The organism is Pseudomonas sp. ASL3 (assembly GCF_056680425.1).
Genome location: NZ_CM155281.1, coordinates 5,266,374 through 5,460,000, shown reverse-complemented (window position 1 = coordinate 5,460,000; position 193,627 = coordinate 5,266,374). Strand labels below are relative to the sequence as shown.

At 58.7% G+C, this 193,627-nt stretch carries 159 protein-coding genes, 1 tRNA gene, 3 rRNA genes and 6 pseudogenes (2 of these 169 only partly in view); 96 read left to right on the top strand and 73 right to left on the bottom strand.

Going from position 1 to position 193,627, the window contains the following annotated elements; translation table 11 throughout:
• From AC1MEE_RS24975 to rrf (AC1MEE_RS24965), 3 genes are all read left to right on the top strand, one after another.
• Nucleotides 1-2,272, top strand: a 23S ribosomal RNA gene (locus tag AC1MEE_RS24975) (it extends 619 nt beyond the left edge of the window).
• 155 nt (nucleotides 2,273-2,427) lie between these two features.
• Nucleotides 2,428-2,543, top strand: a 5S ribosomal RNA gene (gene rrf / locus AC1MEE_RS24970).
• A gap of 107 nt (nucleotides 2,544-2,650) precedes the next feature.
• Nucleotides 2,651-2,766, top strand: a 5S ribosomal RNA gene (rrf, locus tag AC1MEE_RS24965).
• Between the two features lie 92 nt (nucleotides 2,767-2,858).
• Here the strand turns inward: rrf (AC1MEE_RS24965) and AC1MEE_RS24960 are convergent.
• The 16 genes from AC1MEE_RS24960 to AC1MEE_RS24885 form a co-directional block, all read right to left on the bottom strand.
• A complete protein-coding gene (locus AC1MEE_RS24960; RefSeq protein WP_480412173.1) occupies nucleotides 2,859-3,344 on the bottom strand; it encodes an SRPBCC family protein in 486 nt (161 codons plus the stop codon).
• A 21-nt stretch (nucleotides 3,345-3,365) separates the two neighbouring features.
• Nucleotides 3,366-6,839: a thioester reductase domain-containing protein gene (locus AC1MEE_RS24955; protein ID WP_480412172.1), complete on the bottom strand. Its 3,474-nt coding sequence runs from the start codon at nucleotides 6,837-6,839 to the stop codon at nucleotides 3,366-3,368.
• Nucleotides 6,836-7,795, bottom strand: a complete 960-nt coding sequence (locus AC1MEE_RS24950; RefSeq protein ID WP_480412171.1) for a diiron oxygenase — start codon at nucleotides 7,793-7,795, stop codon at nucleotides 6,836-6,838. Before AC1MEE_RS24950 ends, AC1MEE_RS24955 begins: the two co-directional genes overlap by 4 nt.
• The gene (locus tag AC1MEE_RS24945) at nucleotides 7,792-8,568 is read right to left on the bottom strand and encodes a DUF3050 domain-containing protein (RefSeq protein ID WP_480412170.1); all 777 of its coding nucleotides are present in this window, start codon (nucleotides 8,566-8,568) and stop codon (nucleotides 7,792-7,794) included. The genes AC1MEE_RS24950 and AC1MEE_RS24945 overlap by 4 nt, the downstream gene beginning before the upstream one ends.
• Before the next feature lie 805 nt (nucleotides 8,569-9,373).
• A complete protein-coding gene (locus tag AC1MEE_RS24940) occupies nucleotides 9,374-10,129 on the bottom strand; it encodes a thioesterase II family protein (RefSeq protein WP_480412169.1) in 756 nt (251 codons plus the stop codon).
• 20 nt (nucleotides 10,130-10,149) lie between these two features.
• The gene (locus tag AC1MEE_RS24935) at nucleotides 10,150-10,887 is read right to left on the bottom strand and encodes a GntR family transcriptional regulator (protein WP_480412168.1); all 738 of its coding nucleotides are present in this window, start codon (nucleotides 10,885-10,887) and stop codon (nucleotides 10,150-10,152) included.
• Between the two features lie 523 nt (nucleotides 10,888-11,410).
• Nucleotides 11,411-14,887 (bottom strand): cellulose synthase complex outer membrane protein BcsC, encoded by a 3,477-nt coding sequence (gene bcsC / locus AC1MEE_RS24930; protein ID WP_480412167.1) that lies wholly within the window; start codon nucleotides 14,885-14,887, stop codon nucleotides 11,411-11,413.
• The gene (bcsZ, locus tag AC1MEE_RS24925) at nucleotides 14,875-15,990 is read right to left on the bottom strand and encodes a cellulose synthase complex periplasmic endoglucanase BcsZ (RefSeq protein WP_480412166.1); all 1,116 of its coding nucleotides are present in this window, start codon (nucleotides 15,988-15,990) and stop codon (nucleotides 14,875-14,877) included. Before bcsZ ends, bcsC begins: the two co-directional genes overlap by 13 nt.
• Before the next feature lie 4 nt (nucleotides 15,991-15,994).
• Nucleotides 15,995-18,277 (bottom strand): cellulose biosynthesis cyclic di-GMP-binding regulatory protein BcsB, encoded by a 2,283-nt coding sequence (bcsB, locus tag AC1MEE_RS24920; RefSeq protein WP_480412165.1) that lies wholly within the window; start codon nucleotides 18,275-18,277, stop codon nucleotides 15,995-15,997.
• Complete coding sequence (gene bcsA, locus AC1MEE_RS24915) at nucleotides 18,274-20,868, bottom strand: UDP-forming cellulose synthase catalytic subunit (RefSeq protein WP_480412164.1); 2,595 nt, start codon at nucleotides 20,866-20,868, stop codon at nucleotides 18,274-18,276. Before bcsA ends, bcsB begins: the two co-directional genes overlap by 4 nt.
• Nucleotides 20,865-21,587 carry a cellulose biosynthesis protein BcsQ gene (gene bcsQ, locus AC1MEE_RS24910; protein ID WP_480412163.1) on the bottom strand — a complete coding sequence of 241 codons (723 nt, stop codon included), beginning with the start codon at nucleotides 21,585-21,587 and terminating at the stop codon, nucleotides 20,865-20,867. Before bcsQ ends, bcsA begins: the two co-directional genes overlap by 4 nt.
• Nucleotides 21,584-21,826, bottom strand: a complete 243-nt coding sequence (gene bcsR / locus AC1MEE_RS24905; protein ID WP_480412162.1) for a cellulose biosynthesis protein BcsR — start codon at nucleotides 21,824-21,826, stop codon at nucleotides 21,584-21,586. The genes bcsQ and bcsR overlap by 4 nt, the downstream gene beginning before the upstream one ends.
• Nucleotides 21,796-23,424 (bottom strand): cellulose biosynthesis protein BcsG, encoded by a 1,629-nt coding sequence (bcsG, locus tag AC1MEE_RS24900; protein WP_480412161.1) that lies wholly within the window; start codon nucleotides 23,422-23,424, stop codon nucleotides 21,796-21,798. The genes bcsR and bcsG overlap by 31 nt, the downstream gene beginning before the upstream one ends.
• Nucleotides 23,411-23,602 (bottom strand): cellulose biosynthesis protein BcsF, encoded by a 192-nt coding sequence (gene bcsF / locus AC1MEE_RS24895; protein WP_480412160.1) that lies wholly within the window; start codon nucleotides 23,600-23,602, stop codon nucleotides 23,411-23,413. The genes bcsG and bcsF overlap by 14 nt, the downstream gene beginning before the upstream one ends.
• Nucleotides 23,599-25,140 carry a cellulose biosynthesis protein BcsE gene (gene bcsE, locus AC1MEE_RS24890; RefSeq protein WP_480412159.1) on the bottom strand — a complete coding sequence of 514 codons (1,542 nt, stop codon included), beginning with the start codon at nucleotides 25,138-25,140 and terminating at the stop codon, nucleotides 23,599-23,601. Before bcsE ends, bcsF begins: the two co-directional genes overlap by 4 nt.
• Nucleotides 25,141-25,655: 515 nt before the next feature.
• Nucleotides 25,656-26,663, bottom strand: a complete 1,008-nt coding sequence (locus AC1MEE_RS24885; protein WP_480412158.1) for an aldo/keto reductase — start codon at nucleotides 26,661-26,663, stop codon at nucleotides 25,656-25,658.
• Between the two features lie 465 nt (nucleotides 26,664-27,128).
• Here AC1MEE_RS24885 and AC1MEE_RS24880 point away from each other — a divergent pair, with 465 nt between their 5' ends.
• The 7 genes from AC1MEE_RS24880 (at nucleotide 27,129) to AC1MEE_RS24850 (ending at nucleotide 42,130) form a co-directional block, all read left to right on the top strand.
• Nucleotides 27,129-27,911: an efflux RND transporter periplasmic adaptor subunit gene (locus AC1MEE_RS24880; protein WP_480412157.1), complete on the top strand. Its 783-nt coding sequence runs from the start codon at nucleotides 27,129-27,131 to the stop codon at nucleotides 27,909-27,911.
• Nucleotides 27,908-29,227 (top strand): efflux RND transporter periplasmic adaptor subunit, encoded by a 1,320-nt coding sequence (locus AC1MEE_RS24875; RefSeq protein WP_480412156.1) that lies wholly within the window; start codon nucleotides 27,908-27,910, stop codon nucleotides 29,225-29,227. The genes AC1MEE_RS24880 and AC1MEE_RS24875 overlap by 4 nt, the downstream gene beginning before the upstream one ends.
• Nucleotides 29,228-31,324, top strand: coding sequence for a site-2 protease family protein (locus AC1MEE_RS24870; protein ID WP_480412155.1), 2,097 nt, complete (start codon nucleotides 29,228-29,230; stop codon nucleotides 31,322-31,324).
• Between the two features lie 235 nt (nucleotides 31,325-31,559).
• Entirely contained in the window at nucleotides 31,560-32,405 is an 846-nt protein-coding gene (locus AC1MEE_RS24865; protein WP_480412154.1) for an NYN domain-containing protein, read from the top strand.
• A 283-nt stretch (nucleotides 32,406-32,688) separates the two neighbouring features.
• Nucleotides 32,689-33,519, top strand: a complete 831-nt coding sequence (locus AC1MEE_RS24860) for a sulfotransferase family protein (RefSeq protein ID WP_480416336.1) — start codon at nucleotides 32,689-32,691, stop codon at nucleotides 33,517-33,519.
• 64 nt (nucleotides 33,520-33,583) lie between these two features.
• A complete protein-coding gene (locus tag AC1MEE_RS24855) occupies nucleotides 33,584-40,600 on the top strand; it encodes an Ig-like domain-containing protein (protein WP_480412153.1) in 7,017 nt (2,338 codons plus the stop codon).
• Nucleotides 40,601-40,636: 36 nt separating this feature from the next.
• The gene (locus tag AC1MEE_RS24850; RefSeq protein WP_480412152.1) at nucleotides 40,637-42,130 is read left to right on the top strand and encodes a TolC family protein; all 1,494 of its coding nucleotides are present in this window, start codon (nucleotides 40,637-40,639) and stop codon (nucleotides 42,128-42,130) included.
• A 91-nt stretch (nucleotides 42,131-42,221) separates the two neighbouring features.
• On the opposite strand, the gene AC1MEE_RS24845 is transcribed toward AC1MEE_RS24850, so the two are convergent.
• The 6 genes from AC1MEE_RS24845 to argH all read right to left on the bottom strand — a co-directional run bounded on the left by AC1MEE_RS24845 (nucleotide 42,222) and on the right by argH (nucleotide 48,420).
• A complete protein-coding gene (locus tag AC1MEE_RS24845) occupies nucleotides 42,222-42,653 on the bottom strand; it encodes a hypothetical protein (protein WP_480416335.1) in 432 nt (143 codons plus the stop codon).
• Between the two features lie 224 nt (nucleotides 42,654-42,877).
• A complete protein-coding gene (locus AC1MEE_RS24840; protein ID WP_480412151.1) occupies nucleotides 42,878-44,065 on the bottom strand; it encodes an MFS transporter in 1,188 nt (395 codons plus the stop codon).
• 256 nt (nucleotides 44,066-44,321) lie between these two features.
• Nucleotides 44,322-45,155, bottom strand: a complete 834-nt coding sequence (locus tag AC1MEE_RS24835; RefSeq protein WP_480412150.1) for an ABC transporter substrate-binding protein — start codon at nucleotides 45,153-45,155, stop codon at nucleotides 44,322-44,324.
• A 26-nt stretch (nucleotides 45,156-45,181) separates the two neighbouring features.
• Nucleotides 45,182-45,946: an amino acid ABC transporter ATP-binding protein gene (locus AC1MEE_RS24830; RefSeq protein WP_480412149.1), complete on the bottom strand. Its 765-nt coding sequence runs from the start codon at nucleotides 45,944-45,946 to the stop codon at nucleotides 45,182-45,184.
• A 21-nt stretch (nucleotides 45,947-45,967) separates the two neighbouring features.
• Nucleotides 45,968-46,846, bottom strand: coding sequence for an amino acid ABC transporter permease (locus AC1MEE_RS24825; RefSeq protein ID WP_480412148.1), 879 nt, complete (start codon nucleotides 46,844-46,846; stop codon nucleotides 45,968-45,970).
• Nucleotides 46,847-46,992: 146 nt separating this feature from the next.
• The gene (gene argH / locus AC1MEE_RS24820) at nucleotides 46,993-48,420 is read right to left on the bottom strand and encodes an argininosuccinate lyase (RefSeq protein WP_480412147.1); all 1,428 of its coding nucleotides are present in this window, start codon (nucleotides 48,418-48,420) and stop codon (nucleotides 46,993-46,995) included.
• Nucleotides 48,421-48,636: 216 nt separating this feature from the next.
• Between argH and AC1MEE_RS24815 the strand changes: the two genes are divergently transcribed.
• On the top strand, nucleotides 48,637-49,602 hold the full coding sequence (locus tag AC1MEE_RS24815) for a LysR family transcriptional regulator (RefSeq protein WP_480412146.1): 966 nt from the start codon (nucleotides 48,637-48,639) through the stop codon (nucleotides 49,600-49,602).
• 36 nt (nucleotides 49,603-49,638) lie between these two features.
• Here the strand turns inward: AC1MEE_RS24815 and AC1MEE_RS24810 are convergent, their stop codons facing one another.
• Nucleotides 49,639-50,325 carry an HAD-IA family hydrolase gene (locus AC1MEE_RS24810; protein ID WP_480412145.1) on the bottom strand — a complete coding sequence of 229 codons (687 nt, stop codon included), beginning with the start codon at nucleotides 50,323-50,325 and terminating at the stop codon, nucleotides 49,639-49,641.
• A gap of 113 nt (nucleotides 50,326-50,438) precedes the next feature.
• On the opposite strand from AC1MEE_RS24810, the gene AC1MEE_RS24805 reads away from it, so the two are divergent.
• Entirely contained in the window at nucleotides 50,439-51,932 is a 1,494-nt protein-coding gene (locus tag AC1MEE_RS24805) for a YdgA family protein (protein ID WP_480412144.1), read from the top strand.
• 286 nt (nucleotides 51,933-52,218) lie between these two features.
• On the opposite strand, the gene AC1MEE_RS24800 is transcribed toward AC1MEE_RS24805, so the two are convergent.
• The gene (locus AC1MEE_RS24800) at nucleotides 52,219-53,553 is read right to left on the bottom strand and encodes an IS110 family RNA-guided transposase (RefSeq protein ID WP_480412050.1); all 1,335 of its coding nucleotides are present in this window, start codon (nucleotides 53,551-53,553) and stop codon (nucleotides 52,219-52,221) included.
• 589 nt (nucleotides 53,554-54,142) lie between these two features.
• On the opposite strand from AC1MEE_RS24800, the gene AC1MEE_RS24795 reads away from it, so the two are divergent.
• The 6 genes from AC1MEE_RS24795 (at nucleotide 54,143) to AC1MEE_RS24770 (ending at nucleotide 59,042) form a co-directional block, all read left to right on the top strand.
• A complete protein-coding gene (locus tag AC1MEE_RS24795; RefSeq protein ID WP_480412143.1) occupies nucleotides 54,143-55,039 on the top strand; it encodes an energy transducer TonB in 897 nt (298 codons plus the stop codon).
• Between the two features lie 65 nt (nucleotides 55,040-55,104).
• Nucleotides 55,105-55,674, top strand: a complete 570-nt coding sequence (locus AC1MEE_RS24790) for a YqgE/AlgH family protein (protein WP_480412142.1) — start codon at nucleotides 55,105-55,107, stop codon at nucleotides 55,672-55,674.
• Nucleotides 55,674-56,114: a Holliday junction resolvase RuvX gene (gene ruvX / locus AC1MEE_RS24785; protein WP_480412141.1), complete on the top strand. Its 441-nt coding sequence runs from the start codon at nucleotides 55,674-55,676 to the stop codon at nucleotides 56,112-56,114. The genes AC1MEE_RS24790 and ruvX overlap by 1 nt, the downstream gene beginning before the upstream one ends.
• A gap of 117 nt (nucleotides 56,115-56,231) precedes the next feature.
• Complete coding sequence (gene pyrR, locus AC1MEE_RS24780; RefSeq protein ID WP_480412140.1) at nucleotides 56,232-56,747, top strand: bifunctional pyr operon transcriptional regulator/uracil phosphoribosyltransferase PyrR; 516 nt, start codon at nucleotides 56,232-56,234, stop codon at nucleotides 56,745-56,747.
• A gap of 22 nt (nucleotides 56,748-56,769) precedes the next feature.
• A complete protein-coding gene (locus tag AC1MEE_RS24775; RefSeq protein ID WP_480412139.1) occupies nucleotides 56,770-57,774 on the top strand; it encodes an aspartate carbamoyltransferase catalytic subunit in 1,005 nt (334 codons plus the stop codon).
• A complete protein-coding gene (locus AC1MEE_RS24770; RefSeq protein WP_480412138.1) occupies nucleotides 57,771-59,042 on the top strand; it encodes a dihydroorotase in 1,272 nt (423 codons plus the stop codon). Before AC1MEE_RS24775 ends, AC1MEE_RS24770 begins: the two co-directional genes overlap by 4 nt.
• Before the next feature lie 161 nt (nucleotides 59,043-59,203).
• Here AC1MEE_RS24770 and AC1MEE_RS24765 read toward each other — a convergent pair whose 3' ends face one another.
• Nucleotides 59,204-59,623 carry an NINE protein gene (locus AC1MEE_RS24765; RefSeq protein WP_480412137.1) on the bottom strand — a complete coding sequence of 140 codons (420 nt, stop codon included), beginning with the start codon at nucleotides 59,621-59,623 and terminating at the stop codon, nucleotides 59,204-59,206.
• A 251-nt stretch (nucleotides 59,624-59,874) separates the two neighbouring features.
• Here AC1MEE_RS24765 and AC1MEE_RS24760 point away from each other — a divergent pair, with 251 nt between their 5' ends.
• Complete coding sequence (locus AC1MEE_RS24760) at nucleotides 59,875-60,561, top strand: C40 family peptidase (RefSeq protein WP_480412136.1); 687 nt, start codon at nucleotides 59,875-59,877, stop codon at nucleotides 60,559-60,561.
• A gap of 74 nt (nucleotides 60,562-60,635) precedes the next feature.
• Here the strand turns inward: AC1MEE_RS24760 and AC1MEE_RS24755 are convergent, their stop codons facing one another.
• The gene (locus AC1MEE_RS24755; RefSeq protein WP_480412135.1) at nucleotides 60,636-61,670 is read right to left on the bottom strand and encodes a type IV pilus twitching motility protein PilT; all 1,035 of its coding nucleotides are present in this window, start codon (nucleotides 61,668-61,670) and stop codon (nucleotides 60,636-60,638) included.
• 55 nt (nucleotides 61,671-61,725) lie between these two features.
• On the opposite strand from AC1MEE_RS24755, the gene AC1MEE_RS24750 reads away from it, so the two are divergent.
• The 9 genes from AC1MEE_RS24750 (at nucleotide 61,726) to AC1MEE_RS24710 (ending at nucleotide 68,467) form a co-directional block, all read left to right on the top strand.
• Nucleotides 61,726-62,412, top strand: a complete 687-nt coding sequence (locus AC1MEE_RS24750; protein WP_480412134.1) for a YggS family pyridoxal phosphate-dependent enzyme — start codon at nucleotides 61,726-61,728, stop codon at nucleotides 62,410-62,412.
• A gap of 26 nt (nucleotides 62,413-62,438) precedes the next feature.
• Nucleotides 62,439-63,257: a pyrroline-5-carboxylate reductase gene (proC, locus tag AC1MEE_RS24745; RefSeq protein ID WP_480412133.1), complete on the top strand. Its 819-nt coding sequence runs from the start codon at nucleotides 62,439-62,441 to the stop codon at nucleotides 63,255-63,257.
• A 27-nt stretch (nucleotides 63,258-63,284) separates the two neighbouring features.
• Nucleotides 63,285-63,875, top strand: coding sequence for a YggT family protein (locus tag AC1MEE_RS24740; protein WP_480412132.1), 591 nt, complete (start codon nucleotides 63,285-63,287; stop codon nucleotides 63,873-63,875).
• Between the two features lie 230 nt (nucleotides 63,876-64,105).
• Nucleotides 64,106-65,245 (top strand): homoserine O-succinyltransferase MetX, encoded by a 1,140-nt coding sequence (gene metX / locus AC1MEE_RS24735; RefSeq protein ID WP_480412131.1) that lies wholly within the window; start codon nucleotides 64,106-64,108, stop codon nucleotides 65,243-65,245.
• Nucleotides 65,246-65,252: 7 nt separating this feature from the next.
• Nucleotides 65,253-65,873 (top strand): methionine biosynthesis protein MetW, encoded by a 621-nt coding sequence (metW, locus tag AC1MEE_RS24730; protein ID WP_480412130.1) that lies wholly within the window; start codon nucleotides 65,253-65,255, stop codon nucleotides 65,871-65,873.
• 22 nt (nucleotides 65,874-65,895) lie between these two features.
• On the top strand, nucleotides 65,896-66,330 hold the full coding sequence (locus tag AC1MEE_RS24725) for a DUF4426 domain-containing protein (RefSeq protein WP_480412129.1): 435 nt from the start codon (nucleotides 65,896-65,898) through the stop codon (nucleotides 66,328-66,330).
• Nucleotides 66,327-66,923 (top strand): RdgB/HAM1 family non-canonical purine NTP pyrophosphatase, encoded by a 597-nt coding sequence (gene rdgB / locus AC1MEE_RS24720; RefSeq protein ID WP_480412128.1) that lies wholly within the window; start codon nucleotides 66,327-66,329, stop codon nucleotides 66,921-66,923. The genes AC1MEE_RS24725 and rdgB overlap by 4 nt, the downstream gene beginning before the upstream one ends.
• Nucleotides 66,920-68,134 carry a radical SAM family heme chaperone HemW gene (gene hemW / locus AC1MEE_RS24715; protein WP_480412127.1) on the top strand — a complete coding sequence of 405 codons (1,215 nt, stop codon included), beginning with the start codon at nucleotides 66,920-66,922 and terminating at the stop codon, nucleotides 68,132-68,134. Before rdgB ends, hemW begins: the two co-directional genes overlap by 4 nt.
• Before the next feature lie 9 nt (nucleotides 68,135-68,143).
• Nucleotides 68,144-68,467, top strand: coding sequence for a DUF3392 domain-containing protein (locus AC1MEE_RS24710; RefSeq protein ID WP_322176883.1), 324 nt, complete (start codon nucleotides 68,144-68,146; stop codon nucleotides 68,465-68,467).
• 129 nt (nucleotides 68,468-68,596) lie between these two features.
• On the opposite strand, the gene trmB is transcribed toward AC1MEE_RS24710, so the two are convergent.
• From trmB to AC1MEE_RS24690, 4 genes are all read right to left on the bottom strand, one after another.
• A complete protein-coding gene (gene trmB, locus AC1MEE_RS24705; RefSeq protein ID WP_480412126.1) occupies nucleotides 68,597-69,322 on the bottom strand; it encodes a tRNA (guanosine(46)-N7)-methyltransferase TrmB in 726 nt (241 codons plus the stop codon).
• 10 nt (nucleotides 69,323-69,332) lie between these two features.
• Nucleotides 69,333-70,127 carry a thiazole synthase gene (locus AC1MEE_RS24700; RefSeq protein ID WP_480412125.1) on the bottom strand — a complete coding sequence of 265 codons (795 nt, stop codon included), beginning with the start codon at nucleotides 70,125-70,127 and terminating at the stop codon, nucleotides 69,333-69,335.
• Between the two features lie 78 nt (nucleotides 70,128-70,205).
• Complete coding sequence (gene thiS / locus AC1MEE_RS24695; protein ID WP_480416334.1) at nucleotides 70,206-70,406, bottom strand: sulfur carrier protein ThiS; 201 nt, start codon at nucleotides 70,404-70,406, stop codon at nucleotides 70,206-70,208.
• A gap of 114 nt (nucleotides 70,407-70,520) precedes the next feature.
• The gene (locus AC1MEE_RS24690) at nucleotides 70,521-70,898 is read right to left on the bottom strand and encodes a DUF423 domain-containing protein (protein WP_480412124.1); all 378 of its coding nucleotides are present in this window, start codon (nucleotides 70,896-70,898) and stop codon (nucleotides 70,521-70,523) included.
• Nucleotides 70,899-70,978: 80 nt separating this feature from the next.
• On the opposite strand from AC1MEE_RS24690, the gene mtgA reads away from it, so the two are divergent.
• On the top strand, nucleotides 70,979-71,689 hold the full coding sequence (mtgA, locus tag AC1MEE_RS24685; protein WP_480412123.1) for a monofunctional biosynthetic peptidoglycan transglycosylase: 711 nt from the start codon (nucleotides 70,979-70,981) through the stop codon (nucleotides 71,687-71,689).
• Between the two features lie 31 nt (nucleotides 71,690-71,720).
• On the opposite strand, the gene AC1MEE_RS24680 is transcribed toward mtgA, so the two are convergent.
• Together AC1MEE_RS24680 and AC1MEE_RS24675 are read right to left on the bottom strand one after the other, a co-directional pair.
• Nucleotides 71,721-72,575, bottom strand: coding sequence for a sulfurtransferase (locus AC1MEE_RS24680; protein WP_480412122.1), 855 nt, complete (start codon nucleotides 72,573-72,575; stop codon nucleotides 71,721-71,723).
• Between the two features lie 51 nt (nucleotides 72,576-72,626).
• Nucleotides 72,627-73,298, bottom strand: coding sequence for a TetR/AcrR family transcriptional regulator (locus tag AC1MEE_RS24675; protein ID WP_480412121.1), 672 nt, complete (start codon nucleotides 73,296-73,298; stop codon nucleotides 72,627-72,629).
• 213 nt (nucleotides 73,299-73,511) lie between these two features.
• Between AC1MEE_RS24675 and AC1MEE_RS24670 the strand changes: the two genes are divergently transcribed.
• The 6 genes from AC1MEE_RS24670 (at nucleotide 73,512) to ggt (ending at nucleotide 80,001) form a co-directional block, all read left to right on the top strand.
• Complete coding sequence (locus tag AC1MEE_RS24670) at nucleotides 73,512-74,942, top strand: coniferyl aldehyde dehydrogenase (RefSeq protein WP_480412120.1); 1,431 nt, start codon at nucleotides 73,512-73,514, stop codon at nucleotides 74,940-74,942.
• A gap of 40 nt (nucleotides 74,943-74,982) precedes the next feature.
• On the top strand, nucleotides 74,983-75,528 hold the full coding sequence (locus tag AC1MEE_RS24665; RefSeq protein WP_480412119.1) for a twin-arginine translocation pathway signal protein: 546 nt from the start codon (nucleotides 74,983-74,985) through the stop codon (nucleotides 75,526-75,528).
• A gap of 46 nt (nucleotides 75,529-75,574) precedes the next feature.
• Nucleotides 75,575-77,170 carry a GMC family oxidoreductase gene (locus AC1MEE_RS24660; RefSeq protein ID WP_480412118.1) on the top strand — a complete coding sequence of 532 codons (1,596 nt, stop codon included), beginning with the start codon at nucleotides 75,575-75,577 and terminating at the stop codon, nucleotides 77,168-77,170.
• A gap of 247 nt (nucleotides 77,171-77,417) precedes the next feature.
• Nucleotides 77,418-77,897, top strand: coding sequence for a pantetheine-phosphate adenylyltransferase (gene coaD / locus AC1MEE_RS24655; RefSeq protein WP_480412117.1), 480 nt, complete (start codon nucleotides 77,418-77,420; stop codon nucleotides 77,895-77,897).
• An 81-nt stretch (nucleotides 77,898-77,978) separates the two neighbouring features.
• Nucleotides 77,979-78,230: a YfhL family 4Fe-4S dicluster ferredoxin gene (locus AC1MEE_RS24650; protein ID WP_413298137.1), complete on the top strand. Its 252-nt coding sequence runs from the start codon at nucleotides 77,979-77,981 to the stop codon at nucleotides 78,228-78,230.
• A gap of 64 nt (nucleotides 78,231-78,294) precedes the next feature.
• Entirely contained in the window at nucleotides 78,295-80,001 is a 1,707-nt protein-coding gene (gene ggt, locus AC1MEE_RS24645; protein WP_480412116.1) for a gamma-glutamyltransferase, read from the top strand.
• An 18-nt stretch (nucleotides 80,002-80,019) separates the two neighbouring features.
• On the opposite strand, the gene AC1MEE_RS24640 is transcribed toward ggt, so the two are convergent.
• From AC1MEE_RS24640 to AC1MEE_RS24625, 4 genes are all read right to left on the bottom strand, one after another.
• Nucleotides 80,020-80,358: a multidrug transporter gene (locus tag AC1MEE_RS24640; protein WP_480412115.1), complete on the bottom strand. Its 339-nt coding sequence runs from the start codon at nucleotides 80,356-80,358 to the stop codon at nucleotides 80,020-80,022.
• Nucleotides 80,359-80,605: 247 nt separating this feature from the next.
• Nucleotides 80,606-81,889 carry a group II intron reverse transcriptase/maturase gene (ltrA, locus tag AC1MEE_RS24635; RefSeq protein WP_480412114.1) on the bottom strand — a complete coding sequence of 428 codons (1,284 nt, stop codon included), beginning with the start codon at nucleotides 81,887-81,889 and terminating at the stop codon, nucleotides 80,606-80,608.
• Nucleotides 81,890-82,415: 526 nt separating this feature from the next.
• Nucleotides 82,416-83,228, bottom strand: coding sequence for a bifunctional DNA-formamidopyrimidine glycosylase/DNA-(apurinic or apyrimidinic site) lyase (gene mutM / locus AC1MEE_RS24630; protein ID WP_480412113.1), 813 nt, complete (start codon nucleotides 83,226-83,228; stop codon nucleotides 82,416-82,418).
• Between the two features lie 31 nt (nucleotides 83,229-83,259).
• Nucleotides 83,260-84,072 carry an HDOD domain-containing protein gene (locus AC1MEE_RS24625; RefSeq protein WP_480416333.1) on the bottom strand — a complete coding sequence of 271 codons (813 nt, stop codon included), beginning with the start codon at nucleotides 84,070-84,072 and terminating at the stop codon, nucleotides 83,260-83,262.
• Between the two features lie 203 nt (nucleotides 84,073-84,275).
• On the opposite strand from AC1MEE_RS24625, the gene AC1MEE_RS24620 reads away from it, so the two are divergent.
• On the top strand, nucleotides 84,276-85,472 hold the full coding sequence (locus AC1MEE_RS24620) for a class I SAM-dependent rRNA methyltransferase (RefSeq protein ID WP_480412112.1): 1,197 nt from the start codon (nucleotides 84,276-84,278) through the stop codon (nucleotides 85,470-85,472).
• A 45-nt stretch (nucleotides 85,473-85,517) separates the two neighbouring features.
• Here the strand turns inward: AC1MEE_RS24620 and AC1MEE_RS24615 are convergent, their stop codons facing one another.
• The gene (locus AC1MEE_RS24615) at nucleotides 85,518-86,258 is read right to left on the bottom strand and encodes a magnesium transporter (protein WP_480412111.1); all 741 of its coding nucleotides are present in this window, start codon (nucleotides 86,256-86,258) and stop codon (nucleotides 85,518-85,520) included.
• Nucleotides 86,259-86,682: 424 nt separating this feature from the next.
• Between AC1MEE_RS24615 and AC1MEE_RS24610 the strand changes: the two genes are divergently transcribed.
• Entirely contained in the window at nucleotides 86,683-87,141 is a 459-nt protein-coding gene (locus AC1MEE_RS24610; RefSeq protein WP_480412110.1) for an REP-associated tyrosine transposase, read from the top strand.
• A 298-nt stretch (nucleotides 87,142-87,439) separates the two neighbouring features.
• A complete protein-coding gene (gene ilvD / locus AC1MEE_RS24605) occupies nucleotides 87,440-89,287 on the top strand; it encodes a dihydroxy-acid dehydratase (protein ID WP_480412109.1) in 1,848 nt (615 codons plus the stop codon).
• 49 nt (nucleotides 89,288-89,336) lie between these two features.
• Here the strand turns inward: ilvD and AC1MEE_RS24600 are convergent, their stop codons facing one another.
• Nucleotides 89,337-89,849, bottom strand: a complete 513-nt coding sequence (locus tag AC1MEE_RS24600; RefSeq protein ID WP_480412108.1) for a dihydrofolate reductase — start codon at nucleotides 89,847-89,849, stop codon at nucleotides 89,337-89,339.
• Nucleotides 89,850-89,937: 88 nt separating this feature from the next.
• Between AC1MEE_RS24600 and AC1MEE_RS24595 the strand changes: the two genes are divergently transcribed.
• The 5 genes from AC1MEE_RS24595 (at nucleotide 89,938) to AC1MEE_RS24575 (ending at nucleotide 95,011) form a co-directional block, all read left to right on the top strand.
• Nucleotides 89,938-91,317: a DUF2868 domain-containing protein gene (locus tag AC1MEE_RS24595; protein WP_480412107.1), complete on the top strand. Its 1,380-nt coding sequence runs from the start codon at nucleotides 89,938-89,940 to the stop codon at nucleotides 91,315-91,317.
• A complete protein-coding gene (locus AC1MEE_RS24590) occupies nucleotides 91,310-92,683 on the top strand; it encodes a GTPase/DUF3482 domain-containing protein (RefSeq protein WP_480412106.1) in 1,374 nt (457 codons plus the stop codon). The genes AC1MEE_RS24595 and AC1MEE_RS24590 overlap by 8 nt, the downstream gene beginning before the upstream one ends.
• 114 nt (nucleotides 92,684-92,797) lie before the next feature.
• On the top strand, nucleotides 92,798-93,232 hold the full coding sequence (locus AC1MEE_RS24585; protein WP_480412105.1) for a YkgJ family cysteine cluster protein: 435 nt from the start codon (nucleotides 92,798-92,800) through the stop codon (nucleotides 93,230-93,232).
• A 202-nt stretch (nucleotides 93,233-93,434) separates the two neighbouring features.
• Nucleotides 93,435-93,689 carry a helix-turn-helix domain-containing protein gene (locus tag AC1MEE_RS24580; RefSeq protein WP_480412104.1) on the top strand — a complete coding sequence of 85 codons (255 nt, stop codon included), beginning with the start codon at nucleotides 93,435-93,437 and terminating at the stop codon, nucleotides 93,687-93,689.
• On the top strand, nucleotides 93,686-95,011 hold the full coding sequence (locus AC1MEE_RS24575) for a type II toxin-antitoxin system HipA family toxin (RefSeq protein ID WP_480412103.1): 1,326 nt from the start codon (nucleotides 93,686-93,688) through the stop codon (nucleotides 95,009-95,011). Before AC1MEE_RS24580 ends, AC1MEE_RS24575 begins: the two co-directional genes overlap by 4 nt.
• A gap of 79 nt (nucleotides 95,012-95,090) precedes the next feature.
• Here AC1MEE_RS24575 and typA read toward each other — a convergent pair whose 3' ends face one another.
• Nucleotides 95,091-96,911, bottom strand: coding sequence for a translational GTPase TypA (typA, locus tag AC1MEE_RS24570; protein ID WP_480412102.1), 1,821 nt, complete (start codon nucleotides 96,909-96,911; stop codon nucleotides 95,091-95,093).
• A 144-nt stretch (nucleotides 96,912-97,055) separates the two neighbouring features.
• Nucleotides 97,056-98,510: a tRNA uracil 4-sulfurtransferase ThiI gene (gene thiI, locus AC1MEE_RS24565; RefSeq protein ID WP_480412101.1), complete on the bottom strand. Its 1,455-nt coding sequence runs from the start codon at nucleotides 98,508-98,510 to the stop codon at nucleotides 97,056-97,058.
• Between the two features lie 333 nt (nucleotides 98,511-98,843).
• Here thiI and glnA point away from each other — a divergent pair, with 333 nt between their 5' ends.
• From glnA to ntrC, 6 genes are all read left to right on the top strand, one after another.
• Nucleotides 98,844-100,250, top strand: coding sequence for a glutamate--ammonia ligase (gene glnA, locus AC1MEE_RS24560; protein WP_480412100.1), 1,407 nt, complete (start codon nucleotides 98,844-98,846; stop codon nucleotides 100,248-100,250).
• A gap of 225 nt (nucleotides 100,251-100,475) precedes the next feature.
• A complete protein-coding gene (locus AC1MEE_RS24555) occupies nucleotides 100,476-101,036 on the top strand; it encodes a chorismate mutase (RefSeq protein WP_480412099.1) in 561 nt (186 codons plus the stop codon).
• 80 nt (nucleotides 101,037-101,116) lie between these two features.
• On the top strand, nucleotides 101,117-101,641 hold the full coding sequence (locus AC1MEE_RS24550; RefSeq protein ID WP_480412098.1) for a DUF4124 domain-containing protein: 525 nt from the start codon (nucleotides 101,117-101,119) through the stop codon (nucleotides 101,639-101,641).
• Nucleotides 101,625-102,281 (top strand): DUF4124 domain-containing protein, encoded by a 657-nt coding sequence (locus AC1MEE_RS24545; RefSeq protein ID WP_480412097.1) that lies wholly within the window; start codon nucleotides 101,625-101,627, stop codon nucleotides 102,279-102,281. The genes AC1MEE_RS24550 and AC1MEE_RS24545 overlap by 17 nt, the downstream gene beginning before the upstream one ends.
• Before the next feature lie 304 nt (nucleotides 102,282-102,585).
• Nucleotides 102,586-103,671 (top strand): nitrogen regulation protein NR(II), encoded by a 1,086-nt coding sequence (glnL, locus tag AC1MEE_RS24540; RefSeq protein ID WP_480412096.1) that lies wholly within the window; start codon nucleotides 102,586-102,588, stop codon nucleotides 103,669-103,671.
• Nucleotides 103,668-105,104 carry a nitrogen regulation protein NR(I) gene (gene ntrC, locus AC1MEE_RS24535; protein ID WP_480412095.1) on the top strand — a complete coding sequence of 479 codons (1,437 nt, stop codon included), beginning with the start codon at nucleotides 103,668-103,670 and terminating at the stop codon, nucleotides 105,102-105,104. The genes glnL and ntrC overlap by 4 nt, the downstream gene beginning before the upstream one ends.
• A 190-nt stretch (nucleotides 105,105-105,294) precedes the next feature.
• Here ntrC and mgrA read toward each other — a convergent pair whose 3' ends face one another.
• Together mgrA and epsC are read right to left on the bottom strand one after the other, a co-directional pair.
• Entirely contained in the window at nucleotides 105,295-106,332 is a 1,038-nt protein-coding gene (gene mgrA / locus AC1MEE_RS24530) for an L-glyceraldehyde 3-phosphate reductase (protein ID WP_480412094.1), read from the bottom strand.
• A 93-nt stretch (nucleotides 106,333-106,425) separates the two neighbouring features.
• Complete coding sequence (epsC, locus tag AC1MEE_RS24525; RefSeq protein ID WP_480412093.1) at nucleotides 106,426-107,385, bottom strand: serine O-acetyltransferase EpsC; 960 nt, start codon at nucleotides 107,383-107,385, stop codon at nucleotides 106,426-106,428.
• Between the two features lie 181 nt (nucleotides 107,386-107,566).
• Between epsC and AC1MEE_RS24520 the strand changes: the two genes are divergently transcribed.
• The 15 genes and pseudogenes from AC1MEE_RS24520 to AC1MEE_RS24450 all read left to right on the top strand — a co-directional run bounded on the left by AC1MEE_RS24520 (nucleotide 107,567) and on the right by AC1MEE_RS24450 (nucleotide 122,230).
• Nucleotides 107,567-108,565: a D-cysteine desulfhydrase gene (locus tag AC1MEE_RS24520; RefSeq protein WP_480412092.1), complete on the top strand. Its 999-nt coding sequence runs from the start codon at nucleotides 107,567-107,569 to the stop codon at nucleotides 108,563-108,565.
• 210 nt (nucleotides 108,566-108,775) lie between these two features.
• The gene (gene tcyJ, locus AC1MEE_RS24515; RefSeq protein WP_480412091.1) at nucleotides 108,776-109,573 is read left to right on the top strand and encodes a cystine ABC transporter substrate-binding protein; all 798 of its coding nucleotides are present in this window, start codon (nucleotides 108,776-108,778) and stop codon (nucleotides 109,571-109,573) included.
• Nucleotides 109,573-110,238 (top strand): cystine ABC transporter permease, encoded by a 666-nt coding sequence (tcyL, locus tag AC1MEE_RS24510; protein WP_480416331.1) that lies wholly within the window; start codon nucleotides 109,573-109,575, stop codon nucleotides 110,236-110,238. Before tcyJ ends, tcyL begins: the two co-directional genes overlap by 1 nt.
• A gap of 3 nt (nucleotides 110,239-110,241) precedes the next feature.
• Nucleotides 110,242-110,985: an L-cystine ABC transporter ATP-binding protein TcyN gene (gene tcyN / locus AC1MEE_RS24505; protein WP_480412090.1), complete on the top strand. Its 744-nt coding sequence runs from the start codon at nucleotides 110,242-110,244 to the stop codon at nucleotides 110,983-110,985.
• A gap of 281 nt (nucleotides 110,986-111,266) precedes the next feature.
• Nucleotides 111,267-111,986 carry a hypothetical protein gene (locus AC1MEE_RS24500; RefSeq protein ID WP_480412089.1) on the top strand — a complete coding sequence of 240 codons (720 nt, stop codon included), beginning with the start codon at nucleotides 111,267-111,269 and terminating at the stop codon, nucleotides 111,984-111,986.
• Between the two features lie 241 nt (nucleotides 111,987-112,227).
• On the top strand, nucleotides 112,228-113,469 hold the full coding sequence (locus AC1MEE_RS24495) for an SfnB family sulfur acquisition oxidoreductase (protein ID WP_480412088.1): 1,242 nt from the start codon (nucleotides 112,228-112,230) through the stop codon (nucleotides 113,467-113,469).
• Between the two features lie 19 nt (nucleotides 113,470-113,488).
• Nucleotides 113,489-114,694 carry an SfnB family sulfur acquisition oxidoreductase gene (locus AC1MEE_RS24490; protein ID WP_480412087.1) on the top strand — a complete coding sequence of 402 codons (1,206 nt, stop codon included), beginning with the start codon at nucleotides 113,489-113,491 and terminating at the stop codon, nucleotides 114,692-114,694.
• Nucleotides 114,694-116,055 carry an LLM class flavin-dependent oxidoreductase gene (locus tag AC1MEE_RS24485; RefSeq protein ID WP_480412086.1) on the top strand — a complete coding sequence of 454 codons (1,362 nt, stop codon included), beginning with the start codon at nucleotides 114,694-114,696 and terminating at the stop codon, nucleotides 116,053-116,055. The genes AC1MEE_RS24490 and AC1MEE_RS24485 overlap by 1 nt, the downstream gene beginning before the upstream one ends.
• Before the next feature lie 129 nt (nucleotides 116,056-116,184).
• Nucleotides 116,185-116,973, top strand: coding sequence for a MetQ/NlpA family ABC transporter substrate-binding protein (locus tag AC1MEE_RS24480; RefSeq protein ID WP_480412085.1), 789 nt, complete (start codon nucleotides 116,185-116,187; stop codon nucleotides 116,971-116,973).
• A 2-nt stretch (nucleotides 116,974-116,975) separates the two neighbouring features.
• Nucleotides 116,976-118,094, top strand: a complete 1,119-nt coding sequence (locus tag AC1MEE_RS24475; protein ID WP_480412084.1) for a methionine ABC transporter ATP-binding protein — start codon at nucleotides 116,976-116,978, stop codon at nucleotides 118,092-118,094.
• Nucleotides 118,084-118,728 carry a methionine ABC transporter permease gene (locus AC1MEE_RS24470; protein ID WP_480412083.1) on the top strand — a complete coding sequence of 215 codons (645 nt, stop codon included), beginning with the start codon at nucleotides 118,084-118,086 and terminating at the stop codon, nucleotides 118,726-118,728. Before AC1MEE_RS24475 ends, AC1MEE_RS24470 begins: the two co-directional genes overlap by 11 nt.
• 82 nt (nucleotides 118,729-118,810) lie before the next feature.
• Nucleotides 118,811-119,437, top strand: coding sequence for a class I SAM-dependent methyltransferase (locus tag AC1MEE_RS24465; protein WP_480412082.1), 627 nt, complete (start codon nucleotides 118,811-118,813; stop codon nucleotides 119,435-119,437).
• A gap of 178 nt (nucleotides 119,438-119,615) precedes the next feature.
• Nucleotides 119,616-120,704, top strand: a pseudogene (locus AC1MEE_RS24460) (cache domain-containing protein); the annotation flags it as partial.
• Nucleotides 120,705-120,794: 90 nt separating this feature from the next.
• A complete protein-coding gene (locus AC1MEE_RS24455; RefSeq protein WP_480416330.1) occupies nucleotides 120,795-121,562 on the top strand; it encodes a methyl-accepting chemotaxis protein in 768 nt (255 codons plus the stop codon).
• A gap of 185 nt (nucleotides 121,563-121,747) precedes the next feature.
• Nucleotides 121,748-122,230 carry a hypothetical protein gene (locus AC1MEE_RS24450; RefSeq protein ID WP_480412081.1) on the top strand — a complete coding sequence of 161 codons (483 nt, stop codon included), beginning with the start codon at nucleotides 121,748-121,750 and terminating at the stop codon, nucleotides 122,228-122,230.
• Between the two features lie 174 nt (nucleotides 122,231-122,404).
• On the opposite strand, the gene AC1MEE_RS24445 is transcribed toward AC1MEE_RS24450, so the two are convergent.
• From AC1MEE_RS24445 to AC1MEE_RS24390, 12 genes are all read right to left on the bottom strand, one after another.
• Entirely contained in the window at nucleotides 122,405-123,424 is a 1,020-nt protein-coding gene (locus tag AC1MEE_RS24445; protein WP_480412080.1) for an ABC transporter substrate-binding protein, read from the bottom strand.
• A 72-nt stretch (nucleotides 123,425-123,496) separates the two neighbouring features.
• Nucleotides 123,497-124,351 (bottom strand): ABC transporter permease, encoded by an 855-nt coding sequence (locus AC1MEE_RS24440; protein WP_480412079.1) that lies wholly within the window; start codon nucleotides 124,349-124,351, stop codon nucleotides 123,497-123,499.
• A gap of 191 nt (nucleotides 124,352-124,542) precedes the next feature.
• On the bottom strand, nucleotides 124,543-125,421 hold the full coding sequence (locus AC1MEE_RS24435; RefSeq protein WP_480412078.1) for an ABC transporter ATP-binding protein: 879 nt from the start codon (nucleotides 125,419-125,421) through the stop codon (nucleotides 124,543-124,545).
• Between the two features lie 16 nt (nucleotides 125,422-125,437).
• Nucleotides 125,438-126,334 (bottom strand): TauD/TfdA dioxygenase family protein, encoded by an 897-nt coding sequence (locus tag AC1MEE_RS24430; protein WP_480412077.1) that lies wholly within the window; start codon nucleotides 126,332-126,334, stop codon nucleotides 125,438-125,440.
• Nucleotides 126,335-126,564: 230 nt separating this feature from the next.
• A complete protein-coding gene (locus AC1MEE_RS24425) occupies nucleotides 126,565-127,347 on the bottom strand; it encodes a MetQ/NlpA family ABC transporter substrate-binding protein (protein ID WP_480412076.1) in 783 nt (260 codons plus the stop codon).
• 260 nt (nucleotides 127,348-127,607) lie between these two features.
• Nucleotides 127,608-128,807, bottom strand: a complete 1,200-nt coding sequence (locus AC1MEE_RS24420; RefSeq protein ID WP_480412075.1) for an RHS repeat-associated core domain-containing protein — start codon at nucleotides 128,805-128,807, stop codon at nucleotides 127,608-127,610.
• Nucleotides 128,804-132,361, bottom strand: a complete 3,558-nt coding sequence (locus AC1MEE_RS24415; protein WP_480412074.1) for an RHS repeat domain-containing protein — start codon at nucleotides 132,359-132,361, stop codon at nucleotides 128,804-128,806. The genes AC1MEE_RS24420 and AC1MEE_RS24415 overlap by 4 nt, the downstream gene beginning before the upstream one ends.
• Before the next feature lie 66 nt (nucleotides 132,362-132,427).
• Nucleotides 132,428-133,402 carry a hypothetical protein gene (locus tag AC1MEE_RS24410; protein ID WP_480412073.1) on the bottom strand — a complete coding sequence of 325 codons (975 nt, stop codon included), beginning with the start codon at nucleotides 133,400-133,402 and terminating at the stop codon, nucleotides 132,428-132,430.
• Nucleotides 133,403-133,442: 40 nt separating this feature from the next.
• Nucleotides 133,443-133,940, bottom strand: a complete 498-nt coding sequence (locus AC1MEE_RS24405; RefSeq protein WP_480412072.1) for a hypothetical protein — start codon at nucleotides 133,938-133,940, stop codon at nucleotides 133,443-133,445.
• Between the two features lie 385 nt (nucleotides 133,941-134,325).
• Nucleotides 134,326-135,282: a sigma 54-interacting transcriptional regulator gene (locus tag AC1MEE_RS24400; protein ID WP_480412071.1), complete on the bottom strand. Its 957-nt coding sequence runs from the start codon at nucleotides 135,280-135,282 to the stop codon at nucleotides 134,326-134,328.
• 85 nt (nucleotides 135,283-135,367) lie between these two features.
• Nucleotides 135,368-135,949: an alpha/beta hydrolase gene (locus tag AC1MEE_RS24395; RefSeq protein WP_480412070.1), complete on the bottom strand. Its 582-nt coding sequence runs from the start codon at nucleotides 135,947-135,949 to the stop codon at nucleotides 135,368-135,370.
• Between the two features lie 499 nt (nucleotides 135,950-136,448).
• Nucleotides 136,449-137,522 (bottom strand): fatty acid desaturase, encoded by a 1,074-nt coding sequence (locus AC1MEE_RS24390; RefSeq protein WP_480412069.1) that lies wholly within the window; start codon nucleotides 137,520-137,522, stop codon nucleotides 136,449-136,451.
• A gap of 125 nt (nucleotides 137,523-137,647) precedes the next feature.
• Here AC1MEE_RS24390 and AC1MEE_RS24385 point away from each other — a divergent pair, with 125 nt between their 5' ends.
• A complete protein-coding gene (locus tag AC1MEE_RS24385; RefSeq protein ID WP_480412068.1) occupies nucleotides 137,648-138,655 on the top strand; it encodes an AraC family transcriptional regulator in 1,008 nt (335 codons plus the stop codon).
• Between the two features lie 102 nt (nucleotides 138,656-138,757).
• Here AC1MEE_RS24385 and AC1MEE_RS24380 read toward each other — a convergent pair whose 3' ends face one another.
• The 8 genes from AC1MEE_RS24380 to dibA all read right to left on the bottom strand — a co-directional run bounded on the left by AC1MEE_RS24380 (nucleotide 138,758) and on the right by dibA (nucleotide 146,503).
• On the bottom strand, nucleotides 138,758-139,420 hold the full coding sequence (locus AC1MEE_RS24380) for a response regulator (protein ID WP_480412067.1): 663 nt from the start codon (nucleotides 139,418-139,420) through the stop codon (nucleotides 138,758-138,760).
• 38 nt (nucleotides 139,421-139,458) lie between these two features.
• Nucleotides 139,459-140,142: a Crp/Fnr family transcriptional regulator gene (locus AC1MEE_RS24375; protein WP_480412066.1), complete on the bottom strand. Its 684-nt coding sequence runs from the start codon at nucleotides 140,140-140,142 to the stop codon at nucleotides 139,459-139,461.
• Nucleotides 140,143-140,361: 219 nt separating this feature from the next.
• Nucleotides 140,362-141,351, bottom strand: a complete 990-nt coding sequence (locus AC1MEE_RS24370; protein WP_480412065.1) for a sulfate/molybdate ABC transporter ATP-binding protein — start codon at nucleotides 141,349-141,351, stop codon at nucleotides 140,362-140,364.
• 3 nt (nucleotides 141,352-141,354) lie between these two features.
• A complete protein-coding gene (cysW, locus tag AC1MEE_RS24365; protein WP_480412064.1) occupies nucleotides 141,355-142,227 on the bottom strand; it encodes a sulfate ABC transporter permease subunit CysW in 873 nt (290 codons plus the stop codon).
• A 13-nt stretch (nucleotides 142,228-142,240) separates the two neighbouring features.
• Nucleotides 142,241-143,059 carry a sulfate ABC transporter permease subunit CysT gene (gene cysT / locus AC1MEE_RS24360; protein ID WP_480412063.1) on the bottom strand — a complete coding sequence of 273 codons (819 nt, stop codon included), beginning with the start codon at nucleotides 143,057-143,059 and terminating at the stop codon, nucleotides 142,241-142,243.
• A 91-nt stretch (nucleotides 143,060-143,150) separates the two neighbouring features.
• Nucleotides 143,151-144,158 carry a sulfate ABC transporter substrate-binding protein gene (locus AC1MEE_RS24355; RefSeq protein ID WP_480412062.1) on the bottom strand — a complete coding sequence of 336 codons (1,008 nt, stop codon included), beginning with the start codon at nucleotides 144,156-144,158 and terminating at the stop codon, nucleotides 143,151-143,153.
• Nucleotides 144,159-144,221: 63 nt separating this feature from the next.
• The gene (gene oscA / locus AC1MEE_RS24350; RefSeq protein WP_480412061.1) at nucleotides 144,222-144,404 is read right to left on the bottom strand and encodes a sulfur starvation response protein OscA; all 183 of its coding nucleotides are present in this window, start codon (nucleotides 144,402-144,404) and stop codon (nucleotides 144,222-144,224) included.
• Nucleotides 144,405-144,595: 191 nt separating this feature from the next.
• Nucleotides 144,596-146,503: a phosphodiesterase DibA gene (gene dibA, locus AC1MEE_RS24345; RefSeq protein WP_480412060.1), complete on the bottom strand. Its 1,908-nt coding sequence runs from the start codon at nucleotides 146,501-146,503 to the stop codon at nucleotides 144,596-144,598.
• 170 nt (nucleotides 146,504-146,673) lie between these two features.
• Between dibA and desA the strand changes: the two genes are divergently transcribed.
• Nucleotides 146,674-147,858, top strand: coding sequence for a delta-9 fatty acid desaturase DesA (desA, locus tag AC1MEE_RS24340; protein WP_480412059.1), 1,185 nt, complete (start codon nucleotides 146,674-146,676; stop codon nucleotides 147,856-147,858).
• Nucleotides 147,859-147,995: 137 nt separating this feature from the next.
• Nucleotides 147,996-148,982: a GGDEF domain-containing protein gene (locus AC1MEE_RS24335; protein ID WP_480412058.1), complete on the top strand. Its 987-nt coding sequence runs from the start codon at nucleotides 147,996-147,998 to the stop codon at nucleotides 148,980-148,982.
• Between the two features lie 53 nt (nucleotides 148,983-149,035).
• Here AC1MEE_RS24335 and AC1MEE_RS24330 read toward each other — a convergent pair whose 3' ends face one another.
• The 3 genes from AC1MEE_RS24330 to gabD form a co-directional block, all read right to left on the bottom strand.
• The gene (locus tag AC1MEE_RS24330; protein WP_480412057.1) at nucleotides 149,036-150,244 is read right to left on the bottom strand and encodes an HDOD domain-containing protein; all 1,209 of its coding nucleotides are present in this window, start codon (nucleotides 150,242-150,244) and stop codon (nucleotides 149,036-149,038) included.
• Nucleotides 150,245-150,374: 130 nt separating this feature from the next.
• Nucleotides 150,375-151,655, bottom strand: coding sequence for a 4-aminobutyrate--2-oxoglutarate transaminase (gene gabT / locus AC1MEE_RS24325; protein WP_480412056.1), 1,281 nt, complete (start codon nucleotides 151,653-151,655; stop codon nucleotides 150,375-150,377).
• 141 nt (nucleotides 151,656-151,796) lie between these two features.
• Nucleotides 151,797-153,239, bottom strand: coding sequence for an NADP-dependent succinate-semialdehyde dehydrogenase (gene gabD, locus AC1MEE_RS24320; protein WP_480412055.1), 1,443 nt, complete (start codon nucleotides 153,237-153,239; stop codon nucleotides 151,797-151,799).
• A 339-nt stretch (nucleotides 153,240-153,578) separates the two neighbouring features.
• On the opposite strand from gabD, the gene AC1MEE_RS24315 reads away from it, so the two are divergent.
• From AC1MEE_RS24315 to cysC, 3 genes are all read left to right on the top strand, one after another.
• Nucleotides 153,579-153,655, top strand: a tRNA-Arg gene (locus AC1MEE_RS24315).
• 375 nt (nucleotides 153,656-154,030) lie between these two features.
• On the top strand, nucleotides 154,031-154,726 hold the full coding sequence (locus AC1MEE_RS24310) for a sulfotransferase family 2 domain-containing protein (RefSeq protein WP_480412054.1): 696 nt from the start codon (nucleotides 154,031-154,033) through the stop codon (nucleotides 154,724-154,726).
• Nucleotides 154,719-155,315: an adenylyl-sulfate kinase gene (gene cysC, locus AC1MEE_RS24305; RefSeq protein ID WP_480412053.1), complete on the top strand. Its 597-nt coding sequence runs from the start codon at nucleotides 154,719-154,721 to the stop codon at nucleotides 155,313-155,315. The genes AC1MEE_RS24310 and cysC overlap by 8 nt, the downstream gene beginning before the upstream one ends.
• A 69-nt stretch (nucleotides 155,316-155,384) precedes the next feature.
• On the opposite strand, the gene AC1MEE_RS24300 is transcribed toward cysC, so the two are convergent.
• A complete protein-coding gene (locus AC1MEE_RS24300; RefSeq protein ID WP_480412052.1) occupies nucleotides 155,385-156,341 on the bottom strand; it encodes a threonine dehydratase in 957 nt (318 codons plus the stop codon).
• An 86-nt stretch (nucleotides 156,342-156,427) separates the two neighbouring features.
• Between AC1MEE_RS24300 and AC1MEE_RS24295 the strand changes: the two genes are divergently transcribed.
• The gene (locus AC1MEE_RS24295) at nucleotides 156,428-157,768 is read left to right on the top strand and encodes an aminotransferase-like domain-containing protein (RefSeq protein ID WP_480412051.1); all 1,341 of its coding nucleotides are present in this window, start codon (nucleotides 156,428-156,430) and stop codon (nucleotides 157,766-157,768) included.
• Between the two features lie 8 nt (nucleotides 157,769-157,776).
• Here the strand turns inward: AC1MEE_RS24295 and AC1MEE_RS24290 are convergent.
• Nucleotides 157,777-158,714 (bottom strand): annotated as a pseudogene (locus AC1MEE_RS24290) (LysR family transcriptional regulator).
• Between the two features lie 718 nt (nucleotides 158,715-159,432).
• Here AC1MEE_RS24290 and AC1MEE_RS24285 point away from each other — a divergent pair.
• A complete protein-coding gene (locus AC1MEE_RS24285) occupies nucleotides 159,433-160,767 on the top strand; it encodes an IS110 family RNA-guided transposase (protein ID WP_480412050.1) in 1,335 nt (444 codons plus the stop codon).
• 141 nt (nucleotides 160,768-160,908) lie between these two features.
• Here AC1MEE_RS24285 and AC1MEE_RS24280 read toward each other — a convergent pair.
• A pseudogene (locus tag AC1MEE_RS24280) lies at nucleotides 160,909-161,058 on the bottom strand (ATP-grasp domain-containing protein); the annotation flags it as partial.
• A gap of 303 nt (nucleotides 161,059-161,361) precedes the next feature.
• Here AC1MEE_RS24280 and AC1MEE_RS24275 point away from each other — a divergent pair.
• From AC1MEE_RS24275 to AC1MEE_RS24260, 4 genes and pseudogenes are all read left to right on the top strand, one after another.
• Nucleotides 161,362-161,946 carry a PAAR domain-containing protein gene (locus AC1MEE_RS24275; RefSeq protein WP_480412049.1) on the top strand — a complete coding sequence of 195 codons (585 nt, stop codon included), beginning with the start codon at nucleotides 161,362-161,364 and terminating at the stop codon, nucleotides 161,944-161,946.
• A 5-nt stretch (nucleotides 161,947-161,951) separates the two neighbouring features.
• Nucleotides 161,952-162,866 (top strand): annotated as a pseudogene (locus tag AC1MEE_RS24270) (DUF6402 family protein); the annotation flags it as partial.
• A 513-nt stretch (nucleotides 162,867-163,379) separates the two neighbouring features.
• Complete coding sequence (locus AC1MEE_RS24265; protein WP_480412048.1) at nucleotides 163,380-163,556, top strand: DUF6402 family protein; 177 nt, start codon at nucleotides 163,380-163,382, stop codon at nucleotides 163,554-163,556.
• Between the two features lie 1,411 nt (nucleotides 163,557-164,967).
• Nucleotides 164,968-165,507, top strand: a complete 540-nt coding sequence (locus tag AC1MEE_RS24260) for a BRO-N domain-containing protein (RefSeq protein ID WP_480412047.1) — start codon at nucleotides 164,968-164,970, stop codon at nucleotides 165,505-165,507.
• 211 nt (nucleotides 165,508-165,718) lie between these two features.
• Here AC1MEE_RS24260 and AC1MEE_RS24255 read toward each other — a convergent pair whose 3' ends face one another.
• Nucleotides 165,719-167,143, bottom strand: coding sequence for an IS1182 family transposase (locus tag AC1MEE_RS24255; RefSeq protein WP_480410535.1), 1,425 nt, complete (start codon nucleotides 167,141-167,143; stop codon nucleotides 165,719-165,721).
• Nucleotides 167,144-167,366: 223 nt separating this feature from the next.
• Entirely contained in the window at nucleotides 167,367-168,320 is a 954-nt protein-coding gene (gene gshB, locus AC1MEE_RS24250) for a glutathione synthase (protein WP_480412046.1), read from the bottom strand.
• A 249-nt stretch (nucleotides 168,321-168,569) separates the two neighbouring features.
• On the opposite strand from gshB, the gene pilG reads away from it, so the two are divergent.
• The 18 genes and pseudogenes from pilG (at nucleotide 168,570) to AC1MEE_RS24160 (ending at nucleotide 188,672) form a co-directional block, all read left to right on the top strand.
• The gene (gene pilG / locus AC1MEE_RS24245) at nucleotides 168,570-168,971 is read left to right on the top strand and encodes a twitching motility response regulator PilG (protein ID WP_480412045.1); all 402 of its coding nucleotides are present in this window, start codon (nucleotides 168,570-168,572) and stop codon (nucleotides 168,969-168,971) included.
• A 59-nt stretch (nucleotides 168,972-169,030) separates the two neighbouring features.
• Entirely contained in the window at nucleotides 169,031-169,396 is a 366-nt protein-coding gene (pilH, locus tag AC1MEE_RS24240; protein WP_480412044.1) for a twitching motility response regulator PilH, read from the top strand.
• 12 nt (nucleotides 169,397-169,408) lie between these two features.
• On the top strand, nucleotides 169,409-169,948 hold the full coding sequence (locus tag AC1MEE_RS24235) for a chemotaxis protein CheW (RefSeq protein ID WP_480412043.1): 540 nt from the start codon (nucleotides 169,409-169,411) through the stop codon (nucleotides 169,946-169,948).
• 79 nt (nucleotides 169,949-170,027) lie between these two features.
• Nucleotides 170,028-172,070: a methyl-accepting chemotaxis protein gene (locus tag AC1MEE_RS24230; RefSeq protein ID WP_480412042.1), complete on the top strand. Its 2,043-nt coding sequence runs from the start codon at nucleotides 170,028-170,030 to the stop codon at nucleotides 172,068-172,070.
• Between the two features lie 74 nt (nucleotides 172,071-172,144).
• Nucleotides 172,145-176,242, top strand: a pseudogene (locus AC1MEE_RS24225) (Hpt domain-containing protein); the annotation flags it as partial.
• A gap of 84 nt (nucleotides 176,243-176,326) precedes the next feature.
• A pseudogene (locus tag AC1MEE_RS24220) lies at nucleotides 176,327-178,222 on the top strand (hybrid sensor histidine kinase/response regulator); the annotation flags it as partial.
• A complete protein-coding gene (locus AC1MEE_RS24215; protein WP_480412041.1) occupies nucleotides 178,215-178,697 on the top strand; it encodes a chemotaxis protein CheW in 483 nt (160 codons plus the stop codon). The pseudogene AC1MEE_RS24220 and the gene AC1MEE_RS24215, both read left to right, overlap by 8 nt.
• 145 nt (nucleotides 178,698-178,842) lie before the next feature.
• On the top strand, nucleotides 178,843-179,964 hold the full coding sequence (locus AC1MEE_RS24210; RefSeq protein ID WP_480412040.1) for a Fic family protein: 1,122 nt from the start codon (nucleotides 178,843-178,845) through the stop codon (nucleotides 179,962-179,964).
• A gap of 204 nt (nucleotides 179,965-180,168) precedes the next feature.
• Nucleotides 180,169-181,845, top strand: a complete 1,677-nt coding sequence (gene mdcA, locus AC1MEE_RS24205) for a malonate decarboxylase subunit alpha (RefSeq protein WP_480412039.1) — start codon at nucleotides 180,169-180,171, stop codon at nucleotides 181,843-181,845.
• Complete coding sequence (locus AC1MEE_RS24200) at nucleotides 181,845-182,732, top strand: triphosphoribosyl-dephospho-CoA synthase (protein ID WP_480412038.1); 888 nt, start codon at nucleotides 181,845-181,847, stop codon at nucleotides 182,730-182,732. The genes mdcA and AC1MEE_RS24200 overlap by 1 nt, the downstream gene beginning before the upstream one ends.
• 2 nt (nucleotides 182,733-182,734) lie before the next feature.
• Nucleotides 182,735-183,034: a malonate decarboxylase subunit delta gene (locus AC1MEE_RS24195; protein WP_480412037.1), complete on the top strand. Its 300-nt coding sequence runs from the start codon at nucleotides 182,735-182,737 to the stop codon at nucleotides 183,032-183,034.
• Complete coding sequence (locus tag AC1MEE_RS24190) at nucleotides 183,027-183,878, top strand: biotin-independent malonate decarboxylase subunit beta (RefSeq protein ID WP_480412036.1); 852 nt, start codon at nucleotides 183,027-183,029, stop codon at nucleotides 183,876-183,878. The genes AC1MEE_RS24195 and AC1MEE_RS24190 overlap by 8 nt, the downstream gene beginning before the upstream one ends.
• Nucleotides 183,875-184,678 (top strand): biotin-independent malonate decarboxylase subunit gamma, encoded by an 804-nt coding sequence (gene mdcE, locus AC1MEE_RS24185; protein ID WP_480412035.1) that lies wholly within the window; start codon nucleotides 183,875-183,877, stop codon nucleotides 184,676-184,678. Before AC1MEE_RS24190 ends, mdcE begins: the two co-directional genes overlap by 4 nt.
• The gene (locus tag AC1MEE_RS24180; RefSeq protein ID WP_480412034.1) at nucleotides 184,679-185,323 is read left to right on the top strand and encodes a malonate decarboxylase holo-ACP synthase; all 645 of its coding nucleotides are present in this window, start codon (nucleotides 184,679-184,681) and stop codon (nucleotides 185,321-185,323) included.
• The gene (mdcH, locus tag AC1MEE_RS24175; protein WP_480412033.1) at nucleotides 185,320-186,255 is read left to right on the top strand and encodes a malonate decarboxylase subunit epsilon; all 936 of its coding nucleotides are present in this window, start codon (nucleotides 185,320-185,322) and stop codon (nucleotides 186,253-186,255) included. Before AC1MEE_RS24180 ends, mdcH begins: the two co-directional genes overlap by 4 nt.
• Before the next feature lie 64 nt (nucleotides 186,256-186,319).
• The gene (gene madL / locus AC1MEE_RS24170; protein ID WP_480412032.1) at nucleotides 186,320-186,754 is read left to right on the top strand and encodes a malonate transporter subunit MadL; all 435 of its coding nucleotides are present in this window, start codon (nucleotides 186,320-186,322) and stop codon (nucleotides 186,752-186,754) included.
• A 1-nt stretch (nucleotide 186,755) separates the two neighbouring features.
• Nucleotides 186,756-187,520 carry a malonate transporter subunit MadM gene (gene madM / locus AC1MEE_RS24165; protein ID WP_480412031.1) on the top strand — a complete coding sequence of 255 codons (765 nt, stop codon included), beginning with the start codon at nucleotides 186,756-186,758 and terminating at the stop codon, nucleotides 187,518-187,520.
• A gap of 69 nt (nucleotides 187,521-187,589) precedes the next feature.
• A complete protein-coding gene (locus AC1MEE_RS24160; protein ID WP_480412030.1) occupies nucleotides 187,590-188,672 on the top strand; it encodes a YncE family protein in 1,083 nt (360 codons plus the stop codon).
• Between the two features lie 256 nt (nucleotides 188,673-188,928).
• Here AC1MEE_RS24160 and AC1MEE_RS24155 read toward each other — a convergent pair whose 3' ends face one another.
• Entirely contained in the window at nucleotides 188,929-189,855 is a 927-nt protein-coding gene (locus AC1MEE_RS24155; RefSeq protein WP_480412029.1) for a LysR family transcriptional regulator, read from the bottom strand.
• 151 nt (nucleotides 189,856-190,006) lie between these two features.
• On the opposite strand from AC1MEE_RS24155, the gene trhA reads away from it, so the two are divergent.
• Entirely contained in the window at nucleotides 190,007-190,624 is a 618-nt protein-coding gene (gene trhA / locus AC1MEE_RS24150) for a PAQR family membrane homeostasis protein TrhA (protein WP_480412028.1), read from the top strand.
• 151 nt (nucleotides 190,625-190,775) lie between these two features.
• Here the strand turns inward: trhA and AC1MEE_RS24145 are convergent, their stop codons facing one another.
• Together AC1MEE_RS24145 and AC1MEE_RS24140 are read right to left on the bottom strand one after the other, a co-directional pair.
• Nucleotides 190,776-191,495 carry a 16S rRNA (uracil(1498)-N(3))-methyltransferase gene (locus AC1MEE_RS24145; protein ID WP_480412027.1) on the bottom strand — a complete coding sequence of 240 codons (720 nt, stop codon included), beginning with the start codon at nucleotides 191,493-191,495 and terminating at the stop codon, nucleotides 190,776-190,778.
• 128 nt (nucleotides 191,496-191,623) lie between these two features.
• On the bottom strand, nucleotides 191,624-193,030 hold the full coding sequence (locus AC1MEE_RS24140) for an adenosylmethionine--8-amino-7-oxononanoate transaminase (protein WP_480412026.1): 1,407 nt from the start codon (nucleotides 193,028-193,030) through the stop codon (nucleotides 191,624-191,626).
• A 299-nt stretch (nucleotides 193,031-193,329) separates the two neighbouring features.
• Between AC1MEE_RS24140 and AC1MEE_RS24135 the strand changes: the two genes are divergently transcribed.
• On the top strand, nucleotides 193,330-193,627 hold the 5' portion of the coding sequence (locus AC1MEE_RS24135; RefSeq protein WP_480412025.1) for a cytochrome b. 251 nt of this gene lie beyond the right edge of the window; the window shows 298 of its 549 coding nt (coding positions 1-298); it begins with the start codon at nucleotides 193,330-193,332; its stop codon lies beyond the right edge, outside the window.

Below are 193,627 nucleotides of genomic sequence, written 5' to 3'. Positions count from 1 at the left end.
CGAAAGCGAGTCTTAATAGGGCGTCTAGTCGCTGGGAATAGACCCGAAACCGGGCGATCTATCCATGGGCAGGTTGAAGGTTGGGTAACACTAACTGGAGGACCGAACCGACTACCGTTGAAAAGTTAGCGGATGACCTGTGGATCGGAGTGAAAGGCTAATCAAGCTCGGAGATAGCTGGTTCTCCTCGAAAGCTATTTAGGTAGCGCCTCATGTATCACTGTAGGGGGTAGAGCACTGTTTCGGCTAGGGGATCATCCCGATTTACCAAACCGATGCAAACTCCGAATACCTACAAGTGCCGAGCATGGGAGACACACGGCGGGTGCTAACGTCCGTCGTGAAAAGGGAAACAACCCAGACCGTCAGCTAAGGTCCCAAAGTCATGGTTAAGTGGGAAACGATGTGGGAAGGCTTAGACAGCTAGGAGGTTGGCTTAGAAGCAGCCACCCTTTAAAGAAAGCGTAATAGCTCACTAGTCGAGTCGGCCTGCGCGGAAGATGTAACGGGGCTCAAACCATGCACCGAAGCTACGGGTATCACTTAGGTGATGCGGTAGAGGAGCGTTCTGTAAGCCTGTGAAGGTGAGTTGAGAAGCTTGCTGGAGGTATCAGAAGTGCGAATGCTGACATGAGTAACGACAATGGGTGTGAAAAACACCCACGCCGAAAGACCAAGGTTTCCTGCGCAACGTTAATCGACGCAGGGTTAGTCGGTCCCTAAGGCGAGGCTGAAAAGCGTAGTCGATGGAAAACAGGTTAATATTCCTGTACTTCTGGTTATTGCGATGGAGGGACGGAGAAGGCTAGGCCAGCTTGGCGTTGGTTGTCCAAGTTTAAGGTGGTAGGCTGAGATCTTAGGTAAATCCGGGATCTTAAGGCCGAGAGCTGATGACGAGTGTCCTTTGGGACACGAAGTGGTTGATGCCATGCTTCCAAGAAAAGCTTCTAAGCTTCAGGTAACCAGGAACCGTACCCCAAACCGACACAGGTGGTTGGGTAGAGAATACCAAGGCGCTTGAGAGAACTCGGGTGAAGGAACTAGGCAAAATGGCACCGTAACTTCGGGAGAAGGTGCGCCGGTGAGGGTGAAGCATTTACTGCGTAAGCCCACGCCGGTCGAAGATACCAGGCCGCTGCGACTGTTTATTAAAAACACAGCACTCTGCAAACACGAAAGTGGACGTATAGGGTGTGACGCCTGCCCGGTGCCGGAAGGTTAATTGATGGGGTTAGCTAACGCGAAGCTCTTGATCGAAGCCCCGGTAAACGGCGGCCGTAACTATAACGGTCCTAAGGTAGCGAAATTCCTTGTCGGGTAAGTTCCGACCTGCACGAATGGCGTAACGATGGCGGCGCTGTCTCCACCCGAGACTCAGTGAAATTGAAATCGCTGTGAAGATGCAGTGTATCCGCGGCTAGACGGAAAGACCCCGTGAACCTTTACTATAGCTTTGCACTGGACTTTGAATTTGCTTGTGTAGGATAGGTGGGAGGCTTTGAAGCGTGGACGCCAGTCTGCGTGGAGCCAACCTTGAAATACCACCCTGGCAACTTTGAGGTTCTAACTCAGGTCCGTTATCCGGATCGAGGACAGTGTATGGTGGGTAGTTTGACTGGGGCGGTCTCCTCCTAAAGAGTAACGGAGGAGTACGAAGGTGCGCTCAGACCGGTCGGAAATCGGTCGTAGAGTATAAAGGCAAAAGCGCGCTTGACTGCGAGACAGACACGTCGAGCAGGTACGAAAGTAGGTCTTAGTGATCCGGTGGTTCTGTATGGAAGGGCCATCGCTCAACGGATAAAAGGTACTCCGGGGATAACAGGCTGATACCGCCCAAGAGTTCATATCGACGGCGGTGTTTGGCACCTCGATGTCGGCTCATCACATCCTGGGGCTGAAGCCGGTCCCAAGGGTATGGCTGTTCGCCATTTAAAGTGGTACGCGAGCTGGGTTTAGAACGTCGTGAGACAGTTCGGTCCCTATCTGCCGTGGACGTTTGAGATTTGAGAGGGGCTGCTCCTAGTACGAGAGGACCGGAGTGGACGAACCTCTGGTGTTCCGGTTGTCACGCCAGTGGCATTGCCGGGTAGCTATGTTCGGAATAGATAACCGCTGAAAGCATCTAAGCGGGAAACTAGCCTCAAGATGAGATCTCACTGGGACCTTGAGTCCCCTGAAGGGCCGTCGAAGACTACGACGTTGATAGGTTGGGTGTGTAAGCGCTGTGAGGCGTTGAGCTAACCAATACTAATTGCCCGTGAGGCTTGACCATATAACACCCAAGCAATCTGCTTGCTTCGAAAGAAGGGCCAGATTGCGGTGTGTGAAGACGACACACGTCGAAAATTGGCAACACCCACAAATCTATCACATCCCCATTCGCTGGCGCGTGAACCCGCAAGGGCCCACGCGCTGGCTACCGAATTTCTTGACGACCATAGAGCATTGGAACCACCTGATCCCATCCCGAACTCAGCAGTGAAACGATGCATCGCCGATGGTAGTGTGGGGTTTCCCCATGTGAGAGTAGGTCATCGTCAAGATTAAATTCCGAAACCCCTGTCTGCCTATGCAGACAGGGGTTTTGTTTTTATGAGAGTTATCGAATTTCGCTGATACGTTACCCCGTAACGGATCGGCATCAGAATTTCTTGACGACCATAGAGCACTGGAACCACCTGATCCCATCCCGAACTCAGCAGTGAAACGGTGCATCGCCGATGGTAGTGTGGGGTTTCCCCATGTGAGAGTAGGTCATCGTCAAGATTGAATTCCAAAACCCCTGTCCGCGTAAGCAGACAGGGGTTTTGTTTTTGGGGCTTAGTAAGGCAGGCCCCTCAGGCTGTAAAACAAAGACGTCAGGCGAACAGACTGTGTACGTTGTTCATCGCATCGTCGGCAAATCCCTGCAGGAACGCCTGAAACGCTGGTAGTGAGTCCGGCCAGGCTGCAGAAGGTTCGCCCACGATGCTCCAGGTCGCGATGCACTGATCATCACCTTGCGGCGTCACAGTCATGGACGCCCATAGATTGCCGATCGGCAGGGTGGTGTATATCAGCGACCAGGTCATATAGAGCGCCTGATCGTTGCGTGAGTTGAGCTGCTCGACCACTACGTTGCCATCCTTGAACAGCTTTTTGCGTACCGAACCCACGCCGGTACCGGTCATCTCGCAAGAGGCCAGGGCCGGAATGAACGCCGGAAAGCCAGCGAAGTTACCGACAATATTCCACACGCTTTGCGCATTGCTCGGAACTTTCACTGCAGACACGACGTAACTGCCTTCCGGGTTCTTGATCAGGGTGTCAGGTTGCAGATCGTCCAGGGTATTGATGTGGTTCATGATGTTCTCCAGCGGGTTGGTTTAGATAAAGTCGATTTCTTTCAGGTAGTCGCAGCCTTTGCGTAACAGCGCATCGGTCTTTAGCGGGTAGCGCTCGCCCATGCGCCGTATACCGGCCTGGGCGTTGTCGTAATCGATCATCGAGATGTCGCCGATGTCTTCCTCAAAGCCATCGAGATAAAACCCCAGCACCCCGAATAGCGCGTTCTGGCTGTCGACTCGGCTGAGTTGTTGTTGCCAGTGGGCGATGCTGACCATCTCGAACTCGCGCCCCGCCTCACGGAACGCCGCAACGTAGCCACTCCAGCTAAGGGGTTCGGGGTTGTGCAGGTTGAATACGGCATGATTGGCCTGATAACGGCTGGCATGAAAGCCGATGAAGCGAGCGAGAAAATCCACTGGCATCAGGTCGAAGTTCATGGCGAACTCGGGCACCTGCCCCAACTGCATCGAGCCCTTGAGCATCAACATCAGTCGGTTTTTGTGTGGCTGGCAGACACCGGTGACGCTGTTGAACGCGATATTGCCGGGCCGATAAATGTTCACCCACACACCCTGTTCCCGGGCGCTCTGCAGGATGCGTTCGGCAACCCATTTGGAGAGGTTGTAACCGTTCTTGATGTAGATCGGCGGGGTCGGAGCGGCGGGTTGCTCCAGCACGTTGCCAGCAGCATCGATGGCGCTGGAGGCAGAGAGTGTCGAGACGAAGTTGAAGATTTTCTTGCTACGGCCTTCGCACAGGCGCAGACATTCAAAGATGGGTTCGACGTTGTCTTTGATCAGCGTCTCGTAATCCTGAACATGGTTAACATTGGCCGCGTTGTGCACGAGCGTGCCGAACTCGCGATCAATGCGTTCGTACACCTCGGCACTCAGACCCAACTGCGGCTGAGTAATGTCCGCGGGGTATACGGTCACCTTGCTCAGGTCCAGATGTTCAAGCCGGTTTTCCCGCAGTGATTGAGCGAAACGTGCCTGTGCGCTTTGCCCGCCACCGTCACGAACCAGGCAAGCGACCTCGCTGGCGCCCCAGGCAAGCAGGGCCTCGACAATATGCACGCCGAGAAAGCCATTGGCGCCGGTGACCACCACCTTGTGTACATCCCCCAACTGGCTGATGGGCAATACCGGCATGTCGAACGCGGGATTGGCATCGTGCAGCGCTTGCGGGCTGACGGTGTAGGCAGAAGGTTGAGTGCCGTCGTTGTCGATCAATGTCGCCAGCGTCAGCAACGTCGGTGCCTCGATAAAGCGGTTGATCGGGATGCTGCGTCCAAACTGTTCACGAATCCCCAGCAGCATCCGTGACAGCAGGATCGAGTGACCACCCAGATTGAAGAAGCTCTCATCGGTGGAGATGTCGCCAGGCGGCATCTCCAACAGCTCAGCCCAGAGATCAAGTAGCTGTCGCTGGACCACCGTTTCCGGCAGACGCCGCGGGTGTGCTTCGAGGAAGCTCACGGGCAGTTCCAGCAACGCTTTGCGATCGACCTTGCCGTTGCTGGCGAAGGGCATGCTCATCAGTTCGGTGTACGCGGTAGGGCGCATGTAATCCGGTAATGCCTGTTCGACATGCGCCCTGAGCGCCTGGCGAGCGACATCGGCCTGGCCCTGATGTGGCTGGGCGACAAAGGCCAGAATTCGCCGCTGTGCATCGACGACCACGGCCACCTGCCGATACAACTGGCTGTCGCGCAGGCAATGTTCGATTTCTTCAGGTTCGACACGAAAGCCGCGAATCTTCACCTGGTTATCGCGCCGGCCACACATCTCGATGCCGCTGGCCGTCCATTTACCAATGTCGCCCGTTTGATAGACCCGCAAGCTTCGGCCGTCAGGCTGTTTGAGATTTAGATAGCGCTCGGCGGTCAGCGTCGGATTGTTCAGATAACCCAGGCATACCCCGGGTCCGGCGATATACAGCTCACCGGGTGTCTGCTCGGGCACGGGCTGCAAGTGCTCGTCGAGGATCAGCATCTGGCTATTGGCGATCGGCAGACCCAGATTGCGATTGCTGCTGCCGGCGTGGAACAACCCGGAAGTGATCAACACCGTGGCCTCGGTCGGACCATAGAGGTTGTAGAAACGGCATTGTCCGGCCAGCTGTTCGATGACGTAAGGCTCGCAGACGTCGCCACCTGTCATCAGATGCTCAAGCCCCAGCGGGCGGTCGAGCGGCAGGATGCTCAACAGTGCGGGTGGTAAAAACGCATGGCTGATCTGTTGCCCAATCAGCTCGACCAACAGCAAAGGATCGCGACGCTGGTCTTCAGTGGGGACTACCAGTTCTGCGCCACTGAGCAAGGTCGGGAAGATGTCGATCACCGACGAGTCGAAGCTGAGCGTCGAGAATTGAAGCACGCGGCTGTGCTCGGACAGGTTCACATGCTCGGCGTACCAGGTTGTGAAATGGCTGAGATTGCGTTGGCTGAGCAATACGCCCTTGGGGTGGCCGGTGGTGCCCGACGTGTAGAGCGCCATGCACGGCGCATCACCGGCAGGGCGCTGGCGCATCAGTGAGCGGGTGGGATCGGTGTCATCCGCGCCCAATTGACTGATGTCCAGCGCAGGCCATTGATTGCCGAGCGGGTGTTGGCCGTCGTGGAGTAACAGCACGGCACCGGCATTCTCCAGAATGTATTGCTGACGCTGGGTCGGCTGGCTCGGGTCCAGCGGCAGATACACCGCGCCGCAGCCAAGAATGGCGAGGATCCCGGCAAACAACGCCGCAGATTTTGGCAGGCAGATGCCGACCACCAACGGGCCGTCGTCAGACGCTGTCTTGTGTTCCGACAGCAAGCTCAGCAGTTGTTGTTGGATAGCCAGGCTCTGCGCATGCAGAGCACCATAGCTGATCTGTCTGCCTGCGATGTTCAGCGCTGTCCGCTCGGCGAACCGCAACAGGCTCTGATCCAGACGCTCCACCATCGGTATTTCGGCGAGGGCGAGCAGATGAGGCTGAGCAGTACGGTTGAAGCGGTGTTCGAACGCCAGTTGCTCGAGTACTTGCAGACCTTGTTGCTGCGCCGAGTGAGGAGGCTCGACAGCGGAAGTCTGAAGAAAATACTCGGCATCGCGGGAAAGGCGGCTGACGTGCAACGCGACCATTTCGACCAGCGCCGCAATCGCGGTATCGCGCAGTGCCCGACCGTTGCCCGAAGTCTCGGCGGCCAGTGGTTGACGCGATATCAGACGCTGCGCAGTGGCGGTACCGAACCAGCAGAGCAACTCCAGTTGCGGCAGGCCGTCTTCAGTGATCGGGCCGAGCCCGATGCGCAAGCCCAAATGAGCGAGCGTGCTGAAGGCTTTTTCCTGCTGTGCAGTCAGCGTCAGGCTGCCGTCCTCGATCAGCATGCAAGCCGTGGTCAACGAGCACAGATCCAAAGCCTGCTGATCCGTCAGGCGATGCAGTTGATGCCCGTGCTCCTCCAGCTCCGCAGTCAGTTCGTTCAAGGCCAGACTCTGGCCTATCAGCACAATCTCCAGACGTTTCATAGCGAGGGTCCTTGGCCGGCCGGATGGCCGGGCAGATAGTCAGCCAGTGCACGCTGCACGCAGGGCGATTCGAGCATCGAGCTGCTTTTGAAGAAGCGCACGATGTTGCCTACCAGCGGGTGATGGCGATTGATCGGGAAGGTCACGGCCAGTGCTTCATTCTTGAGTTGCTGCTTGATCGTCTCGGCAACCTGCAAATGGTCGATCAGGTCGAAGTCGAAGCCCTTCTGGATGTCGTTGGTCAGGTATTGGCGGATGAACACCGGCATGATTTGCGCGATGCTTTCACGGTCCGAATCCGATGCGGTATGCCAGTAGATGCGTACCAGTCGCGCCCAAAAGCCGGAATGCCGCCCCTCGTCGAGCAGGTGGTCAGCCATCAACCCTTTGATCGATTGCTTGACCGAATCGTCCTTGGCGAACGCAGCGACATCATTCGTCACGGTGTTCTCGGCGATGGCGACGCAAATCAATTCCACCGCACTGCGCAGGTGATCGGGGGCCAAGGCCAGTGCAGCGGGTATTGCCCGACTCAGTTCAATTTCGCCAGGCAGTTCGATGGGCTGGATACCGGTGAGGGCGATGGTCTGCTGCATGAAATCCATCGCGACCAGTGCGTGGTAATCCTCATCGACGACGACAGTCATGGCGTCGTAACGACAGGCGAAAGGGAAGCGAATCGCGAAGTGATTCTTGGCGATACTGCGCGCGGTCTTGTCGACGATTTCAGTCTCGAAAATCACCACGTCGTTGATGAATTTGTAGAGGCTCTGCACCAGGGCGAAATCGCGCAGGTGCGCACATTCACGGGTGAAGGTTTCGCTGAGAACCAGGGGTTGGCGGCTGAGCGGATAGATCAGTTTTTCGTCGTTTTCGACGACCCGGCGAGGGCGTGTGCGAATCGTTGCACGACCCTCCCAGGTATCGGCGAAGGACAGATAGTCTTCGGCGTTCATGCGCTGACCTCCATCAGTTCGGCCCGCATGCTCACGCGCAGCTTGTCCCAGAGGGCGATCCGGCTTTCCACGGCGGCAATGGCCGCTTCATAAACCTCGCGCTCACGCTGTTCATCGCCATCGACCAGTCGCGCCAGCAGCTCTTCAGCCGCGGGGCCGTGATCTTCGGAGTCGACTTCGATATGGCGCTCCAGGTAATAACGGAAGGTGGGCGCTTGTTCGACGGTGATGCCCCAATCGTCGAGGATGCGCTGGAACATCAGCGGGATGACGCTCTCCCGCCCGTGCAGAAACGCGGCCGCCACACTATGGGCCGGCGCATGCAGCGCGGTGTCGAGCGTATGTTTGACGAAACCGCAGGCGGCCTGACCGGCATCGACGCTTTGCAGCGCGGTTTCGTAGCTCACACCTTCTTTTTGCAGATCGACGAAGCGCTCGACTTGCTGAGTGCTGGCGCCAACTTCGCGCATGGCATCCAGGTACAGCTCGAAATGGCTGTAATGGCCGTGGGTCAATTTGTCGTCCGATTCCTCGCCCAATACGATTTCATTGATCAGGCGTGCGGCTTTGGGGTCTCTGGGCGGGAGCCACGGAAGTTGAGTGCAGGTCAATTCCTGCTGCAACCGCTTGGTCAAGGACATGAAATCCCATACCGCGAATACATGCGTTTCCATAAAGCGTCTCAGGACATGAAGTGAGTCAATTTCAGCAAAGATGGGGTGGGCGCTGAGTTCTGACTTTTTGCGATCGAGAAGAAGTTTTTGACCATTCATGGGTGAGTCCTTAGTTGTGTGGGTCATCAGCAGTCGGTAAGGCATGCACTGTGGGCGCAAAGAATATGTGTATTTAATACAGGCGAACGAACGCCTCGAAGTTGAAGTCGTGGATAAATAATTATCTACCGTGGGTGCCTGTATCCGGCCTGTTGTGGGGCGTGGCAGCGTGGGTAGTTAACGGTGCACATCGGGTCGCCAGTGACGGCTGAATAAAAGTTAGAACACTTCAAAAGCGCCAGGCAAGTTATTTTTATATTATTTGTTACATTGTTATTTCAGGAATGAGAGATGCCGAATAAAACTTGTCGGTTAAGTTTTATTTGGATGTAAGCAACCCTTCCGGCTTATTAAAGTCAGAATGTTTATTAATGAGTGAATGCCTCACTCAGAGTTGCTCAATGCCTGAGGCGTTATATTTTCTATGTTTCGGGTGGCCCTGGAATTTCTTCCAGTCGGTCTCTACCCGTTCGACAAACTCCTTGGATGGCTCCATGTGTTTTGAAGATTTCTGCCCTGATGTCGACGGGATTTCTGTTCGTAGGCGATCACCCCATCAGCCTATCGATACCATTCATCGCCATGATCCGAGTTTGCCTGATTCCTGACGAGAGCTTGCCTGCGCCTTTAGCAAAGTCTGCGATAGGTAGGGGAGTGAAACAGTATAGAAACGGTCGTGCGTAGGGCGGGGCCATCGGAAGCGCTGAAGGGTGGGCAAGGGACAACAGAGGGGGGGGAGTCGCAAGACGAGGGCGCAGGGGCTGCGCCTCTTGGTGATCTGATCAGCATTGAGCCCGGGCGGGCTTTATTCACTCAGCAGACCCAAGTGAGTATTGATGATCTGCAGCAGGCGCAGGCGCTGTGCCTTGACGAAGAAGTGGTCGCCGGGAACCTCGATCAATTCGAACTCACGGCGGGTGAATTCACGCCAGTTCATCATGCTGGCGGCGGTATCGAGCAGGTCATCGCTGCCGTAGAGCGCAGTGAGTGGCACATCAAGACCGATGTCGAGGTGATCGGACCACAGTTCGGAAAGTTTCAGATCGTTGCGCATGACCGGCTCGAACGCGCGCATCAGTGTTGCGTTCAGCAGCATCTCGGCCGACGCCGCGCCGAGGTTCACCAGCGCCTGGCGAAAGTCAGGCCCTGGTAACGTATGCAGATACGGTTTGGGTTGCTGGCTGTCCGGGCTGCGACAGCCGGAAATAAACAGGTGTCGGGTCTGACCGGGGTAACGGACCTGGGTCAACTTGGTCATTTCGTAGGCCAGTCGTGCACCGAAATTGTGACCAAAAAAAGCGTGCGGTTCGCTCAAATACTGGTTTAGCGAGGCGAACATATCTTTGAGCAGGGGCGACCATTGGTCATACGCTGTTTCAGCGAGGCGACTGCCATGCCCCGGCAGTCTCAGGGCAACCAGTTCGATGTGGTCGTCAAGCCCTGCGGACCAACTGCGATACTGTTCCGGATCGCCGCCGGCACAAGGGAAACATATCAACCGAATCTTTGTCGGTTGCCCGGAATTGACCACCATCGACCACGTGTTGCCGTGAGCGCCCACAGCGTTTCCTCAAGCTTGAGTCAGATACCGCTTCCTTTGCGCGGTTTGGCTGTCTGTGGAACAACGGGCGAACTGCTTTTCAGGTACTGGGTGACCGCTGCAACGCCGCGATTAAGATGCTGTTCGAGCATCGCCACGGCGCTATCGATGGCTTTGTCGCTGGCTGCATCGAGCAGCGCCCAGTGATCGTCCTGCGACAGCTTGCCCAGCCCCATGGCGGAAAGATTGAAGCGCAGGAAACGCTCTTCCTCATTGAGTCCCTCTTCAACCAGGCGCAGCAGCCTCTGATTGGGTGCTTTGGCGTAAAGCGCCATATGGAACATACGGTTGAGCGTGCCCATTTGGGCGTAATCGGTTTCGATTTCGAGCATCTCGATACAGTTGCGGGCTGTAGCGATATCGTTCTCGTCCAAATGAGGGATCGACAAACGCAACGCCTCCGACTCCAATAAGATGCGCAGGGCATAGGCATCGACCGCATCTTCGCCAACCAGTGGCGCGACTACCGCGCCCTTGTGTGGCTCGACGCGCAGCAGCGATTGAGCCTCCAGTTGGCGCAAGGCTTCACGCACCGGCATGCGGCTCACGCCGAACAGGTTTGCCAATTCTTGTTGGCGTAACGCCATGCCGCTGGGTATGCGCCCATCGAGGATGGCGTTGCGCAGCTTTTCCTCGATGACAGCCCGGGCGAGATGGGAGGGTGGCTGCTCTCTTCCCAGGATGCCGCTCAAAAAACTTTCGTTGTTGGTCTCTCGCATACCAATACTTCTATAAAAACAAATTAGATCTTGGATCCAATCCACACTAGTGATTGCCAGGATGCTTGTCAAACCTTGTAAAAAAGTAATCCGAAAACTCTGAAACGCCTGTTTTACGTGGCTTTCCGCGGTTGAAGTCAGAAACGGATCGAATTTTATCCCGGTGGCTGAGCAAGGCCTTGGCGCGTTGGGTGCGACATCTTACAGGTCATTTTTCAGTGCAACAGAATGAGCAGATGCCTGGTTGTCAGTGATTGCAGGATGCCATTATTTTTCCCCGATCGAACCCGCACCATCGACCGGTTATCGGATGACCGTACGGACTAAATTCAATTGGCGGCACGTTTTGCTTTCTATCGGCCAGAGCGCGCTCATCGACTAGGCCGCCATCTCCTCGATACCGAGAGCAGCCTTCAAGAACCTCCCTCCGACCTTGTTCGCACGAGCCGGGGTACTCTTTCTCGACGAGTTGGGATAGTTGATTTCAGGTTTTCCCTGGCGGGTAAACGCCTGCTGTGGCGCTTTAGCGCATATCCGCATAAGGCGAGATCGGCTCCACCGGTAACGGCAGGTTGCCTTGCCAGGGGTCAAAAGTGTAGCGCAAGTAAAGCAAGGCACGGCTCGGGGCGTAGCCTTCGCTGTGTTGCCACGTGATACCGGTACCCAACACCAGGTTGTCGGAAAGGCGACGCTCCGCGAGGCCCTGGAGACGGAAGTTGATGCCGTTGCTGCTACTGCCACTCTTGGTCAGGGACGGGCTGTCCACCAGGGTCTGATTCGATTGCGTTAGCAGGTTTTGCAGTTCGGCTTCGCGTTTGTCTTTGGGGTAGAGGTCAGAGCCGTTGATTGTCGCGAACGACCAGCCCACCGAGCTTCCGAGCAGGGCCGACCAGTCAGCGTTGCGCCAGGCATAGTTCACCGGCACGCTGACCGAGTAGTACTGCTGCGGGCTGTAGTAGCCGCCCTGGCCGAGGGTGAGTTCGCTTAAGTCCTTGTCGTATCCCATGTACATCAGGGTCAGGCCAGTGCGCAGACGTTCGTCGGCGCGTTCCACCAGACGATAGTAATAGCCGCCCATGGCTGTGCGCCGCTGGTTGATCTCAACGTTCTGGCCCACTAACCAATGACTGCTCAGGCTTGCCCACACGCCATCATTACCGCCTTTGTCATGGCTCAGGCCCAGGGTGAAGCCGTTGGCCGTAACGCCGCCCCACTTGGTTCCGGTGACCGGATCGACCGCACCGGCATACGACACCAGTGAGTTGGCCAGGGGCCGCCGCGATGCCGTGAGGCGGTAGCCCAGGCTGCGCCAGTCACCGCTGTAGGTGACACCGCCTACCCAGTTGGACACCGTGAATTCTTGTGGCGTATGGCCAAGGTCGGAGGCCCAGCGATCATCGTGCCAGCCCATGCCCAGCATGGTGCCGCGCACGCTCTGCGAAGCGGTGGCACAGCCACCCTGCACCACCGCGCACAAGCCGAACTGGTCGGTGCTGGAGAAATTTCCGACATCCAGATTGATGTCTTCGGCCTGGACGAAGCCCTGTCCGTGCGCCACTGGCGCGTCGATGCGCAGAATGGTGGTCTGGGTGGTCAGGTCTGAGACCCCCGATGAGCTGTTGTCGGTGCGCCAGGCGAGGTCATGGTACAGGTTCACCGTCGGGTTCTGCTTTTGGTACAGCTCGTCGACGTCACTGCGGATGCCGCGCTGCAACCAGTCATCGCTGTCCTTGGCACGGCTGGCCAAGGTCATGGCACGGTTGTCGCGCGGTTCGGCCTGTTGCGGTTCGATCATCCTTGCCGCGCCCATGCTGAGCGCATAATTATCCAGAGCCCGCTGCGGCTCTTCTTGGGAAAGCAGACGCGCCGCATCCCGATATACCAGCGGATCACTTTGCGGGGTCTTGAGCAACTGCGCGAACAGCGCGTTCGCACGCGTCTTGTCGCCCAGCGACGCCCAGGCATTGGCCAAGCGGCGCAGGAACGACGCATCGGCCGGTACTGGCGCGGTCACTGCCATAAGGCTGGCCTTGGCGGGTTTCGGCTGACCGAGGGCGATCAGCACTTCGCTCAGGCCCAGTTGGGCCTCGGTATTTTTCGGCGCGCTGGCCAGCACCTTGCGGTAGCGGCTTTCGGCCTGCGCCAGGTCGCCACGCTGCTGGGCCCAGTCGGCTAGGGTCAGGTAGTCATCAGTGGTCGGCGCGCGCATCAGCAATGCTTCGGCCTGGGCCTCATGGCCGCCGTCGCGCAGTGTCCGGGCCTTCGCGAGCAACTGGCGACGCTGCAGACGTGCCCACAGCTCGTTCATGTTGTCGCTCCAGGCGGCGCGGGGGATCTGTTGCAGACTGCCCATGGCATCGCCGTCACGTTCACCATTGGCCAGAAACAGGCCGTGGGCATAGCGCGCCTCGGTGTTCTGGCCCTGACGTTGTAACAGCAAGTGGAAGCTTTGATCGGCCTCGGCATTGAGGCCCAGTTCGCGCTGGGCATTGGCCAAGCGGTACACCAGCCAGGGACTGTCCGGGTCCAGCACTCGAGCGTCGCTCAAAGCTACCGTCACCTGCGCCCAATCACTGCGTCGGGTGGCGTCATCGGCCTGCGCGTTGAGGCGATCCAGCGCCAGCCCCCGACGCACGCCTTGGAACTCTTGCTGCTCCTTGGGCGTCAGGCTGTCGAGGTAGTGCTCGGCCTTTTCCGGTGATTGCGATTGGTACAGGCGGACCATGGCACGCACCACGCTTGCGTTGTTCGGATCGAGCTTGCGCGCCTGCACCAACAGGGCTTCTGCGGTGATGTCATCGGATTCGCTCCGGATAGCGTAGGACAGGCCGATCAGCGGCGTAGGATCGGTCGGCTTGGCTTTGCGAGCCTGCTGGTACAATTTTTCCGCTACGGGGTAATCCTTGCGTTCGAGAGCCTCATCACCCTTTTGCAACAGCATCCACTGGTAGTTGGCAGCCTTGAGATCCTGCCACTTGGCCATCCAGTCGGTGTCCTGCTCGATGGCCGAGGCTCGGACGAAAGTGTTGTATGCCGCTTCGTGCTTGTTCTGACGCATCAGAGAAATACCCAGCGAACCGAGCAGGCTGGAGTCTTGCGGATAACGCTTGATCGCCCGAAGCAAACTGGCCTCAGCGCCGACGTTGTCGCCGGCTTCGAGCAACGCCTTGCCTTTGAGACCGGCCTGCCAGGCTGGATCAGCCAAGTATTGCTCCTGCTCTTGCAACTGTCTGGTCGCGTCAGCGCGCAAGCGGGTGTAGGGGTAGAACTTCAGAAAAGCCCGCCAGCCTTGCGCGGTTTCGTGCCCTACCGGCTGCTTGAGCCAATAGTTGTATTCGCGTTCGGCAGCGTTGTTGCTGGCGTTCGGATCGCCAGCCAATTGATGCAGGACGTCCAGCGCCTCGGAATCACGTTTTTCGGAAAACAGCAGGCCGACCAAGGTCTTGCGCAGCGAGGCATTGCCGGGGAACTGCCGGTCCAACTCGCGCAACTGCTCTATCACGACCGGGCGCTGAGCCTTGATGTCGCTACGCACGTCCAGGTATTCCAGGGCAGTGGCAAAGTCCGGCATGTCATCGCCGAACAATTGCCGATAGGCCTTGGTGGCGTCTTCGGAACGGCCGGCGACGGCCAGCAGGCGCGCCTCCTGCAGGGCCCTCTGACCCTCGGTGCTATACATTTTCAGCAAGCTCTCGGCCTGACGCAGGGCCGCAGTGCCTGGCGCCTGCTGGCGCAGTTGGGCGACCAGGCGTTCGGCTTCCGGCTGGTTCTTTTGCAGCAGTGCCTGGCGGACTTCAACGACTTTCACCAGCGGATTGTCCGGGGCGATCAGTTCCAGACGAGCCAGCGAGTCATGCACCAGGTCTTCGCGGTACAGAGCCTCACCAATGCGGACCTGCTCCAGCAGCCATTGCTGCTGGTCGGGCGGGCTGAGAGGCTGACCCAGGGCGACCCCATAAACGCTGCTCAACAGCAGCCCAAAACCGGTCATTTTGCGCATGCGGCAGTCCAGTTTGGCACGAGGCGTCCGTTTTTATCGAAGCGATAACGTTGTTGGTCCCAGCCCTGCCCGAACAGCGTCAGCGACTGGTTGTAATAGGCATCCGCCAAGGGCGGCTGTTGTTGCAGGCGTTGGCGCTGGGCCTTGAGGGCCCCCGCACTGTTCGGGCTTGCTGCCAGCAAGGGCAGCAATGCGGCACTGAAGCCGACCGGGCCGGTGCCATTGTCGAGGCCGGTGGTTGTGTCGATTTTTTCCGGCACATGGCCCAGCCGTGCAGTCAGGTCCTGCATGGGTTTGAAGTGCTCAATCAACCGGGCGCGCCCCGGCGCATCATTGTCCAGCATGCCCAACCAGAGGTAGACGCGAATGGCGTCATAACTGGCAACACTGCCCTTCTGACTGTCCACGGCCCAACCCTGCCCGGCTTTCCACAGTTGCCAGTCGGATGCCAGGCCCTTGGGCGAACTTTCGATCAGCAGACGCTCGGTGTTGCTGGCCAGCTCCGCCCAGATCGTTGCTTCCTGGGCGAAGCGCGCCAGCAATTGCGGTGGCAGATAACTGGCATTCAGACGCCAACCCTCGGCATTGTCGAATCCGACGTCGCCGGGCAACAGCATCAGGCCCAGGCCCGGTAGCTTGCGCAGGCTTTGCGCAGCACTGCGCCAGAGCAGGTTGCGGCCCAATGTCAGGTAAGTCGGTTGATGCCACAGACGTCCAGCTTCCAGCAGGCTATAGGCGATCCACAAATCGGCATCGGTGGCGTTGTTGCTGTCAAGTACATGCCAGCTGCCAACGTTGTCGCGGCCCCACTGCCACGCCGGAAGCTGCCGGTTAAGGTCGCCGCCGGCCAGGTTGTCCTGGGTCCAGCGCAGCACCTTGGCGAAGCTTTCGCGGTCATTGCCCAGCAGGGCGAAAAACAGCCCGTAACCCTGCCCTTCAGACGTGGAGATCAACTGCTCCGAGGAGTGGTCAATTACCCGTCCGTCCGGGCTGAGCATGGCCTGGCGATAATTCTGCCAGGCAGGCCAGGCGCATTCCGCGGCACCGGCAAAGCCAGGCGCTACGATGATCGCGTTCAAAGCCAGAGCGAGGAAGGCTTTCACCCGACTACTCCTGACCAGCCAGGCGACGACGAGCGGTCCAACGTAGTGCACGCCACAGCAGGAAGGCCGTCAGCAGCACACTGATGGAGGCTATGGCCGCCAGCAGGATCGGGTGGTCGGACAATTGGTACCAAAGCAACAGCCACCACGGAAGGTGGCCGACAAAGTACTGCTGGCCCACCCAACTGCTGCTTACGCCACTGCTGCGGATCAGCGCCACGGAACCGGCAACGGCGTCTAATTTTCCCGTGTCGCCCAAGGTGTCGCGCAGCAGTTGGTAATCGGCGTCATCGCTGGCCAGCAAGGCCACAATGCTGCGCTGTTGGTGATACGGCGACTGCAAGCCGACGATGGCGGCGATCGGCGCCTTGGCGCTGACTTCGACGCGGTTGGCACCCAGGTCGCGTTCATCGTAGAACTGGCCGGCGCGGGCCGACTTACCGCTCTGCTCATTGGACGGTTTGAGTAGCCAGGCACGCGTCTTGTCCAGCACCAGATTGGCATCGGCACCATCACCCACGCCCGGTGCCATGGCGCCGAATACCAGCAGATCGACATCTGCCCTGGCGTCGTCCCAGTTGTCCGACAGCCGCAGGCCAAACGCTGGCAGGCCTGAGTGCGCAGAGATTCCAGCAATGGTCTCGAACAGAGTGCTCAGTTGTACAGGGCGGCTGTGGGCCGGGACCATCACCAGGGTTTCTGACAGGTCAGCCATGCGGCTGAATGGAAATCCGCCGCGGGCAAAGGCGCGCAGATCAGGCATGGCGATGTAGTGATAGTAGCCGGACAGGTCAATGGTCGACTCTTCATCGATCACGGCCTGGTTGTTCACCGGCAGCGAAGTCCGGCAACTGTCGCGCTGGGAACTGCCAAAGGTGCTGGCGAAGTTGAAGTCAAAATGCAGGGTGTTACGGTCGCCGATCTTCAGCGCTGGCACCAGCAGCTTGTCGCTGAGGTTAGCCGACTCGTTGGACGACACCGCCAGGCGCAGCTCCTCCAGACGGCCGTCGGTCTTGCTTTGCAGCGGCAGGCTGGTGATGAACTGGTTGTTCAGGCTGATGCTCAAGCGCGACTCGTCGTTGACCGTTGGTGGCGTATAACGGAACTTGGTTTGCAGCGGAATCCCTTGGTTACGCCAGAGGAACAGGTCAGGCGGCAGATTCACGTCCACCGTGATGGGCCGTGGCTGCAGACCGTTGGCCTGAAGCTGCTCGGGGTACTTGATCAGCTCGGCGAAGCGTACCGAGCGGTCCGTGCGCATCCAGTTTGGCGCGTCATAAGGCACCCGAGGCTTGAGCTGCTCGACCTTGTTGACGGTCACGTTCGAGCCACGAAACGCGCCTGCGCCCAAGGCCAGGGCACGGGCAGCCGCAGCCAGGTCATCGTCGTTGCGACCCAACACCAGCAACACCTTGCTGTAGGGATCCAGCGGGTTGTCGATCATCTCTACAACGGGCGCATCCACGACCGGGAACTTGTCTGTGTCAGCCAGGAAGGACGGGCGATGATCGTTGGTGGCGAAGACAATGGCCGACTTGGCGCGATGGTGTTCATCGGCGGGCGGAAGCTGGTCGAACAGAACGGGGAACTGCGCACCGCGCCAAGCGGCCTGGCTGCCGAAATAGGACGCCAGGATTCCGGCTGCACGCTGCTCGCCCAGGGTTGGCGCATCGGCGAAGACCAAATTGAGGACCGGCTTGTCCTGGCCTCGAGTATCGAAGAAAGGCATCGGGAAATAGGCCAGGTCGTTCTTGAGCGTTAGTGCCTGCTCCTGCAATTGGATCTGGCTACTGCGCCCCACGTTCAACCATAGCGTGCTGTTGGCCGGATCTTCGCAGGTTTCGGCGTAGTGGCCGACGAACTCCAGGCGTACGCGGTTGAAGTCCGAAATCAGACGTGGGTCCAGGGCTACCGATTGGTTGACCTTCTTACCCAATTGGTCCTTCTCGATCGGCACAACGCTCATCAGCACGTCGTTGAGATACACACGTAGATGCGAGATCTGTGGCAGCAGCGAAGGCGACGGTGTGTACTCCAGCTGCAGCTTCGCGTCGCTGGCGATGCGATCGCGGCGCAGGCTGAATTCGAACTGGTCGCTATTGCGGATGCCCAACAATAGGCTGTCGGCGGGACGGCCCAGCTGTTCGAAGCTGTACGCGATGCTCCAGCTCGGTACGTTGCTGACCGCGGCCGGCGCGACAGGCGCAAGTGCGGTGGCGGCCTGGGCGCAGCCGGCGGCCAGGAGCACCAGACTGGCAACAAGGGATTTGCTGAAGTAGCGGCTCATGGTGCGCTCACTGGTTGGGAATTGGGAATTGGGGCAGCCGCCGGCATGCGCGGCAGAAAACTGACCAGCCAGCGCAACATTCGCAAAGGCGGGCCGGCGATGCGGCGGATCCAGGCAGGCAGGTATTCGTAGAGGCGGTAGTAACCGGTGCCACCAAGTTTGAGAATGCCCACAAAGCTGTGCAGCGGGCGATCCGGGGTGAAATTCTCGCCCCAGTTGAGCCAGGCGTCGGCACGAGCAAACGTGCACTGCACAAAGTCGATCTTCTGTTGTGCATTGAGTCTGGTGAAGCTGATGCCGATGAAGTTCTTATGGCTGCGGCTGATGTAGCCCGGGAACAGAAATTCACGAGTGCCGCGCTGCATTATCAGCGAGATGGTCCCGCCCACTGCCAGCGACAGCGAGGTGTCGAGCTGGATGCCTGTGCCTCCGTCGGAATAGTCCTGCACCATGCCTGGGTAAGAGTGACCACTCTCAAGGCGCACTGCAGCGGGCAACTTGACCTGTACGCGGTGGGTCTGGCGAACCTGGCGCGCTTCAGCGGCGACCGCCACGGCGCCCCCTATAATCAGCAGGTTGTAGGCTACCCAGAGAATGCCCACCAAAACGGTGATGATCTCGTTGCTGGGCCCGTAGATCAGACGCCAGATGGCAAAACCCAGGCCGGCAATGTTCAGCAACGCCAGCAGCAAGTACGGCTGGGCGATTGTCCAGTCAAACTGGTTGTGATCCATCAGGCCGCCCTTGACGGTGACGTTGAACTTGCCCTTCTTGGGATTGAACAGGGCCACGGTGGTGGGGCGCGCGATATACCAGGCCAGCACGGTCTCGTACACCTCACCCCAGAAAGTCCGACGATAGGCGCCCTGCATCCGCGAGTTGGTGAGGTTTGCGTGGATCATGTGCGGCAGCACGTACAGCAGGATCATCAGCGCCGGAGCGTAGATGATGTAGGCATGCAGGAACAAAAACGCCAGCGGCGCCAGCAGAAACACCAGGCGCGGCAGGCCGGCCAAAAAGTGCAGCATCGCGTTGGCGTAGCAAAGGCGCTGGAAGAAGTTCAGGCCTTTTCCGAGCAAGGGGTTGTCGGTGCGGAAGATCTGCACCATGCCACGGGCCCAGCGAATGCGTTGGCCGATGTGCGCTGACAGGCTCTCGGTTGCCAGGCCGGCCGCTTGCGGCACCTTGATATAGGCCGAATTCCAGCCGTTGCGGTGCAGGCGTAGTGCCGTGTGGGCGTCTTCGGTAACAGTCTCGACGGCAAAGCCGCCGATCGCGTCCAGCGCGGTGCGCCGCAGCACCGCGCATGAGCCGCAGAAAAACGCCGCGTTCCACATGTCGTTGCCGTCCTGAATCAACCCGTAGAACAGCTCGCCTTCGTTGGGGTGCTCGCGGAACACATTGAGGTTGCGCTCGAAGGGGTCCGGTGACAGGAAATGGTGCGGGGTCTGCACCAGCGCCAGTTTCGGATCACGCAAAAAGCCCCCGGTGGTCATTTGCAGAAATGAGCGCACAGGTATGTGGTCACAGTCGAAAATGGCGACCAGTTCGCTGTTCAGCTGCTTCAACGCGTGGTTGAGGTTGCCGGCCTTGGCGTGACGATTGTCGCTGCGAGTGATGTAGCCCACTCCTACTTCAGCGGCGAACTGGCGGAAACTCTCGCGTTTGCCGTCGTCGAGAATGTAGATGTTCAGCTTGTCGGCCGGCCAATCGATGCCCATGGCCGCGTACACGGTACCCCGCACGATTGACAGGTCTTCGTTGTAGGTCGGGATCAACAGGTCGACGCTGGGCCACAGGCGCGTGTCGCGCGGCAGCGGCGCCGGTTTGCGGTCCAAGGGCCAGCAAGTCTGGATGTACCCCAGGATCAGCACCACCCAATAATAAGTTTCGGCCACCAGCAGGATCATCCCGAAAGCCAGGTCCAGGGGCTGGTTCCAGTTCAGGGTCGAGGTGTAGCGCCACCACAGGTAACGGCACGAGACGATGATCGACAACACCACCATCAGCAACGTCGGAAAGCGTCCCGGAACCCGCCGCACCAGTATGGCCAGGCCCCACAGCAGCAAGGTGAACACCAGTTGGGCGACGTAGCCGAAGGGCTCGGTGATGCACAACAACGTAAAAATGAAGGCGACGACACCGATGGCCGCGTTGACCAACCGTTGGTTGCGACGGCCCAGGCCTTTCCACCAATGGAGGCTCTGGCGAATCGGCTGGCTGGTCTGGGCGTGCAGCGGCAATTCTCCCAGCGCCTTGCCAATCCGCGTCCACAGCCGCAGGTACAGCGCCCCGACGGCGTTGAGCCACGCGGGGGTCGCCAGCGTCCACTCCCGCGGCTTGGCCGGGCGAACTAGCAGCAGCCAGAGGCTTTGCACCGCATAGCGCAACGGGTCGCCCAGGCTTGGTGCCTTGTTGGTCAGTTGCGGATACCAACGCTTTGGCTGATCGAGCACATCGCGCCAGTTCGGTGACTCCAGGCGCAACAGCAGCCACGCCAGGGCGCTCATTGTCGCCAGCATCAGCGCAACTGACGGCGCACAGTCATAGCGCCGACGCAGGTGCGCATAAGGGAAAACGCGGGCGATCATACCGCCTCCACGCGTCGGGTCAGGCACCAGGTGGCCAGGCTCAACACATCCTGGGCAGCCAGGCTGGCTTTGGCATAAGCTCCCACCGGCTTCTTGAACGCCAAGGCTTCGCGCATGGCTTCATCCTGATGCACGCTGAGCGGCAACAGGCGGGCACCATATTGTTTACGCCAGATCAGCAACAGGTCGCGCTGCAATTGGCTGACCGGGTCGAAGCGGTTGATCAGCAGATGCTCGCTGGGGGCTTCTTCCTGCTGCAACAGCACATGGCAGGCGGCATCCGCCTCGACAATCTGCAGGCGCAACGCACAGGGCCCGACACGAGCATGACCGGGTAATCGCAAGGGCACATCGAACAGGATCCAGTCAAAGTGTTCGGCAAGGCTGGCCTGTCGGCGGCGCCACAGCTTCGGCTCCTTGAGCAGGTGTTGCTCGATTTGATCCTGCTCTTCCAGTTTCAGGCGGCCATAAGGCAGCACGCTCAATCCCGGCTCCACGGTCCAGGCCTGGGTGTTCCAGCCCTCACCGTCGATCATGGCGCGCGCCCAGCCGCTGGGTTCGCTGACGCTGACGCTGAAGTGCAGGCGAAGCAGGTTCTCCGGGCACATGTCGACCAGCAGCACGCGCTCGCCAAGACTATGCAATGCATGGCCCGTGGCCGCTAGCAGCGAGCTGGTGCCGACGCCGCCGCGCAGACCACGCAGACTAAGCGCGGTCACGACAGCGTCTCCAGGTCGGACTTATACATCAGCGGCAGGACCGCCGACTGCAGACGCTCCATCTCCGCCAGCAGCGGCCAGCGATGTAGGGCCTTTTGTAATTCGATCTGCGCAGAAATGTCCACGTAGTCCAGTCCGGGCAGCTCAAGCTCCAGTTTCAGGCGGGCGATGTCATCGGCACGATCCGCACGCGACTGCACCCTGGCCTTCACTTGAAGCGCTGTGGGTAGGGCAGCCATCCTGCTTTCTCCTTGATTCGGATGTAAGGTTTTCCGGCGTAGTCAACGACCACAGTGCCAGCGTTTTCGGAGACTGCCGCCGTCTGCGGCAGGTCGTTCAGCAGGGCCGGCCAGCTGGGACCCTGGCCATCCGCCTGGGGTTGGGCGCTGTACAGGCGACTGATGATTTCCGATAAGGCCAGGAAACTGCTCGGCGCGGTGATGTGCAGTGGTGCGGTACCGGGGTTGCGACCCATACCCACCAGCTTGATGCCAACCGGTACGTGGGTGATGGACTGGCTCGGTATCTCGCGCATGCCGTCTATCTGCATGCGGTCGCCATGCAGCGCCGCGCCATGCTCCGGCACAATCACCACCACCACCCGACGGCCACTGAGCTCCAGTTGTTTAATGAAGCCATTGAGGTCATCGATCAGCCCCTGGGCACGCGGTTTGTAATCACTGCTCTTGGTGCCGCCATCGCCGGTCAACGCACGGTTGCCGTCATGCAGCGTGGTGGTGTTGTAGAACAGCGCCACGCGATCGTTCTTTTCTTCTTCGCGGTGCTTCCACCAGGTGTCCAATACCTGAGCATCGCGCAGGATTGGCGAACCGTCGAAGCCCACCAGTGCACGCGGCAATTTACTGGTACTGACGGCGGGGCCCGGCAACGAACCCTGGGCGCGGACTTCGTCAAGGAAGCCTTCGAACTGCCCGGTGTGGTTGAGCATCACTTCGCTGGCAAAGCCCAGCTTGCTCAAATCGTCCATCAACATGCACTGCTCCGGGGCGGTGCCGTAGAGCTTGCTGTGCGGAACCTGCCCACAACTGGCGCGCAACAGGCGGATGGCCGCCGGGCCGCTGTAGGAAGTGGCCGAGTTGAAGCTGTCGAAAATCACGTCCATCTGCTGGAACAGCGTGTTATCGCGCAGGCCCACGGCGTCCAGATCATCCCAGGCCATGGAACAGATATTGATCAGCAACAGATCGAAAGGCTGCACGGCAGAAGTCGCAGGCTTGAACTCCACCTGACGCCCGGCCTCGGTGCTATAGAACTTCTGCAGGTAGGCTTCCAGTGTCGCGTTGTCCGGGGCGGCCGTGTTCACCGCAGCCATGGAGGCGCCACTGGCCGACGCCGCGGCCGGCTCGCCGCTGGTGTGCAGGGACAGCACATTGGCGCTGATCAGCCAGGCCAAACCCAACACACTCAGGGTGGTCAGGCGCAGCCAGTGACGGACGAAGGCATAGACCACCACCAGCACAGCCAGCAGCGCACACAGGTTCCAGTCGATGAAACGACCAGCCAGCTCGACCGCGTATGCGCCGGTGAAACTCAGCACGCCAGGCTGGGCCAGCAGGCGGCTGAAGGGGGGCAGCCAGGTGTCCTGGTAAAACAGCGCAACGCCCACTGGGATCGCAATGACTGTGCGCAGTATGCGCAGGTAACGATGCGGCAACGGCAGCAGCAACGCTGCAGCGAACACCAGGTTGGGCAATACCTGCAGGTTCAGGTAGCCAGCCCACAGCAGTACGAACTTGAGAATGAAATACAGATTCCAGTGACCCAGGCCCGGCCAGACGCGCACTGACGTCGGGTTAATGACTTCATACTGGCTCATGGGGTTCGCTCTGGGCAGTGGCGCGACGACGCACGCCACGAGACTTCAGGTAACGCGGGGGCAAGAGGCCCTGCACAACGGCCAGCAAATGGCGACCAAACTTGGTCAACGCCACGATCAGTGCCAGGGTCAGCAGACTGCTGAGGCCAATCACCTGGATCAGCTCGGAATAACTCATGAACAGGGATCCATAATCGGTAGTGTGGTGCGTTGAGGCGAATAGGCGCCGCGCCCAGCGGCTTCGGCGGAGCTACCGGCCGTGCGTTCTTCTGCCAGAAGGAACGTGGGAGGCAGCAAGGCTGCCGTGAGGAAGTCCTCGCGCGACAACGCGTCAACGCCGGGGAGAATCTGGAAGTCGCTGAACAGATCGCGCCAGGCCAGCCGGCAGATATTCCCCAATGCGGGTTCCAGTCCGTCCGCGCGACAGGCAAACAGGAACAGATAAAAGGCACCGTTGACCACGCAGGCGACGTCACCGAAACGACGCAAGCCGATTTGATTCAAGTACTGCTCGATTTCCAGGCCGCCGCGCGGTATCAGTTTGAGCAGCTGGTGGCTGATCTCGCCAGAGGCGCCGCTGTAGACGCGCTCCACCGTACTGATGAATTCCCGGGGCGTTAACAGCCCGCGCTCGGCGGGCGGCCGCAGGCGTTCGAATAGTGATTGGAAGTCGGTGGTGCGGCTCCGACGCCAGGTCTGGCCTTGGGCACTGTCGATCATGCTGAAGAAGTGCGCCAGCGTAGTCCCATAGGGCACGGTGATGTTGGCACCGCAGGAAACCAGGAGACGCTCGTCCCGATAACGCAGGCAGGGCTCCATCTCGCGTACGATGATCTTCAGCGCGATGCCGCAGCGCTCGCGCAGGGCGTAAATCTGACGGGCCAACTCTTCAATCTGTAGGTTGCTGTCGATGGCAACGATGATGCTGGCAGCACGAGCGCGGGTGGCTTGTTGAAGCAAGTCCTCGCGGCTCTCGAACAGCCTCCACTGATCCGACAACGGCGGCGAGCCTTCAAGCACTGAACGCTGGGTCAGGTAGATGCGCTGGTCATCGGTGTGGGTCAGTTGCACACTGGCCTGCTCATTGACCGATAGCGCAAAACCGTCCACCCGCAACTCTAGCTCGAACTCCTGACCGCTACACACGCCCAGTTCGCTGTGCCAGTAGTGCAATTGATAGCGAATACCACCATCACGGCGATAAAGCTGAGCGAGCCCAGAGATCGTCTCGTTGAGCCGCAACAAACGGTCATGCAGTTGAGGCGTCTGGCCATGGCTGATCACCAACAGGGTGCATTGGCGTCGGCCCAGCCATTGCCTCAGGGACAGGCAGCAATGCCGTAGCTCTGGCGCAACGTCGCTTTGCCATGCGCTGTCCGGCAGCATCAGCACAATGGTACTGCCGGCAACCGGAGCAGCACGGGTCAGCTCGCCGCTCAGCGATTTGAGGGTCAGGCCGATGTCGGCTGTCTTGATGTCGAACAGCTTCAGCTGACCAGGACCGGTATCTGCCGCCAGCTTCTGGGCCAGGTCCTGACTTGAATGCCCGCAGCACACCAACGTCGCTCGCGCATTGGCCGGCATCGCTGCCAGGCACTGTACCGCCAGCGCGGCAGAATCGCTCGCCTGATCCACAGCCACCCAATAAAGCCCGCCGTCGCGCAACAACATCTGCTCATCACGCAGATGGCGGATGGCTAAGGTGACCTGACTCAAATGTAGTTCCCTTCGCTTTGAACCGGATGCGGCGCGGCCAGCGCCTCCTCTCCGGTACAGCTTTGCAAGGGAGTCATTTTTCTGACGACTATTACAAGCGCTCCGAACCACGCTCAGTGTCAGACTTAGTCAGCAAAAATAGGATGTCGCATTTCCAAGCAACCCCCTGTGATGCTGAGGGTGTCAGCTGTCAAAGCAATATAGAGCGACTGGAAAAAGATGAGGCATCACATTCTCCGACGATCACCATTTCCGGACTCTCTTATACCTCGGCGATGGCGCGCAATTATTATGATGCCGGACTGCCAGTGTCAATAAGTCGTAACAAACGAGGTCAAATATTGCGAAAAAACGGTGACACTTAATATGTCGCCATTTTATTGGCGCTTAAAAATCATCTCAGCTACCTGCTGAAGCCGATCCTTCGGGCTCGGGCCGAGGCGATGCACGAGCGATAGTCAGCCATTCGCAGCGGGACGCGTAGTTGCAAGCCTGCGAATAGCGGTGTTGGACTATTAGCGCGCCAGCCGCCCTGACACAAAATGCGCCACGTCGTTATAGCCCGGTGTCGATGCGTGTCCCGGAGTCACCAACGAATCGATAAATGCCTCATCTTCGGCGGTGATTTTCACGTCCATGGCCTTGATGTAGCCGTCCCACTGCTCCTCAGTGCGCGGGCCGACGATGGCGGAGGTAACGGCCTGGTTGTTCAACACCCAGGCGATCGCGAATTCGACGATGCCGACGCCTTTGGCTTGGGTGTACTCCTGAATCTTCTGCGCAATGCGCAGGGATTCGACTCGCCATTCGGTTTCCAGAATACGTTTGTCCTGACGTCCGGCGCGGCTGTTGCTGGCGGGGGTGACGTCGGGTGCGTATTTGCCACTGAGTACGCCACGCGCCAGCGGGCTATAAGGCACCACGCCCAAACCCTGGAAGGCAGCGGCGTTGATTTGCTCGATCTCGGCCTGACGGTTGGTGATGTTGTACAGCGGCTGGCTGATCACCGGTTTGTCCACTCCCAGACGCTGGGCGACATTGCAGATTTCAGCGATGCGCCAGCCGCGATAGTTGGACAGGCCCCAATAGCGGATCTTGCCCTCGCGCAGCAAATCGCCGATGGCAGACACGGTCACTTCCAGCGGCGTGTCGTGGTCTTCGCGGTGCAGGTAATAGATGTCCACGTAATCGGTGCTGAGCCGAGTCAGGCTGGCGTCGATCGCGTTGAAGATATGTTTGCGGCTCAGTCCGCTGGAGTTAGGCGAACCACCGGCGGGACCATAACCCACCTTGGTCGCCAGGACCCAGTCATCGCGCCGTGATGCGATGGCTTCGCCGACGATTTCTTCGGAGCGTCCGGCGCCGTACACATCCGCCGTGTCGATGAAATTGATGCCCTGATCCCAAGCCTTGTCGATGATACGCAGGGACTCTTCGGTACTGGTCTGCTCGCCGAACATCATGGAGCCGAGAGTCAAAGTAGAGATACGCAGGCCGGATTGGCCCAGAATGCGATAAGTCATGCTCGATATCCTTTTCAATGAGTGGAAGGGAAAGACACAACAATCAGTAGCAACTCTTCATGGCTACCGTCCTCAATCCCTCGGGCTTTGTCAAACATATCCCTCGGTCTCCTGTACAGGCTGTGTGAAAACCCCAACAGAAAACTGAACTGCATGTTCGTACGTCAATTCTGAAATAGATCGGCTGTTGGACAGACCTGAATTTCACGTAGGAACGCGATTTTCAGGTCAGTTTTTAATCAGTTAATCGGTCGCGGAGGTTTTCACACAGCCTGTGTAGGAGCTGACTTGTCTGCGATAAGGGCCGAAGGACCTTCCGACGATGGTGGATTCACCATTTTTGCCAGCGCTTCGCACTGGATCGCAGACAAGTCAGCTCCTACAGGGTTTATGACAGTTGATTGGCGACCTTGACGACCGCCGCCGCTACCGTAGACTGCGGCCATCACGTCGGGAGATATGGATATGCGCCACTTGTGGTATTGGGCTTATGGATTTGCCTGTCTTGCAGGTTTGGCACATGCGGACACTTCTCAACCGACCGATCCATTGCTGGACAGCGCCCCCCCAAGCGCGCAAACCGCGACCACCAGCGAAGCTCGCGGCGTGTTGCGGGCGCGTGATCAGGCAATGCTCGCCAGCGAGCTGTCCGGACGAATCGTCGACATGCCGTTCAGCGAAGGCGAGTCCTTCAACAAGGGCGATGCCCTGGCGCGTTTCGACTGTTCCGCGTATCAGGCCCAGCTCAATGCCGCGCAGGCAGGCAGTCGTGGTGCCGACGAAGAGCTGGCGCACAATAAGCAACTGGCCTCGCTCAACTCCGTTGGTCGTTTCGAAGTGGCGCGGGCCGAAGCCAAATTGGCCGAGACCCAGGCCCAAGCGCAGGTCTATCAGGTTCAGGTCAAACGCTGCAGCGTGATTGCGCCGTATGACGGTCAAGTCGTGCAACGTAAGGCGCAGCGTTACGAAAGCGTCTCGGCAGGCGCGCCGCTGATGGAGATCGTCGACAACCGCACCCTGGAAATCCATCTGTTGGTGCCGTCGCGCTGGATGTCGCGGCTCAAGCCTGGACAAACCTTCAGCTTTACTCCCGATGAAACCGGCCAGCCGCTGACCGCGACAGTCAAACGCTTGGGCGCGCGCATTGATGAGGGCAGCCAGACACTGTTGCTGGTTGCCTCGTTGACCGATGCCAAGGGCCTGTTGGCGGGCATGAGCGGTACCGCGCATTTGGCGCCCGCCAAGTGACAGCGGCAGCACCGGGCGTCGCCGAACGGGTTTTCGCGCAATTTCTCGATCTGGAGCGCCAGACCCGCGCCGCTAAAGACATCGACCAATTGGCTTATAGCCTGGTCAATGACGGCCAGGCGCTGTTCGGTTTTCGTCACACGGCGCTGCTGATCGCCGGCAAGGTGCGTGCAGTGACCGGGGTCAGCATGGTCGAGCCCAATGCGCCCTTTGTCGCATTCGTCGAGCATGCCGTGGCCGACATGTTCAAAAAAAACCAGCTGAACCAGCCAGGCACTGTCGCCATCGAGCAACTGGGTGTGCAGGATCGGGCGGACGTGCAGACGCTGTCGGTGACGCAAGTGTTCTGGCTGCCGCTGCTCGATCGCAAGGGCCTGGTGTTTGGCGGGCTGTGGTTGGCGCGGGAGCACGCCTGGACGCAGCCCGAGCAAATGCTCCTGGCGCGGCTGGGTGATACGTACAGTCACGCCTGGCTGGCTTTGCAGCCGCGCAAACCGTGGCGTTTGCGCTGGTCAGGGAAAAAACCGCTGCTGCTGGTGGGCGCGTTGCTGCTGTGCCTGCTGATCCCGGTACGCCAATCGGTGCTGGCGCCGGCTGAAGTGGTGCCGCTGGATGGCCGGGTGGTCGCTGCGCCGCTGGACGGGGTGATCGCCGAGTTTCTGGTCAAACCCAATCAACCGGTAAAAACCGGCGATCTGCTGCTGCGCTTCGAAAGCACCACGCTCAAGGCGCAGGCAGACGTTGCTCAACGCGCGCTGGGTGTGGCCGAAGCAGAACTCAAGGCCAACGCGCAACGGGCGTTCACCGATGCCGAATCCAGTTCGCGCATCGATCTGCTGGCGGCGCGTGCCGAACAGAAACGCGCAGAACGTGATTACGCCCGTGAGTTGCTCAAGCGCAGCGAAGTGCGCGCCGAACGCGACGGTATTGCGGTGTTCGCCGACGCTGAGCGCTGGACCGGCAAACCGGTGCAGACGGGCGAGCGCCTGTTGGATATCGCCGACCCCGCCCAAGCCGAACTGCGCATCGAGTTGGCGGTTGGCGACGCCATCGCGCTTGAGCCGGGCGCACAAGTAGCGCTTTTTCTCGACAGCGATCCTTTGCATCGCTATGTGGCGACCCTGGAGCGGGCCGCCTATGAAGCGCAACCCACCGCCGCCGGGCAGCTTGCTTATCGGTTGGACGCGAGCTTCAGCGACACGCCACCGCGCATCGGTTTGCGCGGCACCGCCAAGCTGTTCGGCGAGCGTGCCCCCGTGGGACTCTATCTGTTGCGCCGACCATTGGCGGCGCTGCGTCAGAGCGTAGGCCTGTAGATGAACTTGCCTGCGCTACGCGCGGATTTGCAGCTATCGGCAGCCGCCCCGGCGCTGGATGGCTCACCACGCTGGACCTTGGCCGACCCCGTGCGTGGGCGTTATTTCAAACTGGGCGCGGCGGCGATCCGCTTGCTGCGTCATTGGCCGTTGGGCGACGCCGAGAAAGTCCTGAACGCCGCCAATCAGGAGCCCGGTCTGCCGCTGGCGAGCCATGAGCTGGAAGAGCTGCTGGGCTTTCTGCGCGCTCATGACCTGATTGCCGCGCTGGATCAGGAACAGCGCGACAGCTACGCGCGCAAGGCCGCAGCCCAACGTCAGGGCCTCTGGCAAATGCTGCTGCATCAATACCTGTTCTTCCGCATCCCGCTATGGCGTCCGGATGCCTTTCTCAATCGTGTCTGGCCGTGGCTGGAGCGTTATGGCTCGCGCCTGCTGCGTTACGGATTGCCCCTCACCCTGGGAACTGGTGTGTTTCTGGTGGCGCGTGATTGGGAGCGCTTTCTCTCGACTTTCCCGCATCTGTTCAGTCTCGGCGGCGCGATGGCATTTGGTATCGCTCTGTTTTTCGCCAAGCTGTGCCATGAATTCGGCCATGCGTTCATGGCCAAGCGCGCCGGGTGTCGGGTGCAAAGCATGGGCGTGGCATTCATGGTTTTGCTGCCGCTGTTCTATACCGATGTCAGCGATGCCTGGCGGGTCAACGACCGTCGCTCGCGGCTGTTGATTGGCGCCGGCGGTGTGCTCGCTGAATTGCTACTGGCGTGTATTGCCTTGCTGGTCTGGTCGCTGCTGCCGGATGGCCCGGCGCGCACCGCCGCGTTCATGCTGGCCAGTGCGACCTGGCTGACCACGCTGGCGGTGAACCTCAACCCGTTCATGCGTTTCGATGGTTATTTTTTGCTCAGCGATCTGTGGCAAGTGGATAACCTGCAAGGCCGCGCGTTTGCCCTGTGTCGCTGGCGCCTGCGCGAAACGCTGTTTGGTTATGGGCAACCGGCACCGGAGCCGTGGTCGCCGGCCATGCAACGGCGGCTGTTGTGGTGGGGGTACTGCTCCTGGCTGTGGCGCGCGGCGTTGTTCTTTGGCATCGCGTTGGCGGTCTATCAGCTGTTTTTCAAGCTGCTCGGCATCTTCCTGATGATGGTCGAGCTGGTGTGGTTCATCTTCCTGCCGATCTGGAAAGAAATGCACGTCTGGTGGAAAAATCGCGAACAGGCCCAAAACGTCAGGGCCGTACTCAGTCTGCTGGGTTTGCTGGCGGTGATTGCCATGCTGGTGCTGCCGTGGCGCAGCAGTGTCGAGCTGCCGGCGATGCTTGAAGCCGGGCGTGTCAGCGCCCTGTATGCCCCGGTTGCCGGACGGGTCAAACAGGTGAACGTCAAGGACGGTGAGCGCGTCGAGGCCGAGGCGATTCTGATCGAACTGGAATCGCCGGACCTGGACTCACGCCAGACCATCGTGCGCCGGGAAATAGACATTCTTCAGCTGCAAATGCGGCGTCAGGCCGGACGCAGCGAAACAGCGGCCGACGCCGGTATTCTTGAACAGCGGTTGGCCGAAGCAGTGGCCGAATATCGCGGACTGGTGGCCCAGCGCGAGCGCCTGCTGGTGCGGGCGCCACAGGCGGGGCAGGTGCGCGATCTGCTGCCGGAGTTGAGCGTGGGGCGCTGGGTATCGACCAAGGAGCCGCTGGCGCGGGTGGTGGAAGACGGCGTCCGTTTGCGCGGTTATCTGGCCGAGGAAGCGCTGTGGCGAGTGGCGCCGGGTACTGACGGGCGTTTTATCGCCGACGACCCGATGCGCCCGGCCATCCCCGTGGAGCTGCTGGAAGTGGACGCCAACGGCGTGAATTACCTGGACCTGGAAGCGCTGGCTTCCGATCACCATGGGCCGATCGCCGTGCGCCGCGGTGAAAACCACCGCGCCGAGCCGGTGCAGGCGCAGTACGGTGCACGCTTGAAAGTTCTTGAAAGCATGCCGACACCGAACCAGCCTTTGCGCGGTCTGGTGGTGTTGCAAGGCCAGAGTGAGTCGCTGCTGGGCAATGGCTGGCGCCGACTGGCAGCGTTGGGTGTGCGGGAAAGTGGCTTTTAATTTTTTGATATAAATTAATGCACTCAGGACAGAAGAGAACGGATGCGTTCGTGGTGGCGGCATTGACGGTGTGTTGCTGAATCCCCGAGACCTCCAATGAGGCAGAGATGATCCGTCGAGGTTGACGCATTTATCAATTTTGATTAACGTTCGCCCAACAGCTCAGTACAGCGCGCAGGCAATTGTTAGAACCTGCCCAGCAGTCCTGAGCTTTTTTTTGCCCAAGGAAAAACCTATGAAGCGAACAGCCGTCCTCATAGATGGGGGATTTTTCTTCCAAAGGATTCTGTTTTTTACCCGAAAATACTTCAGAAAAGATTTATTGCTTACCGCTGAACAGCTCGGTCAGATCATCAAAAGAATCGTAAAACTTCACATCGAGGATGAGCGCTCAGCCAGCCGCGAGCTTTACCGCGTCTACTACTACGATTGCCCGCCACCGTCAAATCAGGTTCGTCTCCCAATTATCCCGGAAGGGCATAAAACCTCAGGGCATATGAATTTCAATTTGCATCCCCCTTACCAGTTGCGGCGAGATTTGCACGACTATCTTCGATCGAGCAGAAAGACGGCTCTTCGACTGGGCGAGCTAGCTAAAAGTGGAGAGTGGCAATTAAACGCTCATTCTCTCAAGGCACTTCTTAGGGGGGAAATGAAGTGGGCTGATCTCACAAATGATGATTTTCACTACAAAATTGAACAGAAGACTGTTGATACCAAGCTTGGTATGGATATCACAACACTGGCCCTGGACAGGCTTGCTGATGTGATTGTCTTGGTTGCAGGTGATTCAGATTTCGTCCCGGCTGCCAAACTGGCCAGGATGAAAGGAATCGACTTCGTGCTTGATCCCATGTGGGCCAATACTACTGGCAGTTTAAGCGAGCATGTGGACGGCTTACGCTCATTTGACCTAGTGAGGATTATTCGCGACGTGACGGGTGAGGCCGTGGTCAAGCACCCCGACTGGTGGCGTGAGCAAGGCGGAGCTATTGCTCAACAGAGCGACAGTTCGTACATCGCGATAGCAGGGAATCTTGAAACAGACCCAGGCTTACAGTTGGCCGATGAAGCAGTGTGAAACTGTCATTAATCATTCCAAGCTGCCGGTTTTGGGGGGGCAGGAGGGATCCGAACGACCTTATTCCCAGTGCCGCTGAAAACTCATCGATAAATGCTCATCCTTTCAGCTTGTTATCGATGATGCTTGCATGGGGGTATCTCAATTGCCAGAAAACCACCGCATCGGCCTGTATTTGCTGGAATTTTTATCCTGAAGCAGTGTGTGTTGATATCAAAACACTACTAGGCGGATACATATTGATACAGTAGTCTCTATGTTCAAAAATGGACTTGCGCTAGTGGTGAATGGATTGCCAAACTTTCATTTTATTTCTGGCTTGCCGCGCTCAGGGTCCACCCTGCTCTCCGCTATCCTTCTACAAAATCCGAAATTTCATGCCGGCATGAGCAGCCCCCTCGGCCCGCTGTTTTCCAGCGTGCTCGAACAGTGCAGCGCCGGCAGTGAGTTCGGTGCGGTCATCGACACCGACATGCGTCGGCGCCTGCTGCGCGGGTTGTTCGATTCCTACTACGCCGACAAAGCCGACAAGCCGGTCATCTTCGACACCAATCGTCAATGGTGCGCTCGCTTGCCCGCCCTCAAGGAATTGTTCCCTCAGGCCAAGATGATCGCTTGCGTGCGTAACGTAGCCTGGGTCATGGACAGCATCGAGCGGCTGTACCGCGCCAACCCGTTCGAGAACACCAAGCTGTTTTCTGATGCCACCGAGCGCAATACCGTCGAGAGCCGTGTCGAGACCCTGGCCCAGCGTAACCGTCTGGTGGGGTTTGCCTGGGCTGCGCTCAAGGAAGCCTATTACGGCGAACAGGCCGACTCCTTGCTGATTGTCGACTACGACTTGCTGACGCAAGCGCCAGGGCTGGTCATGCGCCTGATTTACGATTTCATCGGCGAACCCTGGTTCGAGCATGACTTTGACAACCTGACCTATGACGCACCGGAGTTCGATCAGGCTCTAGGCGTCTCCGGGCTGCATAAAGTCAAACGCAAGCTCGAGTTGACACCACGGCGCACGATCCTGCCGCCGGATCTTTTCGAGAAGTACGCAGAGTTGTCCTTTTGGAATGACGGGCGGTCCAGTGCCGCCAACGTCATCCGTATAAAAAACTGAAGCCGTTATCAGTCGGTAACGGTCATTCGTTTAAGAGTCTGGGTTTCGAGCGCAGGTGAGCATCATGTGGTGGAACAAAGCCAAGTCGAGTGCAAAACAGGTTTCCCCGAGGGCGAAAGCTTTTGCCGCGCCATTGATGATGTCGCTTGAGCCGCGAATGCTGTTCGACGGCGCAGTGGCCGCGACCGTGGCGGACACCGCGCACGCCGACAGCCATGCCACGACGGATGCTGCCAAACCGGCAGCGGCCACCGATCACGCAGCCAGTAACGACAGCCATCCCAAAGACGTGGCCGCCACGCCCATTCCGACGCCGCCGGCCGTCCCGGGCCAGACCGTGGTGTTCGTCGATTCGCGGGTCAAGGACTCCGACAGCCTGCTGCAAGGTATCGCGCCGGGTACCCAAGTGGTCCGGCTGGACGCCACCAAAGACGGTTTGCAGCAGATCGCCGATTACCTGGACGAGCACCACGGCGTGAGCTCCGTGGAAATTCTGGCCCATGGCAACTCCGGCGACTTGTGGTTGGGCGACACCTATTTGTCGGCTGACAACGTTGCCGACCGCAGCGCGGTGCTGGCGGAAATCGGCAAGGACATGAATACCGGCGGCGATATTTCGATTTACGCCTGCTACACCGCGGAGGGCTCGCGCGGGATGGCTTTCGTCGACTCGCTGGCGCAATTGACCGGGCGTGACATTGCCGCGTCCAGCAATCGGACTGGTGTGGGCGGCGACTGGACCCTAGAAGTCGCCACCGGCAGCATCGAGAGCAAAAACGTGCTTTCGCAGCAGGCCATGGCGGGTTATCAATGGGGGTTGGCGACCTGGACGGTCGCCAATAACTCCGATGCCGTCATTGCCGGTTCATTGCGCACAGAGCTGGCATTGGCGCAGAACGGCGATATCGTCAACTTTGCCTCGTCGGTCCACACGGTCTCGCTCAATACAGAGCTGGCCATCAGCAAAAACATTACCATTGATGGCGACTGGAACAACGACGGCGTGGCCGACGTCACCCTGGACGGTCAGTACAAGACTCGCGTCATTAACGTGGCGGCAAATACGACGGTGATGCTCGATGGACTGATCATCACCAAAGGCTTGTCCGCAGGCAACGGCGCGAATGGCGGCGCGGGTGCGGCAGGTGCGTTCGGCGGCGGTATCTATAACGACGGTAACCTGACCCTGAAAAACGTCACCATTACGGCAAACGTTGCGTCGGGGGGTGGCGGTGGTGGCGGCATTACGCCCGTCTATGCAGGTGGCGGCGGTGGCGGCGGTGGCGGGATCTCCGGCTCAGGGAGTGGCAACGGTGGCCTTGCCCATGCCAATGGGCGTCCTGTTTACGCCGGCGGCTCCGGTGGTAGTGGGTCGGGCGGTATGGGTGGCGGCTTCGACGGCATCCATATGGGTGGCATGGGCGGTACGACCACCGGCGGGGCGGGAGGTATCGGAATTTACAGCTACAGCAGCGGTGGTAATGGCGCTACCGCGAGCACGAGCACGAGCAATGGCACCCTTTCAATCGGCGGCGGCGGCGGCGGTGGCTCGGGCTGGGACAAAACCGGCGGCATCGGTGGCGCGGCAGCGGCCGGTATCTACAACGATACGGACGGCACGTTGACAATCATCGGCACCTCGACCATCAGCAACAATGTCGCGGCCGGCGGTGGCGGTGGTGGTGGCGGCGGACTCGCTGCTGATGGCGGTTCTGTTGACCCAGGTGGCGCAGGTGGCCTGGCGGTCGGCGGGATCTGGAACAAAGGTGTGGTGCATATCACCGCCAGCAACGCGTCGGCGATGACCGGCAACGTCGGTGTCAGCGGCGATGGCGGGCAGGCGCTGGGTGGCGGTGAGACGGGCGCTAAACCCCTCGGGGTCGCCGGGATTTATAGCGATACGTCCGGCGGTAAAGGCACCATCGACGCCACCTACGTCCCGGACACCACCCCACCGACGGTGGTCTCGATTGTGATCGCCACACCCGTGCTGGCGTCCGGCGCGACTTCAGCGGTGACCATCACGTTTAGCGAAGCGGTAACTGGTTTCAGCAACGCCGATCTGGTCGTGCCCAACGGTACCTTGAGCGCCGTGGCTTCCAGCGATTCCGGCAAGACCTGGACGGCAACACTGACCGCCGCCAGCAATATTTCCGCAGCCAGCAACGTCATCACTCTAGACAACACGGGCGTCAGCGACTTGGCCGGCAACGTCGGCGTCGGTAGCGCCACGTCGGGCAACTACGCCGTGCATGACACGGTGCCGCCCTCCGCCACCATCGTGGTCGCGAACAACGCGCTCAACATTGGCGCAACCTCGCTGGTGACCATCACGTTCTCGGAAGCCGTCAGCGGTTTTACCAACGCGGATCTGACCATCGCCGACGGTACGTTGAGCGCGGTCAGCTCCGCGGACGGCGGCATTACCTGGACGGCGACCCTGACACCGACCGCCGGTGTCACCAGCACTACCAATCACATCACCCTGGACAAGACCGGGGTCCAGGACCTTTCCGGAAATGCGGGAGTAGGCAGCACCAACTCCAACAATTACGCCATCGACACGCAGCGTCCGACGGCGACTGTCGTGGTCGCGAATACTACGCTGGCCATTGGCCAAACGTCGCTGGTAACCATCACCTTCTCGGAAGCGGTGAGCGGTTTCACCAACGCTGACCTGACGATTGCCAACGGTACGTTGAGCGCGGTCAGCTCCGCGGACGGCGGCATTACCTGGACGGCGACCTTTACCCCGGCCGCCAGTATTACCGACACCACCAACCTGATTACCCTGGACAATACGGGCGTGGCCGACCAGGCCGGCAACGCCGGGGCCGGCAGCACCGACTCCAACAACTACACCATCGACACCCAGCGTCCGACTGCAACCATTGTGCTGGCTGACACGACGCTGACCGCAGGCGAAACCTCGCTGGTGACCATCACCTTCTCCGAGGCGGTAACCGGTTTCACCAATGCCGACCTGAGCGTGCCCAACGGTACGTTAAGCGCGGTCAGCACCGGCGATGGCGGTATTACCTGGACCGCGACCTTTACGCCGACGGCAGGTATTGCCGACACCACCGACCTGATTGCCCTGACCAACAGCGGGGTGGCCGACCTTGCGGGTAACGCTGGCGTCGGGACCACCAATTCCGGCAATTTCACCATCGATACCGTGCGCCCGACGGCCACTATCGTCGTGGCTGACAATGCGCTCAAGATTGGCGATGCCTCGTTGGTGACCATCACCTTTTCGGAAGCAGTGACCGGCTTCACCAATGCCGACCTGACTATCGCCAACGGTACGTTGAGCGCGGTCAGCTCTAGTGATGGCGGGATTACCTGGACCGCCACCTTGACGCCGACCGCGGCGATCACCGACAGCACCAACCTGATCACGCTGGATAACAGCGGCGTGCAAAACGCGTCTGGCAATATCGGCAGCGGCAACACCGACTCGAACAACTACGCCATCGATACCCAGCGCCCGACGGCGACCATTGTGGTGACGGACAATGCGCTGGGGATTGGCCAGTCCTCGCTGGTCACCATTACCTTTTCGGAGGCGGTGACCGGTTTCAATAACAGCGACCTGCTGATTGACAATGGCACGCTCAGCGCGGTCAGTTCAAGCGATGGCGGTGTCACCTGGACCGCGACCCTGACGCCGGTTAACGGCGTTACCCATGCCAACAACCTGATCACCCTGACCAACAGCGGGCTGACCGATCTCGCCGGGAACGCCGGTACGGGTACGACCGATTCGAATCCCTATGCGATTGATAGCCAGCGCCCGACGGCCACCATCGTGGTCGCCACGCCAACGCTGGCGGCTGGACAGTCTTCGCTGGTGACCATTACCTTCTCCGAGGTGGTGACCGGTTTCACCAATGCCGACCTGAGTGTGCCCAACGGTACGTTAAGCGCTGTCAGCTCAAGCGATGGCGGTATCACCTGGACCGCGATCCTGACGCCGACTGCGGCGATTACCGACAGCACCAACCTGGTCACTCTGGACAATACCGGCGTGACCGATGCGGCAGGCAATGCCGGTGCGGGCACCACTCATTCCAACAACTACGCCATCGATACCCAGCGGCCGACCGCGACCATCGTCGTGGCCGACAATGCGTTGGCCATCGGGCAGACCTCGCTGGTGACGATCACCTTCAGCGAAGCGGTCAGCGGTTTCACCAATGCCGACCTGACTGTCGCCAATGGTACGTTGAGTAATGTCAGCTCCAGCGATGGTGGCATTACCTGGACCGCGACCCTGACGCCGACCGCGGCGATTACCGATGCCAGCAACGTGATCACCCTGGACAATACCGGCGTGACCGATGCGCCAGGTAATGCCGGTGCCGGCACCACCGACTCGAACAACTACGCCATCGATACCCAGCGTCCGACTGCCACCATCGTCGTGGCCGACAATGCGCTGGCCATCGGTCAGACCTCGCTGGTGACCATTACCTTTAGCGAAGCGGTCAGCGGCTTCACCAATGCCGACCTGACTATCGCCAACGGTACGTTGAGCGCGGTCAGCTCCAGCGATGGTGGCGTCACCTGGACCGCGACCCTGACGCCAGCCGCCGCGATTATCGACAGCACCAACCTGATCACTCTGGACAATACCGGCGTGACCGATGCAGCGGGCAATGCCGGTGCGGGCACCACTGACTCCAACAACTACGCTATCGACAGTCAGGCACCGACGGCGTCCATCGTCATTGCGCAGTCGACGCTGGCGGTGGGGCAGACTTCGCTGGTGACGATCACCTTCAGCGAAGCCGTGAGCGGTTTCGACAACAGTGACCTGAGCATCCCCAACGGCACGTTGAGCGATGTCAGCTCCAGCGATGGTGGGGTGACTTGGACGGCGACCTTCACCCCGACTGCCAATGTCACCGACACCAGCAACGTCATCACGTTGAACAACAGCGGTGTGACCGATCTCGCGGGCAATGCCGGTAGCGGCAGCACCAGTTCGGGCAACGTTGCGATTGACACCGCGCCGCCGACGTCGAGCATCGTGTTGTCCGATACGGCGTTGAAAATTGGCGAAACCTCGCAGGTGACAATTACCTTCTCCGAAGCGGTGAGCGGTTTTGATAACAGCGACCTGACCGTCGCCAACGGCACCTTGAGCGCTGTCAGCTCCAGCGATGGCGGCGTGACCTGGACGGCGACCTTCACCCCGACGGCCGACATCAGTAACAGCGCGAATGTCATTACCCTCAATAATGCTGGCGTGAATGACGCGGCCGGCAACGTGGGCAACGGTACGACCGACTCGAACAACTACGCCATCGATACCCAGCGCCCGACCGCCACCATCGTCGTAGCCGACAATGCGCTGGCCATTGGGCATACGTCGTTGGTGACGATCACCTTCAGCGAAGCAATCAGCGGTTTCACCAATGCGGATCTGACTGTCGCCAACGGCACCTTAAGTGAGGTCAGCTCCAGCGATGGCGGCGTCACCTGGACTGCGACCTTGACACCGACCGCCGCGATTACCGCCGCCAGCAACGTGATCAGCCTGGACACCAGCGGCGTGACCGATGCGGCAGGCAATGCCGGTGCCGGCGCCACCGACTCCAACAACTATGCAGTCGACAGCCAGGCCCCTACCGCGACCGTCGTCATTGACCGACCGGCACTGGTGGCGGGGCAGACCTCGCTGGTGACAATCACCTTCAGCGAAGCCGTGAACGGTTTCGACAACAGCGACCTGAGCATCCCCAACGGCACCTTGGGCGCTGTCAGTTCCCGCGACGGCGGGATCACCTGGACCGCGACCTTCACCCCGGCTACGGCAGTCAGTGACACCAGCAACGTCATCACCCTGAACACCAGCGGCGTGACCGATCTGGCAGGCAACGCGGGCAGCGGTAGCGCAGTTTCGGGCAATTTTGCCGTCGACACCGTGCTGCCGACCGCGACCATCGCGCTGTCTGACACTGCGCTGAAAAACGGCGAGACCTCGCAGGTAACAATCACCTTCTTGCAAGCGGTGAAAGGCTTTGACCTCAGTGATTTGAGCGCCAGCAATGGCACTCTGTCGGCGCTCGCCAGCAGCGATGGCGGCGTGACCTGGACCGCGACCTTCACGCCCAACACCCACATCAATGACAGCAGCAACCTGATCACACTGAACAATGCCGGCGTGCAAACTGTTGCGGGCAGCGCGGGTACAGGCACCACCGACTCCGCCAACTACGTCATCGACACTGTCGCGCCAACGGTCACTGGTTTGGTCAAAGTCAACAATCCATCGGCGCCGACAGGCAGCACCACCTTCAACCTGACCTTCAGCGAAGCCATGACGGGTGTCGACGCCGGTGATTTCTCCGTGCTGACCAGCGGCAGCGTTGTGGGCAGGGTGCAGTCGGTGGTGCAGATCAATGCGCAGACCTATCAGATCGTCGTCAGTGGGATTTCCGGCACCGGTTCGATTGGCTTGAGCCTCAACGGTGCGGGCGTCAGCGATGTTGCCGGCAATACCCTGGCGAGTAATTTCAACAGCGATACCTTTGCGGTCGCCCCGACCAATGTCAGCGTTGGCGACCCGCAATTTCGCTTGCCACCGCCGGTAAATGTCATACCTGTCGTCGCCGGCGTGCCGACTCAATTGTTGGCCAGCTTAGCGCCGCCGCAGGCATTCACCTCGCCACTCCTGGCACCTTCATTGTTCGAATCGCCAACGCTGGGCAGCGGTGTGCCGCCGGTAGGCAACATCTTCATCCACAACCAGGCGCTGGCGCCGAGCTACATTGCCCAAGTGTTCAACAGCGGGGACTTTGGTTTTGTCGGGACCGGGGCTGGTGCTTTCGGTTCCAGCACGATTTCCGGGGCGTTTGGCCTGAGCTCGGTACCGGTTGTTTCGCCGCTGAACGTGTTCGATGGCAAGCAATGGCACGGCAGCGATAAAAACGCCGGCGAAGGGATGCGCGGGATCTTCGGGGCGCCGACGCTGGGTCAGCAATTGAATCAATTTAAAGAAAACGAGCAACGCCAGATCCATGAACTGGCGTTGATGCTTGAGCAGATCGGCGCAAGTGAAGCGCTGGCCTGACTATAAAAAAGCTGTTTGCCGTACTAGGGGCTAGGGATGAAGAAGACTCAGAAGTTGTTCAGCGTCAGCTTGCTGGCGTTGATCGTGAGTGGATGTGCGGTCACCAGCAAACCGATCGATCGTAGCGAAAGCGAGCAGCGGGCCAAGAGCGATCTGGTCGACATGTACAAGGATCAAGAGCCCCTCAGCGGCCCGCTGACCCTGCACGAAGCCATGGCTCGCGCTGTGAAATACAACCTTGAGGCTCGCCTGAAGGTCATGGAAGAGGCGATGGCTCAGCGTCAGGTCGATCTGGCGAGCTTCGATATGCTGCCACGCATGGCGCTGAGCGCCGGTTATGCTGGACGCAGTAACGTCGGTGCCTCCAGCAGCCAGAGTGTCCTGACCGGTACCCAGTCGTTGGAACCTTCGACCTCCCAGGACCGCGACCGCCGGGTCGCCGACCTGACCATGGTCTGGAACGTACTCGATTTCGGTGTCAGCTACATCAGTGCCAAGCAGCAGGGCGACCAGCGTTTGATCGTGCAGGAGCGTCGGCGCAAGGTGGTCAACACCATCGTCCAGGACGTGCGTTCGGCTTACTGGCGAGCCCTTGCCGCCGAGCGTCTGCTCAAGCAGATCGACAGCCTGATGGCGCGTGTCGATAAGGCCCAGACCAACAGCCAGGCGATGAGCGACCAGCGCGTGGGCGATCCGATTCAGGCGCTGAGCTATCAGCGCGCCCTGATCGAAGCGACCCGGCAATTGGAAGATCAGCGCCGCGCCTTGTCGTTGGCCAAGACTGAACTGGCGACGCTGATCAACCTGCCGCTGGGTTCCGATCTGACCCTGGCCGCGCAAGACAACTATGAAGTCCCCGAGTTGAAAGTCGACTTCGGCCGTCTGGAGCACGAAGCACTGGCCAGCCGCCCGGAATTGCGTGAGCAGGATTATCAGACACGCATCAGCACCGCAGAAACCCGCAAAGCCATGTTGCGCCTGTTGCCCGGCCTTGAGTTCTCCGCGGGCGGGCATTACGACAGCAACTCCTTCCTGGTCAACCAGAGCTGGGCCGATTATGGCGTCAAGGTGACCTGGAACCTGTTCAACGTGATTTCCGCGCCAGCGGCCATCGACGTCGCCAAGGCCGGTGAAGCTGTGGCCACGGCTCGTCGTCAGGCCATGTCGATCGCGATTCTGGCCCAGCTGTACGTCGCCAACGCCAACTACCGGGAGGCGCTACGCCAGTTCAAGACCAGCCAGCAACTGTCGACACTTGATGGGCAGATCGTCGGGCAACTGCGCAACCGTTATCAGGCCAATGGCATTGGTGAACTCGATTTGATCCAGGGTGAACTCAATACCCTGCAAGCCGATTTACGCCGTGACTTGTCCTACGCCGACCTGCGCAACGCCTATGGACAGATCTTCGCCAGCGCGGGTCTTGACCCGTTGCCAGGGACGTTGAAATCGACTGAAATAAAATCCATTGCCAGCGCCCTCGCTACGCGTGAAGACGGCTGGGCGCAGGGCGATATCTCGACGCCTTGAGTGGATTGCGCTCGATTGTGGGTGGCCGAACTTTTCTGCCGCCCAAAATTAAGCCCGGCAAAAGCCGGGCTGGAAGGGGCAGCGAGAGGTGTTAGCTCAGACGGCTAGCACCGACGTGATCGGCACCATCAGCAGCGACACGGTTTGCAGCAACGTGATCAGCACCATCAGCGGCTACGCGGTTTGCACCAACGTGGTCAGCACCATCAGCGGCTACGCGGTTTGCACCGACGCGGTCAGCGCCATCAGCGGCTACGCGGTTTGCACCAACGTGGTCAGCACCATCAGCGGCTACGCGGTTTGCACCGACGTGATCAGCACCATCAGCGGCTAAGCGGTTTGCACCGACGCGGTCAGCGCCATCAGCAGCGACACGGTTAGCACCAACGTGATCTGAACCGTCAGCAGCGACGTGGATAGCGTGAGTGTGAGCCGAACCATTTTCTGCAAACGCTGGAAGGGCGAAAGTGCTGCTGGCCAGTACCGAGAACGCCAGGCCGAAGATCAATTTAGAAGTTTTCATGATAGTTGCTCCGAGATGTTTAGAGGTTGTAAGTGGGTATGGAGTGAATTTTACGCAGCTCAATTTGTTTAAGAAGTTAATTAGGCTGCTATCGATCATCGCTGAAATTGATAGTGCGAGAAAAACCATGCCGATCAGGCGGTTAAGGATTTTTTGAGGCGGGCGAGGAGGCGTTGCGAGGGGGGAGCGCGCTTTTTTTGGCATCCCTAGGCGTTATTTTGCGTCTACAAGGAGGCGATATGCTCTAACGCAGGCTTGACCCTGCGCCCACTCAAGAAGCACAAGGTCCCGCCCATCGCCGTCAAACCACTCAGCACATAGAACATGCTGCTCGGCGTCGAGTTGATCAGCAGGTAACCGCAGATCACCGGGCTCAGGGCGCCGCCGAAGGCTGCGAGGTTTTGTGCACCGTAGTAGCTGCCCCGCAGGGCTTCGGGGGCGATGGTGTCGATGAACAGATATTCGGCCGGGTAGATGATCATTTCACCGAGGGTGAAGATGAACATCGCGACGCACCACGAGAGCATGCTGTCGGCTCGGCTGAAGCCAATCAGACCCACGATGAAAAACACCACGCCAACGCCAATCCAGTAGCGCAGTTGCTCGCGCTTGAGGAAGCGGCCGATCTGGTATTGCATGAGGATTACGGTTACGGCATTACAGGCGAGCACCGCTGACATGATGTTCAGCGCTTCATCGGGCTTGTACATGACCAGCAGGTACTGCGACAGATAGAGGGTGTAGCGCCCGTGGACGATGGTACTGAGCAGGCTGCCACAGGTGAACATGATCAGCGTGCGATCACTCCTGAGGGTCGCCAGGGTGTTGAAGAAGCTCAGCGGTTTGCTGTCATCGGTGCGCTGGGTCGGTGGGATGCCAATCATCAGGAACACGCTGCAAAACGCGATGCCGCTGGCAATCAGAAACGGCGCCAACGGCAGTTGACCGGCGATCAGCACACCGAGCATCGGCCCGGTCGCGTAGCCGATATTGGTCAAGGTGTAGCGCAGGGAAAACACCTTGGCGCGCTGGCCGACGGGCAGGTTCTCGCTGATGATCGCTTTGGAACCGATCAGGAACAGTGCAGACGCTGCTTCAGTGATGACCAGGGTCATGGTGGTCAGGTAGACGTTGTGCGCAAAGGTCAGCAACACGAAGCCGACGGAACTGGAGAGCATCGCCAGAATCAGCAGCTTGCGCTTTTCAAGGCGGTCGATCACATAGCCGCCGTACAGCCCGAGCAACGTGGCAATAAACACCGCGATACCCAGCAGCAGGCCGACGTCCTGTTGGTTCAACCCCAGCCGCTTGCTCAGAAACAAGGTGAGCAAAGGGCTGGTGATAGCGCGGCTGACGACAATCGTCAGCGAGCAGATCATCAGGCGGCGGATCACGAGCGAGTAAGTGGCCACGGCTTACCTATGTCCTTATGAATGATTCGCAGGGAATCGCGTATGACCTGTAGGAGATTCCGCCCCGTCTTCGACGCGGCGCTGTCGCGCAGCAAACTGGGGCCCGATTCTGCCCGGAGGGCGTAGGAGCTGACTTGTCTGCGAAAAGGGCCGAAGGACCTTCATGCGGTGGTGAATCCCGCCATTTTACGACTGCTTCGCAGCCGATCGCAGACAAGTCAGCTCCTACAGGTACGCGCTCCCGCTGCGAATAGCTTTACTTGCCGTTATTCACAGCCATTTTTTCCACAGCACCCGATTCCAGATTCCACTTCTTCAAGATCGCCTGGTAGCTGCCGTCGGCAACCATGCTTTGCAGCGCCTCAGTCACGGCGGTGACCAGTTCAGGGTCGGCCTTGTTCACGCCCAGCCCGGTGAACTGCTTGGAGATCGCAGTGCCCAGTGGCTTGTAGGTGTCCTTCTCCTGCGACATCAGGTACGGAATGGTTTCGCTGCCTTGCATGGCGGCGTCCAGGCGACCCTGGCGCAATTGCGCTCGAGCATCGGCCGAGCCTTCCGAACCCAGAATGATCAGCGCGGGCTTGCCGTTCGCTTCACAGTTGGCCTTGCTCCACTCGGCCGCTTCAGCCGGCCAGGTGGTGCGACGGCTGGTGCCGACTTTCTTGCCGCACAGGTCGGTGATGTCTTTAATGTCATCACGTTTTGCCAGGGTGTAGAACTGCGGGCCGCTGGTGAAATAGTCAATAAAGGTCACCGACTTCTGCCGCTCTGCGGTATCGGTCATGCCCGACAACACCAGGTCGACGCGCTTGGTTACCAGACCGTTGACCATCTGTTCAAACGCGGTTTCCTGCCATTTGATCTTCACGCCCAGACGCTCGGCCAGGGCGTTGCCCAGGTCGTAGTCGATGCCAGTCAGAGTGTTGGTGGCCGGGTCTTTGAAGTCCATCGGCGGGTAGTTCGGCATGATCGCCACGACGAGCTCGCCCTTGGCCTTGATGGCGGCCGGCAGTTCCGCGGGTGTTGCAGCCCAGGCCGAGGTCGAAGCCATCAAAGCGGCGAGTACGGAGGGAATGATCAGGTTCTTCATGAAGTCGTTCTCATTTGAGTTGTAATTTAGGTACGAACGGCAGAAATGAAGCTTTGAGTACGTGGATTTTGTGGGTTTATTAGAATTTCTTCGGGGCTTCCGGCCTCCACAATCTGGCCCGCGTCCATGAACACCATGCGGTTGGAGACTTCGCGAGCGAAGCCCAATTCGTGGGTCACGACGATCATGGTCATGCCGGTATGGGCGAGATCGCGCATCACCGACAACACCTCACCGACCAGCTCCGGGTCGAGTGCCGACGTAGGCTCATCGAACAACATCAACTTCGGACGCATGGCCAGGGCCCGCGCGATGGCGACCCGCTGTTGCTGACCGCCGGACAGTTCGATGGGGTAGGCGTTGCGCTTGTCGGCCAGCCCGACGCGGGCCAGCAATTCGATGGCCTCTTCGGTGGCTTCCTTGGGCGAGCGCTTGAGGACCTGACACGGCCCTTCGATGATGTTCTGCAGCACGGTCATGTGCGGAAACAGATTGAAGCGCTGGAATACCATGCCGGTGGCCAGGCGCTGACGGGCGATCTGCGCCTCGGTCAGCTCATGCAGCTTGTTGCCGACGATGCGATAGCCGACCAGTTCGCCATCGACCCACAGGCCGCCCTTGTCGATTTTCTCCAGCTGGTTGACGCAGCGCAGCAGGGTACTTTTACCCGAACCGGAGGGGCCGATGACGCACAGCACTTCGCCTTGTTCGACTTCCAGGCTGACATTCTGGAGGGCGTGGAAACTGTCGTAATACTTGTTCAGGCTGACGGCCTTGACGATGCTTCTCATGTGCAAATCTCCTCGACAGTCTTACGAACGCTTGCCGGCGCCGCGTGCAAAGCGCAGCTCAAGGCGGCTCTGACCGAAAGAAAGAACGGTGACCACCGCCAGGTACCAAATCCCGGCGACGATCAGCAGCTCCATTACTCGGGCGTTGGCGTAGTAGATGGTCTGCGCGTTGTAGAGCAGCTCGGAATACTGGATGACGCTCGCCAGACTGGTCATTTTCACCATACCGATGAACTCGTTACCCACCGGTGGGATGATTACGCGCATGGCCTGCGGCAGAATCACCCGACGCAGTGCCTGCAAGCGCGGCATGCCGATGGATTTGGCGGCCTCGTACTGGCCGGTGTCGACCGACAACAGGCCGGCGCGGACCACTTCAGCGGTGTAGGCGCCCTGGTTGATGCTCAAGCCCAGCAACGCAGCGACAAAGGGCGTCATCAGGCTGACGGTATCGAGGTGGAACAGCCCAGGAATGGAGATGACCGGGAAAATCAGCGCCAGGTTGAACCACAGCAGCAATTGCAGGATCAACGGCGTGCCGCGAAACAACCAGGTGTAGGTAATCGCCACGTAGCGCAGGACCGGGTTCGGCGACATGCGCATGATCGCGGTGATCACGCCGAACAACACCCCCAGTGCCATGGCCAGAATCGCCATGATGATGGTGTTCATCAGACCGAACATGATCGCTTGCGAAGTCAGAAACTGGCCGATGTACGACCATTCGATCTGACCCAGAGCGAACGCCCGCACCAGCCCGACCAGGGCGACCACAATCAGGGTGGCGAAGAAAATCCGGCCGTAATAGCGTCGGGGCACATGCTCATACTGGGTGATGTCGAACTGGTTTTCGTTTTTCTTGCGCTCGGCTTGCAAGCGCTCCGCCTGAGTCTGGCTCATGGTGTTTCTCCGAATTGCGCGTAATCCCTGTAGGAGCGCGCTTGCCCGCGATAAGGTCCGAAGGACCTTCCAGCTATGGTGAATTCACCATTTTTGCCAGCGTTTCACGCTGGATCGCGGGCAAGCGCGCTCCTACAGTTACTGTGTTAGATACGAAAGCCGTTATAGGTGTTGGCCCATTGCAACTGCCCGGCCAGGACCGTTTTCAAGCGGCCGATCTGTTCGCGTACCTGCTGTGGTGCGGTCCCGCCCCATCCGCTGCGTGCGGCAATGGCCGCTTCCAGGGTCAGGCAGTCGCGCACTTCAGGAGTGAGACGGACGTCGACCTCGGCGAGCATGGCTGGCGTCGCTTCCCACAGTTCAATCTCATGTTTCTCGCAGATCTGGACCAGCACCCCAGTGATTTCATGTGCCTCTTTGAACGGCACACCGCGCATTGCCAACCAGTCGGCGACTTCCGTGGCGAGGGTGAAACCCAATGGCGCCTGACGCCGCAGTTCTTCGACGCTGATCTTCATGGTTTCGACCATGCCCGCCATGGCCGGTAGCACCAGCAGCAGGGTGTCGACGGTGTCTAACACGCCGTTCTTGTCTTCGCTCAGGTCACGGTTGTAGGACAGCGGCAGCGATTTCAGGGTCGACAGCAAACCGGTGAGGTTGCCGATCAAACGACCGGCCTTGCCCCGCGCCAGCTCGGCGATGTCCGGGTTTTTCTTCTGCGGCATGATCGAGCTGCCGGTGGCGTAGGCATCATCGAGCACCACCCAGCGAAACTGGCGCGACGACCACAAGCAGAACTCTTCGGCCAGGCGCGAGATGCTGACCCCGAGCATGCTGGAAACGAACAGGAATTCGGCGACGTGATCGCGGCTGGCGACAGCGTCGATGGAGTTTTCGCACGGCGCGGTGTAGCCCATTTCCTTGGCTGAAAGCTCCGGCTGGCGGGCGATGGCAGAGCCGGCCATCGCTGCTGCGCCCAGTGGCGAGAAGGCGGTGCGCACGTCCCAATCCATCAACCGTTGAACATCGCGCAACAGCGATTGCGCATGCGCCAGCAAATGGTGAGCGAAGACAATCGGCTGTGCTTGTTGCAGGTGAGTGAAGCCGGGGCAAATGCTCTCGACATGCTGCTCGGCCTGTTCGACCAGCGCGGTTTGCAGGGCCAACACGTCAACCGCGATGGTGCGTGCATGATCACGCAGGAACAGGCGCAGATCGTTGGCTGTCTGGTCATTGCGCGAACGCCCGGCACGCAGCTTGCCGCCCAGAGCGCCAAGGCGTTCGGTCAACAACCGTTCGATGAAGGTGTGCACGTCCTCGTCGTCCAGCGTCGGCTGGATGCGGCCTTCGCGAAAGTCATCGCCGATGCAGTCGAGGGCTTCGAGCATGCGGCGGGTTTCCGACTCGTCGAGCAAGCCGGCCCGTTGCAGTTCACGAGCATGGGCCCGGGAGCCAGCCAGATCGTAGGGTGTCAGCCGAAAATAACGCTCAGGACAACGCGACAGCGCCGCCAGGGCTGCGGAAGGGCCACTCTTGAAACGTGCGCCCCAAAGGCGATCGGTCGCTTGAGTCATTATTGTTTTCCTCTTTCGAAAACGCGGAATTCGTAACCTGAAGTCTTGATCGACCTATCAGGTTTTTAGTTGCTTGAAATCAGCTATTTGGCACTGATCGGGCGGATAAATTCGAGGTTGCCAACCGTAGTTATATGTGGTCATTATTACGGGTCGGCGATATATGTTGTGTTGGGTAAAGCCTGTTGAATAGTGTGAGTGAGGTCAATAAGTATTATGGAAACCCCACTTTCCACTTCTGGAAACTTGCCGCCAAAACCCGGAAGCAGAGCGCCTTTGACCCTCAGCGGTCTGGACTTCAAGCTGCTTCGGGTATTCAAGGCGGTGGTGGAAGCGGGAGGCTTCAGTGCTGCGCAAAATGAGCTGAATGTCGGCCTTGCGGCCATCAGCAAACAGATCTCCGACCTCGAAATCCGCATCGGCATGCGCCTGTGTACCCGAGGCCGGGAAGGCTTTTGCCTGACCGAAGAAGGCAAGCAGGTGTACCAGGCGTCCATCGATCTGTTCGCATCGGTGGACAGTTTTCGCGATCGACTTAATTCAGCGCAGAATGAATTGATCGGGGATTTAAGTGTGGGGGTAATTGATAATACAGTCTCCGATATTCATTCGCCTTTAGTTAAAGCGCTGCGGACCTTACATGATGAAGCCCCGAAAGTAAGACTGCGCCTGCACGCGGCTCAGCTGGATGAAGTAGAGCGGGGGGTTGTCGAAGGAAGATTTATTGCCGGCATCGTCCCGGTGTATCAGAAACGTGAAGAGTTTGATTACTTTGCACTGTATGAAGAACGGTCAGAAGCCTATTGTGGCGCAGGCCATGAACTGTTTTCAGTGAAGGACAGCGAGATGGATGCGACGGTATTGCGCAACCATGAGGTGATCAATCACCGGTATGCGGTACATGGCGATAAAGCCAACTTTGTCGACTATGACAGCCTGAGTGCCTCGGCCTCGCAAGTTGAAGCGGTCGCTCTGCTGATTCTCACCGGTCGCTTCGTCGGCTTCTTGCCGCAACACTACGCCGCACCGCTAGTCCGCGACGGAACGCTGCGCGCACTGCGTCCGGACTTGATCAATATTCGCACACCCTTCAACCTGATCCTGCGCCACAACGCCCCGCGAAGTCCCTTGGTAAAAGCCTTCGTAACGGCATTGGGGGTGGATCTGAAGGTGATGGTGTAGGTGTTGCCTGCGCCAGAAACCGTGTTCGTCCAAAACTTAAAACGCCGGCAACCCCCATGCCTCAAGCGGAAAGTCCTCCAGCGACTGAAGATGCAGATCGGCGTGGGTGTATTGCTCGATGGGCATATGAGCGTCCGGCACGGCCACGGCGAACATACCCGCAGCTTTGGCCGCCGTTACGCCGAAGGGTGAGTCTTCGAATACCAGGCAATCCTTGGGCTCAACGCCAAGATGGCGGGCGGCGACCAGGAAGATATCGGGGGCGGGTTTGGCAGCACCAACTTCTGGATGGTCGGCGGTCACTACGGTATCGAACAGCTCGAACCACTCACGGTGCAGCGTGGTTTTGGCCTTGAAGTAGTGGATGGACGAACTGGTGCCCACGGCGATGGGAATGTTGTGTGCGGCCAGATGCCGGACCAACGCTTCGGCGCCTGCCATCGCCGGTGAACGCGGGAAACGCTCATCGAGCAAGGGTTCGCGAGTGGTCAAAAATTCATCGATGGACAGCGGCAAATCCAGCGCACCGATTACGTAACCGGCGAAATCCCGTGCGCCACGGCCGATGGTGTTCTGCTTGATCGCCCAGTCGAAGGTGCGACCGTAACGACTGGCAATAATATGAGTGACCTCGGTGTAGATCCCCTCGGTATCCAACAACAAGCCATCCATATCGAAAATAACGGCCTTGATCGGGCCCAAATCGTTGCGCTGTTCACTCATCTCGTCTGCTCCCGTTTTCAAATCCGAGCATCAGCCTACCGTCTGAGGGAAGACCGTGGCTAGCCGCGGATGATAATCTCGCCTGCTTATGGACAGCGAAAATGGGGCGACAGATGAAAAAATCAGCAAAGGTTGCAGTGGGCGTCGTCATTGCAGTAGCGGCACTGAGTAGCGCTGGGGCGTGGTACACCGGCAGTCAATTGGAAGGCGTTTTGCGCACCTCAGTCGACGATACCAATCGGCAGATTAAATCGTCTATCAACGGTTCCGACGGTAGCGTGACGGTTGAGCTGGTTTCGATAGAGCGCCATTTGTTCAGTAGCACCGCGCACTATCGCGTGAACGTCCAAAGTAAAAAGCTGGGCAAAGATAAAGAAAACATCGATCTGCTGTTCGTCGATAACATCGAACACGGCCCGCTGCCGTGGTCGCGATTGAAGTCGTTGAAACTGATGCCGGTCATGGCCGCCAGCAACTACGAGATCGAGAAAAACGCCGCCTCCGAAAAATGGTTTGCTGCGACCAATGGCGTCGCGCCGCTCAAAGGCCACACCAGCATCGGCTACGACCGCTCCACCGAAGGCACGCTGGATTTGCTGCCGCTGGTTATCGATGACCAGGACGGCACGTTCAAATTCTCCGGCGTCCACCTCGACATGGAAGCCAGTGCGAACGCCGAAAAAATCAAGGTCACCGGCAAGCTGGACAACCTGCAACTCAACGTCGTTTCGGAACAAGGCCCGGTAAGCGTTGAGGTCCATGGCGTGACGTTCAATAGCGGTGGCACCAAAGGCGCCTCCGGTTTTTACCTCGGGCATAGCGATGCCAAAGTCGCCAGCACACAGCTGCAGACCGCAAACAAACCACCGGTGCTGCTCAAAGACTTTGTAATGACCAGCTTGATGCAAGAGGAAGGCGGTAACCTAGCGGCTCAAGCGACGTACGACGTCGGCATGATCAGTTACAACGGTAAGGATGTCGGCGCCTTCCAGATGCTGTGGAAGTTCGGCAACTTCGACATCGCCGCGACGCAAGCGCTGTACACGCTCTACCAGAGCAAAATCGCGCCGCAACAACAGGCCGCAGCGTCGGCCGGGCAACCGTTGAAGGTGAAACTGAGCGACGCCGATCAGGCTGCGATGAACGCCGAACTGGCGAAACTGCTGACCGCCAAGCCCCACATCGAACTGGAAAAACTCTCACTCAAGACAACCAACGGCGAAAGCCACTTCAGTCTCGCCGTGGACCTGAACAACCCCGGCCCCCTCGACCAACCCACCGCAGAACTGGTCAAAAAGCTGCTCGCCCAACTGGAGGCGAAACTGCTGCTGTCCAAACCGATGATCAAGGACGTCGCCAGCCTGCAAGCGTCCCTCGGGGGCCAGACCGACCCGAAAATCATCGAACAGCAAGCCCAGGATGCGGCCGACACAGTCGGCGGTATGGCGACCATGACTCAATTAGCCAAGGTCGAAGGCGACAACGTCGTGTCCAACCTGCATTACGCCAACGATCTGGTGGACTTCAACGGCCAGAAAATGACCGGCCCACAGTTCATCAACCTGGTCATGAGCAAGCTCGGCGGCTTGACGGGTACTGCTCACTAAGTAACTGAGCAGGCAAAAGGGGATTTATTTGCCGAGAATAAATCCTCTTTTTAGTTAATGTGATCTATCTCTCAAACACCTTTTAAATCAGTGGTTTTAAACGATTATTTTTGGATGTACCGGATCAACTGTGGGAGCAGGCTTGCCTGCGAAGAAGCCAGTCGCCCAACGATGATCTTTCTGGCCTGTGGGATTATCTGATACGGGTCGATTGATTCGCAGCGGGACGCGTAGTTGCAAGCCTGCTCTCATCAAACAAAAAATAACGCATTGTTTTTTATGCCTTTTATTTGGCCATAACTAACTGCATCCCAAGCTTGTGTGCCTTGCGTTCCAGGGCACGCAGTTGACGGTGTCGACTCTCGGCTTCATAGGCTTCCATACCTCGCTCCACGTAGGGTTGGCCTTTGGTCAACATGACGTAGATCAGGCGGGCCAGTTGATGCGCGGTGGCTTTGATGGCGCACGCGGTATCCATGCGCGCCAACCGGGCTCGATGGCTGGCGCCGATGAAGCTCTTGTCGTTGCGCGCGTTGGACGCGGCCTGCTTCAAGGCCTGCGCGGCTCGATTCGAGACCTTTGGCGGACTACCAGGCAGCTGCCTGCCGCCGGATATCCGGGTCGCAGGTGCCAGGCCGAGCCAGGAACAGAAGTGTTGTTGTGTGGGAAATCGCGATAAATCAGGCCCGATTTCGCTCGCCAGTGCCAAAGCGGTTTCGACGCCGATGGTGGGAATAGCGGTCAAATCAACGCCCATTATTTTTCCCAGCGCACGGTGCAAACGGGCTTGCTCGGCTGACGAGCGGTGCGGGCTGCGCAGTGCCTTGGCCGGCGGCAGAGGTTCATCGTTCAATACCGGCAGTCGATCAATGGCGTGAGCGATGGCCTGATCGCATTCGGCAATTTGCTGTTCCAGAAAATCATGCGTCGCCATTTCCTGAGCCAGGGCATGCAGATGCTCGGTTCGCCAGTTACCGCGCAGGCTGCGGGCAATGGTTTCATGATCGGCCTTGATGTGACCGTTTCGAAAACCGGCCAATACGTACGGATCACGCTCGCCGCCGATGATCGCGTTGAGGATTTTCTTGCCCGTCAGGCCGGTGATGTCACTGATGACAGTGGCTAGCTGGATGTTCATCTGGGTCAAGGCTTTCTGCATGCGATTGACGCTCTTGGCCTGATCGCGAACTTTCATTGCGCGCTGGCGAACCAGAGAGCGCATCGAGCAAATGTCGTCGGCGGGCCGAAAGGCGCCTCTGAGCAAGCCGTGGGTCATGAGCTGCCAAATCCACTGGCAGTCCAGCACATCGGATTTGCGCCCGGAGGTCTGGCGGGTGGCGCGGGAGTTCACCAAATACACCTCGAAGCCCCGTGCATCGAGGATTTCAAACAGCGGTATCCAGTAGACCCCGGTTGCCTCCATGGCCACGACATTGATCTTCAACGCTTCGAGCCAATCGGCTAATGCGAGCAACTCGTCGGTGAACGTTTTAAACGAGCGGACAGGGGTGTCGCTCTGGTCGGGGTTGACCCCCACCCAATGCTCGCGACTGCCAATATCGATACCCGCACAATGAGGGTGAACCACTTCAAAACGTTTCTGCTGGTTCTTGCGCGCCATGACAATTCCTCGCAGGATTGAGGGGCGCGCGGGGAGCACGGTGGCGAATGGATTCACTCTCTCATACGTGGTCACAGCTTGCTGTGCCGACAACGACTCCACGCCGATACCGTGCGGACCACTCTCCCATGCGGGTGCGTACACACCAGTGATGGCTACGGTCTTGGTCCCCGCGCGCGCTTCGATTCTACGACGTGCCCCAGTTTGCTGCGCGACAGCGCGGCGTCGAAGACGCGGCGAGGCCTCCCATCAAACAACCTGTAAACCATTGGGTTTAAAAGATTATTTTTTGGAATGCGGGATCAACTGTGGGAGCGAATTTATTCGCGAATACGGTCTATCAGGCGCCGACGATGCTGGATGTGCCGACGCCTTCGCGAATGAATTCGCTCCCACGGGGATTCAGGGTGAACCCAACACCAAGTTTGCTGCGCGACAGCGCGGCGTCGAAGACGCGGCGAGGCCTCCCATCAGGCTTGTCTGCCGCAACTCCAGCTTGCCTTCCCACAGACCAACGCACACCGCAGCATTGAGACAGTGCGCTATCATGCGCGCCCTGTGAAACGCGCAATGTGATGCTGGACTGTTAATGAACGCCTTGGCCGACGACATGCCCCCCGAACTCTCCCATACCGGCGTGCGCCCGGCTGATCGGCTTGGGTTTGCCCTGATAATTGCAGCGCTGATCCACTTGGCGCTGATCTTGGGTGTGGGCTTCACTTACATCAAGCCGCAACAAATCAGCAGAACCCTGGAAATTACCCTCGCCACCTTCAAAAGCCCAAACCAGCCGGAAAAAGCCGATTTCCTCGCCCAGGACAATCAGCAAGGCAGCGGCACGCTGGACAAGAAGGCCATCCCCAAGACCACCGAAATCGCGCCGTTTCAGGACACCAAGATCAACAAGGTGACGCCACCTCCCACCGCCAAACCGTTGGAAAAACAGGAAGCGCCAAAAACCGCCGTGGCGACCAAGGTGCAAAAAATCCAGAAAACCGTGACCAAACACGAAGAAGTCAAGCAGGAGCCGGTCGCCAAAGCCGCACCAACCTTCGACAGCACGCAACTTTCCAGCGAAATTTCCAGCCTGGAAGCCGAACTGTCCAACGAGCAACAGCTGTACGCCAAACGACCGAAGATCCATCGCCTGAGCGCCGCCTCGACCATGCACGACAAAGGCGCCTGGTATAAAGAGGACTGGCGGAAAAAAATCGAACGGATAGGCAATCTCAACTACCCGGAAGAAGCACGGCGCCAGCAGATTCGCGGCAATCTGCGGTTGATGGTGTCGATCAATCACGACGGTTCGCTGTACGAGATATTGGTCCTGGAGTCATCCGGCCAACCGCTGCTGGATCAAGCGGCGCAACGTATTGTGCGCCTGGCGGCACCTTTTTCACCGTTCACCGGCGATCTGGCTGACATCGACCGCCTGGAGATCATTCGCACCTGGCGTTTTACCAACGACAAACTGTCCAGTAACTGAAGATCTGTAAAACCTATCTCTTTAGCCAGTTGTCAGGCCCGTCGAGCAACGCCACACTAGGGCTCATGAAAAACGTATCTGCAAGCTACCTCAAGCATCAATTCCTGATTGCCATGCCGCACATGGCCGATCCGAACTTTGTGCAAACCTTGACTTACATCGTCGAGCACAACGCAAATGGCGCCATGGGCCTGGTGATCAACCGCCCGCAGAGCCTGACGCTGGCGGACGTTCTTGAGCAACTGCGACCGGAAATCGATCCGCCGTCTCGCTGCCAGCACATCCAGATTCTTACCGGTGGCCCGGTGCAGACCGATCGCGGTTTTGTCTTGCATCCCAGCGGACAGGTCTTTCAGGCGACGCTGGAACTCGGCGGCCTGGCGATGTCGACGTCCCAGGACGTGCTGTTCTCCATCGCCGACGGCTACGGCCCGGATAAAAGCCTGATCACCCTCGGTTATGCCGGTTGGGACGCCGGGCAGCTGGACGCCGAGTTGGCGGCCAACGCCTGGCTGACCTGCCCGTTCGACCCGGCCATTCTGTTCGACATCCCCAGTGAGCAGCGCCTCAATGCTGCGGCGGCGCGCCTGGGCATCAACCTCAGTTTGCTGACCAGTCAGGCGGGCCACGCCTGATGGCTGGATTACGTCTTTTGCTGGGTTTCGATTACGGCACCAAACAGATCGGCGTGGCGGTCGGCCAGGTGATTACCGGCCAGGCCCGCGAGCTGTGCATTTTGAAGGCGCAGAACGGCATCCCGGACTGGGACAAGGTCGAGGCCTTGATCCGCGAGTGGAAACCCGATGCAATCGTCGTTGGCCTGCCGCTGAACATGGACGGCACGCCGAGCGATATGAGTGCTCGTGCCGAGAAATTTTCACGTCGACTCAACGGCCGCTACAACCTACCGGTGTATACCCACGACGAACGCCTGACGACCTTCGAAGCCAAGGGCGAACGTCAGTCCCGGGGTGGTCAAAAAGGCACGTATCGCGACAACCCGGTGGATGCCATCGCCGCAGCGCTGCTCTTACAGGGCTGGCTGGATGCCAATGGCGCCCTGTTCGACGCCTGATTGCTTGATTGAACCCTTATTGAGCTCTTTATTGAGCTCTTTATGGAAAGAACTGGAATCCAAGTTTCAGCCTGAGCAACCCGCTTCGCCGACGCTCAGGCCCCTGAAGGAGCAACCATGAGCCTGCCCAATCCCGCCGAACTGATCAGCCAGATGGCCATTGATCTCACGGCTCACCTGAGCCAACGCGGCATCACTGATCCGCGCTTTATCGGCATCCGCACTGGCGGTGTCTGGGTCGCGCAGGCGTTGCTCGACGCGCTGGGCAGCCAGTCACCGCTGGGCACACTGGACGTTTCGTTCTATCGCGATGACTTCAGCCAGAACGGCCTGCACCCACAAGTGCGCCCGTCGGCGCTGCCGTTCGAGATCGAGGGCCAGCATCTGGTATTGATCGATGACGTACTGATGAGCGGGCGGACTATTCGCGCCGCCCTCAACGAGCTGTTCGATTACGGCCGTCCGGCCAGTGTGACGTTGGTTTGCCTGCTCGACCTCAACGCCGGGGAACTGCCGATTCGCCCCAACGTGGTCGGCGCCACGCTGTCGCTGGCGCCCGATGAACGGGTAAAATTGCTCGGCCCCGCGCCGCTCGCACTTGAGTACCAGAACCTTTCCGCCGCCGCCCTCTAGCCCTTTATAAAGAGTCCTTGCGATGACGCCTCTCGACGCCAAGCGCCCGCTGCAGCTCAATCATCAGGGCCAGCTGCGCCATTTCCTCTCGCTCGACGGTTTGCCCCGCGAGCTGCTCACCGAAATTCTCGACACCGCCGACTCCTTTCTGGAAGTCGGCGCCCGGGCGGTAAAGAAGGTCCCGCTGCTGCGCGGCAAGACCGTGTGCAACGTGTTCTTCGAAAACTCGACCCGTACCCGCACCACCTTCGAACTGGCGGCCCAGCGGCTGTCGGCCGATGTGATCACGTTGAACGTCTCGACCTCGTCCACCAGCAAGGGCGAAACGCTGTTCGACACCCTGCGCAACCTCGAAGCCATGGCCGCCGACATGTTCGTCGTGCGTCACGGCGACTCGGGCGCCGCGCACTTCATCGCTGAGCACGTGTGCCCGGACGTGGCCATCATCAACGGTGGCGACGGCCGCCATTCGCACCCAACCCAGGGCATGCTCGACATGCTGACCATCCGCCGACACAAGGGCGGTTTCGAAAACCTGTCAGTGGCGATCGTCGGCGATATCCTGCATTCACGAGTGGCACGCTCGAACATGATCGCGCTCAAAGCCCTTGGTTGCCCGGACATCCGCGTGGTTGCACCGAAAACCTTGTTGCCGGTCGGTGTCGAGCAATACGGGGTCAAGGTCTACACCGACCTGGCTGCCGGCCTCAAAGATGTCGACGTGGTGATCATGCTGCGCTTGCAGCGCGAGCGCATGCAGGGCGGCCTGTTGCCCAGCGAAGGTGAGTTCTACCGCTTGTTCGGCCTGACCACTGCACGTCTGGCCGGCGCCAAACCGGATGCCATTGTCATGCACCCAGGTCCGATCAACCGCGGCGTAGAGATCGAGTCGGCAGTGGCCGACGGCGCCCACTCGGTGATCCTCAACCAGGTCACTTACGGCATCGCGGTACGCATGGCGGTGTTGTCCATGGCCATGAGTGGGCAAACCGCGCAACGTCAATTCGAGCAGGAGAACGCCCAGTGAAGCTCAGCATCCTCGGCGCTCGCGTCATTGATCCTACAAGTGGTCTGGATAAAGTCATCGATCTGCACCTGGAAGGCGGCAAGATCCTCGCCATCGGCGCAGCACCTACCGGTTTTGCGCCCAGCCAGACGATCGACGCGCAAGGTTTGATCGCCGCGCCCGGTCTGGTCGACCTCAGCGTGGCCTTGCGTGAGCCGGGTTACAGCCGCAAGGGCACGATCGCCAGCGAAACCCAGGCCGCGGCCGCAGGCGGCGTCACCAGCCTGTGCTGCCCGCCACGGACCAAGCCGGTGCTGGACACCTCGGCCGTCGCCGAACTGATCCACGACCGAGCCCGTGAAGCCGGCAACTGCAAAGTGTTCCCTATCGGCGCCTTCAGCAAGGGTCTGGAAGGCGAGCAATTGGCCGAGCTGATCGCCTTGCGCGATGCGGGCTGCGTCGCCTTTGGCAACGGTCTGGACAGTTTTCGTAATACCCGGACCTTGTGCCGGGCCCTGGAATACGCCGCGACGTTCGACCTGACGGTGATTTTCCACTCGCAGGATCACGATCTGGCTCAAGGTGGTTTAGCCCATGAAGGCCCCACCGCCAGTTTCCTCGGCTTGCCGGGTATTCCTGAAACCGCCGAAACCGTGGCCCTGGCTCGCGATCTGCTGTTGGTGGAACAAAGCGGCGTGCGCGCGCACTTCAGCCAATTGACCAGCGCACGCGGCGTGGCGCTGATCGCTCAGGCGCAAGCCCGTGGCCTGCCGGTGACCGCCGATGTGGCGATGTACCAGCTGATCCTCACCGACGAAGCGCTGATCGATTTTTCCAGTCTGTACCACGTCCAGCCGCCGCTGCGCACCCGCGCTGACCGCGATGGCCTGCGTGAGGCCGTGAAGTCCGGGGTGGTTCAGGCCATCTCCAGCCATCACCAGCCCCACGAGCGCGATGCCAAGCTGGCACCGTTCGGCGCGACCGAGCCGGGCATCAGCAGCGTTGAGTTGCTGCTACCGCTGGCGATGACGCTGGTGGAAGACGGCCTGCTCGACCTGCCGACCCTGCTCGCGCGCCTCAGCGCTGGCCCTGCGGCGGCCTTGCGCCTGCCTGCGGGTCAATTGAGTGTCGGTGCGGCGGCGGATCTGGTGCTGTTCGATCCAGCGTCCTCGACAGTGGCGGGTGAGAAGTGGCTGTCCAAAGGCGAAAACTGCCCGTTCCTCGGCCACTGCCTGCCGAGTGCCGTACGGTACACGCTGGTGGATGGTCGGATCAGCTATAGCGCCTGATTTGGTCTTGATCGCGGTGCAGACAAACCCGAGGGGACTGATTTATTTTCAGCGCTTCATCGAAAATTAATCTGTCCCCCACTTTTAGGGACAGATTGATTTTTCAAAGAGCACGAAAAATAAATCAGTCCCCAACTCAAGACGCCACAGCCCTTCTGGCTTCACCCCCGCCGTGCATTCTCAACAGAAATCTGGTCATTCAGTGTCCAGAAGTCATACAGCACGCCCAGCAGAAACAACCCGCCCGTCAGCAGGTAGATTATCCCGGTGATCCATTTACCCTGATACATCCGGTGCACACCGAACACGCCAAGAAACGTCAGCAAAATCCAGGCGATGCTGTAATCAGTAGAACCGGCGTTGAACCTCAGGTCGGCTTCGCGGTCCATGCTTGGGATCAAAAACAGGTCGATCAGCCAACCGATGCCCAGCAGCCCCAACGTGAAAAACCAGATAGTGCCGGTCACTGGCTTGCCGTAATAGAAGCGGTGCGATCCGGTAAAACCGACGATCCACAACAGATAACCGAGGATTTTACTGTGAGTGTCCTGAGGTTGGAGGTCTTGCCGATAGCTGTTCATTAACTGCCTCATTTGAGCTGATAGAAAAAAATATCCGTAAATTTTGTGACTTTAATATCGCGCTCCGACGTATGGCGGGAACCTTCGCGCCGTATCGTAACCCCTTGTTATAAAGGGCTTTGCCTGATTTCAAGTGACACATTACCGCAACAAAGCGGTGATCCTGGCCGTAATCGTTTCGACAAACGGGATCAGAATCATCGGAAAAGCTGTTATAAAGTTGCGCGCTGACCCACTAAGAGCCCTGCCTAATGCGTCCATTTTTCAAGACATGGCTAACCATTTGCCTATTTATGCCCCTGGCCGCCTACGCCACCAATCGTGAGCAACAGTTACCAGCAAGCTTCAACGGCTTCACCGCAAAATCTCATTCTTCGCCAATCACCACGGCTTCCAATGAGACGTCTCTCCACGAAAAAGTTCACAAACATACAAAGGTTTCCAGCCGGACAACCCATCGTCCCGCTCACCACAAATCCTCCGGTAAAGCAGCGGTCGCCCCTCCGCAAATGGCGGCCAAGCAGAGTAGCGTTGTATTGAGCCGGGCCGTAAATGTCCTCGGTACCCCTTATCGTTGGGGCGGCAGTAGCCCAAGTAAAGGGTTCGATTGCAGCGGGCTGGTCAAATACGCCTTCCGCGATGTGAACGAAGCTGATTTGCCGCGTACGTCCAATGCCATGGCTGCAGGTCATGGGCAGAAGGTCGATCGCAAGGATTTGAAGCCAGGCGACCTGCTGTTTTTCAACATCAAGAGCCATAAGGTCAATCACGTTGCCATCTACCTGGGCAACGACCGCTTTATCCATGCGCCACGCCGGGGTAAAGCGGTGAGCATCGACACTTTGAAAAAACCGTATTGGGAGAGCCATTACGTGGTCGCCAAGCGGGTCCTGCCAAAGCAGAAAGACCAGCCAACCCTGCGCCTTTCCCAAGGCTGATCGTATAGCCTGCATCCGTGCAGGCAATGCGCCGAGGCTCCTCCGGCGCATCGATCTCCCCCCGCCCCCCTGACTTAGAAGTTATCTGGCGTCTTGGCCTTCTCACGAGCGCCTTCGCGAGTGATCAAGCCTTTGGTCACCAGCTCCTTCAAGCTCATATCCAGCGTCTGCATACCCAACGCCCCACCGGTCTGGATCGATGAGTACATCTGCGCGACCTTGTCCTCGCGGATCAGGTTACGGATGGCTGATGTGCCGATCATTATTTCGTGCGCCGCCACCCGTCCGCCGCCGACCTTCTTGATCAGCGTCTGGGAAATCACTGCCTGCAACGACTCGGACAGCATGGAGCGCACCATCGATTTCTCTTGCGCTGGGAAGACGTCGATTACCCGGTCGATGGTTTTCGCCGCCGACGTGGTGTGCAGCGTGCCAAACACCAAATGTCCGGTTTCAGCAGCGGTCAGCGCCAGGCGGATGGTTTCGAGGTCGCGCATCTCACCGACCAGAATGATGTCCGGGTCTTCACGCAGGGCAGAACGCAAGGCTTCGGCGAAACCCAACGTATCGCGATGGACTTCACGCTGGTTGACCAGGCACTTCTTCGATTCGTGAACAAACTCGATCGGGTCTTCGATGGTAAGAATGTGATGATGCTTGTTGTTGTTCAGGTGATCGATCATCGCCGCCAGGGTGGTGGACTTCCCCGAACCGGTGGGCCCCGTGACCAACACCAGACCGCGCGGCACCTCGGTAATCTTACGAAACACTTCTCCCAGACCGAGATCGCCCATGGTCAGGACTTTCGACGGAATGGTCCGGAACACCGCACCGGCGCCCCGATTCTGGTTGAACGCGTTGACCCTGAACCGCGCGACACCGGGCACTTCGAAGGAGAAGTCAGTTTCCAGAAACTCCTCGAAGTCCTTGCGCTGCTTGTCGTTCATGATGTCGTAGATCAGTTCATGGACCTGCTTGTGGTCCAGCGCCGGCAGGTTGATTCGCCGCACATCCCCATCGACTCGAATCATCGGTGGCAGCCCGGCAGAAAGATGCAAGTCCGACGCGCCTTGCTTGGCACTGAAAGCCAGCAGTTCGGTAATATCCATAGGGCTCCCCAATCACATAGAATGCCGCAGACTTTAGCCCTGCTGGCGCAAATCAATGTCCACGATAGCAGACAACGTTTCCCGAGTTGATGAGCGAATTCGCGCAGCAGCCCTTGCGGTGCAACGCGACCAAGCGACCATCGGCCTACTGGCCGTAAGCAAGACCAAACCTGCCGCAGCCCTGCGTGAGGCGTTTGCCGCTGGCCTGCGCGATTTCGGCGAGAACTACCTGCAGGAAGCCCTGAGCAAACAGCTCGAATTGGCCGACCTGCCCTTGTGTTGGCATTTCATCGGCCCCATTCAGTCAAACAAGACTCGTGCTATCGCCGAGCACTTTGCCTGGGTGCATTCCGTGGATCGCTTGAAAATCGCACAACGCCTGTCCGAACAGCGTCCCGCCGAACTGCCGCCACTCAACATCTGCATTCAGGTCAACGTCAGCGGTGAGGCGAGCAAATCTGGCTGCACACCGGCCGACTTGCCTGCTTTGGCTGCGGCCATCAGCGCTTTGCCACGCCTGACCCTGCGCGGACTGATGGCGATACCCGAACCCACCGAAGACAGCGCCGCACAAAACGCTGCTTTTGCTGCAGTACGCAGCCTGCAAGATAGCCTGAACCTGCCGCTCGACACTCTTTCCATGGGCATGAGCCACGACCTGGAGGCCGCCATTGCACAAGGCGCAACCTGGGTTCGGATCGGAACGGCCCTTTTTGGTGCCCGTGACTACGGCCAGCCATAAACCCATTCGTTAACAGGAACTCAGTCATGAGCAAGACCCGTATTGCCTTTGTCGGTGCCGGAAACATGGCCGCCAGCCTGATCGGCGGGCTGCGCGCCCAAGGTGTGGACGCTGCACTGATTCGCGCCAGCGATCCGGGTGCCGAACAGCGTGCCAAGGTCGCCGCCGAGCACGGCATCGAACTGTTCGCCGATAACGCCGAAGCCATCGAAGGCGCGGATGTCGTGCTGATCGCAGTCAAACCGCAAGCAATGAAGGCGGTGTGCGAAGCACTACGCCCGAGCCTCAAGCCCCATCAATTGGTGGTGTCCATCGCCGCGGGCATTACCTGCGCCAGCATGAACACATGGCTGGGCGAACATCCCATCGTGCGTTGCATGCCCAACACCCCTGCGCTGCTGCGTCAGGGCGTCAGCGGCCTGTACGCCACCGCTACAGTTTCCAGCGAACAACGCGAGCAGGCCGGACAACTGCTGTCGGCCGTCGGCATCGCGCTGTGGCTGGACGATGAAAAGCAGCTGGACGCCGTCACTGCGGTGTCCGGCAGTGGCCCGGCGTATTTCTTCCTGCTGATCGAAGCGATGACCGCCGCAGGCGAGAAACTGGGTCTGCCCCGGGACATCGCCGCCCAACTGACCCTGCAAACCGCCTTGGGCGCCGCGTTGATGGCCACTGGCAGCGATGTCGATGCCGCCGAGTTGCGCCGCCGTGTGACCTCGCCTGCGGGCACCACGGAAGCAGCCATCAAGTCATTCCAGGCCGGCGGCTTCGAAGCCCTGGTCGAAACAGCACTCACTGCTGCCGCGCATCGTTCGGCAGAGATGGCCGAACAGCTCGGCCGGTAATTTTTTAGGCCATTAAGGAGCAGACCGATGATCGGACTGACCACCGCTGCAATTTATGTTCTGCAAACCATCGGCAGTTTGTACCTGCTGATTATTCTGCTGCGCTTCGTGCTGCAGCTGGTTCGTGCGGACTTCTACAACCCTCTGAGCCAATTCGCCGTGCGCGCCACTCAGCCGCTACTCAAGCCACTACGGCGGATCATCCCGAGCCTGTTCGGGCTGGACATGTCATCCCTGGTTCTGGCGATCATCGTGCAACTGGCGCTGATGGCCCTGACCCTGCTGCTGATGTATGGCACTACCGGTAACCCGGTGCAGTTGCTGATCTGGTCGATCATTGGCATAACCGCGCTATTCCTGAAGATTTTCTTCTTCTCCCTGATCGTCAGCGTGGTCCTGTCCTGGGTCGCACCGGGCAGCCACAACCCTGGCGCGGAACTGGTCAATCAGATCTGCCAACCGGCGCTGGCGCCATTCCGGCGCATCCTGCCGAACCTGGGTGGCCTGGATATTTCGCCGATCCTCGCGTTCATGGTGCTCAAGTTGCTGGACATGCTGGTGATCAACAACCTCGCCGCCATGACCATGATGCCTGACGTCCTGCGTTTGCTGATCTAACGTCTTAGCCGCCCCTGTAGGAGCTGCCGAAGGCTGCGATAAGGTCCGCAGGACCTTCAGCGATCTCAAGAAAACGACCGCTCTGCGGTCGATCGCAGCCTTCGGCAGCTCCTACAGAAAGAGTGATCACCCACGATATCGCAGCACCCGCACCAGCAGGTCCGGTGTTTGCTTGCCGCTAGGGGCAGCGGTCTTTAGACTTACGCCTCATTTATGCGAGAGCAGGGTCGATGTCCACTGTCTTTCCCCACGATTCTGTAGGTCTGGTCACACCGCAACTGGCGCATTTCAGCGAGCCGCTGGCCCTGGCCTGTGGTCGTTCGTTGCCTGCCTACGACCTGATTTACGAAACCTACGGCCAGCTCAATGCCGCGGCCAGCAACGCCGTGCTGATTTGTCACGCGCTCTCCGGGCACCATCATGCGGCGGGCTTCCATAGCGTCGATGAGCGCAAGCCCGGTTGGTGGGACAGCTGCATCGGCCCCGGCAAACCCATCGACACCAACAAATTCTTCGTCGTCAGCCTGAACAACCTCGGCGGCTGCAACGGCTCGACCGGTCCCAGCAGCATCAACCCCGAGACCGGCAAGCCCTTCGGCGCCGATTTCCCGGTGCTGACCGTGGAAGACTGGGTCAACAGCCAGGCGCGCCTGGCCGATATGCTCGGCATCCAGCAGTGGGCAGCGTTGGTCGGTGGCAGCCTGGGCGGCATGCAGGCGTTGCAGTGGACCATCAGCTACCCGGATCGGGTCCGGCACTGCCTGGCGATTGCGTCGGCCCCCAGGTTGTCGGCACAAAACATCGCGTTCAACGAAGTGGCGCGGCAGGCGATTCTGTCCGACCCGGAATTCCATGGCGGTGATTTCCAGGAGCACGGCGTAATCCCCAAGCGCGGCCTGATGCTGGCGCGCATGGTCGGGCACATCACGTACCTGTCCGATGACTCCATGGGCGAAAAATTCGGCCGTGGCCTGAAGAGCGAAAAACTCAACTACGACTTCCACAGCGTCGAGTTCCAGGTCGAAAGCTACCTGCGTTATCAGGGTGAAGAGTTCTCCGGACGCTTCGATGCCAACACCTACCTATTGATGACCAAGGCACTGGACTACTTCGACCCGGCCGCCAATTACGGCGACGACCTGGCGCTGACGTTCGCCGGGGCCAAGGCCGATTTCTGCGTGATCTCTTTCACCACCGACTGGCGCTTCTCGCCGGCCCGCTCGCGGGAACTGGTGGATGCACTGATGGCGGCGAAAAAGAACGTCTGCTATCTGGAGATCGACGCCCCACAGGGCCACGACGCGTTCCTGATTCCGATCCCGCGCTATTTGCAGGCCTTCACCAGCTACATGAACCGAATTGCACTCTGAGGACACCATGAGAGCCGACCTGGAAATCATCCAAGACTGGATCCCTGCCGGCAGCCGGGTGCTCGACCTCGGCTGCGGCGATGGCGAGTTGCTGGCCTGGCTGCGCGACCATAAGCAAGTCACCGGTTATGGGCTGGAAAACGACGCCGACAATATCGCCCGCTGCGTCGCCAAGGGCGTCAATGTCATCGAGCAGGATCTGGATAAAGGCCTCGGCAACTTCGCCAGCGACAGCTTCGATATCGTGGTCATGACCCAGGCCCTGCAAGCCGTGCACTACCCGGACCGGATTCTCGACGAGATGCTGCGGGTCGGTCGTCAGTGCATCATCACCTTCCCCAACTTCGGTCACTGGCGCTGCCGCTGGTACCTGGCCAGCAAGGGCCGGATGCCGGTTTCCGATTTTCTGCCTTATACCTGGTACAACACGCCGAACATTCACTTCTGCACCTTCGGCGACTTCGAGGAGCTGTGCCGTGGCCGCAAAGCCCGGGTTATCGACCGGTTGGCCGTCGATCAACAGCATCGACATGGCTGGGCCAGCAAGCTATGGCCTAATCTGTTAGGTGAGATCGGGATCTACCGCGTCAGCAGCCCTGGCCTGCAAGATCACCAGATCGCGGTTTGACCACATTCCGAGGAGAACAATCATGCGTCGCTTAGCTCTGTTCCTTTGCGCTCTATGCCTGACCATGCCGGCCATCGCAGCTGATTACGCCAAGCCCGAACGCAAGGAAGTGTTCGGCGATACGACCGTGCATTACAGTGCGTTCACGTCCAGCTTCCTTCAGCCCGATATTGCCGCCGCAGCCGGTCTTGTGCGCAGCAAGAATCAGGGCGTCCTGAACATCGCCGTGCTCAAGGCCGGCAAAGCCAGCACGGCCGAGGTCACCGGCGATGTGAAAGACTTGACTGGCCAGGGCAAGACCCTGAAGTTCAAACAAGTCACCGAGCAAGGGGCGGTGTATTACATCGCGCAATTCCCGATCGACCAGCAGGATACCTTTACCTTCACTATTAACGTTCAAGCTGGCGGCGATACCAATAGCTTCAGCTTCAACCAGGAACTCTTTCCAGGCGAATGATGACTTTCACCCAACTTGTTCTTGCCAGCCATAACGCCGGCAAGCTGAAAGAACTCCAGGCCATGCTCGGTGATTCCGTGCACCTGCGCTCCATCGGTGAGTTCAGCAGTGTCGAGCCGGAAGAAACCGGCCTGTCGTTCGTCGAGAACGCGATCCTCAAGGCGCGCAACGCCGCACGGATTTCCGGACTGCCGGCACTGGCCGATGACTCCGGACTGGCCGTGGACTTTCTTGGCGGCGCGCCAGGTATCTATTCGGCCCGTTACGCGGACGGTCAGGGTGACACGGCGAACAACGCCAAACTGCTGGAGGTGTTGAAGGATGTGCCGCCAGAGCAACGTGGCGCGCAGTTCGTCTGCGTTCTGGCGCTGGTGCGGCATGCTGATGATCCGCTGCCGATCCTTTGCGAAGGTCTGTGGCACGGGCGCATCCTGAGCGCCGCCAGCGGTGAGCACGGTTTCGGCTATGACCCGTTGTTCTGGGTGCCGGAGCGCGACTGCTCGAGCGCCGAACTCAGTCCCATCGAAAAGAACCAGCTCAGCCACCGCGCTCGCGCCATGGCATTGCTGCGTCAACGTCTGGGGCTGCAATGACACCGGACACGCCCGTGCAGCAGCTGTTTCTGGGCGAGGCTGGCTTTTCCTCGCAAGGGACGAGGTCGGCTCTGTCGCAACTGCCGCCCTTGGCGCTGTACATCCATATCCCGTGGTGCGTGCGTAAATGCCCGTACTGCGACTTCAACTCCCACACGGCCAGCCCGGTCTTGCCGGAGCAGGAATACGTCGACGCGTTGCTGGCGGACCTTGATCAAGATCTGTCGAGCGTTCATGGCCGCGAATTGAGTTCGATCTTCTTCGGCGGCGGCACGCCGAGCCTGTTCAGCGCCGACGCGCTGGGCCGCCTGCTCAAGGGCGTGGAGCAGCGCATTGGTTTTGCCAGCGACATCGAAATCACCCTGGAAGCCAACCCCGGCACCTTCGAGCAAGCCAAATTCAGTGCTTATCGCAGGCTGGGCATCAACCGGCTGTCGATCGGTATCCAGAGTTTTCAGGAAGAGAAACTCAAGGCCCTGGGGCGCATCCACAACGGTGACGAAGCGATCCGCGCAGCCGACATGGCGCGTCAGGCCGGCTTCGACAACTTCAACCTGGACCTGATGCACGGCTTGCCGGATCAGTCGCAGGACGACGCGCTGGGCGATTTGCGCCAGGCCATCGCGTTAGCGCCGACCCATCTGTCCTGGTACCAACTGACGCTGGAGCCGAACACGGTGTTTTGGAACCAGCCGCCGAGACTGCCCGAAGATGACGTCTTGTGGGACATTCAGGAAGCTGGGCAAGCCCTGCTGGCGGAACACGGCTACGCGCAATACGAAGTGTCGGCCTACGCCCAGCCTGGCAGGCCTGCGCGGCACAACCTCAATTACTGGAGCTTCGGCGACTTTATCGGCATTGGCGCCGGCGCCCACGGCAAACTCAGCCATCCAGACGGGCGCATCGTGCGCACCTGGAAGACGCGCTTGCCCAAGGATTATCTGAATCCGGATAAAGCGTTCAAGGCCGGCGAGAAGCTGCTCAGCCACGAAGAAATGCCCTTTGAGTTCTTGATGAACGCTCTGCGCCTGACAAATGGCGTCGACGCTGAGCTATTTCTCCAGCGCACGGGTCTAAGCCTCGACACGCTGGCCGGCGCCCGGAAACAGGCCGAACAGCGTGGCCTTTTGGAAGCGGACCCGACACGACTGGTCGCCAGCGCGCGGGGGCAGCTGTTCCTCAATGACTTGCTGCATTATTTTTTGATCTAAGGACTTTGCATGGATCTTGTACTCGACCTGCTCGCCACCGTCTCGCGCTGGAGCCGCAGTAACCTTTCCGAAATCGCCCTGGCGCTGGTCGGTTGTCTGCTGGTGTTGTTCGGGGCAGATATCAAAGGCTGGCTGGAAGGACGCATTGGCGGCCTCGCTGGCGCCTTGCGCGTACCGGTCATGGCCCTGCTGTGCACGATCGGCAGCGGCGCAGCACTGATCTACGCCACGCCATGGGTCATCCGCGGGCTGAGCCAGTTCAACAACTACAGCCTGGCGCCGGTGTTGTTGGTGGTGTTGATTTTGATCGGGGTAGTCGCGGATCGCCGCTGAGTGAGGGGACTGATTTATTTTCAGCGCTTCATCGAAAATTAATCTGTCCCGCTTTGGGTACAGGGGCAGTCCGGGGACAGATTGATTTTTCAAAGAGCGCGAAAAATAAATCAGTCCCCTGATCAGGTTTTAAGCCAGCTTCTCGAACTTCAAATCCCACACGCCATGCCCGAGCCGCTCACCGCGACGTTCGAACTTGGTGATCGGACGTTCGGTCGGGCGGGGTACGCACTGACCGTCTTCGGCCTGATTGCGATAACCCGGCGCGACGTTCATCACTTCCAGCATGTACTCGGCATACGGCTCCCAATCGGTGGCCATATGCAGAATGCCGCCCACTTTGAGCTTGCTGCGTACCAGCTCAGCGAATTCAGACTGGACGATACGGCGCTTGTGGTGACGGCTTTTGTGCCACGGGTCCGGGAAGAACAGCATCAGGCGGTCGAGGCTGTTATCGGCAATGCAGCGGTTGAGCACTTCGATGGCATCGCAATCGTAGACTCGCACGTTGGTCAGGCCTTGGGTCAGCACGCCATTGAGCAGCGCGCCGACACCCGGGTAATGCACTTCGACCCCGATGAAGTCGTGCTCAGGCGAGGCTGCCGCCATCTCCAGCAGCGAATGGCCCATGCCGAAACCGATTTCCAGGGTGCGCGGCGCAGAACGACCGAACACCTGATCGAAATCCACGGGCGCATCGACCAGCGGCAGGACGAACAGCGGCCGGCCTTGATCGAGGCCGCGTTGCTGGCCTTCGGTCATACGGCCGGCGCGCATCACGAAACTCTTGATGCGGCGGTGCTGGCGCTCTTCGCCCCCTTCCGGGATCGGTGCTGCTTCTAACGATTCAGTCATCAACGGGCTCTTACTTGATCAGACCATCCAGCGGCGAGGAAGCGCTGGCATAGAGTTTCTTCGGCATACGGCCGGCGAGGTACGCCAGACGACCGGCGATAATGGCGTGCTTCATGGCTTCGGCCATCATCACCGGGTTTTGCGCGTGGGCGATGGCCGAGTTCATCAGCACCGCTTCACAGCCCAGTTCCATGGCGATGGTAGCGTCGGAAGCCGTACCGACACCGGCATCGACCAGAACCGGCACTTTGGCTTCTTCGAGGATGATTTGCAGGTTGTACGGGTTGCAGATGCCCAGACCGGTACCGATCAGGCCCGCCAGCGGCATCACCGCGATACAGCCGATTTCCGCCAACTGGCGCGCAATGATCGGATCATCACTGGTGTAGACCATCACGTCGAAGCCGTCCTTGACCAGCACTTCGGCGGCCTTGAGGGTTTCGATCACGTTGGGGAACAGGGTTTTCTGATCGGCCAGCACTTCCAGCTTGACCAGATTGTGGCCATCGAGCAGCTCACGGGCCAGACGGCAGGTGCGCACGGCTTCGATGGCGTCGTAGCAACCAGCAGTGTTCGGCAGGATGGTGTAGCGATCCGGCGGCAGGATATCCAGCAGGTTCGGCTCACCAGGGTTCTGCCCAAGGTTGGTCCGACGCACGGCAACCGTAACGATCTCGGCGCCCGAGGCTTCGATGGCCAGACGGGTGGACTCCATATCCGGGTACTTGCCAGTGCCAACCAGCAGGCGCGACTGAAAAGTGCGGCCGGCCAGGGTGAAAGGCTTGTCGGTGCGAACGTTGCTCATCGGAAATCCTCTTTAAGGTTGAGGTTCTTGCAGATTTGAATCGAAGTTCTGACAGTCCGCTGGACCGACCGAAGCGGCCTAGCCGCCACCGATGGCGTGCACCACTTCGACCTGATCGCCTTCGCGCAGGGCCGTGGAGACGTGCTGGCTGCGCGGAACAATATCCATATTGAGTTCGACCGCCACTCGACGCCCGGTCAGGTCCAGACGGGTCAGCAACGCCGCGACGGTTTCGCCGTCGGGCAGTTCAAAGGAGTCACCGTTCAACTGAATGCGCATGCGGTTAGCAGCCATCATTTTAGGGGCCAGTATTCTAGCCCGATCAGTACGTATGACCAAGGCAAAGCCACGCCATTCGTCTCAAGTTGGACTTTGGAGTCAGAACTGCACGCGTCATGCCGCGCCCAAACGCCATGCCGCCAGACCCAAAATCAGCCAGCCAACCAAAAAAGCCAATCCGCCGAACGGCGTGATGATCCCGAGGGCGGTGACACCGGTCAGGGTCAGCAGGTACAAGCTGCCGGAGAACAGCAGAATACCGACGACGAACGAGATGCCCGCCCAGGTCAGCAACCGGCCGGGGATCTGCACCGCGAGCAAGGCTACAGCCAATAAGGCCAGGGTATGGACCAACTGATACATCACGCCTGTGTGAAAAATCGCCAGGTATTCCGCGCTCAGGCGGTTTTTCAGGCCGTGGGCGGCGAATGCGCCGAGGGCCACGCCGGTAAAGCCGGAGAAGGCAGCAAGCATTAAAAAGCCACGAAGCATCTCGAACTCCAGTCAACAATCATTCAGTTGCGCATGGTCTGTATAATGGCCCGCTCGACTGCTCCGGCCAAGCCATCTCTATGCTGCATTTCCTCTTCAAACGCTTCCTTAAAGTCCTGTACTGGTTCGCAGCGGTCAGCATTGTGTTGGTATTGATCTTTCGCTGGGTGCCACCGCCAGGCACCGCGTTGATGGTCGAGCGCAAGATCGAGTCCTGGAGCGACGGCCAGCCTATCGACCTGCAACGCAGCTGGCAGCCTTGGGACAAAATCTCCGACGACCTCAAAGTGGCGGTGATCGCGGGTGAAGACCAGAAATTCGCCGAGCATTGGGGCTTCGATGTCGATGCGATTCAGGCGGCTCTGGCCCATAACGAGCTCGGCGGCTCCGTACGCGGCGCCAGTACGCTGAGCCAGCAGGTATCGAAGAACCTGTTCTTGTGGTCTGGCCGCAGCTGGCTGCGCAAGGGGCTGGAAGTCTGGTTCACCGGCTTGATCGAGATGTTCTGGTCCAAGCAACGGATTCTTGAGGTCTACCTCAACAGCGTCGAGTGGGACGAAGGCGTGTTCGGCGCCGAAGCGGCAGCGCGGCGTCACTTCGGTGTGAGCGCGCGCGGGCTCTCGACGCAACAGGCCAGCTACCTGGCCGCCGTGCTGCCCAATCCTCGCGAGTGGAGTGCCAGCCACCCCAGCAGCTATGTGTCACGTCGTGCCGGCTGGATACGCCAGCAGATGCGCCAGTTGGGCGGGGATGATTATCTGGTGGGGTTGAACCATAGCCGGAAGTTTTAGCGCCTGAACTGACGTCCCGCTGCGAATGGCTTTATGCGCCAGTCGCAATCCCGCGTTTCGGGTCGGTAATCCATTCGCTCCATGACCCGGCATACAGCGCACCCAGCGGATACCCCGCCAGACACAGCGCGAACAGGTTATGGCAGGCCGTCACCCCCGAGCCGCAATAAGCCACCAGATCATTCGGCGAACGATCACCCAGCTTCGTCGCAAAGCGCTGCTTGAGCTGATCGGCCGGCAGAAAACGTCCATCCGCACTCAGGTTTTCGCTAAACGCTGCACATTGCGCACCGGGAATATGGCCGGCTACCGGATCGATAGGCTCTACTTCGCCACGGAAGCGCGGCTCGGCGCGGGCATCGATCAGGGTCATTTGCGGCTGCCCCAGACGTGCTTGCAGCGCCTGGGCACTGAGCAGCAACGATGCATCCGGTTCACCCGTAAAGTGACCCTTCTTGTTTTCCGGCGAATCCAGGCTCAGGGGCAAACCCGCTGCGTGCCAGGCTTTGAGGCCGCCATCGAGCAAGTACACGCCTTCGCGCTTGCCCAGCCACGCCAGCAACCACCAGCCACGGGCAGCAAAAGCACCAGGGGCGTCGTCGTACAGCACGATATCGCTGTCCTGATTGATGCCCCAATCCTGCAAACGCTGGATCAACTCGGCGGGCTTCGGCAAAGGATGGCGCCCTGTCACGCCCTTGGTAACCGGACCGCTGAGATCACGCTCCAGATCAGCAAACCAGGCCCCGGCGATATGCCCCTCGGCATAGCTGCATCGGCCATAGTCGGGGTCTTCCAGGGCGAAGCGACAATCCAGAATGACCAGCCCCGGTTGCTGCTGGCGAGCGGCCAGTTGTTCCGGGCTGATCAGTTGCGCGATAGACATGACAGGCTCCTGTGATGAAAAAACAAGTTCAATCCAATGACATGGCAGGCGTCAACCAACTTCCGCCAGCGCCCGACCCAGCGGCACGTAAAACTCTTTGCACAGCGCATTCACCGCGTCCCGCGCCTCCGGGGTGACGTAGCCCAGTTCCAGCACCAGCACCTGGTACACACCTCGACGCAGAGCCTCCTCACTGAGCCGCGTGGCGTTTTCCCGCGTGGTACACAAGAAGCGCACCCAGGATGTGAGGATGATCCAGGCGTTGAGCGTCAGCGACTCGATCTGCACCTTGTCCATGTGCAAGATGCCAGCCTCGACGAAGCCGCCGTAGATCGCCATCCCCTGAATCAGGCAGTGTTGGGAAAACCTTCGGTAGCGCGCCGCCAACTCAGGATCGGCGTCGAGCAGATGCTCCAGATCGCGATGCAGAAAGCGGTAGCGCCACATGCCGTCGAGCAATTCCAGCAGGTAGAAACGCTTGTCTTCGACACTCGGCAGACGCCCCTTGGGCGGGCGCAAAAAGCTGTCCACCAACGCTTCGTACTCGGTGAACAATTCGGCGATGATCGCCTGCTTGTTGGGGAAGTGGTAATACAGATTGCCCGGCGAAATTTCCATGTGCGCAGCGATATGGTTGGTGCTGACGCTGCGCTCACCCTGCTGATTGAACAGCTCCAGGCTGTTATGCACGATGCGCTCACGGGTTTTGATACGTGGGGCCATGTTCAGCTCGACCGGATAACGGGGTGGTTGGGCAGCATCTTAGCTATGTGTCAGACAAGCCGCCATCGCGGGCAAGCGCGCTCCTACAATTGAAATGCGACCCCCTGTAGGAGCGCGCTTGCCCGCGATGGCGTCTGCAGCTTCACTGAGATATTTGACTTTATAGAGCAATGACTCTAAAAACACATCATAACTCTAATCCGAGCGACGACCATGCCTGCCGAAATCGCCTACCTGCAAGAGTCCGAACAGACCGCCAACGAGCTTGAGCAGCTGTTCCGTGCTCAGCGTCAAGCCTTCGCGGCCAATCCGATGCCCACTGCCGGGCAACGCCTGCAATGGCTCAAGACCTTGCGCACGCTATTGAGCGATGAGCGGCAGGCGCTGATCGACGCCATCAGCAGCGATTTCAGCAACCGCAGCGCGGATGAAACCTTGCTCGCTGAGTTGATGCCCAGCCTGCTGGGGATCGAATATGCCAGCACCCACCTGAAAAAATGGATGAAGCCCTCGCGCCGCAGCGTCGGCATGGCGTTCCAGCCGGCATCGGCCAAGGTCATCTACCAGCCGCTGGGCGTGGTCGGCGTGATCGTGCCGTGGAACTACCCGCTGTTCCTCGCCATCGGTCCGCTGGTCGGAGCGTTGTCCGCCGGCAATCGGGTAATGCTCAAGCTCAGTGAATCGACGCCGACCACCGGTCAGTTGCTCAAACGTCTGTTCGCTCAGGTATTCCCGGAGGATCTGGTCACCGTGGTGCTGGGCGAGGCCGAGGTCGGCATGGCCTTTTCGAAGCTGCCTTTTGATCATTTATTGTTCACCGGCGCCACCAGTATCGGTAAGCACGTGATGCGCGCCGCCGCCGAGAACCTGACCCCGGTCACCCTGGAGCTGGGCGGTAAATCCCCTGCCATCGTCTCCCACGATGTTCCACTCAAGGATGCCGCCGAGCGCATCGCGTTCGGCAAAACCATGAATGCCGGGCAAACCTGCGTCGCGCCGGACTATGTCCTGGTGCCGGAGGATCGGGTCGACGGCTTTGTCGACGCCTATCGGCAAGCGGTGCAGCAATTTTATCCGACGCTGACTGATAACCCGGACTACACCGCGATCATCAACGACCGTCAGTTGGTCCGGCTCAATCGCTACCTCGACGATGCCAGCAGTAAAGGCGCGAAGGTAATTCCGCTGTTCAAGGAAGGCCAGGGGCGGCGTATGCCGTTCAGTCTGTTGCTCAATGTCAGCAACGACATGACGGTGATGCAGGACGAAATCTTCGGCCCGATATTGCCCATCGTTCCCTACAGTCGTATCGATCAGGCTTTCGCCTACATCAATCAGCGCCCGCGCCCACTGGCGTTGTACTACTTCGGCTACAACAAGGCCGAGCAGCAGCGCGTGCTGGAGCAGACTCATTCCGGCGGCGTATGCCTGAACGACACACTGCTACATGTCGCCCAGGATGACATGCCCTTTGGTGGCGTCGGCCCGTCCGGCATGGGCCATTACCACGGCCATGAAGGCTTCCTGACCTTCAGCAAGGCCAAAGGCGTCTTCATCAAACAACGCTTCAATGCAGCTCGGTTGATTTACCCGCCGTATGGCAAAGCGATTCAGCGACTGGTGTACAAGCTGTTCATTCGCTGAGCCGTGGAACACACCCATAACGATCAGGTTAATAACAACAATGAACAACAGCCTGTCTGAAACCCCCGGCCTGTCGCGCCGGGGCGTACTGAAAATCGGCCTGTATGCCAGCGCTTTTTTGTCCACCGCCGGGCTTGCGGCGAGCCTGAGCGGCTGTTCCGCCAGCACGTCAGCCAACGGTTTTAGCGTGTTGCGCGACGGCGACCTGCCGTTTTTGCGGGCGCTGATTCCAGTGATGGTCAACGGCAGCCTCGGCGCCGGCTCCCTGCCGAACGCCATCGCCGGCACCCTGAAAAGCATCGATGCCAGCCTTGATCGACTGTCGCCGGAAATGCTCAAGCTGACCCAGCAGTTGTTCGATGTGCTGGCATTGCCGGTCACTCGCGGGCCGTTGACCGGCGTCTGGGGCGGCTGGGAAAACGCCAACCCTGCGCAGATGATGGCCTTCCTCGATCGTTGGGAAAACAGCGCATTGAGCCTGTTGCGCATGGGCCATAGCGCCTTGCTGCAACTGGTGATGATGGCGTGGTACAGCCGTTCTGAATCATGGGCGCATTGCGGTTATCCAGGGCCGCCGACTGTTTGAATCGCACCTCCTCCTACTCTAAAAGAAAAATAAAAATCGAGGTTCTATGCCGGTTCCTGACGTGTTTCGAGAAGGCCTTGCCCGTGGCTGGAAAACCTACAACGGCGCGCAATTGACAAAGGATCTGACGCTTGAGGCGGATGTCGCGATCATTGGCAGCGGCGCCGGTGGCGGCACCACGGCGGAAATCCTCAGCGCCGCCGGCTACAAGGTTTTGCTGATCGAAGAAGGTCCGCTGAAAACCAGCAGCGACTTCAAAATGCTCGAAGATCAGGCTTATTCCAGTCTGTATCAGGAGGGTATCGGCCGCATGAGTAAGGATGGCGCGATTACCATCCTGCAAGGCCGCGCGGTCGGTGGCACCACCCTGATCAACTGGACCTCGAGCTTTCGCACCCCCGAGCCGACGCTGGAACACTGGGCCAAAGAACACGCCGTCAAAGGACACAGCGCTGCCGAAATGGCACCGTGGTTCGACAAGATGGAGCAGCGCCTGGGTGTCGCGCCGTGGGCCATGCCGCCCAACGCCAACAACGATGTGATCCGCACCGGTTGCGAGCAGTTGGGCTACAGCTGGAAAGTGATTCCGCGCAACGTACGCGGCTGCTGGAACCTGGGTTATTGCGGCATGGGCTGCCCGACCAATGCCAAGCAATCGATGCTGGTCACGACCATCCCCGCCACGCTGGATAAAGGCGGCGAGCTGCTGTACCTGGCCCGCGCCGAACGCTTGATGATCAAAGGCGACAAGGTCGTCGGCCTGCAATGCATGGCCATGGATGAGCGCTGCGTGGCGCCCAACGGTCGCAGTATTACGGTCAAGGCCAGGCATTACATACTGGCCGGAGGCGGCATCAACAGCCCCGCCTTGCTGATGCGCTCCGAGGCCCCGGACCCCCACAAACGGCTGGGCAAGCGCACGTTTCTGCACCTGACAAGCTTTTCCGCCGCGCGGTTCGATCGGGTGATCAATCCGTTTTACGGCGCGCCGCAGTCGATCTACTCCGACCATTTCCAGTGGACCGACGGCACCACCGGGCAGATGTCTTACAAACTCGAAGTGCCGCCGCTGCAGCCGGCGCTGGCCAGCACCCTGCTCGGCGGCTTCGGTCAGGAAAACGCCGAGCGCATGGCGCAGTTGCCCCACACCCATATGATGCTGGCCCTGATGCGTGATGGTTTTCACCCTGACAGCCCTGGCGGCAGCGTGGAGCTGCGCGGCGACGGCACTCCAGTGCTTGACTATCAAGTGTCGCCCTATGCATGGGACGGCATTCGCCGGGCCTATCGCAGCATGGCCGAGATTCAGTTCGCGGGTGGCGCCAAAGCGGTGATGCCGGTGCACGAGGACGCTGGCTACGTGAACAACCTGGCCGACGCGCGATCAGTCATCGACGGTTTGAGCCTGGAAACATTTCGCACCCGCCTGGGCAGCGCCCACGTGATGGGCGGATGCGCGATGGGCGAAGAGCCGAACAGCGCCGTCTGCGACAGCCTTGGCCGACATCATCAGTTGAGCAATCTGTCGATCCATGACGGCTCTTTATTCCCCACCAGCATCGGCGCCAACCCACAGCTGTCGGTCTACGGCCTGACCGCGCAACTGGCAACGTTGCTGGGTGAAAGGCTGAAATCTGCTTAAAACTTGCGTCATACGCGGACCACCGTAGGAGCTGCCGAAGGCTGCGATAAGGTCGGCACGACCTTCAGCGATATCAAGAAAACGGCCGCTTCGCGCCCGATCGCAGCCTTCGGCAGCTCCTACAACGACCCAGGCAACCGACCCTTCGCAAAAGCAATAGTGCCCCGGCTATCCATAAGGCGACTTGGCCGACCGGGATTGCTGCGATACCATCCGAATCCCCAAGGACTCCGACCAGGACGACGCGATGAACCGAGTGTTGTACCCAGGCACCTTCGACCCTATCACCAAGGGCCATGGCGATCTGGTCGAACGCGCCGCGCGCCTGTTCGACCAAGTGGTGATTGCTGTCGCCGCCAGCCCGAAGAAAAGCCCGCTGTTTTCCCTGGAACAGCGCGTGGAGCTGGCCCGTGAGGTCACCAAACATCTGCCCAATGTCGAAGTGGTAGGGTTTTCCACCTTGCTGGCGCACTTTGCCAAAGAGCAGAACGCCAATGTGTTCCTGCGCGGGCTGCGGGCGGTATCGGACTTCGAATACGAGTTCCAGTTGGCCAACATGAACCGCCAATTGGCGCCGGACGTGGAAAGCCTGTTCCTTACGCCATCGGAACGTTATTCGTTCATTTCCTCGACGCTGGTCCGTGAAATAGCAGGGCTGGGCGGTGATATCACCAAGTTTGTTCACCCGATCGTGGCTGAAGCATTGACCGAGCGATTCAAACGCTAAGGTGCATCCGGAACACTAATGCGGCACAATTCCCGCATTAGTTTTCATATGCCTCGGCGCTGACCGCGGCAGGAGTGTTCCATGTCCCTGATCATCACCGACGATTGCATCAACTGCGACGTCTGCGAACCCGAGTGCCCAAACGAGGCGATTTCTCAAGGCGAGGAGATCTACGTGATCAATCCGAACCTGTGCACCGAGTGCGTTGGCCATTACGATGAGCCACAATGCCAGCAAGTCTGCCCCGTGGATTGCATCCCGCTGGATGAAGCTCACGTCGAAAGCAAAGACGAGCTGATGGCCAAATACCTGATTCTGACCAGCAAGGCCTGACCGCTCGGTATTCCTGTACTCGCCGAGCACGGGCACCGTGCCTGTCAACAAGAGCGAGTTCTGGATGACCCGTAGGCTGAATCAACTCTCCGCCCTGTTCGGCGCAATGCTTGTGCTATGCGCCTTCGTTGCTCAAGCCAAGGCGCCGCAACAAGCCGCCATCGCCAGCCCCCACCCGCAAGCCACAGCCGCCGGTCGCAAAATATTGTTCGAGGGCGGAAACGCGTTCGATGCTGCGGTCGCGGTCAGTGCCGCACTGGCGGTGGTCGAGCCTTACGCCTCCGGGCTGGGCGGTGGTGGCTTCTTCCTGCTGCGGCAAAACGGCGAACCGACCCGCTATCAGTTCCTCGATGCCCGCGAGCGTGCGCCGCTCAACGCCAACGAAAACATGTATCGCCGCGACGGTAAGGTGCAATCCACGCTGTCGCTCGACGGGCCATTGGCTGCAGCCATTCCAGGATTACCAGCGGCGCTGGTCGAACTGGCCGAGCACTACGGCAAACTGCCGCTGAAAACCTCGCTGGCACCGGCCATCCGCCTGGCGTATGAGGGTTTTGCCGTCGATCCGGTGTATCGGGAGCGCGCCGGATGGCGTATTTCGGCCCTGCGCGACAACCCGGAGAGCGCCCGACTGTTCCTGCGCCACGGAGACGTCCCGAAGCTGGGCGATATCATCAAACAACCGGATCTGGGGCTGACTCTTCACCGCCTCGCAGACGGGGGCCGTGCCGGCTTCTACGGCGGCCCGACCGGCCAGACACTGGTCAACGGCGTCAAATCCGCAGGCGGCATCTGGAGCGCCGAGGATCTGGAGCGCTATCGAGTCGCTACCCGCGCACCGCTACGCTTTCAACTGGCCGATAACCGCGAACTGATCAGTGCCCCGCCACCGTCCGCGGGCGGTATCGCCCTGGCCCAGAGCCTGACGATGTTGCAGCAGTTGCCGTGGCGTGAAGCGGACAAGGTTCAACGCGCCCATTACGTGGTCGAAGTCCTGCGCCGGGCTTACCGTGACCGTGGCCTGCTGGGCGACCCGGACTTTGTCTCTAACCCGTTGGCGCACGTGCTTGATCGCGATTACCTGCAGCAACTGGTCAGCGGTATCGAGCCGCGCAACGCCACGCCCAGCGCCAGTCTGCCGCCCGCGCCGAAGTGGCGCGAAGGCGATCACACCACCCATTTCGCCATTCTCGACGGCGATGGCAATGCGGTCGCTGCGACGTTTTCGGTGAATCTGCCGTTCGGCTCCGCGTTCAGCGTGCCCGGTACCGGCGTGGTGCTGAATAACGAAATGGACGATTTTGCCGCCGACCCGCAAGGCAGCAATGCCTATGGCCTGGCCGGCAGCCAGGCCAACGCCGTCGCTGCAGGCAAACGGCCGCTGTCGAGCATGAGCCCAAGCTTTATTGAAAGTCCGACTGAGTTCAGCGCATTCGGCACACCAGGCGGCAGCCGCATTCCGAGCATGGTGCTGTTGTCGATGCTGCAATACCTGGACGGGCAGCCCATCGCGACCTGGCCTGCAGTGCCGCGCTATCACCATCAGTATTTGCCGGACGTGATCGAACATGAGCCTGGCGCCTTCACTCCGGAGCAATTGAACGACCTTCAAGCCCGCGGCTATAGCGTCAAAGACACCAGGCGCGCTTATGGCAATCAGCAGGTGCTGTTCTGGAACAAGGACAACGCCAAGGTTGAAGCCGCGACTGACCCCCGCGGGCTGGGGGTTCCAGCGGTGTTTGATCCGAAGGTCAGGCAGACAGCGCCCTAGCGCTCACGTCAATACGGGTTATTCGTGCTTGCCATAACCATTGCCGGTGCAACCCAGGCAGCGTACGAACGCTGCTCTGCCGGGGTCCACCACCAACGCCTGGCCCGCGTCGGCGACGTTGCCGCCCATCGCGGTAAAAGGCAGCGCCACCACGAACACCGCAGCACCCAGCACCGTCGCCACAATCAACAAGGGTCGGGCGATCAACAGGTCGCCGATCATGGCGTAGGCCGGTGGTGCTTCGAGTTCGTAGGTTGGATCACCGCTGCCGTGTTGCTCTGCCTGAGCCTGCGCAGGCAGCACCTGTAAGCCGAACAACAAGGCCAGGGCAACAGCAAGGGTACGAAACGGGCTCATGGCGTGATCCTTCAAGCTCAGCGGTGGGAATGCAAGTCACTATTAAACAGCAACGGTGGTTACGCAAGGATTGCGTTGTTCCTCTGTATTTCCGGAACATCGCGCGGCCCCATTCGCAGCGGGACGCGTAGTTGCAAGCCTGCCGCAGGGGGATGCATCTTCTGATCGGGTCGAGGTAACGGGACTAGCCCGTTACCCCTCCCACACCACCGGACGTGCGGTTTTCCGCATCCGGCGGTTGGACTGCTCAGCATTGTGCTGAGGCGAGATCCTGCGCGGTGATCAGGCCATATTGCTTCAAGCGTTTGTTGTTCAAGGCTTGGTGCATGGCCGGATGTGCCGCCGCTTTCCAAGCTCCGTCGTGAAAACTCACTCGCGCAAGCCCTCGTTTCGAGATGCCCATCTTCAGCAGTTGGGCCATACGACCCTTGCGGTTATGCCACCGCTGCCAAAAGCACTTGCGCATGTGGCGCCGCGTCCATTGTGAGAGCTGCGTGAAGTTTCGCTCCGTGGCCAGCCGGAAATAACCAAACCAGCCAAGAAGATAACCTCTCCATTGCTCAACCAGTTCCCGGGAGGTGAGTCCCTGTCTGGCTGACCAACATTCACGAACGCGTTTGCGGTATCGTTTGACCGTCCTGCCCGACAGGTGATTGTTGCCTTCCTCGTCGATCAGATAACCCAGAAAATCGCGTTCCCAAGGACGACCCGTGCCGCTCTTGCTGGCATTGACCTTCAGCTTCAGGTGTTTCTCGATCCACGCCACGATGCTTTCCAGTATTCGCTCTGCGCTGCGCTCGCTTTCGACAAATATCATCAGGTCGTCTGCATAGCGACAGAAGCTCAGCCCTCGAGCTTCCAGCTCCTTGTCCAGCGGGTCCAGATACAGATTGGCCAGCAGCGGACTCAGCGGACCACCTTGCGGTACGCCCGCCATGCGTTTGTGCCGTTGGCCGTTCAGGACCATGTCCGCACGCAGGTTCGACGCCAGATACTTGTTCAGCCGCTTGTCCCGGATGTCGCGGGTGATGCGCGTCATGAGTCGGTCGTGATTGACCTCGTCAAAGAACGCTTCAATGTCCACATCGACAACCCAGGTCTTGCCGCTGAGCACGAAGTCTTTCGCCGCCCTGATCGCGTCAAGGTTGCTGCGCCCGGGCCTGAACCCGTAGCTGTGCTCACTGAAACCACCGTCCCAAAGCTTCGTCAGTTGCTGGCTTACCGCTTGCTGGATCACTCGATCCTGCGTGTTGGGAATCCCCAGCAGCCGTTCTCCGCCTTGGGGTTTGCCGATCGTTTTACCCCTGATCGGACCGGGCTGGTAGCTCCCGGCCAGAAGCTTTTCCTTGATGCCCGGCCAATGCTTGACCAAGTGCGCTTCGAGGTCTTCAGTGCTAATACCGTCAACCCCGGGCGCACCTTTGTTGGCCCGGACTTTCTTGAACGCACGGCGCATGTTGTCAGCCTCGACAACCTGCTCCACGCTGATTTCGCTCAACACGTCTCCAGTTTCCTGTTCCGTCTGACACATCACTCGCTCTTTCCTTTCATGCGTTCTCCGGGAATCCACCCGGGCATTCATGTCCGGCCAACCCGTCGGTGTCACTGCACTTTTCCGGGTTCGGTTTCAAAGAGCTCTGGCTCAATGTAAGAAGTCCATTACGGGTGTTGTTTATCCTTCGGCCCTTTGCTCCAAGCGCATTACCGCTCATCTTCGCTACTACGGCCTCTGCTGACTTCTCGCTCACTGACGTGTGCGAGATCTCCCCGGGTAAGGTGCCAAAACCATCGGCCCGTGCCGTCAGGCTCTACTGAATGCGTCTTTCGGTGACAGTCGGATTTCGTGGTTCCCAGCACACTAATCGCCCGCATCCAGCCTCGCTGCCTGTTCGTGTTCCTACGGTCGTGCCTTTGCTACGCGCTTCTTTCAGCTTGGCCTCACGGCGTCCACCTTGCGTTTCGCTACAGTTGTCGTCACTTAGTCTGGCCATCGCTTTCAGATGGCTGGTTTTGGCCCATGCCGGGCACACTGGGAGCAGGCTTGCCTGCGATAGGCGTCAGGCCTGACACTTCGGGCAATACACGCTGGCGCGCTGGCCGAGTTTGACCTCGCGCAATACCGAGCCGCAGACCTTGCATGGCTGATTACCGCGACCGTAGACGAACAGCTCCTGTTGGAAATAGCCGGGCTGGCCGTCACCGCCGATAAAGTCCTTCAGGGTGGTGCCGCCACGTTCGATGGCGCGGATGAGAATTCGCTTGATCTCGATCGCCAACTTCACATAGCGCGCCCGGGAAATGCTCTTGGCCTCGCGACGCGGGTCGATTCCGGCGGCGAACAGGGCTTCGGTCGCGTAAATATTGCCGACCCCGACCACCACCGCGTTGTCCATGATGAACGGCTTTACGGCCATCGAACGCCCGCGAGAGCGTTCGAACAAACGCTCGCCATCAAACAGATCGGTCAACGGCTCCGGTCCGAGGCGAATCAGCAATTCGTGGTTCAGCGGATCGAGGCTCCAGAGCATCGCCCCGAAACGACGCGGATCGGTGTAGCGCAAGGCCATGCCCGATTCCAGCTCGATATCCACGTGTTCATGCTTGGCCGCAGGCAACCCGGCTTCGACCAGGCGCAAATTGCCCGACATGCCCAAATGACTGATCAACGTCCCGACTTCGGCATTGATCAACAGGTACTTGGCGCGTCGCTCCACCAGCACGATCCGCTGCCCGGACAGGCGCACGTCAAGATCTTCGGGGATCGGCCAGCGCAAACGCCGCTCGCGGACGATCACGCGACTGACGCGCTGACCCTCCAGATGCGGGGCGATGCCTCGACGCGTGGTTTCGACTTCGGGTAACTCAGGCATGCAGGCCCCAGATAAAGTAGCGAGCGCTCAACTAACGAGCACCCAACTCGCGGATGGACTCTTTCAGGTTTTCAAAGTCGTAATCGGACAGACCGACGTAGTCCAGAATCAAATGGCCGATGCTGTTCCACTCATGGTCTTCACACTCATTACCCAGCACCCGATGGGACGCGCAGATATGTTCGGCCATTTTCAGCATCGCCAACAGATTCTTAAGCTGGCTGTTGTGCGCCGACTCGTCCTGGAAGATCACTAGGGCATTGTGATGGTTGGCAATGGCGTTGCTGACATGCTCCGGCAGGCGCCACGATTTGGCGGTGAAATAACCGACCACAGCATGGTTGGTGTTGAACGCATGGTTCTCTGTGTCCACCACACGACAAGTCGGGCTGGCCTTGGCGTAAGCGTCCTCCAGCACACTCATGTAGTTGGGGAAGCGCTTGAGCATCAGCGGAATGCCGCAATCATGGAACAGCCCCAACGCATACGCCTCGTCCACCGCCTGCGAGCCGGTGCGCTTGGCCAGGGTCAGGCTGGTCATCGCCACATCCTGAGCCGTGTCCCAAAATCGGTTGAGGGTGCGGATGGTTTCGTCGGTCATTTCACCCTTGATCGACTGCGCGTTGATCAGGTTGATGATCGAGCGGCTGCCCAGCAGGTTCACCGCGCGCTGAATCGAGGCGATTTTATTGGTCAGGCCGTAATACGGCGAATTGACGATCTTCAACAGCGCACCGGACAAGCCTGGATCCTGCGCGATCAGCCGTGCAATCACCCCCAGATCCGGATCAGGCATGTACTGCTCCATCTGCAAATCCACCATGATTTGCGGTTGAGGCGGCACGCTGATGCCTTGCAGGGCCTGCTGGATCTGCTCGGAGGTAAGCTCTTGGGACATAAGTACGCACTCTGGACTAGGCGGCGATTCTAACCCCATCAATGGGTCACCCGACAGGCACAGGGCTTTGCCATGGGTTAATTACTGTCATCCCGGCCCCGAGCCGGGATGACGGGTTATAATCTCGCTCTTTTTTCCGGAGCGACGTCATGTCCCTGCCTAGCTTGCGCCTCAAAGCCAATGCCGACCGTCGCTTGCGCGCCGGCCACTTGTGGGTCTACAGCAACGAAATCGACGTAGCCGCCACCCCACTCAATGGCTTTGCTGCAGGCGATCAAGCCCTGCTGGAAGCCGCCGGCGGCAAGCCGCTGGGCATTGTGGCCATGAGCCCCAACAACCTGATCTGCGCACGCCTGCTGTCCCGCGACATCAAAGTGCCGCTAGACAAATCGCTGCTGGTGCATCGCCTGAACGTGGCGCTGTCCCTGCGCGAGCGTTTGTTCGACAAGCCTTATTACCGCCTGGTGTTCGGTGACTCCGACCTGCTGCCGGGTCTGGTGGTCGATCGTTTCGGTGACATCCTGGTGGTGCAACTGGCTTCTGCCACCATGGAAAACCATAAAGAAGACGTGCTCGCGGCGCTGATTCAAGTGATCAAGCCAAGCGGCATCCTGTTCAAGAATGACTCTGCCGCGCGCGATGCCGAAGGCCTCAACCGTTACGTCGAAACCGCCTTCGGCCTGGTGCCAGAGTGGGTCGCGCTGGAAGAAAACGGCGTGAAGTTCGAAGCACCGGTCATGGCCGGGCAAAAAACCGGCTGGTTCTATGACCATCGCATGAACCGCGCGCGCCTGGCACCGTACGTCAAAGGCAAACGGGTACTGGATCTGTTCAGCTACATCGGCGGCTGGGGCGTGCAAGCGGCCGCATTCGGCGCCAGCGATGTGACCTGTGTCGAAGCATCCGCCTTCGCACTGGACGGCGTCGAGCGCAACGCTGCACTCAACGGCTTCACCGACAAAGTGGCCTGCATCGAAGGCGACGTGTTCGAAGCATTGAAGGAATTGAAAAACAGTGAAGAGCGGTTCGACGTCATCGTCGCCGACCCACCGGCCTTCATCAAACGCAAAAAAGACCTGAAAAACGGCGAAGGCGCCTACCGCCGTCTCAATGAACAGGCCATGCGCCTGCTCAGCAAGGACGGGATTCTGGTCAGCGCCTCCTGCTCGATGCACCTGCCGGAGGACGACCTGCAAAACATCCTCCTGACCAGCGCCCGCCACCTGGACCGCAATATCCAGCTGCTGGAACGCGGCGGTCAGGGCCCGGATCACCCGGTGCACCCGGCGATTGCCGAAACCCGGTATATCAAGAGCATTACCTGCCGGTTGTTACCGAATAGTTGATGATTGCTCGCCCGCTCCTGTAGGAGCGGGCTTGCCCGCGATGCTCTATAGCCCCAACACCACCGTCGCAATCCCGAAATACACCAGCACCCCCGCCGCATCTGCAATGGATGTAATCAGCGGACCGCTGGCGGTAGCCGGATCAAGGCGCATGCGGCTGAGCAGAAACGGCAGGCTCATGCCGATCAGGCTGCCGACCAACACGATGATCAGCATGCTGCTGGCAACCACCAGCGCAATCTCCTGACCGCCCCGCAGCATACCGAGCGCAGCCACCGCGACTGACATGGTCATGCCCAAGGCCAGCGCAACACCGCATTCACGCCCCAACAAACGCCACCAGTCGCGCATCACCACATCGCCCGTCGCCAACGCGCGAACCATCAATGTGGCCGATTGAGCGCCGGCGTTACCGCCGCTGTCGACCAGCAGGGGCAGGAAAAACACCAATACAATATTCGCAGCGATGGTGTCTTCGAACGCCGCAATCCCGGCACCCGAGAACAGGTTGCCGAACACCAGCAGCACCAGCCAGAACACGCGCTTGCGATACAAAAAGGCAATGGAGGCGTTTTTCAGACTGCCGATCGGCGTACCGATCAGGGCGCCCTTGTGAAAGTCTTCGGTCGCTTCGTCACGCTCGACCTGAGCCAGGGTTGGCAGGCGGCGAAGCAGATTTGAACGCTCATCGGCGGTCATGGCGCCAATCCGATCGACCAGCTCACTGTGGGTGACGTTGTTTTCCAGGGAAACACGCAGGGACTGCGCGAAGTTGAGTTCAGACATTTTTTACTCCAGGCATCGCGGCGGATGCCTGGAACGAGAAGAGCGTTAGCTAATCAGGCCCACAGACGAATCCACCGACAATGCGGTAAATACCCGTGTGAAAGTTCGTGGTGAACTAAAACTGGGAAGATCCATGAAGGGGGCATCTCGTGAGCCGCACATGCGGCGGGCGGATTTTAGAAAGGCAACTGGAGCAAAAACAACTTAAAACGCAATGCCTTCATGAATTACAGAAAAGGCCTACAAGGAACGCTGCGCGGTCCATCGCGGGCAAGCCCGCTCCTACAATTAACCGCATACACCTGTAGGAGCGGGCTTGCCCGCGATGGCGTCCTGAACGACACATCCTGATCCAATGCCCTGAATGCGGTCCTGGGTACGCAGCTCTAGCCTTCGCCTTGTCATAATCGAACGAGGCAAGGGAATGCTTGATACACACCGCAGTCACCAAATGCGTAATGGTCGTCATTCAGAAACCGGGCGAATCTACCTGCTCACCACTATTGTCCATCGACGCGAACCTGTTTTTGGCGACTGGAGCGCTGGTCGCCTTGTGGTAGAGCAATTCAAGCAAGCCCAACAAGAAGATGCTGCCAACTCCCTCGCATGGGTCGTCATGCCGGACCACTTCCATTGGTTGATTGAATTGAAAAACGACACCCTTCCTGACGTAATGCGAAGGACCAAATCAAGAAGCGCGAGAGCCGTGAACGCAGTGCTACAGCGTAGCGGCTGTCTTTGGCAGAAAGGTTATTACGAGCAGGCTGTGCGCCGAGAGGATGATCTGAAAAAGCTGGCTCGCTATGTTGTTGCCAATCCCCTGCGTGCCGGACTGGTAAAAAGAATAGGTGATTATCCACTCTGGGATGCGATTTGGCTGTGACGACGCCATCGCGGGCAAGCCCGCTCCTACATGAGATCGCATTTCATTTGTAGGAGCGGGCTTGCCCGCGATCAAGGTCGGAACGACCTTCGGCATTCCCTCCACAGCTCACAGGTGTAGAATCGCCTCTATTCATCGCCAGTCATCCCCCGGCGGGTTTATGAGCTCAGGCCGAGCGCACGGCGATCCCGTGGCGTCATCGGTTTCATCGCTGCATCCGGTCACTGCCGAGTGCTTGCGACGTCAATAGAAGCTCTCCCCCCTTTCCTGATACCTGATTAGCCGCCAGGAGTGCTCCATGCCTGATTACCGCTCGAAAACGTCCACCCACGGCCGCAATATGGCCGGCGCTCGCGCTTTGTGGCGCGCCACCGGGATGAAAGACGCCGATTTCAAGAAACCGATCATCGCCGTTGCCAACTCGTTCACCCAGTTCGTACCCGGCCATGTGCACCTGAAAGATATGGGCCAACTGGTCGCCCGTGAGATCGAACGCGCCGGTGGTGTGGCGAAGGAATTCAACACCATCGCCGTGGATGACGGCATCGCCATGGGTCACGACGGCATGCTGTATTCGCTGCCGAGCCGCGAGATCATCGCCGACTCCGTTGAATACATGGTCAATGCCCACTGTGCCGACGCCATTGTCTGCATATCCAACTGCGACAAGATCACCCCCGGCATGTTGATGGCCGCCTTGCGCCTGAATATCCCGGTGATTTTCGTGTCTGGCGGTCCGATGGAAGCCGGCAAGACCAAACTGGCCGCCCACGGTCTGGATCTGGTCGATGCGATGGTGATCGCCGCCGACTCCGAAGCCAGCGATGAAAAAGTCGCCGAATACGAGCGTAGCGCTTGCCCGACCTGCGGTTCGTGCTCCGGCATGTTCACCGCCAACTCAATGAACTGCCTGACCGAAGCCCTCGGTCTCGCGTTGCCGGGCAACGGTTCGGCGCTCGCGACTCACAGCGACCGCGAGCAACTGTTCCTCCAGGCTGGCCGGACCATCGTCGATCTGTGCCGCCAGTACTACATCGAGAACGATGAATCGGTATTGCCGCGCAATATCGCCAACTTCAAAGCTTTCGAAAACGCCATGACCCTGGACATCGCCATGGGCGGCTCGACCAACACCATCCTGCACTTGCTGGCCTCGGCTCAAGAAGCCGAGATCGACTTCGACCTGAAGGACATCGACCGCCTGTCGCGCAAAGTGCCGCAGCTGTGCAAGGTCGCGCCGAACATCCAGAAGTACCACATGGAAGACGTGCACCGTGCGGGCGGGATCTTCAGCATCCTCGGCGAGCTGGCGCGGGGTGGCTTGCTGCACACCGATCTGCCGACCGTACACAGCAAGACCCTGGCCGAAGGCATCGCCAAATGGGACATCACCCAGACTGACGATGAAGCCGTACACACCTTCTTCAAGGCTGGCCCTGCCGGCATCCCGACGCAGACCGCGTTCAGCCAGTCGACCCGTTGGGAAACCCTGGATGACGACCGTGAAAACGGCTGTATCCGCAGCGTCGAGCACGCCTATTCGCAAGAAGGCGGTCTGGCCGTGCTGTACGGCAACATCGCGCTGGACGGCTGCGTGGTGAAAACCGCGGGGGTCGACGAGTCGATCCACGTGTTCGAAGGCAACGCGAAGATCTTCGAAAGCCAGGACAGCGCCGTACGCGGCATTCTCGCTGACGAAGTGAAGGCCGGCGATATCGTGATCATCCGTTACGAAGGTCCGAAAGGCGGCCCGGGCATGCAGGAAATGCTCTACCCGACGTCGTACCTGAAATCCAAAGGTCTGGGCAAAGCCTGCGCCTTGCTGACTGACGGTCGTTTCTCGGGTGGTACGTCGGGTCTGTCCATCGGCCATGCATCGCCGGAAGCAGCGGCTGGCGGTGCGATTGGTCTGGTGCGCGACGGCGATAAAGTGCTGATCGACATTCCGAACCGCTCGATCAACCTGATGATCAGCGATGAGGAAATGGCAGGACGCCGCGTCGAGCAGGATGCGAAAGGCTGGAAGCCGGTTGAAAAGCGTCCGCGTAAAGTAACCACGGCGTTGAAGGCCTACGCCCTGCTGGCCACCAGCGCCGACAAGGGTGCGGTGCGTGACAAGGCGATGCTCGACAAGCTGATGCCATAAACAAAACTATCGCGGGCAAGCCCGCTCCTACAGAGGGTCTGAGCCAGCCTCAGATCCTCTCCCATACCTCAAAGTTGTAAGCAGGCTTGTCATCCTGCGCCGGGTTCTCGGTGTTCGACACCAGCGCCCATTGCGCGGTGTCGAACTCGGGGAACCAGGCATCGCCTTCGGGGCTGAGCGCCACGCGGGTCAAGTACAGACGATCCGCCTGTGCCATGCCTTGCGCATACAATTGCGCCCCACCGATCAGCATCACTTCATCGACGCCCTGCTCCCGCGCCCATTGCTCGGCACGGACCACGGCGGCCTCCAGCGAGGCAAAAACCTCCGCGCCTTCGAGCTGAAGATCAGCCTGCCGACTGACCACCAGGTTCAGCCGCCCCGGCAACGGCCGGCCCAGCGAATCCCAGGTCTTGCGGCCCATGATGATCGGCTTGCCAAGGGTCGTCGCCTTGAAGTATTTGAAGTCCCCCGGCAAATGCCAGGGCATGGAATTGTCGACGCCAATCACACGGTTTTCACCGAGAGCGGCAATCAGGCTGAGGGGGAGATGAGTTTTCATGGGCGCGAGGATAGCAGAAGCGCAGTGCTTGCCCCGAGCCCGGCTACAGAGGTTATGCTCACGGCTGACTTTATCGATGAGACGCCGCGTGACTGCTTTGACCCCTCTGGATAGCCTCTGGCTGACTGAAACCGTGCGTCTGCGTGAAGAGCACGCAGGCCCGCTGGAAGACATGGAAGCCAATCGCCGTGCTCGTGCCACCGCGGGCGACCTGCCGACTCGGATCAAGAACCGCGCGCTGTGGCTGGCCGAGCGCGACGGCTTGCTCAGCGCCCTGCATCACTGGAAACAAGGCGCGCGACTGGCATTGATTGTCCTGGCCATTATCGTGGCGATGAGTGGTGCCGGCCTGGCGTTTGCGGCGCTGGGTAATGGGCAAACGCCGGTCAATGTGTTCTGGGCCCTGGGCAGTTTGCTCGGGCTGAATCTGATCCTGCTGCTCAGTTGGGCGCTGGGCATGCTGTTCGCTGGGGAAAGCACGGCCAGCCTGGGTCGACTGTGGTTGTGGCTGAGTGAAAAGCTCGCCCGCGATGCCCAGGCCGCACAACTGGCGCCCGCGCTGATCCTGCTGCTGCAACGTCAGCGCCTGAACCGCTGGGTGTTGGGCATGGTGGTCAACGGCGCGTGGTTGCTGGCGTTGCTCAGTGCGCTGGCGATTCTGCTGTTACTGATGGCGACCCGGCGCTACGGCTTTATCTGGGAAACCACCATTCTGCGCAGCGACACGTTCGTCAGCGTGACGCAGACCCTCGGCACGCTCCCGGCATTGCTGGGGTTCAACGTGCCCACCGAAGCGATGATCCGCGCCAGTGGCGACAATGCATTGCGCATCGAAAGCGCGCGTCAGGCGTGGGCAGCGTGGCTGGTCGGCGTGCTGCTGGTGTTTGGCATCGTCCCGCGCTTGCTGTTGGCGCTGACGTGCTGGTGGCATTGGCATCGCGGTCGTGCCGCACTCAGTCTTGATCTGAACCTGCCCGGTTACAGCCAGCTACGCGAACGGCTGATGCCCAGCAGCGAGCGCCTTGGCGTCAGCGACGCCGCGCCAGAGCAACTGCACAGCGTGAAATTGAGCACCCCAGCGGTCGATAGCGAAGGTGCGCTGCTAGTCGCCATCGAGCTTGACGATCAACGCCCGTGGCCGCCGCATCTGCCGAAAACGGTCATGGATGCGGGAATTCTCGACAGCCGCGAATCCCGACAAAAATTGCTCGATCAACTGACCCGTTTTCCGCCTGCGCGCCTGGCCATCGCGTGCGACCCGCGCCGCTCGCCGGACCGCGGCAGCCTCACGTTGATTGCAGAACTGGTCCGCTGTGCCGGAGCTACGCGGATCTGGCTGCTGCAAGCGCCGCCCGGCCAGGCATTGGACGCGGACCGCTTGGGTGACTGGCATTCAGCGCTGCAAAAACTGGACGTAACCTACGCCGACAGCGCACCGCTGAATTGGCTGGAGACCGGTCATGACTAAAGCGCTCAAGCTCGCCGTGGTGGGCCATACGAATGTCGGCAAAACCTCGTTGCTGCGCACCCTGACCCGCGATGTGGGCTTCGGTGAAGTCTCCCACCGGCCCAGCACCACCCGGCATGTAGAGGGCGCTCGGCTGTCGGTGGATGGCGAAGCCTTACTGGAGCTTTACGACACGCCTGGTCTGGAAGATGCCATCGCCCTGCTCGACTATCTGGAGCGACTGGATCGCCCAGGCGAGCGTCTTGATGGGCCCGCACGCTTGGCGCGTTTTCTCGACGGCAGCGAAGCTCGACAGCGCTTCGAGCAGGAAGCCAAAGTACTGCGCCAACTATTGGCCTCGGATGCCGGACTGTACGTGATCGACGCCCGCGAACCGGTGCTAGCCAAATATCGTGATGAATTGGCGGTGCTGGCCAGTTGTGGCAAACCGCTGCTACCGGTGCTGAACTTCGTCGCCAGTGCCGAGCATCGTGAAGCAGACTGGCGCGAAGCCTTGGCGCGTCTGGGCCTGCATGCCTTGGTGCGTTTCGACAGTGTCGCACCACCGGAAGATGGCGAGCGACGACTGTACGAAAGTCTCGCGTTGTTGCTGGAAAATTCCCGCGAGCAATTGGAGCGGCTGATTCTCGATCAGCAGGCGCAACGCATGGCCCGCCAGCAAAGTGCCGCTCGGCTGATCGCTGAATTACTGTTGGATTGCGCCGCCTGCCGGCGCAGCGTGGCCACCGCTCCAGGTCAGGAGCAGATCGCCATCGACGAGCTGCGCAAGGCCATCCGGCAACGCGAACAACGCTGCGTCGAAGCCCTGCTCAAGCTGTACGCCTTCCGCTCACAGGACGCCGCTGCCAGTGAGTTGCCGCTGCTGGATGGCCGTTGGGGCGACGACTTGTTCAACCCGGAAACCCTTAAGCTGCTGGGTGTGCGCGTGGGTAGCGGGATAGCAGCAGGCGCAGCGGCGGGGGCCGGGGTCGATTTGTTGGTGGGCGGCATTACCCTGGGGGCGGCGGCGCTGGTGGGGGCGATCGCCGGTGGTGCGCTGCAAACGGCACGCAGCTATGGCGGGCGGTTGCTCGGCAAGCTCAAGGGGCGACGCGAACTGACGGTCGATGACGCCGTGTTGCGCCTGCTCGCCCTGCGCCAGCGGCAGTTGCTGCAAGCCCTCGCCGTACGCGGTCATGCAGCCATGGACAGGATCACGCTGAGCACACCACAGGACAAGACCTGGCGCGAAGGCAAACTCCCCGAAGCCCTGCACAAAGCCCGTGCCCACCCACAATGGTCATCGCTCAACCCGCATCCCCGTCTGAGTCAGGCCGAGCGGCAGGAACAAATTGAGGTGTTGGCCAAGTTGCTGACCGAGATCTGATCGATATTCTCCAACGCATGAAAAGCCGCCGACAGTCGTATTGGTAATTTTTGCCTACGCGAAATCCGCCAGCCCCGGTATCATCGCGCGCCCGATACACCCGGAATTGAACAGATGAAACCCACCTTGATCGCCGCCGCAGAAATCGACCGAGTCGACACCTGGGCCAAATACTCCAGCCACATGTGTGGCGGCTGCATCTCCAGCTGCTGCACCTTGCCGGTGGAAGTGAAGATCAAGGACTTGATCCGCATCGGCATCGTCGATGAGTTCGAGCGCGGCGAACCGGCGAAGAACATCGCCAAACGCCTGCAAAAGGAAGGGATCGTCGAACGCTACAACCAGAAGTCGGAAATCTTCACCTTGCAGCGCATGAGCAACAACGATTGCCTCTACCTGGATCGCAAAAGCCGGCTGTGCACCATCTACGAAAAGCGCCCGGACACCTGCCGCAACCACCCGAAAATCGGCCCGCGGCCTGGGTATTGCGCGTATGTACCGAAAACGCCAGAACGCAAGCCGATCGATAACACACTGCATATTTTTTGATCCGCTAGACCCTTCGTAGCGGGACGCGTAGTTGCAAGCCTGCTCCCACGGAAGAATGCGATCCATTGTGGGAGCAGGCTTGCCTGCGAAGAAGGGCGCGCAATTTTCTGACATACCATTCATACATCTTTCGCTTGATTTCTATGATACTTACGTCAAATATCTAGGTAATTCCTATTTTATTTGATGCAAATATCAAAATATGCAAACCCTTCAAGAACTCGGCGAAGCCATCGCCCTGCGACGACAAGCCCTAGGCATGAAGCAAGGAATCGTCGCCGAACAATCTGGAATCTCCCAGGAAACCCTTTCCCGCCTGGAAAGAGGCCGATCGACAGAATTCGGTTCTCGAAAACTGATGGCAATCCTGGCCGTGCTTGGCATGGAACTGCAATTCATCGAAGAAGGCTTCTCCGGCTCCCTGGACGAACTGCGAAAAGAGCGCGGCGGCTCATGAAACTCGCGGTCTATGTGTTGGGTCGAGAGGTAGCTGCACTTGAGCAGGTAGGCGACTTCAAGAGCGTGTTGAGCTACCGAAATAATGCTCACAGTCAGGACTTTATCTCGCTGACGATGCCTGTACGGCTTGAGTCCTATCTGTGGGATGACCAGCTCCACCCCTGCTTCCAGATGAATTTACCGGAAGGATATCTGCTTCAGGTACTACAGGAGCAGTTCGGCCCGCATGTTGGCGCAAACCCGACGGCGCTGCTTTCAGTCATCGGCCGAAATATGGTCGGTCGCATACAGGTCGCAGCTCCGGGAGCCGAACTAACGGAGCCCGCGCAACCCATTGAGGTCAGCCAACTGCTGCAAGGCGATAACTCTGAAGAGGCATTTGCCGAGTTGGTTCGAACCCACGCCACGAGTGGCGTTTCAGGGGTCGTACCCAAATTTCTCGACACTCAAAAGGAACAGCATCTCGGCCCCCATAAGAAATCAACACTGCTGACACGTCGCCACTTGATCAAAGGGTCATCGGGTCAATTGCCCTATGCGGCCCTCAACGAGCACCTCTGTATGCAGGTGGCGGCTCGAGTGATGCCTACCGCAAAAACCGAAGTGTCCGATGATGGTAAAGCGCTAGTCGTTCATCGTTTTGATGTCGATGAGGACGGGCAGCCGTATTGGGGAATGGAGGATTTTTGCAGCCTCTTGGGACTACGCCCAGCGGCTAAATACGACACGACCTGGGAGCGTATCGCTAAAGCGGTCAGGAGCTACGTCCCGGGACAGAATCGAGCCGAGACGTTCAATCAACTAGCAACCAGCCTTCTACTGACATACGCACTCCGCAATGCAGACTGTCATGCGAAGAATCTAGCGTTGCGCTACACCTCTCGAGCAGACGTGCACCTGGCTCCGGCCTATGACCTACTAACGACGACGGTATATGACGGCTATGCACTGAACCCACCCGCTATCAGTTTTGCGGGCAAGAAAACCTGGCTACCAGGGAAAAATTTGCAAAAATTCCTCACCGGCGGATTTGGCCTCTCACTCAAACAGCAGAGCATTCTGGTAGAGAAAATCAGTGATGCCATAGCGGATACCGCACCCGCCGTACGAGAGGCGATGGCGACCCATCCCGCGTTTACGGAGATCGGCAAAAGGATGTTATTGGCCTGGGGCGAGGGCGTTCTGGGTCTACATGACCGGAAGGTCCATACCATGAGCGACTGGACCGGAGGAGCTGCTTTTGAAGGGCTCTCCCCTGCGACCAAACATACCAGTGCAAAGCAGGTCATCGGTCGATCAGAGCTGCTGGGTAAGCGCTAACGTCGAAGACCAAACAAACCCCAAAAAAAACGCCCCCGACATCGCTGTCGGGGGCGTTTTTTAACAGCTAACTAATAAATCAGTTGCCGCTTTTCTTGGCAGCGCGGGTGCGCTCGCTTTCGCCAAGAATTTTCTTACGCAGGCGGATCGACTTTGGAGTCACTTCGCAGAGTTCGTCTTCTTGAACGAATTCCAGCGCTTGTTCCAGAGTGAAGCGGATAGGCGGAACCAGAGCGATGGTTTCGTCTTTACCGGAAGCACGCATGTTGTCGAGCTTCTTGCCTTTGGTTGGGTTGACGCCCAAGTCGTTGTCGCGGCTGTTGATACCGACGATTTGACCTTCGTACACGTCTTCACCGTGACCCAGGAACAGCTTGCCACGCGCCTGCAGAGTTTCCAGCGAGTAGGTCAGAGCCTTACCGGTAGCTACCGAAACCAGTACGCCGTTCTGACGGCCGGACATGTCGCCGGACTTCATCACATCGTAACGGTCGAAGATGCTGGTCAGGATGCCGGCACCGGAAGTCAGGGTCAGGAACTCGTTACGGAAACCGATCAAACCACGAGCCGGGATGTTGTACTCAAGGCGAACGCGGCCTTTGCCATCCGGAACCATGTTGGTCAGGTCGCCTTTACGGATACCGATTTGCTCCATGATCGCGCCCTGGGATTCTTCCGGCAGGTCGATGGTGACGTTTTCGTACGGTTCGTGCTTGACGCCGTCAACCAGGCGGATGATCACTTCTGGACGACCAACACCCATTTCGAAGCCTTCGCGACGCATGGTTTCGATCAGTACCGAGAGGTGCAGTTCGCCACGGCCGGAGACTTTGAACTTGTCAGCGGTGTCGCCTTCTTCAACACGCAGAGCAACGTTGAACAGCAGTTCTTTGTCCAGACGTTCCTTGATGTTACGGCTGGTGACGAACTTGCCTTCTTTACCGCAGAAAGGCGAGTCGTTTACCTGGAAGGTCATGGAAACGGTTGGTTCGTCGACAGTCAGCGGCTTCATCGCTTCGACGTTCAGTGGGTCGCACAGAGTGTCGGAGATGAACAGCTGGTCGAAGCCGCTGATGCAGACGATGTCGCCGGCAGCTGCTTCTTCAACGTCGATACGGTGCAGACCGTGGTGACCCATCAGCTTGAGGATACGACCGTTACGGCGCTTGCCGTCAACGTCGATAGCCACAACTTGAGTGTTCGGCTTGATGCGACCACGAGCGATACGGCCAACACCGATGACGCCCAGGAAGCTGTTGTAGTCCAGTGCCGAGATTTGCATCTGGAACGGACCTTCACGGTCGACTTTCGGCGCAGGTACGTTGTCGACGATCGACTGGTACAGCGGGGTCATGTCTTCAGCCATGTCGGTGTGTTCCAGACCTGCAATACCGTTCAGCGCAGAGGCGTAAACGACTTTGAAGTCCAGCTGTTCTTCGGTGGCACCCAGGTTGTCGAACAGGTCGAAGATCTGATCCAGAACCCAGTCCGGACGCGCCCCTGGACGGTCAACCTTGTTGATGACCACGATCGGACGCAGGCCGGCTTCGAAAGCCTTCTTGGTCACGAAACGGGTTTGCGGCATAGGGCCGTCCTGGGCATCGACCAGCAGCAGAACGGAGTCAACCATCGACATCACGCGCTCTACTTCACCGCCGAAGTCGGCGTGGCCCGGGGTGTCCACGATGTTGATGTGGTAGCCATTCCAGTTGATCGCGGTGTTTTTCGCGAGAATGGTAATACCGCGTTCTTTCTCCTGGTCGTTGGAGTCCATCACGCGCTCGTCGTTGAGCTCGTTGCGCTCCAGAGTGCCGGATTGACGCAAGAGTTTGTCTACCAGGGTGGTTTTACCATGGTCAACGTGAGCAATGATGGCGATGTTGCGTAGATTTTCGATCACTTGTGTATCTCGATCAGAGGATTCGGTCAGCTGACTAAATTTGTAGGCAGCTATTTTACAGTAGAGTCGGCGAAAGCCATGACGGCTTGACGACTGGCGTCGGGGGGCCGGTGACGCAAGCCACAGGCAAACAGCCCCGGGCACTTAGCTCGGTCGATAAACGCGCACATTGGCATGCCCCTCACTGAGCAAATGGTGGGCATGCAGGCGACTCATCACGCCTTTGTCGCAATACAACAGGTACTGGCGTGTGTCATCCAGTTCCTTGAAGCGGCTGTTCAATGCATAGAACGGCAGCGTCTGTATTTCAATGCCAGGCAACTCCAGCGGTTCGTCATGCTGAGCATCCGGGTGACGGATGTCGACGATGACCTGACCGGCCAGTGCTTCACTGACTTCCTCGATTTCAATGTCCTGGCCCAATTCGTCGATCACGCGATCGATTGGCACCAGCTTGGCACGCTCGAGCGCTCGCTCGAGAATCGCCATATCAAACTGCTGTTCTTCGTATTCCACGCGGTTGCGCTTGGCGTGGGTCTTGGGGTTGACCGAAATCACCCCGCAATATTCGGGCATATGCTTGGCGAAGTCGGCGGTGCCGATCGCGTAGGCCTGATCGATGATGTCCTGCTTATGGCTGGCGATCAGCGGGCGCAACACCAGTTTTTCCGTGGCAGAGTCGATCAGCGACAGATTGGGCAGCGTCTGGCTGGACACCTGGGAGATCGCCTCGCCCGTCACCAGCACATCGATGTCGAGCCGATCGGCGATTTTCGTCGCCGCGCGCAACATCATACGCTTCAACACTACACCCATATGACTGTTATCGACTTTACCGAGAATTTCTCCCAGCACTTCTTCGAACGGGACGCTGACAAACAGCACGCGTTGCGAGCTGCCGTACTTCTTCCACAGGAAGTGGGCGACTTCCATCACCCCCAATTCGTGGGCGCGACCGCCGAGGTTGAAAAAGCAAAAATGGCTCATAAGCCCACGGCGCATGATCTGGTAGGCCGCAACCGTGGAATCGAAACCACCAGACATCAGCACCAGCGTCTGCTCCAGCGAACCCAGCGGATAACCGCCGATGCTGTCGTGCTGGCTGTGGATCACAAACAACCGTTGGTCGCGAATTTCCATGCGCACTTCGATTTCGGGCGCTTTCAGGGAAATTCCGGCAGCGCCGCACTGTTGGCGAAGCTGGCTACCGACGTATTTTTCGACATCCATGGAGCTGAAACTGTGTTTACCGGCACGCTTGCAGCGCACCGAAAACACCTTGCCGGCCAGCGCCGCGCCGAAGTGTTCTTTACACTTGGCGAGGATGTCGTCCATATCGCCGAGCGGGTACTCATTGACCTGCAAAAAATGCGCGATGCCCGGCATGCAACTCAGGCGCTCAGTCATCTCCTGCAAGGCTTTCGGCTCGCTGATCCGGGTCTCGACCTCGAGATTGTCCCACACGCCGTCCACCACCAATGCCGGGTCCAGATCACGGAGCACGGTACGGATGTTCTTGGCCAACTGGCGGATGAATTTCTTGCGCACCGGCCGGCTTTTGATAGTGATTTCGGGGAAGACTTTTACGATTAGTTTCATGTAAACAGCGCGCGAGGTGCCAGCCGAAAAAGAGGGGGCAGGATTATAGCGGAAATTGCTCAAGGTTTAACCAGTTATCGTACAGCCAATATTCAACGCACCAAAACAGATCAACGCCACGATAGAGAGCATCAAATCAGTGCATCAAATTCTCGAATTATCGGCTTTAATGCCCGGGACGCTTGAGTTTGGGGCGAAAAACCCATCTCGGGGCACTGGCATGCAATTTGCTCCCTTGTGAGGCAGGTTGCCTTGGCATCATATTCGCGCCCGGCATCACCCAAATTCTAAGGGCCAAACCACTACCTGGCCCGAAGCCACCCGGAGGACACTATGTCGAAGTCGGTTCAACTCATCAAAGATCATGACGTCAAATGGATTGATCTGCGCTTCACTGATACCAAAGGCACTCAGCACCACGTGACCATGCCGGCTCGCGATGCGCTGGATGAAGATTTCTTTGAAATCGGCAAAATGTTCGACGGCTCCTCTATTGCTGGCTGGAAAGGCATCGAAGCGTCCGACATGATCCTGATGCCTGACGACAGCACTGCCGTGCTCGATCCGTTCACCGAAGAGCCGACCATCATCCTGGTTTGCGACATCATCGAACCTTCGACCATGCAAGGCTATGACCGCGACCCACGCGCCATCGCCCGCCGTGCCGAGGAATACCTGAAGTCCACGGGTATCGGCGATACCGTATTCGTCGGTCCAGAACCAGAATTCTTCATCTTCGACGAAGTGAAATTCAAGTCCGACATTTCCGGCTCCATGTTCAAGATCTACTCTGAACAAGGCTCCTGGATGTCTGACCAAGACGTGGAAGGCGGCAACAAAGGCCACCGTCCTGGCGTCAAAGGCGGCTACTTCCCGGTTCCACCGTTCGACCACGACCACGAAATCCGTACCTCCATGTGTAATGCCATGGAAGAAATGGGCCTGGTCATCGAAGTTCACCACCACGAAGTGGCGACTGCCGGTCAGAACGAAATCGGCGTCAAGTTCAACACGCTGGTAAACAAGGCTGACGAAGTTCAGACCCTGAAATACTGCGTACACAACGTAGCCGATGCCTACGGCCGTACCGCTACCTTCATGCCTAAGCCTCTGTACGGCGATAACGGTTCGGGTATGCACGTACACATGTCCATCTCCAAAGATGGCAAGAACACCTTCGCAGGCGAAGGCTATGCCGGCCTGTCCGATACCGCCCTGTTCTTCATCGGCGGCATCATCAAGCACGGTAAAGCACTGAACGGCTTCACCAACCCGTCGACCAACTCCTACAAGCGTCTGGTCCCAGGTTTCGAAGCGCCAGTCATGCTGGCCTACTCGGCTCGCAACCGTTCCGCTTCGATCCGTATTCCTTACGTGTCCAGCCCTAAAGCTCGCCGTATCGAAGCTCGCTTCCCGGATCCAGCAGCTAACCCGTACCTGGGCTTCGCTGCACTGTTGATGGCTGGCCTGGATGGCATCCAGAACAAGATCCATCCTGGCGACGCAGCTGACAAAAACCTGTACGACCTGCCGCCTGAAGAGGCGAAAGAGATCCCACAAGTTTGCGGTAGCCTGAAAGAAGCCCTGGAAGAGCTGGACAAAGGTCGTGCGTTCCTGACCAAAGGCGGCGTATTCAGCGATGACTTCATCGACGCTTACATCGCTCTGAAAAGCGAAGAAGAAATCAAAGTACGTACCTTCGTACACCCACTGGAATACGAGCTGTACTACAGCTGCTAATCCAGTCACGTCAGCGACATCGACGTAATAGAGGCCTCCTTCGGGAGGCCTTTTTTATGGCTCATATTTTTGTAGGAGCTGACTTGTCTGCGAAGACCATACGGTGCGATCTTTCAGGCACACCGCGCCGCAGCTTTCGCAGACAAGTCAGCTCCTACGCCCTTCGGGCAGAAGCGGGACCCTGTTTGCTGCGCCATCTATTCACTTCCCAAGCAGGCAAAGCACATGCTAAATCGCTGTACAGCTCCTTTATTCTCCCTGATCTCTCTATCACTGATCAGCATGGCCGCTTTGGCCGAATCGACTCCGGCGACCCTCGCACCGCTGTTGGACACCATCAACCAGCGCATTGCAGTAGCCGACCAAGTCGCGCTCACCAAGTGGGACAGCGGCAAACCGATTCAGGACAGCCCTCGGGAACAGCAAGTTATTGCCAACGCCGAAAAACTGGCCCCGACTTATAAGCTGAGTGCCGAAGAGGTCGGCCAATTTCTGGCAGCGCAAATCGAAGCGAACAAGCTGGTGCAGTACGCACTGTTAGCCAAATGGCACGCAGCCGGCAAAGCACCGGAAACGGCCAGACCCGACCTGATGAATCAGATCCGCCCGCAACTCGACCAGCTGCAAACCCGACTGCTGCAAAATTACGCCGCCTTCGCGCCCTATCGGCAAGATCCACACTGCCCGAACTGGCTGAACCAGCAGCGGCAGGTCCAGACCAAAGACGCCATCCACGACATCGCGCTGGTGCGTGCGGTCGGGGAACTTTGTGTCATCCAGAAATGAGAGCGGCACTCTCAAACTGATTGTGCTCTATGCTGGCGCTTCGTCCGCCAGCCAAACCTGCTCGTCGATTCGGAGACTCCATGCATCGAAGCCTTATCTATCTGCTGCTGTTGATCGCTTTGCCCGCCGCCGCGCAGATTTATAAATACACCGATGCCAATGGCAACCCCGCATACAGCAATCAGCCGCCCAACGGCACCAAGAGTGAAACCGTGCAGTTGCCGCCTCTGAATAGCGTCGAAATTCAGAAACCTGTGGCGCAGCCCGGCATCGTGTCGCCAAGCGCCAACCAGGCCCCATCACCAGGTGCCTACAGCGTGCTGGAGCTGACCGATCTACCCACTGACGAAGCACTACGGGCCAACAATGGTACGTTTACAGTCGGCGTCCAGTTGCAGCCGCGCTTGCTGCCCGGGCACCTTCTGCAACTAGTGATCGATGGCAACCCCTACGGTCAGCCCAGCAATGTACCAAGGCTGCAGGTGGTGAATCTGGATCGCGGCGAACACGGCCTGGCCGTACGCGTGCTGAACGGCGAGCAAATCGTCCAGCAAAGCCCAACAGTCACAACTACGGTGCAGCGGGTCCATGTCGGCAAACCTTAGACAGTCCTCATTTCCAACCGCTGTGCGCGGCATGCTGCTATGCCTGCTCCTGATCGCTTTGCCGGCGGTGGCCGATGTCTATACCTACGTCGATGCCCAAGGTAATCGGGTGTTCACCGACCAGCCGCACCCCGGCAACGCCCATCGGGTCCCGATCACACCCAGCAACACCATGACCACGCTACCGCGCAAGCCAATCGCACAGACAACCCCCATCGCAGCGAAACCCACGCCCATGTTCCATTACCAACTGCTGCGGATACTGGTGCCCGAGCCGGATGCGACGGTGCGTAGCATGCCCGGCGAACTAATCGTCAGCGTCAGCAATGACCCAGCCCTGCAAGAGGGTCACAGTTATCGCCTACTGGTCGACGGCCAACCCTTCGGCGAAGCGGGCCGCAGCCCGGTGTTCCCACTGACCAACATTGATCGCGGCACACATCAACTGTCCGTCGAGATTCTCGATGAGTCAGGGCGTATGCTGGAGCGAACGCCTAGCCAGTCCTTTCACATGATGCGCATCTCCCTGGCGCAAAAACGCCTGGCCCAGCCGTGCAAGACAACGGATTACGGTGTGCGCCCCGAATGCCCTCTTGCTGACAAGCCAGAAGAGAACAACAGCATCCTGCCTTTCTTCTGACCACTCAAAGAGGCTTCGCCCTGTTTTGGTGCGACAATCCACTCATCGGTCAGCGACGCCACCCATTTTGGTTCGAAAATACTTGCAGATCGCCACTTCAAGGGGCCCGCGGTCCGAAAAAAGCCCGATTTTGCGGGTTTAACGCTTCTTTTCGGAGCCTTGGTTTGGTTTTTGCAACTTCTCTTCCATAGGGTATCTATCTGCACCGTATCAGCGGCTTAGCCAAGGTTGGCAAAGACCACCCAGTGCCTGCGATCCGGGCCCGTCCAGGGTTGCAATGTGCCAAAAGAGGTCAACTACATTTATGACTATCAGTGACGCGCTGCACCGGCTGTTACTCGACAACCTGACCACTGCCACCATTCTGCTCGACTCGGACTTGCGTCTTGAGTACATGAATCCGGCAGCCGAAATGCTGCTGGCCATCAGCGGCCAACGCAGTCACGGGCAATTTATCAGCGAGCTGTTCACCGAATCGGCTGAAGCGTTGAACTCGCTGCGCCAGGCGGTCGAGCAGGCCCATCCGTTCACCAAGCGCGAAGCGATGCTCACCGCACTGACCGGCCAGACCTTGACCGTTGATTACGCGGTCACGCCGATCCTCAGCCATGGCGACACCCTGCTGCTGCTGGAGGTCCACCCGCGTGATCGCCTGTTGCGCATCACCAAGGAAGAGGCCCAGCTGTCCAAGCAGGAAACCACCAAAATGCTGGTGCGCGGCCTGGCTCACGAGATCAAGAACCCCCTCGGCGGGATTCGTGGCGCCGCACAGCTGCTGGCGCGTGAGCTGCCTGAAGAGAGCCTGAAGGATTACACCAACGTCATCATCGAAGAGGCCGACCGCCTACGTAATCTGGTCGACCGTATGCTGGGCTCGAACAAGTTGCCGTCACTGGCGATGACCAATGTGCATGAAGTGCTCGAGCGCGTGTGCAGCCTGGTGGACGCCGAAAGCCAGGGCTGCATCACTTTGGTGCGCGACTACGACCCGAGCATCCCGGACGTATTGATCGACCGCGAGCAAATGATTCAGGCGGTACTCAATATCGTGCGCAATGCGATGCAGGCGATCAGCAGTCAGAACGAGTTGCGCCTGGGCCGAATCAGCATGCGTACCCGCGCCCTGCGCCAGTTCACCATCGGCCACATTCGCCACCGCCTGGTGTGCAAGATCGAAATCATCGACAACGGCCCCGGCATTCCGGCCGAGCTTCAGGAAACCATCTTTTATCCCATGGTCAGCGGTCGTCCAGATGGCACCGGACTCGGCCTTGCGATTACCCAGAACATCATTAGTCAGCACCAAGGGCTGATCGAGTGTGACAGCCATCCTGGCCATACCACCTTCTCGATCTTCCTGCCGCTGGAACAAGGAGCAGCGTCGACATGAGCCGTAGTGAAACTGTCTGGATCGTCGATGACGACCGTTCCATCCGCTGGGTATTGGAAAAGGCCCTGCAACAAGAAGGCATGACCACGCAAAGCTTCGACAGCGCCGATGGCGTCATGAGCCGTCTGGCTCGCCAGCAGCCTGACGTGATCATCTCCGATATCCGCATGCCCGGCACCAGCGGCCTGGACTTGCTGGCCCGCATCCGCGAGCAACATCCGCGCTTGCCAGTGATCATCATGACCGCACATTCGGACCTCGACAGCGCCGTGGCGTCGTACCAGGGCGGTGCGTTCGAATACCTGCCCAAGCCGTTTGACGTCGATGAGGCTGTGTCGCTGGTCAAGCGCGCCAATCAGCACGCTCAGGAACAGCAAGGCATGGAAGTGGTGCCGGCCCTGACGCGCACCCCGGAAATCATCGGCGAAGCGCCGGCGATGCAGGAAGTGTTTCGCGCCATCGGTCGCCTGAGCCATTCCAACATCACCGTACTGATCAACGGCGAGTCGGGCACTGGTAAAGAACTGGTCGCCCACGCGCTGCACCGCCACAGTCCGCGCGCCGCATCGCCGTTCATTGCGTTGAACATGGCGGCAATTCCTAAAGACTTGATGGAATCCGAGTTGTTCGGCCACGAAAAAGGCGCCTTCACCGGCGCGGCCAACCTTCGGCGCGGCCGTTTCGAACAGGCAGACGGCGGCACGCTGTTCCTCGATGAAATCGGCGACATGCCGGCAGACACTCAGACGCGCTTGCTGCGGGTATTGGCTGACGGCGAGTTCTACCGCGTCGGCGGCCACACGCCAGTCAAGGTCGACGTACGCATCATCGCCGCGACTCACCAGAACCTGGAAACGCTGGTGCAGGCGGGTAAATTCCGTGAGGACTTGTTCCACCGCCTCAACGTGATCCGCATCCACATTCCGCGGATGTCCGACCGTCGCGAAGACATTCCGACTCTGGCCAAGCACTTCCTCGCTCGCGCCGCACAAGAACTGGCCGTTGAGCCGAAACTGCTCAAGGCTGAAACCGAGGAATACCTCAAGCACCTGCCTTGGCCCGGCAACGTGCGTCAGCTGGAAAACACCTGCCGCTGGATCACCGTCATGGCGTCCGGGCGTGAGGTGCATATCAGCGACCTGCCGCCAGAGCTGCTTAGCCTGCCGCATGATTCGGCGCCCGTCACCAACTGGGAACAAGCGCTGCGCCAATGGGCCGATCAGGCGCTGGCACGCGGACAGTCCAGCCTGCTGGACAGCGCGGTACCGACGTTCGAACGGATCATGATCGAAACCGCCCTCAAGCACACCGCCGGTCGCCGTCGCGATGCCGCCGTGCTGCTGGGTTGGGGCCGCAACACCTTGACCCGCAAGATCAAGGAACTGGGGATGAAGATCGATGGTGGGGATGACGACGAGGGCGACGAAGCGTAAACAGCTTCGCAGGCAAGCCTGCTCCCACAATTGATCACATCAATCTTGTAGGAGCGCGCTTGCCCGCGATGGCGGTGTGTCAGTCGTAGAAGGTCCTTGCGGCCATTATCGCGGGCAAGCGCGCTCCTACAAGTGATCGACGTAGATCCTCTGTGGGAGCAGGCTTGAACTGCGAAGACCGCGCCGCCGATCACTGATCAGTCGACGGCTTTTCCCAAAGATTGATCCCGCCTTCCACCGCGAAACTGTCGATTTCAGCCAGCTCTTCGCGGGTGAATGACAGGTTCTTCAACGCGCCGACATTTTCGATGATCTGCTCAGGACGGCTGGCACCGATCAAGGCAGACGTAATACGCGGATCGCGCAGGGTCCAGGCCAGGGCCAGTTGCGCCAGGCTTTGACCGCGACGCTGGGCGATTTCATTGAGGGCGCGGACGTGAGCGATGTTGCTCTCGGACAAGTGCGAAGCCTGCAACGAACCACCGCCCGGTTTGTTAACCCGCGCATCCTTGGGCACGCCGTTGAGGTACTTGTCGGTCAACAAGCCCTGCGCCAACGGGGTAAAGGCGATCACGCCGGCACCGAGCTCTTCGGTCGCGTCCAGCAGGTCGCGTTCCACCCAACGGTTGAGCAGGTTGTAAGCCGGTTGATGAATCAACAGCGGCACTTTCCACTCTTTGAGCAACGCCGCCATTTCGCGGGTTTTCGCCCCGGAATAGGACGAGATGCCGATGTACAGTGCCTTGCCCTGCTGCACGGCGGTGGCCAGGGCACTGGCGGTTTCTTCCAGCGGGGTCAGTGGGTCGAAGCGGTGCGAATAAAAGATATCCACATAGTCCAGGCCCATGCGCTGCAGACTCTGATCAAGGCTGGCCAGCACGTATTTGCGCGAGCCGCCGCCCTGACCGTACGGGCCAGGCCACATGTCCCAGCCGGCTTTGCTGGAGACGATCAACTCATCGCGGTAGTGCTTGAAGTCTTCACGCAACAAGCGACCGAAGTTGATCTCGGCGCTGCCATAGGGCGGGCCATAGTTGTTCGCGAGATCGAAGTGGTTGATCCCCAGATCGAAAGCGGTGCGCAGCAATGAGCGCTGGGTGTCGATCGGCGTGCTGTCACCAAAGTTGTGCCACAGCCCGAGGGACAAGGCTGGCAATACCAGCCCGCTACGACCAACGCGGCGATACGGAATGGATTCATAACGATTTTCGGCAGCGATATAAGTCATCGAATCTTCTCTTGTTAAAGGTGCAAGGGTGCGACCGCGAAACCGGAACAGCCTTCGGCAACGCCTACAAAGGCGCTGGGTGTTGCCCGGACACTACTTCTGACACCCATCATCCTGTTGCAGCAAGTTGGCCTGGGTCAGGTTGCAGCCAGCCGGGACGCTGCGGGTCAGCCAGACGTTGCCGCCGATGGTCGAGCCTTTGCCGATGGTGATGCGCCCGAGAATGGTCGCGCCAGCATAGATCACCACGTCATCTTCGACGATCGGGTGGCGGGCGTGGCCTTTTTGCAACTGGCCGTCTTCGTCCGCCGGGAAGCGTTTCGCGCCCAGGGTCACAGCCTGATAGATACGCACTCGCTCACCGATGATCGCGGTTTCGCCGATAACCACGCCCGTCCCATGATCGATAAAGAAACTCTTGCCGATCTGCGCGCCGGGGTGGATGTCGATGCCGGTGGCCGAATGCGCGATCTCCGAACTGATCCGCGCCAGCAACGGTAGACCGGCGCGATACAGATGGTGCGCCAGCCGATGATGGATCACGGCGAGAATCCCCGGATAGCACAGCAAGACTTCATCGACGCTACGCGCAGCCGGGTCGCCGTGATAGGCCGCCAGTACGTCGGTGTCCAGCAAACTGCGCATTGCAGGCAAGGCAGTAGCGAACGCCTGAATCAGTTGCACCGCGTTCTTATCCGCAACGCTGACGTCCTCGCCCTGCTGACGCGCCACGTAGCGCAATTCCAGGCGCGCCTGGACCAATAGCGCATTAAGGGCGACGTCGAGGGTATGGCCGACGTAAAAATCCTCGCTCTCTTCGCGCAAGTCCACCGGGCCCAGGCGCATCGGGAATAATGCCCCGCACAACGCTTCGAGAATGTCGCGCATGGCGGCTCGCGAAGGCAGCTCGCGACTGCCCTGTTCACCACTCACACGCCCGTTACGGGTACGCCAGTCGTCACGCGCTGCACGCAATTGGCTGACGATGTGCTGCAACTGCCAATTACCGGAACGGCTGTCGGCGGATGCCTCTGGAATATCGCTCACGCTCATCACTCCTTTTTTAAGGTCAAGAGCCAGGATGCGCCCACTCTACGGCAAACTTTCGAGACGAAAAATTAACAATTTCCGTAGGGCCTTTGCCGGACACAATTTTTTTGCGACCTCTCATGTTGCGCGGGTCCCGAACGGCTGCCTATAGTCCATCGATTCACTTCTCGGCCTATTGACCACCATGATCAAACAACAGCTCGCTCGTTTTAATCGTCTGGAATTACTCGGCGCCCCCACCGCTCTGGAAAAACTCGAGCGTCTGTCCTTTTGGGCGGGCCGGGATATCTATGTCAAACGTGACGACACCACGCCGCTGGCGCTGGGCGGCAACAAACTGCGCAAACTCGAATACCTGGCCGCCGATGCGTTGGCGCAAGGCGCCGACACCCTGATCACCGCCGGTGCGATCCAGTCCAACCACGTCCGCCAGACCGCCGCATTGGCTGCACGTCTGGGCCTGGGCTGCGTCGCGCTGCTGGAAAATCCCATCGCGACCACTGACACCAACTACCTGAACAACGGCAATCGCCTGTTGCTGGACCTGTTCGACGCCAAGGTCGAGCGGGTCGAAAACCTGGACAACGCCGACGAGCAACTGCATGCCCTCGCCTCTCGCCTGCGGGCGGGTGGCAAAAAACCTTATCTGGTGCCAATTGGTGGCTCCAACGCGTTGGGCGCATTGGGTTACGTGCGCGCCGGGTTGGAGTTGGCCGAACAGATCAAACAGACCCGGCTGGAATTCGCCGCCGTGGTCCTCGCCTCGGGCAGTGCCGGCACCCATAGCGGCCTGGCATTGGCCCTCAGTGAAGCACTGCCGAATTTGCCGGTAATAGGCGTCACCGTTTCCCGCAGCGAGGAAGCCCAACGTCCGAAAGTCCAGGGTTTGGCCGAACGCACCGCCGAATTGCTGGGTGTCTCACTGCCAAACAGCTTCAAGGTCGAACTGTGGGACGAATATTTCGGCCCGCGTTACGGCGAACCCAACGCTGGCACTCTGGCCGCGATCAAGCTGGTCGCCAGCCACGAGGGCCTATTGCTCGATCCGGTATACACCGGCAAGGCCATGGCGGGTCTGCTCGACGGTATCGGTCGCCATCGCTTCGATGACGGCCCGATCATTTTCCTGCACACCGGGGGCGCTCCTGCGCTGTTCGCTTATCCCGACGTCTTTTCGGGCTGACACTTGAATCGGTCGTTATATTCTAATTAGAAATATACAGATTATTTTTTAGTATTTTAATTCATATATGGCGACCCCTATAGTCACGCCCGTGAAGGATCACGAATGGAATAAGGCCGCCTGAAATAGCTGGATAAAGTTTCAAGGCCGCAGTAGCTTTCGTTGGGTCTGATTCTTGCCTGACATTCAAAACAAAATAAGGGGCTCGTCATGAACATTGCTGTCATTCGCCGGACTTTTCTTCTTTCTACTTTGAGCCTTGTGCTCGGCTCCAGCCTGATCGGGCAAGCCGTCGCTGGCGACCAACTGCAAAAAATCAAAAGCAGCGGCACGATCAACGTCGGCCTGGAAGGCACCTACCCGCCATTCAGCTTTGTCGGTGAAGACGGCAAGCTCGCCGGTTTCGAAGTCGAGTTCTCCGAAGCCTTGGCCAAAGAGCTGGGCGTGAAGGCCAAACTGCAACCGACCAAATGGGACGGCATCCTCGCGGCCCTGGAATCCAAGCGTCTCGACGTGGTGATCAACCAGGTAACCATCTCCGAAGAGCGTAAAAAGAAGTACGACTTCTCCGAGCCCTACACCATCTCCGGGATTCAAGCGATGACCGGCAAGAAAGACGCCGGCAAGTTCCCGACGCCTGAATCGCTGACCGGCAAGAAAGTCGGCGTCGGTCTGGGCACCAACTACGAGCAATGGCTGAAGGAAAACGTGCCGGGCGCTATTGTCAAAACCTACGACGATGACCCAACCAAGTTCCAGGATTTGATGTCTGGTCGTACCGACGCGATCCTTGTCGACCGTCTGGCCGCTCTGGAAATGGTCAAGAAAACTGGCGACAAGCTGGCCGCCTCCGGTGCACCGTTCTCCCGTCAGGAAGCCGGTATCGCGATACGCAAAGGCGAGCCTGAGCTGGTCTCTGCGATCAACGCCGCCATCGACAAGCTGCGTGCCGACGGTACGCTCACCAAGCTGTCACAGAAGTACTTTGGCTCTGACGTGACCAAATGATTGAAGAGAGTCTCAAGCTAGCGCTGGACTCCGCGCCCTTCTTGCTGAAGGGCGCGTATTACACCGTCATTCTCAGTCTGGGCGGAATGTTCTTCGGCTTGTTGCTAGGCTTCGCCCTGGCCTTGATGCGCTTGTCGCGCCTCAAGCTGGTGAGCGGCATTGCGCGGGTGTACGTGTCGTTCTTTCGCGGCACGCCGCTGCTCGTCCAGCTGTTCGTGATCTATTACGGTCTGCCGCAACTGGGGATCGAACTGGACCCCTTGCCTGCCGCGTTGATCGGCTTTTCCCTAAACATGGCCGCGTATGCCTGCGAGATTCTGCGTGCGGCCATCGGTGCAGTGGATCGCGGCCAATGGGAAGCCGCGGCCAGCATCGGCATGACCCGTGCGCAAACCATGCGTCGGGCGATCCTGCCGCAAGCGGCGCGAACTGCCTTGCCGCCGTTGGGCAACAGCTTCATTTCGCTGGTCAAGGACACCGCATTGGCGGCCACCATTCAGGTGCCTGAGCTGTTCCGTCAGGCGCAGTTGATCACCGCGCGAACCTTCGAAGTGTTCACCATGTACCTGTCCGCCGCCCTGATCTACTGGATTCTCGCCAGCCTGCTCGCACACCTGCAGCACGGTCTTGAAGCAAGGGTCAACCGACATGATCAGGAGTCTTGAAGCATGATCGTGGTTGAAAAACTGACCAAACAATTCAAAGGGCAAACGGTGCTCAACAGCATCGATTTGACCGTCGACGCCGGCGAAGTCGTGGCGATCATCGGCCCCAGCGGTTCGGGTAAAACCACCCTGTTACGCTGCCTCAACTTTCTCGAAGAACCCACCAGCGGCAAGATCATCGTCGGCGACATCAAGGTCGATGGCAATCGCCCGCTGAACCAGCAACAGGGTTTGATCCGGCAACTGCGCCAGCATGTCGGGTTCGTCTTTCAGAACTTCAATCTGTTCCCCCATCGCACCGCGCTGGAAAACGTGATGGAAGGCCCGCTGGTGGTGAAAAAGATGCCACGCGCGCAGGCGGACGTTCTGGCGCGCAAGCTGCTCGCCAAGGTCGGTCTGGCCGGTAAGGAGGACTCGTACCCACGGCGATTGTCCGGCGGCCAGCAGCAACGGGTCGCGATTGCGCGTGCCTTGGCCATGGAGCCTGAAGTGATTCTGTTCGATGAACCCACCTCAGCCCTGGACCCGGAGCTGGTGGGTGAAGTGTTGACGGCCATCCGCGCCCTGGCGGAAGAGAAGCGCACCATGGTCATCGTCACCCACGAGATGAGTTTTGCGCGGGACGTCGCCAACCGGGTGATCTTTATCGACAAGGGCGTGATCGTCGAGCAAGGGGAAGCCAAAGCACTGTTTGCCAACCCTCGGGAAGAGCGTACCCGTCAGTTTCTGGAACGAAGCCGCACCTGACGACGTGTCGGGCATCCATAAAACCAGCGCCTATCAGGCGCTGTTTTTGTTTCGGCCTTGCTGATCTGTGTAGGACTCAATGCGGCTATCAAAGTCCCCACCGATTGCCTGAACGTAGGACCGATCTGATTCCTTTGCCGCCTGCCCGTTTTGCCTTTCCCCGTCCTTGACTCCCTTTTCCATCCGCCATTAGCTAGTCCCTATTGCCCAATAACACCCTTCAATAGAGGACTATCACGCGGCGCAACTGACTTGGCCGCTGGTAATAAGGAGTTTCTGACATGACCCATGCGACCCCGACTTTCAATCGAATCAAACTGTTCGCCCCTTCCCTGCCCCAAGCAAATAAACACGGTGTCGGCGTCAATGCAGCCGCTCATCTTACGGTGAGTATCAAACCTTATCCCGCGATGGATGAAGGTGACCTGATCGAGTTGTTCTGGGGCGGCTGTTACGTTGCGTCAAAGCTGCTGACAGCCGCTGACGTCGGCCAGTCCGTCGCCCTGCGTGTACCCGAAAGCTTTCTGCAAAGCGGCACGGTCAGAACCTGGTACCAGGTCCAGAAAGTCGGCAGCACCCCGTCCCTTTCACCCGGCAAGGATGTATTGATCAAACTCGAATGCCCCGGCGGATACCCCACCGATCCGGGCACGGAAGAAAATCAGCGCCTCGCGCCACTGGCGGTGCCGGACACGTTGTTGCGGCACGGGCTGACGGCCAAACAGCTGCGGCATGGCGTGGCGCTGACCATCGAGGCCTATCAAAACATGGCCGCCAAGGATGAAATCACCCTGCGCTGGGGAGACCTGCGCATGGACCTGCCGGCCATCAATGCCAAGGATGTCGGCAAACCCATCACCTTGAACGTTCCGCCGACGTTGATCCGGGAAGCCGGGGAAGACGAACAACTGGAAGTCACTTATTGCATCATCGATCAGGTCGGCAATAACTCACGCTGGGCCCCGCCACGCGCCCTTAGAGTCAGCACAGTAAACCTTTGAACGACAAAGGGCAGGGAGGCACACCGTCTCTTCTATTCTTATTCCAAAAATGAAGTTTATTTAATTTTTATACACGCTTAGGGTATATAGACCGGACCACCGGACCACCGTCAGTTTGTTTTCGCCGCAGCTTTCAACAGGCAGCAGCGGCCTATGTCGATGTGAGGTTTGGAATGGTCATTTTCATCATCACCCCCGTGCAGACCGCCCGGGCATTGCGTGCAGCCAAGGAGCGGCGCTGATGTCCGACTTGGCGGCTACACCTCTCCAGAGCGATCTGGACATCCCCCCGCTGCTGTTGCCAGCGAAGGTATTAAGCAACGACGCCCAGGCCATCACCGCCGCCTATGAACTGGCCGAGCTCGCACGCCAGCATGCGGCGCAACGTGATCGTCAGCGCAAGCTGCCATGGGCGGAAATCGAACACTTCACTCGCAGCGGGCTGGGCAGTATTTCCGTCCCCCGTGAATACGGCGGCCCGCAGGTGTCATTCGTGACCATCGCTGAGGTGTTCAAGATCATTTCCGCCGCCGATCCGGCGCTGGGGCAGATCCCGCAGAACCAGTTCGGCATCCTGAATTCGCTGCTGGGTAGCGCCAATGAAGCGCAAAAGAAGCAGCTGTTTCAAAGCGTGCTGAACGGTTGGCGCATCGGTAATGCCGGGCCTGAGCGCGGCACTAAAAACACCCTGGATATCAAGGCGCGGGTCACCGCCGAGGGCGACCGGTTCGTCCTTAACGGCCAGAAGTTTTATTCCACCGGCGCATTGTTCGCCCATTGGGTTGCGGTCAAGGCGTTGAACGAAGACGGTCAGCAAGTGCTGGCATTCGTTCAACGTGGCACGCCGGGTTTGCGCATCGTCGATGACTGGTCCGGCTTCGGCCAACGCACCACGGCCAGCGGCACGGTGCTGCTCAATAACGTGCGGGTGGAAGCCGAGCACGTCGTCGAGAACTGGCGTCTGGCCCTGACGCCGAATATTCAGGGTGCGGTTTCGCAATTGATTCAGGCGGCCATTGACGCCGGGATCGCTCGCGAAGCCATCGACGACAGCATCCGGTTTGTCCGCGAACGTTCGCGCCCGTGGATCGACGCCAAGGTCGAGCGAGCCAGTGACGATCTGTACGTGATCGCTGACATCGGCAAGTTGAAACTTGAATTGCACGCCGCCGAAGCGCTGCTGCGCAAGGCCGGCCAAGTGCTGGATGAGGTCAACGCTGCGCCCGTGGATGCCGCCTCGGCAGCCCGCGCCTCGATTGCCGTCGCAGAAGCCAAAGTCCTGACCACGGAAATTTCCCTGCTCGCCAGCGAAAAGCTGTTCGAACTGGCCGGCAGCCGCGCCACCCTGGCCGAGTTCAACCTCGACCGCCACTGGCGCAACGCTCGTGTTCACACCCTCCATGACCCGGTGCGCTGGAAATACCACGCCGTCGGCGCCTACCACCTGAACGGCACCCTGCCCGCCCGCCATTCCTGGATTTGACCAGTCCTCTGGAGAACGTATGAGCCTTTTATCTTCCCTGCGCCCAACGGCGGCAGTGATCGACAACGACGCCCAGGCCCTGCAAGTGGCCTCCGAGCTGGCTGAACAGTTCAAACGCGACAGCGCCCTGCGTGACCGCGAACGACGCCTGCCCGATGCTGAACTGGAACTGTTTTCCCGCTCCGGCCTGTGGGGCATCAGCGTGCCGAAAACCTTCGGCGGCGCCCGGGTTTCCAACGTCACGCTGGCCAAGGTCATCCAACTGATCGCCGAGGCCGATGCGTCCCTCGGGCAGATCCCGCAGAACCATTTTTATGCCCTTGAAGTGCTGCGCGTGAATGGCAGCGCTCAACAGCAAAAACGTCTGTACGCGGAGGTACTGGCCGGTCAACGCTTCGGCAACGCGCTGGCGGAACTGGGTACCAAAACCGCCCACGACCGCACCACTCGCTTGAGCCGTGACGGTGACGGTTATCGCATCGACGGCCGCAAGTTCTACTCGACCGGTGCGCTGTATGCGCAGCGCATTCCGACCTCGGTCGTGGACGATCAGGGCATGCAGCAACTGGCCTTCGTCCCGCGCGACAGCGCTGGCCTGACCGTGATCGACGACTGGAGCGGCTTCGGTCAGCGCACCACGGGCAGCGGTTCGGTGGTGTTCGACAATGTGTTTGTCAGCGCCGATGACGTGGTGCCCTTCCAGAGTGCTTTCGAACGCCCGACCACCGTGGGCCCGCTGGCGCAGATTCTCCACGCCGCCATCGACACCGGCATCGCCCGCGCCGCCTACGAAGACGCCCTGCACTTCGTCCGCACCCGCACCCGGCCATGGATAGATTCCGGCATCGAAAAAGCCGTGGACGATCCCTTGACCCTGCACAGCGTTGGCAAGCTCGGGATTCGCCTGCACGCCGCCGAAGCGCTGCTGGAACGTTCGGCTGAATTCCTGGATCGCGCTCAGGCTGACAGCAGCGCCGAAAACGTTGCCGCCGCGTCGATTGCGGTGGCCGAAGCGCGCGCCATCAGCACTGAAGTTTCCCTCGCGGCGGGCAGCACCTTGTTTGAATTGGCCGGCAGTCAGGCGACCCTGGCCGAGCATGGTCTCGACCGTCATTGGCGAAACGCCCGCGTGCATACCCTGCACGATCCGGTGCGCTGGAAATTCCACGCCATCGGCAACTACTACCTCAACGATGAAAACCCGCCGCTACGGGGGACCATCTGATGGCCAAGAAAAAAATCCTGCTCAACGCGTTCAACATGAACTGCATCGGCCATATCAACCATGGCCTGTGGACGCACCCACGGGACAACTCCACTGAGTACAAGACCCTCGAATACTGGACCGAACTGGCGCAGCTATTGGAGCGCGGTCTGTTCGATGGTTTGTTCATCGCCGACATCGTCGGCGTGTACGACGTGTATCAAAACTCGGTGGACGTGCCGCTCAGAGAGTCGATCCAACTGCCGGTCAACGACCCGTTACTGCTGGTATCGGCCATGGCGGCGGTCACCAGACATCTGGGGTTCGGCTTGACCGCCAACCTCACGTACGAGGCGCCGTACCTGTTCGCCCGACGCATGTCGACCCTCGACCACCTTAGCCGTGGCCGGGTTGGCTGGAACATCGTCACCGGTTATCTGGACAGCGCAGCCAAGGCCATGGGTCTGAACGAGCAGGTCGAACATGACCGTCGTTACGATCAGGCCGACGAGTACCTGGAGGTGCTGTACAAGCTCTGGGAAGGCAGCTGGGAAGACGACGCGGTGCTCAATGACCGCCAGCAACGGGTCTATGCCCAGCCGGAAAAAGTGCACAAGGTTCACCACAAGGGCGAGTTCTATCAGGTCGAGGGTTATCACCTCTGCGAACCCTCGCCCCAGCGCACGCCGGTGTTGTTTCAAGCGGGCAGTTCCGAGCGCGGCTTGCAGTTCGCCGGGCGCCATGCCGAGTGCGTGTTCATCAGCGGACAGAACAAGGCCGCGACCCGCGAGCAAGTGGACAAGGTTCGCGAAAGCGCCAAGGCAGCGGGGCGCAATCCCGAGGACATCAAGGTGTTCATGGGCCTGAACGTGATCGTCGCCACGACCGAGGAACTGGCGCGCGCCAAACAGCGGGAGTATCAGGAATACGCCAGCGCCGAAGCCGGTGTCGCACATTTTGCTGCCTCGACCGGGATCGACTTCGCTGAATACGAATTGGACGAGCCGATTCAATACGTGAAAAACAACGCCATCCAGTCAGCAACCAAAAACCTGAAAAACAACGACTGGACCCGCCGCCGATTGCTCGATCAACACGCACTGGGCGGGCGCTATATCACCCTGATCGGCTCACCTGAACAGATCTCCGATGAACTGGAATCCTGGATCGCCGAAACCGGCCTCGACGGCTTCAACCTGACCCGCACCGTGACCCCGGAGAGTTATGTCGACTTTATCGATCTGGTCATTCCGGAATTGCAACGCCGTGGCTCTTATAAAACCGCTTATGACAGCGGCAGTTTGCGGGAGAAGTTGTTTCGTGAGGGTACGCGGTTGCCGGAGACGCATGCAGGGTCGGGGTATCGGTATGTATCTGAATGATGCTGCGACCGCTGCGCGGTCGATCGCGGGCAAGCGCGCTCCTACAAGTAATACGCGATCCCCTTGTAGGAGCGCGCTTGCCCGCGATGACGGCCTAACTGACACCACCCATATTTCAGGAACACACCCATGACCAAAACCCTCATCACCCTGGCCCTCGCGCTTTTCACCCTCAACAGTTATGCCGACGACAAACCCCTCAAAGTCGGCACCACCGCTGCCTTTTCCATCCCGCTGGAAGCGGCCGTCGAAGAAGCTGCCAAGCAAGGCCTGAAGGTCGAGCTGGTGGAGTTCAGCGACTGGATCGCACCGAATGTGAGCCTCGCTGCCGGTGATATCGACGTGAATTATTTCCAGCACGTCCCCTTCCTGGAAAACGCCAACGCCGCAGCCGGCTTCCATCTGGTGCCTTACGCGCCTGGGATCATCAACAATGTCGGGTTGTACTCGAAGAAGTACAAAAGCTTCGATGAGCTGCCCACCGGCGCCACTGTGGCCATCGCCAACGACCCGATCAACAGCGGACGCGGCCTGCAACTGCTGGCCAAAGCCGGGCTGATCACCCTCAAACCCGGTGTCGGCTACAAGGCCACCGAAGAAGACATCACCGCCAACCCGAAAAAAATCAAACTGATTCAGGTCGAAGCCGTGCAACTGGTCCGCGCCTACGATGACGCCGATCTGGTGCAGGGCTACCCGGCCTATATCCGTCTGGCGAAGACTTTCGATGCCGGTTCTGCGTTGCTGTTCGACGGTCTGGATCACAAGGAATACGTGATCCAGTTTGTGATCAAGCCAGAGAATAAAGACGACCCGCGTCTGGCCAAATTCGTCGACATTTACCAGCACTCACCGGTTGTTCGCGCCGCCCTGGATAAAGCCCACGGCAAGCTCTACCAAGCCGGTTGGGAAAGTTGAACATGAGCGCAACCGCCCAACGCCGACTGACCCTTGAGCCGCCCAACGCGACCACGACCGCGCTGCACCCGGACTTGAACCGCGCCCATGTACGCTTCATAAACCTGGGCAAAACCTACGACAGCCAGCACGGTCCGGTGGACGCACTGCAGAACATCGATCTGGCGATCCAGCGTGGCGAGGTGTTCGGCATCATCGGCCGCAGCGGTGCCGGCAAGTCGTCGCTGATCCGCACCATCAACCGGCTAGAGCGGCCGAGCAGCGGCCGGGTATTGATCGATCAGGTGGACATCGGTGAGTTCAACGAAGACCACCTGGTGCAGCTGCGTCGACGCATCGGCATGATCTTTCAGCACTTCAATCTGATGTCGGCCAAGACCGTGTGGCAGAACGTCGAATTGCCGCTCAAGGTCGCGGGTGTACCGCGGGAACAGCGCCAACGCAAAGTCACCGAACTGCTGGAGCTGGTCGGCCTGCATGACAAGCACAAGGCCTACCCGGCGCAGCTGTCCGGCGGCCAAAAACAGCGCGTCGGGATTGCCCGCGCGTTGGTCCATGACCCGGCGATTCTGCTGTGCGACGAAGCCACCTCGGCGCTGGACCCGGAGACCACGCAATCTATCCTGGGTCTGCTGCGTGAGATCAATCAACGGCTGGGCCTGACGATCATTCTGATCACCCATGAAATGGCGGTGATCCGCGACATCTGCGACCGCGTGGTGGTCCTTGAGCAGGGTCAGGTCGTCGAGTATGGCCCGGTCTGGCAAGTGTTCGGCAACCCTCGGCACGAGGTCAGCAAAACCTTGCTGGCACCGCTGCAACACGGGTTGCCCGAGGACTTGCAAGCGCGCTTGAAACCCCAGCCGCAGCAACGGGATGCCGCGCTGGTGCTCGATCTGCATTTCACTGGTATCAGCGGCGAAGAGCCGGACCTGGCCGCGCTGTTCAATACCCTCGGCGGGCGGATCAGCCTGTTGCAGGGCGGTGTCGAGCGCATCCAGGGCCACGCGCTTGGGCATCTGGTGATCTCCGTCGCCAACTCACCCCACGGTCGCGAAGAACTTCTCAGCCGCGCCCGCACACTGGCACAACGCGCGGAGGTATTGGGTTATGTGGTTTGATCGATTGCTTCAGGGCGTCATCGATACGTTTTTGATGGTCGGTGTTTCCTCATTGATTGCCTTGCTGTTGGGCATTCCGCTGGCGGTGATTCTGGTTACCAGCAGCAAAGGCGGGATCTATCAAGCGCCGAATCTGAATCGCCTGCTCGGCGGCTTCGTCAATCTGTTCCGCTCGATTCCGTTTCTGATTCTGATGGTCGCGCTGATCCCCTTCACCCGGCTGATCGTCGGTACCACCTACGGTGTGTGGGCCGCCGTGGTGCCGCTGACCATCGCCGCGACGCCGTTCTTTGCGCGCATCGCCGAAGTCAGCCTGCGTGAGGTCGACCATGGTCTGATCGAAGCCGCACAAGCCATGGGTTGCCGGCGCTGGCACATCGTCTGGCATGTGCTGCTGCCCGAGGCGCTGCCAGGCATCGTTGGCGGGTTCACTATCACGCTGGTGACCATGATCAATTCGTCGGCCATGGCCGGCGCCATCGGTGCGGGCGGGCTGGGTGACATCGCCTATCGCTACGGTTACCAGCGCTTCGACAGTCAGGTGATGCTGACCGTGATTGTATTGCTGGTGGTGCTGGTCGCGGTGATCCAGTTTGGCGGCGATCGGCTGGCGCAAGTCTTGAACAAACGTTAAGCGCTTAAACAACCGCTGAACGATTGAACAAACCCTGAGCGGGGGTATATTCACGGCTTACCCACGCCCAGAAAGACCCGTCATGAAACTCAACCCGCAGGACCTCGCACAGATCACCGCCACCACCGTCGGCCACTACAACGAAGTGGCCGACGACTTTCGCACAGGCACCCGGGACCACGACGTCAGCCAGAACATTGCCGCACTGTTGCGGCATATCGAAGGGTCCGCGCCGTTGCAGATTCTGGATTTCGGCTGCGGTCCGGGCCGTGATTTGAAAACCTTCAGCGCCATGGGCCATATCGCGGTGGGTCTCGACGGCGCCGAACGCTTCGCCGAAATGGCCCGTACCGAAACCGGTTGCGAGGTTTTGCAGCAGAACTTCCTCGAATTGGACCTGCCCGCCGAACGGTTCGACGGCATCTTCGCCAACGCCGTGCTGTTCCATGTGCCGAGCCAGGAACTGCCACGGGTCTTGCGCGAACTGCATGGGGCGTTGAAACCACGCGGCGTACTCTTCAGCTCCAACCCACGGGGCGAGAACCAGGAAGGCTGGAACGGCGATCGCTACGGCGCGTACCACGACCTGGAAGCATGGCGCGACTTACTCAATGCCGCAGGCTTCAACGAACTCGAACACTACTACCGCCCCGCCGGCCTGCCGCGCGAGCTACAACCGTGGCTGGCGAGTGTGTGGCGTAAGGTTTGAGTCGATACTGGATTTTTTTCCCGCATGCGCTTCATTTTCCAGGCCCGCAGCCGATGCGATCACAGGAAGATAACGTTTTCGAACACATTAATTGAAAACACCGTAATGGATTTGCAGCTGCCTTTATTCCGCGAGTCATCAGCACTACGTGGCCTTACAAGAAAAATCTGGAGCGCGGATGAACATTAAACAGAAACTCACGTGGGCGTTTGCAATCATCGCCTGCTTGCCGGTTGTACTGGTCGCCACGCTGGTGGTGTTAAATCTGCGCAGCGCGGCACGGACTGATTTCGTCGATGGGAGTGCTCGCGAGATCCGCCAAGTCAACAATGCCATGCAGCTGTTCTTCGACGGTATCAGCCAGAACGTCGACTACCTGGCCACCCAGCCACTGATTAAAAACAGTGACGACAGTCTCAAGAGCTACGCCAGCGCCAACGCGACGAGCATTCCTCCGGGCGAAATGGATAAACAGGTCTTCGGGCTTCTCGAAAGCCTTGGCACCAGTCATCCGTCTTATGCCTACGCGATTCTGGGCACCAGCGCGGGTGGTTACGTTTCTTGGCCAGACGATCAGACGCTGACCAACTACGACCCGCGCCAGCGTCCCTGGTACAAGGCTGCCCTGGCCAACCCCGGCAAAGCCGTGCGGACCGACGCCTACTATTGGGCCGCCGATAACGCGACGTATGTCAGCACCGTGCACACGATCACCAACAAATTGGGCACCATCGGTGGCGTCGTCAGTATCGACGTCACACTCAAACAACTCACCGAGATCGTCAAACAGATCAAGCTCGGTGAAACCGGCTATCTGATGTTGATGGAAAACAACGGCACCGTGCTGGTCGACCCGAAGCAGACGGAGCATAACTTCAAGGCCCTCGGGAGCCTCGGCGACGGTTACGCAGACCTGGCCAAGGCCGGCAAAGGCCTGGTTGAGGTCGAGCTGAACGGCGAACGCTACATGGCCAACGTTTGGCCGTCGGAGCAGTTGGGCTGGACGTTTATCGGGCTGATCAAACAGCAAGAGGTCATGAGTTCGGCGACTCAACTGACGTGGCTGATCGCGATTATTGCGGCCGTTCTGGCGCTGATCTTCGCCGTCGTGGGAGCCAGCTTCGCCAGTCTGATTGTGCGGCCGATCCGCAGTGTCGCCAGCGGCCTGGAAGGCATCGCCCAAGGCGAAGGTGATTTGACCCAAAACCTGCAAGTCCGTGGCAGTGATGAAACCGCGCAACTGGCCAACTGGTTCAACCAATTCCTCGGCGCTATCCGCAGCCTGATCCAGAGCATCGGCCAGTCCGCGACCCATATCCTTGCGACGTCTCACAGCTCGACCCAAGTCTCCAACGACATGGCCAAAGCCGCCGAACGCCAGCGCGAAACCGTCGACATGGTCTCCACGGCATTCCACCAAATGGTCGCAACCGCCAACGAAGTCGCACGCTCTTGCAGCCAGGCCGCCGAATCGGCCGACAGCGGTCAAAACCAGGCGCGTGAAGGTCAGCAGCAGATTGATGCCGCGGTGCAAAGCGTTGACCAACTGAGCCAGGAAATCGAACAGTCAGCGCAATCGATGCAACAGCTGGAACGCGACAGCAATGACATCCAATCGATTCTCGGCACCATCCGTTCCATCGCCGAGCAGACCAACCTGCTGGCCTTGAACGCCGCTATCGAAGCCGCCCGCGCCGGTGAGCAAGGCCGCGGTTTCGCAGTGGTCGCTGATGAAGTCCGGGCTCTGGCCAAACGCACCGCTGACTCCACTGCGGAGATCGACGGCCTGCTCGGCAACCTGGCCAAACGCACCAGCCAGGTCACTCAGCGGATGCACGCCAGCATCGAAGTGTCGCAGCAGTCAGTGAGCCGCATTGGGCTGGCGCGCAGCAGTTTCGGTCAGATTCGTGAGTCGGTGGATGTGATCCGCGATATGAACACGCAAATCGCTACGGCAGCGGAAGAACAGCATCACGTGGCCGAAGACATCAACCGGCACATCAGCCAGATTCATGGCGATGCGCAATTGGTCGCCGAACTGGCCAACTCAGCCCAGCAGGACTCGCAAAGCCTGGCCGGGTTTTCGAAGGAACTGGATGGTTTGGTCAAGCGGTTCCGGACGTAATCGTTGCAGACCTGCTCTCACAACAGACCGCATCTACTGTGGGAGCAGGCTTGCCTGCGAAGGATTCAGAACGGTTTGCCTGTCCGACCGTTTATCGGCACCTGTCATTTCTGACAGTATCCGACCCCAGATAAAGGCGTTATGGTTTTTCTGTGATGACTCAATTTCACAAGGAGAAAACCAACATGGAAAGCAAAGCCGCCAACCTCATCACCAACGGGGATTTCGCCCATCAGCGACTTTCCCCTTGGACATCTGATAATGAAACAAGAATAACATTCGAAAAATATAAAGCTGGCTACAGTGCGTACTTGATTCCAGGCACTTCTATCCAGCAGATTTTCAAACTACCAACACCCACTGAACCCTTTAACTTAGGGATGAGATTCAGTGTCCGCCTTGCGCCTGATCATACGTCTGACTCGGCCTTGGCCTCACTGCTCTTTATGGGAGCAACATTGGATGGGACCTACTTCCACCCAGAGATCGTGATAGTAGGCCCGAAGTGGGAAGTGTATGGCGGCGCGGTGAAAGTAGCCGTTCCAGCGGGGGTTACTAATCTGAGTTTGACGTTCAGAAATGGAAGTAGCCCAGACTCAAAACACATCAGGCAAATCCCTGTTTCACCCATCCAACTGGCCAACATTGAAGTATTTATAACACCCTAAATTGGTCGCACAGGATTAGCGCCGATCCTGTGGAGCGGACTTGCCCGCGATAGCGGTGTGTCTGGCACACCGCGCCGTCTGGATCGCAGGCTTGCCTGCGAATGGCTTTACGCAGTGTGCCTGATACACCGCGCCATCCAGCCATCCAGCCATCCAGCTATCAGCTATCAGCTATCAGCTACCCGGCGTCCCATGCACCTCTTCAAAGAAGTAGTCCTTCCAGCTGTCGGCCTTGTTTTTCAGCACACCAAGCGCCTGCAGTTTGCTGGCGTAGAGGTAGGTGCGCTGGGGGGTGATGGTGAAGTCGATTTCCGGGTCGGCGACGATTTTTTCGACGAGGGCCAGTGGCAGTTTCGATTGCTCTACGCGGACGTAGATCTGGGCGGCGGCGGGTTTGTCGGCCTTGATGATTTGCTCGGCTTCAGCCAGGGCGTCATAGAAGGCTTTGTAGGTCTTGGGGTTTTCGTCGTGGAATTTCTGGGTGGTGTAGAGCACGTTGAACGTGGCCTGACCGCCAAGTACGTCGTAGGAACTCAGCACTTTATGCACCTTGGGGTTTTCCAGCTCCTGATACTGGAAAGGCGGGCTGGAGAAGTGCGAGTTGATTTCCGAACCGCCCGCGATCAACGCGGCAGTGGCGTCCGGGTGCGGCAGGCTGACGGAGATGTCGTCGAATTTCTTGAAGTTGGCGTCGCCGAACTGCTTGGCGGTTTCGATCTGCAAGGTGCGCGACTGGAAACCAACGCCAGCGGCAGGCACAGCGATGCGGTCCTTGTCGCTGAAGTCTTTCAGGGCTTTCACGTCCGGGTTGTTGGTCAACAGGTAGTTGGGCATCGAGCCGAGGGAGGCGATGGCTTTTACGTTCTGCTTGCCTTTGGTCCGATCCCAAAGAACCAGCATCGGCGGTAAGCCCGCCGACACTACGTCGAGGGCGCCAGCCAGTAGCGCTTCGTTCATCGCGGTGGAACCGGAGATGCTGTTCCAGTCCACTTTGATATCCAGGCCCTGCTGTTTGCCGTGCTTCTCGATCAACTGCTGATCGCGCACCACATCGAGAATCAGATAACCGATCCCGAATTGCTGGGCGATGCTAATTTTGCCTTCTGCTTGCGCGCTGCTGCTCAGTAATGCACCCAGTAAGCCGAACGCCGCAGCGAGTGTTGTCAGCGCCGGACGCTGGAAAAGAGTGGCCATAAAATCCTCACGATAAATAAGAAGGTGATGAAAAGGCGACACGTCCGGTGGTCCGGTCCATATAGCGTGTGGTTAGCGCTGCATGCCCCAGCGTTTTACGGTCAGGCGTTCGATGTTGTTGAACAGCAGGTTCTCTACCAGCAAGCCGATCAGAATCACGGCGGCCAATCCGGCAAATACCTTGTCGGTGTACAGCTCGTTTCGGTTCTGGAATATGTACCAGCCCAACCCGCCCTTCCCCGACGACGCACCAAACACCAGCTCTGCCGCGATCAACGTGCGCCAGGCGAACGCCCAACCGATTTTCAGCCCGGCCAGAATCGACGGCAGCGCAGCCGGAATCAGGATGTACCAGACGAAGCGCAGGCCCTTGAGCCCGTAATTGCGCCCTGCCATGCGCTGGGTTTCAGACACCGCGAGAAAGCCGGCGTAGGTGTTCAGCGCCAGCGCCCACAACACCGAATGCACCAGCACGAAAATCAGGCTGTTTTCACCCAGGCCGAACCACAGCAACGACAGCGGCAACAGCGCAATCGCCGGCAACGGGTTGAACATCGCGGTCAGGGTGCTGAGCAGATCACGACCCAATTGCGTCGAGACTGCCAACGTCGTCAGACCGAACGCGAGGACGATGCCGATCAGGTAGCCTTTGACCAACACAGTCAGGGAGATCCACACCTTGCCCAGCAATTCACCGCTGGCGATGCCGTCAGTAAATGCCGCCGCGGTCTGCAAAAAACTCGGCAGCAACAGGTCATTGTTTTGCAGGCGCGCGGCCAGTTCCCAGATCACCGCCAGGGCAATCAGAATCACGCTCTTGCGCACCCAGCTCAGTTGCCAGATACGCTGCGCCAGCGGGATGTCACGGGCCAGATCCTCTTGGGTGAAAGGCTCCAGGGTGACTTCGTATTCCGGTCGGATGGTCATGGTTGAATTCTCTTGAGTTTAGTGCCCCGTGACGATCAATTTGGGCGAAACACCGATCCACTGTGGGAGCGAATTCATTCGCGAATTTGCCGGCACATCCAACATCATCGGTGCCTGACACAACGCCTTCGCGAATGAATTCGCTCCCACAGGACTGCGGTGTGTCAGAAGTAGATCGCGGTTCTGTATTTTCAATACGCGATGCGTATGTCCTGAAAACTCAGCTCACGGTCGACCACTTCGGTCTCGCCCTCATCGAACAACAGGTGATGAATGCGCTGGGCTGAGCGCTGAAAATCGACGCCGCCGAGGCTGTTCAGGTCGTATTGATGACTGTTGATTTCCGCACGAACCCGACCCGGATGCGGCGACAACAGCAAAATCCGGTTGCCGACCACCAGCGCTTCTTCGATGGAGTGGGTGACAAACAACAAGGTGAAGCGCACCTCTTCCCACAGCTCCAGCAGCTCTTCCTGCATCTTGCGTCGCGTCAGCGCATCGAGGGCAGCAAAGGGCTCGTCCATCAGCAGAATTTTCGGTTGCATAGCCAAGGCACGGGCAATCGCCACCCGCGCTTTCATGCCACCGGACAAGGTGTGCGGATAGGCATCGGCGAAGGCGCTCAGGCCGACTTTGTCCAGGTAATAACGCGCCCGCTCTTCAGCCTCACGGCGCTTGAGGGTGCGTGATGCCACCAGCGGAAAAATCACGTTCTGGATCACGGTTTTCCACGGCGGCAGCTGGTCGAACTCCTGGAACACCACGATCCGGTCCGGGCCGGGCTCTTTGATCTGCACGCCCGCCAGGCGAATCTGTCCTTCACTGGGCTGAATAAATCCGGCGACAGCCTTGAGCAGCGTGGATTTTCCGCACCCCGAAGGGCCGAGCAACACGAAGCGATCTGCCGGGTCGATTTCAAAACTCACTTGATGGGTCGCCCGCACCACCCGTTCAGGGGTGCGGTATTCCAGGCTCACGCCCTGGACCTGCAACAAGGGTTCGGCGGTCGGTTGATTGACCTGTTGCACGGTCGAGCTGCTAGCCGTGTGGCTTTGCAAAACAGCATTCATGAAACAGCTCCCCTGATCAGAACGGCGCATCACCTTGAATGGTGGTGCGGTACAGCTTGCGGCGCAGTTCAGCCGGGCAACCGGCGGCCAGATGGATCAGCGAACGGTTATCCCAGAACACCAGATCATGGGGCTGCCATTGATGGCGATAGACATGCTCCGGGCTCACGCTGTGCGCGTAAATTTCGTCCAGCAGCTGACGGCTTTCGTCGTCCGGCAGGCCGACGATGCGGGTGGTGAAGCCTTCGCTGACGAAGAGTGCCTTGCGCCCGGTTTCCGGATGGGTACGCACGATCGGGTGAGTCACTTCGGCGACTTGCGCGAGCTGCTCGGGCGTCAGGGTCGGGCGCCAGTTGGCGGCGTTTTTGCCTTCGTTGTAGCGCGCGGTGTAGGAGTGCACCGCCGAGCGCCCTTCTACGGCATCGCGCAGGGCTTGCGGCAAGGTGTCCCAAGCGAGGTGCAGATTGGCGAACAGCGTGTCGCCGCCTTCACTGGGCAGCTCTTGAGCGTGCAGCATCGAGCCCAGGCTCGGCAGTTCCTTGTAGGACAAGTCCGAGTGCCAATACTTGCCGGCATCGCCCAGACCGACCGGCTGACCGTCTTCGATGATGTTCGAAACGATGAGGATTTCCGGGTGATTGGCCAGGAGGAATTGCTTGAGCACGTGGATTTGCAAGATGCCGAAACGTCGGCTGAAATCGATCTGCTGCTGCGGGGTGATGTGCTGGTCGCGGAACACCACGACGTGGAAATCCAGGTGCGCCTGATGGACACGAGCGAAGTCTGCGTCATTGAGTGGCCGGGACAAATCCAGGCCGACGATTTCCGCGCCCACTTTTCCGGCGAAGGGACGTACGTCAAACGCCTGGCTGGCTGCATTTACAAATGAGGAAGCTAGGGAAGCTGCGGGCATGAGAACTCCGACTCCAAGTGTGCTTGGCAATAAGAGTCAGAACTTTATAGGTATAAGAAACTTAATTTAAATATCGTTAAGGCATATGTATATCGCTGAACACACTCAACAGCGGGGACAGATTGATTTTCGATGAAGCGCTGAAAATAAATCAGTCCCCTCACGACCATAAAAAACGCCGACGCTAATGAAAGCCGCCGGCGTAAAAAACATTAACGCTTGAAATCAGATCAGAACGCCGGCAGTACCGCGCCGTCGTACTTCTTGGCAATGAACGCTTTGACTTCAGGGCTGGTCAGCGCCTTGGCCAACTTCTGGATCGCGTCGCTGTGGGCGTTGTCAGGACGAGCCACGAGGAAGTTCACGTAAGGCGAATCGGCGCCTTCGAGAATCAACGCATCCTTTTTAGGATTGAGTTTGGCTTCCAGCGCGTAGTTGGTGTTGATCATGTCCAGATCGACCTGGTTGTAAGCGCGCGCCAGCATGGCCGACTCCAGCTCCTTGAATTTCAGGTGCTTGGGGTTGGTCTTCACATCTTTAGGCGTCGCCAGTGCGTCAGTCGGATCGTTCAGAGTGATCAGACCGGCTTTTTGCAGCAGCAGCAATGCACGACCGGCGTTGCTGCCTTCGTTAGGGATGGCAACGGTTGCGCCGTCTGGCAATTCAGCCAGGGTTTTGTACTTGGACGAGTAGCCACCGAACGGTTCGACGTGAACGCCGACCACGGTCACCAGGTTAGCGCTCTTGCCTTTGTTGAAGCCTTCCAGGTACGGCTTGGTCTGGAAGTAGTTGGCATCAAGCTTCTTCTGGAAAACCTGCAGGTTCGGCTGCACATAGTCGTTGAAGACTTTGATTTCCAGGTCCACACCTTCTTTGGCCAGCTCTGGCTTGATCAGCTCCAGAATCTCGGCGTGAGGAACAGGCGTGGCGCCGACGACCAGTTTTTCACCGGCGTGAGCCAGGCCAATCGAAAGTGCGGCCGCGAGGGCAGTCAACAACAAGGTCTTTTTCATGCGGAGTCCTTAGCGAAAATCGCGGTCGTCACAAACGACGGCTTATCTATGAATGGCCGCTGACCAAGGTTAAACCTAGTGAATCAGCGGCGTGGAGCGGACATTACCGATTTTTCTTATTCCATGACAATATTTTTTACACGATTGCTTATGCTTTTTTGTGCTGATGGATCGCGTCGCCACTCACTGACGTGCTGCGAGGTGCCTGGCTTGCGGCATCCGGTCACCATGGCGCGTTACGGCTGGCCGTAGGTATTCGCTCAAACGAGTTTGCGAATAAACTCGATACGCTTCTGACCCATCGTCAAGAAATCGGCAATGAACTCGCTGGCGGCGTACTGCAAGCCCTCCTCGGAAGCGGTGTGTACAACCGAGTCCAGAGTGCTTGTGGTCTTGCCCGAATCCTCTTGTTTTGGACCCGTCAGGTACGGAATGACATATTCCTCCAAGCCATCGTATGCCTTGAGGGCATAACCAGCAGCGCTCACGATCTGTTCGGCGTTGCGCAGGCGCTCTTCGATGGCCACCGTGTTTCGCGCCCCGGCGCCAAGTTTGGCCACGCCCATAATACTTTTCAGCGCTTGGCCATTGGTAACTTTCATCGCACCCTGTCGCGCCAAAGTCGTCGTGGCTTCGGCTGCCGTGCGCTCCGCAGCCTTACCCACGCCGCCCTTCACGACACTGAGCCCGATGCCTACATAACCGAGAATCGCACCGGCCTTGGACTCGGGCGCCACCTCCTGAACGATGGTGCTGGCGATGCTGACGACTCCCGCCGCGATATCGATCACGGCCGCTGCTGTGGACAAGGAGATCCCCCCTGCCGCCGCAGGCCCGGTGACGGGTGTCGACGTACCCAGGGAAATGATCGTCACCGCGATCGAGGCCAACGTAATAACGATGCCCAGAATCGATTTCCATGAGAAATGCCCAGAGGGGTCACACAGATTGATCGGGTCACCCAGGCAGTACGCGTACGGGTTTACGCCGCCGGAGCCGAACGGACTCAGGCTGTCCGGGCTGTGAAAGCGCATCAGCACTGGGTTGTAGGCGCGATAGCCGTTACCCAACAGATAACAACCGGTCACCGGGTCGGGCCGCTCACCGTTGAAACCCAACAGACTGTGCAAACCGCCCCCCGTCGAGCGATGGCCGTGGGGCGTGTAGACGTCATCGTGGCGAGCTTTGGATGTGACCGATTGCAACACGCTGCGCTGCTGGTCAGTCCCAAGCAAGGTGTTCTCTACAGTGTTTCCGATGTGCTGGGAGTGGCCGAGCAAATGATTGTCGTGCTGGAAAAAGGTGCAGTGCTGCTCAGCCTGAATCTCTGTGACGATACGACCGTTACTATAAAAAAGCGTGCTTGCCGATTGCCCCGAAGGGTCAATACCCAGCAAGCGGTCCAGCGGGTCGTAGCGGTAGTTGATGAGCGTAGCGGTACGCGCGGTCGGCAGGCTCATGGCTGCACCTCCTCGACTGACGCCAGACGACCCAGTTCATCGTAGACAAGTTGACGACCGCGCTCATCGTTAAGTTGGTGGCCATCGCGGTTGTATTTGAACGACGCTATCTGCCCGGCATAGTCCGGGTGGCTATGGGTCACCCAACTCAGTTGGGTTTTGTCCGGATAGTCGTAGTGATACGTCGCCAGGTTCTCACCGCCGTCGAATATCGTTTTCAACTGACGGATATTGTCCAGTGCATCGAATTCATACACCTGACTCAGAATGAGCTTGCCGCAAGGATCGACCGGTGCGTGCGGGCCAGCGCATTGATAACGTTCGAGACGACCGCGTGCGTCGTATTCATAGGTTTCATCACGCAGGATCACCCCGTGGCGCCTGAGCGTGCGCTGAACCAGCTTGTCGCTCTGATTGAAACGCTGAATCAGCTCCTCAGGCTCGTTATCGCCGACCGTCAGCAGCCGTCGGACTTCACGACCAAAATCGTCATAGTCGAGCCCTGTAGTGAAGGTTCGCTGACTCTGGGTGTCCACCGCTTCGATCCGGCTCACCCTGCCCAGCGTGTCGTACGTGAACGTCGCCCTGATCAACCCTTGCTCCACCTCAGACACTCGGCACAACGCGTCGTACCGGGTGATCTGTTGTTGACCGTTGACATCGGTGTACGTCAACGGCAGGCCGTTAAGCGAATACTGATGGCCGGACTGAAAGCGCGCGGTTCCTTCGGCCAGATGCTCACGCATGAGTTTGCCCGATGGGAAGTAGTCTCGCTGCTGCTGACTGCCAGGGCTCGAAGCCTGGATCAGACCAGCATGAGTACTGTCGTAACGGAATCTTGCAGAGAGATTGTCGTTGCCACTGACGTCTCTTTGAATGACCTGGTTATTCAGCGCTGGCTCGTATTTGAACGCGATGACGTTACCGCTCGATGTCGTCTGCGTCGCGGGATTAGGCTGCGCGCCGTCGAAGGTGAACGTCTCGGTGCGCCCTCCCACCGTCGCACTGGTTATACGCAGTAATCCATCGTAGATCCGCTCGCCAGCCAGGTAATCATTGACCCAGATCCTGGTCGGCAGGTCTTCGACACTGTGCTGAATGTAGTCCTTCTTGATCTGCGTCCCGTCGGGCAATTGAGTGATCAGCAAGCGATCGGCGAAATCATAGGTGAACCGCGTGACGTAGCCTTGCGGATCGGTTTTTTGCACACAGCGCCCTAGACCGTCGTAAAGGTAACGAGTGACGCCATAGGACGTGCCAAAACGATCGAAGCGCTCAACGCTGTCGTTCTTACCGAACACATTTTTCGTCGTCACGGTTTTACCCGCCCCCTCGCGCCATTGGCTTTGCGTGAGCAAAATCGGGTCCTGCCGGTCATGGTTCAGTACGCCGTCCGGGCCGACGCTCGCCGTGCGATTACCCCAGTCGTCATACAGATGTGTGGTGGTCAGAGAGCGAGGCTCGCCGTCCAGCCAGTCGGTGCGGATTTCTTCGACGAGTTGGCCAAGGCCATCATAGTTCGCGCTGTAAACCCCACGCATGGGCTTGTCTTCGCGATCCACCTCCTGGACTTTGACGAACAGCTCACGACTCAACCCATCGAGCCGGGTGAGGGTCGCTGCGCCGCTGGCGTCGACGAACAAGGTTTCCACCGTGTCGCCCAACTTGGCGGCCAAGTGATATTCGTAGGTTTTGAGCGCTTGGTTCGGCGTTTTCGGCGCGACTGTCTCGGCGACCTTTCGTCCGAGTCGATCATAGGCAGTCTCGATCATGACGCCGGAGTGATCCTCATTTCTGATTTCCTGTCCGGTCAACGCATGCTGCCAGGAAGACTTGCGGCTACTGACGCCGCCGTTGCCGTGCAACGTCGTAAGGGTTTTCAACACCCCGTCAGCCAGTTCGTAACGGTAAGTGAATACCGTGTCGATGCCCTGCACGGTCTCGGTCTTACGAGTCACACGACCGAAGAAGGTGCTAGCAGTGTCTCGCTCGTATTGCCGGGTGATCATCATGAACGGTGTACGTTGCTCACCCTGGCCATCTCCCTCAAACACCGACTCCTGCTCCAGCGCGAGAAAGCTGCCCCGCTCAGGACTGGCCGAAGGCAATTCTGTGTAGCGATAGCGAGTGGTCAAGGCCTGCGCAGGGGCTCGATCCGATGCAGGCAGCACGGTTTTCTGCTTGAGCCAGCGAACCTTGCCGAATGCATCCTCCGGACATCCGTCCGACGCACCGATGGGGTAGTACTCGAAAATTTCCGTGATACCTGATGGCGACACCCTCTTGAGTGGGTTGCCGTAATCATCGAACTCGGTGAGTGTGGCTTCCTTGCGCTGGATCTGGCGCGCGGCGGTGTCGTAATAGCGCGTCTCACCGTGCAGGGGAAGCTGGAAGTTCGCAGGCTGTTGATCGAACGTCAGCCCCGGTTTCTCATGGTATTTGGTGTTCTTACTGACCACCTTGCCATTCTGATTGATGGTTTCCGATACCAGCAGATGGAAGCGGTTATAGACCCGTCGGGTCTGCCGTACGATACGTCGACTCGCGCTGCTGCCCAGAATCAGCATTTCGGTTGATTCGTATTGGAAATTGCCTGGCCTCAGATAAAGATTGTCGCCTTCGGCCCGCCACGGTGCATTCGAGCCGTGACCTAGATAGTTGTTTGACGAGTAGGTGTACTCGCGCGTAATCATCGGTTGGTTCGAGCGAGGATAGACCGTGTGGGAAGAAACCGCTGGCAAAGCACTGATCGGCGCCCGCGTAGGCAATCTCAGGGCCGAGGACTTATATTGCAGCCGTTCGATTCCGCCTGTAGGTAACTGCAGCTCGGAAATGAGTCGAATGCCATCAATGGTGCGGTAGTCGAAACGCCAGCGGAGTGAGGTTTTGCTGTCCAGTTGCAGCGTGATTTTCTTCAAGTCGTCATTCTGAATCGACAGCCTGAACCTGAGCGTCTTTTCAGGGCTGTCCGGCCACAATGTAATACCGGCTGATGAACCGCCCTGAGCGTCGACCAGCAGCAGGCGCTGGGTTTCGTCGTGGATTTCACTCAAGTAACGTCGCCCTGCACGAATGCCGTAGGTCAAGCGAATCGCCCGCCCTTCGGCTGAGTAAATCTTCGACACCAGCCACTCATCCCAGCTCAAGCCCGGATTGTTCAGTACTTCGACAATACCGGACTTGTGTTCGATGACCAGATCATTACCCTGTCTCGTTGTTTTGATGTCCCTGATTTTTTTATCGGCAATCGACAGTGCACCGTCAGACACATCGGCCTGGTAGCTCGCCCCCGTGGACAAGTTCAGCTTTCGGGTCTTGCGGCTGTAACTGGACAGTTGCATTGACCAACCGGTCCCGAAACCGATGTTTTCACCTTGCAGGGAGTTGAAGGCCAGTACCAGAGGAAGCGCTGGGCCACTCAAGGCATTGGCTAACAGGTCAGAGACAGAGACGCGACAGCTGTAAGTCCCTGTACGCGGGTCGACACCCGCGCTGATAAAACCAAGAAAATTATAGGCATTGGAGTGCATGCCCGCAGTGGCAGGAGAAGTCATAAATCATCCAATAATTTATCTAATGCTGAATAGCGCCTGGATACCCAGGCGCTATGTGAAGAGAGATCAGAAGAGTTCCAGAAGCTTGCGCCCATTACCTTGGTATCGGAGATTTATCTTGTGCTCGTTACCGTACATGTCTATTGCCGTGATCACGGCTGGGCCTTCAGGTGTATTGACGCCTGGTGTGGCCAGCATTTTATTCCGGCGTACATGTACCACAGCAACGCCACCTGGTTTCTTGAACCTGGACTCCAGCATTTGCGGAGCATCTGCAGGAAAACCGTTGTAAAGAAAAACTGTGCCACCCGGCAGTGTGTAACCGGTGTAACTGCCTCGATTTCGCGGCGCAATGTCGAACCGGTAAATACCCCTGGGGCTTATCGAAAAAGTAAAAGGGTCGAACTCAATATTAATGCCGTTATCGATCAAACTCAGCGGATAATAGTCAACGCCGTCAAACGTCGTTCGGCTATCTGGATCACCGCTGATAACTACACGTTTGAAAGAATAATCAGACGCGGGATAGATTCGAGGTGCAACCGGCTCCAGTGTCATCGAACCATTTTCCATGTCAGGGCTATTTGATCTGAATAGCTTGCCGTCATCACGTTTCAGCTCCAACGCGATCCGCAGTGGCGCCAGGCTGTTAGTACGCACATAGAGGTTCCTGAAGTACCCATGCTCGGCGGGGCCAGACTGGTCAATGGTGGGTGTTCGCGCGCCATTAGCCAATGGATAGAATTTGAAATCCGAGTTGTGGACCAAGGACCAGCGCCACTCATTGCTATTCAGCGGCGAATACGGCGACCCCTCATTGAGCACAGGTTGGTTACCCGAATACTGAATGAGCTTCAGGCTGATCAATTCAGTGTGGCTGAGCGGAACCGCATCCCCGTTCACGTCCACAGCCTGAATCTTGACCAGCAACTTGATCTGTTGTCGACCGTTGGCGTAAAGCTGAGGAGTGCCTGTTGCAGACTGAACAGCGAAAACCTGCAGATTTTCCCATTTGAGATGGGGACTCGATGCATGAGTCATAATTGTCTTCCTTGAAGTTAATTTAAATACTGCGTTGTTATCAGTACGCGCTAAAAGCGACGCACGAGAGTCGACCGTCCAGCCTGCCGGACTTAGGGCTGCCATACGTTTCCAGATGGGCCTCCACCAGTTCGCCATTACTTCCATTGTGTTCGAACTGCGGAAGTGAGGTCATATTCAGCTCGTCATCTTTCCCGCCCGTAATCAGGTACTGGTGCGTGGACTGTTTATGACTGCAATTCCCGGCATTCATGAACGTAACGACCGTGCCTGGCTGACCGCCAGTGATGCTGAAAAAATAGTACTCATCATTTTTGCAGCCGTAGCGACCGCCGTTCTGACGCAAGGAAAAAGAACCCATTTGCATGGGAATTTGACACGTATTCGGGTCATTGATGCCCTTCTTGCCGAATAACTTGAGCGTTCCGATTTTACCCGAACCCGATTCAGTCGAACCGGTCTCTTCTGCGAAGGCAGCGCCGGTCATTCCCAACATCAATACCCCAGTGACAGTGACACCCTTTAAAAAACGTTTCATGCAGGTAACCTCATCAAGCAATAGATCTATTGCTCGATACCGAATAAATTGACTGAAATTAATTATTGGAGAAATGCAGACACTTCGGCGACTTCACCGCGAACTAGCGTCATTGATTAAAATACCCGACAGCTGCGCTTCTCGAAAACCAGACTGATTCAAACTTTCAAGTCTGTCTAGCGGAGGAAATGAAAAGTCATACACCGCCGGCTTAGCGGCTAACTTATTCAAAATTCAATACGAACTTGATAGTTAATCGTCAGCGCATTCGGCTTTTGGTTTGTAAGATCGCTCGCCTATCACTGACGGTATTTTCGATACCATCTTTTGGACGAAAAAAAACGCTGCATCCCATCAAGAACTGCAGCGTCGGTAAAACAAGGCTTTATACGCTATGCGGGGACTGGTCCAAACGAAGAGTTACGATTTCCAGCAGACGCTTCAGTGCAAAGAGTTGGTCAACCTTTGCATCGCCGAGCAGCCGCTGGACCTGTTGTTCAATCTGCACCAGCGGTGTTGCGCTGTCGGGTAAGTTGAGGTGCTCGGGGAGAATTTCATCGCCACTGCTGACCAGCAGCGCGAAGTGAATGACGTTTTCCAGTTCACGGGTATTGCCCGGCCAGCTGTGCGATTCCAGTACCTGCTGCGCGGCCTCACTGATCAGCGGCACCGGCAGGCTCAAACGCTGGCTGTAGATGCCAAGAAAGTATTCGGCCAATGACAGAATATCGCCCACCCGCTCGCGCAACGCGGGCAAGTCCAGTCGACCTTCGCTCAGGTAGTGATACAGCCGCTCGTTGAATTTCCCGACCGCGACGGCTTGCGCCAGGTCAATGCTGGTCGCCGCCACCAGACGCACGTCCACTGGACTGGGTTGCTGGGCACCGACGCGGGTCACTTCGTGGTTTTCCAACGCCGAAAGCAGCTTGACCTGGATCGGCAACGGCAAATCACCAATCTCATCCAGGTACAAGGTGCCGCCATTGGCCGAGCCGAACCACCCTGCCCGACTGCTGGCCGAGCCGCTGTGGGCGCCTGCGGCGTAACCGAACAATTCGGCATCGGCATAGGTCGGGCTGATCGCCCCGCAGTTCACTGACACGAATAAACCTGCGCGGTCACTGGCGCGATGAATATGCCGGGCCAGCAGTTCCTTGCCACTGCCGGTCTCGCCACGGATGAGTACCGACAACGATCGCGGCGCGAGTTGCTCCAGCTCTTCGCGCAACTGGCGCGAACGCGGGTCGACGAACACCAGGGCTTTGGCGCGGATACTCAGCGGGCTTTTTTCCGCATCAGGGAAGGTCAATAACGGCTGACCGAAGGTTTCATGCAGGCTCATGGCAAACTCCCACCCGAGCCCTTGCGACGACTCAAGCGTTAAAAAATAGACAGTAGGGCCAAATGGCCCGACGAAGAAAATGAATTCAAGCGCGACGCCGAGCCTGCTGTTCCATTCGATTTTGCAGGCGGTACAAATAGGCGAAGCCCTGCTCCCAACGCTGATGTCCGGACTTGACGTTGATATGCCCGGCCCCACTGAGAATGCCCGCTTCGGCGCCCCAGTTGCGCGCCAGCTCCAGCGCACGCTGAGTGCTGACCGCCGCATCGTTGTCCGAGCTGACCACCTGGGTCGGGAACGGCAGCAGATGCGTGGGAATTGGCGCGAAATTGCGCAAAGCTGGCGAGCAGTTCGGCCGTTCGACATCCGCCGGTGCCACCAGCAAGGCGCCGCGTACCTGACGCAGCGACTGCAAAGGCGCGAGTTCGGCCCAATGCGCAACCGTAATGCAACCCAGGCTATGAGCGATCAGGATCACTGGCGTGCTGTCAGCGGCAATGCTGCGCTGCAACTCACCCACCCAGTCCTCACGGCGTGGCTTGAGCCAGTCGGCCTGCTCCACGCGCGCGCTGTTGGGCAAACTGTTCTGCCAATGCGTCTGCCAATGGTCGTCAGGCGACCCTTGCCAGCCTGGCACAATCAGATAGCGGATCGACTCGTTACGCATGGGATGCGCCTCCTGCCTGTTTGCGTTCATGGGCAAAGTATAGGGAAGCGGCATATATTCGTTAAGGAATAAGAAGCTATTTGTTAAGACCCAAAATGAATATAGACATTAGATAAACTGTAGGAGCTGCCGAAGGCTGCGATAAGGTCCGGAGGACCTTCAGAGGTCTCAAGAGCGCGACCGGTTCCCGGTCGATCGCAGCCTTCGGCAGCTCCTACGGGGATTTGCGATACATGAATCGCTGAATAAAAAAAGGGCCGCCCCCTGTCGAAGGAGCGACCCATAAAAAACCTGTGAAATCGAGCCTACACATACCCTGTTACAGACACATGACTTGGCCGTCATCACCGAGGGACGAATGATTGGCATGAGTGGCTTATTTCTTAAAGTAATTTTTAACGTTATATATAGACCTTAATTGAATAAGTAAAACCGTGTTAAGCCATTCGCAGGCAAGCCTGCTCCCACAGGTTATAAGTGATCCATTGTGGGAGCAGTATCAGACCCGCGCTGGACTCACACCCTGCGCCGCCGATTCTTCCTTCACCGTAAACCGATTCGCCCGGCTAAAGGTGCCGAAATCATTGAACCGCACGCCCATTTCCGCCATCACTTTGTGCGCGACCGAGCGGGTCATCTGACGGATATAGAAGGGTTCCTTGACCACGAAATGGTGAATGCCGTGGGTGCTGCCGAAGTTGAAACAGAACGCCTGCAGTGGCCACATCCACCATGGGTTGAGGACCTGGCATTGCTGCATCACATTGCCCAATTGCACATCCCCGTAGTAGTGCATGTTGGAGCTGACGAAGTGCAGGCAAAAGGTGCGCAACACGTTCGGGCCGACCAGCACCACCACGGCGATGTTGACCATCTGCATCACTGCCAGCGTATTGGCCGACCAGTCAATCGGTGCGCCCAGCAGACTGGCGACGCCGTTGGCCGCATGGAAGCCAAGAAACACATACCAGGTTCCCCAGTTGAGCAAGGCCAATGGCGCGTAAACCCTCAACGTGCGCTTGAGGATGGTGAACTTGTGGGTCCAGGTTTTCGCACGGAGCATGCGAATCAGCGACGACATGACGTTATCGCCCACCATCAACAGCCGGGCGATGCCCCAAGGCTCGCCATTGGTGATGGCGCGTTCTTCCATGTCGGTTTCGGTGCCGGAGACCTTGTGGTGATTGAGGTGCAGATGGCGCCTGATCCATGGATTGATGGTACTCGGGCGTGCCATCCAGACCAGCGCCAGCATCAGGTTGTGCGGGATGCGCTGCTTGCGGAAATACATGCTGTGGATCAGGTCATGTTCCAGCTCGTGGGTCAGTGAGGCGAAAAAGGCATTGAGCAGCAGGCAGACCCACCAGGCCATGTAACCGCCGATGTATAGCGTGGCGCTGGCGAGCATGCCGCTCAGGGCGAAGGCCAGGATACCGACGCCGATGGCGTCCTGATGCTTGAGAATCGGATAGCGTTTACGCAGCTCATCGCCGCGCGCCATCACGACCGCGCGAATATGCGCTGATCGCTGTTGCGCATTGAGTCTCTCGGGACTTGCAGAAGTGCCTTGCATGCTTCCATCCTCTTGTATTGAGTAAGGGTTATCAAAGGGGCTATTGATGGATGACACAGTGCGCCAGCGCGCCCGACGCCGCCCGGCCGCAAACGCCAACCTGTTGACCGCACGCGCCAACCTGCATGTCTGAACCGAGCATTCTCGCCAGTTGGACCCGCGCCCTGTGCAAGCAACTGGACGCCTTGGGCCTCGACAGCGCTGAGCTGTGCCAGGCTGCCGGGCTCGATCCGCAGTTGATGGACAATCCCAACGCGCGTTACCCGGTGACGGCGACCACCAGGTTCTGGCAGTTGGCAGTGCAGGCCAGTGGCGACCCGGCGATTGGTTTGCGGGTGTCGCGCTTCGTCAGCCCGACTACGTTCCATGCGCTGGGTTATGCGCTGGTGGCCAGCGGCACGTTGCATGAGGTGTTCGAGCGCATCGTGCGTTATCACCAGGTCGTCAGCGATGCTCTGACGCTCGATCTGCGCCAGACAGGCGAGCGCTATCAGTTTCGCTTTCGCATCCCCGAGGGCAGCCCGGCACCCGCCGACGAGGCAATTGATGCATTTGCCGCCATCTACGTGCGTACCTGCCGCAACCGCCTGGGCCGCGATTACGCGCCGCTGGCGGTCTACCTGCAACGCGCCGAACCGCTGGACCCGCAGCCCTGGCATGAGGTGTTCCGCGCGCCGATATTTTTCGCCGCCAAGGAGAACCTGCTGGAGTTTGCCTGTGCCGACTTCGACAGCCCGTTGGAGGACGGCAACCCGGAACTGGCCGAACACAATGAAGCCGTACTCAAGCGCACCCTCGAACAACTTCAGCCGTTGACGTGGGAACGCCGGGTCCGCGCAGCCATCGAAGCGCAATTGCCCGATGGCGAGCCGTCGGCCGAGTACATCGCCCAAACCCTGCACATGAGCCTGCGCAGCCTGCAACGCCATCTCGCCGATGAAGGCTTCCGCTATGACTTGCTGCTCAATCAGTGCCGCCAGAACCTCGCGATGCAACACATGCGCGACCCGCGCAGCTCACTGAGCGAGATCGCCTATTTGCTGGGCTTTGCCGATACCAGCAGCTTCAGCCGCGCGTTCAAACGCTGGACCGGGCAGACGCCGAGTCAGTATCGGCAGGGGTTGGGGGAATAGACCGCGTCAGGCCATTCGCAGGCAAGCCTGCTCCCACAGGGTCCTTTGTGGGAGCAGGCTTGCAACTACGCGTCCCGCTGCGAAAGCGTCAGTAGAGGTCCATCAGTCTTCCAGCACTGCCAACTGATAACCCGCACCCCCCAAGGTATGAATCAGTTTCGGCAAATAGCGCTCATCGATCTTCGAGCGCAGGCGATGGATGGCGATTTCGACTTTATGCGTGTCGTTGTTGAAGACCTGCGAGGCGATCAACGAACGTGAAATCACTTCATTCTGGCGGCTGGCCAGCAACTGCAGCAGTTCAAACTCCTGATCGCTCAAGGAGATCCGTTGCCCACCGCGGCTGACCCGCTGACGGGTCACGTCGATTTCCAGATCGGCAATGGCGTAGCTGTCGGCAGTCCCGGTCGGCCCACGTCGCAACAGGGTACGCACCCGCGCCAGCAACTCGTCGAAGGTGAACGGCTTGAGCAAGTAATCATCGGCACCCAGTTCCAGCCCGCGCAGGCGGTCTTCCATGGAGTCGCGGGCGGTCAGGAACAGCACCGGCGTGGTCCCGCGCTGGCGGATCAATTGCAGCAGTTGCCAACCATTGAGGCCCGGCAACATGACGTCGAGGATGATCAGGTCATACGTTTGCTCTTCAACGAAATGACGGCCGGCCAGACCATTAAGCGCGACGTCCACTACAAAACCCGACTCGCCCAGTCCCCTGGCCAGAAGATTGGCAGTACTGGCATCGTATTCCACTAACAGCAAACGCATGGTGCACCTCGATTTATCGTGCCTCTAGGCTAGGCCGATTAAGTGGCCGCCGCACGCAGTTTATCCAGATCGAGGATTCTGATTTCGGTCTCCCCCAGACTCAATACACCCCGTGCCTGCAAATCCCTCAGGACGCTGTGCACGGTTGGCCTGGAGATCAACAACCACCGCGCCAACTGCGTCGCCGGCAACTCGATCACCTGTGGCGAGTGATTGATTGCGCCATAGCCTTGCGCGATCAGCAGCAAGCAAAAGGCCACGCGGGCGGCGGTGGGTAACTGGCTGTGGCCTTCCAGTTGCTCGTTACTCAAGGGCAGCTTCTGCTTCAGCAATGAGGCGAACTGGCGCCGATACACCGGCTGCTTTTCCAGCAGATGTGCCAGGACCGTTTGTGGCACCTGCAACACAATACTGTGGGCATGGGAAAACGCATTCTGAGTACGCGGCAGGCCGTCGAACAATGACACCTCGCCAAACCAGTAAGGCAACTCAATCGACGACGGCAAAGTCGGTTTTATCTGCTCGTTGCTCTCACCTACCCGAATGATCCCTTCAACCACTGCATACAACCCACACGGCGCATCGCCGCATCGGAATAAATTTTTACCCGGCGTCAGCCGCCGCAGCTTCGCGGCACCGATCAGGCTATCCTGCAAATCCGCGGGAAGATTGCTGAACCAATGCCCAGTGACCAGTCGCGAACGCCATACCGCTCCATTCATGTGAACTCCTTGATTACACCTCGTCAAATCCCGAGGCATGATCATCGCTTCACAGGAGGAATGGCAATGAAAAGGCGGTGGTTTGACTGGCCTCTTCGCAGCGGGACGCGTAGTTGCAAGCCTCACACACAGGCTTTGCGAACACCGCTATCTCTGTGGGAGCAGGCTTGCCTGCGAAGAAATTGATGCGGTGCGCCTGACACACCGCATCAAGCAAATTTAAATATCCGCCAGTTGCTGCCAAACCTTGGGCTTGAAGAACAGGGTCTCGCCGCGCGCCAGGCCGATCAGGCTGTCGTGATCTTTCACCACTTCAGCTTCGATCAACTCACTCTGGCCTTCGACTTTCAAGGTCACGCGAGTGGTGGCGCCCAATGGGCGGATATCACGGACTTCAGCTGCGTGATGGTCTTCCAGCTCATGCCGCGACAGTGACACTTCATGCGGACGGAACAATACGTGGTGGTCCTCGCCCAAGTGCAGGCGGTTGGAGTCGCCGAGGAAGTGATAGACGAAATCGCTGGCCGGGTTTTCATACACGTCGCCCGGTGAGCCGATCTGTTCGATCACGCCCTTGTTCATCACCACGATGCGGTCGGCCACTTCCATGGCTTCTTCCTGGTCGTGGGTCACAAACACCGAGGTCAGGTTGATGTCTTCGTGCAGGCGCGCCAGCCAGCGACGCAGCTCTTTACGGACCTTGGCATCCAGTGCGCCGAACGGTTCGTCGAGCAGCAACACTTTCGGCTCTACCGCCAACGCCCGGGCCAGGGCGATACGCTGACGCTGACCACCGGAAAGCTGCTCCGGGTAACGGTCGGACAACCAGTCCAATTGCACCATGTTCAGCAATTCGTGAACCTTGACCGCGATCTGGCTTTCGCTTGGGCGCTGGTTTTTCGGTTTCATGCGCAAGCCGAACGCGACGTTGTCGAACACCGTCATGTGGCGAAACAACGCGTAATGCTGGAACACGAACCCGACATTGCGATCACGCACATCGTGCCCGGAGACGTCTTCACCGTGGAACACGATGCTGCCCTGATCCGGGGTTTCCAGGCCGGCAATGATGCGCAGCAAGGTGGTTTTACCGCAGCCTGACGGACCGAGCAACGCGACCAGTTCGCCACTCTGAATGTTCAGATTGATGGCGTCCAGAGCCTTGAAGGCGTGGAAATTCTTACTGACGTTACGGACTTCGATCGACATGAATTATTCCTCCGCCGCACTTTGGCGCAGACGGGTAATGCGCGATTCACTCCACTGCTTGAGCAGCAGAATGAACAGCGCCAGGATCAGCAACAGACTCGCCACGGCAAACGCTGCGACGTGGTTGTATTCGTTGTAGAGGATCTCGACGTGCAGCGGCAAGGTATTGGTGACGCCGCGGATGTGCCCGGAAACCACCGAGACCGCGCCGAATTCACCCATGGCCCGGGCAGTACACAGCACCACGCCATAGATCAGACCCCATTTGATGTTCGGCACCGTGACGTGCCAGAACATCTGCCAACCGTTGGCGCCCAGCAGCCGCGCCGCCTCCTCTTCTTGCGTGCCTTGCTCCTGCATCAGCGGGATCAGCTCCCGAGCGACGAAAGGCACGGTGACGAAAATGGTCGCCAGCACGATGCCCGGCAAGGCGAACACGATCTGGATGTCGTGATCCTGTAACCACGGCCCGAACAGGCCTTGAGCGCCGAACATCAGCACGTAGACCAGACCGGCGATCACCGGCGAAACCGAGAACGGCAGGTCGATCAGCGTCACCAGCATACTTTTGCCACGGAACGAGTACTTGCTCACGCACCAGGCAGCGCTGACGCCGAACACCACGTTGAGCGGCACCGAAATCACCACGGCGATCACCGTGAGCTTGAGCGCCGACAAGGCGTCCGGCTCAAAGATCGCGGTAAAAAAAGCACCCAGACCGTTTTTCAACCCCTGAGACACCACGATAAACAGCGGCAGTGCCAGGAACAGGACGAAGACCAGCCAGCCCAGACCGATAAAAACCCGACGGGAGACCGCACTGCCACGCCGTGCGGCATTGGCTGCGGAGGCGGCGATAAGCGTTGAATTGGACATGCTGTGCGCCTCCTTAAGGGGTTTCGATGCGGCGCTGCAACAAGTTGATCAGCAGCAGCAGAATGAAAGAAACCACCAGCATCATTACGCCGATGGAGGTAGCGCCGGTGTAGTCGTATTGGTCGAGTTTGACCATGATCAGCAGCGGCAGGATCTCGGTCTTCATCGGCATGTTGCCGGCGATGAAAATCACCGAACCATACTCACCGACGCCACGGGCAAAGGCCAGGGCGAACCCGGTCAGCCACGCGGGCAGCAAAGCCGGTACCAGAATATAGCGGAACACCTGCAACGGTCTGGCGCCCAGGCAGGCGGCAGCCTCTTCGACTTCGCGCGGGATGTCGGCCAACACCGGTTGCACCGTACGCACCACGAACGGCAGGGTGACGAAGGTCAGTGCCAGGGTGATGCCGATCGGGGTGTAAGCGATTTTGAAGCCCATGTCGGCGGCGAACTGCCCCACCAGACCTGTGGGCGCGTACAACGCAGTCAGGGCGATACCGGCGACAGCAGTCGGCAGCGCAAACGGCAGGTCGATCATCGCATCGATGATCTTGCGGCCGGGGAAGGTGTACCGCACCAACACCCAGGCCAGCAGCGTGCCGATCACGCCGTTGATGATGGCGGCATAGAACGCGGTGCCAAAACTCAACTTCAGGGCGGCAATCACACGCGGTGCGGTGACGATGGCCCAGAATTGATCCCAGGTCAGCTGCGAGGCATGTATGAACATGGCCGACAGCGGAATAAGCACAATCAAGCTGAGGTACACCAAGGTGTAGCCCAGCGTCAGCCCGAAGCCGGGTATGACAGGGGAGATACGACGCGACATAAAAGTCCTTGGTTAACGCACGAAGCCCGGAAACGAATCCGGGCCGAAGGCCAAACGAGGCGACCCGCTTTTCAGCGTATCGCCTCACAGGTTATTGCGCCTGGTAGATCTGGTCGAACACGCCGCCATCATTGAAGAATTTCGGTTGCGCCGCTTTCCAGCCGCCGAAGTCTTTGTCGATAGTCACCAACTCCAGTTTCGGGAACTGCCTGGCGTATTCGGCAGCGACCTTCGCGTCACGTGGACGGTAGAAGTTTTTCGCCGCGATTTCCTGACCGGCCGGACTGTACAGGTGTTCCAGGTAGGCTTTGGCGACTTCGCTGTTACCTTTTTTGTCAGCGTTCTTGTCGACGACAGCCACTGGTGGCTCAGCCAGAATCGACAACGATGGCACGACAATCTCGAACTTGTCGGCGCCACCTTCTTCTTTCAACGCCAGGAACGCTTCGTTTTCCCAGGCCAGCAACACGTCGCCCTGACCGTTGTTGACGAAGGTGATGGTCGAACCGCGAGCACCGGTGTCCAGCACTGGAACGTGCTTGAACAAGGTCTGCACGTATTCCTGGGCCTTGGCTTCGCTTCCACCGGCCTTCAGGCCGTAGGCCCAGGCGGCGAGAAAGTTCCAGCGAGCGCCACCCGAGGTTTTCGGGTTTGGCGTGATCACGGAGACGTCTTTCTTGATCAGATCGCCCCAGTCCTTGATGCCTTTCGGGTTGCCCTTGCGCACCAGGAACACGATGGTCGAGGTGTAGGGCGTGCTGGCATTCGGCAGGCGGGTTTGCCAGTTCTCGGGCAAGCTCTTGCCAATCCTGGCGATTTCGTCGATGTCGCCGGCCAGGGCCAGGGTCACCACGTCAGCGCGCAGACCGTCGATCACCGCACGCCCCTGCTTGCCCGAACCGCCATGGGATTGCTGGATTTTGACGTTGTCGTCTGCGTGGGTTTTCTTCCAGAAACTGACGAACTCAGCGTTGTAATCCTGATACAGCTCGCGCGTCGGATCGTAAGACACGTTGAGCAGCTCGATGTCCTTGGCAACGGCGGAACCCGCAAAGACAGCACTGGCGAGAGCGGCCAAGGCAAAACGGCGAATAGACATGGGTGAAGCTCCTGAACAATTCTTTTTTGGGTTAAGCGCAACGCTCCTGCATGTCTGCAAAATTCAGCCCGGCTTGTTGCTCGGTGTCTGCAAACGGAATTTTTCTTTGCGCTCGATCTGAACCACTTGCGCGTTGTGCACCGTGATTTCCACCGCACCGAAGCGCAGGTCACGCAATGCACTCTGGATTTCGCGCAAAATGCTTGCCTCATCCTGGCCGTCAACGCTACGTAGAGATGCGCTCATGGTGCTGCTCCTTTAAGAGGTGCCTGCAGTAGCGATTCGTGGGCGACTGCTTGTGGCGTGAGGGTGATCTTAAAGAGGCGCAGTTATTCTTAAAAATACTGTTTAAGAATGCAGATATAACTAAAAAGAATTTAGAGGTTTTGCCTGCGCTGGAGCGCATTGCGCAGCTCCAACGCCTTTTATTCCGGCGCTTAGCGCAACGGCAAATTAAGCTGGTCCGCCGGCTGCGGACGGCCAAACAAATACCCCTGGCTCATCTCGCAATGGTTTTCCAGGAGAAAATCCGCCTGATCGGCGCGCTCTATGCCTTCGGCCAGCACGTGCATGCCTAACGCTTGCCCGAGGGCGATGATCACCCGGACGATGGCGACGTCGTCTTCGTCATGGGGCAAACCGGCGACAAAACCCTGATCGATTTTCAGTTTTTGCACCGGCATGCGCTTGAGCCGCAATAGCGACGAATAGCCCGTGCCGAAATCATCAATGGCCAACCGCAGGCCCAGTTCACGCAGACGATGCAGCTGCTCAATGGCCATTTCCGGGTCTTCCATCACCGCGCTTTCGGTGACTTCCAGTTCCAGAAACGCCGGATCGAGCCCGGTTTCGCGCAAAACCTGCGCCACCTGCTGGTACAGATCACTGTGACTGAACAACCGGCTGGAGACATTCACGGCGACGAAATCAAGGTCACCCCCGGCCTCCCGCCACTGACACATCTGCTGGCAGGCGCGCTTCAACACCCAGGCGTCGATATCGGCGATCAAGCCGCTCTGCTCGGCAATCGGGATGAACTCACCCGGCGACACCAGTCCACGCTGCGGATGCTGCCAGCGCACCAGCGCTTCGACCCCGAGCATACGGCCGCTGGAGAGATCGTGAACCGGCTGATAAAACACCCGCAGCTCCTCACACTCGATAGCGCGACGCAGCTCGCTGGCCAGTTCGACCCGTTGCTGGGCGTGTGCGGTCAGCTCTTCGGTGTATAAGGCATACCCTTCCCGGCCTTCGTTTTTGGCCTTGAACAGCGCCGAGTCGGCGTTGCGCAACAGTTGCTCGGCATTCAGGGCGTCATCGGGAAACAGGCTGATGCCGACACTGGCACTGATAAACAGCTGATGGCCCTCACACACGAACGGCTCTTTCAAGCCATCAATCACCCGCTGGGCCAGTGCGGCGGCCTGCATCACCTGCTGACAGTTCTCAGCCAACACGGCGAATTCATCACCCCCGAGTCGAGCCAGGGTAATGCCGTTGCCGAACAGGGTGTTCAGCCGCCCGGCGACAATTTTGAGCACCTGATCACCGACGTTATGCCCAAGGCTGTCGTTGATGTTTTTAAAGTGATCCAGATCGATCAGCAATAATGCACAGCCGCGCTTGTTGGCCTGGGCATTAGTCAGGGCTTGCCCGGTACGGTCGGTGAACAGCAGGCGATTGGGCAGGTCGGTCAAGGAGTCGTAATGCGCCAGATGCGCCAGTTCGCGCTGCGAGCGCTTGATCGCGGAGATGTCGGAAAACACTGCCACGTATTGGCTGAGTGCGCCGCGATCATCCTTGATGCTGCGGATGCTTTGCCATTGCGGGTAAATTTCGCCGCTTTTGCGCCGGTTCCAGATTTCTCCGCTCCATTGGCCGCTGCTGTGCAACGTCTGAAACATTACCTGGTAGAACGCGAGCCCATGACGACCGGACTTGAACTTGCTCGGGTTCAGCCCGAGCACTTCCTCCTGCTGATAACCGGTGATTTCCATAAAGGCCCGGTTCACATGGACGATCAAACCCTGCGAGTCGGTGACCAGAACGCCTTCGCGGGTGCTGTCGAACACGACCGCCGCCTGGCGCAGGCGCTCCTGATCCTGTTTTTGCTGCCCCAACCGGGTACCCACACCCATAACGCCCAGCCATCGGGCACGCACAAAAAAGATCATTACGGCGCTGAAAACCAGCCACACGTAACCACTGATCAGTTGCCAGCGGGCCAAACCAGCCGGATCGTCGACCAGCCACGGGAGCAAAATGTCGCTGAGCTCTAGCCACAGAATCGACAGCAGTGCGTAAACAAGGGCCGTGCGCAACGCATCGCGAGAAAAAACTGACATAAGAAAACGGAAGTCCTTACGAAATGCGAGGATTATAGGATAGAAACATTCAGCGACTCTTATCTAAAAGTGAGACTGGTTTTATCTGGTGGCTTAGTGATAATGCGCGTTGCCGCTTTTTTATTTTAGTGAGCAATATTTACCGAGCTTTTTTGAGGACTACACAGTCTATGTGGAACAACGGTCTACTTGACCTATCAGTTTGGCAACTGGTGGCAGCCACCTTGTTGATGACCCATGTGACCATCATCGGTGTCACGGTTTATCTACACCGCTACTCAGCCCACCGCGCGCTGGAGCTCAACGCCGGGCTCAAACACTTTTTCCGTTTCTGGCTGTGGCTGACCACGGCCCAGAACACCCGTGAGTGGACCGCCATTCACCGCAAGCACCACGCTAAATGCGAAACCGTCGATGACCCGCACAGCCCGGTGATCAAAGGCCTGTCCACCGTTCTGCGCAAAGGCGCCGAGCTGTATCGCGCCGAAGCGGAAAATCCGGAAACGTTACGCATCTACGGCAAAAACTGCCCGGAAGACTGGATCGAACGCAATCTGTACAGCCGTTTTCCTCTTCTGGGCGTCACGCTGATGGGGGTTATCGACCTGGCGTTGTTTGGCGTGATCGGCATCACCGTCTGGGCGATCCAGATGATGTGGATTCCGTTCTGGGCCGCTGGAGTGGTCAACGGCCTGGGTCATGCCGTGGGCTATCGCAACTTCGAATGCCGTGACGCGGCGACCAATCTGGTGCCTTGGGGCATTCTGATCGGTGGCGAAGAGCTGCATAACAACCATCACACCTACCCGAACTCGGCCAAGCTGTCGGTCAAGAAATGGGAATTCGACATGGGCTGGGCCTGGATCAAGGTCTTCAGTTTCCTGCGTCTGGCCAAGGTTCAGCGCGTCGCACCCATCGCCCACCGGGTCGAAGGCAAGGGTTCGCTGGACATGGATACTGCCATGGCGATCCTCAACAATCGTTTCCAGATCATGGCGCAGTACCGCAAGTTGGTGATCGGGCCGCTGGTCAAACAAGAGCTGGCCAAAGCCGATGCGTCGGTACGTCACCAGTTCCATCGCGCCAAGCGCCTGCTTTCCCGAGAAACCAGCCTGCTCGATGACAAGCATCACCTGCACATCCAGACCATGCTCGAACACAGCCACGCGCTGAAAGTGATCTACGAGAAGCGTTTGGCGCTGCAACAGATCTGGCTCAAAACCAGCAGCAACGGTCACGACATGCTCGCCGCGATCAAGGATTGGGTCCACGAAGCCGAAGCCAGTGGCATCCAGTCCCTGCGCGATTTCGCCCATCAGCTGAAAACCTACTCGCTGCGCCCTGCGGCCACCTGACACCGTTGATCGGCGCGCCCCGTCCGGGAGCGCGCCTGCCGGAACTTCGTCCCGTACAATCGATCTCAACACCAACTCATCATTCGGTGGGTATGGTTGTGGCTGTGCGCCGCACATCTTCTTGAGATGCAGTGCCCATGGACAACTCGACTCCCCTCAACCAGCCCCTAATCGATCTGCCAGCGGCCGCGGAAACCCTGCTGGCGTTGATGCATGCCCAAGCCGAAGTCGCGCGCCTGAGCGAGCGCGAACAGCTTTTCAGTTCGCTGCTGGTCAGCGTGAATGCAGTGTTATGGGCATTCGATTGGGAAACCCGGCAAATGATCTACGTCAGCCCGGCCTATGAGCGAATTTTCGGTCGCTCGGCGGGCTTGCTGCTGGCCGACTACAACGAATGGCGCGACAGCATCTACCCGGATGACCTGGACTACGCCGAACGCAGTCTCGCGGAAGTGCTGGACAAGGGCTCCATCGAAGACCGCGAGTACCGGATCATCCGTTCCGACGGTCAGGTACGCTGGCTGAGCGACAAATGCTTTATCAGCCGTCAGGAGCGGGGGCAGCGCCTGATCGTGGTGGGCATCGCCGAAGACATCACTGAAAAGAAGCAGCTGGAAGGCGAACTTCAACGTCTCGCCACCACTGATGTCCTGACCCAAAGCAGCAACCGCCGCCACTTCTTCGAATGCGCCCAGCATGAGTTCGAACAGGCACGTTTGCAGGGCTCGCCTTTGGCGTTTCTGTTACTGGATATCGATGACTTCAAGCAGGTCAACGATACCTACGGCCATCAGGAAGGCGATCAGGTGTTGCAACGCATCGCCGAGAGCGGGCGTTCGGCCCTGCGCCGGGGTGATGTGTTCGGGCGTATTGGGGGTGAAGAGTTCGCGGCAGTCTTCCCCGGCTGTGCATCGGACATGGCCAAGCAAATTGCCGAACGTCTGCAACGGGAAATCCAGCGCCTGAATTTCCAGTGCGATGACAAGGCATTCGGCATCACCGTCAGCCAGGGCCTGACCAACCTGCGCGACGATGACCTCGGCCTGGAAATCCTCTACGCCCGCGCCGACGCCGCGATGTACCAGGCCAAACGTCAGGGCAAGAATCAGATTGTTTTAGTCTGAGTAGGGGACTGATTTATTTTTCGCGCTCTTTGAAAAATCAGTCCCCTTCTGCCCTACTTCTTGCGCAACCGCCCCAGCTCCGACGCTCCGATCTTCAATAGCCGAGCCGGTTTACTGTTGGCGAGCGCTTCAACCCCGTCATCCGGCCCCAGCAGTGCCATCTGTGCTGCCACGTTCATCGCCAAGGCTTCGCGCGAATACACGCCGCCGCTGAACTGGTAGACCGACGCAATCAACTCGCGCAACTCCAACGGCAAGCGCCAGCGGGTGCGCAGAGCCGAACCGAACCCGGCACCAAATTGCACCAGCGATTCACTCACCACCTCCTCGTCCAGCTCGCCACCGGCCAGCAGCCAGTCCTGCAAGCAACGCAACACCGTCAAATCGCCCAGGCAATGCAGTAAGCCCGCGCAGAAGCAGCGCTCCTGGTCGAGTTCCAGCAAGCGCGCCAGCGAGCGAGCGTATTCCGCCGTACGCTGCGACAATGCCCAAAAATGCTCAGCCCGGATGATCAACGCTTTGTCCGTCAGCATCGCGCTGCGCTTCATGGCCAGGCCGAGGATAAGATTGACACCCTGCGTCGGGCCCAACGCCTGCAACGCCTGCTGCAAGGTCTGCGCGGCTTTGCCTCGGTGCTGCGCTGCACTGTTGGCGGCCGCGATCAATACGGCGGTGACGTGCGGGTCAAAACGCAGCTCTTGCTCCAGCCATTTCAAATCCACTCCCGCGTCCAGGCTGTGCTTCACCACCTGCCGCACATCCACCAGCAAGGGTGCGCCTTCAGCGATTTCGCGACGATTTTCGAGGAAGTGCGACAAGCTCAAGCCCGGCGCCAGCGAGGGCGTCTCACAAGCGACTTGCTCACCCGCTTGCAGCAATAAATCCTGCAAGCGCTGGCGCAGGCCGTCCATGTTCAAGGGTTTGGTCAGATAAGCCGTGGGCGCCAGCCGCACCGCCTCACGCACGCTGGCAGCATCATTGCGGCTGCTGAGCAGAATAAACGGCACGGCCGGCTCACGGCGTTGCTGGCGCACCCAGTGCAGCAGACTCAAGCCATCAGTGCCCGGAAGCGCCCAGTCGGCGACCACCAGATCGGGTTGGTGGTGGTTCAACCAGTCCTGCGCCTGCTGCCCATCGGCACACACTTTCAGGTCCGCATCACACCGCACGCTCAGCACTAATTCGGTCAGCATATCGCGCACCCAAGGGTCAGCCTCGGCGATCAACACTCGGGGTGCAGCGGGTAAATCTACAGCGGTCATTCCGAACTCTCCGACGACGATGTATCCACCTTAGCCAATGAGACCGCCCGGAAACAGGAATAAGCGCAAATGCTTGCCACAAAAAGAAAAAAAACCCGCCGAAGCGGGTTTTTTGTCTACTTGGTCACATTTACGCGAGTTCAGCGAAGCACTCTTCGAGGATCGCCAGACCTTTATCCAGCAACTCATCAGCAGCGGTCAGCGGTACCAAAACGCGCAGCACGTTGCCGTAAGTACCGCACGACAGCAGGATCAGACCCTTGTCGCGGGCTTTGGCGACAATCTGAGCCACAGCAGCAGCGTTCGGCTTGTGCGAGTCGCCGCCTTCGAACAGCTCAAGCGCGATCATTGCGCCCAGGGCGCGTACTTCACCGATCACCGGGTACTTGGCCTGAATGGCACGCAGGCCAGTCACCAGACGCTCGCCAACCGCTTTGCAACGGTCCAGCAGGTGCTCTTCTTCGAACACTTCCATGACGGCCAGAGCCGCTGCGCAGGCAACCGGACTACCCGCGTAAGTGCCGCCCAGGCCGCCTGGAGCGATGGCATCCATGTATTCGGCTTTGCCGCAAACACCGGCCAACGGGAAACCACCGGCGATGGATTTGGCGAAAGTGGTCAGATCAGCAGAAACGCCCATCTGTTCCATGGCGAAGAAAGTACCGGTACGGCCAGCGCCCGTCTGTACTTCGTCGGCGATTAGCAGAATGCCGTGCTTGTCGCACAGGGCACGCAGACGAATCATGAAGTCTTTCGGCGCGACGTAGAAACCACCTTCGCCCTGAACTGGCTCGATGATGATTGCAGCGATGTCGCGAGGCTCGGCATCGTTCTTGAAGATGCGTTCGATGCTGGCGATGGAATCGTCAACGCTCACGCCATGCAGTGCGCATGGGTACAGCGCGCGGAAGATACCGCCTGGCATCAGGCCCATACCGGCCGAGTAAGGTACGACTTTACCGGTCAGACCCAAGGTCATCATGGTACGGCCGTGGTAAGCGCCAGTGAACGCGATCACGCCAGCACGGCCAGTGGCAGCACGGGCGATTTTTACGGCGTTTTCTACCGCTTCGGAACCAGTGGTGACCAGCAGGGTTTTCTTCTCGAAATCACCTGGCACCTTGGCGTTGATCTTTTCGCACAGCTCGACGTATGGCTCGTAAGCCAATACCTGGAAGCAGGTGTGGGTTAGCTTGGTCAGTTGTTCTTGCACGGCCGCGATGATTTTCGGGTGCAGGTGACCGGTGTTCAGTACCGCGATACCGCCAGCGAAGTCGATGAACTCACGACCTTCAACGTCGGTAACGGTAGCGTTCTTCGCCGAAGCCGCGAAGATCGGGTGGATCTGGCCTACGCCGCGCGGGACAGCAGCATTGCGGCGTAGCATCAAGGATTCGTTAGTCTTGCTCATGATTTCCTCATTCACCGCTCATCGGGCGGCGTGGTTCAAGGATTAAGCAGCCGGTTGGCAGTTGCAGCAGCATACGATGATCGACTGCTGCAACTTCCCGGCTACCAGGGTGAATTGCGTGTAACTACTGTGCTGACAGAATTAGATGCCCAGGCACAGGTATTTGATTTCCAGATAATCTTCGATGCCGTACTTGGAGCCTTCACGGCCCAGGCCCGACGCCTTGATCCCGCCAAACGGTGCGACTTCGTTGGAGATCAGGCCGGTGTTGACGCCGACCATGCCGTATTCCAGCGCTTCAGAAACACGGAACACACGGCTCAGGTCGCGAGCGTAGAAGTACGACGCCAGACCGAATTCGGTGTCGTTGGCCATCGCGATCACTTCAGCTTCATCTTTGAAGCGGAACAGTGGAGCCAGAGGGCCGAAGGTTTCTTCCTTCGAGACAGCCGCATCTTTCGATACGTTGACCAAAATAGTCGGCTCGAAGAAGTTGCCTTCAATGCTGTTACCGCCAGCCAACACGGTCGCGCCTTTGCTGATAGCGTCAGCAATGTGTTCCTTGACCTTGGCCACGGCTTTTTCGTCGATCAGCGGGCCAGTCGTGGTGCCGACTTCCAGACCGTTACCGACCTTGAGCTTGGCCACTGCGACTTTCAGTTTCTCGGCGAACACGTCATAGACCGCATCCTGCACATACAGGCGGTTCGCGCAGACGCAGGTCTGGCCGTTGTTGCGGTATTTGGAGATGATCGCGCCTTCGACTGCCTTATCCAGATCGGCGTCGTCGAACACGATGAACGGCGCGTTGCCGCCCAACTCCAGGGATACTTTCTTGATGTCCTTGGCGCATTCAGCCATCAACTGGCGACCGACTTCAGTCGAGCCAGTGAAGGACAATTTACGCACGATCGGGTTGCTGGTCAGCTCGCCGCCGATGTCGCCAGCGCTGCCGGTGACAACACTGAACACGCCTTTCGGGATACCGGCACGGTGCGCCAGTTCAGCCAACGCCAACGCCGAGAACGGGGTTTGCGAAGCGGGTTTGAGGACCATGGTGCAGCCAGCAGCCAAAGCCGGGCCCGCTTTACGGGTGATCATCGCAGCCGGGAAGTTCCACGGAGTAATAGCTGCGGTCACGCCGATCGGCTGCTTGATCACGATCAGGCGCTTGTCCGGCTGGTGGCCCGGAATCACATCGCCGTAGACGCGTTTGGCTTCTTCAGCGAACCACTCGATAAAGGAAGCGGCGTAAACGATCTCGCCCTTGGCTTCAGCCAGCGGCTTGCCCTGCTCCAGAGTCATCAGGCGAGCGAGGTCGTCCTGGTTTTCAATAATCAGTTCGAACCAGCGACGCAGCTTGTTCGCACGATCCTTGGCGGTCAGTGCACGCCAGGCCGGTAGCGCCTTGTCAGCCGCTTCAATCGCGCGACGGGTTTCAACCGCGCCCATCTTCGGCACGGTCCCGAGAATCTCGTTGGTGGCCGGGTTGTTCACTTTGATCGTCTGACCGCTGTCCGAATCCAACCACACGCCATCAACGTAGGCTTGTTGGCGGAACAACTGGGTGTCTTTAAGCTGCATGTCGGCCTCCTAAACAGCACCGCGCAGGCGCGGAGCGAATTTTTTGATTGTTCAAAGGCGCCTATAAAGGCTGCCGTCAGGAATTCATTCACCGGAATAGCGCACTGATCGTAGAGCGTGCGGTTCGGCGTCCAACCAAAAGCGTTTGAAATCTCAAACGAATCCTAGGGTCTACTGGGGTAAAGGACAATAGTCTGTTCGAAAAAAAGAACGAAAATGACGAATCCGTGATTATTTTCGGATCAACGTCACCCTCACACCCTGTTACGTGCAAAATCAACAACAGCACTCACCAGCATGGACGCCCGCCGGTGAGATGAGTATCATGGCGCCCGCATTGCACCAGTAGCTCAGCTGGATAGAGTACTGCCCTCCGAAGGCAGTGGTCGTGGGTTCGAATCCCGCCTGGTGCACCAGATTTTGCTTTCAGACGGTGTGATGAGGTCTGGAAGACGCTTGATAGAGAAGCCCGCCTTGTGCGGGCTTTTTTGTTTTCAGGCATTCTCGATTGCATCACTGATGCGTCACATCAGGTACATCACTGCCAAGCAAACGAAGGGATTCGGTCTTGATCGGGCGCAGTTAATAAGACGCATTCAACTTAAACCGTTACCCTCCAAAGAAATGACTTCAGCGTCGTTACGCTCGGCTTGATATCGATGTGCTTACACTTAATTTACATTGACTCGCCCGCCCACCCCTTATGTAAATAGTGTGCAAACATTGTTAGCTTGTTGGCCCTTGCCTGTACCCTAAGCAACTAATTATTAAAAAGTTACAGGTCGCCGCTTATGACCCGCTTATTTTGGAAGTTGATTCCAAAGATGCAGCGAGAACTGCTGCTTGAACGACTGTCCGTGGTTGATCGGGGCGTCGCAGACAAGACGATGTCAGGCAGAATCAGGTTCCCGGAAGCCTTTGATGAGTTCGAATGTATCTTCATCCACGTCCCCAAGTGCGCGGGGAGTAGCGTTGCCACGTCGCTTTTTGGTGATAACCCCACCGGCCATATGCCCCTGTACTGGTACGAGAAACAATTCAACGAGCGTTACACTCACTATTTCAAATTTGGCTTTGTACGTGATCCGTTACAACGGGCATTGTCCGCGTACAACTTCTTATTGCAGAACACCCAGAAGCGAGATAGAGCAGCCTGCAAACTGGTCAATTCGTTTTCTAGCTTTGATGCGTTCATCGATGGCTGGCTGTATCCGGAAAACATTACAAAACAAATGCATTTCGCGCCGCAATACCACTTCTTGCAAAATTCAATGGGGCACATTGATGTCGACTTCATTGGGCGTCAAGAAAGCCTGGCCCCGGACTTCCTGACCTTGTGCAAACACTTGAACGTCAAAGCCGAATTGCAGCATCTCAATCGCTCTCCGCAACCGAGCGACGAGACCCGCAACATCTGCTCTGCCGCATCCCGGCGCAGGGTGCGCGAGGTCTATGCCCGTGACTACGAGCTGTTCGCTTATGACTGAGTATCGGCCGAACATCGTTGCACATGCGCTGGCGGTGGACCAGGCATTGCGCGCAGGGATGAAGCAACAGCGTGCCTGCTGCATCTGGTTTACCGGACTGTCAGGTGCGGGCAAATCCACGCTTGGCAATCAATTGGATCAAGCCCTGCAGGCCAAGGGCATGCACAGCTACCTGCTCGATGGAGATCGACTGCGTCAAGGGCTCTGCCAGGACTTGGGCATGAGTGATGCCGACCGTCATGAGAACGTCAGGCGAATTGCCGAGGTCGCCAAGTTAATGGTCGATGCGGGCCTGATTGTTATCGTCTCGGCGATTTCGCCGTTTCGTGCTGATCGGGATGCCAGCCGGCAAGGCTTCGCTGCCGATGGGTTCATCGAAGTGCACGTCAGCACACCGCTTTCGGAATGTATCCGGCGTGATGCAAAAGGCTTGTATCGAGCGGTTCAGGAAGGCCGCATCGCCAATTTCACGGGGATCGACAGTCCTTATGAAGCACCGCTGGATCCTGAGTTTGTGATTGATACCAGTTCGGGTGGGAGTGGCGAATTTATTGAGCGGCTAGTTTGGCAGTTGGATCAGGGCGTGTAGACATAAAGCAGTCATGATAGGGATGGATTTATTTTCGATAAATAAATCCACCCCCTTCTGCTCGCTAACTCACAACCCCCCAAGCACCCGCCCATAAACCTCCCGATCAATATTCGCCCCACTCAAAATCACCGCCACTTTCTCCCCAAGCTGCCGATCCCGCTCTTTGATCAGCGCAGCGAGCCCGGCAGCTCCAGCGCCCTCAGCAGTGTTATGCGTGTCCTCATGAAAGATACGGATCGCGCTGGCTATTTCGTCGTCGCTCACCCGTACGATTCGCGCTGCGCCTTGGCGAATGATTTCGAAGGCTTCTGGCAGTGGCATGCGGCAGGCCATGCCGTCGGCGAAGGTGTTGGCGGTTTCGGTGGTGATGATTTGCCCTTGCTCGAAGCTCTGGGCAAAGGCGTCGGCGTGCTGTGATACGACACCGACGATGTCTGTTTTCAATCCCAGCAGGTCGCGGGTCTGGATCAGGCCGCAGATGCCGGAGCCCATGCCGATGGGGACGTAGACGGTTTTGAGATCCTGCACGGCTTCCAGCAGTTCCAGGGCATAGGTCGCGACGCCAAGAATCAGGTCGGGGTGAAACGCCGGAACGCTTTCGTAGCCATGCATTTCAGCCTGACGTGCGGCTTCGGTACGCGCCTCGTCGAAGTCCTGACCGTACTCGATCAGTTGCGCACCCATTGCCCGCATCGCGGCATTTTTTTCCTGCGAATTGCCAATGGGTACGACGATGATGATCGGCAACCCCGCGTTGCGTGCCGCCGTCGCCAGGCTCTGTCCGTGATTGCCTCGGGTGGCGGTCACCAGCCCGGCCGCGTCCGGCTTGCGCTTGAGCAAACCCTGAACGTACAGCAGACCGCCGCGAACCTTGAAGGCGCCGGTCGGTGCATGGTTCTCATGTTTGACCCACACCTCGCAACCCAGGCGTTCAGCCAGGCGTGGCCAGGCATATTGCGGGGTAGCGGGAATCAATGGACGAATGGTTTGTGCGGCTTGGCGCAACGACGTCAGGTCAAACATAAGACACCAGAGGTGGGTGGGTTTGACCTGATCTTAGGGGCAGAGCATTGTATGGGTTAATCCTTATATTGCATGAGCAACAATAAATGTGGACGCCGACTCTCAGTGACACCGCCCAGCCAAAATACCTGGCCTTGGTCGAAGCGATCACCCAAGCAATCGAAAGCGGTGAGCTGAAAGTCGGCGAGCGACTGCCTCCGCAACGACGCCTGGCCTGGAACCTGGGCCTGAACCCGAGTACGACAATGCAGGCCTATCGGGAAGCGGCGCGCCGGCATTTGGTCTCGGGTGAAGTGGGACGGGGAACCTATGTGTTGGCCGGGAGCAAAGAAGCGACGCTGTTCCGGCTCAAGCAGCCGGACGAGCGCCCGGCACTGATCGATCTTTCCACCAATGTGCCGGTGACCGATGAGGACAGTCAGGACGAAGTCTTCGCGCTCACCCGGCTGATCGATGGCGGACATGCGCAGCGGCTGCAACGCTATCTCAGCGCAGAAGATCTGGCATTCGGACGGGCTCAGGGCGCCGCCTGGCTACAGGCTCGAGGCCTGAACGTCGCTGCGGAACACATCATGCTCTGCAACGGCGCCCAGCAGGGGGTGTTCACGGCGCTATTGTCGCTGTGTCAGCCCGGCGAGCCGGTGTTGGTGGAAGCCTTCACCGCGCCGGGTATCAAAGCAGCGTGTCGGCAATTGCGTTTGCCATTGCATGGCGTTGCACTTGATTGTTACGGCATCGTCCCGGACGAACTCGACCGGATGGCTCGAGCCACCAGCGCAAAAATCGTCGTGCTCACGCCGATCCTGCAAAATCCGACGTCGACGATCATGTCGCCCCAGCGGCAGCTCGAGATTGCCGAAGTCGCAAAACAGCACGACCTGTTGATCATCGAAGACGACGTCTATGGCGCGCTGACCTCTACACCGCCGCTGACCAGACTCCTGGGCAAGCGCGGCCTGCTGGTGACAAGCCTGTCGAAAACGGTCGCACCCGGCTTGCGGGTCGGCTGGATCACCGCCGATCCGTCCGTACTCGAACTGATCGACCCCCACGCCCAAGCGACTCATTGGGGGATCTCACCCTTGTGCCTGTCCATCGCCAGCCAATGGATAAACGACGGAACCGCACGACGTCGATTGGCCTGGCAAACCGAAGAAACCACCCAACGCTGGCGTCTGGCAAAGAAGATCCTCGGCCCGGCGTTGTATCAATCGGAAAGCCCTTCGCCCCATATCTGGGTCACTGGCACGCTGCCCTCGATGGCACTGGCCCAAGCCTGCCGTGCGGCGCAAGTCGACGTGGTGCCTGCGGAGGTTTTCGCGGTCAAGGAGCACGATACCCACGCCATTCGCATCAGCTTGTGCGCGGCCAGTAATCGAACGCAGTTGAAGATTGCGTTGCAGCGGGTTGCGCAGATCATCGAATAACCAGGGATTCAATAAACCGTATGCATCTTCAAATCCCCTTCATGCGCAGCCAAAAACACCGGCAATGACTCGCGCAAGTACTCGACCCAGGTTTTTATCTTCGCATCCAGAAACTGCCGTGACGGGTAGAGGGCGTAGAGGTTGATTGCTTGCAATCGATGGTGCGGCAGGACACGCACCAGCGTGCCGTTGCGCAGACCTTCGATGGCTGACGAGACGGGTTGAACCCCGATCCCCATGCCAGCCTGAATCGCCACTGTCATCGCGTCGGCGGTGTTTACGTGAAACGGGAACCTCGAAAGGGTCACTATTTCCTGGCCGTTCGGACCGTCGAATACCAGCCTTTCCTGGGGCATTGCCGCATTGACGATGCGCAGGCAATCATGGTCAGTCAACTCGGCGGGAGAGCCGGGCTGACCATGCTTCGCGACATAGCCAGGCGACGCGCAAAGAATGTTGTAGGTGATACCGAGTCGCTGCGAAATGAACCCGGAGTCTGGAAGGTCGCTGGCAATGAGAATGGACACGTCGTAACCCTCCTCCAGCAATCGGGTAGTCGATTGGACAGGGTCAAGTCGAACGTCACCTCGGGGTGAGTTTCGCGATAACGCGCGATGGCATCGATGACGTAATGGGTGCCGATGCCGGACATGGCATGCACTTTCAAATTACCCGCCGGTTTGGCATGGGCAACGCTGGCTTCCGCTTCAGCCTCGAGGATGTCTTCGAGAATGCGCTCACAACGCACCAGATAACGCTTACCGGCCTCGGTCAGGGCGATACGACGCGTGGTTCGGTTCAGCAGACGCGTGTGGAGATGGGCTTCCAATTGGGAAACGGCCTTGGAGATATTGGCCGTGGTCTTATCCATGAGCTCAGCTGCCGCCGTAAAGCTTCCCGTTTGGACAACCAGGCTAAAGGCGCGCATGTTTTGGAACGTGTCCATGGCAGATCCGCAGGGCAATAACTGAAAAATGCTACCTGATACGACAGGGCTTCACACTCAGACCTAAGCCCTATTCCTTGGGAAAAAAGAGCATGCACTCACGACGATGGGCAGCCTGGCTTTAAACAGACACAGAAGCATTTTCCGCATCAAGCGCTGCTTTGACTGAAGGCCGCACTGTCGCGCAGCAAACTCGGTGTTGGGTTCACCCTGAACCTGTGGGAGGCCTCGCCGCGTCTTCGACGCCGCGCTGTCGCGTAGCAAACACGGTCCCGTTTCTGCCCGGAGGGCGTAGGAGCTGACTTGTCTGCGAAAAGGGCCGAAGGACCTTCCGACGATGGTGGATTCACCATTTTTGCCAGCGCTTCGCACTGGATCGCAGACAAGTCAGCTCCTACAGGGGGTCAGCGTTAGGCTGAAAATTGCATAAAAATTATGCTTTATTTTCAATGGTTTACAGGTTGTTTGATGGGAGGCCTCGCCGCGTCTTCGACGCCGCGCTGTCGCGCAGCAAACTGGGGCACGTCGTAGAATCGAAGCGCGCGCGGGGACCAAGACCGTAGCCATCACTGGTGTGTACGCACCCGCATGGGAGAGTGGTCCGCACGGTATCGGCGTGGAGTCGTTGTCGGCACAGCAAGCTGTGACCACGTATGAGAGAGTGAATCCATTCGCCACCGTGCTCCCCGCGCGCCCCTCAATCCTGCGAGGAATTGTCATGGCGCGCAAGAACCAGCAGAAACGTTTTGAAGTGGTTCACCCTCATTGTGCGGGTATCGATATTGGCAGTCGCGAGCATTGGGTGGGGGTCAACCCCGACCAGAGCGACACCCCTGTCCGCTCGTTTAAAACGTTCACCGACGAGTTGCTCGCATTAGCCGATTGGCTCGAAGCGTTGAAGATCAATGTCGTGGCCATGGAGGCAACCGGGGTCTACTGGATACCGCTGTTTGAAATCCTCGATGCACGGGGCTTCGAGGTGTATTTGGTGAACTCCCGCGCCACCCGCCAGACCTCCGGGCGCAAATCCGATGTGCTGGACTGCCAGTGGATTTGGCAGCTCATGACCCACGGCTTGCTCAGAGGCGCCTTTCGGCCCGCCGACGACATTTGCTCGATGCGCTCTCTGGTTCGCCAGCGCGCAATGAAAGTTCGCGATCAGGCCAAGAGCGTCAATCGCATGCAGAAAGCCTTGACCCAGATGAACATCCAGCTAGCCACTGTCATCAGTGACATCACCGGCCTGACGGGCAAGAAAATCCTCAACGCGATCATCGGCGGCGAGCGTGATCCGTACGTATTGGCCGGTTTTCGAAACGGTCACATCAAGGCCGATCATGAAACCATTGCCCGCAGCCTGCGCGGTAACTGGCGAACCGAGCATCTGCATGCCCTGGCTCAGGAAATGGCGACGCATGATTTTCTGGAACAGCAAATTGCCGAATGCGATCAGGCCATCGCTCACGCCATTGATCGACTGCCGGTATTGAACGATGAACCTCTGCCGCCGGCCAAGGCACTGCGCAGCCCGCACCGCTCGTCAGCCGAGCAAGCCCGTTTGCACCGTGCGCTGGGAAAAATAATGGGCGTTGATTTGACCGCTATTCCCACCATCGGCGTCGAAACCGCTTTGGCACTGGCGAGCGAAATCGGGCCTGATTTATCGCGATTTCCCACACAACAACACTTCTGTTCCTGGCTCGGCCTGGCACCTGCGACCCGGATATCCGGCGGCAGGCAGCTGCCTGGTAGTCCGCCAAAGGTCTCGAATCGAGCCGCGCAGGCCTTGAAGCAGGCCGCGTCCAACGCGCGCAACGACAAGAGCTTCATCGGCGCCAGCCATCGAGCCCGGTTGGCGCGCATGGATACCGCGTGCGCCATCAAAGCCACCGCGCATCAACTGGCCCGCCTGATCTACGTCATGTTGACCAAAGGCCAACCCTACGTGGAGCGAGGTATGGAAGCCTATGAAGCCGAGAGTCGACACCGTCAACTGCGTGCCCTGGAACGCAAGGCACACAAGCTTGGGATGCAGTTAGTTATGGCCAAATAAAAGGCATAAAAAACAATGCGTTATTTTTTGTTTGATGAGAGCAGGCTTGCCTGCGAAGGGGCAGCACATCCAACATCTTCAGTGCCTGACCCATGGCTTTCGCAGGCAAGCCTGCTCCCACAGGGGAATGCAATCTGCCTGTTACTTCGCCTTCAACTTCTGCTCAATCACGTCCATCAACATTCCGCCGATGTTGGTGCCGTAGGCGTTGTCGATTTCGCGGATGCAGGTCGGGCTGGTGACGTTGATTTCGGTCAGATGCTCGCCGATGACGTCGAGGTTGATCCACAGTTACTTTTTTGTCCACTGTAATGACGCCCTAAAAGTTGAGTTTTCGATGTGTGGGCTCGGCCTCGTTGTAAGACTTTGGAGTTGTTGTTGTAGGTCTCTTCTTGAAGTGCGGAAATCACCGAAAAAACCATAGTGCCGTGATTTAATTATTGTGTTCGGTGTGGTATTTCTTTGGTGGGTTTTGCAAGCTTAGTCGGTAAATGTTTGTCTGATGTTTAAATATTTGAACATTCAGTTCTTGGGGGGTTATCTGCTGTTTGAAGTTAATTGCTCTTACTGAAGCCTTATTGAAAGAGTTGTAATATGTTGAAATTGGCAATTGTAGTCGGGGACACCACGGATCACGGCGGCACCGTGATGACCGGAGCCGATGCGAGTTTTATTGAAGATTTCCAAATGGTTCACGTAGGGGATGACGTCATCTGCCCATTGCATGGCCATACAACCGTCATTACCGGACTGATCAATGGGTTTATGCTCAACGGCAGATTTCAGGCCGCTGACGGGGATCTCACTTCGTGCAGGGCTCATTTGGTTTCGATAAAACAGGGTAGCTGTTTCATCGAAGTACCAGATGACGCTACTGCGCGGAATTCAACGAGCACGGTTGAGCAGGCGAAAACAGCTGGAGTTTCAATTGCTTCTGGGAGTGCTCCCGCACAAAAAAGCGATTCAACCAGTAGTTCTGCTGCCGTTTGTGACGAGCGCTTCAAGCTTGTAGACAGTCGGATGGAGGTATGTGACAGGCTCAATTATGCATTACTCCATGACAACACCTACGTAGCTCGGGCTGCCGTCGACAGCCAAGGGCGTAGCCGAACTCACGGTACTGATTCCCCCGTCAACCTACATTTTGCTTTCCAAGCCCCTTCGCCAGCCAAGGAATAACGGCCATGTCTTTAAACGACTTTAAACAAACCAACGCCTTGGGCGACGATGTTTATTACGTGCTGCCGCAAGGTAAGTCTCAAACCTACGCTCCCACGGGCACACCACCTAAGGTCGTGGTCGTGGAACCTTTGGCACTGTCAAGGCTGCCAGGAGCCATGCGTAATATGGGTTGGGACACAGCTGCCGCGTTGATGCAGCGCTGGTTTGATAGTCCGGGATGGGAAATGCCTGAACAGTGGAAAAAAGAGCAAACAGAACTCGGCCCAACAGGTTTATTATCTGCAAACGTCAATGAGAGTATCGTAAAGATGGCTTGGGCAATGAAGTTCGAACGTTGTCGAGATGCTGTGGCGTTAGCTCAGTCAAGACTAACCAGTAATGCCGGAGTAGGTCAGTTGGCAATAAGGTTGAAACGTGCAGGTTGGAACGGTGAAGGGGAATTTTGTTTAGGTAGTTACGGCATGTCAGCCAGAGAAATGGATTCCATCTCCCAAGTGAACATTGCGCCGCTTGGGAAGGAGCTGGATACGCTTGATGATATGTATGGCGCTTTAGGGAAGGCAATGGTCAAGGTGGGCGTTGTAGGAACGGCCTCTACTAAAAAAAACTTATTCACGAGGGCGGTCAAGAAAGTATTCCATGTGCAGTATGTTGGCTTGTATATTCGGGATTATTACGATTTCAACGGGTCGCAGTATTTGGGTACATGGACTGAAAATCGGGTGTTGACCAAGGCTGAAACTGTGCTGACCCTGACGCCTGATGAAAATTGGATTGTCCATTTACAGCAAGAACCTTTCGCCGCGGTCACCAATGGAGATTTTCGTAAGTTTAGAGAGAAGAAAGGTATGGGCGGAGATTTTATTATTTACTCGGACATCCTCTGGAGAAAAGTGGACCAGGTGATTGATTTGGGGGGGGCAGGTTTGAAATTTGACTTAGCACGCATGGTTTGGCTTATCGTCTGTGTGGCTATCTTAGGTGGCTTATGGTCTGCTTCACAGTGGTGGGAAAAAGCTTGGGCGAGTAAAGTTGGAATATCCACAATCAGTCCTAATGGGTGCTATCGCCTTGAAGAATATAAGCCATTTTGGGTGTTGCCTCACTTTTTACATTCCAGAGTGCTGCCTGATACTTCTGCTGAGCGCGAGTGGTTCCCTTGGTGGCAGATACCAGGATTTTATCGGCTCTATGATCAGCGTGACGAAAAGCTCTTGGGGGAAAGTAATATTTTCGATTTGGTTTTTAGCGGGGGCGGTGGCTTGTACTGGGGTGACCCCCATGACCAGGCTGTCTATGTCGGGATGATTTATACAGGGCCTAATGTGCAGGATTGTATAGGTGATCAACCTATTGAGCATTCAAAGTATTATCAATCGGGTGAGTTGGATTGAATCGCTTCGTAATAGGAGACAGAAACACTGCTCTCGATGACGCCCGATGAGAACTGGATTGTTCATTTGCAAAGCGGACCCTTCGCGGCTGTTACGAATGCGGGTTTCGCTGCCTATCGAAATAGTAAGAATAAAAGTGGGGATTTTATTATTTATTCAGACGTGCTATGGAAACAGAATGATCAGGTAATCGATTTGGGTGAGTGGGCTTGAAACTAGTATCGAGAACAGCGGCGCTTTTTATCGCAGGCAGTGCGATAGTAATCGGTTGGTGGGCCGCTTCCGAGTGGTGGGAGAAAAAGTTTGCGGCACCCACGGGCTCTTCAGAGGTGAGCTCGGATGGTTGTTATCAAGTTTCTGGGTTTAAGCCGTTTTGGATTTTACCCCAACTATTCCACTCTCGACCTCACCCAGACTATACGGTGGCGCGTGAATGGTTTCCCTGGTGGGAGTATCCAGGGTTCTATCGCCTTTACGATCAACGCGCAGGGAAGGTCATTGCGCAAAGTGAGGTGTATGACCTCGCTTCGGCGGGTGGGAGAGTTCGCTGGAAGTATAACGACTCTTCGGGCATTGAGATAGGGATTGCTTATATAGATGTAAGCAGGCCCCGATGCTCGGATTGAGATTTATAGGTGGTCAGCCTGATGGATTTTTGAAACCATAGTTGCCCGAGTAACTGAATTTGAATTTCGTACATTCTAAAATTTTTTGTTTCGTAGTTTGCTTCACTGGATCGGGTGGCTTATGGTGGGCGTCACAATGGTGGGAAAGAGGGTTGGCGATGAAGTCGGGTGAGCCAATCATTAGTCCGAATGGTTGTTATCGGATCGAAACCTTCAAACCTTTCTGGGTCCTACCTAATTTCTTGCATCCTTGGACTCACCCCGATAATACAGAAAGGCCAACGCTATTTTTTAGATGGGAGTACCCAGGGTTTGATCGTTTATATGATAATCGCGACGATAAGTTAATAGGTGAGAGTGTAATTTACGACCTTGCTTTCACTGCTGGAGGAAGCGCGGGGGTTAGTTGGGGGCGTGAGGGAAATCCTGAGGTGAGTATAGGGATGATCTCTATTGGTCCTAATGTTCCGGATTGCATCGGAGATCAGCCCGACAAGCTTTGATGCACAAGAAACCGGCAAGGACGACGTGGAGCATCGGTCGATATTCTCAATCAAGTACTCGTCTGGCAATACTATATGTCTCCGACTCCGGTATAAGTGGAAGAAACTTCCCACAAGCTTTGTCGAAATTAAAGGAGTCTGTTCAAGTCAGAGTAGGTGGCGTCTCTGATGAGCTCTTCGCAGGCAAGCCTGCTCCCACAGTTGCGCGAGTTACATATGAATACTTGCAGCGCTTTTAACCGCGCATTAGGCTCTGCGCCGTCGCTGCAAATCAACGACCGGATTTGACGATCCGAATCCCAAAGCGCAACAGCGCTCCACAACCGGCTTCAGGCAAACTATCGTTGCTTGAGGCGCGCGTTATGGCGGCTGTGCGTCGGAGACCTTCGGGTCTGCCGGTTTCTTTGGGGCCGGTTCGTCAACCTTCGCACAGCTGCCACCCTGATTCGTTTGACGACGTTTGGTGGCGGTTCCACATCCCAAGGAGCTTTACCGATGCGCACTCTAGAACCGTCCGATAGGCAACCGCTGGCCGGCTGCTTCGAACCCACACTGTTCATCCGTCACCACCGCATGCTGCGGGCACTGATGATCGAGTCGCAGGCATGGTTTTGTCTGTCGGATTTAGGGCGTTTGATGGGCAGGCCGTTGGATGAACGCTCGACCTACAAACTGGACCTCGATCAGCGGCGCGCAGCCTGGTTGCTGGCTAACGGCGAGTGGACCAAGAATTTGATGGTCAGTGAGTCAGGTGTGTTTGCGTTGTTGGTTCATCACTATGTCCCGGAGAACCGCGCGCTGCGCCATTGGTTGACCCATGAGGTGCTGCCTGCTCTGCGTGACAGTCGCCAGGAGCATCAGCCCGGTGTGAGCCAGATGAAGTGGTTGGGCAGGTCGTTGGGTTTGCTGCATTGGCAGAGTGAGCCGTGGATCAGGTTGCGGGATATGCCGGAGGTGATGGTACAGTCTTGGCCGATGGCGGGGCCGTCGTCGAGGCCGTGGTGGCGGAGGATGCTGGGGAGTTTCAGCGCCTGACACGCTGCCTTCGCAGGCAAGCCTGCTCCCAAACAGGCTGTGTGAAAACCTGACGATCATGTTTCAAACCAACGCCCCGACTTGTCGGGGCGTTGGTTTTTGGCCTTTGATCCCGAAATCATCGCTGTTCGTTTTCACGTCGCCGGGACAAAGCGTTTTGAGCGCTCCATGGCCAGTCCTGGGACGTTTGTCAGGCGCAAAAAAAGGCTGCTTAGCCCATCTTCGCCATCATTTCACGCGCACCCAGCACATTGATCGCCCTTTTAAAGTTATAGGCAAGCACCGCCAGCGACATCTCTATTCGCGCGCCTTTCAGTTGGCGTAGCAAGAACCGTCCATTGCCCATGATCCATTGCTTGAGGTTGCCGAAGGGGTGTTCAACGATGGACCTTCGTTCAACCATCTTCTCCGGATGCGCCTGCATGCGCTGCTCCATTCGCTCAAAAGCGGCCTCATGCGCATGCCGCGTTACTTTCCGGCGGGAGGTCTTGGTGCACTGACTTTTCAGCGGGCAGTGGGCGCAGTCACTGGGCAGTGCGTGGTAAATACGCGTGCCGCGATTCAGTTGCGTCAGCGTCAGTAGCTTGCCATTCGGGCACCGGTACTGATCGTCCAGGGCCTCATACGTAAACTGGGTGCGGTCAAAGAATTTTACGTCCCCGCCCCGCGTGTTGATCGTTCGATTCAGCGGCACATACGCCGTGATACCCGCGTCTTCACAGGCCTGGAATTGTTTGCCGTGGGAATATCCGGCATCGGCCACTACCGTCAGCTCTGACTGTTGCAGTACTTCTTTAGCCGCTTTGGCCATGGGTTCAAGCTGTTTGCGGTCATCGCCGTCCTGAGTCACTTCGTGGTGCAGGATCAAGCCGTTCTCGGCATCCACCGCCGTCTGCACGTTGTACGCCACGGCCATGCCTTGCGGCGCCCGCATCATCCGCGCCTCGCTTTCGGTGCTGATGAACTGCTCGACTTCCAGCGCCTTCATCACCTGCTGACGGGTCAGGTTGTTGTCTCGTTTGTTGCTCAGACGGGCCAAAGCGGCTTTGACTTTCTGCTTATCCACAGGCTGATCGGCGTCGTCTTTGTCCGCCCGATCAAGCTCCGCCAGGTACTGGGTAATCTTCTTGTTCAGTATTTCCTCATCGCGCTTAAGGTGCTTGAGGCTCATATGACGGCGCTTGGAGGCCACGGCTTTGAATTTGCTGCCGTCGATAGCAACCAGCTTGCCGGCGATTAGCCCCACTTCACGGCAAAAAAGAATGAAGAGTCGGCAGATGGCGGCGAATGCGGCACCGTTGTCTCTGCGGAAATCGGCGATGGTTTTGAAGTCAGGTGCGAGCTGATTGAGCAGCCACATGACTTCGATGTTGCGCAGGCATTCGGCTTCGAGGCGGCGTGACGAACGGATGCTGAGGAAATAGCCGTAGAGATAAAGTTTGAGCAGGTCTGCCGGATCATAGGGCGGGCGCCCGTTGCCCTTGAGGACAGCCTTGTCGAATCCCAGCTCCCGCAGATTGAGCTGGGTGACATAGGCATCAATGACTCTGACCAAGTGGTCTACCGGAATGGATTCTTCCAGCGACACCGGAAAAAGACTGCTCTGATCGCGCGCTATGCCTTGGATGTATGCCACAAAAATGCCCCCAATCTTCCGATGAAGGCATTTTCTTAGACCGTTGCAAGAATTGCCAGGTTTTCACACAGTCTGCAAAGGGACTGATTTTATTTTTCGCGCTCTTTGAAAAATCAATCTGTCCCTGGCCTCATTAAAACCGGGGACGGATTAATTTTCGATGAAGCGCTGAAAACAAATCAGTCCCCTACACCCGATATCGACCGAGCCCTATGCTTGCGAGTTACTTCGCCTTCAACTTCTGCTCAATGGCATCCATCAACAGCGCAGCGATGTTGGTGCCGTACGCGTTGTCGATTTCGCGGATGCAGGTTGGGCTGGTGACGTTGATTTCCGTCAGGTGTTCGCCGATCACATCGAGGCCCACGAACAGCAGGCCTTTTTCACGCAGTGTCGGGCCAACCTGTGCCGCGATCCAGCGGTCGTGCTCGGTCAGCGGACGGGCTTCGCCACGACCACCGGCGGCGAGGTTGCCACGGGTTTCGCCCGCGGCCGGGATGCGCGCCAGGCAGTAAGGCACAGGTTCGCCGTCGATCATCAGGATGCGTTTGTCGCCGTCTTTGATTGCTGGCAGATAGCCTTGCGCCATGATTTTCTGGGCGCCGTTGGCGGTGAGGGTTTCGAGAATTACCGACAGGTTCGGATCGCCTGCCCGGTGGCGGAAGATTGAAGTGCCGCCCATACCGTCCAGCGGTTTGAGAATCACATCGCCGTGCAGTTCGGTGAATTCACGCAGGATGTCCGAGCGACGACTGACCAGGGTCGGTGGCGTACACTGTGGGAACAGCGTGGCGAATAGCTTCTCGTTGCAGTCGCGCAGGCTCTGCGGACGGTTGACCACCAGCACCCCGGCGCGCTCGGCCTGTTCCAGCAGGTAGGTGGCGTAAACGAATTCCATGTCGAACGGCGGATCCTTGCGCATCAGGATCACGTCCAGGTCATCCAGGCCGCTGTCGATTTCGGCTTCCAGTTCGAACCAATGCGCAGGGTCGGCGAAGACTTTCAACGGCTTCATCCGGGCGCGTGCTTGGCCGGCGTTCTGGTACAAGTCTTGCTGTTCCATGTAGAACAGCGACCAACCGCGATCCTGGGCGGCAAGGAGCATGGCCAGCGAGCTGTCCTTTTTATAGGAGATGCGCTCGATGGGGTCCATGACAATTCCTAGGCGAACGCTCATGGGCAATATCCTCTGGTTGGTAACGGCCGCAATGGCCTGAAAATAGGCGTCAGGGTGGCGCTGTGCATGCTCGGGGTCAAGGGGGAAGCACTCTATGCCGGGCTTTATGGATTGCGTCTGGAGAGTGTGCTAAAAAGGCTCGGCACTTGACCTTAGGCCCCGGTAATTCGGGGCTTGGCGGCACATAATGACTCTATGGCGCCAGGTACAATGCAGCACATGATTCGCCGCGGCGATGGTAGAGCAAACATGGAACAGCATTCCACAGCTTTGAAAGTGATGGTTATCGACGATTCGAAGACGATTCGCCGTACCGCAGAGACGCTGTTGAAGAGCGTCGGTTGCGAAGTCATCACGGCGATAGACGGGTTCGATGCGTTGGCAAAAATCGCCGATAACCACCCGCGAATCATTTTCGTCGACATCATGATGCCGCGTCTGGATGGCTATCAGACCTGTGCGCTGATCAAGAACAACCGGGCTTTCAAGTCAACGCCGGTGATCATGCTGTCCTCCAAGGATGGCCTGTTCGACAAGGCCAAGGGCCGGATCGTTGGCTCCGACCAGTTTCTGACCAAGCCGTTTAGCAAGGAAGAACTACTGAACGCGATCAAGGCCCATGTGCCGGAGTTCGTTGCAGTAGAACAATAAGTATCTTGATGCCCGGTGACCCTGGCGGGTCGACGGCATCCATTGCATAGGGGAACACTATGGCTCGAGTTCTGATCGTCGATGATTCGCCGACTGAGATGTACAAGTTGACCGGCATGCTGGAAAAGCACGGCCATCAAGTCTTGAAAGCCGAAAACGGTGCTGACGGCGTCGCCCTGGCCCGCCAGGAAAAGCCCGATGCGGTGCTGATGGATATCGTGATGCCCGGCCTCAATGGTTTTCAGGCGACGCGCCAGTTGACCAAAGACTCTGAAACCGCGTCGATCCCGGTGATCATCATCACCACCAAAGATCAGGAAACCGACAAAGTCTGGGGCACGCGCCAGGGCGCGCGCGACTACCTGACCAAACCGGTAGACGAAGAAACCCTGATAAAAACCTTGAACTCGGTATTGGCCAACTGACGGTCCGTAGTCGTGGCTGAGTCGCAAACCGCCTTCCAGTTGCTGCTTGAAATCGATCAGCGTTGTCGTTCGCTTGCGGCCGGTCTGCCGTTGCAGGAGACCCGTCAGCAAGACTGGAGTGGTATCGGTTTTCGCATGGGCGAGCAGTGTTATGTGGCGCCCATGGGGGAAATCGGTGAAATCCTGCACGAGCCGCGATACGCCATGCTGCCGGGGGTAAAACCCTGGGTCAAGGGTGTCGCGAATCTGCGGGGAAGGTTGCTGCCGATCATGGATCTGTGTGCGTTTTTCGGCCATGAGCTCTCGCCCTTGCGCAAGCAACGGCGGGTGTTGGTGGTTGAGCATCAGGACCTGTTCGCCGGGTTGATGGTCGATGAGGTGCTGGGAATGCAGCATTTCAATCAACGCAGTCTCATGCCTGAGCCGCTGGTGGCATTCGATGCAGGCATCGCCCCGTACATTCAGGGGCAATTCTTGCGTGAACAGGCCTGGTTGGTATTCAGTCCACGCTCGCTGGTGCAATCGCCGGGCTTTATGGATGTAGCGCTTTAACGTTTTTCGGTGGGGCCCGACGGGCCTTTTTTTATTTCAGGGATGAAAAACGCAGTTGGTCCAGGCGGAGGCCTGATTAATGAGCAAGACAGGTAGGTCATTGGAGGGGGCGCGCAGTCGGTCGCAGATCGTTGTGCTGTTTGTCGCCCTGATCATTTTCATCATGTTGCTGTTCGTTAACTTCGCCTATCTCAACACCCAGTCGAACTACGATAAGCAGTACATCGGCCACGCGGGTGAGCTGCGCGTGTTGTCTCAGCGGATCGCCAAAAACGCCGCTGAAGCCGCCTCGGGCAAAGCGCCTGCGTTCAAGCTGTTGGCCGATGCGCGCAACGATTTCGAGCGGCGTTGGGGCGTCCTGAAGAAAGGCGACAAGGCCACCGGGCTGCCGTCTGCGCCACCCGTAGTGAACGATGAAATGCAGGCGGTGCAAAACGACTGGGAGACGCTGCGCAGGAGTACCGACGTGATTATCGCCAGCGAGCAAACCGTCCTGTCCCTGCATCAAGTGGCCGCGACCCTCGCTGAAACTATTCCGCAGTTGCAGGTCGAGTACGAAAAAGTCGTCGACAGCCTGTTGCAGAATCACGCGCCGGCCACTCAGGTCGCGGTCGCCCAGCGTCAGTCGTTGTTAGCTGAGCGGATTCTCGGTTCGGTCAATACCGTGCTGTCCGGGGATGACACCGCCGTGCAGGCCGCCGATGCATTCGGTCGAGATGCCAGCCTGTTTGGCCGGGTACTCAACGGCATGCTCGAAGGCAACGCGACGATGAAAATCACTCAGGTCCAGGACCATGACTCCCGCGTGCGCCTGGCCGACATTGCCGAACTGTTCCAGTTCGTATCCGGCTCCGTGGATGAAATCCTCCAAACCTCGCCCGAGCTGTTTCAGGTGCGTGAATCGGCCAGCAACATCTTCATCACCTCGCAAACCCTGCTCGATGAAGCATCGGTGTTGGCCAATGGATTCGAACACCTGGCCAAGGGACGTTCGATGCACAGCATCGGCGGCTACGTGCTCGGTCTGCTGGCGGTGATGTCGATCATCCTGATCGGCATCGTGATGGTCCGCGAGACCAACCGGCAATTGCGTGAAACCGCTGAGAAGAACGAGCGCAATCAGACCGCGATCATGCGTTTGCTCGATGAAATCGAAAATCTCGCCGACGGTGATCTTCGGGTCGCCGCTTCCGTGACCGAAGAGTTCACCGGGGCGATTGCCGATTCCATCAACTACTCCATCGACCAGTTGCGCGATCTGGTGGCTACAATCAACCTGACGGCCGAACAAGTCGCCTCTGCGGTCGAGGACACCCAGACCACGGCCATGCAGCTGGCGGCCGCGTCCGAGCATCAGGCGTTGCAAATTGCCGCAGCCTCGACCGCGATCAACAACATGGCGGTTTCCATCGATCAGGTTTCGGCCAATGCGTCTGAGTCTTCGGCGGTCGCCGAGCGCTCGGTGACCATCGCCAACAAAGGCAACGAGGTGGTGCACAACACCATCAACGGCATGGATAACATTCGTGAGCAGATTCAGGACACCTCCAAGCGGATCAAACGCTTGGGCGAGTCGTCTCAGGAGATTGGCGACATTGTCAGCTTGATCGATGACATTGCCGATCAAACCAATATTCTGGCACTGAACGCGGCGATTCAGGCGTCCATGGCCGGTGATGCCGGGCGCGGGTTCGCCGTGGTGGCCGATGAGGTGCAACGGCTGGCCGAGCGCTCGTCGTCGGCGACCAAGCAGATTGAAACCCTGGTTCGGGCGATTCAGAACGATACCAACGAGGCGGTCATCTCCATGGAGCAAACCACCAGTGAAGTGGTGCGCGGCGCCCGACTGGCGCAGGATGCCGGAGTGGCACTGGAGGAAATCGAAGGCGTTTCGAAAACCCTTGCGGCGCTGATCCAGAGCATCACCAACGCCGCGCAGCAGCAGGCTTCATCAGCGGGTCAAATTTCCCGGACCATGACCGTGATTCAGCAGACCACCACGCAAACCACGTCCGGGACTGCGGCCACTGCGGAAAGCATTGGCAACCTGGCGAAAATGGCCAGCGAGATGCGTCGCTCGGTTTCTGGTTTTACGTTGCCACTGTCGCAAGACCTTGGCTGAAAACCTGGGCTATAACCACATGGGTAATGAACCGCTTTTTTTAATGAAAAGCATAGGTAACGACTGGAGTTGTCATGGCTGATCGGCGCGACTATGTGGCTCTCGAATGGGTCAAGGGCGAAATTGCCGAAACGCTCAAACAGGCCCGCCAGGCCCTCGAAGCGTTTGTAGTTCATCCACAGGACCCCGCCGTGATGGTCGAGTGCCTGAACTATGTGCATCAGGTCCATGGCAGTCTGCAGATGATCGAATTCTATGGCGCGGCCCTGCTCGCCGAAGAGATCGAACAGCTGGCGCTGGCCTTGCAGCAAGGCCGCGTGGCGCAACATTCCGCAGCTGCCTATTTGTTGATGCAGGCACTGGTGCAGTTACCGGTTTATCTCGACCGCATCCACACCGCGCGCCGCGATTTGCCATTGGTGGTGCTGCCGCTGCTCAACGATCTGCGCAGCGCCCGAGGCGAAAGCCTGCTGTCGGAAACCAGCCTGTTCACCCCGCAACTGCTCGCCGTTCCGGCACTCGACGCCCAGGCATTAGCCACACTCGACAGCCCGGACCTGACGGCCTTGCTGCGCAAGTTGCGGCAAATGCTGCAAACCGCGCTGGTCGGTTTACTGCGTGAGCATGAGGTGCAGACCAACCTCGGTTATATGGCCAAAGTCTTCGCCCGCCTTGAGGTGCTGTGCAAAGACGCACCGCTCGGCCCGTTATGGCAGATCGCGTCGGCGCTGGTCGCGACCATGGCCGACGGCCAGTTCACCAATAGTCCGGCGTTGCGCGGCCTGCTCAAGGAGTCCGACAAGGAACTCAAGCGTTTGCTGGAGCAGGGCATCAGCGGCATCAATCAGCCAGCACCCGATGAATTGCTCAAGAGCCTGCTGTTTTACATCGCCAAATCCGACAGCCAGGCGCCGACGATGCTGCTACTCAAAGAACAGTACGGCCTCGCCGAAGCCTTGCCCGATAGCGCAGTGGTCGACGAAGAGCGCGCGCGGCTGGCGGGCCCGGATCGTGATGCAATGCGCTCGGTGGTGGTCGCATTGTGCGAGGAACTGGTGCGGGTTAAAGAGCGTCTTGATGTGTTCGTGCGCAGCGACCGCACGCATGTCGGCGAACTGGGAAGCCTGTTGCCGCCGTTGCGACAGATTGCCGATACCTTGGCCGTTCTTGGTTTTGGTCAACCCCGCAAGGTCATCATCGACCAGCAGGCGGTGGTTCAGAGGCTGGCTCAGGGCCAGCGCAAAGCCGATGACGCGGCGCTGATGGATGTCGCCGGTGCGCTGCTCTATGTCGAAGCGACTCTGGCCGGGATGGTGGGCACCGTGGAGCAGGCCAGCCCGGAAGATAGCCATCTGCCAACGACTGACCTGACCCAAATCCACCAACTGGTGATCAAGGAGGCGCGCGTCGGTTTGCAGCAGGCCAAGGACATGATCATCGATTACATCGACGGGCCTTGGGATCGGCAGCGGCTTCAACCTTTGCCGGCGCTGTTGGTGCAGGTGCGCGGAGCGCTGGCGATGATTCCGCTGGCGCGCGCGGCCAGCCTGCTCGCGACCTGCAATGATTACATCCAGGCGCATTTGCTGGTGGACGAGGAACCGCCGACATGGTCCCAGCTGGACGGCCTGGCAGACGCCCTCACCAGCATCGAGTATTACCTGGAGCGCCTGGGCGAAGATCACGAAGCACCCGGCGAACAGGTGTTGGACATGGCTCAAGTCAGTTTGGCAAACCTGGGGTATTCGCCGACGCCGGATGCCACTGTCGAGGTTCCGCTGCTCGATGAAGTCATCAGTCAGGACGAACTGATTGAATTGCAGGCCCGTCATGAACTGGTCAGCCTGACGCAGACCATCGCCCAAGTGCTCGCCAGCCCGGTCTCGGCGGTCAACCCGCCCGCGCGCCACGTGCCCACCAGCCTGCTGCCACCACCTACGGATGAGGAGCGGGTGGATGACGAACTGCTCGAGGTTTTTCTCGAAGAGACGGATGAAGTACTGGCGGCGTTGCATGAGCATTTGCCGCACTGGTTCAAGGATACTCGCGACACCGCCGCGTTGACCGAAGTGCGTCGGGCATTTCACACCCTCAAAGGCAGCGGGCGGATGGTACGGGCACTGATCCTCGGCGAGCTGGCCTGGTCGGCGGAGAACCTGCTCAATCGGGTCATGGAAAGCAGCGTCAAACCCGATCAGGGCGTTCAGCAATTGCTCGTTGAAGTATTGGCGTTGTTGCCTGAGGTTATTCGCGAGTTCGCCGACAATGCCCAACGTCAGCGCGATGATGTCGACCTGTTGGCTGCTCGCGCCCATGCGCTGGCCAGGGGCGAAGATGAACCGGATGTGGCCGGTGTGCCTCCTGTCGTCGATGCAGGCGCAGGAGAAGAGGTGCTGGACCCGCAATTGCTGGAGATTTTCCATCAGGAAGCGCAAAGCCATCTCGATAACCTCAACCGCTTCCTAGACCGTGCTACTGACGTTGTGACGCCGCCGATCAGCGATGACCTGCAACGTGCCCTGCACACCCTCAAGGGCAGCGCTTACATGGCCGGCGTGCTGCCAATTGCCGAGCTGGCCAGCCCGCTGGACCAGTTGATACGGGAATTCAAAGCCAACCTGATCCCGCTCGGACAGTCGGAAATCCTCTTGCTGCGGGCTGCCGAGCCTCTGTTTCGTCGGGGTTTGACGCAGCTCGACAGTGACCCACTGGCGGCCATCAGTGGTGCAGCGCAGATGATCGAAGAGGCACACGCGCTGCTGGATGAACGTCTGCAGGCTGCGCTCAGCGCGCCGAGCAACGGTTTGCGGATGAAGCGCAACCCGCAATTGATCTCGACCTTTCTGGCTGAGGGCATGGACATTCTGCTCGATGCCGAAAGCCTGTTGCAGCGCTGGCGGCAGCATCCCGGCGAGCGCCAGGAGCTGAGTGCCTTGCTCGACGAGCTGACTACGTTGGGTCACGGCGCGCAGATGGCCGACCTGCCGCAAGTGGATGAGCTGTGCGAGGCGTTGCTGGACCTGTATGGCGCGGTGGAAGAAAGCAGTCTGGCGGTTAGCGAGCGCTTTTTTTATGAGGCTGAAAGTGCCCACGAAGCCTTGATCAACATGCTCGACCAAGTGGCAGCGGGCCAAGAGGTCGGTGCCTGCCCTGAGCGTATCGATGCCCTGCGCGAATTGCTCGATCAAGCCCTCGATCCGAGTGCCATGGGCCTGATCAAAAGCGACGGCAGCCGCTCGCTGAGTATTACCGAACTGAATGCAGCGACCGAGCAGCTCGCGGTTCAGCGCCCTGTTGAGCTCTCCATCAATAATAAGAGCCAGGCGCCTGGCGAAACTGATGCAGACCTGAGCCGTCTCGATGACGAGATCGTGGAAATCTTCCTTGAAGAGGCCGTGGACATTCTCGACAGCGCCGGGCACGCCTTGCAGCGTTGGCTGGATGACCCGGAAAATCCGCTGCCGCTGTCCTCGTTGCAACGCGATTTGCACACCCTCAAGGGCGGTGCGCGCATGGCCGAAATCGTGCCCGTGGGCGATTTGGGCCATGAACTGGAAACGCTTTATGAAGGCTTGATCGACCGCCGCTACAGCCACTCGCCTGACTTGGCTCGCTTGCTGATGCAAAGCCACGATCATCTGGCGATCCTGCTGGAGCAGTTGCAGGACCATCAATCGCTCAGTAACCCGACTGAGCTGATTGAGGCCATTCGTGAGTTTCGGCAGGGCAGTGGCCTGGGGCCTAGCCCTGAGATCGAGCCAAAATCCGCTAAGTCAGCGGTCGAAACCCTTGAGGAGCGCGACCCCGAACTGCTGGAGATCTTCCTCGAAGAAGGCTTCGATATCATCGAAAGCTCCGGCGGCGCCCTGGCCCGTTGGCAGGATGAGCCGAAAAACATTATTGAAGTGGAAAACCTGCTGCGTGATCTGCATACCCTCAAGGGTGGCGCGCGCATGGTGGAAATCGCCCCGATCGGCGACCTTGCCCATGAATTGGAATTTCTCTATGAGCGCCTGGCGGCTGGGCTGCTGCAGAGCAATCCACTGCTGATCAGCCTGCTGCAAAGCGGGCACGACCTGTTGGCTGACATGCTCGACGCCGTTCGCGCGCGCCAGCCATTGCCCAGCGCGACCTTGTTGACCGACAGCATCCGTCGATTCGGTTCTCCCGGCAGCGTGAATGAAGTCGCGGCCAACACAGCGCGGGACGTTGCACTCGAACAGCCGCAGCCTGCCAGCGTGATGACGAGCTCTTCGGCGGCTGAAACCGAGGCTGAGCGTACCCCCCCGGAAATGGTCAGGGTGGCGGCCGAGCAACTGGAAAGCCTGGTCAATCTGGCGGGTGAAACGTCGATCTTCCGGGGGCGCATCGAGCAGCAAGTCAGTGACGCTCAGGTCACGCTGGTTGAGATGGAAACCACCATCGAGCGCATGCGCGACCAACTTCGGCGTCTGGATATTGAAACCCAGGGGCAAATTCTCAGCCGCGAACAGGTGCAAGCCGAGCGATTGGGCTACGAAGAGTTCGACCCGCTGGAAATGGATCGCCATTCGCAGTTGCAACAGCTGTCACGGGCCTTGTTCGAGTCCGCCTCCGACCTGCTGGACCTCAAGGAAACCCTCGATACCCGCAACCACGACGCGCAAATGCTGTTGCTGCAACAGGCGCGGGTCAACACCGAGTTGCAGGAAAGTTTGATGCGTACGCGCATGGTGCCGTTCGAGCGCCTGCTGCCACGCTTGCGGCGGATCGTACGGCAGGTCTCCGGCGAGCTGGATAAACAGGTCCGTTTCGAAGTTGGCAACGCCGAAGGCGAAATGGACCGCAGCGTGTTGGAGCGCATGGTCGCACCGCTGGAGCATATGTTGCGCAATGCCGTCGATCATGGCCTGGAAAGCACCGAAGAACGCCGCGCCGCGGGCAAACCGGAGGAGGGCCGGATCAGCCTGAGCCTGATTCACGAAGGCGGTGATATCGTCATCGAGATGCGCGACGACGGCGCCGGTATCGACCTCGATGCGGTGCGCCGCAAAGCCGTAATACGCGGCTTGATCGAGGCGGACTCTGCACTGAGTGATTACGAGCTGCTCCAGTTCATTCTTCAGGCGGGGTTTTCCACGGCCGAAAAAGTCACCCAGATCTCCGGTCGCGGGGTCGGTATGGACGTGGTACACGCCGAGGTCAAACAGCTCGGTGGCTCGATGATCATCGACTCGACACCGGGGCAGGGCACGCGCTTCCAGATTCGTTTGCCGTTCACGGTATCGGTCAACCGGGCACTGATGGTGCAGTGCGGCGAAGAGCAGTACGCCGTGCCGCTGAATACGATCGAAGGCATCGTGCGGGTCATGCCCAACGAGCTGGAGACCTGTTACCAGTCGAACCCGCCGTGCTACCAGTTCGCTGAACGAGCCTATGAGCTGCGCTACCTCGGCGAACTGCTGAATAACGGTCTGGCACCCAAACTGTCTGGCCAGAGCCAAGTCCAGAATCAGTCGCTACCGGTGCTGCTGGTGCATGTGCATGATCAATGGGTGGCGGTGCAGGTCGATGCGCTGGCCGGCTCGCGGGAAATCGTGGTGAAAAGCCTCGGCGCGCAGTTTGCCAGGGTGCAGGGCATCTCTGGCGCGACGATTTTGGGCGATGGCCGTGTGGTGTTCATTCTTGATTTGCTGGCGCATATCCGCGCCTTGCATGTCCGTTTGGCAGCGCAGCAGGCCGCGGGCCTGAATGCGCCTAAATTCATCGAAGTCGAGCCCGTCCGGCCGTTGTTGGTGATGGTGGTGGATGACTCGGTGACGGTACGAAAAGTTACCAGCCGTCTGCTCGAACGCAACGGCATGAACATACTGACCGCCAAGGATGGGGTCGATGCCATGGCGCTGTTGCAGGAACACACCCCCGACATCCTGCTGCTGGATATCGAAATGCCGCGCATGGACGGCTTCGAGGTCGCCAGCCAGATCCGCAACGACGAACGGCTCAAAGACCTGCCCATTATCATGATCACCTCCCGCTCCGGACAAAAACACCGGGACCATGCGATGGCCATCGGCGTCAACGACTACCTGAGCAAGCCATATCAGGAATCGGTACTGCTGGAGAGCATCGCGCACTGGAACCAAGTGCACAGGAGTCAGGTTCATGTCTAATCTCGCCGCCAAATCCAGCAACCTCAGCAGCCGCCTCACTACCCTGACGGGGCTGTTGCTGCCGTTGGGCGACCGCAGTTTGTTGTTGCCCAACGTCGCCGTCGCGGAGTTGATCGACTACCAGGACAGTCACGCCGAGCCCAACGCTCCCGGTTGGTACTTGGGGCCGATCAGCTGGCGCAACCGCACCTTGCCGCTAGTCTGCTTCGAAGCCACCTGCGGCAGCCGCACCCGGGTCGGCGGTCGTGCGCGCATCGTTGTCCTCAACGCCCTGGGCGGGCGCGCGGATCTAAAATTCATCGCCCTGCTGACCCAAGGCATCCCCCGCTCCTGCAAGGTCGACAGCCAACTCAGCTACGTCGACGTCCCCTTGGCCGAGCTGGAGCTGGCTGCCGTGCAAGTCGGCGACACCGTGGCGAAAATCCCGGATCTGATGGGGTTGGAAGAGCTGTTGGTGAGGGCAGGGTTGGTTTAGAAACCGCATCAAGCCATTCGCAGGCAAGCCTGCTCCCACAGACTCTGCGAAAGCGGTGGATCATGAGCCGAATGAATCGCACAATCGGCTCATCTAATGAGCCGAATAGCGCTTTTATTCGGCTCACGCGTTTCAGGATGACCCCATGAACGAACCTACCGAGTGGATTTGGCAGCAGCCCGACTGGCCGCATTTTGCATGGCACGCTGACCAGCTGGCACCATTGCTGCGTGGCTGTTCGCAGGCTCAGGGGCGGTTGCTGGGAATGATCGGGGCGGCGGGTGCGGATGCCAGTGCGCAAACTGAACTGGACGCGCTGTTGCAGAACATCATTACCTCCTCGGCCATTGAGGGAGAGCAACTGAATGCGGGGTCAGTGCGATCGTCTCTGGCGCGTCGCCTGGGGCTGGCGGGAGACCAGCGTGTCAGTCAGCGCAGCGAAGGACTGGCGGAGTTAATGCTCGATGCCACCCAGCAACATCAGTCGCCATTGACGCTCGAACGAGTGTTGCACTGGCACACGCTGCTCTTTCCGATGGAAGAAACCCTGCTGGCGCATGGCATCCGTGTCGGCGCCTTGCGTGGGGAAGAGCCCATGCAAGTAGTCTCTGGACGGCTCGACCGACCGACCGTGCATTTCGAGGCTCCGCCGCGTGTGGGGCTGGAAGCGCAGCTCGCCCGCTTTTTTGAGTGGTTCAACAGCAGTCGGACTGACGCCAGTCTCGATCCCCTGTTGCGAGCGGGCATCGCCCATTTCTGGTTCGTGACCTTGCATCCGTTCGACGACGGCAATGGTCGCCTGACTCGTGCCATTACCGACCTCGCTTTGGCTCAAGGCGAAAATCAGGCCATTCGTTTTTACGCCATGTCGGCGAGCATTCTCGGTACGCGCCAAGCCTACTACCGGATCCTCGAAGACAGCCAGAAGGCCGCACTGGATATCACGCCATGGCTGGAGTGGTTTCTGCAAACCTTGTTGCACACGCTGGAGCAGGCGCTAAAACGTATCGACCGGGTTCTGGCCAAAGCGCGTTACTGGCAGCAGCACCGTGAACACGCGCTGTCCACCGAGCAGGTCAAGGTGCTCAACCGTTTGCTGGATGGCCTGGGATTTGAAGGTGGCATCAATGCGGCTCAGTATCAGGCGGTGGCGAAGGTGAGTAAGGCCACGGCTACTCGTCATCTGGGTGATCTGTTGGAGAAGGGTTGTTTGCACAAATTGCCGGGTGGCGGGCGGAGTACGCGGTATCAGATTTCAGGGGACTGATTTATTTTTCGCGCTCTTTGAAAAATCAATCTGTCCCCGGTTTTCAGGAGCGGGGACAGATTAATTTTCGATGAAGCGCTGAAAATAAATCAGTCCCCTTGCCGATCATTACTCCAACCGTAACGAATTCATTGTCTGCTTGATTGATGCTCCGCACCGTTCGCTCTTAAGGTGACCCACGACAGCGAAACTCGTGGAGTGAGCATGACAACAATAAATACACCCGATCCGCGCTGGTCGCGTCGGCGCAGCGAAAAGCAGCGCCGACTCGAGCAGGTGCGGTCTCTCGCCGATGGCGTGGTATTGCCGACCGACAACATCGTCGCGGCGCTGGAAGCCTTGTTGGCCCCCGGCGACCGTGTGGTGCTGGAGGGTAACAACCAGAAGCAGGCGGATTTTCTTTCGCGCTCGTTGGCCAAAGTCGATCCGGCCAAGCTGCATGATTTACACATGATCATGCCCAGTGTCGGCCGGTCCGAGCATCTGGATCTGTTCGAACTCGGCATTGCCCGCAAGCTGGATTTTTCCTTCGCCGGCACCCAAAGCCTGCGCATCAGCCAGTTGCTTGAAGATGGCTTGCTGGAAATCGGCGCCATCCATACCTATATCGAGCTGTATGCACGGCTGGTGGTCGATCTGATCCCCAATGTGGTGCTTTCAGCCGGTTTCATGGCCGACCGTGCGGGCAACATCTATACCGGCCCGAGCACCGAAGACACCCCGGCACTGGTCGAGCCCGCCGCGTTCAGCGACGGCATCGTGATCTTCCAGGTCAACCAGATCGTGGACGATGTCAGCGACCTGCCGCGCGTGGACATCCCGGCGTCCTGGGTCGATTTTGTGGTGCTCGCCGATCAGCCGTTCTATATCGAGCCGCTGTTCACCCGCGACCCGCGTCACATCAAGCCGGTGCATGTGCTGATGGCGATGATGGCGATTCGCGGCATTTATGAAAAACATAACGTACAGTCGCTGAACCACGGCATCGGTTTCAACACCGCGGCCATCGAGCTGATTTTGCCTACCTACGGCGAGTCCCTAGGTCTGAAAGGCAAGATCTGCCGCAACTGGACACTCAACCCGCACCCGACGCTGATTCCGGCCATCGAAAGCGGTTGGGTCGAAAGCATCCATTGCTTCGGCACCGAGCTGGGGATGGAGAATTACATCGCCGCGCGCCCGGACGTGTTCTTCACCGGCCGTGACGGCTCGCTGCGCTCCAACCGGATGATCTGCCAACTGGCCGGTCAGTACGCGGTGGATCTGTTTATCGGCGCGACCTTGCAGGTGGATGGCGACGGCCATTCCTCGACCGTAACCCGTGGGCGGCTCGCTGGTTTCGGCGGTGCACCGAACATGGGCCATGACCCGCACGGCCGCCGTCATGCGACACCTGCCTGGCTGGACATGCGTCAGCAGACCGGTGACGGCCCGGCCGCTTATCTCGAGCGCGGCAAGAAACTGGTGGTGCAGATGGTCGAAACCTTCCAGGAAGGCGGCAAGCCGACCTTCGTCGAAACCCTGGATGCGGTTGAGGTCGCGAAAAAAAGCGGTATGGCGTTGGCGCCGATAATGATTTACGGCGATGACGTCACCCACTTGCTCACCGAAGAAGGCATCGCTTACCTGTATAAGGCGCGGACGCTGGAAGAGCGCCAGGCGATGATCGCCGCAGTGGCGGGCGTCACTGCCATCGGCATGCGCCATAACCCGAAAGACACCGCGCGGATGCGCCGCGAAGGCTTGATTGCCTTGCCCGAAGATTTGGGCATTCGTCGCACCGATGCCAGCCGTGAATTGCTGGCGGCCAAAAGCGTCGCCGATCTGGTCGAGTGGTCCGGGGGCTTGTACAACCCGCCCGCCCAATTCAGGAGCTGGTGATGCGCGCACTCAATGTAGCTCCGAACATAAATTGCGCCCCTCTGTCATTGGCCGAACGCTTGGCTGACCTGGCCGTGGACGCGCTGATCGATGAAGCGGACCTGTCGCCCAAACCGGCGTTGGTCGATCGTCGCGGTAATGGCGCACATACCGATTTGCACTTGGGCCTGATGCACGCTTCGGCGTTGTCGCTCTGGCCGGCGTTCAAGGCAATGGCCGAAGCCGCCCTCGAATGTGGCGTCGTCGGCCAGCCACTGCGCGAAGCGGTGGGCCGTATCGGTCGGGAAGGTGAAGCCGAGATGCTGCACACCACCGGCGGCGTGAACACTCATCGCGGGGCGATCTGGGCCTTGGGTTTACTGGTGGTGGCCGCGGCGCTGGAGCCGGGCAATTGCACGGCTGCCGGTATGAGCCTGCGGGCGGCACGACTGGCGTTGATCGATGACCGCAACTCGCCATGGCAGAACAGCCACGGCGCCAAAGTTGCCCAGCGGTACGGCGCCCGCGGCGCTCGGGAACAGGCGCAGCTGGGGTTTCCAGCGGTGATGCAATACGGCCTGCCCCAGTTGCAACGCAGTCGTGCCGCCGGACATGGCGAGCAGAACGCCCGACTCGATGCGCTGCTGGCGATCATGACCACCTTGGCCGACACCTGTGTGCTGTATCGCGCCGGTCAAGCGGGTCTTGAAGCCATGCAGCACGGCGCGCAAAAGGTTCTGGATGCCGGCGGCAGTGCCAGCCTTGGCGGCCGGCGCCAGCTGCATGAACTGGATCAGCAGCTGTTGAGCCTGAACGCTTCGCCGGGTGGCGCTGCGGACCTGCTCGCCGCTTGCCTGTTTATCGATAGCCTTGAGCCTGGGCTCGGCGACCAATCGAGGAATTTTTGATCATGGAAACCCTGTCTTTTGAATTCCCCGCCGGGCAACCGCCCTTGGGTCGGGCGCTGGTCGGTTGTGTCGGTTCGGGTGATCTGGAAGTCCTGCTTGAGCCCGGTCTGCCGGGCAAGTTGTCGATTCAGGTGGTGACGTCGGTCAATGGCAGCGCCGCGCGTTGGCAGCATCTGTTCGAGCGCATGTTCGACGGCCAGACCCCTCCGGCGCTGACGATCGATATCCATGATTTCGGCGCGACACCGGGTGTGGTGCGATTGCGTATGGAACAAGGTTTCGAGGAGATCGGCCATGACTGATAGCAGTCGTTTGTTGAGTCAACACAGCTTCGTCGAACTCAACGCTCGCCAGCGTGCCCGTTCACTGTTGGATGCTGGCAGTTTTCGTGAACTGCTCGATCCTTTCGCTCGCATGATGTCACCCTGGTTGGCCAAACAAGGTGTGGTGCCGCAGGCCGACGACGGCGTGGTGATTGCCAAAGGCTCCATCGGTGGTTTACCGGTGGTGGTGGCTGCCATTGAAGGCGCGTTTCAGGGTGGCAGCCTCGGTGAAGTCGGCGGCGCGAAGATCGCTGGCGCGCTGGAGCTGGCCGCTGAAGACAATCGCAACGGCATTCCTACAGCCGCGGTATTGCTGCTGGAAACCGGTGGCGTGCGCCTGCAGGAGGCCAATCTGGGGCTGGCGGCGATAGCCGATATTCATGCGGCGATTGTCGATCTGCGCCAATACCAACCGGTGATCGGTGTGATTGCCGGTAGCGTGGGCTGCTTCGGCGGAATGTCCATCGCGGCCGGTTTGTGCAGCTATCTAGTGGTGACTCGGGAGGCGCGTCTGGGCTTGAACGGGCCGCAGGTGATCGAGCAGGAAGCGGGCATCGAAGAGTACGACTCGCGCAACCGGCCTTTTATCTGGAGCCTGACTGGCGGCGAGCAGCGCTTTGCCAGCGGTCTGGTGGACGATTTTGCGATTGACGATGTGGCGAGCATTCAGTGTCAGGTTGATGCCTTGCTCAAGCAAGGTTTGCCCGGCCAGGAGCGCAGCGGCCAGTACGAAGTGTTCCTGAAGCGCTTGGCGCAACTGGACACCGCACCACAAATCGATCCCCGGACAGTGCGCGATCTTTATCAAGGAGAACAGCCATGAGCGAGTACTCGAAACGTGGCTTGAATTGGTTTTCGGCCCTGAGCGCCGGAGCGGTTGAAGTCGCGGATTTGCCAGCATCGCTCAAGGTCGCCGACGGTGTGCTGGGCGAGCAACCGGTGCGTTTTTTGGCGGTAGTCGCTGACCCGGAAAACCGCTTCCCGAGGGCGCGTAACGGCGAAGTCGGGTTGCTCGAAGGCTGGGGCTTGGCGAAGGCGGTGGACGAAGCCATCCAACTGGATCAGCGCAGTGAGCACAAACGCGCCTTGATCGTCATCGTCGATGTGCCGAGCCAGGCGTACGGTCGCCGTGAGGAAGCGTTAGGCATTCATCAAGCCCTCGCCGGTGCGGTGGACAGCTACGCGCGTGCGCGTTTGGCCGGGCATCCGGTGATTGCCTTATTGGTGGGCAAGGCCATGTCCGGTGCGTTTCTGGCACACGGTTATCAGGCCAACCGCCTGATTGCCCTGCGCGACCCCGGCGTGATGGTGCATGCCATGGGCAAGGCGTCGGCGGCCAGGGTCACTCTGCGCACGGTCGAAGAGCTGGAAAAACTGGCCGCCAGCGTGCCACCGATGGCCTACGACATCGACAGCTACGCGACCCTCGGTTTGCTCTGGGAAAGCTTGTCCGTCAGACAGATCGAGCAACCGACCGAGCAAGACATCGATCACGTTCAAGCGTGCCTGACGCAGGCGATCAAAGACGTGCGGGCGACCGGCACGGACCTGAGCAGCCGTTTGGGGGCGGGCAATCGCGCTGCCTCTTCCAAGGTGCGTGAATTGCTGCGGGCGCAGTGGTAAATGAACGCCCCTGTCGTTGTGCTGCCCCATGATTTGTTGTGGGGCTTACCTGTGCAGGCGCTGGCTGACGATGCGCCGCAGTGGGTGGCCGAGGCGCTGAGCCTCGGTCAGCCGGTGGTGGTGCGCCGCGCTCTGACTGCGGCGGATCAGATCGCGGTGGGTGTGCGTGGTCAACAGCGTGAGCAACGCTACGCCACGCTGATCAAGCGCGCGGATATCCTGCGCCAGGTGCAGCCGGAACAACTCGTTCATGTGGAGAACAAGAGCGGCCGCGACTGGCCTGCGCTGCGGGTTCTGCGTCAGGTCCGGCCAGTGATGGAAGACCTGGGGCTGGTGTGGGGCGTCAGTGGTAGTGCCGGTTTTGAACTGGCCAGTGGGTTTGTTGCGCTGCACAGCGGCAGCGACCTTGATTTGATTCTGCGCACGCCACGGTCTTTCAGTCGCGGTCAGGCTTTCAGGCTGGCCGCATCGCTGTCGGTATTGACGGAAATCTCCGGCTGCCGGATCGATCTGCAACTACAAACCCCCTGCGGTGGAGTGGCCTTGCGCGAGTGGGCCGGGCTAGCGCAGCAAGTCCTGCTCAAGACCTCTGAGGGCGCGCGCCTGATCAGCGATCCGTGGTCGTTGTGCGAGCAAACCGCATGAGCAGCCTCTTGGTGTTTCCCGGCCAGGGCGCGCAACAGCCGCAGATGTTGCATCGGCTGCCGGACGAAGCGCTGGTCGGCGATTGCCTGCGCCAGGCCAGTGATGAATTGGGTGAAGACGTATTGGCGCTCGATTCGGTTGGAGCCCTGGCGGAGAGCCGCGCCGTGCAGTTGTGTTTATTGATTGCCGGTGTGGCCTGCGCCCGTTTGTTGATCGAGCAAGGTGATGCGCCAAGTTATGTGGCCGGCCTGTCCATTGGTGCTTATCCAGCTGCCGTAATTGCGGGATCGCTGACGTTTGGCGATGCCTTGCGACTGGTTGCCTTGCGCGGTGAGTTGATGCAGAGCGCTTATCCCACAGGTTTTGGTATGACCGCGATTCTGGGGCTGGATCAGCCCGCTGTCGAAGCGTTGATCGCCCGGATTCACAGCTCGGCGACACCGGTTTATCTCGCCAATATCAATGCCGACAATCAATTGGTGATTGCTGGCAGCGATGCGGCGATGGCGCAGGTGGCCGAACTGGCGAAAGACAGTGGCGCTGCGGCGGCCAAGCGCTTGGCGGTCAGCGTGCCGTCGCATTGCGCCTTGCTGGAACAGCCCGCGTTGGCGCTGGCCGAGGCCTTTGCCAGGGTGTCGATGCAGGCACCGACCTTGCGTTACCTCAGCGGTAGTAGCGCGCGGTTGGTGCTGACCGCCGATAAATTGCGCGATGACCTGGCGTTCAACATGTGCCGGGTGATCGATTGGCGCAGCACCGTGCAAACCGCTTATGAGCGCGGCGTGCGCTTGCAGATCGAGTTGCCGCCGGGAACCGTACTGACGGGCCTGGCTAGAAAAGTGTTCGAACAAGGAGCGGCAGTCGCCTTTCAAGGGGCTCGTCTGGATACGTTGAGCGCGCTGCTGCGTGAGGAGGGAAGCCGCAACCCATAAACCGAGTGGCTGCTGCGAAGGATAAAAACAACAACTTCGGCAACGCAATTTGAGGATAACAACAATGATTATTTATGGTGTGGCTTTGCTGGCTATCTGTACCCTGGCAGGCGTCATTCTCGGTGACATGCTCGGGGTGCTGTTGGGCGTCAAATCCAATGTGGGCGGGGTCGGCATCGCCATGATCCTGTTGATCTGTGCCCGTTTGTGGATGCAAAAACGCGGTGGCATGACCAAGGACTGCGAGTTGGGCGTGGGTTTTTGGGGTGCCATGTATATCCCGGTGGTGGTCGCCATGGCCGCGCAGCAGAACGTGGTCACCGCCTTGCGCGGCGGACCGGTTGCGGTATTGGCTGCCATCGGTTCAGTGGTGGTCTGCGGGTGCGCCATCGCGCTGATCAGTCGGATCCACAGGGGTGAACCGCTGCCGAAGGAAGAAGAAGAGCCTTCGGGCATCCTGCCTGCTGCGCCCGCTTCGACAACTGTAGGGGGACGCTGATATGTGGCCTCTACTGGCGAAAGACCTTGGCCAATATGGCCTGGTAACCGCGTTTGCCGTTGTCGGCATCGTGATGTGGGTTTCCGTTGTTATCTCAAAACGCCTGACGTTCGGACGCATTCATGGTTCGGCGATCGCTATCGTGATCGGTCTGATTCTGGCCTGGGTCGGCGGCACCATGACCGGTGGTGAAAAAGGTCTGGCCGACATCAGTCTGTTTTCAGGTATCGGCCTGATGGGCGGCGCCATGTTGCGTGACTTCGCCATCGTCGCCACGGCCTTCGAAGTGCAAGCCACCGAGGCACGCAAGGCCGGTTTGATCGGCATTGTTGCCTTGCTGTTGGGCACCACGCTGCCGTTCATTGTTGGCGCGAGCATCGCCTGGGTGTTCGGTTATCGCGACGCGATCAGCATGACCACCATCGGCGCAGGCGCAGTGACCTACATCGTCGGCCCGGTGACCGGTGCTGCCATTGGTGCCAGTTCCGACGTGATCGCGTTGTCTATCGCCACCGGCCTGATCAAAGCGATTCTGGTGATGGTCGGTACGCCGATGGCAGCACGCTGGATGGGCCTGGACAATCCGCGCTCGGCGATGGTGTTCGGCGGGTTGGCTGGCACCGTCAGCGGCGTAACCGCAGGCCTGGCCGCGACAGACCGGCGGCTGGTGCCTTACGGCGCCCTGACCGCGACCTTCCACACGGGGTTGGGCTGCCTGTTGGGGCCGTCGGTGTTGTACTTCATCGTTCGGGGAATCATGGGTTAGGAGCCGAAACGTGTAGGCGCGGGCTTGCCCGCGGACAAAAAAATATCCGAAGATCTCAGGAGTAAACATATGCTGCAGCGAAAATTGTTGGGTTCCGCGACTGCGATATTGGTTTTGAGTCTCGCCACTTCGGTCAGCGCCGCTGAACTGAAGCAGATCGGCACATTGAAGGTTCCGGGCGAACCTCTCAACGGCTTCGATATCAGCTACGTTGATCAGGCCACCCACCGGTACTATCTGGCGGATAGAACCAACAAGGCTGTCGACGTGTTCGATGTCGTCAGCGGCGAGATGGTCGACCGGTTGCCCGGCGGATTCGCTGGACAATTAAAGAGCAATGACGAATCCGGCCCGAACGGCGTGATCGTTGTTGGCGGCGAATTGTGGGCCGGCGACGGCGACAGCACGCTGAAGATCATCGACCTCAAGACGAAAAAAGTCATTGATACCATTTCGACCGGCGGAAAAGCCCGGGTTGACGAGATGGCGTACGATCCGAAGGCGCACGTCGTGATTGCCGCCAACAATGCCGACGAGCCGCCGTTTCTGACGCTGATCTCGACCAAGGCCGGGCACAAAGTCGTGGCTAAGATTCCTTTCGAGGACGCCACGGACGGGATCGAGCAGGCCGTCTACGACGCGGCAACGAAAAGGTTCTATGTTTCGATTCCGGAATTGAAGAAGGATAAGGCCAAGGGCGCAATTGCTGTCATCAACCCGGCCACCGGCAAGGTCGAGAAACTGTTGCCAGTGAATGGCTGCCATCCCGCCGGACTGGTGCAGGGGCCTGGCGCAAATCTGCTGGTAGGTTGCGCCGCCGGGAGCAAGGACAGCGGCCTGCCGCCGGAACTCGTCGTCATGAAAACTGACGGCTCGGTGGTCAAAGTAATTCCTGGCCTTGGCGCCGCCGACATGGTCGCCTACAACCCGAAGGTCAAGCAATATTACGCAGCTTCGCGCGTTATACCGGACGCCCCGGAACTCGGTGTCATCGATGCGAAATCCAACACGCTCGTCCAGCACATAAAGCTGCCCGGCGGCAATCCTCATTCGATCGCAGTTAGCGAGACAAATAACCACGTCTTCCTACCGCTCAACGCCCAGAGCGGCGGTTGTAATGGTTGCGTTGCCGTCTTCGCGCCAGGTAACTAGCTTCATCGTGCGCGGGATCATGGGTTAGTCAATAAAGCCATTCGCAGGCAAGCCTGCTCCCACTGGGATTCTATGTTGCGGGGCAACTCGCAAGCATAGGGCTCGGTCGATATCTGGAGTAGGGGACTGATTTGTTTTCAGCGCTTCATCGAAAATTAATCCGTCCCCGGTTTTTGAGGCCAGGGACAGATTGATTTTTCAAAGAGCGCGAAAAATAAAATCAGTCCCTTTGTGGCAGGCTTGCCTGCGAAGCTTTTCAGGATTCAGGCTGCGAATGCCGGTTGGCATACATCCGGCATTCGGCCACCAACGCCAGCAGGTTCGGGTCGCGTTCCTTGGCTTTGAGGAACACCACGCCAATGTGCTGCTGCATTCGATAGCGCGCTTGCAACGGAATCAAGCGCACCCGGTTTTCATAGACCGCTGCAACCCGCCCCGGCAGTAACGCATAACCGACCCCGGAGCTGACCATGCTCAGCAGGGTGAAGATGTCGTTGACCTGCATCGCCACTTTCGGCTCGAAGCCCGCCTGCTGGAACACCCGAACTCCGTCCTGATGGGTCGCGAACCCCTGCGCCAGGGTAATGAATGTCGCTTCGCGCAGATCGCTCAGATCCACTTCGCTTTGTTGTGAGAACGGCGAGTCCGCTGGTACCGCAAGAAAAATATCGTCGGAGAACAGCTGCAGTTGCTCGCAGTCCGGATCGCTGACGCTTTCATTGAGCGACACCAAAATTGCATCCACTTCCATGTTTTTCAGTTTATAGAACAGGTCGATGTTGGAGCCCAGAATCAAATCGATGTTCAGCTCGCTGCGGCGCAGTTTCAGACCCATGATCAACTGCGGCACGGTCTTGACGGTCAATGAGTACAGCGCGCCCAGTTTGAACCGCGCCGCCGAAAATCCTGCGGCCTGGCGGGTCAATTCCACGGTGGCGAGCACGTCCTGAATCAGCTTCTGCCCCCGTTCTTCCAGCACATAAGCGCTTTCCAGCGGTGTCAGGTTCCGGCCTTCATGCTTGAACAGCGGGCAGCGCAGGGCGCTTTCCAGTGAATGAATGGCGCGGTGCACGCTGACATTGCTGGTCTGCAACTCCACTGCCGCTCGCGCCAGGTTGCCGGTGTGCATAAAAGCCAGAAAAATCTCCAGCTTCTTGAGGGTCAGTTCTTCGTCGATCAGCATGGCGGGCACTCTTATTCGGGACGCTCTCATTCGAGCATCCGATTGTGCCCAACTCGGCGCGTGCTGGCTGCAACCTTTACGGCTTCAACCGTTGCACTTTTGTCGTATAACCCGGAGCCTTGCGCTCAGCTGGGTTTTTTTTGGGGCGAACATGTATCACGGAGAACGTTTCAACGCCTGGACGCATCTGGTTGGCGCGGTGCTGGCCGTTGTCGGTGTGGTCTGGATGCTGGTGCTGGCGAGCATGGGTGGCGATGCGTGGAAGATCGTCAGCATGGCGATCTATGGCGCGACGTTGTTGCTGCTGTACAGCGTGTCGACCGTTTATCACAGCGTCCGGGGGCGGGCGAAGGTGATCATGAAAAAGGTCGATCATCTGTCGATCTATCTATTGATCGCCGGCAGCTACACACCGTTTTGTCTGGTCACGTTACGCGGCCCGTGGGGCTGGACGCTGTTCGGGATCGTCTGGGGGCTGGCGGTGATCGGCATGTTGCAGGAAATCAAGCCGCGCTCCGAGGCACGCGTGATGTCCATCGTGATTTACGCGCTGATGGGTTGGATCGTGCTGGTGGCGGTCAAACCGCTGATGGCCACGCTGGGGACGGCGGGATTCACCTGGCTGGCGGGGGGCGGGGTGTTTTATACCGTGGGGATTATCTTCTTCGCCTTTGACAGCCGCTTCCGGCATTGGCACGGCATCTGGCACTTGTTCGTGATTGCCGGCAGTTTGTTGCACTTTGTGGCGATATTGTTTTATGTGCTTTGAAGTCAGCTGCAGGAGCCAAGACTGATACAAAACCTGTGGAGCTGCCGAAGGCTGCGATAAGGTCGGCAGACCTTCTAGTTATTGAAAATCACGACCGCTTCACGGTCAATCGCAGCCTTCGGCAGCTCCTATGTATGGTGTGGTACGAGGTTTAGAAATCACCCCACAATTGCTGCGCCACGCTTAACGCCACCACGGGGGCGGTTTCTGTGCGCAGTACGCGCGGGCCGAGGCGGGCGGCGAGGAAACCGGCGTCCTGGGCTTGATCGACTTCAGCATCGTTAAGCCCGCCTTCCGGGCCGATCAAAAACGCGAGGGTGCCGGGTTTGTCGTGGCTGGTCAGCGGTTCGGCGACCGGGTGCAGCACCAGCTTCAAGTCGGCGTCGGTCTGCTTGAGCCATTCGGCAAGGGCCAGCGGCGGGCGAATCACCGGCACCACCGAGCGTCCGCATTGCTCGCAGGCACTGATGGCGATCTGTTGCCAATGGGCCTGACGTTTCTCGGCGCGTTCGTCTTTGAGGCGAACCTCGCAGCGCTCACTGACGATGGGGGTGATTTCAGTGACGCCCAGCTCAGTGGCCTTCTGAATCGCCCAGTCCATCCGCTCGCCGCGTGACAGCCCTTGACCCAAATGAATCCGCAGCGGCGATTCGGTTTGCCCGGCAAACTGCTCGCCCAGTTGCACCCGTACGCGCTTCTTGCCGACTTCGAGCAAGGTGCCGCGAAACTCGCTGCCCGAACCATCGAACACTTGCAGTGCGTCACCTTCAGCCATGCGCAACACGCGCCCGATGTAGTGCGCCTGGGCTTCCGGCAGTTCGTGTTCGCCAAGGCTCAGGGGCGCGTCGATAAAAAAGCGGGACAGTCTCATGTGGAATCTCTGAAATCAGTAAGTTTGTCGGCGTCTGACCTGACGCCTTCGCGAATGAATTCGCTCCCACAGGGTTCGGGACTTACCTGTGGGAGCGAATTTATTCGCGAATGGCATCATGGGGTTTTTCAGCCTGGATCGCGGAAGTCGGGGTGAAAGTTCTCGCGCACAGCAACACTGATGCTGGTCCGGGTCGCGATGTCGATGCCTTCGGTGGCCACTTCGGCCAGGAAGTCGATCTCTTCCGGGGTGATGACGTAAGGCGGCAGGAAATACACCACGCTGCCTAAAGGACGCAGCAGGGCGCCACGCTCCAGTGCGTGCTGGAACACCTTCAGGCCACGTCGTTCTTGCCACGGATAAGCCGTCTTGCTGGCTTTGTCCTGCACCATCTCGATGGCCAGTGCCATTCCGGTTTGACGCACTTCGGCCACGTTGGGGTGATCGATCAGATGCGCGGTCGCGCTGGCCATGCGCTGCGACAGGGCCTTGTTGTTTTCGATGACGTTGTCTTGTTCGAAGATATCCAGGGTCGCCAGTGCCGCCGCACAGGCCAGCGGATTGCCGGTGTAGCTGTGGGAATGCAGGAAGGCGCGCAGGGTCGGGTAGTCATCGTAGAACGCGCTGTACACGTCATCGGTGGTGATACAGGCGGCCAACGGCAGATAACCGCCGGTCAGCGCTTTCGACAGGCAGAGGAAATCCGGGCGAATGCCGGCCTGTTCGCAGGCGAACATCGTCCCGGTGCGGCCGAAGCCGACGGCGATTTCGTCGTGGATCAAATGCACGCCATAACGGTCACAGGCCTCGCGCAGTAGCTTGAGGTATACCGGGTGATACATGCGCATGCCGCCTGCGCCCTGAATCAAAGGCTCGACGATCACCGCCGCGACGCTGTCGTGATTTTCGGCCAGGGTCTGTTCCATGGCGGCGAACATGTTGCGTGAATGCTCTTCCCAGTCCATGCCTTCAGGGCGGTGGTAGCAATCCGGGCTCGGCACTTTGATGGTGTCGAGCAGCAGCGCTTTGTACGTCTCGGTGAACAGCGGCACGTCGCCCACCGACATCGCCGCCATGGTTTCGCCGTGGTAGCTGTTGGTCAGGGTGACGAAGCGCTTTTTATTCGGCTGACCGCGATTGAGCCAATAGTGGAAGCTCATTTTCAGCGCGACTTCGATGCAGGACGAACCGTTGTCGGCGTAGAAACAGCGCGTCAGACCCTCCGGAGTCAGCTTGATCAGGCGTTCGGACAGCTCGATCACCGGCTGGTGGCTGAAGCCGGCCAGGATGACGTGTTCCAGTTGGTCGACCTGATCCTTGATCCGTTGATTGATGCGCGGATTGGAATGACCGAACACGTTGACCCACCAGGAACTGACGGCATCGAGGTAGCGCTTGCCTTCGAAGTCTTCCAGCCAGACACCCTTGCCACTTTTGATCGGGATCAGCGGCAGGCTTTCGTGGTCTTTCATCTGGGTGCAGGGATGCCAGAGCACCGCGAGGTCGCGTTGCATCCACTGGTTATTCAGGCCCATTGGTAATCTCCTGGTGACGACTCGCATGGCGCGAGGGCAAACAATCGCGCAAGCCTATGCAATGCCTGCCCGCGGGACAACCTCTTGGGAGCAAAATGCCTGAACCTATGCCGTTCGTCGGGGTCGATTGTCCAGCTGTCACGGGGCAGTGTTGTCGGTTGAGCATTATCGGGATGCTGGCTGTCGATTGAGGTCCGCGGATCTATGATCGTATTTCTCGATATTTCAGAGCGAAATTTTGCGCTTTCATTCGATAGATAAAAAGTTAGTCTGGAACCCATTCTTGCAAGGTGACGGTAATGCAGCTACGCAACTCCTCTTCTCGTTATGGTCTGGTCAGCATGTTGCTGCACTGGGGCGTGGCAATTGTGGTCTTTGGCCTGTTTGCACTGGGGCTGTGGATGGTCGGGCTCGATTACTACGATACCTGGCGCAAAGAGGCACCGGACCTGCACAAAAGCATCGGTCTGATCCTGTTCGCGGTGATGTTGATCAGGTTGGTCTGGCGTTTGATCAGCCCACCGCCACCGGCGCCGTCTACCCACGGCTGCTGGACGCGTCTGGGTTCCAAGCTCGGTCATCTGTTTCTTTATGTCG

What these genes read in the sequence shown, in the direction of transcription:
- AC1MEE_RS24960 (WP_480412173.1), bottom strand. Translation starts at nt 3,344, where the DNA reads ATGAACCACATCAATACCCTGGACGATCTGCAACCTGACACCCTGATC.
- AC1MEE_RS24955 (WP_480412172.1), bottom strand. Translation starts at nt 6,839, where the DNA reads ATGAAACGTCTGGAGATTGTGCTGATAGGCCAGAGTCTGGCCTTGAAC.
- AC1MEE_RS24950 (WP_480412171.1), bottom strand. Translation starts at nt 7,795, where the DNA reads ATGAACGCCGAAGACTATCTGTCCTTCGCCGATACCTGGGAGGGTCGT.
- AC1MEE_RS24945 (WP_480412170.1), bottom strand. Translation starts at nt 8,568, where the DNA reads ATGAATGGTCAAAAACTTCTTCTCGATCGCAAAAAGTCAGAACTCAGC.
- AC1MEE_RS24935 (WP_480412168.1), bottom strand. Translation starts at nt 10,887, where the DNA reads ATGCGAGAGACCAACAACGAAAGTTTTTTGAGCGGCATCCTGGGAAGA.
- bcsC (WP_480412167.1), bottom strand. Translation starts at nt 14,887, where the DNA reads ATGCGCAAAATGACCGGTTTTGGGCTGCTGTTGAGCAGCGTTTATGGG.
- bcsB (WP_480412165.1), bottom strand. Translation starts at nt 18,277, where the DNA reads ATGAGCCGCTACTTCAGCAAATCCCTTGTTGCCAGTCTGGTGCTCCTG.
- bcsA (WP_480412164.1), bottom strand. Translation starts at nt 20,868, where the DNA reads ATGATCGCCCGCGTTTTCCCTTATGCGCACCTGCGTCGGCGCTATGAC.
- bcsR (WP_480412162.1), bottom strand. Translation starts at nt 21,826, where the DNA reads ATGGCTGCCCTACCCACAGCGCTTCAAGTGAAGGCCAGGGTGCAGTCG.
- bcsG (WP_480412161.1), bottom strand. Translation starts at nt 23,424, where the DNA reads ATGAGCCAGTATGAAGTCATTAACCCGACGTCAGTGCGCGTCTGGCCG.
- bcsF (WP_480412160.1), bottom strand. Translation starts at nt 23,602, where the DNA reads ATGAGTTATTCCGAGCTGATCCAGGTGATTGGCCTCAGCAGTCTGCTG.
- AC1MEE_RS24885 (WP_480412158.1), bottom strand. Translation starts at nt 26,663, where the DNA reads ATGACTTATCGCATTCTGGGCCAATCCGGCCTGCGTATCTCTACTTTG.
- AC1MEE_RS24880 (WP_480412157.1), top strand. Translation starts at nt 27,129, where the DNA reads ATGCGCCACTTGTGGTATTGGGCTTATGGATTTGCCTGTCTTGCAGGT.
- AC1MEE_RS24870 (WP_480412155.1), top strand. Translation starts at nt 29,228, where the DNA reads ATGAACTTGCCTGCGCTACGCGCGGATTTGCAGCTATCGGCAGCCGCC.
- AC1MEE_RS24865 (WP_480412154.1), top strand. Translation starts at nt 31,560, where the DNA reads ATGAAGCGAACAGCCGTCCTCATAGATGGGGGATTTTTCTTCCAAAGG.
- AC1MEE_RS24855 (WP_480412153.1), top strand. Translation starts at nt 33,584, where the DNA reads ATGTGGTGGAACAAAGCCAAGTCGAGTGCAAAACAGGTTTCCCCGAGG.
- AC1MEE_RS24850 (WP_480412152.1), top strand. Translation starts at nt 40,637, where the DNA reads ATGAAGAAGACTCAGAAGTTGTTCAGCGTCAGCTTGCTGGCGTTGATC.
- AC1MEE_RS24845 (WP_480416335.1), bottom strand. Translation starts at nt 42,653, where the DNA reads ATGAAAACTTCTAAATTGATCTTCGGCCTGGCGTTCTCGGTACTGGCC.
- AC1MEE_RS24835 (WP_480412150.1), bottom strand. Translation starts at nt 45,155, where the DNA reads ATGAAGAACCTGATCATTCCCTCCGTACTCGCCGCTTTGATGGCTTCG.
- AC1MEE_RS24830 (WP_480412149.1), bottom strand. Translation starts at nt 45,946, where the DNA reads ATGAGAAGCATCGTCAAGGCCGTCAGCCTGAACAAGTATTACGACAGT.
- AC1MEE_RS24825 (WP_480412148.1), bottom strand. Translation starts at nt 46,846, where the DNA reads ATGAGCCAGACTCAGGCGGAGCGCTTGCAAGCCGAGCGCAAGAAAAAC.
- argH (WP_480412147.1), bottom strand. Translation starts at nt 48,420, where the DNA reads ATGACTCAAGCGACCGATCGCCTTTGGGGCGCACGTTTCAAGAGTGGC.
- AC1MEE_RS24815 (WP_480412146.1), top strand. Translation starts at nt 48,637, where the DNA reads ATGGAAACCCCACTTTCCACTTCTGGAAACTTGCCGCCAAAACCCGGA.
- AC1MEE_RS24810 (WP_480412145.1), bottom strand. Translation starts at nt 50,325, where the DNA reads ATGAGTGAACAGCGCAACGATTTGGGCCCGATCAAGGCCGTTATTTTC.
- AC1MEE_RS24805 (WP_480412144.1), top strand. Translation starts at nt 50,439, where the DNA reads ATGAAAAAATCAGCAAAGGTTGCAGTGGGCGTCGTCATTGCAGTAGCG.
- AC1MEE_RS24800 (WP_480412050.1), bottom strand. Translation starts at nt 53,553, where the DNA reads ATGGCGCGCAAGAACCAGCAGAAACGTTTTGAAGTGGTTCACCCTCAT.
- AC1MEE_RS24795 (WP_480412143.1), top strand. Translation starts at nt 54,143, where the DNA reads ATGAACGCCTTGGCCGACGACATGCCCCCCGAACTCTCCCATACCGGC.
- AC1MEE_RS24790 (WP_480412142.1), top strand. Translation starts at nt 55,105, where the DNA reads ATGAAAAACGTATCTGCAAGCTACCTCAAGCATCAATTCCTGATTGCC.
- ruvX (WP_480412141.1), top strand. Translation starts at nt 55,674, where the DNA reads ATGGCTGGATTACGTCTTTTGCTGGGTTTCGATTACGGCACCAAACAG.
- pyrR (WP_480412140.1), top strand. Translation starts at nt 56,232, where the DNA reads ATGAGCCTGCCCAATCCCGCCGAACTGATCAGCCAGATGGCCATTGAT.
- AC1MEE_RS24775 (WP_480412139.1), top strand. Translation starts at nt 56,770, where the DNA reads ATGACGCCTCTCGACGCCAAGCGCCCGCTGCAGCTCAATCATCAGGGC.
- AC1MEE_RS24765 (WP_480412137.1), bottom strand. Translation starts at nt 59,623, where the DNA reads ATGAACAGCTATCGGCAAGACCTCCAACCTCAGGACACTCACAGTAAA.
- AC1MEE_RS24760 (WP_480412136.1), top strand. Translation starts at nt 59,875, where the DNA reads ATGCGTCCATTTTTCAAGACATGGCTAACCATTTGCCTATTTATGCCC.
- AC1MEE_RS24755 (WP_480412135.1), bottom strand. Translation starts at nt 61,670, where the DNA reads ATGGATATTACCGAACTGCTGGCTTTCAGTGCCAAGCAAGGCGCGTCG.
- AC1MEE_RS24750 (WP_480412134.1), top strand. Translation starts at nt 61,726, where the DNA reads ATGTCCACGATAGCAGACAACGTTTCCCGAGTTGATGAGCGAATTCGC.
- proC (WP_480412133.1), top strand. Translation starts at nt 62,439, where the DNA reads ATGAGCAAGACCCGTATTGCCTTTGTCGGTGCCGGAAACATGGCCGCC.
- AC1MEE_RS24740 (WP_480412132.1), top strand. Translation starts at nt 63,285, where the DNA reads ATGATCGGACTGACCACCGCTGCAATTTATGTTCTGCAAACCATCGGC.
- metX (WP_480412131.1), top strand. Translation starts at nt 64,106, where the DNA reads ATGTCCACTGTCTTTCCCCACGATTCTGTAGGTCTGGTCACACCGCAA.
- metW (WP_480412130.1), top strand. Translation starts at nt 65,253, where the DNA reads ATGAGAGCCGACCTGGAAATCATCCAAGACTGGATCCCTGCCGGCAGC.
- AC1MEE_RS24725 (WP_480412129.1), top strand. Translation starts at nt 65,896, where the DNA reads ATGCGTCGCTTAGCTCTGTTCCTTTGCGCTCTATGCCTGACCATGCCG.
- rdgB (WP_480412128.1), top strand. Translation starts at nt 66,327, where the DNA reads ATGATGACTTTCACCCAACTTGTTCTTGCCAGCCATAACGCCGGCAAG.
- hemW (WP_480412127.1), top strand. Translation starts at nt 66,920, where the DNA reads ATGACACCGGACACGCCCGTGCAGCAGCTGTTTCTGGGCGAGGCTGGC.
- AC1MEE_RS24710 (WP_322176883.1), top strand. Translation starts at nt 68,144, where the DNA reads ATGGATCTTGTACTCGACCTGCTCGCCACCGTCTCGCGCTGGAGCCGC.
- trmB (WP_480412126.1), bottom strand. Translation starts at nt 69,322, where the DNA reads ATGACTGAATCGTTAGAAGCAGCACCGATCCCGGAAGGGGGCGAAGAG.
- AC1MEE_RS24700 (WP_480412125.1), bottom strand. Translation starts at nt 70,127, where the DNA reads ATGAGCAACGTTCGCACCGACAAGCCTTTCACCCTGGCCGGCCGCACT.
- thiS (WP_480416334.1), bottom strand. Translation starts at nt 70,406, where the DNA reads ATGCGCATTCAGTTGAACGGTGACTCCTTTGAACTGCCCGACGGCGAA.
- AC1MEE_RS24690 (WP_480412124.1), bottom strand. Translation starts at nt 70,898, where the DNA reads ATGCTTCGTGGCTTTTTAATGCTTGCTGCCTTCTCCGGCTTTACCGGC.
- mtgA (WP_480412123.1), top strand. Translation starts at nt 70,979, where the DNA reads ATGCTGCATTTCCTCTTCAAACGCTTCCTTAAAGTCCTGTACTGGTTC.
- AC1MEE_RS24680 (WP_480412122.1), bottom strand. Translation starts at nt 72,575, where the DNA reads ATGTCTATCGCGCAACTGATCAGCCCGGAACAACTGGCCGCTCGCCAG.
- AC1MEE_RS24675 (WP_480412121.1), bottom strand. Translation starts at nt 73,298, where the DNA reads ATGGCCCCACGTATCAAAACCCGTGAGCGCATCGTGCATAACAGCCTG.
- AC1MEE_RS24670 (WP_480412120.1), top strand. Translation starts at nt 73,512, where the DNA reads ATGCCTGCCGAAATCGCCTACCTGCAAGAGTCCGAACAGACCGCCAAC.
- AC1MEE_RS24665 (WP_480412119.1), top strand. Translation starts at nt 74,983, where the DNA reads ATGAACAACAGCCTGTCTGAAACCCCCGGCCTGTCGCGCCGGGGCGTA.
- AC1MEE_RS24660 (WP_480412118.1), top strand. Translation starts at nt 75,575, where the DNA reads ATGCCGGTTCCTGACGTGTTTCGAGAAGGCCTTGCCCGTGGCTGGAAA.
- coaD (WP_480412117.1), top strand. Translation starts at nt 77,418, where the DNA reads ATGAACCGAGTGTTGTACCCAGGCACCTTCGACCCTATCACCAAGGGC.
- AC1MEE_RS24650 (WP_413298137.1), top strand. Translation starts at nt 77,979, where the DNA reads ATGTCCCTGATCATCACCGACGATTGCATCAACTGCGACGTCTGCGAA.
- ggt (WP_480412116.1), top strand. Translation starts at nt 78,295, where the DNA reads ATGACCCGTAGGCTGAATCAACTCTCCGCCCTGTTCGGCGCAATGCTT.
- AC1MEE_RS24640 (WP_480412115.1), bottom strand. Translation starts at nt 80,358, where the DNA reads ATGAGCCCGTTTCGTACCCTTGCTGTTGCCCTGGCCTTGTTGTTCGGC.
- ltrA (WP_480412114.1), bottom strand. Translation starts at nt 81,889, where the DNA reads ATGTGTCAGACGGAACAGGAAACTGGAGACGTGTTGAGCGAAATCAGC.
- mutM (WP_480412113.1), bottom strand. Translation starts at nt 83,228, where the DNA reads ATGCCTGAGTTACCCGAAGTCGAAACCACGCGTCGAGGCATCGCCCCG.
- AC1MEE_RS24620 (WP_480412112.1), top strand. Translation starts at nt 84,276, where the DNA reads ATGTCCCTGCCTAGCTTGCGCCTCAAAGCCAATGCCGACCGTCGCTTG.
- AC1MEE_RS24615 (WP_480412111.1), bottom strand. Translation starts at nt 86,258, where the DNA reads ATGTCTGAACTCAACTTCGCGCAGTCCCTGCGTGTTTCCCTGGAAAAC.
- AC1MEE_RS24610 (WP_480412110.1), top strand. Translation starts at nt 86,683, where the DNA reads ATGCTTGATACACACCGCAGTCACCAAATGCGTAATGGTCGTCATTCA.
- ilvD (WP_480412109.1), top strand. Translation starts at nt 87,440, where the DNA reads ATGCCTGATTACCGCTCGAAAACGTCCACCCACGGCCGCAATATGGCC.
- AC1MEE_RS24600 (WP_480412108.1), bottom strand. Translation starts at nt 89,849, where the DNA reads ATGAAAACTCATCTCCCCCTCAGCCTGATTGCCGCTCTCGGTGAAAAC.
- AC1MEE_RS24590 (WP_480412106.1), top strand. Translation starts at nt 91,310, where the DNA reads ATGACTAAAGCGCTCAAGCTCGCCGTGGTGGGCCATACGAATGTCGGC.
- AC1MEE_RS24585 (WP_480412105.1), top strand. Translation starts at nt 92,798, where the DNA reads ATGAAACCCACCTTGATCGCCGCCGCAGAAATCGACCGAGTCGACACC.
- AC1MEE_RS24580 (WP_480412104.1), top strand. Translation starts at nt 93,435, where the DNA reads ATGCAAACCCTTCAAGAACTCGGCGAAGCCATCGCCCTGCGACGACAA.
- AC1MEE_RS24575 (WP_480412103.1), top strand. Translation starts at nt 93,686, where the DNA reads ATGAAACTCGCGGTCTATGTGTTGGGTCGAGAGGTAGCTGCACTTGAG.
- thiI (WP_480412101.1), bottom strand. Translation starts at nt 98,510, where the DNA reads ATGAAACTAATCGTAAAAGTCTTCCCCGAAATCACTATCAAAAGCCGG.
- glnA (WP_480412100.1), top strand. Translation starts at nt 98,844, where the DNA reads ATGTCGAAGTCGGTTCAACTCATCAAAGATCATGACGTCAAATGGATT.
- AC1MEE_RS24555 (WP_480412099.1), top strand. Translation starts at nt 100,476, where the DNA reads ATGCTAAATCGCTGTACAGCTCCTTTATTCTCCCTGATCTCTCTATCA.
- AC1MEE_RS24550 (WP_480412098.1), top strand. Translation starts at nt 101,117, where the DNA reads ATGCATCGAAGCCTTATCTATCTGCTGCTGTTGATCGCTTTGCCCGCC.
- AC1MEE_RS24545 (WP_480412097.1), top strand. Translation starts at nt 101,625, where the DNA reads ATGTCGGCAAACCTTAGACAGTCCTCATTTCCAACCGCTGTGCGCGGC.
- glnL (WP_480412096.1), top strand. Translation starts at nt 102,586, where the DNA reads ATGACTATCAGTGACGCGCTGCACCGGCTGTTACTCGACAACCTGACC.
- ntrC (WP_480412095.1), top strand. Translation starts at nt 103,668, where the DNA reads ATGAGCCGTAGTGAAACTGTCTGGATCGTCGATGACGACCGTTCCATC.
- mgrA (WP_480412094.1), bottom strand. Translation starts at nt 106,332, where the DNA reads ATGACTTATATCGCTGCCGAAAATCGTTATGAATCCATTCCGTATCGC.
- epsC (WP_480412093.1), bottom strand. Translation starts at nt 107,385, where the DNA reads ATGAGCGTGAGCGATATTCCAGAGGCATCCGCCGACAGCCGTTCCGGT.
- AC1MEE_RS24520 (WP_480412092.1), top strand. Translation starts at nt 107,567, where the DNA reads ATGATCAAACAACAGCTCGCTCGTTTTAATCGTCTGGAATTACTCGGC.
- tcyJ (WP_480412091.1), top strand. Translation starts at nt 108,776, where the DNA reads ATGAACATTGCTGTCATTCGCCGGACTTTTCTTCTTTCTACTTTGAGC.
- tcyN (WP_480412090.1), top strand. Translation starts at nt 110,242, where the DNA reads ATGATCGTGGTTGAAAAACTGACCAAACAATTCAAAGGGCAAACGGTG.
- AC1MEE_RS24500 (WP_480412089.1), top strand. Translation starts at nt 111,267, where the DNA reads ATGACCCATGCGACCCCGACTTTCAATCGAATCAAACTGTTCGCCCCT.
- AC1MEE_RS24495 (WP_480412088.1), top strand. Translation starts at nt 112,228, where the DNA reads ATGTCCGACTTGGCGGCTACACCTCTCCAGAGCGATCTGGACATCCCC.
- AC1MEE_RS24490 (WP_480412087.1), top strand. Translation starts at nt 113,489, where the DNA reads ATGAGCCTTTTATCTTCCCTGCGCCCAACGGCGGCAGTGATCGACAAC.
- AC1MEE_RS24485 (WP_480412086.1), top strand. Translation starts at nt 114,694, where the DNA reads ATGGCCAAGAAAAAAATCCTGCTCAACGCGTTCAACATGAACTGCATC.
- AC1MEE_RS24480 (WP_480412085.1), top strand. Translation starts at nt 116,185, where the DNA reads ATGACCAAAACCCTCATCACCCTGGCCCTCGCGCTTTTCACCCTCAAC.
- AC1MEE_RS24475 (WP_480412084.1), top strand. Translation starts at nt 116,976, where the DNA reads ATGAGCGCAACCGCCCAACGCCGACTGACCCTTGAGCCGCCCAACGCG.
- AC1MEE_RS24470 (WP_480412083.1), top strand. Translation starts at nt 118,084, where the DNA reads ATGTGGTTTGATCGATTGCTTCAGGGCGTCATCGATACGTTTTTGATG.
- AC1MEE_RS24465 (WP_480412082.1), top strand. Translation starts at nt 118,811, where the DNA reads ATGAAACTCAACCCGCAGGACCTCGCACAGATCACCGCCACCACCGTC.
- AC1MEE_RS24455 (WP_480416330.1), top strand. Translation starts at nt 120,795, where the DNA reads ATGGCCAAAGCCGCCGAACGCCAGCGCGAAACCGTCGACATGGTCTCC.
- AC1MEE_RS24450 (WP_480412081.1), top strand. Translation starts at nt 121,748, where the DNA reads ATGGAAAGCAAAGCCGCCAACCTCATCACCAACGGGGATTTCGCCCAT.
- AC1MEE_RS24445 (WP_480412080.1), bottom strand. Translation starts at nt 123,424, where the DNA reads ATGGCCACTCTTTTCCAGCGTCCGGCGCTGACAACACTCGCTGCGGCG.
- AC1MEE_RS24440 (WP_480412079.1), bottom strand. Translation starts at nt 124,351, where the DNA reads ATGACCATCCGACCGGAATACGAAGTCACCCTGGAGCCTTTCACCCAA.
- AC1MEE_RS24435 (WP_480412078.1), bottom strand. Translation starts at nt 125,421, where the DNA reads ATGAATGCTGTTTTGCAAAGCCACACGGCTAGCAGCTCGACCGTGCAA.
- AC1MEE_RS24430 (WP_480412077.1), bottom strand. Translation starts at nt 126,334, where the DNA reads ATGCCCGCAGCTTCCCTAGCTTCCTCATTTGTAAATGCAGCCAGCCAG.
- AC1MEE_RS24425 (WP_480412076.1), bottom strand. Translation starts at nt 127,347, where the DNA reads ATGAAAAAGACCTTGTTGTTGACTGCCCTCGCGGCCGCACTTTCGATT.
- AC1MEE_RS24420 (WP_480412075.1), bottom strand. Translation starts at nt 128,807, where the DNA reads ATGAGCCTGCCGACCGCGCGTACCGCTACGCTCATCAACTACCGCTAC.
- AC1MEE_RS24415 (WP_480412074.1), bottom strand. Translation starts at nt 132,361, where the DNA reads ATGACTTCTCCTGCCACTGCGGGCATGCACTCCAATGCCTATAATTTT.
- AC1MEE_RS24410 (WP_480412073.1), bottom strand. Translation starts at nt 133,402, where the DNA reads ATGACTCATGCATCGAGTCCCCATCTCAAATGGGAAAATCTGCAGGTT.
- AC1MEE_RS24405 (WP_480412072.1), bottom strand. Translation starts at nt 133,940, where the DNA reads ATGAAACGTTTTTTAAAGGGTGTCACTGTCACTGGGGTATTGATGTTG.
- AC1MEE_RS24400 (WP_480412071.1), bottom strand. Translation starts at nt 135,282, where the DNA reads ATGAGCCTGCATGAAACCTTCGGTCAGCCGTTATTGACCTTCCCTGAT.
- AC1MEE_RS24395 (WP_480412070.1), bottom strand. Translation starts at nt 135,949, where the DNA reads ATGCGTAACGAGTCGATCCGCTATCTGATTGTGCCAGGCTGGCAAGGG.
- AC1MEE_RS24390 (WP_480412069.1), bottom strand. Translation starts at nt 137,522, where the DNA reads ATGCAAGGCACTTCTGCAAGTCCCGAGAGACTCAATGCGCAACAGCGA.
- AC1MEE_RS24385 (WP_480412068.1), top strand. Translation starts at nt 137,648, where the DNA reads ATGTCTGAACCGAGCATTCTCGCCAGTTGGACCCGCGCCCTGTGCAAG.
- AC1MEE_RS24380 (WP_480412067.1), bottom strand. Translation starts at nt 139,420, where the DNA reads ATGCGTTTGCTGTTAGTGGAATACGATGCCAGTACTGCCAATCTTCTG.
- AC1MEE_RS24375 (WP_480412066.1), bottom strand. Translation starts at nt 140,142, where the DNA reads ATGAATGGAGCGGTATGGCGTTCGCGACTGGTCACTGGGCATTGGTTC.
- AC1MEE_RS24370 (WP_480412065.1), bottom strand. Translation starts at nt 141,351, where the DNA reads ATGTCGATCGAAGTCCGTAACGTCAGTAAGAATTTCCACGCCTTCAAG.
- cysW (WP_480412064.1), bottom strand. Translation starts at nt 142,227, where the DNA reads ATGTCCAATTCAACGCTTATCGCCGCCTCCGCAGCCAATGCCGCACGG.
- cysT (WP_480412063.1), bottom strand. Translation starts at nt 143,059, where the DNA reads ATGTCGCGTCGTATCTCCCCTGTCATACCCGGCTTCGGGCTGACGCTG.
- AC1MEE_RS24355 (WP_480412062.1), bottom strand. Translation starts at nt 144,158, where the DNA reads ATGTCTATTCGCCGTTTTGCCTTGGCCGCTCTCGCCAGTGCTGTCTTT.
- oscA (WP_480412061.1), bottom strand. Translation starts at nt 144,404, where the DNA reads ATGAGCGCATCTCTACGTAGCGTTGACGGCCAGGATGAGGCAAGCATT.
- dibA (WP_480412060.1), bottom strand. Translation starts at nt 146,503, where the DNA reads ATGTCAGTTTTTTCTCGCGATGCGTTGCGCACGGCCCTTGTTTACGCA.
- desA (WP_480412059.1), top strand. Translation starts at nt 146,674, where the DNA reads ATGTGGAACAACGGTCTACTTGACCTATCAGTTTGGCAACTGGTGGCA.
- AC1MEE_RS24335 (WP_480412058.1), top strand. Translation starts at nt 147,996, where the DNA reads ATGGACAACTCGACTCCCCTCAACCAGCCCCTAATCGATCTGCCAGCG.
- AC1MEE_RS24330 (WP_480412057.1), bottom strand. Translation starts at nt 150,244, where the DNA reads ATGACCGCTGTAGATTTACCCGCTGCACCCCGAGTGTTGATCGCCGAG.
- gabT (WP_480412056.1), bottom strand. Translation starts at nt 151,655, where the DNA reads ATGAGCAAGACTAACGAATCCTTGATGCTACGCCGCAATGCTGCTGTC.
- gabD (WP_480412055.1), bottom strand. Translation starts at nt 153,239, where the DNA reads ATGCAGCTTAAAGACACCCAGTTGTTCCGCCAACAAGCCTACGTTGAT.
- AC1MEE_RS24310 (WP_480412054.1), top strand. Translation starts at nt 154,031, where the DNA reads ATGACCCGCTTATTTTGGAAGTTGATTCCAAAGATGCAGCGAGAACTG.
- cysC (WP_480412053.1), top strand. Translation starts at nt 154,719, where the DNA reads ATGACTGAGTATCGGCCGAACATCGTTGCACATGCGCTGGCGGTGGAC.
- AC1MEE_RS24300 (WP_480412052.1), bottom strand. Translation starts at nt 156,341, where the DNA reads ATGTTTGACCTGACGTCGTTGCGCCAAGCCGCACAAACCATTCGTCCA.
- AC1MEE_RS24295 (WP_480412051.1), top strand. Translation starts at nt 156,428, where the DNA reads ATGTGGACGCCGACTCTCAGTGACACCGCCCAGCCAAAATACCTGGCC.
- AC1MEE_RS24285 (WP_480412050.1), top strand. Translation starts at nt 159,433, where the DNA reads ATGGCGCGCAAGAACCAGCAGAAACGTTTTGAAGTGGTTCACCCTCAT.
- AC1MEE_RS24275 (WP_480412049.1), top strand. Translation starts at nt 161,362, where the DNA reads ATGTTGAAATTGGCAATTGTAGTCGGGGACACCACGGATCACGGCGGC.
- AC1MEE_RS24265 (WP_480412048.1), top strand. Translation starts at nt 163,380, where the DNA reads ATGACGCCCGATGAGAACTGGATTGTTCATTTGCAAAGCGGACCCTTC.
- AC1MEE_RS24260 (WP_480412047.1), top strand. Translation starts at nt 164,968, where the DNA reads ATGCGCACTCTAGAACCGTCCGATAGGCAACCGCTGGCCGGCTGCTTC.
- gshB (WP_480412046.1), bottom strand. Translation starts at nt 168,320, where the DNA reads ATGAGCGTTCGCCTAGGAATTGTCATGGACCCCATCGAGCGCATCTCC.
- pilG (WP_480412045.1), top strand. Translation starts at nt 168,570, where the DNA reads ATGGAACAGCATTCCACAGCTTTGAAAGTGATGGTTATCGACGATTCG.
- pilH (WP_480412044.1), top strand. Translation starts at nt 169,031, where the DNA reads ATGGCTCGAGTTCTGATCGTCGATGATTCGCCGACTGAGATGTACAAG.
- AC1MEE_RS24230 (WP_480412042.1), top strand. Translation starts at nt 170,028, where the DNA reads ATGAGCAAGACAGGTAGGTCATTGGAGGGGGCGCGCAGTCGGTCGCAG.
- AC1MEE_RS24215 (WP_480412041.1), top strand. Translation starts at nt 178,215, where the DNA reads ATGTCTAATCTCGCCGCCAAATCCAGCAACCTCAGCAGCCGCCTCACT.
- AC1MEE_RS24210 (WP_480412040.1), top strand. Translation starts at nt 178,843, where the DNA reads ATGAACGAACCTACCGAGTGGATTTGGCAGCAGCCCGACTGGCCGCAT.
- mdcA (WP_480412039.1), top strand. Translation starts at nt 180,169, where the DNA reads ATGACAACAATAAATACACCCGATCCGCGCTGGTCGCGTCGGCGCAGC.
- AC1MEE_RS24200 (WP_480412038.1), top strand. Translation starts at nt 181,845, where the DNA reads ATGCGCGCACTCAATGTAGCTCCGAACATAAATTGCGCCCCTCTGTCA.
- AC1MEE_RS24195 (WP_480412037.1), top strand. Translation starts at nt 182,735, where the DNA reads ATGGAAACCCTGTCTTTTGAATTCCCCGCCGGGCAACCGCCCTTGGGT.
- AC1MEE_RS24190 (WP_480412036.1), top strand. Translation starts at nt 183,027, where the DNA reads ATGACTGATAGCAGTCGTTTGTTGAGTCAACACAGCTTCGTCGAACTC.
- mdcE (WP_480412035.1), top strand. Translation starts at nt 183,875, where the DNA reads ATGAGCGAGTACTCGAAACGTGGCTTGAATTGGTTTTCGGCCCTGAGC.
- AC1MEE_RS24180 (WP_480412034.1), top strand. Translation starts at nt 184,679, where the DNA reads ATGAACGCCCCTGTCGTTGTGCTGCCCCATGATTTGTTGTGGGGCTTA.
- mdcH (WP_480412033.1), top strand. Translation starts at nt 185,320, where the DNA reads ATGAGCAGCCTCTTGGTGTTTCCCGGCCAGGGCGCGCAACAGCCGCAG.
- madL (WP_480412032.1), top strand. Translation starts at nt 186,320, where the DNA reads ATGATTATTTATGGTGTGGCTTTGCTGGCTATCTGTACCCTGGCAGGC.
- madM (WP_480412031.1), top strand. Translation starts at nt 186,756, where the DNA reads ATGTGGCCTCTACTGGCGAAAGACCTTGGCCAATATGGCCTGGTAACC.
- AC1MEE_RS24160 (WP_480412030.1), top strand. Translation starts at nt 187,590, where the DNA reads ATGCTGCAGCGAAAATTGTTGGGTTCCGCGACTGCGATATTGGTTTTG.
- AC1MEE_RS24155 (WP_480412029.1), bottom strand. Translation starts at nt 189,855, where the DNA reads ATGCTGATCGACGAAGAACTGACCCTCAAGAAGCTGGAGATTTTTCTG.
- trhA (WP_480412028.1), top strand. Translation starts at nt 190,007, where the DNA reads ATGTATCACGGAGAACGTTTCAACGCCTGGACGCATCTGGTTGGCGCG.
- AC1MEE_RS24145 (WP_480412027.1), bottom strand. Translation starts at nt 191,495, where the DNA reads ATGAGACTGTCCCGCTTTTTTATCGACGCGCCCCTGAGCCTTGGCGAA.
- AC1MEE_RS24140 (WP_480412026.1), bottom strand. Translation starts at nt 193,030, where the DNA reads ATGGGCCTGAATAACCAGTGGATGCAACGCGACCTCGCGGTGCTCTGG.